This window comes from Actinacidiphila glaucinigra, assembly GCF_035918135.1.
GTDB lineage: Bacteria > Actinomycetota > Actinomycetes > Streptomycetales > Streptomycetaceae > Actinacidiphila > Actinacidiphila glaucinigra.
This window is the reverse complement of the sequence record NZ_CP109144.1, coordinates 7,833,841-8,061,270: the sequence shown is the minus strand read 5'-3', so window position 1 is coordinate 8,061,270 and position 227,430 is coordinate 7,833,841. Positions and strand designations below refer to the sequence as shown.

The 227,430-nt window shown below is 70.9% G+C and carries 204 protein-coding genes, 1 tRNA gene and 6 pseudogenes (1 of these 211 only partly in view); 86 read left to right on the top strand and 125 right to left on the bottom strand.

The window, feature by feature from the left end:
* From OIE69_RS36480 to OIE69_RS36465, 4 genes are all read right to left on the bottom strand, one after another.
* Positions 1–136 carry the start of a helix-turn-helix domain-containing protein gene (locus tag OIE69_RS36480; RefSeq protein WP_326579001.1) on the bottom strand. It extends 731 nt beyond the left edge of the window, so only the first 136 of its 867 coding nucleotides appear in the window; the start codon lies at positions 134–136; its stop codon lies beyond the left edge, outside the window.
* 227 nt (positions 137–363) lie between these two features.
* Positions 364–1,716, bottom strand: coding sequence for a hypothetical protein (locus OIE69_RS36475; protein ID WP_326579000.1), 1,353 nt, complete (start codon positions 1,714–1,716; stop codon positions 364–366).
* Between the two features lie 9 nt (positions 1,717–1,725).
* On the bottom strand, positions 1,726–2,727 hold the full coding sequence (locus tag OIE69_RS36470) for an NAD(P)H-dependent flavin oxidoreductase (RefSeq protein WP_326578999.1): 1,002 nt from the start codon (positions 2,725–2,727) through the stop codon (positions 1,726–1,728).
* Positions 2,728–2,823: 96 nt separating this feature from the next.
* On the bottom strand, positions 2,824–3,693 hold the full coding sequence (locus OIE69_RS36465; protein WP_326578998.1) for a helix-turn-helix transcriptional regulator: 870 nt from the start codon (positions 3,691–3,693) through the stop codon (positions 2,824–2,826).
* A 166-nt stretch (positions 3,694–3,859) separates the two neighbouring features.
* On the opposite strand from OIE69_RS36465, the gene OIE69_RS36460 reads away from it, so the two are divergent.
* Positions 3,860–4,915, top strand: coding sequence for an NAD(P)-dependent alcohol dehydrogenase (locus tag OIE69_RS36460; protein ID WP_326578997.1), 1,056 nt, complete (start codon positions 3,860–3,862; stop codon positions 4,913–4,915).
* Positions 4,916–5,033: 118 nt separating this feature from the next.
* On the opposite strand, the gene OIE69_RS36455 is transcribed toward OIE69_RS36460, so the two are convergent.
* A complete protein-coding gene (locus OIE69_RS36455; protein WP_326578996.1) occupies positions 5,034–6,332 on the bottom strand; it encodes an MFS transporter in 1,299 nt (432 codons plus the stop codon).
* A 279-nt stretch (positions 6,333–6,611) separates the two neighbouring features.
* Here OIE69_RS36455 and OIE69_RS36450 point away from each other — a divergent pair, with 279 nt between their 5' ends.
* Entirely contained in the window at positions 6,612–6,815 is a 204-nt protein-coding gene (locus tag OIE69_RS36450) for a hypothetical protein (RefSeq protein ID WP_326578994.1), read from the top strand.
* A 19-nt stretch (positions 6,816–6,834) separates the two neighbouring features.
* Here OIE69_RS36450 and OIE69_RS36445 read toward each other — a convergent pair whose 3' ends face one another.
* Both OIE69_RS36445 and OIE69_RS36440 read right to left on the bottom strand, forming a co-directional pair.
* Positions 6,835–7,050: a hypothetical protein gene (locus OIE69_RS36445; RefSeq protein ID WP_326578992.1), complete on the bottom strand. Its 216-nt coding sequence runs from the start codon at positions 7,048–7,050 to the stop codon at positions 6,835–6,837.
* Positions 7,051–7,132: 82 nt separating this feature from the next.
* Positions 7,133–7,516, bottom strand: a complete 384-nt coding sequence (locus OIE69_RS36440) for a winged helix-turn-helix transcriptional regulator (protein WP_326578990.1) — start codon at positions 7,514–7,516, stop codon at positions 7,133–7,135.
* Between the two features lie 288 nt (positions 7,517–7,804).
* Here OIE69_RS36440 and OIE69_RS36435 point away from each other — a divergent pair, with 288 nt between their 5' ends.
* Positions 7,805–9,499 carry a SpoIIE family protein phosphatase gene (locus tag OIE69_RS36435; protein ID WP_326578988.1) on the top strand — a complete coding sequence of 565 codons (1,695 nt, stop codon included), beginning with the start codon at positions 7,805–7,807 and terminating at the stop codon, positions 9,497–9,499.
* A 239-nt stretch (positions 9,500–9,738) separates the two neighbouring features.
* The gene (locus OIE69_RS36430) at positions 9,739–10,287 is read left to right on the top strand and encodes a hypothetical protein (protein ID WP_326578986.1); all 549 of its coding nucleotides are present in this window, start codon (positions 9,739–9,741) and stop codon (positions 10,285–10,287) included.
* A gap of 110 nt (positions 10,288–10,397) precedes the next feature.
* Here the strand turns inward: OIE69_RS36430 and OIE69_RS36425 are convergent, their stop codons facing one another.
* The 3 genes from OIE69_RS36425 to OIE69_RS36415 form a co-directional block, all read right to left on the bottom strand.
* Positions 10,398–10,898, bottom strand: coding sequence for an SPW repeat protein (locus OIE69_RS36425; RefSeq protein ID WP_392567611.1), 501 nt, complete (start codon positions 10,896–10,898; stop codon positions 10,398–10,400).
* 348 nt (positions 10,899–11,246) lie between these two features.
* The gene (locus OIE69_RS36420; RefSeq protein WP_326578982.1) at positions 11,247–12,446 is read right to left on the bottom strand and encodes an SRPBCC family protein; all 1,200 of its coding nucleotides are present in this window, start codon (positions 12,444–12,446) and stop codon (positions 11,247–11,249) included.
* A 4-nt stretch (positions 12,447–12,450) separates the two neighbouring features.
* Positions 12,451–13,209: a histone protein gene (locus OIE69_RS36415; RefSeq protein WP_326578981.1), complete on the bottom strand. Its 759-nt coding sequence runs from the start codon at positions 13,207–13,209 to the stop codon at positions 12,451–12,453.
* A gap of 571 nt (positions 13,210–13,780) precedes the next feature.
* On the opposite strand from OIE69_RS36415, the gene trhA reads away from it, so the two are divergent.
* Together trhA and OIE69_RS36405 are read left to right on the top strand one after the other, a co-directional pair.
* Positions 13,781–14,353 (top strand): PAQR family membrane homeostasis protein TrhA, encoded by a 573-nt coding sequence (trhA, locus tag OIE69_RS36410; protein WP_392567610.1) that lies wholly within the window; start codon positions 13,781–13,783, stop codon positions 14,351–14,353.
* A 771-nt stretch (positions 14,354–15,124) separates the two neighbouring features.
* A complete protein-coding gene (locus OIE69_RS36405; protein WP_326578979.1) occupies positions 15,125–16,453 on the top strand; it encodes a PP2C family protein-serine/threonine phosphatase in 1,329 nt (442 codons plus the stop codon).
* A 60-nt stretch (positions 16,454–16,513) separates the two neighbouring features.
* On the opposite strand, the gene OIE69_RS36400 is transcribed toward OIE69_RS36405, so the two are convergent.
* The 5 genes from OIE69_RS36400 to OIE69_RS36380 all read right to left on the bottom strand — a co-directional run bounded on the left by OIE69_RS36400 (position 16,514) and on the right by OIE69_RS36380 (position 19,057).
* A complete protein-coding gene (locus OIE69_RS36400; protein WP_326578977.1) occupies positions 16,514–17,122 on the bottom strand; it encodes an alkaline shock response membrane anchor protein AmaP in 609 nt (202 codons plus the stop codon).
* Positions 17,123–17,142: 20 nt separating this feature from the next.
* Positions 17,143–17,631, bottom strand: a complete 489-nt coding sequence (locus OIE69_RS36395) for a DUF6286 domain-containing protein (protein ID WP_326578974.1) — start codon at positions 17,629–17,631, stop codon at positions 17,143–17,145.
* A 258-nt stretch (positions 17,632–17,889) separates the two neighbouring features.
* Positions 17,890–18,183 (bottom strand): Asp23/Gls24 family envelope stress response protein, encoded by a 294-nt coding sequence (locus OIE69_RS36390; protein ID WP_326578972.1) that lies wholly within the window; start codon positions 18,181–18,183, stop codon positions 17,890–17,892.
* Positions 18,184–18,299: 116 nt separating this feature from the next.
* Positions 18,300–18,491 carry a hypothetical protein gene (locus tag OIE69_RS36385; protein ID WP_326578970.1) on the bottom strand — a complete coding sequence of 64 codons (192 nt, stop codon included), beginning with the start codon at positions 18,489–18,491 and terminating at the stop codon, positions 18,300–18,302.
* Positions 18,492–18,562: 71 nt separating this feature from the next.
* Positions 18,563–19,057: an Asp23/Gls24 family envelope stress response protein gene (locus OIE69_RS36380; protein ID WP_326578968.1), complete on the bottom strand. Its 495-nt coding sequence runs from the start codon at positions 19,055–19,057 to the stop codon at positions 18,563–18,565.
* Positions 19,058–19,208: 151 nt separating this feature from the next.
* Here OIE69_RS36380 and OIE69_RS36375 point away from each other — a divergent pair, with 151 nt between their 5' ends.
* From OIE69_RS36375 to OIE69_RS36365, 3 genes are all read left to right on the top strand, one after another.
* A complete protein-coding gene (locus OIE69_RS36375; protein WP_326578966.1) occupies positions 19,209–19,841 on the top strand; it encodes an RNA polymerase sigma factor in 633 nt (210 codons plus the stop codon).
* Complete coding sequence (locus OIE69_RS36370) at positions 19,832–20,491, top strand: Asp23/Gls24 family envelope stress response protein (RefSeq protein WP_326578964.1); 660 nt, start codon at positions 19,832–19,834, stop codon at positions 20,489–20,491. The genes OIE69_RS36375 and OIE69_RS36370 overlap by 10 nt, the downstream gene beginning before the upstream one ends.
* Positions 20,492–20,709: 218 nt before the next feature.
* Positions 20,710–20,859, top strand: a complete 150-nt coding sequence (locus tag OIE69_RS36365) for a hypothetical protein (RefSeq protein WP_326578962.1) — start codon at positions 20,710–20,712, stop codon at positions 20,857–20,859.
* A 153-nt stretch (positions 20,860–21,012) separates the two neighbouring features.
* On the opposite strand, the gene OIE69_RS36360 is transcribed toward OIE69_RS36365, so the two are convergent.
* Both OIE69_RS36360 and OIE69_RS36350 read right to left on the bottom strand, forming a co-directional pair.
* Entirely contained in the window at positions 21,013–21,414 is a 402-nt protein-coding gene (locus OIE69_RS36360) for a hypothetical protein (RefSeq protein ID WP_326578960.1), read from the bottom strand.
* A 410-nt stretch (positions 21,415–21,824) separates the two neighbouring features.
* Complete coding sequence (locus tag OIE69_RS36350; RefSeq protein ID WP_326578958.1) at positions 21,825–22,868, bottom strand: iron-containing redox enzyme family protein; 1,044 nt, start codon at positions 22,866–22,868, stop codon at positions 21,825–21,827.
* Positions 22,869–23,041: 173 nt separating this feature from the next.
* Between OIE69_RS36350 and OIE69_RS44840 the strand changes: the two genes are divergently transcribed.
* Positions 23,042–23,584, top strand: coding sequence for an HAD family hydrolase (locus OIE69_RS44840; protein WP_392567609.1), 543 nt, complete (start codon positions 23,042–23,044; stop codon positions 23,582–23,584).
* Positions 23,585–23,705: 121 nt separating this feature from the next.
* Here the strand turns inward: OIE69_RS44840 and OIE69_RS36340 are convergent, their stop codons facing one another.
* The 5 genes from OIE69_RS36340 to OIE69_RS36320 all read right to left on the bottom strand — a co-directional run bounded on the left by OIE69_RS36340 (position 23,706) and on the right by OIE69_RS36320 (position 29,003).
* Positions 23,706–24,563, bottom strand: a complete 858-nt coding sequence (locus tag OIE69_RS36340; protein WP_326581511.1) for an endonuclease/exonuclease/phosphatase family protein — start codon at positions 24,561–24,563, stop codon at positions 23,706–23,708.
* A 136-nt stretch (positions 24,564–24,699) separates the two neighbouring features.
* Positions 24,700–25,797 carry a D-alanyl-D-alanine carboxypeptidase family protein gene (locus OIE69_RS36335; protein ID WP_326578956.1) on the bottom strand — a complete coding sequence of 366 codons (1,098 nt, stop codon included), beginning with the start codon at positions 25,795–25,797 and terminating at the stop codon, positions 24,700–24,702.
* 183 nt (positions 25,798–25,980) lie between these two features.
* Positions 25,981–27,243 (bottom strand): sensor histidine kinase, encoded by a 1,263-nt coding sequence (locus OIE69_RS36330; RefSeq protein ID WP_326578953.1) that lies wholly within the window; start codon positions 27,241–27,243, stop codon positions 25,981–25,983.
* A gap of 1 nt (position 27,244) precedes the next feature.
* Positions 27,245–27,982, bottom strand: coding sequence for a two-component system response regulator CseB (cseB, locus tag OIE69_RS36325; RefSeq protein ID WP_326578951.1), 738 nt, complete (start codon positions 27,980–27,982; stop codon positions 27,245–27,247).
* A gap of 160 nt (positions 27,983–28,142) precedes the next feature.
* Positions 28,143–29,003: a DUF3152 domain-containing protein gene (locus tag OIE69_RS36320; protein ID WP_326578949.1), complete on the bottom strand. Its 861-nt coding sequence runs from the start codon at positions 29,001–29,003 to the stop codon at positions 28,143–28,145.
* A 193-nt stretch (positions 29,004–29,196) separates the two neighbouring features.
* Between OIE69_RS36320 and OIE69_RS36315 the strand changes: the two genes are divergently transcribed.
* Genes OIE69_RS36315 through OIE69_RS36305 form a run of 3 tightly spaced genes read left to right on the top strand, consistent with a single transcriptional unit; the run spans position 29,197 to position 32,095 of the window.
* A complete protein-coding gene (locus OIE69_RS36315) occupies positions 29,197–29,886 on the top strand; it encodes a response regulator transcription factor (protein WP_326578947.1) in 690 nt (229 codons plus the stop codon).
* A complete protein-coding gene (locus tag OIE69_RS36310; RefSeq protein WP_326578946.1) occupies positions 29,883–31,502 on the top strand; it encodes a sensor histidine kinase in 1,620 nt (539 codons plus the stop codon). The genes OIE69_RS36315 and OIE69_RS36310 overlap by 4 nt, the downstream gene beginning before the upstream one ends.
* The gene (locus tag OIE69_RS36305) at positions 31,499–32,095 is read left to right on the top strand and encodes a cyclic nucleotide-binding domain-containing protein (protein WP_326578944.1); all 597 of its coding nucleotides are present in this window, start codon (positions 31,499–31,501) and stop codon (positions 32,093–32,095) included. The genes OIE69_RS36310 and OIE69_RS36305 overlap by 4 nt, the downstream gene beginning before the upstream one ends.
* 48 nt (positions 32,096–32,143) lie before the next feature.
* Here OIE69_RS36305 and OIE69_RS36300 read toward each other — a convergent pair whose 3' ends face one another.
* Positions 32,144–33,151: a CU044_5270 family protein gene (locus OIE69_RS36300; RefSeq protein ID WP_326578942.1), complete on the bottom strand. Its 1,008-nt coding sequence runs from the start codon at positions 33,149–33,151 to the stop codon at positions 32,144–32,146.
* Positions 33,144–33,713, bottom strand: a complete 570-nt coding sequence (locus OIE69_RS36295; RefSeq protein WP_326578941.1) for an RNA polymerase sigma factor — start codon at positions 33,711–33,713, stop codon at positions 33,144–33,146. The genes OIE69_RS36300 and OIE69_RS36295 overlap by 8 nt, the downstream gene beginning before the upstream one ends.
* Positions 33,714–34,382: 669 nt before the next feature.
* On the opposite strand from OIE69_RS36295, the gene OIE69_RS36290 reads away from it, so the two are divergent.
* Positions 34,383–37,964 carry a S8 family serine peptidase gene (locus OIE69_RS36290; protein ID WP_326578940.1) on the top strand — a complete coding sequence of 1,194 codons (3,582 nt, stop codon included), beginning with the start codon at positions 34,383–34,385 and terminating at the stop codon, positions 37,962–37,964.
* An 81-nt stretch (positions 37,965–38,045) separates the two neighbouring features.
* Here the strand turns inward: OIE69_RS36290 and OIE69_RS36285 are convergent, their stop codons facing one another.
* From OIE69_RS36285 to OIE69_RS36270, 4 genes are all read right to left on the bottom strand, one after another.
* On the bottom strand, positions 38,046–38,969 hold the full coding sequence (locus tag OIE69_RS36285; RefSeq protein ID WP_326578938.1) for an NAD-dependent protein deacetylase: 924 nt from the start codon (positions 38,967–38,969) through the stop codon (positions 38,046–38,048).
* Positions 38,970–39,327: 358 nt separating this feature from the next.
* Positions 39,328–40,116 (bottom strand): alpha/beta fold hydrolase, encoded by a 789-nt coding sequence (locus OIE69_RS36280; RefSeq protein ID WP_326578936.1) that lies wholly within the window; start codon positions 40,114–40,116, stop codon positions 39,328–39,330.
* A gap of 388 nt (positions 40,117–40,504) precedes the next feature.
* Complete coding sequence (locus OIE69_RS36275; RefSeq protein ID WP_326581510.1) at positions 40,505–42,961, bottom strand: SDR family oxidoreductase; 2,457 nt, start codon at positions 42,959–42,961, stop codon at positions 40,505–40,507.
* Positions 42,958–43,395 carry a TIGR03618 family F420-dependent PPOX class oxidoreductase gene (locus OIE69_RS36270; RefSeq protein WP_326578934.1) on the bottom strand — a complete coding sequence of 146 codons (438 nt, stop codon included), beginning with the start codon at positions 43,393–43,395 and terminating at the stop codon, positions 42,958–42,960. Before OIE69_RS36270 ends, OIE69_RS36275 begins: the two co-directional genes overlap by 4 nt.
* A 337-nt stretch (positions 43,396–43,732) precedes the next feature.
* On the opposite strand from OIE69_RS36270, the gene OIE69_RS36265 reads away from it, so the two are divergent.
* The 6 genes from OIE69_RS36265 (at position 43,733) to OIE69_RS36240 (ending at position 49,096) form a co-directional block, all read left to right on the top strand.
* On the top strand, positions 43,733–45,061 hold the full coding sequence (locus OIE69_RS36265; RefSeq protein ID WP_326578932.1) for an epoxide hydrolase family protein: 1,329 nt from the start codon (positions 43,733–43,735) through the stop codon (positions 45,059–45,061).
* A 65-nt stretch (positions 45,062–45,126) separates the two neighbouring features.
* Complete coding sequence (locus OIE69_RS44835) at positions 45,127–45,723, top strand: YbhB/YbcL family Raf kinase inhibitor-like protein (protein ID WP_392567695.1); 597 nt, start codon at positions 45,127–45,129, stop codon at positions 45,721–45,723.
* A gap of 428 nt (positions 45,724–46,151) precedes the next feature.
* Positions 46,152–47,027, top strand: coding sequence for a glycosyltransferase family 2 protein (locus OIE69_RS36255; protein ID WP_326578930.1), 876 nt, complete (start codon positions 46,152–46,154; stop codon positions 47,025–47,027).
* A 99-nt stretch (positions 47,028–47,126) separates the two neighbouring features.
* On the top strand, positions 47,127–47,948 hold the full coding sequence (locus OIE69_RS36250) for an MBL fold metallo-hydrolase (protein WP_326578928.1): 822 nt from the start codon (positions 47,127–47,129) through the stop codon (positions 47,946–47,948).
* Between the two features lie 325 nt (positions 47,949–48,273).
* Positions 48,274–48,681, top strand: coding sequence for a YciI family protein (locus OIE69_RS36245; RefSeq protein WP_326578730.1), 408 nt, complete (start codon positions 48,274–48,276; stop codon positions 48,679–48,681).
* Positions 48,682–48,886: 205 nt separating this feature from the next.
* Positions 48,887–49,096, top strand: coding sequence for a hypothetical protein (locus OIE69_RS36240; RefSeq protein WP_089225975.1), 210 nt, complete (start codon positions 48,887–48,889; stop codon positions 49,094–49,096).
* Between the two features lie 79 nt (positions 49,097–49,175).
* Here OIE69_RS36240 and OIE69_RS36235 read toward each other — a convergent pair whose 3' ends face one another.
* The 4 genes from OIE69_RS36235 to OIE69_RS36220 all read right to left on the bottom strand — a co-directional run bounded on the left by OIE69_RS36235 (position 49,176) and on the right by OIE69_RS36220 (position 51,610).
* Positions 49,176–49,520, bottom strand: coding sequence for a DUF6188 family protein (locus tag OIE69_RS36235; RefSeq protein ID WP_326578925.1), 345 nt, complete (start codon positions 49,518–49,520; stop codon positions 49,176–49,178).
* Positions 49,521–49,632: 112 nt separating this feature from the next.
* Positions 49,633–50,391, bottom strand: coding sequence for a PIG-L family deacetylase (locus OIE69_RS36230; protein WP_326578923.1), 759 nt, complete (start codon positions 50,389–50,391; stop codon positions 49,633–49,635).
* 110 nt (positions 50,392–50,501) lie between these two features.
* Positions 50,502–51,014, bottom strand: a complete 513-nt coding sequence (locus tag OIE69_RS36225) for a DUF6518 family protein (RefSeq protein ID WP_326578921.1) — start codon at positions 51,012–51,014, stop codon at positions 50,502–50,504.
* A 152-nt stretch (positions 51,015–51,166) separates the two neighbouring features.
* A complete protein-coding gene (locus OIE69_RS36220; protein ID WP_326578919.1) occupies positions 51,167–51,610 on the bottom strand; it encodes an SMI1/KNR4 family protein in 444 nt (147 codons plus the stop codon).
* A gap of 75 nt (positions 51,611–51,685) precedes the next feature.
* On the opposite strand from OIE69_RS36220, the gene OIE69_RS36215 reads away from it, so the two are divergent.
* Entirely contained in the window at positions 51,686–52,075 is a 390-nt protein-coding gene (locus tag OIE69_RS36215; protein ID WP_326578918.1) for a hypothetical protein, read from the top strand.
* 205 nt (positions 52,076–52,280) lie between these two features.
* On the top strand, positions 52,281–53,477 hold the full coding sequence (locus OIE69_RS36210; protein ID WP_326578916.1) for a cytochrome P450: 1,197 nt from the start codon (positions 52,281–52,283) through the stop codon (positions 53,475–53,477).
* Between the two features lie 77 nt (positions 53,478–53,554).
* Here OIE69_RS36210 and OIE69_RS36205 read toward each other — a convergent pair whose 3' ends face one another.
* The 3 genes from OIE69_RS36205 to OIE69_RS36195 form a co-directional block, all read right to left on the bottom strand.
* The gene (locus OIE69_RS36205) at positions 53,555–54,196 is read right to left on the bottom strand and encodes a hypothetical protein (protein WP_326578914.1); all 642 of its coding nucleotides are present in this window, start codon (positions 54,194–54,196) and stop codon (positions 53,555–53,557) included.
* Complete coding sequence (locus OIE69_RS36200) at positions 54,196–57,813, bottom strand: S8 family peptidase (RefSeq protein ID WP_326578912.1); 3,618 nt, start codon at positions 57,811–57,813, stop codon at positions 54,196–54,198. The genes OIE69_RS36205 and OIE69_RS36200 overlap by 1 nt, the downstream gene beginning before the upstream one ends.
* Positions 57,814–58,231: 418 nt before the next feature.
* Entirely contained in the window at positions 58,232–61,165 is a 2,934-nt protein-coding gene (locus tag OIE69_RS36195; protein ID WP_326578909.1) for a helix-turn-helix transcriptional regulator, read from the bottom strand.
* 330 nt (positions 61,166–61,495) lie between these two features.
* Here OIE69_RS36195 and OIE69_RS36190 point away from each other — a divergent pair, with 330 nt between their 5' ends.
* Positions 61,496–61,873 carry a YidB family protein gene (locus OIE69_RS36190; protein ID WP_143681630.1) on the top strand — a complete coding sequence of 126 codons (378 nt, stop codon included), beginning with the start codon at positions 61,496–61,498 and terminating at the stop codon, positions 61,871–61,873.
* A 241-nt stretch (positions 61,874–62,114) separates the two neighbouring features.
* Complete coding sequence (locus OIE69_RS36185; protein WP_326578906.1) at positions 62,115–62,810, top strand: type 1 glutamine amidotransferase domain-containing protein; 696 nt, start codon at positions 62,115–62,117, stop codon at positions 62,808–62,810.
* 105 nt (positions 62,811–62,915) lie between these two features.
* Here OIE69_RS36185 and OIE69_RS36180 read toward each other — a convergent pair whose 3' ends face one another.
* Both OIE69_RS36180 and OIE69_RS36175 read right to left on the bottom strand, forming a co-directional pair.
* Positions 62,916–63,317 (bottom strand): VOC family protein, encoded by a 402-nt coding sequence (locus OIE69_RS36180; protein WP_326578904.1) that lies wholly within the window; start codon positions 63,315–63,317, stop codon positions 62,916–62,918.
* Positions 63,314–63,829, bottom strand: coding sequence for a cupin domain-containing protein (locus tag OIE69_RS36175; RefSeq protein WP_326578902.1), 516 nt, complete (start codon positions 63,827–63,829; stop codon positions 63,314–63,316). The genes OIE69_RS36180 and OIE69_RS36175 overlap by 4 nt, the downstream gene beginning before the upstream one ends.
* A gap of 99 nt (positions 63,830–63,928) precedes the next feature.
* Between OIE69_RS36175 and OIE69_RS36170 the strand changes: the two genes are divergently transcribed.
* Positions 63,929–64,312 (top strand): VOC family protein, encoded by a 384-nt coding sequence (locus OIE69_RS36170; protein WP_326578900.1) that lies wholly within the window; start codon positions 63,929–63,931, stop codon positions 64,310–64,312.
* A 72-nt stretch (positions 64,313–64,384) separates the two neighbouring features.
* Here the strand turns inward: OIE69_RS36170 and OIE69_RS36165 are convergent, their stop codons facing one another.
* Both OIE69_RS36165 and OIE69_RS36160 read right to left on the bottom strand, forming a co-directional pair.
* Complete coding sequence (locus OIE69_RS36165) at positions 64,385–64,933, bottom strand: GNAT family N-acetyltransferase (protein ID WP_326578898.1); 549 nt, start codon at positions 64,931–64,933, stop codon at positions 64,385–64,387.
* A 152-nt stretch (positions 64,934–65,085) separates the two neighbouring features.
* Positions 65,086–65,835 carry a hypothetical protein gene (locus OIE69_RS36160; protein ID WP_326578896.1) on the bottom strand — a complete coding sequence of 250 codons (750 nt, stop codon included), beginning with the start codon at positions 65,833–65,835 and terminating at the stop codon, positions 65,086–65,088.
* Between the two features lie 392 nt (positions 65,836–66,227).
* Between OIE69_RS36160 and OIE69_RS36155 the strand changes: the two genes are divergently transcribed.
* Positions 66,228–66,605 carry a VOC family protein gene (locus tag OIE69_RS36155; protein ID WP_326578894.1) on the top strand — a complete coding sequence of 126 codons (378 nt, stop codon included), beginning with the start codon at positions 66,228–66,230 and terminating at the stop codon, positions 66,603–66,605.
* A 225-nt stretch (positions 66,606–66,830) separates the two neighbouring features.
* Here the strand turns inward: OIE69_RS36155 and OIE69_RS36150 are convergent, their stop codons facing one another.
* Positions 66,831–67,502, bottom strand: coding sequence for a DUF4097 family beta strand repeat-containing protein (locus tag OIE69_RS36150; protein WP_326578892.1), 672 nt, complete (start codon positions 67,500–67,502; stop codon positions 66,831–66,833).
* 704 nt (positions 67,503–68,206) lie between these two features.
* On the opposite strand from OIE69_RS36150, the gene OIE69_RS36145 reads away from it, so the two are divergent.
* Positions 68,207–68,458, top strand: coding sequence for a hypothetical protein (locus OIE69_RS36145; protein ID WP_326578890.1), 252 nt, complete (start codon positions 68,207–68,209; stop codon positions 68,456–68,458).
* A gap of 53 nt (positions 68,459–68,511) precedes the next feature.
* Here the strand turns inward: OIE69_RS36145 and OIE69_RS36140 are convergent, their stop codons facing one another.
* From OIE69_RS36140 to OIE69_RS36130, 3 genes and pseudogenes are all read right to left on the bottom strand, one after another.
* Positions 68,512–69,219, bottom strand: coding sequence for a B3/B4 domain-containing protein (locus OIE69_RS36140; protein WP_326578888.1), 708 nt, complete (start codon positions 69,217–69,219; stop codon positions 68,512–68,514).
* Positions 69,220–69,258: 39 nt separating this feature from the next.
* Positions 69,259–69,909: pseudogene (locus OIE69_RS36135) on the bottom strand (FMN-binding negative transcriptional regulator).
* A 46-nt stretch (positions 69,910–69,955) separates the two neighbouring features.
* Positions 69,956–70,792: an EamA family transporter gene (locus OIE69_RS36130; RefSeq protein WP_326578887.1), complete on the bottom strand. Its 837-nt coding sequence runs from the start codon at positions 70,790–70,792 to the stop codon at positions 69,956–69,958.
* Positions 70,793–70,909: 117 nt separating this feature from the next.
* Between OIE69_RS36130 and OIE69_RS36125 the strand changes: the two genes are divergently transcribed.
* The gene (locus OIE69_RS36125; RefSeq protein WP_326578886.1) at positions 70,910–71,494 is read left to right on the top strand and encodes a helix-turn-helix domain-containing protein; all 585 of its coding nucleotides are present in this window, start codon (positions 70,910–70,912) and stop codon (positions 71,492–71,494) included.
* Between the two features lie 288 nt (positions 71,495–71,782).
* Here the strand turns inward: OIE69_RS36125 and OIE69_RS36120 are convergent, their stop codons facing one another.
* The 3 genes from OIE69_RS36120 to OIE69_RS36110 form a co-directional block, all read right to left on the bottom strand.
* A complete protein-coding gene (locus OIE69_RS36120; protein WP_326578884.1) occupies positions 71,783–72,706 on the bottom strand; it encodes an NADP-dependent oxidoreductase in 924 nt (307 codons plus the stop codon).
* Positions 72,707–72,982: 276 nt separating this feature from the next.
* Positions 72,983–73,210, bottom strand: coding sequence for a hypothetical protein (locus tag OIE69_RS36115; RefSeq protein ID WP_326578882.1), 228 nt, complete (start codon positions 73,208–73,210; stop codon positions 72,983–72,985).
* Between the two features lie 60 nt (positions 73,211–73,270).
* Positions 73,271–73,909: an HD domain-containing protein gene (locus tag OIE69_RS36110; RefSeq protein WP_326578880.1), complete on the bottom strand. Its 639-nt coding sequence runs from the start codon at positions 73,907–73,909 to the stop codon at positions 73,271–73,273.
* 136 nt (positions 73,910–74,045) lie between these two features.
* On the opposite strand from OIE69_RS36110, the gene OIE69_RS36105 reads away from it, so the two are divergent.
* Positions 74,046–75,017: a GlxA family transcriptional regulator gene (locus OIE69_RS36105; protein WP_326578878.1), complete on the top strand. Its 972-nt coding sequence runs from the start codon at positions 74,046–74,048 to the stop codon at positions 75,015–75,017.
* Between the two features lie 69 nt (positions 75,018–75,086).
* Here OIE69_RS36105 and OIE69_RS36100 read toward each other — a convergent pair whose 3' ends face one another.
* Positions 75,087–77,135, bottom strand: a complete 2,049-nt coding sequence (locus OIE69_RS36100) for a SpoIIE family protein phosphatase (RefSeq protein ID WP_326578877.1) — start codon at positions 77,133–77,135, stop codon at positions 75,087–75,089.
* Positions 77,136–77,458: 323 nt separating this feature from the next.
* Between OIE69_RS36100 and OIE69_RS36095 the strand changes: the two genes are divergently transcribed.
* Together OIE69_RS36095 and OIE69_RS36090 are read left to right on the top strand one after the other, a co-directional pair.
* On the top strand, positions 77,459–78,331 hold the full coding sequence (locus tag OIE69_RS36095; RefSeq protein WP_326578876.1) for an NAD-dependent epimerase/dehydratase family protein: 873 nt from the start codon (positions 77,459–77,461) through the stop codon (positions 78,329–78,331).
* Between the two features lie 147 nt (positions 78,332–78,478).
* Positions 78,479–79,021 (top strand): LOG family protein, encoded by a 543-nt coding sequence (locus tag OIE69_RS36090; protein WP_326581509.1) that lies wholly within the window; start codon positions 78,479–78,481, stop codon positions 79,019–79,021.
* A gap of 26 nt (positions 79,022–79,047) precedes the next feature.
* Here the strand turns inward: OIE69_RS36090 and pdxR are convergent, their stop codons facing one another.
* Positions 79,048–80,505 (bottom strand): MocR-like pyridoxine biosynthesis transcription factor PdxR, encoded by a 1,458-nt coding sequence (gene pdxR, locus OIE69_RS36085; RefSeq protein ID WP_326578875.1) that lies wholly within the window; start codon positions 80,503–80,505, stop codon positions 79,048–79,050.
* A 47-nt stretch (positions 80,506–80,552) separates the two neighbouring features.
* Between pdxR and OIE69_RS36080 the strand changes: the two genes are divergently transcribed.
* The 3 genes from OIE69_RS36080 to OIE69_RS36070 all read left to right on the top strand — a co-directional run bounded on the left by OIE69_RS36080 (position 80,553) and on the right by OIE69_RS36070 (position 83,184).
* Positions 80,553–81,053, top strand: coding sequence for a carboxymuconolactone decarboxylase family protein (locus OIE69_RS36080; RefSeq protein WP_326578874.1), 501 nt, complete (start codon positions 80,553–80,555; stop codon positions 81,051–81,053).
* Between the two features lie 187 nt (positions 81,054–81,240).
* On the top strand, positions 81,241–82,056 hold the full coding sequence (locus tag OIE69_RS36075; RefSeq protein WP_326578872.1) for an MIP/aquaporin family protein: 816 nt from the start codon (positions 81,241–81,243) through the stop codon (positions 82,054–82,056).
* A gap of 138 nt (positions 82,057–82,194) precedes the next feature.
* The gene (locus OIE69_RS36070) at positions 82,195–83,184 is read left to right on the top strand and encodes an SLAC1 family transporter (protein ID WP_326578870.1); all 990 of its coding nucleotides are present in this window, start codon (positions 82,195–82,197) and stop codon (positions 83,182–83,184) included.
* A 180-nt stretch (positions 83,185–83,364) separates the two neighbouring features.
* On the opposite strand, the gene OIE69_RS36065 is transcribed toward OIE69_RS36070, so the two are convergent.
* Positions 83,365–83,511, bottom strand: a complete 147-nt coding sequence (locus tag OIE69_RS36065) for a hypothetical protein (RefSeq protein WP_326578868.1) — start codon at positions 83,509–83,511, stop codon at positions 83,365–83,367.
* Between the two features lie 526 nt (positions 83,512–84,037).
* Between OIE69_RS36065 and OIE69_RS36060 the strand changes: the two genes are divergently transcribed.
* A complete protein-coding gene (locus OIE69_RS36060; RefSeq protein WP_326578866.1) occupies positions 84,038–84,805 on the top strand; it encodes an SDR family NAD(P)-dependent oxidoreductase in 768 nt (255 codons plus the stop codon).
* A 532-nt stretch (positions 84,806–85,337) separates the two neighbouring features.
* On the opposite strand, the gene OIE69_RS36055 is transcribed toward OIE69_RS36060, so the two are convergent.
* Positions 85,338–85,937: a molybdopterin-dependent oxidoreductase gene (locus tag OIE69_RS36055; RefSeq protein WP_326578865.1), complete on the bottom strand. Its 600-nt coding sequence runs from the start codon at positions 85,935–85,937 to the stop codon at positions 85,338–85,340.
* Between the two features lie 509 nt (positions 85,938–86,446).
* Here OIE69_RS36055 and OIE69_RS36050 point away from each other — a divergent pair.
* Complete coding sequence (locus OIE69_RS36050) at positions 86,447–86,578, top strand: hypothetical protein (protein ID WP_326578863.1); 132 nt, start codon at positions 86,447–86,449, stop codon at positions 86,576–86,578.
* A gap of 2 nt (positions 86,579–86,580) precedes the next feature.
* Here the strand turns inward: OIE69_RS36050 and OIE69_RS36045 are convergent, their stop codons facing one another.
* The 3 genes from OIE69_RS36045 to OIE69_RS36035 form a co-directional block, all read right to left on the bottom strand.
* Complete coding sequence (locus tag OIE69_RS36045) at positions 86,581–86,991, bottom strand: VOC family protein (RefSeq protein ID WP_326578861.1); 411 nt, start codon at positions 86,989–86,991, stop codon at positions 86,581–86,583.
* A 47-nt stretch (positions 86,992–87,038) separates the two neighbouring features.
* Positions 87,039–88,061, bottom strand: a complete 1,023-nt coding sequence (locus tag OIE69_RS36040) for an LLM class flavin-dependent oxidoreductase (protein ID WP_326578859.1) — start codon at positions 88,059–88,061, stop codon at positions 87,039–87,041.
* Positions 88,062–88,660: 599 nt separating this feature from the next.
* Positions 88,661–89,812 (bottom strand): TDT family transporter, encoded by a 1,152-nt coding sequence (locus OIE69_RS36035; protein ID WP_326578858.1) that lies wholly within the window; start codon positions 89,810–89,812, stop codon positions 88,661–88,663.
* A 261-nt stretch (positions 89,813–90,073) separates the two neighbouring features.
* Between OIE69_RS36035 and OIE69_RS36030 the strand changes: the two genes are divergently transcribed.
* On the top strand, positions 90,074–93,016 hold the full coding sequence (locus OIE69_RS36030; RefSeq protein ID WP_326578857.1) for a multifunctional oxoglutarate decarboxylase/oxoglutarate dehydrogenase thiamine pyrophosphate-binding subunit/dihydrolipoyllysine-residue succinyltransferase subunit: 2,943 nt from the start codon (positions 90,074–90,076) through the stop codon (positions 93,014–93,016).
* A 48-nt stretch (positions 93,017–93,064) separates the two neighbouring features.
* A tRNA-Trp gene (locus OIE69_RS36025) sits at positions 93,065–93,139 on the top strand.
* A 97-nt stretch (positions 93,140–93,236) separates the two neighbouring features.
* Here the strand turns inward: OIE69_RS36025 and OIE69_RS36020 are convergent.
* The 4 genes and pseudogenes from OIE69_RS36020 to OIE69_RS36005 all read right to left on the bottom strand — a co-directional run bounded on the left by OIE69_RS36020 (position 93,237) and on the right by OIE69_RS36005 (position 95,878).
* Positions 93,237–93,746 carry a hypothetical protein gene (locus tag OIE69_RS36020; RefSeq protein WP_326578856.1) on the bottom strand — a complete coding sequence of 170 codons (510 nt, stop codon included), beginning with the start codon at positions 93,744–93,746 and terminating at the stop codon, positions 93,237–93,239.
* A pseudogene (locus tag OIE69_RS36015) lies at positions 93,704–93,823 on the bottom strand (RNA polymerase subunit sigma-24); the annotation flags it as partial. The pseudogene OIE69_RS36015 and the gene OIE69_RS36020, both read right to left, overlap by 43 nt.
* A gap of 151 nt (positions 93,824–93,974) precedes the next feature.
* On the bottom strand, positions 93,975–95,009 hold the full coding sequence (locus tag OIE69_RS36010; protein ID WP_326578855.1) for a GlxA family transcriptional regulator: 1,035 nt from the start codon (positions 95,007–95,009) through the stop codon (positions 93,975–93,977).
* Positions 95,010–95,236: 227 nt separating this feature from the next.
* The gene (locus OIE69_RS36005; protein WP_326578854.1) at positions 95,237–95,878 is read right to left on the bottom strand and encodes a TetR/AcrR family transcriptional regulator; all 642 of its coding nucleotides are present in this window, start codon (positions 95,876–95,878) and stop codon (positions 95,237–95,239) included.
* 254 nt (positions 95,879–96,132) lie between these two features.
* On the opposite strand from OIE69_RS36005, the gene OIE69_RS36000 reads away from it, so the two are divergent.
* The gene (locus OIE69_RS36000) at positions 96,133–96,645 is read left to right on the top strand and encodes a DUF6884 domain-containing protein (RefSeq protein WP_326578852.1); all 513 of its coding nucleotides are present in this window, start codon (positions 96,133–96,135) and stop codon (positions 96,643–96,645) included.
* A gap of 232 nt (positions 96,646–96,877) precedes the next feature.
* On the opposite strand, the gene OIE69_RS35995 is transcribed toward OIE69_RS36000, so the two are convergent.
* The gene (locus tag OIE69_RS35995; protein ID WP_326578850.1) at positions 96,878–97,297 is read right to left on the bottom strand and encodes a cupin domain-containing protein; all 420 of its coding nucleotides are present in this window, start codon (positions 97,295–97,297) and stop codon (positions 96,878–96,880) included.
* A 23-nt stretch (positions 97,298–97,320) separates the two neighbouring features.
* Between OIE69_RS35995 and OIE69_RS35990 the strand changes: the two genes are divergently transcribed.
* The gene (locus OIE69_RS35990) at positions 97,321–98,229 is read left to right on the top strand and encodes an acetate uptake transporter (RefSeq protein WP_326578848.1); all 909 of its coding nucleotides are present in this window, start codon (positions 97,321–97,323) and stop codon (positions 98,227–98,229) included.
* Positions 98,230–98,337: 108 nt separating this feature from the next.
* Here OIE69_RS35990 and OIE69_RS35985 read toward each other — a convergent pair whose 3' ends face one another.
* A complete protein-coding gene (locus OIE69_RS35985) occupies positions 98,338–99,282 on the bottom strand; it encodes an oxidoreductase (RefSeq protein ID WP_326578846.1) in 945 nt (314 codons plus the stop codon).
* Between the two features lie 154 nt (positions 99,283–99,436).
* Here OIE69_RS35985 and OIE69_RS35980 point away from each other — a divergent pair, with 154 nt between their 5' ends.
* Together OIE69_RS35980 and OIE69_RS35975 are read left to right on the top strand one after the other, a co-directional pair.
* The gene (locus OIE69_RS35980; protein WP_326578844.1) at positions 99,437–99,814 is read left to right on the top strand and encodes a MerR family transcriptional regulator; all 378 of its coding nucleotides are present in this window, start codon (positions 99,437–99,439) and stop codon (positions 99,812–99,814) included.
* 36 nt (positions 99,815–99,850) lie between these two features.
* A complete protein-coding gene (locus OIE69_RS35975; protein WP_326578843.1) occupies positions 99,851–100,732 on the top strand; it encodes a hypothetical protein in 882 nt (293 codons plus the stop codon).
* 182 nt (positions 100,733–100,914) lie between these two features.
* Here OIE69_RS35975 and OIE69_RS35970 read toward each other — a convergent pair whose 3' ends face one another.
* The 5 genes from OIE69_RS35970 to OIE69_RS35950 form a co-directional block, all read right to left on the bottom strand.
* Positions 100,915–101,118: a cold-shock protein gene (locus tag OIE69_RS35970; protein ID WP_018561948.1), complete on the bottom strand. Its 204-nt coding sequence runs from the start codon at positions 101,116–101,118 to the stop codon at positions 100,915–100,917.
* Between the two features lie 739 nt (positions 101,119–101,857).
* A complete protein-coding gene (locus tag OIE69_RS35965) occupies positions 101,858–102,082 on the bottom strand; it encodes a helix-turn-helix domain-containing protein (protein ID WP_326578841.1) in 225 nt (74 codons plus the stop codon).
* Positions 102,082–102,573, bottom strand: a complete 492-nt coding sequence (locus tag OIE69_RS35960) for a DUF2975 domain-containing protein (protein WP_326578839.1) — start codon at positions 102,571–102,573, stop codon at positions 102,082–102,084. The genes OIE69_RS35965 and OIE69_RS35960 overlap by 1 nt, the downstream gene beginning before the upstream one ends.
* 111 nt (positions 102,574–102,684) lie before the next feature.
* The gene (locus OIE69_RS35955) at positions 102,685–103,773 is read right to left on the bottom strand and encodes a hypothetical protein (RefSeq protein WP_326578837.1); all 1,089 of its coding nucleotides are present in this window, start codon (positions 103,771–103,773) and stop codon (positions 102,685–102,687) included.
* Between the two features lie 212 nt (positions 103,774–103,985).
* On the bottom strand, positions 103,986–104,585 hold the full coding sequence (locus tag OIE69_RS35950) for a PadR family transcriptional regulator (RefSeq protein WP_326578835.1): 600 nt from the start codon (positions 104,583–104,585) through the stop codon (positions 103,986–103,988).
* Positions 104,586–104,768: 183 nt separating this feature from the next.
* Here OIE69_RS35950 and OIE69_RS35945 point away from each other — a divergent pair, with 183 nt between their 5' ends.
* Positions 104,769–105,836, top strand: a complete 1,068-nt coding sequence (locus OIE69_RS35945) for an oxidoreductase (protein ID WP_326578833.1) — start codon at positions 104,769–104,771, stop codon at positions 105,834–105,836.
* A gap of 95 nt (positions 105,837–105,931) precedes the next feature.
* The gene (locus tag OIE69_RS35940) at positions 105,932–107,164 is read left to right on the top strand and encodes an alkene reductase (protein ID WP_326578831.1); all 1,233 of its coding nucleotides are present in this window, start codon (positions 105,932–105,934) and stop codon (positions 107,162–107,164) included.
* Positions 107,165–107,457: 293 nt separating this feature from the next.
* Here the strand turns inward: OIE69_RS35940 and OIE69_RS35930 are convergent, their stop codons facing one another.
* Together OIE69_RS35930 and OIE69_RS35925 are read right to left on the bottom strand one after the other, a co-directional pair.
* The gene (locus OIE69_RS35930; RefSeq protein ID WP_326578829.1) at positions 107,458–108,333 is read right to left on the bottom strand and encodes an alpha/beta fold hydrolase; all 876 of its coding nucleotides are present in this window, start codon (positions 108,331–108,333) and stop codon (positions 107,458–107,460) included.
* Between the two features lie 120 nt (positions 108,334–108,453).
* A complete protein-coding gene (locus OIE69_RS35925) occupies positions 108,454–108,735 on the bottom strand; it encodes a carotenoid oxygenase family protein (protein ID WP_326578828.1) in 282 nt (93 codons plus the stop codon).
* 333 nt (positions 108,736–109,068) lie between these two features.
* On the opposite strand from OIE69_RS35925, the gene OIE69_RS35920 reads away from it, so the two are divergent.
* Together OIE69_RS35920 and OIE69_RS35915 are read left to right on the top strand one after the other, a co-directional pair.
* Positions 109,069–109,554: a hypothetical protein gene (locus tag OIE69_RS35920; RefSeq protein WP_326578827.1), complete on the top strand. Its 486-nt coding sequence runs from the start codon at positions 109,069–109,071 to the stop codon at positions 109,552–109,554.
* Between the two features lie 250 nt (positions 109,555–109,804).
* Complete coding sequence (locus OIE69_RS35915; protein WP_326578826.1) at positions 109,805–110,494, top strand: DUF6882 domain-containing protein; 690 nt, start codon at positions 109,805–109,807, stop codon at positions 110,492–110,494.
* 63 nt (positions 110,495–110,557) lie between these two features.
* Here OIE69_RS35915 and OIE69_RS35910 read toward each other — a convergent pair whose 3' ends face one another.
* The 7 genes from OIE69_RS35910 to OIE69_RS35880 form a co-directional block, all read right to left on the bottom strand.
* Entirely contained in the window at positions 110,558–111,313 is a 756-nt protein-coding gene (locus OIE69_RS35910; protein ID WP_326578825.1) for an SDR family oxidoreductase, read from the bottom strand.
* 347 nt (positions 111,314–111,660) lie between these two features.
* Positions 111,661–111,828 (bottom strand): hypothetical protein, encoded by a 168-nt coding sequence (locus OIE69_RS35905; protein WP_018561957.1) that lies wholly within the window; start codon positions 111,826–111,828, stop codon positions 111,661–111,663.
* A gap of 379 nt (positions 111,829–112,207) precedes the next feature.
* Positions 112,208–113,680, bottom strand: coding sequence for a glycerophosphodiester phosphodiesterase family protein (locus OIE69_RS35900; protein ID WP_326578824.1), 1,473 nt, complete (start codon positions 113,678–113,680; stop codon positions 112,208–112,210).
* A gap of 210 nt (positions 113,681–113,890) precedes the next feature.
* Entirely contained in the window at positions 113,891–115,084 is a 1,194-nt protein-coding gene (locus OIE69_RS35895; RefSeq protein ID WP_326578823.1) for an ABC transporter permease, read from the bottom strand.
* Positions 115,081–115,797: an ABC transporter ATP-binding protein gene (locus tag OIE69_RS35890; protein ID WP_326578822.1), complete on the bottom strand. Its 717-nt coding sequence runs from the start codon at positions 115,795–115,797 to the stop codon at positions 115,081–115,083. Before OIE69_RS35890 ends, OIE69_RS35895 begins: the two co-directional genes overlap by 4 nt.
* On the bottom strand, positions 115,794–116,918 hold the full coding sequence (locus OIE69_RS35885; RefSeq protein WP_326578821.1) for an efflux RND transporter periplasmic adaptor subunit: 1,125 nt from the start codon (positions 116,916–116,918) through the stop codon (positions 115,794–115,796). Before OIE69_RS35885 ends, OIE69_RS35890 begins: the two co-directional genes overlap by 4 nt.
* Positions 116,902–117,528 carry a hypothetical protein gene (locus OIE69_RS35880; protein WP_326578820.1) on the bottom strand — a complete coding sequence of 209 codons (627 nt, stop codon included), beginning with the start codon at positions 117,526–117,528 and terminating at the stop codon, positions 116,902–116,904. The genes OIE69_RS35885 and OIE69_RS35880 overlap by 17 nt, the downstream gene beginning before the upstream one ends.
* Before the next feature lie 123 nt (positions 117,529–117,651).
* Between OIE69_RS35880 and OIE69_RS35875 the strand changes: the two genes are divergently transcribed.
* On the top strand, positions 117,652–118,350 hold the full coding sequence (locus tag OIE69_RS35875; RefSeq protein WP_326578819.1) for a response regulator transcription factor: 699 nt from the start codon (positions 117,652–117,654) through the stop codon (positions 118,348–118,350).
* The gene (locus OIE69_RS35870) at positions 118,347–120,179 is read left to right on the top strand and encodes a sensor histidine kinase (RefSeq protein ID WP_326578818.1); all 1,833 of its coding nucleotides are present in this window, start codon (positions 118,347–118,349) and stop codon (positions 120,177–120,179) included. Before OIE69_RS35875 ends, OIE69_RS35870 begins: the two co-directional genes overlap by 4 nt.
* Positions 120,180–120,285: 106 nt before the next feature.
* On the opposite strand, the gene OIE69_RS35865 is transcribed toward OIE69_RS35870, so the two are convergent.
* The 5 genes from OIE69_RS35865 to OIE69_RS35845 form a co-directional block, all read right to left on the bottom strand.
* Entirely contained in the window at positions 120,286–120,975 is a 690-nt protein-coding gene (locus tag OIE69_RS35865; protein WP_326578817.1) for a DUF4232 domain-containing protein, read from the bottom strand.
* 396 nt (positions 120,976–121,371) lie between these two features.
* Entirely contained in the window at positions 121,372–122,523 is a 1,152-nt protein-coding gene (locus OIE69_RS35860; protein WP_326578816.1) for a helix-turn-helix domain-containing protein, read from the bottom strand.
* Positions 122,524–122,730: 207 nt separating this feature from the next.
* The gene (locus OIE69_RS35855) at positions 122,731–124,680 is read right to left on the bottom strand and encodes an N-acetylmuramoyl-L-alanine amidase (protein WP_326578815.1); all 1,950 of its coding nucleotides are present in this window, start codon (positions 124,678–124,680) and stop codon (positions 122,731–122,733) included.
* 199 nt (positions 124,681–124,879) lie between these two features.
* The gene (locus tag OIE69_RS35850; RefSeq protein ID WP_326578814.1) at positions 124,880–125,827 is read right to left on the bottom strand and encodes a hypothetical protein; all 948 of its coding nucleotides are present in this window, start codon (positions 125,825–125,827) and stop codon (positions 124,880–124,882) included.
* A 264-nt stretch (positions 125,828–126,091) separates the two neighbouring features.
* Complete coding sequence (locus tag OIE69_RS35845) at positions 126,092–128,821, bottom strand: glycosyl hydrolase family 95 catalytic domain-containing protein (RefSeq protein WP_326578813.1); 2,730 nt, start codon at positions 128,819–128,821, stop codon at positions 126,092–126,094.
* A 417-nt stretch (positions 128,822–129,238) separates the two neighbouring features.
* On the opposite strand from OIE69_RS35845, the pseudogene OIE69_RS44830 reads away from it, so the two are divergent.
* Positions 129,239–129,352, top strand: a pseudogene (locus tag OIE69_RS44830) (RNA-guided endonuclease TnpB family protein); the annotation flags it as partial.
* 1,677 nt (positions 129,353–131,029) lie between these two features.
* Positions 131,030–132,109: an alpha/beta fold hydrolase gene (locus tag OIE69_RS35840; RefSeq protein ID WP_326578812.1), complete on the top strand. Its 1,080-nt coding sequence runs from the start codon at positions 131,030–131,032 to the stop codon at positions 132,107–132,109.
* A gap of 336 nt (positions 132,110–132,445) precedes the next feature.
* On the opposite strand, the gene OIE69_RS35835 is transcribed toward OIE69_RS35840, so the two are convergent.
* Entirely contained in the window at positions 132,446–132,682 is a 237-nt protein-coding gene (locus OIE69_RS35835; protein WP_326578811.1) for a hypothetical protein, read from the bottom strand.
* Positions 132,683–132,984: 302 nt separating this feature from the next.
* Between OIE69_RS35835 and OIE69_RS35830 the strand changes: the two genes are divergently transcribed.
* A complete protein-coding gene (locus OIE69_RS35830) occupies positions 132,985–133,203 on the top strand; it encodes a PLD nuclease N-terminal domain-containing protein (protein ID WP_326578810.1) in 219 nt (72 codons plus the stop codon).
* 208 nt (positions 133,204–133,411) lie between these two features.
* On the opposite strand, the gene OIE69_RS35825 is transcribed toward OIE69_RS35830, so the two are convergent.
* Together OIE69_RS35825 and OIE69_RS35820 are read right to left on the bottom strand one after the other, a co-directional pair.
* On the bottom strand, positions 133,412–134,992 hold the full coding sequence (locus OIE69_RS35825) for an IS1182 family transposase (protein WP_326581508.1): 1,581 nt from the start codon (positions 134,990–134,992) through the stop codon (positions 133,412–133,414).
* A 69-nt stretch (positions 134,993–135,061) separates the two neighbouring features.
* Positions 135,062–136,270 (bottom strand): acyltransferase family protein, encoded by a 1,209-nt coding sequence (locus OIE69_RS35820; protein ID WP_326578809.1) that lies wholly within the window; start codon positions 136,268–136,270, stop codon positions 135,062–135,064.
* A gap of 318 nt (positions 136,271–136,588) precedes the next feature.
* Here OIE69_RS35820 and OIE69_RS35815 point away from each other — a divergent pair, with 318 nt between their 5' ends.
* The 4 genes from OIE69_RS35815 to OIE69_RS35800 all read left to right on the top strand — a co-directional run bounded on the left by OIE69_RS35815 (position 136,589) and on the right by OIE69_RS35800 (position 142,813).
* A complete protein-coding gene (locus OIE69_RS35815; protein WP_326578808.1) occupies positions 136,589–137,344 on the top strand; it encodes an amidase family protein in 756 nt (251 codons plus the stop codon).
* A 282-nt stretch (positions 137,345–137,626) separates the two neighbouring features.
* Positions 137,627–138,130, top strand: coding sequence for a winged helix-turn-helix transcriptional regulator (locus tag OIE69_RS35810; RefSeq protein WP_326578807.1), 504 nt, complete (start codon positions 137,627–137,629; stop codon positions 138,128–138,130).
* 104 nt (positions 138,131–138,234) lie between these two features.
* A complete protein-coding gene (locus OIE69_RS35805; RefSeq protein WP_326578806.1) occupies positions 138,235–138,777 on the top strand; it encodes a hypothetical protein in 543 nt (180 codons plus the stop codon).
* A 649-nt stretch (positions 138,778–139,426) separates the two neighbouring features.
* A complete protein-coding gene (locus tag OIE69_RS35800) occupies positions 139,427–142,813 on the top strand; it encodes a S8 family peptidase (RefSeq protein WP_326578805.1) in 3,387 nt (1,128 codons plus the stop codon).
* Between the two features lie 197 nt (positions 142,814–143,010).
* Here the strand turns inward: OIE69_RS35800 and OIE69_RS35795 are convergent, their stop codons facing one another.
* Both OIE69_RS35795 and OIE69_RS35790 read right to left on the bottom strand, forming a co-directional pair.
* Positions 143,011–143,670: a response regulator transcription factor gene (locus tag OIE69_RS35795; protein WP_326578804.1), complete on the bottom strand. Its 660-nt coding sequence runs from the start codon at positions 143,668–143,670 to the stop codon at positions 143,011–143,013.
* Positions 143,667–144,851 (bottom strand): sensor histidine kinase, encoded by a 1,185-nt coding sequence (locus OIE69_RS35790; RefSeq protein WP_326578803.1) that lies wholly within the window; start codon positions 144,849–144,851, stop codon positions 143,667–143,669. Before OIE69_RS35790 ends, OIE69_RS35795 begins: the two co-directional genes overlap by 4 nt.
* A 204-nt stretch (positions 144,852–145,055) precedes the next feature.
* Here OIE69_RS35790 and OIE69_RS35785 point away from each other — a divergent pair, with 204 nt between their 5' ends.
* Together OIE69_RS35785 and OIE69_RS35780 are read left to right on the top strand one after the other, a co-directional pair.
* Positions 145,056–145,688 carry a DUF308 domain-containing protein gene (locus tag OIE69_RS35785; RefSeq protein WP_326578802.1) on the top strand — a complete coding sequence of 211 codons (633 nt, stop codon included), beginning with the start codon at positions 145,056–145,058 and terminating at the stop codon, positions 145,686–145,688.
* Between the two features lie 891 nt (positions 145,689–146,579).
* Entirely contained in the window at positions 146,580–149,744 is a 3,165-nt protein-coding gene (locus tag OIE69_RS35780) for a S8 family serine peptidase (protein ID WP_326578801.1), read from the top strand.
* Positions 149,745–149,962: 218 nt separating this feature from the next.
* Here OIE69_RS35780 and OIE69_RS35775 read toward each other — a convergent pair whose 3' ends face one another.
* The 14 genes and pseudogenes from OIE69_RS35775 to OIE69_RS35710 all read right to left on the bottom strand — a co-directional run bounded on the left by OIE69_RS35775 (position 149,963) and on the right by OIE69_RS35710 (position 163,124).
* Positions 149,963–150,850: an SDR family oxidoreductase gene (locus OIE69_RS35775; protein WP_326578800.1), complete on the bottom strand. Its 888-nt coding sequence runs from the start codon at positions 150,848–150,850 to the stop codon at positions 149,963–149,965.
* Between the two features lie 77 nt (positions 150,851–150,927).
* The gene (locus OIE69_RS35770; protein ID WP_326578799.1) at positions 150,928–151,305 is read right to left on the bottom strand and encodes an MmcQ/YjbR family DNA-binding protein; all 378 of its coding nucleotides are present in this window, start codon (positions 151,303–151,305) and stop codon (positions 150,928–150,930) included.
* Positions 151,306–151,436: 131 nt separating this feature from the next.
* Entirely contained in the window at positions 151,437–152,354 is a 918-nt protein-coding gene (locus tag OIE69_RS35765) for an NADP-dependent oxidoreductase (RefSeq protein ID WP_326578798.1), read from the bottom strand.
* 53 nt (positions 152,355–152,407) lie between these two features.
* Entirely contained in the window at positions 152,408–153,037 is a 630-nt protein-coding gene (locus OIE69_RS35760) for a nitroreductase family protein (RefSeq protein WP_326578797.1), read from the bottom strand.
* 75 nt (positions 153,038–153,112) lie between these two features.
* Positions 153,113–153,904 (bottom strand): isocitrate lyase/PEP mutase family protein, encoded by a 792-nt coding sequence (locus tag OIE69_RS35755; RefSeq protein WP_326578796.1) that lies wholly within the window; start codon positions 153,902–153,904, stop codon positions 153,113–153,115.
* A 536-nt stretch (positions 153,905–154,440) separates the two neighbouring features.
* A complete protein-coding gene (locus OIE69_RS35750) occupies positions 154,441–154,962 on the bottom strand; it encodes a GNAT family N-acetyltransferase (RefSeq protein ID WP_326578795.1) in 522 nt (173 codons plus the stop codon).
* A gap of 116 nt (positions 154,963–155,078) precedes the next feature.
* Positions 155,079–155,189 (bottom strand): annotated as a pseudogene (locus OIE69_RS35745) (LysR family transcriptional regulator); the annotation flags it as partial.
* Between the two features lie 61 nt (positions 155,190–155,250).
* Positions 155,251–156,471: an MFS transporter gene (locus tag OIE69_RS35740; RefSeq protein WP_326578794.1), complete on the bottom strand. Its 1,221-nt coding sequence runs from the start codon at positions 156,469–156,471 to the stop codon at positions 155,251–155,253.
* A gap of 413 nt (positions 156,472–156,884) precedes the next feature.
* Positions 156,885–157,271: a nuclear transport factor 2 family protein gene (locus OIE69_RS35735; RefSeq protein ID WP_326578793.1), complete on the bottom strand. Its 387-nt coding sequence runs from the start codon at positions 157,269–157,271 to the stop codon at positions 156,885–156,887.
* A 537-nt stretch (positions 157,272–157,808) separates the two neighbouring features.
* Positions 157,809–159,194, bottom strand: a complete 1,386-nt coding sequence (gene lpdA, locus OIE69_RS35730) for a dihydrolipoyl dehydrogenase (protein ID WP_326578792.1) — start codon at positions 159,192–159,194, stop codon at positions 157,809–157,811.
* A gap of 210 nt (positions 159,195–159,404) precedes the next feature.
* Positions 159,405–160,001: a TetR/AcrR family transcriptional regulator gene (locus tag OIE69_RS35725; protein ID WP_326578791.1), complete on the bottom strand. Its 597-nt coding sequence runs from the start codon at positions 159,999–160,001 to the stop codon at positions 159,405–159,407.
* A gap of 391 nt (positions 160,002–160,392) precedes the next feature.
* Positions 160,393–160,734 carry a GNAT family N-acetyltransferase gene (locus OIE69_RS35720; protein ID WP_326578790.1) on the bottom strand — a complete coding sequence of 114 codons (342 nt, stop codon included), beginning with the start codon at positions 160,732–160,734 and terminating at the stop codon, positions 160,393–160,395.
* A 98-nt stretch (positions 160,735–160,832) separates the two neighbouring features.
* The gene (locus OIE69_RS35715; protein WP_326578789.1) at positions 160,833–161,750 is read right to left on the bottom strand and encodes an NADP-dependent oxidoreductase; all 918 of its coding nucleotides are present in this window, start codon (positions 161,748–161,750) and stop codon (positions 160,833–160,835) included.
* A gap of 330 nt (positions 161,751–162,080) precedes the next feature.
* The gene (locus tag OIE69_RS35710) at positions 162,081–163,124 is read right to left on the bottom strand and encodes a zinc-binding dehydrogenase (protein ID WP_326578788.1); all 1,044 of its coding nucleotides are present in this window, start codon (positions 163,122–163,124) and stop codon (positions 162,081–162,083) included.
* A 700-nt stretch (positions 163,125–163,824) separates the two neighbouring features.
* Here OIE69_RS35710 and OIE69_RS35705 point away from each other — a divergent pair.
* Positions 163,825–164,454, top strand: coding sequence for a TetR/AcrR family transcriptional regulator (locus OIE69_RS35705; RefSeq protein ID WP_326578787.1), 630 nt, complete (start codon positions 163,825–163,827; stop codon positions 164,452–164,454).
* Positions 164,455–164,463: 9 nt separating this feature from the next.
* Here the strand turns inward: OIE69_RS35705 and OIE69_RS35700 are convergent, their stop codons facing one another.
* Positions 164,464–164,811 carry a GNAT family N-acetyltransferase gene (locus tag OIE69_RS35700; protein ID WP_326578786.1) on the bottom strand — a complete coding sequence of 116 codons (348 nt, stop codon included), beginning with the start codon at positions 164,809–164,811 and terminating at the stop codon, positions 164,464–164,466.
* Between the two features lie 587 nt (positions 164,812–165,398).
* Between OIE69_RS35700 and OIE69_RS35695 the strand changes: the two genes are divergently transcribed.
* On the top strand, positions 165,399–167,363 hold the full coding sequence (locus tag OIE69_RS35695; RefSeq protein WP_326578785.1) for a SpoIIE family protein phosphatase: 1,965 nt from the start codon (positions 165,399–165,401) through the stop codon (positions 167,361–167,363).
* Positions 167,364–167,416: 53 nt separating this feature from the next.
* Positions 167,417–167,970, top strand: a pseudogene (locus OIE69_RS35690) (IS5 family transposase); the annotation flags it as partial.
* Between the two features lie 43 nt (positions 167,971–168,013).
* On the opposite strand, the gene OIE69_RS35685 reads toward OIE69_RS35690, so the two are convergent.
* Both OIE69_RS35685 and OIE69_RS35680 read right to left on the bottom strand, forming a co-directional pair.
* Complete coding sequence (locus tag OIE69_RS35685) at positions 168,014–168,538, bottom strand: hypothetical protein (protein WP_326578784.1); 525 nt, start codon at positions 168,536–168,538, stop codon at positions 168,014–168,016.
* A gap of 236 nt (positions 168,539–168,774) precedes the next feature.
* Complete coding sequence (locus OIE69_RS35680; RefSeq protein ID WP_326578783.1) at positions 168,775–169,962, bottom strand: PucR family transcriptional regulator; 1,188 nt, start codon at positions 169,960–169,962, stop codon at positions 168,775–168,777.
* Between the two features lie 249 nt (positions 169,963–170,211).
* Here OIE69_RS35680 and OIE69_RS35675 point away from each other — a divergent pair, with 249 nt between their 5' ends.
* The 3 genes from OIE69_RS35675 (at position 170,212) to OIE69_RS35665 (ending at position 172,806) form a co-directional block, all read left to right on the top strand.
* Positions 170,212–170,826: a TetR/AcrR family transcriptional regulator gene (locus OIE69_RS35675; protein WP_326578782.1), complete on the top strand. Its 615-nt coding sequence runs from the start codon at positions 170,212–170,214 to the stop codon at positions 170,824–170,826.
* Positions 170,827–171,072: 246 nt separating this feature from the next.
* The gene (locus tag OIE69_RS44825) at positions 171,073–171,429 is read left to right on the top strand and encodes an ATP-binding protein (protein ID WP_392567607.1); all 357 of its coding nucleotides are present in this window, start codon (positions 171,073–171,075) and stop codon (positions 171,427–171,429) included.
* Positions 171,430–171,591: 162 nt separating this feature from the next.
* Positions 171,592–172,806, top strand: coding sequence for a sensor histidine kinase (locus tag OIE69_RS35665; protein ID WP_326578781.1), 1,215 nt, complete (start codon positions 171,592–171,594; stop codon positions 172,804–172,806).
* Positions 172,807–172,923: 117 nt separating this feature from the next.
* Here the strand turns inward: OIE69_RS35665 and OIE69_RS35660 are convergent, their stop codons facing one another.
* From OIE69_RS35660 to OIE69_RS35640, 5 genes are all read right to left on the bottom strand, one after another.
* Positions 172,924–174,927 carry a SpoIIE family protein phosphatase gene (locus OIE69_RS35660; RefSeq protein ID WP_326578780.1) on the bottom strand — a complete coding sequence of 668 codons (2,004 nt, stop codon included), beginning with the start codon at positions 174,925–174,927 and terminating at the stop codon, positions 172,924–172,926.
* A gap of 260 nt (positions 174,928–175,187) precedes the next feature.
* Positions 175,188–175,844, bottom strand: a complete 657-nt coding sequence (locus OIE69_RS35655; protein WP_326578779.1) for a response regulator transcription factor — start codon at positions 175,842–175,844, stop codon at positions 175,188–175,190.
* A gap of 441 nt (positions 175,845–176,285) precedes the next feature.
* On the bottom strand, positions 176,286–176,687 hold the full coding sequence (locus OIE69_RS35650) for a tautomerase family protein (RefSeq protein ID WP_326578778.1): 402 nt from the start codon (positions 176,685–176,687) through the stop codon (positions 176,286–176,288).
* Between the two features lie 77 nt (positions 176,688–176,764).
* Positions 176,765–177,553: an acetoacetate decarboxylase family protein gene (locus OIE69_RS35645; RefSeq protein ID WP_326578777.1), complete on the bottom strand. Its 789-nt coding sequence runs from the start codon at positions 177,551–177,553 to the stop codon at positions 176,765–176,767.
* Positions 177,554–177,893: 340 nt separating this feature from the next.
* On the bottom strand, positions 177,894–178,175 hold the full coding sequence (locus tag OIE69_RS35640) for a heterodisulfide reductase-related iron-sulfur binding cluster (protein WP_326581507.1): 282 nt from the start codon (positions 178,173–178,175) through the stop codon (positions 177,894–177,896).
* A gap of 210 nt (positions 178,176–178,385) precedes the next feature.
* Here OIE69_RS35640 and OIE69_RS35635 point away from each other — a divergent pair, with 210 nt between their 5' ends.
* On the top strand, positions 178,386–179,411 hold the full coding sequence (locus tag OIE69_RS35635) for a helix-turn-helix domain-containing protein (RefSeq protein ID WP_326578776.1): 1,026 nt from the start codon (positions 178,386–178,388) through the stop codon (positions 179,409–179,411).
* Between the two features lie 213 nt (positions 179,412–179,624).
* Here the strand turns inward: OIE69_RS35635 and OIE69_RS35630 are convergent, their stop codons facing one another.
* On the bottom strand, positions 179,625–180,350 hold the full coding sequence (locus OIE69_RS35630; protein ID WP_326578775.1) for a dienelactone hydrolase family protein: 726 nt from the start codon (positions 180,348–180,350) through the stop codon (positions 179,625–179,627).
* Between the two features lie 365 nt (positions 180,351–180,715).
* Positions 180,716–181,990 (bottom strand): alpha/beta hydrolase, encoded by a 1,275-nt coding sequence (locus OIE69_RS35625; protein ID WP_326578774.1) that lies wholly within the window; start codon positions 181,988–181,990, stop codon positions 180,716–180,718.
* Between the two features lie 355 nt (positions 181,991–182,345).
* Here OIE69_RS35625 and OIE69_RS35620 point away from each other — a divergent pair, with 355 nt between their 5' ends.
* Positions 182,346–183,017, top strand: a complete 672-nt coding sequence (locus OIE69_RS35620) for a sigma-70 family RNA polymerase sigma factor (RefSeq protein WP_326578773.1) — start codon at positions 182,346–182,348, stop codon at positions 183,015–183,017.
* 437 nt (positions 183,018–183,454) lie between these two features.
* On the opposite strand, the gene OIE69_RS35615 is transcribed toward OIE69_RS35620, so the two are convergent.
* Both OIE69_RS35615 and OIE69_RS35610 read right to left on the bottom strand, forming a co-directional pair.
* The gene (locus OIE69_RS35615; protein WP_326578772.1) at positions 183,455–184,105 is read right to left on the bottom strand and encodes an alpha/beta hydrolase; all 651 of its coding nucleotides are present in this window, start codon (positions 184,103–184,105) and stop codon (positions 183,455–183,457) included.
* Between the two features lie 701 nt (positions 184,106–184,806).
* Positions 184,807–185,445, bottom strand: a complete 639-nt coding sequence (locus tag OIE69_RS35610; protein WP_326578771.1) for a TetR/AcrR family transcriptional regulator — start codon at positions 185,443–185,445, stop codon at positions 184,807–184,809.
* 152 nt (positions 185,446–185,597) lie between these two features.
* Between OIE69_RS35610 and OIE69_RS35605 the strand changes: the two genes are divergently transcribed.
* The 4 genes from OIE69_RS35605 to OIE69_RS35590 all read left to right on the top strand — a co-directional run bounded on the left by OIE69_RS35605 (position 185,598) and on the right by OIE69_RS35590 (position 190,696).
* Complete coding sequence (locus tag OIE69_RS35605; RefSeq protein WP_326578770.1) at positions 185,598–186,560, top strand: zinc-binding dehydrogenase; 963 nt, start codon at positions 185,598–185,600, stop codon at positions 186,558–186,560.
* 292 nt (positions 186,561–186,852) lie between these two features.
* Positions 186,853–188,904 (top strand): ATP-binding SpoIIE family protein phosphatase, encoded by a 2,052-nt coding sequence (locus OIE69_RS35600; RefSeq protein ID WP_326578769.1) that lies wholly within the window; start codon positions 186,853–186,855, stop codon positions 188,902–188,904.
* Between the two features lie 209 nt (positions 188,905–189,113).
* Positions 189,114–189,833, top strand: a complete 720-nt coding sequence (locus tag OIE69_RS35595; RefSeq protein WP_326578768.1) for a hypothetical protein — start codon at positions 189,114–189,116, stop codon at positions 189,831–189,833.
* A 128-nt stretch (positions 189,834–189,961) separates the two neighbouring features.
* Positions 189,962–190,696 (top strand): DUF6193 family natural product biosynthesis protein, encoded by a 735-nt coding sequence (locus OIE69_RS35590; RefSeq protein WP_326578766.1) that lies wholly within the window; start codon positions 189,962–189,964, stop codon positions 190,694–190,696.
* A gap of 332 nt (positions 190,697–191,028) precedes the next feature.
* Here the strand turns inward: OIE69_RS35590 and OIE69_RS35585 are convergent, their stop codons facing one another.
* The 4 genes from OIE69_RS35585 to OIE69_RS35570 form a co-directional block, all read right to left on the bottom strand.
* The gene (locus OIE69_RS35585; protein WP_326578764.1) at positions 191,029–191,280 is read right to left on the bottom strand and encodes a hypothetical protein; all 252 of its coding nucleotides are present in this window, start codon (positions 191,278–191,280) and stop codon (positions 191,029–191,031) included.
* 654 nt (positions 191,281–191,934) lie between these two features.
* Complete coding sequence (locus OIE69_RS35580) at positions 191,935–194,067, bottom strand: SpoIIE family protein phosphatase (RefSeq protein WP_326578762.1); 2,133 nt, start codon at positions 194,065–194,067, stop codon at positions 191,935–191,937.
* 561 nt (positions 194,068–194,628) lie between these two features.
* Positions 194,629–194,883 carry a hypothetical protein gene (locus OIE69_RS35575; RefSeq protein ID WP_089228730.1) on the bottom strand — a complete coding sequence of 85 codons (255 nt, stop codon included), beginning with the start codon at positions 194,881–194,883 and terminating at the stop codon, positions 194,629–194,631.
* A complete protein-coding gene (locus OIE69_RS35570; protein ID WP_326578759.1) occupies positions 194,880–195,236 on the bottom strand; it encodes an ArsR/SmtB family transcription factor in 357 nt (118 codons plus the stop codon). The genes OIE69_RS35575 and OIE69_RS35570 overlap by 4 nt, the downstream gene beginning before the upstream one ends.
* Positions 195,237–195,483: 247 nt before the next feature.
* On the opposite strand from OIE69_RS35570, the gene OIE69_RS35565 reads away from it, so the two are divergent.
* A complete protein-coding gene (locus tag OIE69_RS35565) occupies positions 195,484–198,618 on the top strand; it encodes an ATP-binding protein (RefSeq protein ID WP_326578757.1) in 3,135 nt (1,044 codons plus the stop codon).
* On the opposite strand, the gene OIE69_RS35560 is transcribed toward OIE69_RS35565, so the two are convergent.
* The 4 genes from OIE69_RS35560 to OIE69_RS35545 all read right to left on the bottom strand — a co-directional run bounded on the left by OIE69_RS35560 (position 198,599) and on the right by OIE69_RS35545 (position 202,126).
* Positions 198,599–199,390, bottom strand: a complete 792-nt coding sequence (locus tag OIE69_RS35560; RefSeq protein WP_326578755.1) for an ABC transporter permease — start codon at positions 199,388–199,390, stop codon at positions 198,599–198,601. The two genes, OIE69_RS35565 and OIE69_RS35560, sit on opposite strands and share 20 nt — an antisense overlap.
* Positions 199,387–200,355 carry an ATP-binding cassette domain-containing protein gene (locus tag OIE69_RS35555; protein ID WP_326578753.1) on the bottom strand — a complete coding sequence of 323 codons (969 nt, stop codon included), beginning with the start codon at positions 200,353–200,355 and terminating at the stop codon, positions 199,387–199,389. Before OIE69_RS35555 ends, OIE69_RS35560 begins: the two co-directional genes overlap by 4 nt.
* A gap of 481 nt (positions 200,356–200,836) precedes the next feature.
* On the bottom strand, positions 200,837–201,304 hold the full coding sequence (locus tag OIE69_RS35550) for a hypothetical protein (protein ID WP_326578751.1): 468 nt from the start codon (positions 201,302–201,304) through the stop codon (positions 200,837–200,839).
* Between the two features lie 183 nt (positions 201,305–201,487).
* Positions 201,488–202,126 carry a TetR/AcrR family transcriptional regulator gene (locus tag OIE69_RS35545; protein ID WP_326578749.1) on the bottom strand — a complete coding sequence of 213 codons (639 nt, stop codon included), beginning with the start codon at positions 202,124–202,126 and terminating at the stop codon, positions 201,488–201,490.
* Between the two features lie 202 nt (positions 202,127–202,328).
* Between OIE69_RS35545 and OIE69_RS35540 the strand changes: the two genes are divergently transcribed.
* The 5 genes from OIE69_RS35540 (at position 202,329) to OIE69_RS35520 (ending at position 206,230) form a co-directional block, all read left to right on the top strand.
* Positions 202,329–203,090: an SDR family NAD(P)-dependent oxidoreductase gene (locus OIE69_RS35540; RefSeq protein ID WP_326578747.1), complete on the top strand. Its 762-nt coding sequence runs from the start codon at positions 202,329–202,331 to the stop codon at positions 203,088–203,090.
* 68 nt (positions 203,091–203,158) lie between these two features.
* Complete coding sequence (locus tag OIE69_RS35535; protein ID WP_326578745.1) at positions 203,159–203,632, top strand: cupin domain-containing protein; 474 nt, start codon at positions 203,159–203,161, stop codon at positions 203,630–203,632.
* Between the two features lie 284 nt (positions 203,633–203,916).
* Positions 203,917–204,420 (top strand): hypothetical protein, encoded by a 504-nt coding sequence (locus OIE69_RS35530; protein WP_326578743.1) that lies wholly within the window; start codon positions 203,917–203,919, stop codon positions 204,418–204,420.
* Positions 204,421–204,458: 38 nt separating this feature from the next.
* A complete protein-coding gene (locus tag OIE69_RS35525; RefSeq protein WP_326578741.1) occupies positions 204,459–205,883 on the top strand; it encodes a flotillin family protein in 1,425 nt (474 codons plus the stop codon).
* Positions 205,884–205,972: 89 nt separating this feature from the next.
* Positions 205,973–206,230 (top strand): hypothetical protein, encoded by a 258-nt coding sequence (locus OIE69_RS35520; RefSeq protein WP_326578739.1) that lies wholly within the window; start codon positions 205,973–205,975, stop codon positions 206,228–206,230.
* A 16-nt stretch (positions 206,231–206,246) separates the two neighbouring features.
* On the opposite strand, the gene OIE69_RS35515 is transcribed toward OIE69_RS35520, so the two are convergent.
* Positions 206,247–207,368, bottom strand: a complete 1,122-nt coding sequence (locus OIE69_RS35515) for a tellurite resistance/C4-dicarboxylate transporter family protein (protein WP_326578737.1) — start codon at positions 207,366–207,368, stop codon at positions 206,247–206,249.
* A 56-nt stretch (positions 207,369–207,424) separates the two neighbouring features.
* On the bottom strand, positions 207,425–209,389 hold the full coding sequence (gene dxs, locus OIE69_RS35510) for a 1-deoxy-D-xylulose-5-phosphate synthase (protein ID WP_326578736.1): 1,965 nt from the start codon (positions 209,387–209,389) through the stop codon (positions 207,425–207,427).
* Between the two features lie 367 nt (positions 209,390–209,756).
* Here dxs and OIE69_RS35505 point away from each other — a divergent pair, with 367 nt between their 5' ends.
* Positions 209,757–210,125: a MarR family transcriptional regulator gene (locus tag OIE69_RS35505; protein WP_326578734.1), complete on the top strand. Its 369-nt coding sequence runs from the start codon at positions 209,757–209,759 to the stop codon at positions 210,123–210,125.
* A gap of 114 nt (positions 210,126–210,239) precedes the next feature.
* Here the strand turns inward: OIE69_RS35505 and OIE69_RS35500 are convergent, their stop codons facing one another.
* On the bottom strand, positions 210,240–210,662 hold the full coding sequence (locus OIE69_RS35500) for a hypothetical protein (protein ID WP_326578733.1): 423 nt from the start codon (positions 210,660–210,662) through the stop codon (positions 210,240–210,242).
* A gap of 571 nt (positions 210,663–211,233) precedes the next feature.
* Between OIE69_RS35500 and OIE69_RS35495 the strand changes: the two genes are divergently transcribed.
* The 7 genes from OIE69_RS35495 (at position 211,234) to OIE69_RS35465 (ending at position 217,367) form a co-directional block, all read left to right on the top strand.
* Complete coding sequence (locus OIE69_RS35495; RefSeq protein WP_326578732.1) at positions 211,234–212,532, top strand: epoxide hydrolase family protein; 1,299 nt, start codon at positions 211,234–211,236, stop codon at positions 212,530–212,532.
* A 197-nt stretch (positions 212,533–212,729) separates the two neighbouring features.
* The gene (locus OIE69_RS35490) at positions 212,730–213,494 is read left to right on the top strand and encodes an SDR family NAD(P)-dependent oxidoreductase (RefSeq protein WP_326578731.1); all 765 of its coding nucleotides are present in this window, start codon (positions 212,730–212,732) and stop codon (positions 213,492–213,494) included.
* A gap of 165 nt (positions 213,495–213,659) precedes the next feature.
* Positions 213,660–214,067: a YciI family protein gene (locus tag OIE69_RS35485; RefSeq protein ID WP_326578730.1), complete on the top strand. Its 408-nt coding sequence runs from the start codon at positions 213,660–213,662 to the stop codon at positions 214,065–214,067.
* Positions 214,064–215,221, top strand: coding sequence for an RNA polymerase sigma factor (locus OIE69_RS35480; protein ID WP_326578729.1), 1,158 nt, complete (start codon positions 214,064–214,066; stop codon positions 215,219–215,221). The genes OIE69_RS35485 and OIE69_RS35480 overlap by 4 nt, the downstream gene beginning before the upstream one ends.
* A gap of 161 nt (positions 215,222–215,382) precedes the next feature.
* Entirely contained in the window at positions 215,383–215,790 is a 408-nt protein-coding gene (locus tag OIE69_RS35475; protein WP_326578728.1) for a nuclear transport factor 2 family protein, read from the top strand.
* 335 nt (positions 215,791–216,125) lie between these two features.
* On the top strand, positions 216,126–216,326 hold the full coding sequence (locus tag OIE69_RS35470; protein WP_326578727.1) for a hypothetical protein: 201 nt from the start codon (positions 216,126–216,128) through the stop codon (positions 216,324–216,326).
* A gap of 318 nt (positions 216,327–216,644) precedes the next feature.
* Entirely contained in the window at positions 216,645–217,367 is a 723-nt protein-coding gene (locus OIE69_RS35465; RefSeq protein WP_326578726.1) for an oxygenase MpaB family protein, read from the top strand.
* A 71-nt stretch (positions 217,368–217,438) separates the two neighbouring features.
* On the opposite strand, the gene rph is transcribed toward OIE69_RS35465, so the two are convergent.
* From rph to OIE69_RS35440, 5 genes and pseudogenes are all read right to left on the bottom strand, one after another.
* Positions 217,439–220,051 carry a rifamycin-inactivating phosphotransferase gene (gene rph / locus OIE69_RS35460; RefSeq protein WP_326581506.1) on the bottom strand — a complete coding sequence of 871 codons (2,613 nt, stop codon included), beginning with the start codon at positions 220,049–220,051 and terminating at the stop codon, positions 217,439–217,441.
* Positions 220,052–220,317: 266 nt separating this feature from the next.
* Complete coding sequence (locus OIE69_RS35455) at positions 220,318–221,412, bottom strand: WxL protein peptidoglycan domain-containing protein (RefSeq protein WP_326578725.1); 1,095 nt, start codon at positions 221,410–221,412, stop codon at positions 220,318–220,320.
* 265 nt (positions 221,413–221,677) lie between these two features.
* Entirely contained in the window at positions 221,678–222,472 is a 795-nt protein-coding gene (locus OIE69_RS35450; protein ID WP_326578724.1) for an SDR family NAD(P)-dependent oxidoreductase, read from the bottom strand.
* Between the two features lie 86 nt (positions 222,473–222,558).
* Complete coding sequence (locus tag OIE69_RS35445) at positions 222,559–223,164, bottom strand: TetR/AcrR family transcriptional regulator (RefSeq protein WP_326578723.1); 606 nt, start codon at positions 223,162–223,164, stop codon at positions 222,559–222,561.
* A gap of 222 nt (positions 223,165–223,386) precedes the next feature.
* Positions 223,387–223,905 (bottom strand): annotated as a pseudogene (locus OIE69_RS35440) (adenylate kinase).
* Between the two features lie 86 nt (positions 223,906–223,991).
* Between OIE69_RS35440 and OIE69_RS35435 the strand changes: the two are divergent.
* From OIE69_RS35435 to OIE69_RS35425, 3 genes are all read left to right on the top strand, one after another.
* Complete coding sequence (locus OIE69_RS35435; protein WP_326578722.1) at positions 223,992–224,930, top strand: GNAT family N-acetyltransferase; 939 nt, start codon at positions 223,992–223,994, stop codon at positions 224,928–224,930.
* Positions 224,931–225,099: 169 nt separating this feature from the next.
* A complete protein-coding gene (locus OIE69_RS35430) occupies positions 225,100–225,723 on the top strand; it encodes a hypothetical protein (protein ID WP_326578721.1) in 624 nt (207 codons plus the stop codon).
* 187 nt (positions 225,724–225,910) lie between these two features.
* Positions 225,911–227,395, top strand: coding sequence for a PepSY-associated TM helix domain-containing protein (locus OIE69_RS35425; RefSeq protein WP_326578720.1), 1,485 nt, complete (start codon positions 225,911–225,913; stop codon positions 227,393–227,395).
* Positions 227,396–227,430: the final 35 nt, after the last annotated feature.

Here is a 227,430-nt window from a genome sequence, read left to right as displayed (position 1 = left end):
CGACCTCCTCCCTGCGCAGTCCGCTCACCCGGCGGTTCCCCGCCCCGTCGGGCAGACCCACCGTCCGGGGGCTGAGCTCGGCGCGGCGTGCCTTGAGGAACTCACCCAACTCGTCGAGCTGTGCCTCGGGGGCCATGCGTCCAGTGTGGCACCGCCGCCGGGAGCGCCCAGGGGGTTCCCTCCCGGGGGGCCCGCAGTGGCCTTCGGCGTCGTCCACGCGGGCCCGGCCGGGCACCAGCACGCCGTCGGCCGGGCACTGCACGTCACCGACGCGCTCGGCACCGCGACGGCAGGGTCCTCCACCCCGGTGAGGAGCAGCACCGCGGTCCGCGTACGCGACACCGCCGGGCGCGGGCTCCGGGGTCACAGACCGGCGCCGGCCAGGATGCGGCGCATCCGGTCGAGCGGCAGGGCGGGGTTGGCGGCGGCCTCGTCGGCGACGTCGGGGGCCGGGTCGCAGAGGAGTCGTTCCAGCAACGCGAGCGTGACGCCCGGGTGCTGCGCGACCCCGCGGCGCAGGAAGGACTCCTCGGCGGCGGCGAGCCGTTCCAGTGCGGGCTCGGGGAGTCCGGGGTCCTCCAGGGCGACGCGACGCACGCCCGGATCGACTTCGTCGACGAACGAACGCAGCCTGTGGCGGGGAAAGTTGGGATGCTCGACGAGCGGCGGCCGTACGTGATCGCCGTGGGCGCGCACCAGCCGCTCCAGGACCGCCGGGGGCACGTCGGGCCGGCGGGCGGCGGCCCGGCGGACGCCAAGGTCCGGGTCGCCGTCGAGCCGCCGCCACGCGTCCCGCGGCAGGTCCCGGCAGGAGGCCAGTTCCGTCCGGAACGCCGGGTCCCGCCGGTCCAGGTGGGTCAGGCGCTCCTCGAGGGGCGCATCGCGCAGCCACCCCGGTGTGACGTCGTTCCAGTGCAGCGCCACGTAGGCCTCGGTGCTGCCGTCCGCGTGTTCCGCTTCGACGAGGGCGTACAGCCTGTCCCTGGTCCCGGCGTCGACATGTCGGCTCCGGGCGACCGCGACGCGGACGACCGGGTCGTCCGCGTCGACGAGGCGGGCCGCCATCTCGGCGGTCAGATGCGGGTTTCCCGCCACGGCCCGGAGCAGGCCCTCCTCCCCGGCACACGTCAGCTCCGCGAACTGCTCCCATGTGAGCGGGATGTGGCGCGCCACGTTGCCTCGCGTGGCGGGGTCGGCGAGGCACCGGTCCCACCAGTGCGCTGGGACACCCGGCTTCTTGTGCAGCGCAGCGGCCGCCCGGACCCGTGGATCCGGGTCGGCGAGCAGCGTCACCTGCACGGCGAGGGGCCGCTCCCACCAGGTCTGCGCGACCGCGGCACGCACCTTGGGGTCCGGCGCGGCGGCGAGTGCCGTCCGGGGCCGGCCGTATGCCTCCTCGATGCTGTCGATGCCGATCGGCACCTCGTTCTCCACCATGGAGCGGACGAAGCCGGCGGGCGCGTCTCGGATCGCCGGATCGGGATGCGCCTCGATCCTGCGGAGCATGTCCGGCGAGAGCCGGTCCCCGCGGAGGAGGAAGGCGCTGTCGCCGCCGTGCGTCAGCAGGGCCTCGACGACCGCGTCCGGCAGCCGCCCACGACGCAGATGCATCCCGTGCCGGCCATGGTCGTGCGCGGCCAGGCGCACCAGGACGTCGTCGGGTGCCGCCGGATTGCGCCCCAGACCGAAGAGTTGGGGATGCGTGAGGCTGGTCATGCGCCCAACCTAGCGACGCGGCAGCGGCTTTCCGTCGGCCAGCGCGGCGAGGACGGCCTCCGCCTGCCGCAGGACCCCGCGCAGGATGTCGCCTGCGGGGAGGACGTCGTGGACGAGTCCCGCCGACTGGCCCGTGAACGGCAGGTACTCGTCCCCGCGCCCGCGGCGGATCGCCGCCAGCAGGCGCGGTACGGCCTCCTCCGGGTCGACCCGCTCGGGGTGGTCGCGGAGGGTGTCCACGAATTCGGTGCGCAGGGCGCGCGGGACGCCGAAGCCGCCGGGACGGGAGTAGGGCGGGAGGATCCGGTCGCTGTTGAGCGCCTTGACGGCGTCCACCGCGTCCGCGCCGACGATCCGCTGCTTCCAGTCCTGGGAGACGTTCATCTCGGTGGACGCGAGGAACCGCGTGCCCATCGACACGCCCTGGGCTCCCAGGGCGAACGCCGCCGCGACGCCGCGCCCGTCGGCGATGCCGCCCGCGGCGACGACCGGGGTGTCGCCGGCCATGTCGACGACCTGCGGCACCAGGACCATCGTGCTCACGTCGCCGCCGTGCCCGCCGGCCTCGCCGCCCTGTGCGACGATCACGTCGGCTCGCGCGTCCAGGGCCTGCCCCGCCTGGCGGGCGTCGGTCACCTGCTGGATCCAGACGATGCCCGCGTCGTGGGCCCGGGCGATCAGGTCGGCCGGTACGGCGAGGTGGAACGAGATGACGGCGGGGCGCGCCTCGAGCGTGGCCTGGAAGGCCTCCTCGTCGAACGGCCGGGTCGTGTGGTTGATCGCGAAGGGGCGGTCGGTGAGTTCGCGCAGCCGCGACCACTGCTGCCGCAGCTCCGGCACGGTCCGCGCGGCGGTACCCAGGCTGCCCAGTCCTCCGGCCCCGCAGACGGCGGCCGCGAGGGCGACCTCGTCCCAGGGACCGAAGGGGGCGCAGATGACCGGCGCCTCGATACCGAGCAGTCCGCACAACGGGGTGTCGAACATGCCCACCTCCGGCACTGCGAAGATCACGAAGGCCTCAGCCGGCCGCCTTGATCTCTCCAGTATGCGCCTCCCCCACTGGCCCCAGGCGACGCAAGCCGATCGACCGGTGCGGTCGCACGGCCCCTACGGGCGGATGCGCTGGGCGTCCTCCTCCGCGGTGGGCGCGTTCCAGCTGGCCAGGATGCGCAGCTTCTCCTCCGACGGGGAGCCGCGGTCCGCCCTGAAGACGATGACGCTCTGACCCTTGCCACCGGGCAGGACCATCGTCTCGTAGTGCAGGCTCATCTCGCCGACCGTCTCGTTGAAGAACCGCTTCACGCCGTACGAGTGCTCGTAGAGCCGGTACTCCGCCCAGTACCGCGCGAAGTCCGGCGACGCCACCGCGATCTCCCCCACGAGCTGCTCCAGTGCGGGGTCCGCCGCCCGGTCCGCGGCGACCTGCCGCAGTGCCGCCGCCACCTGGGGCGCGATCTTGTCCCACTCGGGGTAGACGATCCTGGCCCGGGGGTCGAGGAACGTCCAGCGGGCGAGGTTGCGCTCCTTGACGGGCTTGGCGTCGAAGTCGTCGACGAGCAGCTTGGCGGTGTGGTTGACCGCCAGCACCTCCAGGCGCGGCCCGTGGACCATGGCGGGCAGGTCGAGCGCGTGCACCATGGCGACGACGCCCGGCCTGGCCTTCACGGGAGGCGGCGCCGAGGGGGTGGGCCGGCTTCCCGCGTTCCGTACCAGCGTCCTGAGGTGCGCACACTCCAACCGGTCGAGCTGGAGTGCCTTCTCCACCGCGCCGAGGACCTCCTCGGAGATGCGGCCGATCCGCCCCTGCTCCAGCTTCGTGTAGTAGGCCACGCTCACGCCGGCGAGCGCCGCGACCTCCTCACGCCTGAGCCCCGGTACCCGCCGGCTGCCGTGGCCGACGGGCAGTCCCGTCCGCCCGGGGTCGATCGCCGCCCGCCGGGAGACGAGGAAGTCCCGCAGGGCCCGCTCAGCGTCCATACCCCAGGTATAGCCGAGGCCCGCGCCCGTGGGGCGCCGAAGGTGGCTCCGCGAGTAGCACCCTCGGCACGGTCACGCTCCCCCTTCACCGGCGGCCCCGCACCTGGTGCAGTCGAAGACGGAAGTCCTGCCCGTCCGTCCGGCCTCGCCCCACCAGGAGACACGCATGCCCTTCACCGTTGCCGCCCTCGCCGCCGCCGGTCCCGACGCGCCGCTGGAGCTCACCACCGTCGAGCGCCGTGAGCCGGGACCCCACGACGTGGTCATCGACATCGCCTGCACCGGCATCTGCCACACCGACATCGCCCTCCTGCGCAACCACTGGATGGAGGGCCTGTTCCCCATGGTCCCGGGCCACGAGATCACCGGGACGGTCGTCGCGGCCGGCCCCGGCGTGACCCGCCACGCGGTCGGTGACCGGGTGGGCGTCGGCTGCTACGTCGACTCCTGCCGCGAGTGCGAGAACTGCCTCGCCGGTCAGGAGCAGCACTGCCTGAAGGGCGAGGTCCTCACCTACGGCGCGCTGGACTACGACAGGCGGCCCACGTTCGGCGGCTACAGCCGCAGGACCGTCGTGGACGAGAACTACGTGCTCCGCATCCCCGACGGCCTCGGCCTGGACGTCGCCGCGCCGCTGCTCTGCGCCGGGGTGACGATGTACGCGCCGCTGCGCCGCTGGGGCGCGGGGCCCGGCAGGAAGGTCGCCGTCGTCGGCATGGGCGGGCTCGGCCACATCGGCGTGAAGATCGCGCACGCGATGGGCGCCGAGGTCACCGTCCTCGGCCGGAGCCCGTCCAAGCGCGAGGACGCACTGCGGTTCGGCGCCGACGCCTACGTGTCCACCGAGGACGGCTCCTGGTTCCGGGACCACGGACGGAGCTTCGACCTGATCGTCAACACCGTGTCGGGCGGCATCGACACCAACGCCTACCTCGGCCTCCTGCGTCTCGACGGCGTGCTGGTCAACGCCGGTGTCACCGCTGAGGCCGCCACCTTCCAGGGCATGCTCCTCGGCGACCCGCGCCGGATCATCACCTCGACGAAGAACGGCGGCATCCGCGAGACCCAGGAGATGCTGGAGTTCTGCGCGCGGCACGGCATCGCCGCGGACATCGAGACCGTGCCGGCGGACCAGGTCGACACCGCGCTCGACCGCCTGGACCGCGGCGACGTGCGCTACCGCTTCGTGATCGATGTCTCCACCCTCGGTCAGGCCGGTTAGGGGCGAATCCGATGGCCCAGGTGGGCGGCCTCGCCAGGCACGGCGCCCCGCCCCCCTGATCGGTACCGACTGCACCGGAACCTTCCGTCAGGACACGGCCGGCCGGCTGCTGGAACGCTCATCCGTCGACGACCGGTCCTGTGCCCGCTGCCCGTGCGGCTTCAAGTGGCTCGGTGACATCCGGGACAGACCGGCGCGACACGTCAAGCGCTGTCGCGGCGGACAGCACGACCGGGGCGGCGGCAACGGCGAAGCACACCGCCAGGGGCATACGCCCCACCAGCAGTCCGGCCGCGGCCGTCCCTCCCGTCGAACCGGCGTTGAAGGCGGTGTTGACCCACGCGCCTGCTCTGGTGCGGGCACCCGGACCGGCGCACTCGTCGGCGATCAGATACGCCGTCGTGATGGCCGGGGCCACGAACAGCCCGCCCAGCGCCACCCAGGCGATGAGGACGTAGGGATGAGGCGAGAGGCCGGTCACCGCCAGAACGAGCCCCAGGGCGAGCGCCAGCGATGACAGCCGGAACCGGCTTGAGGCGCGCCACTGGACGGAGCCGTAGACGAGGCCGCCGACGGCGCTGCCTGCGGACAGCGCCGCCAGGACCCAGGGCACCACGTGGGAGGCCTGACGTTCGTCGGCGAAGGCGATCACAAGGAGATCCAGCGCCCCAAGGCTCGTACCGAGCCCGGCAGTCACGGCGATCGCCTGCCCCAGCCCGGGGGTGCCCCCCTGCCGGCCGGGGGTCACACCCGGGGGAACGTTCCCGGACGGTGCCGCTGACGCCGCAGCGGCCTTGCCCCGGTACCCCAGACTGCGGGCCGCCGGGGACGCCGCCAGCATCAGTGCCCCGGCCCATACGAGGGCGGCGCTCACGGCAAGACCCACCCACGGCGCGGCGACTTTCACCAGCACGCCCACCAGCAGCGGCCCGGTCACGAACAGAAGCTCCTCGGCCACACCGTCCAGGCTGTACGCGCGTTGCAGCAGCCCCCGGTCGGGGACCAGGGCGCTCCACAACCTCCTCATCACCGGACCGAGCGGTGGCGCACTGGCACCGGCGGCTCCGGCAAGGACGCCCAGGAGGACTCCCGACGCGCCTTCCCTTGCTGTCGCGAGGGCCAGCCCGGTCAGCAGCACCGCGTAGACGGCGGCCATGGGAGGCAGTACCCGGCGCGGCCCGTACCGGTCGACCAGACCGGCGCGGGCAGGGGAGAGAAAGACGCTGGTCAGCCCGAACACAGCCATGACACTGCCTGCCACGGCGTAGGAGGCAGTCGCCTCCTTGACCGCCAGGATCAGGGACAGCGAGACCATTCCGTAGGAGAGCCGGCCCAGCAGCGCGGCAGCGAACGTGCGGCAGGCATAGGGGGTCCGCAGGACAGCCGCATACGACGAGGCGGCGACAGACGACGACATGATCATGTTCCTCGGGGAAGACAGCGCCGGACCGGCGGCGCTCACGCGTGCATGGGCAGCGAGGACCGCGCCCAGCGGGGCGCGGCGGCACTGACTCCTATGCACGGGAGAGGAACATGCGGGCGAACATAGCAGTACGGCAGCCGCGAGGGGTAAGGGCCCGCGAAAGTGGCGCGAAGCGACCGGTCTGCCGAAGGCCGGTGGACGGCCGGGCCGGTACGCGGGGCGCGCGGATCCGCCCGCGATGCGTCCTCGCCGGTGACTGGGCAGGCTGGGAGCATGCGCACCGAGGGGCCGCCGGTGGTCGTGGAGCCTCCGGTCGACGGCCGAAGGGTCGTGATCCGGGGCGACTACTTCGGCACCGCGCACTGTCTGACGGACCTGCTTCGGTTCCTGTGGCTCGCCGGGTACGACGCCGGCACGGTCAGCCTGACCGACCCCGGGCAGGTGGAGTGGCGCGGGGGCGGTCCGGAGGCGTGGTGAACGCGGCGGGCGAGCGGGCTCAGTGGGGCGAGACGTAGCGGGAGCCGGGGCGCAGGCGTACGGCCCTGGCTCGTTCCGGGGCGGCGATCCGGCCGTCCTGGCAGTCCGGACAGAGTTCGTGCCGGCCCTGGTCGGTGACGACGGTCCCCCAGCCGAAGCACGGTCGGCATTCGCGGGCCAGGTCGACGTTCGCGCGGGGAGTGGGGCTGGGGATTCCCTCGGCTCCTCGGATCATGTGGCACCCCTCTGTACTACCTCCGGAGATTTTGCGTGATTATTACCCATTCGATAGGACATACACCCATTCCGGGTCATTTTTATCCGACGCGGCCCAGCCGGCGCGCGCTCCACTGCGCCAGCGGCTGCAGGACCGCGACGAGCGCCTGGCCGTCGGGGGCGAGCTCGTAGCGGACCTGCACGGGGGTGCTGGGGATGACCGACCGCGCGATGAGTCCCTCGGCCTCGAGCTCCTTCAGGCGCTGGGCGAGCAGCCGGTCGGAGATGCCGGCGATGACGGCGCGGTACTCGCCGAAGCGGCGCGCGCCGCGCGACGCCGCGAACAGGATCGCCCCCGTCCAGCGGCGTCCGACGAGCTCGACCGCGCCCCGGAAACTCGGGCACGCCTCGTCGTGGACCGAGCCGCGCTCCAGGCGAAGTGCCGACGGCCGGGGGGTGGTCGTCTCGTGGGATCCCGTGGTCATCCCTCGGAGCGTAGCCATGGGCGGTGGCGGGAGCGGGTGTCGTGCCTGGTCCTGCCGCTACCAGGACGGGGCTTCCCCGGCAGCCGGGGACGGGCGGGCGGCCGCCGTGGTCGTGGTGGGGCGAAGGGCGCCACCCAGGGGACAAAGATCGGGAGCCCGGCGTTTCGTCGTGTCGGCCACGGTCGGATCCCCACAGGCGAGAGCATGGAGGGGACGGTGGTTGTCCGCACGGTGTCCTTGGTACGGACCGACGCTGTGCGGCGAACAGGGGCAATCTTGGAGGGCACGGTGTCGGACGATGCCGGCGGGGGTCGGCAATGGGCGGCCCAGCCTGGTTTCTGGCGGCAGGTCGTCGAGCAGTTGGGGGCGTCACTGGTCGTGCTCGGCCCTTCCGGGCGCGTCGTCGCGGCCAACCCGGCCGCCGAACGGCTGCTGAGCCGCACCGCCGACGCGATGGCCGGCGAGGACTTCCACGACCTCGTGCACCGGCACGCGGACCGTGAACGTCCCGATATCCGGTGCAGGTTGCTCGAAGCACTGACCCACGCCGGTGAGGCCCACGCGGACAGCGACAGGTATCTGTGCGGTGACGGCAAGCTGGTCGAGGTGTCCTGGTCCGCCGCGCCCGTGACGGACGGCGCCTCGTTCGAGGGGACCGCGATGCTGTTCGCCGGCCTCTCCGACGACCGGACTGGACGTACCGAGCACATGCAGGCGTTGGAGGGCCTGACCGGCCGGCTCACGCTGGTCGCAGAGATCACCGCGGTGCTCGGCCAGACCCTTGAGACGGACGAGGCGCTCACGCGCCTCGGGCGCCTGCTGGTCCCCGGCCTCGCCGACTGGGTGGTGGTCGACCTGCTCGTCGGTGACGACGAGACGCACCGGGTGGCTGTCACCGGACCCGACGGCCGCGACCGTGGGCAGGAGGGCTGGCGCGCCCGCCTTCCCTTCGCGGGCGAGTCCCGTTCCCCACTGGTCCAGGCCGTGCGCGGGGCGGTGCCCGTCCTGCAGGAGCAAGCGGGTACGGCGGCACGGCCGGACTCGCCGCTGGCCGCCCTTCACAACGGCTTCCTGCAGTCGGTGGGTGCGGCGTCGGCGCTCACCGTGCCGCTGGGCTCGGGAAGGCGTTCCACCGGGGCACTGACCCTGGTCCGCACCGACCCCGCCTTCCCCTTCGGCAACGACGACCTGCAGGTCGTCGTGGACATCGGCCGCCGGGTCGGCCAAGTCCTGGACAACACACGCCGGTTCGGCCGCCAACGAGACGTCGCCGAGGCCATGCAGCGGAATCTGCTCACGCCCCTGCCCGAGTCAGGACGGCTGCTCATGGCCGCCCGCTACCAGCCAGCACCCGCCGCGTCCCAGGTCGGTGGCGACTGGTACGACGCGTTCCAGCTCAAGGACGGTGTGACCGCGCTGGTCATCGGCGACGTCGTCGGCCACGACCTGACGGCCGCCGCGGGAATGGCCCAACTCCGGGGAATACTGCGGTCCCTGGCCTGGGATCGCACCGAACCCCCCAGTGCGGTCGTCGACCGCCTCGACGACGCCATGCCCGTGATCACCACCGTCCCCATGGCCACGCTCGTCCTGGCCCGCGTCGAGGGCCCCCCGGACGGCCCCTGGACCCTGCGCTGGACCAACGCCGGACACCCCCCGCCGCTGCTGCTCACCCCGGACGGCCACGGACGGTACCTCGAGGACGCACGAGGCCCACTGCTGGGCGCCCGTCTCGACGCCGGGGACCGCCGGCCCGACGCCACCACGCCCCTGCCGCCGGGGTCCACGCTCCTGCTCTACACCGACGGCCTCATCGAACTGCCCGGCTCCGACCTCGACTCCGGCCTCAGCCGACTCCGTCGCAACGCCCTGGCACTCGCCGAGGAGCCGCTGGACGCATTCTGCGACCAGATCCTGACCCGCATGCCCCCCGGCAACGTCGACGACATCGCCCTCCTCGCCCTGCGTGTGCCCCCCGCTTGAGAGCCGGCCTGCCGGTGCCAGGCACCCGACATCACCCCTTCGGCTACCCGGCGTGCGCAAACGGGCACCGAAAGTGATCCTTGCTGTGGGTTCGACGTCCCTCGTGACGGTCCCCGCCGCGTACTGCGGGGTGGGCGGCACGGGCCGCCCGCAGAGAACCCATACCTGGAGGTGACGTGTTGTACCGAATAACCAGGCCCATGTCATCGGCACAGCGACGCTACGGCCGAGTCCGCGTGATGACGATCGCCGCGAGCGCCGCACTCGCGTCCTGCTTCGTGACGGGCACGGCGTTCTCCGCGCCCGCGGCAGACGGCACCTCGGCGGCGGCCGAGACCGCGCAGGGCGTCCAGCAGCGGTCCGTGCACCCGTGCTACCAGTACCCGACGTACCCCAACTACCCCAACTACTGCCTGAACCGTCCGGGCATCCCCGGCCCTCCCGGACCGCAGGGACCGGCCGGTCCCGCGGGTCCCCCCGGCCAGACCGGGCCCGCCGGGCCTGCCGGACCCCAGGGCCCCGCCGGCCCTCCGGGTACCGGTGGCGGGCTCTCCGGGGCCCACACCCTGGTCGCCACGTTCACGGCGGACGGCGCCGACCACACGCTGTCCTGCCCCGCGGGCGAGTTGGCCATCGGCGGCGGATTCCAGGTCACCAGGGCCACGATCGTGACCAGCGTCCCGTTCGCGAACCCCTCCACCGGGTGGACGGTGAACGCGGTGCCCGCCGGACTGGCGCCCAACACCGTGACCGTGGTCGTCGCTTGCGCGCTCGCGGCCACGCCCTGACGTGAGCCGACCGAGCCCGGCGCACCGTGCGGTGCGCCGGGCTCGTCGATGCCCGACGGTGCCCGGTCACGCGGGCGGGAGGCGTCGCCGGCCGAGCCAGATGTGCCCCGCTACGTCCTGGGCGGGCCCCCCACCGGGTCCGGCGAACCCCGACGCTTGCGCAGGGCGCTGTCCGGACGGAGCGACGCCGCCGCGAGAGCCAGAATCAGTCCGATCACGCCGACGATGATGTTGTTGGTGATGGTGCGGGTGGTACTGACGTTGCCCGTGACACACCATGGCGAGATGATCACCCACAGGGCGATGATCGCTGCCACCCAGGCCCTGGAGTGGGTCCGCTCGAAGCCGCGCCCCACGCCCCCCATGAGCAGGGCATACGCGATACCGGCGACGAGGTTGCTGACGGCTATCGTCGACAGCGCGTTGAAGCCGAACAGTGCGTTGAAGCCCACGATCCACGGTGACGCAGCCAGGTATATGCCTGTGAGCAGGCCCATCGCCTCTATGACCTGGCCGCGATTGGTCGCCGTCGCACGCTCGTAATCCGCGCGAAGTTCCAGCAGGTCGGGGTGCTGTTCAATGCCGGGTTGCGTCCGAGACATACGGACCATCTCCGTTCATTTCGAACATTCTCCCTATCCCCATACCCGGATGTGCGCATCCGAGTCCGGTCTTTTTCGACCCGGCACGGCGGCCGTCCCCGCGCCGTCCACGAGGCAGGGGGGCAGGGCCTCGCGGCGGGGGCACAGGCGCTCTGCCCGACCCCAGGCCCTGCACAGGGGGACCGCCGTCGGCTTCCCGTGCAGCCAGTGTGTGGGCCGGGCGGGCCGACGCAGGGGACCTCGGCATGAAGGCCCCGCTGCCGCCCAAGGCAGGCATAGCGCGGGGCGCCAAAGGCATCGAGGAGAAGCCGGAGGCCCCGGTCCGGCGTCCGGCGCCCGCAGCCTGTAGAGCCGGCTTCATCGCCGCCGCCCACGGCCTCCACGCGCCTGCCTGGAGGAGCGATCAGGCGCTCGGCCTTCGTCCTCCTCGTCTTCGTCCTCCCCCTCTTCGTCCTCCCCCTCTTCGGCCTCCTCGTCTTCGGCCTCCTCGTCTTCGGCCTCCTCGTCTTCGGCCTCCTCGTCTTCGGCCTCCTCGTTTTCGTCCTCCCCGTCTTCGTCCTCTTCGTCTTCCTCGGGGTACTCCTCTTCCTCCTCCTCTTCGTCCTCGGGGTACTCCTCTTCCTCCTCCTCTTCGTCCTCCGGGTACTCCTCCTCCCCTTCCTCTTCGTCCTCCGGGTACTCGTCCTCCGTGTCGTCCTCGTCAGGCTCCTCCGAGCCTTCCTCGTCGGCAGCCTGCTCTTCCTCCTCGATGGCTTCCTCGTGCGTGCGGACCACTTCGCCGTCGCGAATCTCGCCGCGCCAGCCGTCAGCTTCCTCGTCGGTAAGGGTCACGTAGCGCAGGAAGTGCTTGAAATCCAGACGTAGACGGCGCCCTTGGGCGCGCCAGATGTTTCCGGTCTTCTCGAAGAAGCCAGAGGGGTAGTACTCGACCACGAGCACGATACGGGTGAGGCTGGGCGCCAGTTCGTGGAAGCTCACGCAACCGCGTGTCGTGCCCTTGGCACCCTCCGAGGTCCACACGATGCGTTCGTCCGGCACCTGCTCCTGCGTCGTGGCCTTCCACCCTCGCGTCGACGGGCCTACTTTGACCTTCCAGTCGCTGTCCGTGTCCTTGCCGCGTGACGCACTGCGGACGCCCTTGGTGAAGGTGCTGAACTTCTCGTACTGGGTCCAGTGGTCGTAGGCGAACCGCAGCGGCACACCCACGTCCTGCGCCTCGATGATGTTCATGACCTTGGACGTGCCGGACTTTCGGCCCTTGCCGCCTCCGCCGCCGAAGGCCTCCTTGACCTTGCCGACGACGCTGTCCTTGACGCTTTTCGCCTTCTCGCCGATCAACGCCTTGAACGGTGAATCACCTTGGAGCATCCGCAGCCCCGCCTTGGGGAGCACACCGCCCCCGTCCGCTACGCCTTGGAGCCCGCTGGTGACGTCGCCGAGCTTGTCGCTGGCCTTGTCCGCCAGATTCTGCACCTGCGCACCCAGGAAGTCCGTGAACGCGCCGCGCAACTGGTCAAGCCCCGAGCCCTGTTCGCCTCCGCCTGCCGTGCCGGCCATGGGCCTACCTCCGCCGTGTGGATGCCTTCTTCGCCGCCGTCTTCTTCGCCGCCGTCTTCTTGGCCGCTGCCGTCCTCTTGGCAGGCGCGGAGGACTTCTTCGCCGCTGCTGTCCTCTTCGCGGGCGTCGTCTTCTTCGCGGGCGCCGTCTTCCTCCCCGTTGCCCCCTTGGCCGGTGCCTTGCGGGGAGCCGCCTTGGCGGGGCGGCGAGTTCCTCCACGGCCGCGCGCACCCTCATCCCGGCCCTCGTCCGTCCTGCGGCCTGTCCTGCGACGCCTGGGCTCAGGCTTCTCCGGCTCCTCCTCTTCCATCTCCGCCTCACCCTGGGAGGTTTCCTCTTCCCCCTCCTCCTCGGGCTCCTCTTCTTCCTCTTCTTCCGCGTCTTCGGGCTCCTCTTCCTCCTCGTATTCCTCCTCCGGTTCTTCCTCGTCTTCCGGCTCCTCTTCCTTGCGCTTTCCTATGCGCTCAGTGCGCGCTTGCAAGGAGTCGGCCAACTCGGAGAGCTTGCGGTCGGCAACTGCGCCCATCGCCTGACGGCCGGCTTTCAAAGCCTCGCCGCGCAGCTGCTCGCTGAGCTCTTCGAATTGAGGAAGTTCGCGCAGCCTCTTGACCCCTTCCGTCAGCAACTGTTGGGGTTCGAGGCCGACTCGGCGTCCGGCCAGGTAGGTCGCGATGCCGAAGGCCAGCCGCCCCTTCTTGGTCCGGCCGAGGATGTAGCCCCCGGCGACCGCGACAGCAAGAGCGACTTTTGGTACGTCATTCATCAAGTGTCCCTTCGGGAGGGTGACCGAGCTGGTGCTCCGGCCCGGCGCCCGAGCGTCGGGTACGCGGGCTCGCTCGTCAGGGCGAAACGTCTGAAGGGGGTACCGGGCAGCGGCCGCGCTGCTCGCTCCGCTATCTCCAGTCTGGGTTGTTACGTCAGCCGGCGCATGCGGAGAGCGGAACCCTATGGGGGCCGCCACAACATGCCGGCACGACGCCCAGGTGATCACGGGGCCCCAGCGACGGCAGCGCCCCAAAGATCCCTCCCGCCTCGCCACCTCATGCGCCGGTGTGTGCGGGCTCCTAGCATGGGACGTATGTGCGCAGATGACGTCCAGCGACCGCTGAGGCGGCCGGACTTCACGGCCTACACCGTGCCCACCGGCGCAGTTCCTGCTCACAGCTCAAACGGAACGCATGAACAAGCGGTCGGCCTCGCCGAGGCAACCAGAAGGGGAGCCGCAGGAGCCGCCCACCAGGACGGTGAGACGGCCGAGGCCGCCGCCGAGACCATGGAGCCGTTGAAACCGGAGGCTGCGTGGATGGTTGCACGCCGGCATGCTTCCGGCCTCAATGATCGCGGGCATCACACTGATCTGCCTCGCGCGCACGACCCCGACGGCACTGGCCTGTGGAATCTACTCCGCCTCCGCGTGGCTGCTGTTCGGCACCAGTGCTGTCTACCACCGCGGCACCTGGGGTCCTCGCGAGGAGACGGTCCTGCGTCGGCTCGACCACGCCAACATCTTCGTGGTCATCGCCGGCACGTACACGCCCCTTGCCATGGCCCTTCTTCCCCAGCACAGACGAGCCGTCCTGCTGGGGCTCATGTGGGCCGGCGCCTTCACCGGAGTCGCCTTCCGGGTGCTGTGGGTGGGAGCTCCCCGCTGGCTGTCCACCCCTTGCTACCTTGCGCTCGGCTGGTCCGGCGCCTTCCTCCTACCGGACTTCATGCACGTCGGCGGGGCCGTGGTGGCATTCCTGATCGTCACCGGCGGAGTTCTGTACACCGCAGGTGCAGTGGTGTACGCGATGAAGCGACCTGACCCGTTTCCGCGCTGGTTCGGATTCCACGAGGTCTTCCACACCTTCACCCTCGCTGCTTTCACGACCCATTACGCGGCGATCGCCCTGGCGGCCGTGTGACCAGCCCACATCATCAGAGGCACCGTCGGTCCTTGGCTGCCACGTGTCCTACGCGCGTGCGGCGTCAGCGCGTCCCGGACTCCTGTGGGCCCGCTCTGTCCAACGGCATTCGACCTGTGGTGCCTGGCGTGCGCAGCAGGGCCCGTGGAGCGTAGCGTTGAAGGTGTCCGCCGGGCTGGTCGTGTGAACCGACCACGCAGCCCGGGCCCCAACCGGGCGGGCCCAGGCTCTGTCCGCAGCGTCGCCCCCCCTTCATGGCGTGTCGCACCGTGGCTCGCCGTCCGCGGGGGGATGTACGCCGTCACGCAGGAGTGAACCCCGGCTCTGATCAGCAGCGACAGGCCTCTACGGGAGGAGTTCATGGCCGTACACCACCGTGTGGTGCGGATTCCCAGCGGAAGTATGGGCCGCGCTCGCCGACGGCTCGCGTTACGGCGAGTGGGTCGTCGGCCTTGGACACCCTGATCATCCTCGATGAACCTCCGCTGCGGAGCCCTGGCGGGTTTCAACACAACGCGGCGCTTGACGCGTTGCGCGTGCCGGCGCTGACCGCATCCCGAGGTGCCCCTGTGCGCGGTGCGAAGAATGCCGACCGGGGCACCGATGTCCTGGAGGGCTGCACCGGCGCCCCCACCGGCAATCGTCTTCCTTGTGCCCGGGAACGGCCTCCTGGTGGCTACGGTTGTCGTGTGGCAGACGATTACATGCCGGTCTGCGAGTAATCGAATACTGTCGGATGTGTCGGAGGCGGCCATGGGGGCACGGAGACGCTTGTCTGAGGGCCTTGCGATCCCAGGCGAGACGCGGCTCGACGGCCTGCCCACGGCACTGTCCGATCGACGGCGGCTGGCCGCGGTGGAGGCGACGGGGTTGCTGGACACCGGCCCCGAGGCGGCATTCGACGACCTGGCCCAGCTCGCGGCCTCGGTGACCGGTTGCGCGCGGGCATTCATCACACTGGTCGACGAGCGTCGATCGTTCTGGAAGTCCTGCATCGGTGTGGACGCCGGGGAGGTGGCCATGGCGGAGCGGCAGAACCCCGTAGGGGAGGGTTTCTGCCCCTTCGTGGTCAGCGGGCACGGGGAGCCGTTCGTGGTCGCGGACGCCGCTGCCGACGCCCGCACGAGCAGCCATCCCGCGGTCACGCGGATGAAGATCGGAGCCTGGGCCGGGTACCCGATCGTCGCCGCGGGCGGAGAGGTACTCGGCACCATGAGCGTGGTCGATGAGAATCCGCACGCCTGGCAGCCCGAGGAACTGGCCGAACTGGCGACGATTGCCCGCGCGGCCAGTAACGAGATCAACCTGCGCACCTCGCTGGCCATCGCCCAGGACGCCCTGGAGACCGCCAGCACACTGGCCCGCAGCCTCCAGGACAGCCTGCTGCCCCCGGTACTGCAGAAGGTCCCCGGCTTGGAGACGGCCGCCTCGTACTTGCCGGCGGCCGGTGGCAGCACGGTGGTGGGCGACTTCTACGACCTTTTCCAGGCCAAGGGGCCTTGGTGGTGCACCGTGATGGGCGACGTGTGCGGGAAGGGCACCGAAGCGGCCAAGGTCACCGCCCTGGCCCGCTACACCCTGCGCGCCGAGGCCACCCAGCACAAGTCCCCCGCCTCAGTGCTCGATCACCTCAACTCCGCACTCATGGAGCAGCGCCAGGGAGAGCGGTTCCTGACCGCCGTCTACGCCACCTTCCGCACCACAGCCGCGGGCATCGCGGGGCGGCTGTGTACCGCGGGACACCCACCGGCGCTGATCCGCCGCGCCGACGGCCGTATCCAGGAGGTCGGCCGGTCCGGAAGCCTGCTGGGCATCCTCGCAGACGTCAGGCTCACCGACGTCCCGTTCCGGCTCGCCCCTGGCGACGCCCTGCTGCTCTACACCGACGGCGCCACCGAGGCCCGCGCCCGTCGCACCGCCTCGTCCGGCGCCCGGCCGCAGTTCGGCGAAGACGCCCTGGCCGCCGCCTTCGCCGGCTGCCGGGGAATGGATGCGCTGGGCATCGTCACCCACCTCGGCGACCTCATCGCCGAGCACACTGGCGACTGGGCCAGCGACGACACCGCTCTCCTCGCCCTGCGCGTCCCCCCGCGCCCCTGACGAGCGTGGGAGACCCGGCGCGGCCTTGCCAGTGCCCCCGCTGCGCCCGATGACGGCGCCCTATTCGACGCGGCGAGCCTTGTGCCCGCCGACGTCGAAGCGCGCCCGGATGGGCAGTTCGCTCAACCCGGTGCTTTCGCGTGCGTGCGCCACGGGGCCGTGGCACAGTGCCTGCAGGACCGGGGCGGGTGTCGCGTGATCCGTCAGCGTGACAGCCAGGTCGAGCCGGGGGTGCACCGGGCGTCCGGCCATATGGGCGCCCGCCCGCCCGACGCCGGGCAGAGCGGTTGCTTCGGCGGCCACGGCGTCGCTGAGGGCGCGACCCCGCAGTTCGACACCGTCGGGCGGTGGCGTTCCGCCCAGGTGCACCGAGGCGGGACGTTGGCGAGTGAACTGGGCGAGCAGCCACAGGAGGGCCAGGACGGTCACCAGGGTGAGGCCGGCGATGACGGCGGGCCACCACCACCAGCCCTGGTCGCTCCAGCGGATCCGGTCGGCGTTGCTGAGCAGCACTTCGTTGTGCGAGGTCAGCGGCCAGCCTGCGGGCGGAACCACATGAAGCCGACGGTAGAGGTCGAGAGCTGCGGTGAGGACCAGCAGCCCGCCACCCAGCAACACCAGGCCGCTGATGGCGAGGAGGAGGCGGTTGAGCGTGGATCGGCCGTTCATGGCGCGCTCCCGGGGCGGGGTCAACGGGTGTGGTGTCGGAGGCGGATCGCCAGGCGTGGGGCATGTGCCAGAGCGAGTTCGCGGCACTGCTCCTGCAAGGCCTGAGTCAGGTCGTCGTGGACGGTCGCCGGGTCGCGGAAGCGGACCTCCGCTCGGGCGATCACGCGCCGGCGTCCGACCCGGACCTTGGCTCGGCCTACGCCGGAGACCCGCATCGCGGTATCGCGCAACACCAGTTCGGCTCCCCGACGGTCCAGCCAGGCACGCAGTCCCGCACAGCCGTCGGGTGCCCGCAGCGGCAGCAGTCGGCGCAGGCCGGGGGTGAGCGCGAGGAAGAGCAACCACAGGCCGAGGACGACGGCGACGGCCGCGCCGATCAGCATCCACAGGTCGTCAACCGGGCGACTGGCCAACTCGTCGGCGAGGCCGGTGCGCCAAGCCCCGGCGCGCTGTCCGGCACGCACCGCGATCACGTCGTACAGCGTCACCCCGAAGGCGCAGAGTGCCACCAGAGCCACCACGGCGGCCGGAATGCGGCGTGCCGACCACAGGCGAGGTGACCTCGCCCCAAGGCCGTCGCCCGCCGGCGACCTCGCGTCGGGATCGCGGATGCCGGGCCGGCCCGAGACTGCGGCCCCTTCACTCTCGGGTGGCGCTTCATGGCGACCGGGCGGTGCGATACCGGATGGGAGAGACATGGGGGCTCCTTGCTCCTTGGTCGGTGCGTGACGATCGGCTGGTCCACGGCGACGCTCAGGCGGCGGGGGTCATCGAACCCGGTCCGGTCCGCCGACAGTGGCCAGGCGCCGAATCGTCAGCGTGACGTCACGGACGTCCAGACCGGTCAGTTGGGCCACCCGCTCGGCGACCTCGCGCTGCAGTTGCCGGCAGGTGACGGCGATATCGGCGGGGTACGGAAGGTCCACCGTCAGCGCCAGTTGTGCGGTCTCTCCGTACGTGGTCACGCGAGCCCCCGGTGCGGCCAGATCCGTGCGCTGATGCCTCGGGCCGAGGTGCCGGCGCAGCGCCGTACCGGCGACCCGGACGGCGATGCGGGCCACGACCCGGTCGGGTATCACCGTCGCGCCACGTGCGGCAGGCGCCACACGGCCGTCGACGTCGTCCGCATGCCCACCAGGGGGACGGGCGGCCGGTCCTACGGCCCGGGCGGAGGTGTTCACCGTGTCCGCCGAGCGGACGTGTCCCGCTGCCGCCGGGTGAACACGTCGGCGTCGCCTTGCAGGACGAGACCGACGCCCAACCCCACGGCGCCCAGGACCGCTACCAGGAGGAAGGCCCAGAACCCGCCGAAGTAGCCGGCGAATCCCAGTGCCATTCCGGCTGCCAGACCCACTGTCGCTGTGTTCATGATTCACTCACCTGTCCCGCACCCACGTGTGCCGCGGCCTTCGTGCCCGCTGGAAGGCGCACTGACGGAGGTCATCGGACGCGGCCCTCGTCCGGCTCGGTTACGCCTTCCTCTTCCTCGTCGGGCAGCTTCACGTCGTCGACGACGAGGTTCACCTCGACGACCTCGAGGCCGGTCATGCGTTCCACGGCGGAGATGACGCTGACGCGGACCTCTGCTGCCACGTCGGGGATCGCGTAGCCGTACTCGACGACGACATCGAGGTCCAGCGCGGCCTGGCTCTCGCCCACCTCGACCTTCACCCCGCGGCTGACGCTGCCGGTCCCGCCGCCGGGGACGCGTTCGCGCATCGCGCCCATGGCCCGGGCCATGCCCGCGCCGAGGCTGTGGATCCCGGGGACCTCACGGGCGGCGGTTCCCGCGATCTTGGCCACGACGCCGTCGGCGATGGTGGTCTGGCCCCGCGTTTCGGGGGAGGTGTTCGCCCCGGTCGGCCCCTTCAACATCGTCCCGGTCCCGGCGGAGCCGTCCTGTCCGGTGAAGGGACGGTCGGTGGTGTCCGTCATGGCAGTCGCCTCGATCAGTTGCTGCGGGCACCGTACGGGGCCCGTCACAGAGTTGGACACATCCGGGAGGCAATTCGTCATGCACATCCGCGAACCGGCATCACATGCCTGAAGCCGGGCATGCGTAACACCGCAGGGAGGAGGCGCGGTCATGACGCACAGCGTCGGCACTTCCCCACGCCGAGCAACCGCTCCCGGTACGTCCACGGGCCCCGTTCTCCGGGGCCTGGCCGACGGCCTGCCGTCCGCGTCGGACGATCTGCTGGCGACCCGGGCCGGCGAAGGAGACGAAGAGGCCTTCGCGATCCTGGTGCGGCGCCACAGCCGCCCTCTGCTGGCACTGGCCTTCCACACGCTGGGGAACCTGCAGGACGCCGAGGACGCCGTCCAGGACGCTTTCATCAGCGCCTGGTGGCGCCTGCCCGATTTCCGTCACGGCTCGGCGTTCAGGACCTGGATGTACCGCATCACCGTCAACCGCTGCCTGAATTCCCTGCGCCACCGCCCGGCCCCGGTACCGTTGAACTGGGTGACCGAACCCGCCGCCCCTGGTATGCGGAGCTCGCCGGCGCGGGCGGCCGAACAGGACGCCCTCACCGACGCTCTGGCCGGCGCGCTCGGCGCCCTGGAACCGCAGCAGCGCATCTGCTGGATCCTTCGGGAACTGCAGGGGCTTCCTTACGCGCAAATCGCCCACGCCACCGGTACCACCGAGCAAACGGTCCGCGGGCGACTGTACCGAGCACGACGAACCCTGAAGGAGGCGCTGGGCCCATGGCGCTAGACGACCATCCCCCCCGGCCTCCGGCGGACGGCTGCGCTCTCGACGAGGTCCGCCGTCACACCGGCGACGAAGTGCTCACCTGCGGGCGCACGCTCAGTCACGCCTGGGATCAGGCCAGGGACGTCGGTCCGCCCGTGGACCCCCACCTCGCCGAGTGCCCGTACTGCCGCGATGCCGTGGACGGACTGGCCGCACTGGGCAGGGCGACGCAGGCGCTGCGGGAGCAGGAACCACCCGGCACACAGCGCCTCATCTCCCGCGTCATGGACATCGTCCGGAAAGAGGTACGGCTGGGGCCGATGCTGCCACTGGGCGACCCCACTCGCACTTTGCTGATCGCCGGGCGCACCGCGGCCGGCGTGCTGCGCAGCGCGGCTGACTCGGTACTCGGCGTCACGACCGCCAGTTGCCGTCTGACCCGAGCCGACGAGCGGACGGGCATACGCGTGAGCATCACTCTGGCCGCCGCTTTGAACCGCCCTCTGCCTGAGACGGCCGCACTGGTGCGCCGCGCGGTACGAGACGCCGCCGACGACGCACTGGGGCTGTTGGCGGCCGCGGTGGACGTCACGGTGATCGACGTACACCACGCAGCATGGTCGCCGAGCACGCCGGAGCCCGCGCACGGCGGCCCGGGGGCCACCGCATGACGGGCTGCGATCCCGCCGACCTTCGCCGGAGCGCCGCTGAGGCCGCCCTCGGGATCGACGGGGTACTCGGCTTGCAGCCCACTCTCGCCAGCCGTCTCGCGCGAGCCGCTTCACGCCCGGTTCAGGGAACGGCGGACAACAGGGCCTCCCCGCTGTCGGGCGTCCGCGTCGCGCGTTGCCCGGACGGCTCGGGCTGGCAGGTGGAGATACGTTGCGTCGTGGCCGAGGGCCACCGGGCCGTGGAGGTCGCCCGAGCGGTCCACGACCGGGCCCGGGCCTCACTCATGCCGCTCGTCACGGCCCACGAGACCGGTAACACCCTCACCGTGACCGTCACCATCACCCGGATCGTACGGACACCGGCGTGATCCGGTCCGGAGGGCGGCGGTCGCCGACGGACTCCCCCAGGACGCGCCCCGTTCCCGGCGGAACGCGAACCCGCACCCCGTCGCGTGGATGATCGCGGTTCGGGGTCGACGGGCCCGCGTCCGTCGCCGTGACACCGAAACAGCTCCGAGAGCCTACGGATTCGTCTCCCTCCTCCCTCGCGAAGGACCGCCAGACGGCTCCTGCGGGTCCACCGCGGTGGATTCCGAGGCTTCTTCGGTCCCGCTGGGACGCCCCGAGGGGCCCCGCGGTCCCGTGTCCTGGATACCCCTCTTGCCGGACTTCCCAGACCGCTCCTCACCACTGCGGGAGACGTCTTCCACGGGTGAGCCCTGCAACGAGTCCTCTATGTCCTGCTGACTCGGCTCGCGGTTCTTCCCGCCCGGCGCGTAGGTGTCCGGATGGAAGGAGCGATGCGCGCTCGGGTTCTCCTCCTGGTGGGTCGCGTCCACGTCCTGCGCCCATCCGTGCTGGTCATCGCCCTTGAACCGGCTCGTTTCCTCGCCCTGCCGGCCTTCACTGCGCTTCTTCTCCATGACAGCCTTCCTTCATCAACCCCCGAGGAGCGATATGCCCTATTCGAGCCCATGCCCAGTATTCGAGACTCAAACGGGAAGACATGCGGTCTGTGCGCCGCATCCGGCGGAGCAGCGACGACGGAATGCTGCCGACCGGGACCTCTGGGGCTGACGTGTCAGGCTCAAGAGTTCACCCCATGTGACATGGGGCGTGGCATACGCGGAAAGCCGCTGCTGCGGGGGGCTGCCGGGGAGGCATTGCGGGTCGACCCCGAAGGGTGCCGACATCACCTTGCGTGACGTCGAAGCTCACCTTCTGGACCTCCTGGAACTCGCGGAAGCCCTGGGTGGCGATGTTCGGGTGGCGGACAGAGACGCCAGCGCCGCCGCCGGCGCAAATCCTCCACGTCGGGACGGTGATCGGCCCCTCAGCGCGGGCCAGGACACCTGCGAACCGATTCGCGCAGCGACGAGCGTCCGTCGCGCCACGCGTCCAGCAGACGGTTTTCCAGGCGCCGGTCCAGGAGCCCGGCGGCCCGGATCCCGAACACGACGTCCGGCGTGAGGCCGGGCTCACGCGTGATCAGGTCACCGACGACGTCGCGGCGCATGACTTGCTCGTGCACGGCGTCGGCCTCGATGTGCTCGCTGTAGAAGTGCCGGCACGCGGGACCTCCGCCGAGGCGGTCTACGGCCTGCACCAGTCGGCGGGCGCTCGGCGCGGTGGTGATCTCCCCCGCGGCGAAGTGACCGACGAGTGCGCCACGCAAGCGGCGGTGCAGGCCCAGGTGGGACATCAGGTTCACGGTGGCCAAGGTGGCCGCCGGGACGTTGTCCACGTAGTGCCCGTACGCCGGGTCGAGGTCCGCGTCGCTCATCAGGTCGGCGAAGAGCTGCGCGTGGACGCGCTCGCCACGTCCGGCGCCGAATTCGTCGTACTCGACGGCGACGAGCGCGGCCTTGGCCCGGCCGGTCAGTCGCGGGATGACCCACGCCTGCGGATCCGCTTCTTTGAGTTGGTACACCGACCGGTGGACGAAGTACTCGCGCATCTGCTCCCAGGTGCCGTCCTCCCGCAGGTGGCGTGACACGCTCACGGCGTCTGTGTGCTCGGTCAGCAGGGCGTCGAGTTCCGCGTCGAGCGCGACTCGGTCGTCGGCTCCGCACGTGTCCGCGCGCAGCGCGGTTTCGAAGGCGGCCTCCATGGCCGCACGAAGCCGCAACAGGTCGGCGTCCCACTCCCACATGGGGTCGACCCCCGCGAGTCCGCGGTAGTGCAGCTCGTAGCAGACGTGCAGGGCGAGCTGGAGGTCTTCGCCGTACGGATCGGCGTGCTCCGAGACGGCAGCCGGCTCGGGCAACGGCGACGGGGGCGGCCCGGCGGTCAGCGCGCTCAGGACCGCTGCGGACAGCGGCCCACGCGCGGCAGGGGCCGCGGGTTCGTGGCTCGGATCGAGGGCAACGGTCACCATCGTCTCCCTCCGCGGGTCGGATCACGGGTCACCTGCCCAGGGCTCCGCTCCCCATGCGCCGGGTACCGGCGGGGTTGCGGCCGCGGAGCAGGCGGTGCGCGTCTGTCCGCGGAGGTCTCGGGTAGCGGCTCTGACGTGAACCACTCCGGTAGCCGGGCGGAAGGAGGGGCCATATGAGGGGCCGATGTCGAGCGCGCCGCGCTGTTCGACATGGGCGGCACTCTCGTCGAAGGGGCGCGACCGTACCGAGGACGACACGATCAGCGACGCCCACAAGGCGCTGTACGGCGCCTACGGCCCCACGCCGGCCCTCTGGACGGTGCCGCCGACCTGCTGCGCGCGGTGGCCCCCGGGGCTTCCGGATCGTCCTGGCCACCTCGGCCGACGGCAGGGAACTCGCCGTGATGCGGGCCGCCCTCGACGCCGACGACGTCATCGCGGACGCCACCGGCAAGGACGACGTCTCCGCGAGCAGACGCGCGCCCGACCCGGTCGCGCGGGCCCTGGAACAGGCGGGCGTACCCGCGGACCAGGCTGTGTCTGTGGGAGACACGGTGTGGGCCATCGAGGCCGCCGGGAAGGCGGGGGTGCCCTGCGTGGCGCTCCTGTCCGGTGGCATCGGCCGCGCCGAACCGGAGAAGGCGGGGGCCGCCGCGGCGCACCGCGACCCACACGACACGCTGGCCTCCCTCGACAGCGGCCCCATATGGCAATGACCTCTCATCGGTTCCCGTCCACCCGGCCACGGTCGCCCTGACGGTCTCCGACGTGGCCAGGACGATCCGGCTCCCCGTACCGGGTGGCGACAAGGCCGTGCGCGTCGGGTTGACACGTCCCCTACAGCCGGACCGATGCCGCGACCGGCAGATGGTCGCTGCCGGTGGACGGCAGGGTCCAGGCCGACCGGGGTTCCATGCCGCGCACCAGGATGTGGTCGATCCGGGCCACGGGAAAGGACGCCGGCCAGCTCAGACCGAAGCCGGCGCCCGACTCGGCCTGGACCGAGCGCAGTTGCGAGGTGACCGCGGACAGGGCCCCGTCGTCCGTGGTGCCGTTGAAGTCGCCCATGAGCAGGGCGCGCGGCAGGGGTTCGGCGCGCAGGGCAGTGGCCAGGGCGCGCGCGGCGGTGTCCCGCCCGCCCGTGCCGAAGCCGTACAGCGGTGTGAGCCGGACGGACAGCAGGTGGGCGACATAGACGGCGACGGGCCCCTCGGGGGTGCGGACGGTGGCACGCAGGGCGCGCGGCCACGGCGCGATGTCGACCGTCCGGGCGTCGTCGAGCGGGTAGCGGCTCCACAGGCCGACCGTGCCCTGCACCGAGTGGTAGGGGTGGTCGGCGCGCAGCACGGCGCCGTACGCCGGTGCGTTGTCGCCCAGTTCCTCGATGGCCACCAGGTCGGCCCCGGAGGCCGCCAGGGCACGGGCGGTGCGCGCCGGGTCCGGGTTCTCCTCGTTGGCGTTGTGCGTCACCACGGTCAGGTCACCGCCGGACGCCCGTTTGTCGGCCAGTGTGCCGCCGAAGAGCGAGCACCAGACGACGGCGGGCAGCAGTACGGCGACGGCTGCGGTCGCCGAGCGCCGCAGCAGCGCGCAGAGCAGCAGGAGCGGGACGGCCACGCCGGTCCAGGACAGGAAGGTCTCGACGAGGCTGCCGAGGTGGCCTGCCCCGTCGGGGATGTGGGCGTGGCCGAGCATCACCAGTGCGGCCGCCGCCGCGAGGGCGGCGGGGAGGCGTCCCCGTCGCCAGATGCCGGGGCACCTGGCGGGAAGTGGTTCGCGAGCGGGTTCCGGCGGGGCGCCGGGAGTGCGCAGGAGCGTGGTCACGGCCGGCTCACCGGTCCCCGGACAGGGCGGCGGCCGCGGACGCGGTTCCGGTTCCGGCCACCCAGCGGCGTACGCCCTCCACCAGGGTGTGGCCGGCACCCAGGGCGGCGTTCAGGCTCTCCTGCGGGCTGGTGCCGGGACGCTGGTGGAGGACGACACCGAGGGCGAGATGGCCGTGTCCGTGGCGGTCGGGGGCGGTGGCCGCCCACATCAGGGCGCCGCCGGCGGGGGTGCTGGAGCCGGTCTTGAGCCCGATCACACCGGACGTGCCGAGCAGGGTGTTGGTGTTGAGGACGGAGCCGGGCACTCCGGGCACCGTGGTGCTGGGCTGGGCGACGACGGCTCTGAACACCGGGTCGCGCATGACCTGCCGGGCCAGCTTGAGCTGGTCGCCGGAGGTGCTGGTGGTCGTGGACTCGATGCCGCTGGCCCCGGTGTAGGTGGTCCGGTCCATGCCGAGTTCCTCGGCGGCCCTGTTCATCTTGGCGACGAACGCCTCCTGCGAGCCAGCGTCCCAACGGGCCAGCAGCCGGGCGACGTTGTTGCCGGACGGGATCAGCATCAGTTCCAGCAGGCGCCGTTCGTCCAGCCGCTGCCCCGGCCGCAGCGGCACGGTTGACTCCACACCGGACACGGACTCGTCCGCGGCCTGCTGGTCGACGGTGATCCGGGGGCCGGACGCACCGGTGCGCAGCGGCCGGTCGCGCAGGATCACGTACGCGGTCATCACCTTGGTGACGCTGGCGATCGGCACCGGGTTCTGCGCGCCCCGGTCGCCGAGGTCACCGCGGTCACCGAGCCCCTCCACCAGCACGCTGGCCTGCCCCTGGTGGGGCCAGGGCAGCGACACCGGAGGGCGGTGCTCCGGCCGTCCGTCGTGGTGGCCGCTCCTCCCGGACGCACCGTCCGTGTCACCGCCGTCGCCCGTGAGGACGACCAGCGCGCCCAGGGCGATCAGGGTGACCAGGGCGGCGGCACCGGCCGCGACCGGCACGGGGACACGCCGGGGACGGCGTGGACCGCTCGGCGGATTCCACGGTCCGGCGAGCAGCGGCTGCTGCGAACGCTCTGTGTCGGGCTCGACGGATTCGGGGACCGGGCGCATGGACGGGGCACCTCCACGGGGTTCACGGCGTGGCTCTCACGCACACCGCCCACCGTGGGGCCCGCCGATGTCGGCCCGGCCGTGACCGTGCCTCCACCGCCGCTCGGCCGGTCATCCGTCGTGTATCAACGCCGCCGTGGATCAACGCCGCCGTGGATCAACGCGCCCCTGCCCCGTGGTGGCTCAGTCGGCCGCGGGCAGCCGGAGCGTGGCGACGGCTCCGCCGTCGGGGGCGTTGGCGAAGGACAGCGACGCGCCGATGACCCGGGCCTGGCCGAGCGCGATGGTCAGCCCGAGGCCGTGGCCCCGCCCGCGCTCCGACGCCCCGGTGCGGAACCGCTGGGGCCCGTCCGCGAGCAGCTCGCGCGGGAAGCCCGGACCGTGGTCCCGTACGGTCACGGTGGTGCCCGTCACCGCGACCTCGACGGGTGCGCCGCCGTGCCGGTGGGCGTTGAGGACGAGGTTGGCCACGATCCGGTCGACCCGGCGCGGGTCGGTCCTGGCGGACCCGGCGCCGTCCGGGGTGAACCGTGCCGGCAGTCCGGTGCGGGCCAGCGACTCCTCGACGACCTCCGCCAGCGGGACCGGTCTGAGTTCGGCCCGTTCGGCGCCCGCGTCCAGCCGGGAGATCTCCAGCAGGTCCTCCACCAGGACCCGCAGCACACCCACCCGGTCGCGGACGAGGTCGGTGGCCTCCCCCTCGGGCAGCAGCCCGCTCGCGGTGACCAGGCCCATCAGCGGGGTGCGCAGTTCGTGGGCGACGTCGGCGGTGAAGCGCTGCTCGGCGGCCAGGCGCCCGAGCAGGCTGTCGGCCATGGAGTCCACGGTGGCGGAGATCTCGGTGATCTCGTCCCCGCCGCGGCCGCCGCGGCCGTCGGCGGTCCGCGCGGCCAGGTCACCGGCCGCGATGCTGCGCGCGGTCCGCGCCACGCGCCGCAGCCTGCGATGGGGCAGCTCGGCCGCGAGCGCCGTCAGCGGTAGCACGACGCCCAGCGCGAGCACGGAGTACTTCCACATGTGCCGGTCCAGAGCACGACGGGTGAGCAGGTCGGACGTCATGTCGATCGCGATCGCCACCGGCCTGTCCCCGTGCATCCGGGCCGCCCACATCCGCGGGTGGTCGCCGGGCCTGTCGCCGTCGTACCAGGTGGCGTGGCCGGTGCTGGGCCCCGGCCCGTGCCGCAGCCGGTCGAGCAGTTCGGCGGGCATCGCCGCGGGCGAGGTCTCCAGCCCTTGGGGGGACCCGCCCTCGCGCCGGGAGTCCTCCCAGGCGCGGTCCAGCTCCGCCGTGGCCTTGGCGCCGCCGTCGTTCATCGACCGCGCCAGCGTGCTGCGGTGGACCAGCACCCCGACGGTCAGCGCGATCGCACAGCAGGCCACCGCGACGAGCAGCGCGGTCTTCCAGCGCAGCGAACGCCAGTTGAGCAGGTCGCGTACGGTGTCCACCTCAGCGCCGCAACTTGTAGCCGAAACCGCGGACGGTCTCGATGCGTTCGGCGCCGACCTTCTTCCGCAGCCGCTGCACGCAGAGGTCGACCACGCGGCTGTCACCGTCCCAGCCGTAGTCCCACACGTTGCGCAGCAGAGTGTTGCGGTCCAGCACGACCCCGGGGTTCGCGGCGAACTCCAGGAGCAGCCGCAGCTCGGTGGGGGCGAGCGCGACCGGGGCGCCGGCCAGGGACACCTCGAGACCCGCGGTGTCGATCTCCAGGTCGCCGAAGACGAGCCGTCCGGGGTCCTCCGGCCGGGCCTGCGGTCCCGCGGGAGGCGGGCCCGCCTGGGCCGGGACGGGGGTGAAGGTCGCCCGCCGCAGCAGGGAGCGGATCCGGGCCACCAGCACCGCGGTGTCCACGGGCTTGACCACGTAGTCGTCGGCGCCCGCCTCCAGGCCGGAGACCACGTCCAGGGCGTCGCCCCGCGCGGACATCATCAGGATCGGATCCATGCTGGTCTCCCTGACCCTGCGGCACAGCCCGATCCCGTCCAGACCGGGCAGCATCACGTCCAGCAGCAGCAGGTCGTGGCGGCCCTCCCGGAACAGTTCGAGGCCGGTCAGACCGTCGGCGGCCGAGGCGACGCGGTAGCCGTAGCGTTCCAGCGCCATGGTGACCGACCGGCGGATCACCTCGTCGTCCTCGACGAGCAGGACCGCCACGGGCGGCGGGGCGGCCGCCCCCTCTGTCATGGAACCCGACATCTTTTCCCATCGGACGCAGGTACGGGCTCTCAATGATGCGCGAGGCGGATCCGCGTCGGGCATCCGTCGCCGCTCGGCCACGCATCAACCGTGTATCAGCGGGCCCATCACGTCACAGCCGCCCCACCACGACCGGAGGTCCCAGGGTTCACGGCACGTGCGGCCCGGTGACGAACTGACCGTTCCTGTCGTAGGGCCAGGCGTTGGAGACGCACCCGTGCAGGCCCTTGATCTGCTGCATCATCACGGGCGCCAGTCGCCCGGGACCCGCGCACGTCGTGTGCGTGTAGTTCAGGAAGTGCCCCATCTCGTGGTTGATGATCAGCGCCCGGTAGTCGTGGATCGGCCCCTCGAACGTGGGCGAGCCCTTGACCCAGCGCTTGAGGTTGACCACGACCCCGCCCGGGACCTCGCAGTTGTACTCGCCCCGGGTGTCCTGGTGGATGCCCGTCCAGCACAGGGCGTCGGCCGTTCCCGGTGTCGCGATGCTCACGGTGAGGTCGCTGGGCTGTCCGGCGCCGACCAACTGGAACGCGTAGGCCCGGTTGTGGGTCCAGCCGCGGGGGGCGCCGAGTATGTCGGCGATCTCGTCTGCCGCCTGGGCGGGCGAGACGTCGAGGCCGGTCTCGACCCTCACCACGTAGCGGAGCGGCCGCGGTCCGTGCCCGACCTTCTCGCCGCCGGCCCGCGCGGTGACGAACGTGCCGCTGCCCGTCGCGGGGACGTCGATCTCGGTGGGGGTCGGCTTCGGCTTCGGCTTCGGCTTCGGGGGCGGAGTGGGTGTGGGTGTGGGAGTGCGCGAGGGTGTGGGGGTGACGTTCACCACGCTCCGCGGCTGCCGCGCACCGCCCGAGGCGTCGCCGCGCCCGTCGTCCAGGAAGAACGCGGCGGAGCCGAGCAGTCCGCCGACCACCAGCGTGGCGACCAGATAGCCCCTGACCCGGCGGCGCGGACGGCGCCGCCGGCGGCGGGAGGAGCGGTGGCGTCCGGCGCGGTGGGATGAATCCATGGCAGCTCAACCTGGTCATCCGAGATGATCGCCATGAGCTCGAACCATCACGAAACGATAACGAGCGCTCCCCTGGCGCCCCCTGTCGACCGGAGAGCGGCCTCGCATCGCGGGTATGACCCTTCTGTAACAGCTCCCGCGAGCTGCCCTTTCCCGGGACGGTCACCGATCGCGATCTGCTTACACTGGCGAAGTGCCACGAGTCCTGATTGTCGAAGACGACCCAGATGTCCGTAAGGCCGTCCAGTTGGGGCTACGGCACCAGGGGCACGACGTCTTCGCCGCCGGAACGGGTGAGGAGGGACTGGAACAGCTCCGCCCCTTCCGTCCGGACGTCGTCGTGCTCGACCTGATGCTCCCGGGGATGTCCGGCCTCGACGTGTGCCGGCGAATACGGGACCGCGACCAGGTGCCGATCATCATGGTCACCGCCAAGGGCGATGACATCGACGTGGTCGTGGGCCTCGAGGCCGGGGCGGACGATTACGTGGTCAAGCCGGTGCAGGCCCGCGTGCTCGACGCGCGCATACGCGCCGTGCTGCGCCGGCAGGACGCGTCGGTCTCCGACACCCTCCGGCCCAGGGCGGAGTCGCACGGCGAGCTGGTCGTCGACCGGGCCGGGCTCGTGGTGACGCACCGCGGTGAACCCGTCGCACTCGCCCCCTCCGAACTGCGGCTGCTGCTGACCCTGTCGGCCTCGCCCGGACAGGTCTTCAGCCGCCAGCAACTGCTGGAAGCGGTCTGGGAGCACAGCTACTACGGCGACATACGGCTCGTGGACGCCTGCGTGAAGCGGCTGCGCGGCAAGCTCGGTGAACTGGGCGGCGCCCCCCGGTACATCCAGACCGTACGCGGCTTCGGTTACCGCTTCGGTACCGCGTGAGCCGCCGGGGATCCGCACGGGCGCACCGGGCCGTCCGGGACCAGGAGGCCGCGGCGACGGTCGCCGGCGTCCGGGGGCCGAGGTGGACGCGGTTCCACCGGGCGGCCCTGGCGAAGGTCCCGCTCCCGCTGCGGGGGCTGCGCTCCCGCCTGGTCGTGGCGTTCGTCCTGGTGACCATGGCCGGCGCCCTCAGCACCGGAGCCGTCACCTTCCGGGAGGCGCGGACAGGGGTGCTGCAGCAGAGCCAGGACACCGTCATCCGGCAGTTCCGGGCCGGCGTCAACGACCTGGCCGTCAACACCCCCCTGCAGCCGGACCAGTCGGACCTGGAGACCGCGGTGAACCACGTGCTGCGCGCCAACCAGTCCCAGGGGTGGCGGGTACTGGCCACCTACGGCAGCCTCCGCGCCTCCGCGCCGAGTGCCGACTTCGACAAGATCACGCCGGAACTGCGCCGGTCCGTCGCGACCAAACGCGCCGCGGTGTTCCAGCGGGTGGACGACAACGGGCGTCCCTGGCTCGTCGTCGGCATGCCGGTCACCTACACCAGCGGCGAGGGCACGGAGTCCATGCTCTCCGGGCTCGTGATGTACCTGGTCGTACCGCAGGACACCGAACAGGCCTACGTCCAGGCGATGGTCAGCGCCATCGAGCACGCCACCCTGGTGGCCCTGGGCCTCGCCGTCGTCCTGGCGCTGCTCGCCGCGAGCGGTGTGCTCCGTCCCGTACGGGCGTTGCGCGGGGCGACGCGCCGGATGGCCGAGGGGCACCTCGACGTGCGGTTGACCGTCAACGGATCCGACGAACTGGCCGACCTCTCACAGTCCTTCAACCACACCGCGGCCGAGCTGGAGCGGTCGGTCGCGGAACTGCGCCGTATGGAGGCGCAGGCGCGCCGCTTCGTCGCGGACGTCTCCCACGAGCTGCGGACTCCGCTGGCGGCGATGTCGGCGGTCACCGACGTGCTGGACGAGAACGCGCTGCGCCTGGACCGGGAGACCGGCGAGGCGCTGCGGCTGATCAGCGAGGGAACCAGCCGGCTGAGCGTGCTGGTGAACGACCTGATGGAGATCTCCCGCTTCGACGCGGGCGCGGCCGAACTCAACCTGGACGAGATCGACCTGGCCGACTTCGCACAGCACACCCTTGCCGCCCGGGGGTGGCAGGGCCGGGTGGAGACCCATCTGCCCCCACCCGGCGTGCTCCGGGCCCGGGTCGATCCGCGGCGGCTCGACGTGGTGCTCGCCAACCTGGTGGGCAACGCGCTGCGGCACGGGGAACCGCCGGTGCGGCTGGCCATGAGCGTGCGGGAGGATTCCGCGGACGCGGCGTGGGCCGTCATCGAAGTGACCGACAACGGACCGGGGATCGCCGAGGAAGCCATGCCGCACATCTTCGAACGCTTCTACAAGGCGAACAGCACACGGGCCAGGAGCGCGAGCAGCGGGCTGGGCCTGGCCATCACGGCGGAGAACGTGCACCTGCACGGTGGCCGGGTCAGTGCCGCCAACCTGCCCTGGGGCGGCGCGGCGTTCACGGTCGAACTCCCCCTGCACCGCGACTCCGCGGCGGACGACAAGGCCGCCGACGACGACGCCGGCGCGGGTGCCCGGTGAAGCGGACGCGCCTGGCGGCGCTCATGACCGGCCTCGCGGCCGCGCTCACGCTGACGGCCTGCGGGGTCCCCCCTACCGGCGTCATCGAGGCCGGTGAAGCGGCGACCGGCATGTCCTCCCCCGCCCCGCGGACCGCCAAGCTCGTCCTCGTCTCCCTCTATTTCCTGCAGGACGGCAAGCTGAGGGTCTACGCGCGCAAGACGCCCGCCCCCGCGAGCGTCGAGGAAGCCGTCCGCATGCTGTTCGCAGGACCGACCGTCGACGAGAGAGCCACCGTCACCACGGAGCTGCCCCTTCTGAAGAACGGGCCGCAGGTGAAGGCGAAGTCCGACAGCACCGTCTACGTCCTGCTCCCGACGGAAGTCTCGCCACTCAGCCAACCGGCCATGCGGCAGCTGGCGTGCACGGTGTCCAATGCGGACGTGACGCTCGCCGCACTGCCCTCGACAGCCGCTGTCGGCGGCACGGGCGGCGACGCGGAGGAGCCGCCCGTCGCCAAGCCGGGATCCCCGGCACGCACCGTTTACGCGGTGGGGGACGGTTGGTCGAGGACGCAGAGGGCCGACTCGTGCCCCGAGGCCGTCCGGTCGTAGCCCGGACGGCCTCGGCGGGCGGCGACAACCGGGCCGCGGCCCCCTTCGTCACCCGCCTTCGAGGTAGGTGATGTAAAGGACGACGGCGGGGACCCTCACCTTCAGGGCGCCGGCGTCGCTCGTCAGTTGTTCGTCGTACGACAGCAACGTGCCGGTGTGCGGGTCGAACACAAGGGTCTGCAGCTTCGGAAGGCCACCGTAGGCCGTGGCCACGGAGAAGGCGTCCCCCGACCGGCCCGCACGGTCCGTCACGACCCCGCGGTATTCGACACCCCGCGCGGCGCCCACGGCCCGCAGGAGCGCGGCTCGCTGTCGCGGGGAGAAGCTGTTGTCGATGTGGCGCTCGGCAACGGAGTCGAAGAGTTCGCCGGCCCCGTGCGTTTCGTAGCCCGCGCGCAGCCAGCGCCTCATTCCGGCGGCGTCGGACGGCGGTTCACGGCGGCGGGGATCCTCCGGATCGGCTGGGCCTGTCGAGTCCGACTGCTCCTGCGGTTCACTCCCCAGGGAGCCGCCTGCCTCCCAGGTCCTGCGCTGCTCCGTAGTCCGGAACTGCGGTGCCAGCGTACGGACCCGCCACTTCTCCGATCCGTCCGGCTTCTTCCACGTCACCCTCCGCTCGGGGACGATCGCGGACGTCACCTGGATGCCGTCGATGCGGGTCGACAGGGACCAACTGTCCTGTACGAAGCGCTCCGTACCGCCCGCCGGCGAATCGTCCGGCAGCTTCTCGACCTCGCGCGCCAGCGCCTCGAGCACGTGCGCAGCGGGTCTGTCCGGGCGGTGGAGTGTCAGGGGCTCCGGCGTCACCGCATGGGCCGGCTGTGCCGTCGGGCCCGGCATCTGCGGAACGACCACAGCGACGGCCGTTGCCGCGGCCGCGACAGTGACGGCGAGCACCCACTTGCGCTGCCCGAGTCGCCGGGGCTTTGCTGCCCGATCCACGCGTGGGGTCGTCAGGATCCGCTCCAGCAACGCGCTGCGCTCGGATCGGGTCAGCAACTCCGGCCGGCCCGCAACGGGGTCCAGGGCCCGGAAATCATCGTCGGCGTCACGCATCGCGACCACCCCCTGTCCTCTCCGGCAGCATGTTGTCCCGAGTGCCACGTGACAGCGTCCCGGCTTCCCCGGTCGAGGCCACTCGTCGCCGCAGACGCCTCCGCGCACGGTGCAAGCGGACCTGGAACGTGGCCGACGTGCACCCGAGGACCCGAGCCGCGTCCTTCGGAGCCAGTTCCTCCCACAACGCCAGGCGCAGTACCTCCTGGTCGCTCTGGCTCAGGCCGTCGAAGGCCTCCGCGAGGTGGAGCCGATCGGCCACGGCCCCGGCGTGGTCCTCGACATCGCGTCCGGGCTGAGCGGCGAGGACCTGCGTCAGCCCCGCGTGCCGTTGATCGGCCCTGTGAACGTTGGCCAGGGTCCGGCGAGCCACCCCGTACAGCCACGGCAGTGCGTCCGCCACGGGAGCCTCGTCGAACCTGCGCCAGGCGACCAGGAAGACCTCGGCGACCACGTCCCTCGCCCGGTCGGGGTGGATACGACGACGCACATACGCCTCGACCGCAGCGTAGGTCTCCCTGTACACGCGGGTGAAGCGCTGCTCATCGGTTGTTGTGTCCACATCGCCTCCACCCCTGTCTATGTCCGGTCCCGGCACCTTCTTACAGGTCGAGCCGCGATTCTTTCTGGCGGCGGTCGTGAGGGCGGGCGTCCCGCCGGAGGGCGGTTCCGCTTTCACGGGGAGGTCGCAAAGGTCAGGCGCTTTCGCTGCCCGCGCGCGAACAGTGTCATGCAGCTCACACCGTCGGCAACCTGACAGCCCCTCACCGGTCGACGGCGCTCCGGTCTGCACCACGGAGGCCATCGGAGGGCGGCGCCCAACCGATGCCAGTGGTAGGCCTGTTGTTGTCCCGGCCACCGTACGCCACAGTCTCGTCCGGCCCATGGCGGATCGACGGTCTCCGCCGCGGGCGGGGCTCCGAGGAGCGCTCACATCGTTGCCACATGGTTCACAATGAAGAAGCACCACTCTTCACAGCGAATTCAGGCGTGCATATGATCACCCAGCCCAGGTGCTTCCAACCCGCTGAGGTTGGCGCCCTTGTACGGCGGAGGGTGATCGTCCTCTGCCCGGACCCTACCCGGGGACACCTTGAAGAGACACCAAAGACGCTGGAGCGTGCCGGTCATCGCCGGGGCTTCCGTCCTCGCACTCACGAGCCCCATCACGGCTCAGGCCGCCGCCCCTTCCGGAATTCCCGCTCCCCCGCACTCGTCGGCCGCGGACCGTGTGCCCGGCGGAACCCACACCGTCACGCTGATCACCGGTGACATCGTGACGACCAGTCAGGCCGCCGGCGGTGAGGGCCCGTCCGGCGGCACCGTCACCGTCCGTGGGACGGACGGACTGCCGGCGCGGACGCGCATCCTGACGTCGAACGACGACCTTTACGTCTACCCGGAGTCCGTCCTGCCCTTCCTGGCCCAGGGCACGCTGGACCGGAAACTGTTCAACATCACGGACCTGATCGCGGACGGTTACGACGACGCGCACCGCGACCGGCTGCCGCTGATCGTCTCCTACACGCAGGCCGGTGCCGCGCGCCGCGCGTCCGCCGTGCCCGAGGGCGCGACCCGGGTGCGGAACCTGGACAGCATCCAGGGCGCCGCCCTGAGCGCGGACCGCTCCCGCGCGGGCGACTTCTGGAAGTCCGTGGCCGGGGCGGCGACCGACGACGGCGCCCGCACACAGGACGCCAAGCCGTCCTTCGGTGCCGGCATCTCGCACATCTGGCTCGACGCCCCCATCCACGCCGACCTCGCCGACAGCACCGCGCAGATCGGCGCCCCGCAGGTCTGGCAGGGCGGCGACACCGGGCAGGGCGTGGACGTCGCCGTCCTCGACACCGGCATCGACGCGGGCCACCCGGACCTGGCGGACCGCGTCGCGAGCCGCCAGAGCTTCGTACCGTACGAGACCACCGACGACGGCGCCGGACACGGCACCCATGTCGCATCGATCATCGCCGGCACCGGTGCGGCCTCCGACGGTAAGGAGAAGGGAGTCGCCCCCGGCGCCCGGCTGCGTATAGGCAAGGTGCTGGACGACTCCGGCAGCGGGCAGACCTCCTGGGCCCTCGAGGGCATGGAGTGGGCGGCGGTCGAGCAGCACGCCAAGGTCATCAACATGAGCCTCGGCACCGGCGAGGTGTCCGACGGAACCGACCCGATGAGCCTGGCCGTCGACAGCCTGAGCGCCCGGACCGGCGCACTGTTCGTGATCGCCGCGGGCAACACGGGCGCTCCGGGGAGCATCGGCGCACCGGGAGCGGCGGACTCCGCACTGACCGTGGGCGCGGTCGACTCCGACGACTCGCTCGCCCCGTTTTCCAGCCAGGGCCCCCGTGTCGACGGCGCGCTGAAGCCGGAGATCACCGCACCCGGAGTGAACATCCTGGCGGCCAACTCCCGGTTCACCGGCAACGGCCAGGGTGCCTACCAGTCCATGAGCGGCACCTCCATGGCCACACCTCACGTCGCGGGCGCCGCCGCCCTGCTCGCCGCGGCCCGTCCGGGGCTGACCGGTGCCCAGTTGAAGGACCTGCTGGCCAGCAGTTCCCGGCGGACCCCGGAGTACGACGCCTTCCAGGCCGGAAGCGGCCGGCTGGACGTCGCCGCCGCGGCACGGGCCGGGGTCTTCGCCACGGCGACCGCCTATGCGGCCCAGTACAGAGGCGACACCATCGAGCGCCCGGTGACGTACACCAACACCACCGACGCACCGGTCGCACTCACGTTGTCCGTCGACGCACCGCATGCTCCGGCCGGGATGTTCCGCCTGTCGGACACCCGCGTGGTGGTCCCCGCGCACGGCACCGCCGGCGTCACGGTGCGGATCGAGGGCTCGGGAGGCACCGCCGACGGCCGTTACACCGGCCAGGTGCTGGCGACGGACACGTCGGGCAAGGCCGCGGCACACACCGCGGTCTCCCTCGGCGTGGCACTGATGCACAAACTCACCCTGGAGTTCAGGGACACGGACGGCAATCCCACGTCCGGCTGGGTCCAGCTGCTCGTGGCGGGCGACACCAGCCCCGTGGAGATCGGCGTCGGCCCCTCCGGCACCCGGGACATCTTCCTGCCCGAGGCCGTGTACTCGGCGCTCTCCTTCCAGGAGATCCAGGGCGTCCACGGTCCGCACTCCAGGGGCCTGGCACTGCTCGGCGACCCCGACGTCCTTCTGGACCGCGACACCACCGTCACGTTCGACGCCTCCAAGGCCGAGCGCATCGGCATGACGACCCCGCAGCGCAGCGCGGTGACCTTCCAGAAGCTGGGCTACAACCGCGTCATGAACGGCGTCAGGTCGGGTCTGTCCGCTGAGAGCCTGTACTTCGACAGCATCTGGGCGCAGCCGACCACCCACAACGTCACCCACGGGGACTTCCGGCTGACCGCCCGCTGGCGTGGCGAGAAGCCGGCACTGGCCGTCTCCACCCGTACGACCGAGTTCACGGACGTACTGCGCCAGCAGGACATCACCCCGCTGCCCAGTGGCACCCACAAGTTGCCGGTCCTCTTCGCCGGGCAGGGGTCGAGTGCGGACTACGCCCACCTCGACGCGCGCGGCAAGGCCGTGGTGGTCCGCCACAACGACGACGTCAGCGACATGGAGCAGGCGGCCAACGCCATGGCCGCGGGCGCGAAGCTCATGCTGGTCGTGGAGAACGGGTACGGCCGCCCGATGCGCTCCTACACGGCGATGGGCCAGGGACCCGTCGCACTCGACGTCGGCCTGCTCGGCACCGAGCAGGGTGAGCAGTTGATCCGGCAGGTCAAGGACGGCGGGGCCAGGATCACCGTGGACTCCGAGACCGCGAGCCCGTACGTCTACGACCTCGCGCACGCCTGGCACAACGAGATCCCGTCGAAGATGACGGTCAAGGGCGACGCCAAGAATCTGGCCCGGATCGACGTCGCCTTCGCGAGCCCGAAGCAGGGAGCCCCCGGCAGCGAGTTCCGCTTCGAATGGTTCGACGGCGTCGACTGGACCTCCGGCAACATCATGCCGGAACCCTCGAACGGAAAGCGCACCGACTGGGTGTCCACCAGCGGCGTCGGCTGGCACCAGGAGGCGTTCGTCGAGTCCGTGGGCTTCGAGCAGGGAGCCAGGACCGCCTACCGGGCCGGCGGCAGGCAGTCCGAGGAGTGGTTCAAGCCGATCCAGCGCCCCTTCCTGAACGACACTTTCTTCCACAACCCCCCGCCCGCCCGCCGCGGTGACCAGCTGTACATCGACATCCCGGCCTGGGGCAGCGCGGACCACGTCGGGTGGAACCAGGACCCTGCCGGAACCCAGCAGCAGACGCTCTACCAGGGCACCCAGCAGCTGGGCCAGGGGAACTTCACGACCGTCCTGGGCGACGCCCCCAGCCCCGGCAGGCTGCCGTACAAGCTGGTCGTCACCGGTGAGCGCGACGTGCCGTACACCCCGTACTCCTCCCGCACGCGCACCGAGTGGGACTTCACGTCGGCGAAGCCGACCGACGGCGTCACCGTGGTGCTGCCGCTCGTGCAGCTCGACTACCGGATCGGCACCGACGCGGCAGGGCGCGCCGGGCGGAACGACACCCTGTCCGTCACCGCCGCACACCTGTCGGGCGCCAGCCTCGCCGGCAAGATCGGCGCGGTCGGCCTGGAGCTGTCCTACGACGACGGCCGGACCTGGCGCAAGGCCGCCTGCGGCAGCGACGGGCGGTTCCGTCTGGACGCCCCGAACAAGGCGTCCTTCGTGTCGCTGAGGGCGAGCGCGAAGGACTCTGCGGGCAACTCGGTGAAGCAGACCGTGATCCGGGCGTTCGGCCTGCGCTGAGGCGCGGCCGTTGCCAGGACCCGCGACAAGCAGGCCGGCCCGTCCGCGGTGGACGTACCACCGCGGACGGACCGGCCGCCGTCACAGGCTCGCCGGGGCCGCCTCCTGGCCGTCGAGGGGGCCGCCGACGGGGACGTCCAGCCGTTCCGCCACGGCGGAGAGGGTGCTTCCCAGCGGGAGCGCGACCCGGGTGAGGGCGTGGCGGTCGCCGCGGGTCGCGTCCCGGTTGACGATCAGCACCGGCTTGCCCGCCTCGGCGGCCTGACGGACGAACCGCAGTCCGGACATCACCGTCAGCGAGGAGCCCAGGACCAGCAGCGCGGCCGCCTCGCGGACCAGCTCGCGGCAGTGCTCGACCCGCCGGGGCGGTACGGATTCGCCGAAGAACACCACGTCCGGTTTGAGGACGCCCCCGCAGACCGTGCAGGGCACGACGTGGAAGTCCCCCACCTGTTCGTCGGTGAGGTCGGCGTCGCCGTCCGGGTTGATCCCCGCGGCCACCGGCTCGAAGCCCGCGTTGGCCTCCTCCAGCCGCCGGGCGAGTTCACCACGCGGACTGAAGTCACCGCAGGAGAGGCAGACGACCCGGGCGAGGCTTCCGTGGAGTTCGACGACGCCTTCGCTGCCGGCGGCCTGGTGCAGGCCGTCGACGTTCTGGGTGATCACTCCTGAGAGCAGGCCGTGCCGCCCGAACGCGGCCACCGCCCGGTGCCCGGCGTTGGGGCGGGCGCGGCCGAAGGTGCGCCACCCGAGGTGGCTGCGCGCCCAGTACCGCCGCCGGGCCTGGGCACTGCCGACGAAGTCCTGGTAGGTCATCGGGGTGTGCCGGCTCAGGCTCCCGCCCTCGCCCCGGTAGTCCGGGATGCCCGACTCCGTGGAGATGCCCGCCCCGCTGAGCACCAGCACTCCGCCGCCGTCCAGCGCGTCGGCGACGGGCCCCACGTCCGTGGTGCCCGGCGGCAGGTCCTCGGTGGGCGTCCAGCTCAAAGTGGGGCGCATGCGCATGCCGCAAGGGTACGCAACGGCCCGTTCTCACCCGTGGTCACGGTGGAGCGGTGCCGCGGTACCGGGCGTGTGCCCGGTCCCCGCGCCGTAGGTCCGCGGCACGACCGCCACCGGGACGCCGAAGGGCCCGCACGGCCCGGGCGGTAGGTCGCATGTCCGGATCCATGGGCGCCCGGCAGCGACGACTCCGCCTTCACGACCGGACAGACGCTCATGGCCGACGGAGGTCTCGCCCGCTGACCGCGACCGGCGGGGCGTGGCGACGCCGGGGTTCCGCCCGCGCCGGCGCCGGAACTCCGGCGCCGGCGCGGGCGGGTTCGCCGCCTCCCGCTTCGCCGCCTCCCGCGTCCCCGCTGCCTCACCTCAGGAGGCGGGCGACCTCCGCGGGGTGGGCGAGGTGCGGGAAGTGGCCGCTGCCGGGCAGGACGGTGATCGTGACGTCGGGCAGGGCGCGGGAGAGCCAGCTGCGGTACTCCGGATCGGGCTCGGCACCGGTGATGTAGTGGTACGGGGTGCCCTGGGACGCGATGCGCTCCAGCCGGCCGGCGTTCCGCTCGTCCAGCGTCGCGGGCGGGGTGGTCAGCAGCTCGCCCCAGTAGGCCAGGAGCAGCTCCCTCGGGGGAACCGCGTCGGGCCGGGCGAGGGCGCGGGCCTCGGGCGGCAGGCCGTCGATGCCCATGCGGCCGAGCAGGCCGTCCCAGACGGTGCCGTACCCGGGGCCGCGCAGCACGTCGCCGTTGCGCTGCAGCATGTCGGCGAAACCGCCGACGCGCAGTGGCTGGTCGATGTTGACGACACCGCGCACCGGGTGGGCCGCGGCGTACGCCGTGGCGATGGCGCCGCCGATGGAGTGCCCCACCACGACCGGCCTGGTCAGACCCGCTTCGGTGACGGCCCGGTGCACCACGGCGGCGACGTCGTCGAGTCCGTGGCGGTCCAGCGGCGGCGACTGCCCGTGTCCGGGCAGGTCGACGACCAGGACCTCCCGCGCCGGGTCGACAGCAGCCAGTTCGCTCAGCAGCGGACCCCATCGGTGACGGTCGTAGCTCAGTCCGTGGAGCAGGACGAGCGGCGGCCGGCCGTCCGGCTCGCCCTGGCGTTCCGCCCGCAGACCCGCGTATGTCGAGGGTGCTCCGCCGTCGCTCATGTGGTGTGTCCTTCCTGTGGTGCGTGCCGTACACACCGGGAGGCGTAACGCCGCGGGGAACGATCCGTTCGTGACGGGCGTCACCAGGTTCCTCCGAGGATGCCCCGGCCTTCAGGCCGGGGAGGAAACGGACCCCTGCGGAACAGGGCTGGAAAGAGGGGTTTCGCCTCCAGGGCGATGGACCGTCGGGTGGCGTGTGCGTGGTGCCGAGCGAGAACCGAGCCGGCACGACGGCGCGTTGCGAGAACCAAGCACGAACCGGCTCGGCCTTGCCGTACGCGACCGGGCGGGTTCCGCCCCGGCTGGTGTCGAGGGAGTGGGACCTTGCCGGTCGCTGACCTGCGGGCTTCCTGAGCCGGGATTCCCCCCGCATCAGCAGGGGGAGGGTTCAGACGTGCCAGCGCCCGGGACCGCCGGGTGCCGGCTGGTACCGCATGAGGCGGCCCGTGCGCAGGGACGCCCGCAGGTGCGCGCCGGCGAGCGGGGCGGCGGCCTCGATACGCCGGACGGTCCCCCACAGGGCCCGCGTGGCGGCGACCCGGGCGCGTTCCGCCTCGTTGCCGTGGGCTCGGGGCCGGCCGCCGAGGCCCGAGGAGCGGCGCAGCTCGGCGAGGAGCGCTCCGCGCTCGGCCTGTACGGCCGCGGCGTCGTCCACGTCCCCGGACCGGTCGGCCGCGTCGAGTCGTTCGTCGAGTGCGGCGAGCCGCCGGCGGTAGGCGGCGCGGGCCGTGTCGTCCAGCAGCGGATCGGCCGGCGGGGCCGTCAGCCCCGAACCGCCCGCCACCAGGTCGAGCGCGGGGATCTCCCGACCGGGCGCCGCCAGCAGCGCGCGCAGATGGCGGGGGCCGCGCCCGTCGGGCACCCGGGCCGACTCCTCGTCGGCCCGGAGCCGCCAGTCGCGCCCGTCGAGCACCCAGTGCCACGCGCCGCCGGAGGGGGCGGACGGCCGCAGGGCGCGGAGCAGGCCGTCCATGCCCAGGCGCTCGGCGATCGACCGGGCCTCCTTCGCGTCCTGCGCCGCGCGCTCCCGGTCCCCGGTGCCGTCGCGCCGGGTCAGGGCCTCCGCCCGTGCCGCCAGGGTCAGCGCGAGCCAGGGAAGGGCGCCGAGCCGGCGGGACAGATCCTCGGCGGCGTCCAGATGGCCGACGGCTGCCCCGGGCCTGTCGAGGCGCGCCGCCAGGCGGCCCAGGTAGTCGTCGACGGGACCGGTGATCGTATTGGCTCCGCCCCACACCACCAGCCGCCCCCGGTAGGGCAGCAGCGTCTCGTACAGGGCGGCGGCCGCCGCCGGGCTCCCGGTGCGTGCGGCGACGGCCGCCAGGTCGGCCAGCGCGCCGGTCCAGCGCGGACCCGTGCCGGAGAGGACCGCGGGCAGCAGCCGTTCCAGTTCCAGTCCGGCTTCGACGTCGCGGCCCGCCTCCAGCATCGCCCGGGCCGCCGTGGCCTCGAAGAAGTGGCCGGGCAGCCTGCGGGCCATCCGCTGCCAGGGTGCGACGGGGGCTTCGGTGCGGCCGCGTACGACGGCCACCTGGTGGCGTACCGAGCCGACCAGCCGCTCGGTGTCGCGCACCCCCGCCTTGTGCCCGGCGGCAAGCACCTCGTCGGCCAGCGCCTCCGCCTCGTCGAACCGCCCGCGGACGGTGGCGAGCATCGCCTGCCGGGCGAGTGCCACCACGCGGGCGTCGGTGTGCCCGGCCTGTTCCGCGGACCGCGCGTACACCCCGAGCGCCGCGTCGGCCGACGCGAGGTCACCGGCCTCGGCGTGCGCCACGAAGCGCCAGAACAGGCCGCGGCTCTCGGCCGCCGCGTCACCCGCCCGGCGGGCCTGGACGACGATCTCCTCGGCGGTGGCCAGGCGTTCGGCGGTGGCGGCCGGGTCCCACAGGGCGTGCAGCCGGCTGTCCAGGACCTCGGCGACCGTCCCCGGGTCACCGGATGCGCGGGCCAGGCCGAGCGCGGTGTCCGCCAGGTCACGGCGGCGCGCCACGGCTGTGGTGTCGGCGAGCAGTTCGCGCGCGAGACGTGCCAGTACGCGGGCGCGTACCGCGGGGGCGAGCGGCCGCTCGGCGGCGGCCTCCAGCACGCGGACGAGACCGAGGTCGAGTTCGAGGAACTGCGCCCGCGAGGGAGCGGCCAGCGCCAGGTGCACCACCGGGTCCGCGTCCCCGCCGAGGCTCCTCAGCCGCTCGGCCAGGGACAGCGCTGGGCCGGGGAGCCCGCCGGAGACGAGCCACAGGGCGTGGACGGCATCCGGCGGCAGCCCGGGCACGAGCATGGCGAACCCCGCGCCCGGCAGTCCGCCCAGCCTCAGCTCGGTGCCGTCCCCTGTGTGCTCCCGCGCGGTGACCAGCAGTGCCCGCGGCCCCGGGGGCGCCTCGGAACCCGGCGCGTCCTGGGCCGTATCGGCGTCGGCGTCCGCGAGCAGGAGTACGGGTTCACCCGGCCGGTCAGGCGCGGCAGGAGCCTCGGAGGGCACACGGTCCCCGGTCCACCCGACCCGGATGCCGCGCTGGGCTGCCAGCTCCGCCGCGGCGGCCAGCAGCGCGGTCTTCCCGGCCCCCGGCGGGCCGGTGACGACCATGCGCCCGCCGACCCCGGCTCGCAGCCGGTCGAGGAGGGCCCCGATCGCTGAAAGCTCCTGGTCACGGCCGATGAGGGACACGCCCCAGCCTAACCGGACCGCCGCGCCCCGGCGGCGGGCCGTACCGCCTCGGACCTGCATGGTGCCCCCGTCGACGAAGAGTTCCGTGCCCGTGACGAAGCGGCTCTGGTCGGTGGCGAGGAAGAGCACCACGTCCGCGACGTCGTCCGGATCGCCGAGCGGCCGAGCGGTGGCCGCACTCAGACGCCGTAGATCCGTTCGGGCCGCACGAGGACGGCCGCCCGGCGGTCCGCGGCCATGACCCTGTCGTACTCGTCCCAGTCGTCGTGGGTGCCGCCCGCCGCGGTGAAGATCTCCCGGAGCAGCAGGCGCGTGCCGTCGGCGTCGACCGCCGGATGCGGGTCGTCGGGACCGATGATCTCGGCGGCCCCCTCCACCGTCACCCAGTGCCATCCCGAGCGCACGCATGCGGTGAGCCCGGGGCGCTCCCTGAGGTTGCCGAGCTTGACCTTGCCGTAGGTCACGAACGCCACCACGTCCCTGTCGGCGAGCGGGTGCCTCATGACTGCGAGGTTGACCACGGTGGTCTGGACGGTCCGGTCGGCGCGGAGCGTCGACACCGCCCCGAGGCCCTGCTCGGTGCGGGCGAGCTCCGCGAAGTCGTTCAACGTTGCCACTCGGTTCCCCTGCCGGTCTCGGCCGTGGGCCGCCGCGGACGTGACCCACGTGGGGCGCCCACGGCATGCGTCGGGACAACGATGACACGTCATCACGGCGCGGACCCGTCGACGTCCGGGGCGGAGGTCACCGGGCCAGGATCCCGAGTTGCAGGGCGACGGAACGCCCCATAGCGTCTCGTCTCGTCGTAATGCCCTCATATCGGCCCATCGGATGGGCTGCCCCCCGCGCTCCCGGGTCATGCCGATTCCGTGCCGCATTCCCGCCGTCACCGATGAGGGACGTGCACGCCAACGAGACTTCCCTCCCGGGAATCGGGACGACCGGAGATCTGCCATGCCCGACTTTTGCAGTCTGCTTTCTCGGCGAAAGATCCTGCTCTCCTCCGCCGCCGCGATGACCGCGGCGACCACGGGGGCGTTCGGCCTGGCCTCCCGGACTCCGGAGGCGGCGAAGGAGACGGAGATGGCGGCGGACGCCGCGGGCATCCGGCCCTTCCGTGTCGACATCCCGGAGGCGGACATCGCCGAGCTCCTCCGGCGCGTCAACGCCACGCGCTGGCCCGACCGCGAGACCGTCCCCGACCAGTCGCAGGGCGTCCAGCTGGCGACGATGCAGAAGCTGACGCGCTACTGGGGGAGGGACTACGACTGGCGGAAGATCGAGGCGAAGCTCAACTCCCTTCCGCAGTTCAAGACCAGGATCGACGGGCTCGACATCCACTTCATCCACGTCCGGTCCCGCCACAAGGACGCGCTGCCGATGATCCTGACCCACGGCTGGCCGGGCTCGGTCCTGGAGTTCCTGAAGGTCATCGACCCCCTCACCAACCCCACCGCCCACGGCGGCCGCGCGCGGGACGCGTTCCACCTCGTCATCCCCTCGATGCCCGGCTACGGCTTCTCCGAGCGGCCCACCACCACCGGGTGGAACCCCAGCCGCATCGCCCGGGCCTGGGCCGTGCTGATGCAGCGCCTGGGGTACACGCGTTACGTCTCCCAGGGCGGCGACTGGGGCGCGGTGGTGTCGGACAAGATGGCGGCGCAGAAGCCCGCCGGGCTGATCGGCATCCACGTCAACATGCCGGCCACCGTTCCGCCGGACATCGCCAAGAAGCTCGCCTGCGGCGACCCGGCCCCGGCCGGGCTGTCCGCCGACGAGAAGGCCGCGTACGACAAGCTCAACGCCTTCTACAAGACGGGCTCGGGCTACTCGGCGATGATGGTCACCCGCCCGCAGACCGAGGGATACGGGCTGACGGACTCCCCCGCCGGGCTGGCCGCATGGATGTACGACAAGATCGCCGCCTGGACCGACAGTGACGGCGACCCGCTGCGGGTGCTCACCAAGGACGAGATCCTCAACGACATCAGCCTCTACTGGCTGACCAACACCGCGGTCTCCTCCTCGCGCCTGTACTGGGAGAACAACGCCAACAACTTCAACGCCGTGTCGGTGTCGATCCCCGCGGCCATCACGGTGTTCCCCGGCGAGATCTACCAGGCGCCGCTGAGCTGGGCCGAGAACGCCTACCACGACCTCATCTACTACAACAAGGCTCCCCGCGGCGGGCACTTCGCGGCCTGGGAGGTCCCCGACATCTTCACCCGGGAACTGCGCGCCGCGTTCTCGGCCCTGCGCGACCCCGGCTCACCCGGCAAGTAGCGGGGGAAGCGGTCGTGTCCGAGCGCTTCGATCCCTACAGCGTGCTGCCGCCGGTGCCGGAGTTCATGCTCGCCGGCACGGACATCGCCGACGGGGAGACGCTGGGCGTCGCCCAGCGCAGCGCCCTGTTCGGCAGGCCGGGCGGGGACCGTTCGCCGCAGTTGGAGTGGAGCGGCCATCCGGCCGGGACCCGGAGCTTCGCGGTGACCTGCTACGACCCCGACGCCCTGACCGTCAGCGGCTTCTGGCACCGGGCGGTGTACGACATCCCCTCGTCCGTGAGGGCCTGCCCGCCGGGGCGGGTGACGAGGGCGGCGGAAACCTCCCCGCCGGGGCGAGACGCTCGCCGACGACACCGGGCGACGCTGCTTCCTCGGTGCCGCGCCGGCCCCGGGCGACGCCGCCCACCGCTACGCCTTCGGCGTCCACGCCCCGGCCCGGGCCAGGGCGTGGACGCCGGTCTTCGCGGTCCCGGCCTGACCACGGCCATCGCCTCAACGGGACGCCGCCGGATGTCCGGTGACGTCACGGACGGATCGGCGGCGGGCGGGCCATGTGCGGCCTCGCGGTGGCTCATCACCACGAGGCCGCGTCCCCATGATCCGAGCAAGGGGCGTCCCCACACCCGCAAAGCTTGCTCGGTCAAACAAGTAGAACATTGAACATAAATACGGGCAAGTAGCTTGATCCGCCATCAACTCCTGAAGATGACGCGCGTCGCGGGCGAGGTGGACCGCGTCCGTTCCGTCCGCCCACCGTGTGCGGAATGAACTCCGTGAACGGGGAACGAGGCGCTCACCCTCGTCGACCGGGACCTTGCGGCGACCCTGCCGCACCGAAAGCCTCCGCGCCTGCGGGGAGTTCCCGCTGTCACGGCGAAGTCGCGCCTGGGATCGTCCCGATGCCCCGGGGAGGGGCGCCCGCAGGACTCGTCCCACCCACGCCGACGGCCGGGTTCGCCTCCGGCCACACGTCCGAGGGAGCGCCGTCCGTGCGGGCACGGCTCTCCCGGGAGGAGCGGGGTGGCGGCCGTGGACGGCCGTGCCGGTTAGCATCGCGGACACCACTGCCGGACGAACGGAGTTCACCTGTGGGCCACCTGCGCGTCGGGGTCGCCGTCCTGACCATGGGCGACCGGCCCGCCGAACTCGATGCGCTGCTGGCCTCGGTCGCCGCACAGGACCCGCCGGCGGCCCGGGTCGTCGTGGTGGGCAACGGGTCGCCGCTGCCGCCGCTGCCGGACGGGGTGACCCGGGTGGAACTGCCGGAGAACCTGGGGGTGGCGGGCGGTCGCAACGTCGCTTTGCAGCGGCTGCGCCAGTACGGGGACGTCGACGTCGTGGTCGACCTCGACGATGACGGGCTGCTGATCTCGACCGACGTCTTCCGACGGATGGCCGAGCTGTACCGCAGGGACGAGCGGCTGGGCATCGTGTCGTTCCGGATCGCGGACGAACTCGGGCGGACCCAGCGCCGTCACGTGCCGCGGCTGGGCGCGTCGGACCCGATGCGCGGTGGGCTGGTGACGACGTTCCTCGGCGGCGGGCACGGGTTGTCGATGCGGATGCTGGAGGAGATCGGCGGCTGGCCGGACGCCTTCTTCTACGCCCACGAGGAGACCGACCTGGCATGGCGGGCGCTGGACGCGGGCTGGCGGATCCGGTACGCGCCGGAACTGGTGCTGCAGCACCCGTGGACGTCGCCGACGCGGCATGCGGTGTTCTACCGGATGGTGGCGCGGAACCGTGTGTGGCTGGCCAAGCGGCATCTGCCCGCCCCTTTGGTGCCCGCGTACCTGGGGGTTTGGGCGGTGCTCACGGTGCTCAAGCGGCCCTCGCCGGAGGGGCTTCGGGCCTGGTGGGGCGGCTTCCTGGAAGGTGTGCGCACGCCGTGCGGCGCGCGGCGCCCCATGCGGTGGCGCACCGTCGCGCGGATGACCGCCCTGGGCAGGCCCCCGGTGGTGTGAGCCGTGGTGCCTGAGCAGGGCCCGGTCGATCCGTGTGATGTGATCGCAGGGGGCCCCGCGACAGGCCCTCCGCCACACACCAGACAGGAAAGGTGCGTCATGAACGATCGGGTCAGTCCCGCCCGCCGCCCCAGTGCGGTCAGCGTCCTCGGGGGCCCCACCACGGTGATCGACATCGGCGGGCTGCGCCTGGTGGCGGACCCCACGTTCGACGATCCGGGCGATCACGGATACCTCACCAAGACCGCGGGGCCGGCCGTCGGCGAGGACGCCCTCGGACCGGTGGACGCCGTCCTCGTCAGCCATGACCTGCACCCCGACAACCTGGACACCCGGGGCCGTGCCTTCGCCCTCGGATCGCCCCTCGTACTGACCGGCCCCGCGTCCGCACGCCGTCTGGGCGCCCCGGCCCGGGGACTGTCGGCCTGGCAGAGTGTGACGCTTCCCCGCCCCTCGGGGGGCACGGTCACCGTCCACGCCGTCCCCGCCCAGCACGGGCCCGACGACGGCGAGCGCGACGAGCAGGGGCACGTGAACTGCGAGGTCACCGGCTTCGTCCTGACGGGTGAAGGGCTTCCCACCGTCTACGTCACCGGTGACAACGCGTCGCTCGCGGTGGTGGCGGAGATCGCCCGCCGCATGCCCCCCGTGGACGTGGCCGTCCTGTTCGTGGGCGCGGCGCGCGTTCCGTCGAAGATGCGCGGCCGTCCTCTGACGCTCACCGCGCAGCGGGCCGGTGCCGCCGCGTCGGTGCTGGGGTCGCCGGTGGTCGTGGCCGCCCACTGCGACGGATGGGCGCACTTCAGCGAGACCCGCTCCGACATCGAGCAGGCCTTCGACGACGCCGGCCTCGCCGGGCGCCTGCGCACCGCGGGCAATGGCGAGTGGATCGACGTGAGCCACTCGGTCACGGTGCGCTGACCGACCGGTACGGGGGAACCTGACTTTAAATCTCGCATTTAGCCGTGGTAGCTTCTGCCCCGGCAGCGGGACCGGCCACACCGGTTGGGAGGACCGGTCGCTTTCATCCTGGGTGACCCGGTCGGAGCCGCTACGGGCAGTGCGGCAGCCGGCGGCCTGTTCCGCTGCCCCCAGGGGCTCCGCCGCACAGCGGCGGAGGCATCGGACAGCCGCCCAGGAGAGCCCCGAAGAAATCCCGGGCGGCGATGTCGAGATCCCGCGGCCGGCTCCGTCCCCGTGGTGAAGGCGGCCACAATGGGCCGCACCGGCACCAAGGAGAGCCACGATGGCCAAGTACCTGCTGCTCAAGCACTACCGCGGCGCACCGGCGGCGGTGAACGACGCACCGATGGACCAGTGGACGCCCCAGGAGATCACCGACCACATCCAGTACATGCACGACTTCGCCGCCCGCCTGGAGAAGACCGGCGAGTTCGTCGACGGCCAGGCCCTCGCCCCCGAGGGCACCTGGGTCCGCTACGACGGCGAAGGCCGCCCACCCGTCACCGACGGCCCCTTCGCCGAGACCAAGGACCTCATCGCCGGCTGGATGGTCATCGACGTCGACACCCACCAACGCGCCCTCGAACTCGCCGCAGAACTCTCCGCCGCCCCCGGCGCCGGCGGCAGGCCCATCCACGAATGGCTCGAACTCCGCCCCTTCCTCACCACCCCGCCCACCATCACCGAATGAGCCGCAGCCCGAGGCCACCGGAGGCGCTCGCGCCCTCGTCCACCCCGCGGGGACGTCGCGGGCGGGGCCGCCCCGGGCTCTCTCGGTGGCACCGGACCGGCCTGCCGGCGGGCGGCACGTCCGCCCTGGCCGCGGGCACCTCGCGACTCTCGCGATCTTCTGCCCGGATGCGGGAACTCCCCTGCGGAAAGCGCACGTTGAGCGGATGACCACGGGCTCGCACCCCTGCACGGTGCTGCGGGCCCCCGGGACCGACACGGTCCGGGTCGACGGCCAGCGCATCGCGCGACAGTCAGGGAGGGTTCAGCACATGGACGACATCTTCGGGGAGATCGTCGAAGAGATCGTGGAGGAGACCGCCGAGGAGCTCGGCGGGGAGGTCGCCGAGGACATCGTCGAGGGACTCTTCGACTGACCGTGAATCCAACGGCTGCGGCGGCGGTCACTCCGCCGCCGCATGCCGGGCGCCGGGCCGACGGCGGCCCGTCGGCTCCTCATGCGCCCGGCGCGTGGCGTACGCCGAACTCCGCTTCCGCGCCGATCCACAGCAGCGAACCGGCGTCGAAGTCGACGACGAAGGAGCCGTCGGCTCTCACGTCGACGCGGGTGACCGACTGACCGAAGAGGTCGAGGACCGGGGCGAGGGCCGAACCCGTCCCAGGATGCATCTCGTGGTACTCGCCGTCGGTGTCCCGCAGGCGGAACTCCGTTTCCAGGACGAGTTCCGCGACGACGCCCGATCCCTGGCCCCCGCTCGCGGCGCCGAGGCGCAGACGCACCCGATCGTCGTACGCCGTGTCCTCCACCCGGCCGCCGACCAGCGCCTCGAGGTCCTTCACCGCTTGACTCCCCAAGCTTGACAACGTTGTCTCATCTCCTCCGGCTACTCACCGAATGTAGATGATAGATATCATCCACCGGTTCCTCAAGCCCACCCGCGGCAACTCGCTGTCAGGCGCTCAGTTCCGTCCCGGCGGCCGCCCCGGAGAAGGGGGCGTGCCGGACGTACCACTCGGTGGACAGCAGCCGCACCCGGACATCTGCGGGCAACCCGGCGATCAACCCCGGCAGGCCGCCGCGTTCGACCTCCGAACGGTGCGCCAGCACCGCCGCGGTCTTCTGCCTCATCCACGGGCGGACGTCGACGGTCGCGGTGACCTGTTCGTCCGGGACGCCGTACACCGCTCTGCGGGCGCCGATCACGTCCTTCAGCGCCGGCACGGCGGAGTGCGGGTGGGTCGCCAGATAGAGGGAACGCGGCTGCCAGGGAGGACCGGCCTCCGGGTAGAGCCGCCCGAGCGCGGCCGCCTGGGCGGCGAGCACGGTCACCCGATGGGTGTGCACGTGATCGGGGTGACCGGGCAGTCCTCCGTAGGCGTCATGGGTGACCACGACGTCGGGGCGGAACTCCCGGATGTGCGCCACCAGTCGGTGCATCACCTCGTCGAGCGGCGCGTCGCAGAACCTCGGTGCGCCCGGGGCCGACGAGGGCACCCGCGCATCGGCGTAGCCGAGCATCCGCGGCTCGCCGGCGCCGAGGATCCCCAGTGCGTCCGCCAGTTCCGCCGCCCGCACGGTGTCCGCGCCCCAGGTCGCCGTGACGACCGCGGTACGGGCGCCCGCGGACGCGTGACGGGCCAGCACTCCGCCGGCCGACAGCGACTCGTCGTCCGGGTGTGCGAAGACCCCGAGCAGGCTCGGCACGGGCATGGACAGACCGCCTTCCCTCGCGCTGCGGGCAGCGGCCGGCCGGGGCGGACGACTCCCGACGTCGCATGCGCGGCCACCACTTCACCCATTCCATGGATACTCCCAGGGCGTCACAGGAGCGCGCCGAGAACACACACCTCCGCGAGGTGGAAGAGCAGAGCCCCCACCGGCGTGAATACGGCGCACAGCCAGTAGCGGCGCACCCCGGCGCGAGCCAGGTAGACGGTCAGGAGGACGGTCGACACGGCGCCGACGGCCAGGAAGCCGGCCGCCTCTCCCCAGCAGTGGAGCGACAGGCCCAGCCAGAGGCCCTCCCCCGGCACCACCATGGCGATCACGGCCCCCGCCAGGGGGCGTGCGTCCCCGCGCCCGCGCCGCACCGTCCATCCGGCCCACCCCAGCAGCGGCCCTCCGGCCAGTCCCGTGGCACCCCACACGACGGCGGTTCCGAGCCCTCCGGCGCCGAAGGTGTCCCCGAGCGTGGATGCCGTGTAGTAACCGCCGCACGTGGCGAGCATCATCACCGCGCCGGCCCGGACGGCGACGGGCCGCAGACGCGTCAACGCGCCGGCCACGGCGGTCCAGATGATCCAGCTGGACGAGGAGTTGGTCGCCCGCTCCAACAGGGGTGTCGTGCCGTGCAGGCCGTAGGTGGCTCAGCCGAGCAGCACCCCGAAGATCACGGTCGCGGCCAGGACGACGCCGGTGCCGCCGCGACGGGACGCGAGTGCGATAGCCATGGGGCCGCACTATACATGCCGTCTATACACGCGATTTATAGTCGGGCGGGTACGACGGCTCGCGCAGGACGGTTCTCACGGCGATCCGGACTGCAGCGCCACGCGTCGGCAGGCCTCGTCCTCGTGGTGTGCCCGGCGCCCGAGACCAGCGCCACCGGGGTGGGCAGCCCCCATTCCCGGACCAGGTAGGGGCTGTCGAGCAGGGAGAGCGCTTCCCCTTGGCGGCCGATTCCCATGAGCGTCTCGAACGGGACGTGGTCGGCGCTCCACGAGTTCGGCCGGCCCGTGGGAAAGGCGTCCCGGTCGGCCGCGACCACGCCCCCGTTCTGGTGGCGGAGCAGGTCGAGCAGGGAACCGGGGAGCGTGACACGCAGCGCGCGTTCGGCCTCCGCGACGAGCCGGCCGGTCAGGGGCGGCTGCACCCCGTAGCGGTTCCCGGGGTCCCAGAGGGTGCGGCGAAGGTCCTCGAAACGTGCCATGGCCGGAATCGTAGGAGGTGCGCGCGGCGCCCCGCCGCGTGACCAAGAGCGGCGGCCTCCCAGTAAAGTCCTGGCATGCTGCTTTTCCACTTCACGCGGCCGGAGCGGTGGCCGCTGATCCTGGCAGACGCAGAGATCAAGGCCACCTGGTCGGCGGATCACGAGGACATGCCGGAGCTGGCGCGGACGGTGCACCTCACGTCCGATCCCAGCCCCGCCTCGCTCCCGGAACCCTTCCGGGACTGCACGGTGCGGTTCACCGTTGAGGTGCCAGCTCCGGAGGCGCAGCGATGGCACGCGTGGGCGGGCACCAGGCTGCCGGCCCAGACCGTCCACGTACTGACGGCGACGCACTTCGGCGAGCGGCCCGACGAGTGGTTCGTCGTGGAGCGGGCGATCCCGTCGTCGGAATGGGTGTCGGTCGTCGACCTGAAGGTGCAGAAGCCGCTGTGGCCGCAGCCGTAGGGCTCGTCAGGCGTCCGGGCCGAGTCCGGCCATAGGCCGTCTCCAGACCGCCGCCGTCCACGCGGGGCCCGCCCGGGAGACCAGAAAATTGACACGTCAAGCATTCACTGCTTGTCTTGGCAAGGAGTTTCGGTGCGTCCCCCCACCGCGCGCCCACCACGGCATTCCCGGCACTCCCCGGCGACGTCTACCCGAGGACAAGATCATGACCGAACGTATGACGCGTGGCTTCGTCGTCACGGACCGGGAACCCAGATGCCCGTTCGACCCGTCGTCGCGGCTCGCCGAGATCGGCCGGCAGGAGGAGCCGACCCGGGTCCCGATGTACGAGCCGCGGTTCGGGGACGCCGACGTGCTGGTCCTGTCGCGCTACGCGGACGTCCGCGCCGCGCTGGGCGATGCCCGGCTGCAGTACGGCCACCTCCCCCTGGCCGACGGGAGTCCGCGGACCTACATGCCGGGCTTCCTCCCCGACTTCCACGGCGCGGAGCACACCAGGCTGCGGCGCATGATCGCCGGGGCCTTCACGCCCAAGCGGGTCAAGGCGCTGCGCCCGATGGCCGAGCAGATCGTCTCCGAGCGTCTGGACTCCATGGAGGAGGCCGGGCCGGGCGTCGACCTCGTGGAGGCGTACGCCGTCTCGGTGCCCTCGATCGTGATCGGCGAACTGCTCGGCGTTCCCTCCTCGATGCACCGGGAGTTCCACAGCATCAGCGCGGGCGTCGTCAACTTCGCCAACTCCCCCGCCGAATACTTCGCCCTCCTCGGCAAGTTCGGCGAGTACATGACGAACCTCGTCGACGAGATCCGCCGGCGTCCCACCGAGGGCCTGATCAGCAGCCTGCTGCGGGAACGCCCCGGAGAGGTCGGCGACCAGGAGGTCATCGGCCTGTCCAGCGCCCTGGTCGTCGCGGGTCACGAGACGACCGCGTCGATGATCGGGGTGAGCGCGCTGGCGCTCATGCGGCAGCCCGACCAACTCGCCGTGCTCCTGGACGAGTCACGGTCCACCAGGGACGCCGTGGAGGAACTTCTGCGCTACATGAGCATCTCCGGCACGTTCCCCCGCGCGGCCTCCGAGGACCTCACGATCGGCACGGCGCAGGTGAAGGCCGGCGAGCGCGTGCTGGTGTCGCCGCTCACCGCGAACCGCGACCCGGAGCTCGTGCGGGACCCGGACCGGCTGGACCTGACCCGGGAGGCGGTCGCGCACATGGCGTTCGGTTTCGGGAGCCACCAGTGCCCCGGGCAGCACCTGGCGCGCCTGGAACTGGAACTGGCGCTTCCCGCCCTCTTCCGGCGCTTCCCCGGCCTGCGGCCCGCGGTCCCGGACGAGGAGCTGGTCTTCCACCGCGACGGCCCGAACGTGTACAGCCTGCAGGCCCTTCCCGTCGTGTGGTGAACCCGGACGGGAACGTGCTGACGGGGCGAGATCCGGTCTCGCCCCGTCAGCCTCTCAGCCGTGCCCGGCGGTTCCCGTCAGCGCAGCGTGTACGCGGTGGGGATCGTCTGCCGGACGGTGTTGCCCTTGCTGTCGGTCGCGCTGATCCTCAGTCCGACGCCCTTGGCGGCCTGGTCCCGCCGGGGGTTCTTGACCGTCGTGGTGAAGGTGTTCTTTCCGGTGGCCTTGGTGGTCGCCGGGCGCCAGCTCCTGCCCCCGTCGAAGGTGGTCTCCGCCTTCAGGGACGTCACCTTGGGCAGGGCGGTGAGGCTTTCCTGGTAGTAGCCGACGACGGAGATCTCGTGGCTCTCCCCGGCCTCGACGGTGTTGTCCAGGGCCAGATCGAAGTCGTAGCGCAGGAAGATCAACGGCTCCGGGCTGCAGGCCGCCGTGTTGCTGCCGACCACTTCGCCCATGCACGGGCTCAGCTCCGGGGCGTCGCCCTTGGCCGGCTTGGCGGAGGTGTACTGCCACACCGTCTTGACGCCGTCGGTCTCCGCCTCGAACGTGTACCGGGCCGACTTCGCCGGCAGGTCGTAGGAGACGAGGTCACCCCCCTTACAGCCGGACAGCGCCAGCGTCACCGCGGCTGCGAGCACCATGAGGGCCCCTCTGCGGCGCCGCGCCGACGGCACATCGGTGTTCATCGTGTCGGTCTCCTTGGCGGGTTCGAGTGCCATCACAGGGTCGAGTAGTTCTGGTCGGGGAGGTGCTCCGTGCGACGTTCGACCTCGTCACCGGACGCGTCCAGGAGTCTGAAGTCGCAGATGGAGTCGAGGTTCGTCACGGTGGGCGAGGCGACCGGCCCGCAGGCCGGGAGTTCGGCGAAGTCGTGCGAGATGAGCTCGTCGCCGACGATGCCGATCACCGCCTGGCGGCCGCCGCCGCTGCCCGTCAGGTAGATGCTGGGGTAGAAGGTGTCGCCCTGCCGGCACCCGGAGCACGGTCCGGTCTTGACCGTGAAGCCGGACTTGGTCCGCGCCTGCGGCGCGGCCCCCGGCACGGACGGCCCCGCGTTCCAGTGGATCCCGTCCCTGCCGGTGAGGACCATGTCGTTCAGCTCGGTGCGGTTGTGCTCCAGGAGGGAGTCCGCTCCGACGTCGGCCCAGGAGGCGGTGAACCGGCTGATCGCGTCGTCCTCCCGCTTGACGAATGCGGTCATGGTCTGCCGCGTGGCCGGGGACGGCAGCGCCACCTGTGAGGTGTCGGGGGTGGCCCGGAACTGCTGCATCCAGCTCAGCTGGTGGACCACACCGGGCCGTGCCGCGTGGAAGTGGAGGTCGACCCGGTCGAGGTCGCCCTTCCCGACCCGGTAGTCGTTCGCCCGGATCTGTCCGTCCTCGTGGTACCTGGCGGCGTACGCCCTCGGCACGACGCTGCCGCCGAGGCTGATCCTGACGTGCGACCGGTCGGCCTTGATCCGCTTGATCAGGGCCTCGGCCTCGCCGTAGGGCACGCTCACGAGGGGCAGCTTGGTGTACTGCTGGATCGCCGGGCAGCTCTGCGGCCCGTCCAGGCACTGGTCGAGCTCCGAGGGGCGGCCCAGCGAGGTGAGGCCCGGCGCCGCGACCAGCACGCCGACGGCGCCTGCGGCGGCAGCGGCCGCCACCCGCTCGTCCCGGAGCTTCGCGAAGTCGCAGGTGTCCTGACAGATGTCGGTCGGTGTCAGGAGGACGAGCTTGCCCCGGGCGTCGACGTCCGCGAGTTCGGCGGCGGACCCGGTGCCCGCGTGGACCACCTGCAGACGTCCCTCGACCGGCAGCCGGGGAACCGGGATCGCGCCCTCGCGGAAGCTCGGGTCGCCGTCCTCGTGCAGCCACATCTGCGTCTCGGTCAGCGCGGCGTCCGGGGTCGCGTAGCGGGCGGACAGGCCGAGGGGGGCACCGCCGCCCGCCGTCCGCATGGTGACGACGGGGGTCGTCCGTGAGCTGTAGAAGTCGTGGGTGAAGGTGCCCATGCTCACCTTGCCGGTGGGCAGCACCCACCAGTTCGGTTCGACGGCCTTGTAGCCGGCCGAGAGCGCCGTGAGCATCCCCCAAGCCCCGGTCGCCGAGACCCGGTTGACGGCATCGCTCGCCGTGTAGGTCTCGGTGGACTCCGGGTACTGGACGCGCAGGGGCTTGGCCTTGCGCAGGTCCAGCGTGACCGTGGTCGCCTTGGTGAGGCTCACCTCCGGTGCGATCGGTTCGGCCTGCTGCCACTCGCCCGCCGCGTTCCGCCAGCTGACCGGTGTCCGCACCGCATAGGTGCCGCGGAAGAGCTGCTCGGTCACGGTGTCCGCGCCGGTTTCGAAGACCTGGCCCGCGTGAAGATGGACTTGGTCGTCGACCGGCATGAAGGTGGCGGTGCCGTAACGGACGTCGGTGGCGCCCGTCGGGGGCACGACGTTCAGGGTCAGCGGGAACTTCTGGGCTTCGACGAAGGTGTGGATGCCCGAGCTCAGCCGTATCGCGCCCGAGTCGTCCCGGGCGCTCAGCAGCCCGTTGTAGCCGCCGTGGGCCCCGTCGGTGCCCAGCACGCTGCCGTCGAGCGTCACCGACACCTCGGCGGACCCGCCCGCGGGGACGACCACCTTGTCCGCGCTGAGGGTGAACAGGCCTGCCGCGGCGGGCTTCCCGTCGGCGAAGGAGACCGGCATCGTGAGGTGCAGCGTGGTCGCCTCGTCACCGCGGTTGGTGTACGTGATCTTCTTCGTCACCGCCGACTGCGGGTAGGCCAGGCGGCCGAAGTTCAGGTTCCCCTTCGGGACGATCCGCGGATTGGTCGCGGTCGCCAGGTCCACCAGGCCCCGGCCCTGGGCGTACATGTCGTGCCCCAGGTCGCTCGCGGTGTCCATCAGCAGCGCCTTGATCTGCTGACCGGTCAGCTCCGGGTGCTGCTGGGCCACGACGGCCGCGGCGCCGGCCACGTGCGGTGTGGCCATCGAGGTCCCGTCGGACGCGGTGTAGTACTGGTCCACCGGTGTGCCCATGGCCGTGCCGGCGGCGCGTGCCGCGACGATGCCGACGCCCGGGGCCGCGATGTCGGGCTTGGCTGCGCCGTCCCCGATCCGCGGTCCGCGGTTGGAGAACGTCGCCATCTCGCCGTTCTTGTCGACGGCCGCCACGGTCAGTGCGTCGTCGGCGGAACCCGGCGAGACGACCTTCTGGGCGACCAGGCCGGAGTTCCCGGCGGCGACCACGAACAGGGTCCCGGTGGCGCGGCTCAGCTCGTTGAGCGCCTGGCTCATCGGGTCGGTGCCGTCGGTGGGCTCACCACCGAGGCTCATGTTGACGACCTTGGCCCCCGAGTGGGCGGCCCAGTCCATGGCCGCGATGATCCCGTCGTCGGGGCACTGACCGTTGTCGTCGCAGACCTTGCCGACCAGGAGCTTGGCGCCGGGCGCGACGCCCTTGCGCAGCCCCTTGGACGCGGCGCCACTGCCCAGGACCGTGGACGCCACGTGGGTGCCGTGTCCGTGCCCGTCCTTGGTGCCCGAGGGACTCCCGGTGAAGTCGGCCTTCCCGGCGATGCTTCCGGAGACGTCCGGGTGGGTGGCGTCGATGCCGGTGTCCAGCACCGCGACGGTCACGCCGGTGCCGTCGTACCCGCGTTCCCAGGCGATCGGGGCGCCGATCTGCGGGACCGACTGCTCGAGGTCGACATGGGCCATGCCGTTGAGCCAGACCTTCTTGACCCCGGCCAGGGAACCGGCGGACCGGGCGGCGGCGGACGTGGAGGCCGTCTTGCCCCGTACCTCCTGCCACCACCGTCCGCCGTCGGCGATGTTCATCGAGCGGCCGTTGATGGACGGCAGTGCCCTGCCGCCCGAGGCCCCGGCGACCTTCCGCGACGTGTCGGCCCCGGCGGCGCCGGTGTAGGTGACGAGCACCGGCACCGCGTCGGCCCTGCCCGCCGCGACCAGCGTCACCAGCCGGCTCAGGTCGAAGAGCCCCCAGTCGAGGAGTCCCTTGCCGACCAGCGCGAGGGCATCGTCCGGCACGACGTACACCTTGCCCTGGCGGGTGATGGTGTGGAACACCACCGGGGGCCCGTCGGGCCGCGCCGCGCTCTCGGTGTCGCGGACGACCGGCCTGCCGTCGGCGTCGACGCCGACGTGCACCCTGTCGCCGGTGATCAGCGTGACCGGGACGGATCCGCCCGACGCGGAGACGACCCGCGCCAGTTCGCCCTCGGCGGTCGCCGTGGGCTTCTTGGTCTGTACGACTTCTGGACGCGACGTCTGCCGGTTCGGCTCGGCCGCCTGGGTCGCCGTGGTCGACGCGACCATCCCGAGGATGGTCAGGCCGACGGTCACCGCGCCCAGGCGTCCTCTGGGACGCCTCGTTTCCCTTCGCCTCATCTATTCGGTCTCCTGTGAGAGTGACAGTCGGGGAACTGCTGTCGGGATGCGCCCGGGGGCCGCCGCACGGCGGCGCCGGGCCTCCCTGCTAGAGCGGTTCGTACTCGCCGACGTCGTCGGCACCAGTGCCCGCGCTGTGGGTGGTCGCGGCGTCCGCCGGGTCGGGCGGTGGTCCGGCCGGCACCGGTTCGTCCGGGCAACGTGGCCCCTGTTCGGGCGGGTTGCCTTCCGGCGCGGGCGTCGGAGGTTCAGCGGGCAGCATGGTGACGAGTGTGGGATCGGGCGGGCTGCCGGCTCGATTGGTCAGATGCGGGATTTAATCCCGCCGCCCGCCCACGGGCTTTTCTTCGTGCCCGGCGACGGCGTGCGGAATTTACTCGTCGCCCGGAGGCGGTTGCCGCACCTCGCCGACGAGGCCCGACTCGACGACCCTCATCGCGAGCGCCGTACGCGACGTCACGTGCAGTTTGCGCATCGCCGACCTCACTTGACTGGCGACGGTCTGCGCCGACACCACCAGGGAGTCCGCGATCTGCCGGTTCGTCAGGCCCTCGACCAGCAGCCGGGCCACTTCCAGCTCGCGCGGTGAGAGCCGGTCGCCGTAGCCGGGTCGTCCCCGGCCACGCGTCGGCGCGGGGACGTCCCCTCCCCGCGCGCCGAGGAACCTGGTGATCCGGTCGGCGTCGTTGTGGGCGCCGAGTTCCGACAGCGCCCGCGCGACGTCGGACAGCACCGGCAGCCCGTCCTCCTCCCGGCCGTCGGCGAGCAGGCAGAGGGCGTGACGCTCCCGGGCGAGCAGGGCGTCGTACGGGCGCGGCAGCGCCTCCCACGCGGCGGCCGCCCGGGCGAACAGCGTCGCGGCGTCCGCGAAGCGGCCCTCGGCCTCCGCCAGGATCGCGCGGCACAACACCAAGGACGCCTGCGGCGCCGGGGCGTCCCTGTCGCCCAGGGCCCCTTCGAAGGTGTCGACCAGGTCCGCGGCGCGGCCGATCCGGCCGGCGGCGACCAGGGCCGCGATGCGGGCGGGGGCGAAGTCGACGGCCCGGGACCAGATTCCGCCGCCGACGGCGATCTCGGCCGGCTGGTCGGTGAGGCGGAGCGCCTCGTCGACGTCGCCCTCACGCAGGCACAACCGGGCCAGCGCGGCCGCGGCTTCGATACGTTGCTGGTCGTCGCGCCCGGCGAAGCGCAGCCGCTCCCGCGCTGTCCCCAGGTCACCGGCGGCGGCCTGCATCAGACCGGCCACCAGGGCCGCCTCGCACCGGTCCTTCAGCCGTACCCCGCTGTCGTCGTCGAGCAGGCGCGCCGTCCGATCGGCGAGACCCGGCCAGGCGCCGGTGAACCAGTCGAGGTGGGCCCGGGAGGAGGCGATGCTGTCGAGGTAGTCCAGGAGCTGATGGTGCTCGGCGAGTGCCTGGGCCTTGGCCAGTCGTGCCCTCGCCTCGTCGTACCGTCCCCATCGCATCGCCTCCTCGCCGACGTTCGTGTGGCCGATCGCGACGATGGACGCCTCCCGCGGGTCGGAGACGTCGTCGGGGATCCGCCGGGCCGCCTCCCAGCCGGCCTCCTCGCCGAGCATGAGCAGTGCGAAGGCGCGTTCCACCGACAGGCGCAGGCGGTCGAGGGAGGCCATCGACCGGTCCGGGGGCGGTGCCTCCTGCAGCCATCGCAGGTGTTCCGCCACCGGCCGCGCGTTTCCCAGGGGCAGGGCGAGCAGGATGCGGGCGCGTGCCGCCTCCGGCGAGTCCGGGGGGAGATGCGGCACCGCGGTGAGGATCTCCCCGCGGCCCGCCTCGATCTCGCCCGCCACCATGAGCACCCGGCCGATCTGGAAGCGGACGAGGGCCTGTTGAGGGAGCGTCAGCACCTGGCCGCCGAGGGCCGACCGGAGCGATTCGATGATCTGCGAGTGCGGATCGGAGCCGGACAGCGCCTGGAACTGGATCTTCGTCACGAGGCGTACCAGGGCCTCGGCCGGGAGGGCGAAGGTGGTGACCAGGCTGTGCATCAGCAGCGCGGAGGTCGCCACGTCCCCGGCCTGGACGCAGAGGTCGGCCGCCTGCTCGGTGTACCGGCACGCGGCCTCGGCGTCACCGGCCAGGCGGAAGTGCCGGGCCAGCTGGGCCACGGGCGGCTGCGGCCACCGCTCCAGCGCCCTGCCCGCCCGCAGGTGCATGGCACGCCGCTCCTCGGCCGGGATGGCGTCGTACACGGCGTGGCAGGCCAGCGAATGGCGGAACGACCATTGCCCGGGCCTGCCCTCGCGCAGCAGCCCGCCGTCGAGCACTTCGGCCGCCTGCGCGGCGAACCGCTCCTCGGGCAGGCCGCTGACCGCGCGCAGGGTCGTGTAGTCGGCCGGGCCGGACACCACCGACACCGCGTACAGGACGGTGCGGGTGTCGGGCCCGACCCGCCCGACGCGTTCGAGCATGGCGTCGCGGATCGTGGGCGGGACGTCGATGCGGTCCAGCCGCCGACGCGCCCATCCGCCGTCCTGGCGGATCAGGTCGGCCCGGTCGTGCATCAGCCGCACCGACTCCTCAACCGCCAGCGGTACGCCCTCGGTGCGTGCGTGCAGGAAGTCCGCGAACTCGGTGGAGACGTGCCCGCCGGCCAGCATCGACGAGACGAACGCGGCGGTCTCGCCGACGTCCAGCGGATCCAGCGTCAGCCTGACCAGGTGCGCGTCGGCCGGGGGCCGGGAGAGCAGCCGCAACAGCAGTGAATCGGGCGGTACTTCGTCCCGCCGGCAGGTGAGCACCACACTCACCGGCTGGGGCCGGCGGGAGACCAGGAACAGCAGGAACTCGAGGGTCGCCTCGTCCGCCCAGTGGACGTCCTCCAGTGCGAGGACCGCCACGTCGAGCCGGCCGAGGACTTCGACGAAGGCGCGGAACAGCCGGTGCCTGGCCGCGGTGGCGTCCTCCAGCGGTTCCGGGGCGGGGGGCAGGTCGTCGGCCCACTCGGGGAACAGCGGCCGCAGCGCGCCGCCCAGCCCGCTCAACCGCAGCCCGACAACGTTGTCGACACCGTCACGCACCGCGTCCACGACCGCCCCGAGCGTGTACGGCACCCGCAACTCCGGGCAGGCCCCGACCAGGGCGCGCCGGCCCCGCTCCGCCTGGGACGCCAGGAACTCGCGCAGCAGCCGGGTCTTGCCGATGCCCGCCTCACCGTCGAGCAGGACCACCGCGGGGGTCTGCCCGAGCGCCGTTCCGAGTGCGTTCAACTCCCGGTCCCGGCCGACGAACCGCGGCGCGGACAGCGCCGGGAGCCGGTCGGCATCGGTACCGGCCCGTCCAACCACCGCCGTACCCCCTCGGTCGACCACCGCAACGTCAGTGCTGACCCTATCCGCGGGAGATCATTTGGGTGGCGGCAACGACTCGGACAGTTGAACGACGGGAGATCCCGCGGGCCCCGCGCCAGGGCGCCTCCCGACATCCGCGTCACCCGTTCGGCCTAATCGGCACGGCGGCCCGGGGCAGCTCGTGCTGGCCTGGAAGGGGGTGTACGAGCGAGGCGACACCACGTGCGACCTGCGACAACAGCATGTCGGCCGTCCCCTGGGCCGACCGGCGCGGGATCCCATCGCGCCGCGCGTCGCCCGCACTGACCACAACCACGGGAGTGACCCATGGCTGACCCCACCAGGAGCAGCGGCGGCGGCATGATGGACGAGCTGCAAGCGCTGCTCGAAGGTGCGACGAAGCTCCTGAACGACAGCGGCCTGAAGGGCATCGTCGACTCATGGCTCGGCAACGGCCCCAACGAGCCGGTGACGACGAGGCAGATCGAGGACGCGTTCGGCGCCGACAAGGTGGCCGAGGCGAGCAAGCAGGCGGGCGTGAAGCCCGATGCGCTCGCCGCGGAGCTGCCCGAGGTCATCGACAAGGCATCGCCCGACGGGAAGATCGACATCCGCAGTAGCAGCATCGAGCCGTCCTCCATCGACGCCCGCAAGGAGTCGCTCATCGACGTGCTGGGCCACACCATCGACACCCGCCGCGGTTGACCGCCGGAGCGAACAGTCGGAGGGCCGGCGTCGCCAGTGGCGCCGGCCTCTCCGTCGCCGGGCGCCGGCACCCCGATCACACACCGGACCACGCCGGAGACGACGCACACCCCTCGCGGCACGGCGATCGGCCACGTCGTCGAGCATCGGAACGTCACCCGAATGCGAGGGAGGGTGGGAGCAATTAGCCTGAAAAACATGGAGTCCCCGAACTTCGGGTGGGACGAGGAGGCGACTCGCCGTGGCGAAAGTGCTGTTCATCGTGAGCGGGGCCACGTACTGGGTGCTGAAGGACGGCACCAGGTACGCGACGGGCTACTGGGCCGAGGAGTTCGCGAGTCCCTACAAGCTGCTGACGGACGCCGGCCACGATGTGGTGGTGGCGACTCCCGGCGGCGTCACTCCGAACGTCGACATGATGAGCCTGCGTCCCTCGATGGCCGGCGGTGAGGACGGAGCCCTGGAGCTCGAGAGGATCATCCGGTCGGCAGAGGTGATGCGGCGACCCCTGAAGCTCTCGGACGTCCGGCTCGAGGACTACGACGCGGTGTATCTCCCCGGTGGCCACGGCCCGATGTCGGACCTGGCCTTCGACGCCGACGCGGGCCGCCTGCTGACGGCGCAACTCGCCTCGGGCAACCCGCTCTTCATCGTCTGCCACGCCCCCGCCGCGATCCTGGCCACCAGGATCCACGGCGTGTCCCCCTTCAAGGGCTACCGGGTCACCGGCTTCTCGAACGAGGAGGAGGAAGCCGTCGGACTGGCTCCCCTGGCGACCTGGCTGCTGGAGACGGACCTTAAGGAGAAGGTCGAAGTCGACTACAGCCGCGGCCCGATGTGGGAGCCGTACATGGTCGAGGACCGCAACCTCGTCACCGGGCAGAACCCGGCTTCCGCGGCAGTGCTGGGCAACCGGATGCTCGAAATCCTCACATAGGCCTGAGGCATCGCGCCAGGACGCGCACCGCGAACATCACGCGGTGGCGTCCTGGCTTGCCCGCCCCGCCGCCTCCGTGACCCTGCCCGTCGGCGGCGGCGGACCTCAGGCGTTCCAGGAGCGCGAGCAGAGCACCAGGCGGTAGCCGTCCGGATCGGCGACGGTGACGCCGTGCTGGTCCCAGTAGGGGTTGTGCGCCGCGGTGCGGGTGCCGCCCGCGGCGACGAGCCGGTCGACGAGGGCGTCGTCGACCGGGGCACCGAGATAGAGGACGAACAGGTCGTCCACTGTGGGTGTGGGCTCCAGCGGCCGCTCGGGGTCGCGCGTGAGCTCGAAGTGCCAGGAGCCGCCCGGGAGCCCGAGCATCACCAGATCGTGCTCGCCGGAGACGCGCTCGGTCGTGCGCCACAGCACTTCGAGACCGAGGCCCTCGACGTAGAAGCGCTCGGCGGCCGCGAGGTCCCGGGAGGGGCGGGCGACCCGGATGCGGGTGTCGGGGGTGATCACGCCAGGTCCTCCAGCGTCGCGCGCCAGATCGGGCTGTCGACGTAGTGATTGTCGAAGCGCTCCGAGGTCTCGGCGAGTCGGCTCGGGGACTCCTCACCGCGGGTGACCTGTCCCAGCAGGCGCAGGTAGTCGAAGCGGTCCATGCCTGGCGTGAAGACGCACAGGACGTCGGCGCCCGAGCCCGGGGCGGCGCGGAAGGCGTGCGGGGTGCCCGGCGGCACGGCGAGGAAGTCGCCCTGGTGCAGGACGGTCACTTCCTCGCCGAGCAACACCTGGAGCGAGCCGCTCAGAACGAAGAACATTTCCCAGGCGTGCGTGTGAAAGTGGGCAGGCGCGCCGGGCGCACGCTCGACGAAGGTCGAGCGGTAGCTGGTGAACGCGCCTTCGGTCCGGGCCGAATCGGCGAAGAGTGACATCACGGCACTGGGGTCGGCGCAGGTCTCGGCCTCCCCCCGGCGCGTGAGTATCGTCCCCGTGGTGGTGTGGCCGTCAAGGCCGTGATCCAAGGTCATGATCGCGACCCTACCGATCGGGTACGACAAGTCGGCGGCAGCGGCGGCGCCTGCGACATGTGGTCACCCGGCACACGGTGCCTGCCTACACTGCGGGGCATGGCATGCCGTATCAGTGAACTGGTCATCGACGCCTCCGACCCCGACAGGCTCGCCGCGTTCTGGAGCGAGGTCCTCGGCTACGTGGAACTCGGCCGGGAGGACGACGGGAGCATCGAGATCGGGCCGCCCGACGCCGGGTTCGGCGGTCCGCAGCCCACTCTCGTCCTCAGCCCCAGCAGCGACCCCCGGGCGGCGAAGCTCCCCCTGCACTTCGACGTCAACGCCACCGACCGCGACCAGGACGCCGAGTTGGAGCGGCTGCTCGCCCTCGGCGCCCGGCACGCCGACGTAGGACAGAGCGGCACAGAGAACTGGTACGTCCTGGCCGACCCGGAAGGCAACGAATTCTGCCTCCTGCGCCGGCGCCTGCAGCCCCTCTGATCCCCGTGCGCTCTGGCCTCACCGCCCGTCCAAGGCCCTTGGCGGCGACGCCGCGCGCCGCGGGAGACGTGCCTAGACCTCGGGAAGGGAGGGATCGGGCGTCCAGGGAGTGGGGGCGGTGATGGACCAGCGTTCGTGGTCGCGCCAGGCACCGTTGATGTACAGGTAGTCGGCCGACAGACCTTCGTAACGAAAGCCCAGGCGCTGGGCCAAGGCCGAAGACGCCTTGTTCCCCGGCTGGATGTTCGCCTCCAGCCGGTGGAGCCGCAGGTCGTCGAAGGCATGCCGCAGGACGGCGGTGAGCCCTTCGGTCATGTAACCGCGTCCCGCGGACGGGGCGAAAGCCGCATAGCCGAGGGACGCGCCCTGGTAGCGGCCCCGGATGATCGAGTTGATGTTGACCGTGCCGGCAGCCTCACCGGTCTCCAGGACGCGGATCAGATAGCCCCGGTTGGTGCCGTCGTTGAAGCGGTGCATCCAGTTCCGGAACGCCTCCGCGGTCGCGGGCAGTTGCATGTACGGCGAATGGAGCTCGCTGCTGGCTCTCACGAGCGAGCAGAACTCATCCTGGTCGGCGAGGGTGAGCGGGCACAGTTCGACCCGTGACGGCGTAGGGGGCATGGGCCAATGCTAGGTGATCTCTCACATGAGGAGGGGTGGTCGGGATGGGGCCTGGCTTCTGCCCCGTGCAGGCATCGACGTCGGTCGACCCCCTGCGACATCGGCATTTGCCGTGACGGGTGGGGACGTCGGGGAACGTTCGGCGAGGTGCGTCAGGTGCGCTTCTCCGAGGCGGTGCGGAACCGCAGGGCGAGCTCGGCGGCCTCGGAGAGGCTCTTCTCGTCCAGCAGCATCACAAGGCCCGATGTGCCGCCGTCGGTCCACGCGCACACGGTCGGACGTCCCGCGATCGACGTCATGAAGCCACAGCTCAACCGGCCGCCCCAGGGCCCCGCCTCGAAGGCGGTGACCTCGGTCGCCCTCGCTCCGGCGAAGGCGTTGCGCAGCTCCTGCCCCATCGTGTCCGAGCGCTTCTCCTCGGCCAGCCCCGTGTCCCATTCGACGGCGTTGATCTGGAGCAGGGCGCCCACCGGCCCCTCACCGGGACCGTCGTAGAACCAGCGCTTGGCCGAGGTCGCCCTGCCGGTGGCCGGCCCGCCGAACTCGGCGACCTCCGCGCCGGTGAGCAGCCGGTACGCGCCGACGCGCGGGGCGGCGTCGATGACGCGTTCTCGGACGACGGGGGCCGCGTAGGCGGCAGGAGGCTCTCCCTCGTAGGTGGACGCCCGCACCAGACCCGCGGCGGCAACGACCAGCAGTACGCCGCGAACGATGTTGCCTCTGCGTACGGCCTGCGCACCGGCCCGCTCGGCGTCGACCGCACCGCCCGGCACCGGACCGCGGCGCCAGGTCCGGGTGGCGAACCAGATGGCGGCCATGGCCCCGGCGGTGAAGAGGAGCGCCGCCACCGACTGGCCGGCGGCATAGCTCTCCGAGGTGGTGTCGATGGACAACATGATCATGCCAGGATCCTAGGCGGACTCGCATACGCGTTCGCATCGGAGGGGAGTCACGATCACGCATCGACGGACCCGCCCAGGCGGGCCGCGCCGGAGGCCCGTCGGGCCTGACCGCGCCGGCACCTCCTGCCGGCACGCCGTGCGGCTTCACGTCTCGCGTCGGCTCGTCCAGTCCTCTTCGTGACCCGGCTCGGGCAGGACCTGGCCGGCCTCGACGGCGGGAACGCGCGGGACCGTCCTGGATCACCGCCAGGATGCGGTGCTCGGGTATCCCTGCGATGCGGCGAGCGGTCACCGAGAGTTCGACCGCCAAGTGGTGGAGCCGAAAAGATCTTTTCCGTGCCTGCCTCCTCCGGTACGGTCGCGGGGTTGTTCACCGACTGGGAGGTTTCCTCATGGCATGTCGTATCGGTGAGCTCGTGCTCGGTTGCCGAGACCCCGAACTGCTGGCGCGGTTCTGGTGCGAGGTCCTGGACTACGTCGTGGTCGGCCGCGAGGAGGGCTGCGTCGAGATCGGAACCCCCGAAGGCTTCGGCGGTCCGCAGCCGACGATCTTCTTCAGCGTCAGGGAGCAGCCGGAGCCGGGGAAGTCCCGGCTGCACATCGACCTCAACCCCACCGACCGCGACCAGGACGCCGAGCTCGAACGCCTCCTGAAGCTCGGTGCGCGCCGGGCCGACATCGGCCAGACCGGGGACGAGCAGTGGCACGTTCTGGCCGACCCCGAAGGCAATGAGTTCTGCTTGCTGAAGGCCCGCATCAACCCGCTCTGACCTGCGTCGGCCGCGCCGCGATCACCGGCTCCCGCACGTGACGTGATCCGCCGGCAGGACCTCCGCGACACGAACGGGGCGGCGCACTCCGACACATGTCGGTGTACGCCGCCCTCGGGTGGGGCGAGTTGCGGGAGGTGGCCCGCGTCGTCATCGCGGTGGCAGGCGGAGACCGGTCACCGTGATGGCCGGGTCGGTCATGAGGGATCCTCCTGCTCCGAGCCGTTACAGGCTGCGGGCGGTGATGTCGCCGTAGGCCGTGGTCGCGTGGATGTCCAGGCCGGCGTCGGCTCCGTCGGTGTTCTTGAGCGCGTTGTGGATCCGGCCGTACGAGGTGGCGGCGTCAAGGGTCGCGGAGACCCCGCGGGCGGCGCCGACCGAGATCTCGCCGTGCTCGGTGCGCAGTGTGACGGTGCCGCGTACCGCCTCGGCGATTCGCAGGTCGCCCTTCTGGGTGGTGATCTCCGCGGGTCCGCCCAGGCGGCCGACCGACACGTCGCCGGCGAGGACGACGATGCGGGCGGTCTCGGCCTCGTCGAGCTTGACCGTGGCCTGCTGACCCTCCAGGACGACGTCGCCGAGCCGTCCCACGCCGCGCAGTTCGGCGAGGGCGGCCTTCGCCTCGACGCGGGAGCCGGCGGGCAACTGGACCGTCACCTCGATGGACCCGGACGAGCCGAGGATCCGGCTCTTCACCGCCGGAACCTCGATCCGCAGGACGCCGTCCGCGTAGCCGACCTCGGTCTGCTCCGCCGTCTTCACGTCACGGCTCTTCGAGGCGTCCGCGGGCAGGACCTCGACGGTGGCGTCGGCCCGGTCGGCGGCGATGAACCGGATGCGTCCGGCGGGGACGTCGAGGACGACCGAAACGGGGGCGGGGGTGTCGAACTTCTGCATCGTGTTCTCCTTCGTCTGCATCGGGCGCTCTGACGTCCCGGTGTTTCTGATAATGGAAACGCTACGTTGCATTCGAAGATGTGGCAACGACGTTGTTGCACAACTCGACTATCACTGCAGCTCATGGCTGGAAAATCGTTGCAATGGACGTGAAGGCAATGCAACAACCTCAAGCCGGATGTTGCAATGAATGGCGAATGAACGCTACAGCCGGCACGTCATCGAGCCCATGCCGGCGATCCGGACGGCACCCGACGTCGCCCGGGGAGGCTCCGCCCCCGATCCGAGGACCGCGCCGGGCGGTGCCCACGTGGGGATGGCCGGATCCGCCCGGGAGGGCTGCCCGGTCCCGGCAGCGGCCGACCGTGATGGGCTCCGACCCGATCGGTGGCCTCCCAGGCCGGCTCGACCAGTCTGAACATGTTGCTGAGCCTCCGCCTGCGCGCCGAAGCGGAGAAGGGCACGCTCGAACTCACCGGCTCGCGGCACCAAGCGGAGCGTCCTCGCCCTGACGGGGACGCGGGACCTGTTCCGCATCCTTCCCCGCGTTCCGCCGGTGGCTCCCGGCAGCGTCGTCGGCGCCTGCTGCTGAGCCCTCACCGTCACCGCTCCTGCGGCTCAGGGGCAGGTTTTTGCGCCGAATGCGGCTTACGAGCAGAAATCGATCTTCCCTCGGGTTAGGCTCCCCACAAGCAACGTTCAACATGCCGACCAGCGAACGCGGAGCGCTGACCATGCCCGAGACCCGCCTCAAGTGCCGCAACGCCTCCTCGGCCGCCGCTGTCGTGGCGGCCGGTGCCGAACCGGGCGACCCGCAGCACACCGTCCGGCAGGACGGCCGCCATGTCGTCATCGCCTACGCGAGCACACGCTGGCCCTTCGACGTCGCCGAGTGGGCCGCCCTCGAGGGCCACGCCAGCGACAAGTCCGCGGCCCGGGTCATGACCGCGCTCTAGGCCATCCGTACAGGCGCCCGGCCTCGGCACGGCTCGGGCCCGCCCGAGGCCACCTATGCGGAGACCTGCGGTTGTGCCGCGCCGAGGTACTGCACGGCGGTTCCTCCGGCGTGGGGCGCGAGCAGTCCCCGCAGTTCGTCCGCCGCGACTTCGAGGAGGTCGCCGTCCCGGGACGCATGGAGGGTCTCGAGGATGAAGGCGACCCTCGTGGAGTCCTCGGTGACGCGGGTGCGGTGGGCGTCCCGGTGGTTCCAGTGGCGTGTCAGGACGTGGGCGCCGTCGGCGTAGATGATCTCGCCCGGCTTGGGGTGCTCGACGGTGTCCGGTTCGCCGAGCGGGGTGAAGGTCTCGGTGCCGTCGGCGTGGCGGATGACGACGTCGCCGGTGACGTTGTCCAGGTCGAAGGCTCCGGCGGGCAGGCCGTGGTGGACGGAGACGGCGTTGTACGAGTCGACGGCCGGGTTGATGCGGGGCAGGACGCCGCGCTTGGCGAGGCGGCGGCCGAGCGCGTCGACGCTGGGGCGGATGCGGCGGGGGTTGGTGCCGAACGAGCGGTAGGCGGTGTGCCAGGCATCGATGCGGGGGTCGGTCTCGTCGGCCGGGTGCCAGGTGCCGTCGGCGAGACGCTGCTCCAGGTCCTCCAGGGCCGCGGTGGACTGGGGCCAGGGTTCGTGGCCGCGCAGGCCGGTGGCGGTGACCAGGGCGATGAGGGTGTCGGGGAAGGCGTCGGCGACGGCGGGGGCGAGACTGAAGGTGGGCATGGTCGGGGCTTCCGTTTCCTGCGTCGGAACGAGATCGGGTCAGGGCTGCCAGGGGCCGATGCGCTCGGTGCGGCGGCGCTGCCGGTCTGCGGTCGGGACGTCGAGGCCCTGGCCGCGTGCCGTGAGCCGGTCGGCGACGGCGCTGCGGTGCTCGACGGGCTTGTGGTCGTTGTACGTGAACTTGGCCATCGCTTCGGTGACTTCCAGGCGCAGGCCGCGGATGCCGGACAGCATGCGGCCGTACGGCGGTGCGCCGGCGGCGACGGGGGCGTGGTCGCCTTCGGGCTGGAAGTGGGCGAGTTGGCGGCGCAGCAGTTCGGCCTTGGCGTCGGGGTCGTCGACGATGTGGGCTCGGCAGGTGAACTCGACGGCCGTGTACTAGCCGGTGGGGACGCCGTCGGTGGGTGGGGTGCCGGCCTCGGCCCGCCAGGGGCCGGGGATGAAGGCGTGGTCGCCGAGGACGGTGAGCAGGACGTGGGGATCGTTCTCGACGGCCGTCCAGACCGGGTTGGGGCGGGCGAGGTGGACCAGGAGGTCGCCCGCGTGGCCGGAGAAGTGGGTGGGGACCGCGACGGGGGGGGGTCGGCCGGGTGGGCCGTTGACGCAGAGCCGGCCGAAGTCGTGGCCGTCGGCGATCCAGGACCGCCATTCGGCTTCGTCCAGGGCGGCGTCCCAGGGCTGGATGAACATGGGGTTTCCTTGCGGCGTGGTGTGCGGGGCGGGGCGGGGGGCCCGGTCAGGTCAGGGCGAGGAGGCCGACGGCCGCGGCGGCGGTGCCGAGTCCGATGAGCTGGCCGCGGTGGATGCGCTCGTCGAGCACCCCCCGGGCGAGCAGGACCGTCCCGGCCGGATAGAGGGCGGTGATCACGGCGACGACCGCGAGATCGCCACTGCGGACGGCGAGCAGGAACAGCAGGTTCGCGAGCGAGTCCAGCACGCCGGCGGTGGCCGAGATCGCGTACGCGGGCCGCTCGGACCCGAGCGTGCGGAACATCGCGCCCGCCGCGGCCAGCGTGACGGCGGAGGAGACCGCGCGGCCGACGATCAGCGGACCGATGCCGCTGTCGGACGGCGCCTGGTGCAGGAAGACCAGTTGGAGCGCGATGGCGGCGCCCGCGCCGAAGGCCAGCAGCAGGGCGGTACGCGAGGGCCGCGCGGCACCGGCGCCGCGGCCCGCGCTGACCAGCACCACCGCCACGAGCGCGAGGGGCAGGCCCACCAGGCCCACCGCGCCGAGGTGCTCCCCCTGCAGCAGGCCCACCCCTACCGGCAGCACGGCGGAGACCAGGGCGGTCACGGGAGAGAGCACGTTCATCGGGCCGATCGCCAGGGTGCGGTAGAGCAGGGCGAACGCGGCGGCGGAGGCGACCCCGGACGCCGCACCCCAGGCCAGGACCCCGCCGCTGAAGGAGGCGTCGAGGAACGGCCAGAGCAGCAGCTCGACGGCGAGGCTGGCCGGGGCCGCGACCATCACGGTGCGCAGCACGTGGGCCTTGCGGGCGCCGAGACCGCCGAGGAAGTCGGCGCATCCGTAGGCGAGCGAGCTGCCGAGGGCCAGCAGCAGAGCGATCACAGGACATCCCTTACCATTCAGTGGAACGACTGAACCGTACATCGGATCGACCGCCATAGGCCAGTCAACCGACCGGACGGTTCATTCCACTGGTACACCGACGAGGACGGAAAGCGGATGGCCGACGCTGAGACCGCACTGCGGACGCTCGCACACAACGTCCGGGCCGCCCGTACCCGCGCGGGCCTGTCCCTCGATGAACTCGGCCGCCGCGCCCAGGTCAGCAAGGGCGCGCTGGTGGGGCTGGAGAAGGCCCAGGGCAACCCGAACTTCGCGACGCTGGTACGGCTGGCCGACACCCTCGGCGTCTCGGTCTCCGCCCTGATGGAGGGCAAGCCCGAAGGCCGCGTCCGAGTCGTGTCCGCCGACGCGCTGACCCCGCTGTGGACCGGCGCGCTGGGCAGTCAGGCCCGCCTCATGCTGACCACCTCGGGGCCGGCGCCCGTCGAGGTATGGCGCTGGCAGTTGGAGCCGGGCGAGGAGTACCCCAGCCATCCCCATCAGCCGGGTGTCGTGGAGACCGTCAGCGTCACCCGCGGCCGGATGACCCTGGTCGTCGACGGCACCGAGCACACCGTCGAAGCCGGGCAGACCGCCACCTTCGAAGGCGACGCGGCCCACACCTACCGCGGCTCCGGCACCGAGACGTGCCACCTGATCATGACGGTGCACCTGCCGCCCGGTCCCGTCGCCGCACCCTGAGGTCGCGGGTCACGGGCCGTGCGGGTCGCACGCGGCGACGACGATCCGACGCCTCAGGAAGCCTCGCTGTCCCCGTAACCGTTCCCGTTGCCGACGACGTGCGGGCGAACCAGGCCCGCGCCTCGTCGGCCGGCAGGACGCGGGTGAGTTCGGCCGTGCCCGGGAGCAGCGAAATGGCCCGCGCCCCGGCGGCCGCAACACGGCGCGGGCCGGGGAGGCAACTTCCCCGGCCCGCGCCGTGTCGTTCCTTCGCGCGGAGGCCCGGTCCTCGGGATCCGGCGCTCGCGCTCAGCCCTCGGCGATCCGGATGATCGTCTTGCCGGGTAGACGGCGCCCGATCCGGGCGTAGGCCTCGGGGGCTTCGGCCAGGGGCCGCACGTCGCCGATGCGCGGCGTGAGCCGTCCGTCGCGGACACGCCGGACGAGGTCCGCGAGGCGGGCCCGGTCGACTTCGACGACGAAGAACACGGCCCGCCCCTTGTCGGGCTGGACGACGGGTGGCGCGGCGATGGTGACGAGCGTGCCGCCGGCGCGGACCAGCGCGGTCGAGCGTTCCAGGATGTCACCGCCGAAGACATCGAGTACGAGGTCCACCTCGCCGATGTCCTCGAGCCGGTCGTTCTGCAGATCCACGAAGGCGTCCGCGCCGAGGCCGAGTGCGGTGTCCCTGTCGGCGGCCCGGCCGGTGCCGATCACCCGGGCGCCCGCCTCGTGGGCGAGTTGCACGGCGATCGACCCCACTCCGCCGGCGGCACCGTGGACGAGGACGGTCTGGCCGGTCGTGAGACCTCCGTGATCGAACAGGCCTTGCCACGCGGTCAGCCCGGAGATCGGCAGTGCGGCGGCCACCGTGTGGTCCACGTCCGCGGGGAGCGGTGCGAGATTGCGGGCCTCCACCGCGGTGTACTCGGCCAGTGAGCCGTTCCGGGTCCAGTCGGCCAGTCCGAACACCCGCTGGCCGACGGTCAGGCCCGTGGTCCCGTAACCCAGTTCGGCCACCACGCCCGACAGTTCGTGCCCGGGCACACTCGGCGTCCGGTCGCGGCCGGCCCGGTCCGACCAGGTTCCCGGCCAATCGAGTTCCCCCGGCGTGAAGCCCGCGGCATGCACCCGCACGACGACGTCGTTCTCGGCGGCGTGCGGGTAGGGCATGTCCGTGAGGGCGAGCCCGCCGGCGCCGGCGTCACGGTCTCGAACGGTGATGGCTTGCATGGGTGGATCCTTTCCGGGGTGATCTTCGAAGGGTCGGCGGACGGGACCGGTCCCGCAAGCGCAGACGGCCCGGGCGGGCGATCGCGGACCCGGCCGCTGCGTCGCGCTGGGCCGCGGGTCCCTCTGCTGCGAGGCCGAGACGACGGCCTGCCGGCGGGTGAGCCCGTGCGTACCGGCACGCGGGTGGGTCCGTGGGCGCGGGATCGGCCTGCGGGTACGGCGGCGCTCATGGCCGGAGCCCCGACGAACGCACGGGGCGGCGGCCGAGGTGGTCGCTCAGCATCCGACCGTCAGCAGGGCACCGAGCAGGCCCACGGTGTACACCGCGAAGACCACCGTCAGCATCGTGACCGACAGTCCCCACCGCTGCCGGTACAAGGGGGAGATCGGTGAGGGTGTGCTCGCCGTGGCCATCAACACCACGTTGGCGGAGGCGAGCACCGTGAAGGTGGTGCCCCGCCCGAGACGACGGCCGGGGCGAGGACGACAACGTGCCTGTTCCATCGTGTTGTCTTCTGCCGCTCTCTGCGCTCTGCGCTCTGCTTTCCGGTCTCTCGTCTCCGGTCAGCTCGGCCAGGGCGCGCCCATGATGCGCTCGACCGTGGTCGTGCGCTGGAAGCCGGGTACGAAGTGCTCCAGCACGTCCGCGTTCACGGTTCCGTTCGTGGTCTCCGGGCGGGCCTCGAGTCCGTCGACGAAGGCCTGCAGGAACTTGTTCTTGAAGTCGCCCCGCGGGTGGACGGCGGTGACCTCCTCCACCTGGGCACTGTCCAACTCGTCCAGGGCCAGGCCGAGCACGTCGGTCAGAACGCCCAGATTCGTGACGGCGATTTCCGGGCCCATCCGATGGGGAATTCCCGGGGTCGTGTGGAGCGCGATGGCGGTCCACACGACGTCGGCGGCCGCGGCCGTGAATCCGCGGTCGAGCATGAATGTGCGCGCGTGGTCGGCCCCGTCGACCTCGAATCGCTGCTCTGCGTCGGAGAAGGGCGTCATCAGGCCGGTGTCGTGGAACATGGCGGACAGGTAGAGCAGCTCCGGGTCGGGCTTCAGACCGAGTCGGCGGGCGTGAATGGCGCCGAAGACGAAAACGCGCCGCGAGTGATGGTAGATGAGGGGGCTGGTCATCTCCTGAACGAGACGGGTGGCTTCGGCGACCGCGGCTGTTTCGGGAATCTCCACCCCGGCGATGATCTCGGTCATTGCTCCGTACTTTCTGACATCGGCGTGTTATGAATGCAAGGTGTTTCCGTCTTCCACACTGCCGTCCGCCAGGCGTTCCTCGCCACCTCGGTCCCGCCATGGGTCCCTCGAATCCGGACAGGCGGAGAATGGCGCTGTGAGCCCCACCGCGCACCGGGTCGTGATCCTCGTCTTCGACGGGGTGACACTGCTGGACGTCTCCGGCCCCGCGGAGGTGTTCGCGGAGGCCAACCGGTTCGGTGCCGACTACCGGGTCGTGCTGGTGTCACCGACCGGGGCCGACGTCACCTCGTCCATCGGGGTCAGGATCGCGGTCGCCGGCGCCGCCTCGGAGTCGGCTCCGGACACCTTTCTGGTGGCCGGCGCGGACCTCTACCCGCGCAACGCCGTCGCCCGTGACCTGGTCGAGGCCGCGCTGACGCTGGCCGAGCGGGCCGACCGGACCGCGTCCATCTGCACCGGGGCGTTCGTCCTCGGTGCCGCCGGCCTCCTGGACGGCAAGCGTGCGACCACGCACTGGAAGGTCACCCACGAACTCGCCGCCCGGTGCCGGTCCAGCAGCGTCGTCCCCGACGCGATCTACGTCCAGGACGGCACCACGTACACCTCGGCGGGCGTGACCGCCGGCATCGACCTCGCGCTGGCCCTCGTCGAGGAGGACCACGGCCCGGATCTGACGCGCGAGGTCGCCCGTTCCCTGGTGGTCTATCTGCAGCGTTCGGGCGGCCAGTCGCAGTTCTCGGCCCCGCTGCAGGGGCCACCGCCGCGGTCTCCGGCCGTCCGCAGGATCGCCGACCTGGTGACGGCCGATCCCGCGGGAGACCACTCGGTCGGTGAGCTCGCCAAGCGCCTCAATGTGAGTTCCCGGCATCTCACCCGGCTCTTCCGCGAGGAAATGTCCACCACACCGGCCCGGTACGTGGAAATGGTCCGGTTCGACATGGCGAAAGCCCTGCTCGACCAAGGGCACACCGCGACCCAGGTGGCATCACTCGCCGGATTCCCGAGTTACGAGAGCATGCGAAGGGTTTTCGTCAAGAAAATGGCGATCAGCCCTGCCGCCTATCAGCGCCGCTTCAGAACCGCGCAGCGGACCGACTCGGCGTAGCGGAGGACGAAGTCCGCGGAACCTCCGCAGTCCGTGCCGTGCGCCGAGGCGCGTCGCATGCCCGCCGTCTCACGGGGCCGCCCCCGGCAGCCGGGTGCGGACCAGGAGCAGGGTGACGTCGTCGGACGCGGTCCGGCCCGGGACGGTTTCCAGTGCACGGGCGCACAGGTCTTCCAGGGGCAGGCCCGGCTCGGTCATCGCACCGCCCAGGCGGTTCATTCCCTCCTCGATGTCGTGGTCGCGGGCCTCGACCAGACCGTCGGTGTAGAGGCCGAGCACGCTCCCCTGGGGCAGTTCCAGTTCGGCGGACCGGAACAGGCCTCCCAGTCCCATGCCGAGCGGGGTTCCTGTCGGCAGGTCCGGGAAGGTGACCCGCCCCTGCGGGTCGGTGAGCACCGGCGGCGGATGCCCGGCGAGTGCCACGGTGCAGCGGCGGGTGGCCGGGTCGTACACGGCGTACAGGCAGGTCGCGCCGAAGACCATCAAGCCGTGGTTCGACGTGTCGTTCCCGCCCGCGAGACCCTGCACCGTGTCGTCGAGGTGTGCCAGTACGTCCTCGGGGGGCAGGTCCATGTCGGCCAGCATGCGGGCGGTGGTGCGGAGTACGCCCATCGTCGCCGCGGCGTCGGGGCCGTGGCCCACCACGTCACCGACGACGAGGGCCACCCGGCCAGCGGCCTGCGGGATGACGTCGAACCAGTCGCCACCGACGCCGTGCTCCCTGTCGGCCGGCAGGTAGCGCGATGCCACTTCGAGCGCTGTGCCGGCACTCGCGTGCTGCGGCGGCACATCGCGACGCAGCATCAGCGCGGCCGAACGCACATGGCGGCGGGCCCTGTCGAGCGCCAGTGCGGCCCGGGCGGCGAGTTCCTCCGCAAGGATCAGATCGACGTCCTGGAACGGCACGGGATTGTCGGTACGGAGGAAGACGGCGACACCCAGCAAGGTGTGGCGGATCCGGATCGGCACGATCATCAGCGAGTGCACGCCGTTCTGGCGGATCTTCGGTGCCCTTGCCGGGTCCTGGCCGGCCCAAGTGGTGGGGGCGGTATCGAGGATGGGCTCCATGTAGGACCTGCCGACGTTCAGGACGTGGTCGGTCAGACGTGAGGGCTGCGGTAGGACGATTTTCTCGCCACGCGCCCAAGGGGACTCCGGGGCGCCCTTGCGGATGGACGCCAGACCGCCGCGCAGGAGGACCGGAGAACGTCGGCTGTGCTGCCCGATGCGGAACGCCGGTTCCCCGCAGAGCACCGACTGCTCCATGTCGACGGCGGTGTAGTCGGCGAACAACGACGTGGCGAGGTCCGCCAGTTCCTGGCTGGTGTGCATCGCGTCCAGGGTGCTCCCGAAACGCGACCCGGCCCGGCCGAGGACGGCCATGCGCTCGTGCGCCTGCCGGCTTTCGGTGGCGTCCATGCTGATGACGCACACTCCCAGCGCCTGACCGTCGGCGCCCTGCAGGCACTGCAAGGTCATCGCGAACAGGTGTCCCCGGCGCGGTCCGGTCGTCAGCCAGGTGCGGTACTCCCGGACGCTGGCGCCGCCGTGCCCGAGAACCTGCAGCATCTCCTGTTCGAACGTCTCGGCCTGGGCGTGCGGCCAGGTCTCGGTGAGCCGGCGGCCGAGCCGACGGTCACGAGGAACGGCGTCGTGGCGCCCCATCGCGTCGTTGACCCAGGTGCACCGCAGTTGCGGGTCGCGGACGGAGATGCCGAACAGTGCGTGGTTGAGCCGGGACTCGGCGACGGTCCCGTTCACCGTCGCCATCGACACCAGCCACCGGGCCGGCGTCCCCTGCCCCCGCAGCATCGAGATCCGCAGGCTGACGTCGCACACCCTGCCGTCGCGGTGCCGGACGGCCATCGGGCCCGACCAGCCGCCGTGCGCCCGGCAGCGGTCGATGAACGCCGCCATGGTCGGCGCGTCCTCGGGAAACGGCAGAACGAGCGCCGCGGACCGGCCGACCACTTCCCCGGCGGAGTACCCGACGTGGCGTTCGGCGGCCGATGTCCAGGCGACCACCGTTCCCTGCTGGTCGAACACCATGAGGGCCCACTCGGCCGTCGTGCCCGCGTCCACGCGATCAGCAGGAGAGACCGCTTCAGCGGTGGTCATCGACATACGCTCCTCAGCAGGCATCGGTGCGGAAGGTCAGGATTCATGCGTTTTGTTCGATTCAGGGATATTGACAACGTCGCGCGGCAATCTGTGACAGCCGGCACAGACGGCCGGCCCCGCACCTGTCCTGTCGGCCTCGCCCGGCTCCGGGACCACACCCCGAGTCGCGGGAGGGCGCGCGGCGCGAGCGCATATTGGTCCGCGAATTCTTCGCCCGAATGGATCCGGCGCCGGTACCACTGGCGCCGTAGCGTTGCCGGTACGACAAGGGGCCCGCCCGCTCCGAGGAAGGGCCCCGCTCGATCACAGGAGCGTTGACCATGCATGTCTTCGTTGCCGGTGCCACTGGCGCGGTCGGCCGCCCGCTCGTTCCGCTGCTGCTGGCCGACGGGCACCACGTCACGGGAATCTCGCGTACCGCAGCGGGTGTCGAGCGCATCCGGCAGCAGGGTGCGGCAGCCGTGCAGGCGGACGTGCTCGACCGGGAGGCGCTGCGCCGCGTCATGGCGACAGCCGCCCCCGACGCGGTGGTCCACCAGCTCACCGACCTGTCGGATGCCGACGGGGAGGCGACCGACCGGCTGCGGCGCGAGGGGACGGGGAACCTGGTGGACGCGGCCGTGGCCGCGGGTGTGACCAGGATCGTCGCCCAGTCGATCGCCTGGGCCTACGCACCCGGAGAGGGGCCCGCGGACGAGAGCGCGCCTCTCGACCTCGGGGCGGCGCCGCCGCGCCTGGGGATGGTGGAGGGCGTCCGCGCCCTGGAGGAGAAGGCCGCCGAGGTGGAGACGGCGGTGCTGCTGCGGTACGGCGTCCTGTACGGCCCGGGCACATGGTACGCGCCCGGAGGGCCGGTCGCCGCGGCTCTGGCCGGAGATGCCTCGGCCCACTTCCTCGGGAGCGTGGAGGCGGACCTTTCCGTGATGTCGTTCCTCCACGTCCTCGACGCCGCCCGCGCGGCCGTCGCCGCGCTCGGCTGGCCCTCCGGTCCCGTCAACATCGTCGACGACGAACCCGCGCAGGCCCGCGAGTGGCTGCCGGCCCTGGCCAGCGCCTTGCGCCTTCCGGCCCCAGAACCCGTGGCGGGGCGCCTGGAGTGGGCGCGCGGCGCGTCCAACGCTCTCGCCCGTTCACGCGGGTGGCGACCCGGACATGCCTCGTGGCGCTCCGGGTTCGCGGCGCAGACGGCCTGACGGCGCGACGGCCCGCCGGGCAGACCGCCTGCCGGCCCGACGGGCTCGCGCCGCGGATTGGTACGGCGTTCCACCCGGCGAATGGACCGCGGGTCAGGGCGCGGCCCCCCTTACGTTCGTGCCATGACCGCGAAAGCTCCCGCCCCCATGAACATCTGTGTCTTCCTCTCCGCCGCCGATCTCGACGAGCGCTACACGCGACCGGCCCGCGAGTTCGCGGAGCTCGTCGGCGGAGCGGGCCACACCCTGGTGTGGGGCGGTTCGGACACCGGGCTGATGAAGGTCGTCGCCGACGCCGTGCGGGAGTCCGGCGGCCGGCTCTCAGGGGTGTCGGTCGGCTTCCTCCGGGAGTGGGCGAGGCAGGACGCCGACGAGATGGTCTTCGCCGAGGACCTCGCCTCACGGAAGGCCCTGCTGCTCGCCGCGGCCGATGCGATCGTCGTGATGGCCGGTGGCGTGGGGACCCTGGACGAGGTGACGGAGGTCCTGGAGCTGAGGAAGCACGGGCTGTACGACAAGCCCGTCGTGCTCCTCAACACGGCGGGCTTCTACGACGGGTTGGTCCTCCAGCTCCGGCGGATGGACGCGGAGGGCTTCCTGCCGCTGCCCCTGGCCGCGTTGGTGTGCGTCGCCGACACCGGCGCCGCCGCGTTCGCCCGCCTGGAGCCCGCGCAGGGCGTCCCCGCCTGAGCGGCCCCGCCTGAGCGCCCGCACGCCTACGGCAGCACGCCGCACAGGGTGTCCAGCGCGCCGGTCCACGCGCTGTCCGAGGGCGCCGCGTAGTTGACCACCAGGGCGTCGCGTTCGGGCAGTTGCCGGCCGGCGCCTTCCTCTTCGTGGGCGAATTCCCTGAGCCCGCTGATCGCGAGCCCCTGTCGGGCCGCGGCCCGGACGACGGAACCCTCCGTCCCCCGGGGGAGTTCGAGGACGACCTGCAGCCCCGCCGCCATGCCGACGGCGCGGACGCCGGGGGCCCGTTCCGCCAGGGCCGCGACGAGCTGGTCGCGGCGGCGCCGGTAGCGCTGCCGCATCGAGCGCACATGCCGGTCGTACGCGCCCGAGACGATGAACTCCGCGAGCGTCAGCTGCTCGAGGGTGCTGGACATGTAGTCGCCGTACCCCTTGGCCTCCACGATCTCCGGGACCATGCCGTCCGGGAGAACCATCCAGCCGAGCCGCACACCGGGCGCGAGCGACTTGCTCGCCGAGCCGAAGTACACCACCCGCTGCGGATCGAGGCCCTGCAGAGCGCCGACGGGCTGGCGGTCGTAGCGGAACTCGCCGTCGTAGTCGTCCTCCAGGATCAGGCCGCCCGTGTCCCGTGCCCATGCGACGGCCGCCGTGCGCCGCTCCGGGCGGAGGGCGACTCCCGTCGGGTACTGGTGCGCGGGGGTCATCAGCACCGCGCCCACCCCCTGCAGGCGCGGCAGGTCGACGGTGCGTGCGCCGTGCTCGTCGACGTGCAGGGGCGGCGTCCGCAGGCCGGCGTTGGTCAGCAGATCGCGGTAGAGGTCCAGTCCGTACGCCTCGACGGCCACCGCTCGCACCGTCCGCGCCCTGAGCACCTGCGCCATGAGTGCGAGTCCGTGGTGGAAGCCGGAGCAGACGACGATCCGTTCCGGCTCGGCGTACACCCCGCGGGCCCGCGCCAGGTAGTCCGCGAGGGCGGTGCGCAGTTCCGGTCGGCCGCGGGGATCGCCGTAGCCCAGGGCGTCGTTCGGCGCGGCGGTCAGGGCGCGGCGGGCGGCGGCGAGCCACTGGGTCCGCGGGAACCTCGCGAGGTCCGGTGCGCCGGGCTGCATGGCGTACCTGGGGCGGTTGCGGGCGGGACCGGTCCGGGCGGGCCCCGTACGGGGAGCGCCGGTCGGAGGGTTGTGCGGCTCGGCCCTGGGGGCCACCCGGGTCCCGGAGCCCTGCTGGGCGGTGAGCCAGCCCTCGGCGACGAGCTCCGCGTAGGCCTCGACGACGGTGTTGCGGGAGACGCCGAGGTCCACGGCGAGCGTCCGGGAGGGCGGCAGACGGGTGCCTGGCGCCAGGCGTCCCGTGCGTACGGCCTCGCGCAGGGCGTCCGTCAGCCCCGTGCGCAGTCCGGTCCCGCGCAGCTCCAGATGGAGGTCGGCGCCGAACGTGGCCGGTGGCCGGTCAGCGGCGGAATTGGTCCCGGTATCACTCATGAAATTGGACCATACTCCAGTACCACCTCGTACGTAGCGTTGTGGGCATGACGATGAACGAAGCACATGAGAACACCACCCTCCTTCCGGAACACCCGGCGCGCATGGACTGGGCGAAGCTCGCCCCCGAGGCCTTCAAGGCGCTGCTCCGGCTGGACTCGGCGGCGGGCCGCGGGGTCGACGCCGGCCTGCTGCACCTTGTGAAGGTCCGCGCGTCGCAGATCAACCACTGCGCCTTCTGCCTGGACATGCACAGCAAGGACGCGCTGGCCGCCGGGGAGTCGGCGGAGCGCGTCATCCAGCTCGGGGCGTGGACGGAGGCGAAGCACTTCTACACGGCGCGGGAGGTCGCCGCGATCGAGCTGACCGAGGCGATCACCGCCGTGACGGACGGCTTCGTGCCGGACGAGGTGTACGCGAGGGCCGCCGAGCAGTTCGACGAGACCGAGCTGGCCCACCTCATCGCCGCGATCGTCGCGATCAACGCCTTCAACCGCGTCGGAATCTCCACCCGCATGGTGCCCGGCCACTACACGCCGAGCGCCTGACCCGCCGGGCGTGCGGCACGCCCCGCGCTCGGCACGCCCCGCGCCCGACACGTCCACCCGGCCGGCCCGGGCAGGATGCGGTGCCACCGCCGGTTCCGGCAGCGTCCGGACCGGTGGTCGGCTCCGACTTCACCGGCCCCACCGGCGACCACCCGACCACACCGACCACACCGACCAGGAGATCAAGGTGGATACCGCTCCGCCTCCCGTACGCCGACCGCCCGTGGCCCGTGCCGCCGACGAGTTCGTCCTCACGACCGTCCTGCTGTTCCTGGCGGTGACCGTCGTGCGATGGCTGCGCGACCCCGACTCGTCCCTCTACATCGCGGACCTGCGTGTCGCCCTGGTCGTCATCGGCGCGATCAGCGGCACCATCCTCACCGGCCTGATCCTCAGCCCTCCCGGACGACGCAGCGGCGGCCACACCAATCCCGCCGTCACCGTCGGCCTGTGGCTGATGAGGGCCTTCCCGGGGCGGCATGTCCTGCCGTACGCGCTCGCCCAGCTGGCCGGCTCGGCCGCGGGGACGGGCCTCGCCCGCCTTGTGTGGGGCCCCGCGGTCGCACTCCCGTCGGTCTCGCACGCCGCGATCCGGCCGGCGCCGACGTGGCAGCCGGTGTCGGTCTTCCTCGCGGAGGTCGGGGGCATGTTCGCGCTGACCCTCGTCATCGCGTTCTTCGTGGCGTACCCCCGGTTCGTGCGCGGGCTGGCCCCCGTCATCGGCCTGTCCGTGGGGCTGGTGATCGCCACCTTCGGCCCGCTCAGCGGGGGCTCGGTCAATCCGGCCCGGCAGTTCGGTCCCGCGGTCCTGTCCGGGCAGACCACCGACCTCGCGATCTACCTGATCGCGCCCGTCCTCGGAGCGGCACTCGGGGCCGGGGTCTACCGGTTGCCCCTCCGGCGCCGCCGCACCCGCGTCCCCGCGACGGCGGCCGCCGCGCCCGACGCGCGACGCGTCGCCCCTCCGGCGCCGCGGTCGGCGTCCGGCACGGCCCGGAGGTAGCCGGAGCGGGGTGCCCGGACGCGGTTCCGTACCTGCGGGCCGTGCGGCGTCAGGGCCGCGCTCACCGCGAGGGTGGCGTTGTGCGGCCGCCCGCCGGGAGAACCTCTGGCGACAAAAGGTGGAATAGTTTCCCATACCATGACGAAGCGACCCATCCCCCTGAACTTCTTCGGCATGCCCTTCGGTCTCGTCGGCCTGGCGGACGCCTGGCTGACCGCCGCCGATGCGGGTCGTGTGCCGCGGGGGGTGGGGGACGCGCTGCTGATCCTTTCGGCAGCCGTGTGGTTGCTGGTGACGGTCGCCTACCTCAACCACGCGCTGCGCAACCGCGCCCTCGTACGGGATCTGACCGACCAAGCGGCCGGGCCGTTCGCGTCCCTGTGCGTGATCGTCCCCATGGTGATCGCCGCCAACGGCCTGCACGTCCACGCGGCGACGGCCGGGCGGGTGGTGGTGGACGTGTTCCTCGTGCTGACCGTGCTGCTCGGCGCCTGGTTCACCGGGCAGTGGATCTACGGGCGGGTCGACGTCGACCGCTTCCACCCCGGCTACTTCCTGCCGACGGTGGCCGGCGGCCTGCTGGCCGCGGCGTCGGCGGGCGCGGTGGGGCAGCAGAGGCTGGGCCAGGTGATGTTCGGCCTGGGGGCGGTCTGCTGGATGATCCTCGGCTCGGTGATCATGGGACGCTTGCTGTTCCGCCCCCTGCCGCCTCCGCCGCTGCTGCCGACGCTCGCGATCGAGGTCGCCCCCGCCGCCGTGGCCAGCCTCGCCTACTTCACGCTCTTCACCGACTCCATCGACGGCGTCGCGGCCTTCCTCGGCGGCTACGGACTGCTGATGGTGCTGGCCCAGCTGCGGCTGCTCCCCGCCTACCTGAAGCTGCCCTTCATGCCGAGCACCTGGGCGTTCACCTTCAGTTGGGCCGCGGTCGCCGCCGTCGCGATCCACTGGGTGGAACGCCGGCGCCCGCCCGGCGCCGGCGCGTACACCTACGTACTCCTCGCCGTGATCACCGTGCTCATCGGCGGCATCGCCCTGCGGACCCTGGTCGCGCTGGCGCGACGTCAACTCCTGCCTCCTGCGCCCCCACAGCAGGCGGCCGAGCCGCAGGGCAGCGGCACCGCCTGAGGCCCGCGGGGCGCGGAGGGCCGCGGTGGCGGTCCCGCGCAGCGGTGATCGGCTGCTGACGCGCCCGTTCGCCCCCGCAGCCGCCACCTGCGAGCAGACGGATGGATGCCGTGCACGTCGGTCGGGCAGCCCCATCCGCCGAACAGCACTGCCACGACGGCGCACAGGGCAGGCGGCGGCTCACGGGAGCGGCGGAAGCGGACCGTGCAGGCCGAGCTCGGCGAAGGCGCCCAGGCCCCGCCGCAGGATTTCGCTCTCGTACAGCCGGACGGGGGCGTACTTGCCGCGGGCCGTCGCTGCCGGCGTCTGCGGTGTTCCGTCGGTCACTCCGGCATCGCTTCCGTTAGGCGCCGGTCGGCCTGATGCCGCTCACGCCTCCTCGACGACCAAGGTGCAGTCGGCTTCCAGGACTGGCGCATCGTGGCAGGTCACCGGCCTGTCAAGGTCGAATCCCCGGGCTGCGCGGGGAGGCGATCGCCAACGATCCCAGTCTGCCGCCGACCCTCCCCGGGCTTCGGACGTGCCGATCAGATGCTGCTTGACGCCAGTCAGGCTCGGAGTGATGCTTGACGCGTCAATCACTTTCTGAGGAATGTCCCATGATCTGCAGCAGTCCCCCTGAGACCGCATCCGCCGCACCGCTTCCGTCCTCAAGCGGCGCAAGAAGGTGATCGGCTCCATGACCGGTCTCGCCGCGGCCGCCACGGCCCGGTCCGCCCCCGGTGAGGGGCCCTGACCGAGGCGCATCGGCCGTACTTCGGGTGTTCCGCTCACACGGTGCACCCGGGGGCCGCCCGCCGACACCACCGCAGCGCCGCCCATCCACAACATTCATTTGGCAGGAGAGAGTCACATGGCACCCCTTCTTGACGGCAAGGTCGTACTGATCACCGGCACCGGCGGCGGCATGGGCCGCGTCGCGGCGCAGACATTCGCAAGAGAAGGCGCGAAGGTCGTGGGAGCGGACATCCACACCGACGCCAACGAGGAGACCGCCGAACTCGTGCGCCGCCTCGGAGGTGAGATGACGAGCATCGCGCCCATCGACCTCACCGACCCCGAGCAGGCACGCCGCCTCGTCGAAGACGCCGCAGGCGCCTACGGCGGGCTCGACGTCGTCTACAACAACGCCGCTTCGCTGCGCTTCGGCCCACTGCCCGACTTCTCCGTCGAAGACTGGCACACCACCATCACCGGCGAGCTCGACATCCCCTTCTTCGTCTCCGAGTTCGCCTGGCCCCACCTGGTCCGCCGCGGCGGCGGCGTCATCATCAACGTCGCCTCCATGGCCGGCATGATCGCCGGCGCGAACCCTCCGATGGTCGGGCACACCGCCGCCAACGCCGGCGTCATCGGCATGACACGGCAGCTCGCCCTCGAGGGTGCACCCCACGGCATCCGCGCGGTCGCGATCAGCCCCGGCCCCGTCCTGACCCCCGCCAGCGACCGCGACCTCGGCGACAACCAGGCCGCCCGCGACGCGATCACCAGCAAGACCCTCCTCAAGCGCTTCGCCCGGCCCGAGGAGATCGTCGAGCTCGCCGCCTTCCTCGCCTCCGACCGGGCGTCCTACATCACCGGTGCGAACTATGCCGTCGACGGCGGCGCCAGTGCCTGGTGACGCTGCGCACCCGGCCCCCGCTCCTGGAGTCCCCCGGGCGCGGGCCGGACAGTGCTTGACGCCTGACCTGTCGGGACGATCGAGCGATGCTCCGTGTCCCCCTTCCCCCCTCGGCGCGCTGAAGGCCAAGGGCATGCGATCCGCGACCAGTTCGCCGCCGATGTGCCGCACACCGTCACCGACCTGACGGCCGCCACCCAGCGCCCCATCGCCGAGGCCGCCCTGGCGAAGCCGGCCACCGCGGCCGCGTGGCGGGCGATCCCCCCTGGAGCCTCGTCGCCACCGCCGACCGCGACATCCCCCGGCCGCACGGCGTTTCATGTCCGAACACGCCCGGCCCACACCATCGAGGTCGACGCCTCCCGCGCCGGAGCCCGGACGGCACGGTCAGTGACGGATGCCCTCACAGAGCGCGGGTGAGGTGGCCTCTCGACCGCGGGCCCCTGTTCGACCGGTGTGTCCTACGGCCGGGCGGCGCAGGTGTTCGGCTTCCCCGTGCCGGCACGCGGCGGGGAGTACGGTCACATGGAGGCTACGGTGGGTCATTCCATCGGCGCTGCTCGCGCCACGGGTCACCGTAGTTGTGGTAGCCCCCGGATTCCCAGAAACCCGGCTCGTCATGGAGGGTCAGATCCAGGCCGCGCACCCACTTGGCCGACTTCCATAGGTACAGGTGCGGCATCAGCAGGCGGGCCGGACCGCCGTGTTCAGGTGACAGCGCGTACCCGTCGTAGGTGTGGACGACCCACGCGTTGAGGAGGTCCTCCAGCGGAAAGTTGGTGCTGTAGCCGCCGTAGCAGTGCGCTCTCGCGTAGTGCCCGGTCGTGTCCACGTCCTCGAGGAATGCCTCGAGCGGCACGCCGCGCCACCGCGTGTCGAACTTCGACCAGCGGGTCACGCAATGGATGTCGGTCGTGATGTCGTCCTGCGGCAGTGCCATCATCTCGTCCCACGTCCAGGACTGCTTTTCGCCCTGTTCCGTGGTGAGGGTGAAGGTCCATTCCTCGGCCGGAATCCGGGGAGTGGGGCCGGTCGAGAGCACGGGGAACGACTCGGTCGGGTACTGGCCGGGCGGCAGTCGATCCGACAGGGGGTGAGCCCTGCCGCGGAATCCGGGTGAGAAGGAAGCCACGGTGTCATCCGCCTTGTCCGATGTGCGCCACGCGAGGGCAGGCAGAACCTCTAGTCCAGTGTCGGGCGGTGGGGGCCGAGCGACCACTCGGCGGTGGGAGAGAACCGTGCAGGCGGAGATGGACGCCTCGGCACGGCGGACGGTTCGGCCTGCTCCGCAAGCCGCAAGCCGCAAGCCTTCGGCCCTGAGGAAGCCCCCGCCGGCCACCGCTCGTCGGCGGCGGCTGGACGACCGCCCGGCACTTCCCCCGGCATACAGCGGCCCGGCCCGAGGCGCACCCTGCCCGTGTGGGCCGTACGACGTTCCTCTCTGCGCCGTAGGGCCGGCCGTCGGCACCAGGCCCGCCCACGATCAAGCCCCTCGGCGCCATCCGGCAGGGCGGGGTCATCAGCCGGTTAGGCGCACCTCATCAGTACGAGAAAGCGCCCATCGGCATCGGCAGCCCCTTCCGCCACAACATCCGCCGGGTCGGCGGCCCCTCACCGGCCCGCTCCTTCATCGAGAAATCGATGCCCGACATCCTGAACGGCACGATCGAGCCCGGGAAGGTCTTCGACGCCGCCACCGACCGCGACGGCGTCCCGACCGGCTACCAGGACATGGCAGACCGCAGGAGCCTGACGGTCTTCGTCAAGCCCTGACGCTAGTCGCGCTGGGGCCAGATGGGGCCCTGATCGGTCCAGATGACACCCTTGTTGCGGCAGAGGCAGAAGGGATGACCAATGGGGTCGGCGTAGACCCGGAAGCCGTAGCCGTCGGGGCCGGTGCAGTCCCGCTGCAGGGTCGCACCGAGGGCCAGGACGCGGCGCTGTTCGGCCTCGATGTCGTCGACTTCGAAGTCGAGGTGGAACTGCTTGGGGTGCTCGCTGTCAGGCCACTGCGGGGCTCGGTAGTCCTCCACCTGGATGAAGGCCAGTTCGATCTCGCCGAACTGGATACCGGCCCAGTTCTCGTTGCTGCCCTCCTTGACCGGGAGCCCCGTCACCCCGGAGTAGAAGGCTGCCAGCTTCATCGTGTCCGGGCAGTCGATGATGAAGTCGGTTAGTCGTAGCATCCCGCGATCCTGCCACAAGATCAAATGAGCCGGACCGTGAGACAGCCCTAGCGCCAGCCGAGTTCCGGTGCCACATGAGTGAGGATGCTGTCCAGCACGTGTGCGTTGTAGTCCACCCCGAGCTGGTTCGGGATGGTCAGCAGCAAGGTGTCCGCGGCCTGGATCGCCTCGTCGTCCCGCAGCAGCTTCACCAGCTCCTCCGGCTCCGCGGCGTAGGAGCGCCCGAAGACGGCCCGGGTCGTGTCGTCGAGCATGCCGACCTGATCCCGGGAACCGCGGTCGCGGCCGAAGTAGGCCCGGTCGAGGTCGTCGGTCAGGGCGAAGATGCTGCGGCTGACCGACACCCGAGGCTCCCGGGCGTGGCCCGCCTTCCTGTAGGCCTCGCGGTACGCCTCGATCTGCTTGCGCTGCTGAACGTGCAAGGGCTCGCCGGTCTCGTCGTTCTTCAGCGTCGAGCTTTGCAGGTTCATCCCCATCTCGGCGGCCCAGACCGCGGTCGCGTTCGACGCGGAGCCCCACCAGATCCGGTCGCGCAGCCCCTCGGAGTGCGGTTCGATCCGCAGCAGCCCGGGCGGGTTGGGGAACATCGGCCGCGGATTGGGGGTGGCGAAGCCCTCGCCGCCGAGGACGGTGAGGAACGCCTCGGTGTGGCGGCGGGCCATGTCGGCGTCCGTCTCGCCCGGCGCGGGGTTGTAGCCGAACAGGCGCCAGCCCTCGATCACCTGTTCCGGTGAGCCGCGGCTGATGCCCAGTTGCAGCCGACCGGCCGAGATGAGGTCGGCGGCGCCCGCGTCCTCGGCCATGTACAGCGGGTTCTCGTAGCGCATGTCGATCACGCCGGTGCCGATCTCGATCTTCGAGGTCCGCGCACCGATCGCCGCGAGCAGCGGGAACGGGCTGGCCGCCTGCCTGGCGAAGTGGTGCACCCGGAAGTACGCACCGTCCACGCCGAGTTCCTCGGCGGCGACCGCGAGGTCGATGGACTGCTGCAGGACGTCCGCGGCCGACCGGGCCTGGGAATGTGCGCTGGGCGACCAGTGCCCGAAGGAGAGGAATCCGATCTTCTTCACCCCGTACGCAGCGTTCGGGGGCCGCGTTTGATTCCCGCCCCCCTGACCGACGAGCGTCCCGTCCCGCGCCGCCCTCAGCCTGATGCCCCGCAGTCACCTCGGCATACGCATTGGCGTCCGGAGATCGACGTGGATTTGGCACACCCCGACTCCGGCGCCCCCACGGCACGCGCGGGCCTCACCAGAACACCCCGGCCCCATGGGCCGATCCGTGCGGGGCCGTGTCCCGCCCCGGAACGCCGCTCCCCCGCACGATGCGGCCTGTCACCGGCACGGTCGTCACGGAAGGCTCACCTCCGCCGGCCGCGCGCGTACACCCCGGCAGCCCGGCGCTGCGGAGCGATCGCCGACGAAGCCGATCCCGCACCCCGCCCGGACGGCAGCAGGACGACCCTGCTGACGGCGGCGGACGGGCTCGCCTCGCCCACCGCCACCGCGCTGCGCGGCACCACCCCCCACGTCACCGACGCCGGGGACGGCACCCCCGTCACCCGCGGTTGCGGAGCGCGCGGATCAACCCCGCGTCACGCGACCGGCTCCCGACCTGACCGGACCGGGCCCGGGGAGCCGCTCATGACCGGCGGCTCCCCGGGCCCCTCTCACATCCGGACTTCCCGCCGGCCGAGGTGCCCCGCGGCGTGGTGCAGCGAACGCCACGTCACCACCGCCCAGGCCGCGACGAGCAGGACGTAGAGCGCGACGGCGCCCCACACGAAGAGCTGGGACCCGGTGCGGGTGGCGAGGACGCCGGTCCCGGTGACGCACGCACCCAGCGGGAAGATGAAGGACCACCAGCTGGGCGCGAACGGCAGTCCCGACCTCAACTGCCGTACGGTGAGCGCCGCGGCGAGCACAAGCCACAGCATCGCGAAGCCCCACAGCCCGATTCCGCCCAGCAGCGCGAAGGCCGCCGCGCCCCGCGCGTACGGTGCGGGCAGCGCGCTCGGTGCCGCCGTCGCCAGGGTGCCCATCGCCGTCACCGCCTGGTCGATCGCGCCCAGGCCGATCCACACCGTGGGCACCACCGCCCCCGTGGGGGCGTCGTGGTGGACCAGACGGCTGTAGACCATCGCCAGCACCAGCAGGACCGCCACCAGGCCGAGCCCGAGCATCGCGTAGCAGGCGAGCAGCAGGGCCAGCCGCGGCTGCCCGGCGGGAGCGTGCGGGACGAGCAGCGCGCCCGTCGCGGCGGAGACCAGCGGCGGCACCACCGGCAGCAGCCAGCCGCCGAACGCGGCGTCCGGGGCGAAGCGGTGCCGGGTGACCATCAGGTACGGCACCGCGCAGGCCGTGGCGAGGCCGAGTGCGGTACCCAGTGACCACAGCGCCCAGTCGACGGTCAGGGCCGCCCGCTCGCCGAGCACCTGGCCGCCGAGCAGCAGTGCCCCGGCGCCCACGGTGAGCAGCGCCATCGGCAGGGCGCCGAGGAACTGCGCCTGCGTCGGGTCGCTCGCGTGCGCGCGCAGCGCCCGCTGCCGGACGTACGCGGCGGCGAGGAGGAGCAGGAGCAGCGCGGCCCCCGCCCAGACCACGGTGGCCGCGCCGCGCAGCCACGGTGAGCTGCGCGGCAGCGTCGCCGCGGCGTTGGCGACGATCCCGGTGCCCATGACGGCGGCGAACCAGCTGGGCCCCAGGTGCGGGCGCCGCGTCCCGGTCGTCGCGGGCAGCCGGGGACGTACATGCGTGGCGTGCCGAGGTCCCGGCTCCCTTCGGGGCAGGAGGGACCGGGTGTCGCTGGGGTCGGGTGTCACGGCGGAGAACGCTTCTTCCTCGGATCGGTGTGCGCCGTCGGCATCGGCAGACCGGCACGCCGGCCCATCAGCTCACGGACCGCGGCCGAAGCCGTCGGCTCGTTGGCCCTACGACGTTACGGTGACCCCCGGCTCCCTTCGCATCACAGCGTGTGCCACGACGCCCTCACATCAGGACCTCGGCCTCTTGCGCCGTGCGGGAATCCGGGGCAGGACCGGCGAAGTGCGCGGTGCTAGGTCCTGATGTGACGCCTGCCCGGCATGTTCCGCCCTCCGCGTCGGCCCCGCACCGGCCTAGCGTCGAAGGTGCCACACGGTCAGCGGTGCGCTGCCCCCTCCGACTCGCGGAGGGGACGCTCCCCCGCCGGGAGCGATGCGCCGGATGACGAGGCCCTTGCGACCGCGCCCTCCATCGGCTGTCCCGAACGAGGAAAGAAGGCGATCCACCCAGTGGCGTCGACATCCAGCGCCGAAGAGCCCGCACTGCACGGGCCGGAGTTCGGACTCAACGAATGGCTCGTGGACGAGCAGTACGAGCGCTACCTGCACGATCCCGGATCGGTCGACGAGAAGTGGAGGGACTTCTTCGTCTCCCCGGCCTCCGCGGCGGGCCGGCAGGAGCACTCGGACGCACCGGCCTCCAACGCGAGCGCGCGGGAGGCGGCGGTCAAGGCCGTCCGCGTGGCCGCCCTCATCCATGCCCATCGCGTCCGCGGGCACTTGGCGGCCGACACCGACCCGCTCTCCGCCGGGCCGGTGGCCGGGCATCCGGAGCTCGACATCACGGCCTTCGGGCTGGGGCGGGAGGACCTGGAGGCGGAGTTCGTCGTCGACGGCTTCGCCGGACGGTCCACGATGACCTTGCGCGGCGTACTGGACGTCCTGCGTGCCGCCTACTGCGGGACGGTCGGCGCCGAGTACATGCACATCCAGGCCTTCGAGGAGCGCCGCTGGGTGCAGGAGCGGATCGAGGTGCCCTCGCGGCGGCTGGACCGGGCCGACCAGTTGCAGGTCCTCTACCGGCTGGGCGCGGCGGAGGCCTTCGAGACGTTCCTGCAGACCAAGTACGTCGGCCAGAAGCGGTACTCGCTGGAAGGCGGTGAGTCGGCGATCGTGCTGCTCGACGCCCTGCTGCAGCGCTGCATCGGGCACGGGGTGGGGGAAGCGGTCATCGGGATGGCGCACCGCGGCCGGCTCAACGTGCTGGCCAACATCGTCGGCAAGTCGTACCGGGACGTCTTCCACGAGTTCGAGGACGCCGCGGACATCCTGTCGGCGCAGGGATCCGGCGACGTGAAGTACCACCTCGGCGCGGAAGGGACCTACCGTGCCCTGGACGGCGGCGCGATCCCCGTCTCCGTGGTGGCGAACCCCTCGCACCTGGAGATCGTCGGGCCGGTGGCCGAGGGGGTCGTGCGGGCCAAGCAGGATCTGGCCGACGGCGAGGGAAGCGAGGCGTTCTCCGTCCTGCCGGTCGTCGTCCACGGCGATGCCGCGTTCGCCGGGCAGGGGGTGGTCGCCGAGACGCTGAACATGTCGCAGCTGCCCGGCTACCGCACCGGCGGGACGGTGCACGTCGTCATCGACAATCAGCTCGGTTTCACGACCGCGCCCGCCAGCGGCCGCTCCGGCACCTACGCCACCGCCGTGGCACGGACGGTCGAGGCCCCGATCTTCCACGTCAACGCGGACGACCCCGAGGCGGTCGTCCGGATCGCACGCCTGGCCTTCGACTACCGCCAGACGTTCCACAAGGACGTCGTCATCGACCTGGTCTGCTACCGGCGCCACGGGCACAGCGAGGTCGACGACCCGTCCATCACCCAGCCGGCCATGTACGACCGGATCGATGCCAGGCCCTCGGTGCGCAGGCTGTACGCGCAGTCGCTGGTGGACCGCGGGGACATCGACGAGCGGCAGGTGGAAGGCGCCCTGCGGGACTACCGGGAGCGCCTGGAGCGGGCATTCACCGAGACGCGCGCGCTGCCGGTGCCCGGCCCGCGGAAGCCCGTCGCCCCCGCGGCCGTCCCGCAGGACGGCACGCCCCGTCCCGTGCCGACCGCCGTCACGGAGGCGACCGCGCGGCACGTCATCGCATCCCAGACGGCTCAGCCCCCGGACTTCACCGTGCACCCGCGCGTCCTGCCGCAGCTCCGCAGGCGCACCGCGATGCCGGACGCCGGCACGATCGACTGGGCCACGGCCGAAACCCTGGCGATCGGCTCCCTGCTGATGGAGGGGGTGCCGGTGCGGCTGTCCGGGCAGGACTCCCGCCGCGGCACGTTCGGCCAGCGGCACGCGGTGCTCACCGACCGGCGCACCGGCGCGGAGCACGTTCCGCTGAACGGCCTCGGCCCAGGCGCCGCGGGCTTCTCCCCCTACGACTCGATGCTGTCCGAAATGGCGGCCCTGGCCTTCGAGTACGGCTACTCGCTGGAGCGGCCCGACGCGCTGGTGCTGTGGGAGGCGCAGTTCGGCGACTTCGCGAACGGCGCGCAGAGCGTCGTCGACGAGTACATCGCGTCGTCCGAACAGAAGTGGGGCGAGCGCTCCGGGGTCACTCTGCTGCTGCCCCACGGTCTGGAGGGTCAGGGCCCGGACCACTCCTCGGGCCGGATCGAGCGGTTCCTCCAGCTGTGCGCGCAGGGCAACATGACCGTCGCCGTCCCGACGCTGCCCGCCAATCACTTCCATCTGCTCAGGCGGCAGGCGCTCGGCGAGCGCAGGCGGCCGCTGGTCGTGTTCACCCCCAAGTCGATGCTGCGGCTGAAGGAGGCCACCTCCGGGCTGGCGGACTTCACCACGGGCTCCTTCCGTCCGGTCCTGCCCGATGGGGCGGTCGACGCTGCCGAGGTCCGGCGCGTACTGCTGTGCTCGGGGAAGGTCTTCTACGACCTTGACGCCTACCGGCGGAACGCCGGCTTGCGGGACACGGCGATCGTCCGGCTGGAGCGCCTGTATCCGTTCCCGGACGAGGAACTCCGCGCGGTACTTGCCCGTTTCCCGGCCGCTGCCGAGGTGCGGTGGGTACAGGAGGAGGCCGAGAACCAGGGCGCGTGGTCTTTTGTGACGCACCGGGTGGAGCAAGTGGCGGACCGCCCCCTCGGGCGGACCAGCCGACCGTCCGCCTCGGCCCCCGCGGTGGGCTCCGCCCGGCGGCACGCCGCCGAGCAGCGGGAACTCGTGGAGTCGGCCTTCCGCTGACGGCTCCCCGTCCCGGGGATCGTCTGGGCTAGCCTGTCGCACCGGGGCGGAGCCGTAGCGCAGAGGCAGTCGCGCGCGGTCTCCAAAATCGCGAGGACGCCGGTTCGAATCCGGTCGGTTTCGCCCTCCCGCTCGTTGGGCTGCTCTCGGAGGCGGACGACAGGGCGCTGCCCGTGGCCCGTTGACGGCTGTGACCTGTGCCCTGTGACGGCCGCGACGGTCAGGTTCCCGGCCCTTTCACGGCATGGAGGAGCGTGCCGGTTGCGAGGAGGGCGACGGCCGTGGCGGTGGCGGCCGGGGTGTCCGGGGGTTGGAGCATCCAGGCACACACCTCTCCTCTGATGCCGGTCGGGGGTGGGACGACGAGGGCGTAGCTGAGCCATGTGGTGGGCAGCGTCCATGCGTGGTGTGCCCCGCACAGCACGGCGCCGAGGGCGATCAGTCCGGTCAGGCCCGCGGTGTTGCGGAGGATGACCGTGGTGGGGGCCAGTTCGGGCCCCAGGACCTGGACTGCCGGGAGCGTCGCACCGGCGATGACGCCGATGAGGAGGATGTGGCCGGCCCGGCGGGGTGCCCAGCGGATCGAGGCCGTCCTGTCCAGCGCGGATTCCTGCCCGCCGAGTCCCACCCCGGCGGCCGTCACGTTCGCGGCGAGCGCCAGGAGCGCGGTGTGCGGGCCGGCCGGGCCTGCTCGTCCGCGCAGCGGCGGCGCAGCCGCACCGCCGGCCACGGCGACGTGCGCCGGTACAACTGACGGAGGAGGCGTTCCTCGTCGAGCTCGTCCAGTGCTTTCCTGCGGGATCTCACACCAGCCAGACGCCGGGCGCGCCGCGCGGGTTCTGCATCGGAGGTGACCTGCGTCACAGTCTCATGCAGGGTGGACCTGTGCCGGGTCGGCAGAGCGCCGTCGATACCGAGGCCCCGGCGTGCTCGTCCGCTTCGGTGGCCGCAGTCCTCCTCAGGAGGAGTGACCTGCCGTCACGGCCTCGGGGTCCGGCACGCCCACGGCCCCCGCGCCGGTCGTCCGGAAGCCGGCCCGGAACGCTGCCGGCGTCACACCCAGGTGGCGTACGAACGCCCTGCGGAGCGACTCGGGTGAGCCAAAGCCCGCGCGCCGTGCCACGACGGCCATGGGGTCGTCACCGGTCTCCAGCATCGCCTGCGCGGCCTCCAGCCTGACCTCCTCCACGTACCGCCCGGGACTCGTGCCCACCTCGTCGTAGAAAAGCCGCGTGACGTGACGCACGCTGACGCCGGCCCGGCGGGCCATCGCCGACAGCGAGTGGTTGTCCCCGGGGTTCTCCGCGACCGAGTCCAAGACCTCGCGGAGCATCTCCTGACGCGGCTGCGGAAGCCTCGATCGGGCGCTGAACTGGGACTGGCCACCCGGCCGTTGCATGAAGACGACCATGTCCTTCGCCACCGCACGGGCGACCTCCGCCCCGTGGTGCTCCTCGACGAGGGCCAGGGACAGGTCGATCCCGGCGGTGACACCGGCCGAGGTCATCATCTTCCCGTCGCGCACGAAAATGGCGTCGGGATCGACGTCCACGGACGGGTAGCGCAGGCCCAGTTCGCGCGTCTGCCTCCAGTGGGTCGCCGCCCGCCGGCCGTCCAGAAGCCCGGCCGCGGCCAGCAGGAAGGCGCCCGTGCAGACCGATGCCGTGCAGCGGGCCTTCCCGCTCAGTTCCCGTACGGTGTCGAGCAGCGCGTCGTCCTTGATCAGGGTCTCCCACTCCGGGCCGCCCGGGATCACGAGGACGTCGCAGGAGTCACGGACGTCGGCGAGGGACAGGTCGACGCCGAGCCGCGTCCCGGCGGCGGTGACCACCTCCGCCCCGTCCTCGGACACGACCTGCACCCGATACGCTCCGCCCCATTCGTTCGCCGAAGCGAAGACCTCGATGGGGCCCGTCACATCGAGCAGGCGCACCCCCGGGAAGACGAACACCCTCACCGTGAGCGGACCCGCTCCAGGGCGCTTGTGCACCATGCGACACCTCCCGGTCATGCGCCGCGCGGACGCTCGCCACGGCACGTCACCCCAGTCCCCCGAGTCACACCAGACCCAGGAACCACGGCCGACGGCCAGGGAGGAAGCCCGGATCCGCCTCGGCAGCCCGGCCGCTCCCCGGCTTTCCACCCCTCATCGTGCGCCTGCCGCCCGCTCCGATGCCACGACCTGCCGGCTCCCTCCTGAGAGGCTGAACCTCCCAGTCGTCACACCGGCACCGCGCGTCCGAGGTCTCCCGTGACGGGCGCCTGCGGGCAGCGGGCACCCAGCAGGGCAAGGCAGTTGGCCCACAGGGGGCCGAGTCGCGCCGTGTCGTCGTACAACTTGGCGAACAGGACCCGGCCCTCGAGCTGGGCCATCACGGACCGGGCGGCCTCGCGCGGGTCCGGGACGCTCACCTCGCCCCGCTGCCGGGCCTCGCCGACGACCGACTCGACCATGCCGACCTGCGCTTCGAAGATCTCGCGCAGGCGTTGACGGACGGCTTCGGTCTGTTCACCCGCCTCCACCGCGAGGTTGGCGAACATGCAGCCCGCGATGGTGCCGCGATCCCGTTGCCCGTCACGCTGCCGGACGCCCGTGGCCTCGAACAGTGCCCGCAGGCGCGACAGGGGTTCGGCACCGGAGCCGAGAAGACGGAGCCAGACACGCCGTTGCGCGTTCCAGTGCTCGTCGACGACGCTGAGCGCGAGTGCCTCCTTGGAGGCGAAGAAGTAGTGGAAACTGCCCCTGGGCACTCCGGCCGCCCTGCAGATCTCCGCCAGACCCAGCGCCGAGTAGCCCCGCTGGTCGAACAGCGAGTGGGCAGCAAGCAGAATCTTCTCTCCGGCATCACTGGTGTGTCCCATGACGCCGACTGTACGACCGGTCGCCTAAAGCGAACGGAAGGACGGACCGCCCTCTGGAGCGATCGCAGCCGACACGAACTCCTCGTAATTCGGGCCCAGTTGACGGGCCTTCGCCGCATGGAGCCGCCCCCGCCCGCTCGACGGCACGTCCACATGTGAGGGCTCGATGTCCTCCGATGCCGCCACGGGCGTCGTCCCCGGCCGCGTTCCACCTTCACGGACAGGACCGCCACACGCCCCCGGAAGGAACTCACATGACCTCGACGCGGAACACCAGCGGCCCCCGACCGGAACTGGTCGTCGTCCCCTGCGGCGTTCGCAAGCTGGACCACCCGGCCAGGGCGGCCGACATGTACACCGGCAGCTACCACCGGGCGTGCCGAAGGGCCGCCGAGGCGCTGCACCCCGACCGGCTCATGATCCTCTCCGCCCGCTACGGCCTGCTGGACCTCGACGACGAGATCGAGCCCTACGACACCCCGCACGGACACGCCGAAGCGGCGACCGCCGCCCTCCTCCACGCGCAGGCGGCCGACCTCCGTATCGCCGCCCTCGACCCCGTCGTCGTCCTTGGCGGCGCCCGTCACGTCGCTCTCGCCAAGACCGTGTGGCCGCACGCCCGGACCCCGTTGGACGGAACGAGGGGCATGGGCGAGCAATTCGCACGTCTCGCGGCGATGGCTCGCGCGGCAGGTACGCCCTCCCTCGACACGGCAAGGGCAGGCGATGTGCGACGGGCCATTGCACGGCGCCGACTCAACAGCTGACGGGGTTGGCGCGCTCGCACAACCGGAGGCCGTGGCGTGCGCAGAGCACCCCGTGCGCGAGTGCCGGCAGCACGACCAGGGGAGTCCAGGGGAGTCCAGGGGAGTCCAGCGCAGTCCTCACGTGGCCACGACGGCCGGAACACCGGTGACCATCGAGGTCCTCCGCCGCACGGGCTGACCCCACCGCCGCACCGGGGCAGGCCCTGGCGTGCGGCGCGGGCGAAGTGACGGCTCAGGCCGCCCGCGGATCGTCCGCGGGGTCGACGTACTCCAGGGAGATGGGACCGATCGCCGTGACCTGCGTGACGTACGGGCCGGACTTCGCCCAGTGGAAGTGCGAGGTCCCACCCGGCAGCACGATGACGGCCCCCGGCGGATACGCCTGCAGCTTCTCCTCGTCGAAGGTGTCGCCGAGGCCGATGTAGAAGACGCCCGAGACGACCAGGTAGACCCGGTCCTCCGTGTGCCGGTGCGGCATCAGCCTCTCGCCGGAGGGCAGCTTGACCCGGACGACATAGGGAGCGGCCTCGGACGGGTTTCCCACGATGACGGCCAGGCGGGCCGCCGGCGGGAACGCCGGAAACGGCTGCCAGTCGAGGTCCTGCGGGAGAACCGACCTGAAGACTTCCTGGCCGGGTTGGTGCGTGGGCATGCTGGTGACCTCCCGTCCGCGAGGTGCCGGCTCAGTCCCGCCCCGCTCTCCATGGTGCCCTCGGCTCCACGGGGGTGCCATCCCGCCCCGGACGATGCGCCGCCCGAACGTCGACCGCCGGTCACCGCGACGGCGCCGGCGAGCACCTTTGGGCCATCAGGTCTGGAGCCGTGCGCCACGCGAAGGAGCGAGCGCACTTCGCTGATCGCCGGTGCCATCCTGCCGAAGTCGCCAACCCAGGAGTCGCCATGTCCGAGCCCCCCACCCGTGTCCTCGCCGACCCGGCTCCGCTGGGACTGGCCGCCTTCGGGGCGACGACCCTGATGGTCAGTCTGTTCAACGCCGGAGTCCGGCCGGAACTGGTCGCCGCGGTCTTCCCGACCGCCTTCCTGTTCGGCGGCGTCATCCAGCTGGTGGCCGGCATCTTCGAACTCAAACAGGGGGGAACCTTCGGCGGTACGGCGTTCTCCGCCTTCGGCGCGTTCTGGATGGCCTACGCCGTCTACGGCCACTTCGTCGAACCCACATTGCCGCCCGACCAAGCGCACTTCGCCACCGGGATGTTCGCGCTGCCCTGGACGATCATCTCGTTCTACCTGACCATCGCGACCCTGCGAACCACCGGCGTACTGCTCGCCCTCTTCGGAAGCGCAACGACGACGCTCACCGTCCTGACCGTCGCCGAGTTCGTGGACTCCGACCCCGCGAGGCGGATCGGCGGGGCCATCGGCCTCGTCACCGCGGCCCTCGCCCTGTACGCGTCCTTCGCCGGTGTGATCAACACGACCTGGGGACGGCACATGATCCCGACCTTCCCCGACCCGGGCAAACGCCTCGCCCGCCTCGGGCACCGCAAGAACCGCCCCGTGTCCATCACCTCCTCCACCGGTGAACGGGAGATCTCCCACGCCGAGGCGCGGCCGGAACGCTGAAGGGAGGCTGTTGCCCGAGGATCGCGCTTCGGCCCAGGGGTCCCCGCACCAGGAGAGCGACGCAGACCGGCGATGGCACCGCCGCCGGTACGACACCGCGCACAACTCCTAGGCGGCGCCCCAGTGGACGCCGGTCAGCTGCTGCGAGCGCTCCCACAGACGGCGGCCGAGTTCCGGATCCCGGGCCACTGCCGACAGCTGCACGGTGACCGGGTGCCCGGATCGTCCGCCCCGGCCGTCGGGTCCGACGTAGGAGCCGCCGGCGAGACCGGGCTCGGTCGCCGCGAACAGCTGGGGCAGAGCCCCCATCTCCGGACTCTGCGCGAAGAGCTTGCCGGAGACGCGCATGGCGATCCCCATGAGGCCGGCACCCTTGCTCTGCATCGGCGTGTTGCTGTAGCCGGGGTGCGCGAGAACGCTGGTGATCGGCGACGATGACGACTGCTCCCGCCGCGCGAGCTCCGCGCCGAAGACCGCGTTGGCCAGCTTGGACGCCGAGTACGCCGCGAGGGGTGTGTACTTCCGGGACCACGCGACGTCGTCCAGATCGAGTTCGCCCTTCTCGTGCAGGTACGACGTGACGCTCACGACCCGCGGTGCGGGCGACCGGCGCAGCGCCGGTTCCAGCAGCGCCGTGAGGGCGAAGTGCCCGAGGTGGTTCGCGGCGAGGTGACGCTCGGCACCCCGCGCGGTCACCGAGTGTTCGACCATGGAGATGCCCGCGTTGTTGACGAGCACGTCGACGGACTCCTCCTCGTCGATCTCCGCCGCCGCCCGGCGGATCGAGTCCACGTCCAGCAGATCGACCCGGCGCACCTCCACCTCGGCCCCGGGGTACGCCCTGCGCAGGGTGGACGCCACGGCTTCTCCCCGTGCCGCGTCACGGACGGCGAGCAGTACCCGGCCCCCGTGCGCCGCAAGTTCGCGCGCCGTCACCAGGCCGAGGCCGCTGGTGGCACCCGTCACAACGAACGTACGGCCCTCCTGTGCGGCCATCCGGTCCGCGGTCCATCCGCTCTGCTTGCTCGCGTTCGTTCCTGAATCCGTCGACATCTCTTGATCTCACATTCTCGTTGGCACGGTCTCGCTCAACCCGCCTCGAAAGGTCCGGGACCGTGCACGAAGCTAAACGTTGCCATTAATGTGAAGGTCAAGAGGTGACGGCGACGCGCACCGCCCGTACATACGTCCGACCAAGGAGAGCACTGTGAAGATCGGAGAGCTGGCCACGAGGACGGGGGTCGCGACACGCCTGCTTCGGTACTACGAAGAGGTCGGGATCCTGCACCCGTTCCGGAGCCCCAACGGGTACCGCGCCTACGGCGAGCCCGCCATCGACCGCGTGCTGCAGATCCGCGAACTCCTCGAAGCGGGCTTGACGACGGACATGATCCGCGAGGTCCTGCCCTGCCTCGAGGCCGCGAAGGAGGAAGCGGTGGCGGACTGCCCGGCGGCAGCGGATCTGGACGGTCTGCGGCAGCAGCTGAGCGGTATCGAGCGGCGAATCGACGTGCTGCAGCGCAACCGGGACGCGATCAAGCGGTACCTGCACGCCTGGGAGGAGGCCGGACCGGCTGTCGACTGACTCGACATGTCGAGTCAGTCGACATAAGGTCGGCGGATGATCGAGCCTCCCGAGCACTCCGAGCCCGAGCGCATCACCGCGCTGTCCGCCCTCATCGGATGGGCCGAGCGCAGGGAAAGCATCGCCTCCGATCGCGCCGACCTGGTCGCCGACGCATGGCGTACCGGCACTCGGAGCGTCATGGAGCTGGCCAGATCGGCTCGGGTCTCACGCGACACCGTCTACGCCGATCTCGCGGCGCGCGGCGTTGAGGTGAGCAGGCGGGGCGAGCGCCACATCGGGCCCCTCACGGGCCGAGGCGCACCCCTCAACGCGGAATCCGTACGTGCGGTCGCGCGGATCGCGGACGCCGTCACGCGGCCGGCCTACGCGCATGATCCGGCCGACCCCGTCACACGCGCCGCGCTCGCCGCGTCGGGGGCCCTGGGCGCCGTCGCCGACGTACTGGATCCACCGGTGGACCAGGGACCCGGGTGGGACCCGAAGGACACCTTGCCCCACCTCTCGGAGCGGGGACAGACCGTGTCGCACCAGGCCCATCGGGCACTGGCCGCGGTCGCCGAGCGGGCGGAACTCGCGGCGGCCGCCGAATTCAGGCGACGCGGCCTCCTGCACTCCGGCCGGAACGCCGTCGCCGACGCCGTGACGCTCACGGTGACCGTGCCGACGGGCGAGACCGTCACGGTGGACCTCGGCAGCGACGGAACGGGCTGGACCACCATGGCCGGCGGCGGCGACCTGGTGGGCGGTGCCGTAGGCGCCCTCGACCACCTGGAGGTGCAGGCCGCGTTCCGGATCCTGGCCCACGTGGTGACCCGGCACCTCACGGAACGGGCGATCGCCCCACGTCCCACGGACGCGCTGCCCGGCACTCCCCCGCCGCGCACACGCCACCTGCCGAGCAGCGATCAGCACTGATCACCGACGACCGCGAAACCGGGCCCATGGAAGGCCGCCGCGAGCCCGGTGCGCCATTCCGCGGCTCGGTGGCCCGAGGGCCCGAGGGCGGCACCGATCGCGATCGTGTACCGCCCCCTCCACGCCCGCAGGCAGCCGCCGTCGCTGGGTGCGACGGCGGGATCACGCCTGCGTTGCGTCGGTCAGCCGCGGACGATGTTCTCCGCCTGCGGGCCCTTCTGCCCCTGCGTCACGTCGAACGTGACGTGCTCACCCTCCTGCAGCTCGCGGTAGCCGTTGCCCGAGATGTTGGAGTAGTGGGCGAAGACGTCCGGCCCGCCACCGTCCTGTGCGATGAAGCCGAAGCCCTTCTCCGAGTTGAACCACTTCACGACGCCAGATGCCACTGTGTTCGTCCCTCACATGCTGCTGATGCCGGCGCACCCCCTGGTGCGCCGTCGGACCCCTTTGCTGGGCCCCGGCTTTACTTACCCGATAACCCACCCCTCGCGCCAGTGATTACGTGCGCGTCCCGCGTGTCGTTTCGGCGGTCTCCCGCCGTGCGGGCCTGCCCGGGCCATGCTCCTGCGTGCCCGACCGGACGGTGGGCCTGCCCGGATCCGCGTGAGTGGCGGTGGTGGGATGTTCCCGCCGGCGCCTCCGCACGGCCACCAGAGCGGCCAAGGGCTGCCACACTCGCACAGAGAGCACCCCGGCAGCGGGGTGGCGGCCATGGGGGCTCACAGGTCGGCCGGCTGGCACCCACGACCGAGGAGCAGTGGTCGCCACATCCAAGCAGCAGCCCTCACCGGTCAAGCGGTCCCAAGCTTCCGAGAGTCGACCCGAACCACATTCGCCACCGTACGACACGAGATGGAATCGTGGTGCGATTCTTCATCAACATCGGATTCACACGCCGGCCCGCCACCCGACAAAGAGCGCCCCTCGCTTCCCCTCACCGTCGGCGTAGTCACGTCACGTCCGCTTCGTGACCATGCACTTCCGAGGAAGGCGAGCGTCGCGGGTGTTGCGGCGGAGGCCCGCGCACATGAGACGATCCTTGCGGCGCGCCCCTGACGCGCAGGCAGTTGACCGGTCGGGCCGCGCCACGGGTCAGCGCCGTTCACACGCCCGCCCTCGGGCACGTCATCCGTCCGCGGTGCCGCCCTCGTCCTCCCAGCGCAGCAGGTCGCCCGGCTGACACTCCAGTACCTCGCAGAGCGCGGCGAGCGTCGCGAAGCGCACCGCCTTGGCGCGGCCGTTCTTGAGCACAGCCAGGTTGGCGGGCGTGATCCCGACGCGGTCCGCGAGTTCGCCCACGGACATCTTCCGCCTGGCCAGCATCACGTCGATGTCGACGGCGATCGGCATCAGATCACCTCGTCCAGCTCGGCCTGCATCTGCGTCGCCTCGACGTCGCGCGCGACGGCCTGGACGAGCAGCATCCGCAGCACGAGCACAAGGAGCGCGACACCCAGGATGGCCACGCCGATCCCGCCCATGATGACGGTGACGCCCGGGTCTTCGCGCTGGTCGGGCGCGTTGATGGCCGTGACCGCGAACCACACGAGAGCGTCCGTGACGATCGCGCCGATCACCACGTCCACGTACCGGAAGGCGGCGTGGGAGAACACGGTGCCGCGTCGCACCATCGTCACCAGCCGCCATACGCAGACCAGGGCGACCTGGGCCGCCACCATGCCCAGGATCGTGACCAGGCGGAGCGGGGTCAGCGGGAGCGACCCGTCCTCCGGGTCGTTGCCCGACACCAACGCCCACACCATCCCCACCTGTACGAACACGGTGCCGGCGAGCACCACCACGAGGACGGCTCGCAACGCCCCCACTGTCAGCTTTCCCATGACCCATCCTTACATCGAGTTACGATGGGAATCTATCGAATCTCGATAGGTGAAGCAAGGTCGGAAGCAGCGGGCGAGTGGTCGGCGGATGCACACCGCGGCCCGGGACGGTCATGCCGTCCCGGCGTACCGCTCCCCCGCGTACGCCCGTAGCACCGGCACGACCGCCTCCGCGCCGCCGGGCAGCCGGTCCATCCGGTCCAGGACGTAGGCCCGGTGACCGTCGACCAGGTGGCTGGGCTCGTCCTGCCCGTAATTGCCCGGCAGCGGCCACACCGTCAGACAGGGACGGGGTTCGAGGCCGCGCGGATGCGACCCGACCGTGACGGTGGCCATCTGCGCCCACCGGAAGTAGCTCTCCTCGCCGGCCACCTCGCGCATGCCGATGCCGGTGGGCCCGATCCGCAGCCGCAGCGGCTTGCGCCAGCGGACGTAGGAGGATCCCGCCTGAATCCAGCAGACGATCGCCGTGAGCAACGCCACCGTGACGGGGATCCCGGTTCCGGTGTCGTAGTCGGCCTGCTCGGGGCGGAGGATCAGGTACAGCATGAGCGAGCCGAACACCGCGCTGCACGCCAGCGCCGACACCGCCCAGGTGGCCATCCGGCGCCCCGCGCCCTCGTCGGCGGTGAAGGTCTGCTCCCCGCCGGGCACGCCGAGTTCGGGTCCCGCGACGGTCACCGGGATCGGCGCTCGCACGGCACGCGGCGCCGTCTCGAAGTGGGCGCCACCGTGCTCGGCGAGCGCGGCGGTGAGCTCCCGGACGCTCTGGTCCAGGTCCGCGCACTTCACCAGGGTGTAGCGGGTCCGGGCGTCCGCGGTGCGGTCGCGTCGGCGCGGCAGTGTCACGCCCTGCGCCGTCCAGAGCATCAGCCGCTGCTCGGGCGCCGCGCTCTCGCTGTCCGGCGCGGCGTAGTGCCAGAGGGCTGCCGCGTCGATCTGCTCCCAGGACAGCTCGGCGTCCTGCAAGGTGATCCCGAACTCGTCGATCCGCAGTCGGAACGGCCGCCGCGCATCACGCAGGTCCCTCCACCCGCGCCAGACCGCCACCACGGCCAGCGCCCCCACGAACCCCGGGCCGAGTACTTCGCCGTCACGGGGCGCGATCAGCCACACGAGCGCGCCCGCCAGGACGACGAGCCCCCAGAACGTCCACCGCTTCCCTCGTCTTCGCAGCGTGCGCTCGACCGTGAATTCCATTGCGCCGTACCCCCCTTTGTCGTTCTCCGCCGGTTCCATGATGTGGCCCCTCACCAGCGTCTTCCGGCCCCGCGGATGGGGTGGTTGCTCTTCCGTGACGTCCGCGGGACATCGGCCCCCTCCCGCCCCCTCCGCTTCCCTCCGTTCACCGCCCTGCCGCCTCAGGCCACTGGCCGGCTCGGAGCGGATGCGACGCGGGTCGGGCGCCGCGTTCACACCTCCGCTCCACCCTCCCCCATGAGGTGCGCCGGAGAGGCGGCGATCTCACGCCAGAAGTCGATGATCATTCGCTCGAACCGCAGTCCCACCTCCACGGTGGCCCGCTGGGGCGAGCCCGCGGGCAGGGTTCCGGAGGCGACCAGCCGTCCGTATTCGTCGAGTTGGCCCTCATGGGCGCGGATCTGCTCCGCGGCGAGCCGGCCGATGGCGTCGACGGTGTCCGCGGCACCGGTCGCGTCGGCGTCGATGTCGGCTTCACATGCCTGGGGCTGGAAGTAGAGCCTCAGCAGCCCCTCGTCGTGGATCTCGGTGATGGCCCGCGTCGGTGCGGCGAGCCATCGGCACAGTTCATGTCGCCCCTCCTCGGTGAGCGACAGGGTGCGCCGATGGCGGCCCCCCTCTTCCTGGCGCTCGACGACCAGTCCGCGCCGCACCAGCCGTCCGGCCTCGGCGTAGAGCTGCGAGCGGGGGAAGACCCAGAAGTGACCGATGCTCTGACGGATCCTCTGGTCGAGTTGATAGGGGGTCGCTCCGTCGTGCCTGCCCAGCAGGCCGAGGACGACGTAGGCACTGACCGGCAGTGCGGTCGGCATCGCTGCCTCCCGATTCAGACCATCTGAATCTCAATATTCCGGACATAACCGTCCATACCGTACCGTGGATTTCGACGGTCGAGAGGGATCGACACGACCGCCGCAAGCCGTCCCGATGGACGCACCGTTGGGCGCGCGACCACGGTCGCCCACCCCCCTCCCCCACCCCCAGGAGGCAGCTCCGTGAGCACCACCTTGTTCGAGCCCATCACTCTCCGCTCACTGACCGTTCCGAACCGCATCTGGATGGCCGACATCTCCCACTCCGGCACCGCACCGGACGGGGACCTGGCGGGCGTGCCGAACGACGGGTACTTCGCGCACCTCGCGGCGCGAGCCACCGGCGGCACCGGACTGATCCTCGCCAAGGCCACCGCGGTCAGCCCGGAGAACCGGCTCGGCCCGTACGACCTCGGCATATGGAACGACACCCAGGTCGAGGCCTTCCGGCGGATCACCGGGTTCCTGAAGTCGCAAGGCGCGGTTCCCGGTGTCCAGCTCGCCGCGGGGCGCACGGACCCCACCGAGGGAAGCTGGGTCGACCGCAGGTTCCCGGTCACCCCGGGCAAGCGCTACGGATGGACGCCCGGCGGCTCCGGCACCGTGCCGGTGCGCACGGGCTCCACCGCGGCGGAGGAACTCGGCACCGAGCAGATCGACCGGGTCGTGGCGGACTTCGCCGACGCCGCCCGGCGCGCCCTGGACGCGGGATTCCAGGTCGCCGAGGTCCACGGCGTCCACGGCTGTCTCGTCAACCAGTTCCTGTTCGCGCACAGCAACCACCGCACCGACGGCTACGGCGGGGACTTCGCGGGCCGTACGCGCTTCGCGCTGGAGGTCGTGGAGGCCGTCCGCGGGGTGTGGCCGCAGGACCTGCCGGTCTTCTTCCGCATGTCGTCCGCCGACTGGCCGGACGAGTCCGCCGGCGACGGCCTCGAGGACTGGACCCCGGACGACACCGTCCGCCTCTCCAAGGAGTTGCAGGCCCGGGGCGTCGACCTGATGGACGTCCCGGCCCCGCGCCACCGGGTACCGGTCGCCGAGCGCGTGCGCAATGAGACCGGCATGCCCGTGGCCGCCGTCGGCCCCCTGACCCAGCCGGCCCAGGCACAGACACTCGTCCGCTCCGGCACCGTCGACGCCGTCCTCCTCGGCCAGGAGCTGCTGCACGACCCGTACTGGCCGCTGCACGCGGCATCCGCGCTGGGCGGGAGGGTCAACGCCCTCGTCCGGCACCACGCCGGCGTCTGAGGCGCCCGCCCCGTGCACCGACCGTTCGGCCCGGCCCCAGAGCCGTCCGACCCACACCTTCACCGTTCCCCATCACCGTTTCCCGGAGAAGAACCATGCACAACAGCCCCCTCTTCGACCCCGTCCGGCTCGGCGCCCTGTCACTGGCCAACCGCTTCGTGATGCCCCCGATGACGCGCAGCCGCTCCCTGCCCGACGGCAGCCCCGGCCCCTCCGCGCCGCTCTACTACACCCAGCGCGCCTCGGCCGGGCTGATCATCACGGAAGGCACCGTCGTCTCCGCCGAGGGCGTCGGCGGCCCCGGCATCCCGGGCCTGTGGAGCGACGCACAGGTCCAGGGGTGGAAGCGCGTCACGGACGCCGTGCACGACGCGGGCAGCACCATCGTCACGCAGCTGTGGCACACCGGCCGCGCCTCGCACCCCGTCTTCCAGCCCGGCGGCAAGAGCCCGGTCGGCCCCTCCCCCGTCGCGATCGACGGCCTGGTCTTCACCGACGAGGGCCGAGTGCCCTTCGTCGCGCCGCGGCCGCTGGAGATCGACGAGATCCAGGAGATCGTCGCCCAGTTCGCCGGGGCCTCCCAGAACGCGATGGCCGCCGGGTTCGACGGCGTTGAGGTGCACGCGGCCAACGGCTACCTGATCGACCAGTTCCTCCAGGACAGCGCCAACAAGCGCACGGACCGCTACGGCGGCGGCGTCGAGAACCGCGCACGCCTGCTGCTGGAGATCGTCGACACCCTGGTCGGAACGGTGGGCGCGGACCGCGTCGGCGTCCGCATATCCCCGAGCAGCGTCTTCCAGGACATGACCGACTCGGACCCGCACGCGCTGTTCGGCCACGTCGTGGACGAACTCGCCGCCCGCGACCTCGCCTACCTGCACCTCGTCGAGCCGGGCATCATCGGCAACGACGACCACACCGCCGAGCGGCGGCCGGCCGACGACATCGACAGCGCCTGGGCCCGCAAGCGCTACCCGGGCCGCATGATCGCGACCGGCGGCTACGGACGCGAGGAAGCCCTGCGCGCCGTCGAAAGCGGCACCGTCGACGCCGTGGGCTTCGGACGCGACTTCATCGCCAACCCCGACCTGCCCGAGCGCCTGGCCCGCGACGCGGAGCTGCGCAAGGCGCTGCGGCCCACCTTCTTCGGTGGTGACGACCGGGGCTACCTCGACTACCCCTCCCTCGAGGCCGAGCGCCTTCTGTCCGAACTGCGCGCGGGACGCCTCGATCCGGTGCCCGGCCTGGAGCTGAACTCCGCGACGCCGCCGGACACATGGCACCTGGCCTGGGCCCAGCAGCGCCACGCGGCCGCCCGGGACTGACCCGGTCACCACACCCGGACGGGGCGCCCGATGTGGCGTGCCCGTCCGGGCGGCGCCCAGCCGGACCAGCGGCTCGCCTTCCCACTTCCTCGCCGCCGTCGCGTACGGCATCGGCAAGGAGGTTTGCGGTTCCGGGTTCCGGGGCTGTCCGTTCATCAATGCCACGGCCGAGTACCCGGACCGCGAGAGTCCGGTCCATCAGGCGGTGCTGCGGCACCGCGCCTGATTCCGGCACACGCGAGGCGTCCCGGCCCCCTCCCACGGGCGGGAAGGACGCCGGGACAGCGGGTGGGTCAGCGGGTGGTCGCCGCGGCCTTCTCGATGAGGCGCGTCACGGCCCCGGGGTCTGTCACGTGGACGGCGTGCGGGCCGTCGACCTCGGTGGTGCGGGCGTGGGCGCGCGCCGCCATGAACCGCTCGGCGGCCGGGGGTATCGTCCGGTCGGCGCGGGCGACGAGGTACCAGGAGGGGATGGTCTTCCAGGCCGGAGCCTTCGCGGAGGGCTCGCCGACCGCCTGCGCGGTGATGGGGCGCTGCGTGGCGGCGAGTGCGGCGGCCTTGCTCCTGCTGACGCGGTTGCTCAGGAAGACGTCGCGGAACTTGTCGGGCTTGATGTAGAGGTCGACACCGGTGCCGCCGTCGGCCTGGGTGAAGGGCACCGCGTTCAGGGCCGTGGGCACAGGGGCGTTCGGGTCGTCGCTGAGGTGGCTTCCGGGGAACCTGCCCACCAGGTCGGCGATGCTCTCGCCCTTGTCGGGAGCGAATGCGGCGACGTAGACGAGGGCCTTGACGTTGGCGTTGCCGGTGGCCGCACCGGTGATGACGGCGCCGCCGTAGGAGTGGCCCACCAGGACCACCGGGCCCTTGATCGTCTTGAGGTAGTCGGCCAGGTAGGCGGCGTCGCTGCCCAAGCCGCGCAGCGGGGTCGCGGGGGCGGCGACCGGGTATCCGTCGGCCTGCAGGCGCTTGGCGACACCGGTCCAGCCGGCGGAGTCCGCCCAGGCGCCGTGGACGAGGACGACGGTCGGCTTGGGCACGGGCTTGCCCACCGGCTTCGCGTGCCGGTCCTGGGTGGCGGAAGCGGTCGTGGCCAGTCCGGCGGCCAGGGCGAGGCCTACCGCGCCGACGACGGCGAGACGGACACGGCGGACGGGGCGGCGGTGAGACATCGATTCTCCAACGGTTAAGCGGGGGCAGCGGTGGACCCTAGAAGTAGATAGAACGTTCTATCCACCAAGAACATAGTGCGGAGTCCTCCCCGATGGCAACGCGGTGCGGCGAACGCTGGGTCACATCACGGAGAGTGCGTGTTCCTCCCGCAGGGAATTCGACCGGACGTCGTCCCCCGCGCCCAGCGACCGACCGGTCAGCTGGGACCGGTCTCGGCGTCGGCGATCCAGTTCCCGTTGGAAGCCGAAGGGCACACGACGGGGCAGGTGCACCCTGGCGACCGGTGCGGCGGTGATGTCGGCCGCGTCGAGCACGACAAGTTCGGCTCGGTTCACGCCCGCGTCGCGGACGACCGAGAGGATCCGGCCGTCGTCCTCGCCCGCGGCGTCCGGTCGCGGCACGAAAGCGGATGCCATGGTGACCCGGCCCGGCCCGGCCCGTGGTCATGGGTCGTGGTCTCCCCGGAGCGGGTGTCGACCTTGACCATCGGTCCCGCGCCGCACCCCTCGGTGCCGCCCGCGGCCCTTCCCGAGGTCGCGACGGAGCGGCGGTGAACCACGGGGCGGGGTCGTCCGTCATACCCACGGTCGGCGAGTCCCGAGGGGGTGGTGCGTGTGAAGCCCGCGCGTGTGGTGCGGTGGCCGGCTGCGGCGGGCGCCGTGGTCGCTGTGATCGTCGGATGCGGCACCGCGACAGGAGGCGCGGGGCCGGCGGGACCGCCGGCGCCCCCATCGGTGCTCCGCGACGACTCCGTGCTCTCGGGCGCGGCCGACGAAGTGGACGGTATCGTCCGCTCCCGTTACGAGGACTGGTACGCGGGTACCGTCCTGGATCACCGTCGCGGCGTGCTGACCGTCTACCGCAGGCCGGGAAGCGGCCTGGACGAGGCCGTTCGTTCCCGAGTGTCCGGGGTGGAGCTGGTGTTCGAGGACGCGGCGATGTCGGAGAGGGCCATGCTGGCCCTGGTCCGGAGGATCATGGCCGACGCCGGGTACTGGCGGGACCGGGGCATCCTCGTCACCGGGGCCGGACCGCTGGCGGACGGCTCGGCGGTCGCGGTGACCACCCGGGCGGGCGAGGAGGAAGAAGCGGTGCGGCTGTCCAAGCACTACGGGAGCCGTGTCGTGGTCGAGCGCGGGAGCGCGGTCGCGGTCCCCGCGCCCCGTTTCACACCGCCGCCGAAGGGTCCGACGGCCTCCGCGGCCGTCACAGAACCGTGAGCTGTCCGGTCTCAACGTATGCAGGCCGGCCCGGAGCCGGAAGTCCGTGCCGGTGCCCGGTCGGCCTGCACCCAGGCACGGGGGCCGGCGGGACCGCGTCTCGCGGGCCGCGGCCGCCCTCATCGGAGCCGCCGGACGCCCGCCCCACGGCGGTGGGGCGGGCGTCCGGCCCTGGAGCTTCGTGCGGCGTCGCACGGTGCTGTCGGGGCGGATGCCGGCCGGAGTGGGCCGCCGAGTAGGCTCCGTGGCCATGGCGACGGAATTCGGTGACGCGTTCCTGTACGAGGTGGAGCGGCACGCGGCGTGGGGAGCCGAACAACTCGAGGCGCTGACGGGTTTCCTGCCCGAGGGGCCGTGGACCGCGGACCTGCCGTCCTGTGTCTACCGTCAGGGTGGCCTGGAGTTGCGCGTCGCCGTGCTGGGCACGTACGACACGGAAGAGCGGTCGTGGATGTGGGGCTGGGCCAATCCGGGCCTGGCAGGCACTCCGGTGGTCGCGCTCGCCGAGGAGGCCGAGCGCTTTGGACGCGCCCACGGAATCGCCGAGTTCACCGCCGAGGAGATCGACCTGTCCGGCTTCGCCGACCCCCGGCGCGCCGCCGAGACCCTGGCCTTCGGCGGGATGGGCGTCACCCGGTCCCCCGGCTACATCGGCGTGTCGGCCGGTCCCGGCACACGCGTCTACTTCCTGCCCGACGACACCCGGGTACCGCGCGCCGCGCTCGACCCGGTCGCCCTGCCCCGCACCCTGATGACGGGCGCCGGCCTGATCGGCCACTCGCCCCGCCGGGTCGTCACCGGTTATCTCGACCACCACGGCATTCCGCGCCGGGAAAGCGACCGGCAGGTCTTCGCCGCCCTACCCGGCGGCGACGCGGCCGAGATCGACTTCGATTCCGCGGGCCGGATCGCCGCGGTCCGCCTGACCGTCGGGCGGTGAGCCGACGCGCCGCTGTCGCGGCCCACTGCGGCTGCTCCCAGTGTCCGTCCGCCGCCGAGAAGGTCAGACGGAGTAGCCCCCGTCCACGTTCCAGTTCGCTCCGGTCACGAACCACGCCTCGGGCCTGGCCAGGAAGGCGACGACGCCGGCGATGTCCCGGGGCTGCGCGAACCTGTCGACGGCCGTGACCCGCGTGAGGGCCTCGAGGAACGCGGGGTCGTCGGGGAGCATGTCGGTCTCGGTGGCGCCGACCTGGACGTTGTTGATGGTGATGCCGCGGGGCGCCAGTTCGCGGGCGAGCCCCCGGGTCAGGCCGGCCACGGCCGCCTTGGTCATCGCGTACACCGCGATGCCGCCGAACGGGACCCGGTCGGCGTTGATGCTGCCCGTGGAGATGATGCGCCCCCCGCCCCCGAGGTGCGGGAGCGCCGCCTTGATCGCGGCGAACACGCCCCTCACGTTGACGGCGACCATCCGGTCGAAGTCCTCGAAGGAGAAGTCGTCCACCGCGCCGGCGACGCCGACCCCGGCGTTGTTGACCAGGATGTCCAGGCCCCCGAGTTCCGCGACCGCCCGGTCCACCGCGGCCTTGACGGCCGCCGCGTCCGCGCTGTCGGCCTGCAGGGCCACCACCCTGCCCCCGGCCGCAGAGACCTCCTCGACCAGGGCGTCGGCGGGCTGCCTCCCCTGGACGTAGGTGAAGGCGACCGAGGCGCCCTCGCGGACCAGGCGCCGCACGATCCCCGCGCCGATCCCCCGCGATCCCCCCGTGACGAGTGCCTTCTTGCCCTGGAGGGGCTCCGCTTGTTCCTGTGTCACGTCCGCCGCCTTCCGAGGTGAGCGAGCGCCTTGCGGACCGGGGCCGGTCCGTGACGGCGCCCGCGCACACCGAGCCGATACCGTTGGATGAAACAGCCTAAATCGCACTTCAGCGCATTTACGTGCACGGACGCGCCGGAAGGATGGGGCCGGACCCTGCGACCTGCTCCCGGCGCACCAACTGGGCGTTAATGGTGACGTGGGTGCCGGGGAGGTCCGCTCTGATTCCGAACGCGATGGCGGCGAGCCGCCTCCGGTACGTCTACCCGCAACGTGTCCGGGCAGCGCGAAGGGTGGGGTTCGCGGCCGCATCGCGAACCCCACCCTGGTAGGTGGGAGGCGTCAGCTCACCATCGGTACCAACGACGGCGCCCGCCGCCTTCGGCGGCTCGGAAGACGAACCCGAGGAGCCACACCACCAGCACGATGATGGCGATCCACCACAGCGCCTTGAGGGCGAACCCCGCGCCGAAAAGGATCAGCGCCAGCAACAGAACCAAAAGCAAGGGGACCATTGTGTTTACCTCCTGACCACGCGTCTGCCCCGGCGATTCGTCGCCATGCGTAACCCTCTGCGCGGATGTGGCGAAGGGGTGGGAGGTGCTGCAGTCCGGTGGCTCGGCGACCGCGGGGGCGGCTCTGTCAGTCGCCGCGGTGCGGGATCGTGAAGGCCGGTCCGGGCCGATGTGGGTGAGGGTGCGCAGCGGCGCCGCGGGAAGGGCCGCGAACGCGACCTCGGCGTCAGTGGCCTGCGCGTGACGGCGTGCGCCCGGGCGCGCACTGCGTACATGCGTGTGGCGCAGTCCCAAAGGGGCTGCCCCACACACTGAACCGTCCGGATGCCGGTGGTCGGTCCGGTCCGGCCCCCTCCCCCGGGGGCCGGCCGGGCGAGCGTCAGTGGCGAACCGGCGCGAGCTGGAGGTAGTCGAGGTTCCAGTTCTGGTAGGCGTCCTGCGGAAGGCTGATCCGCAGGACGTGGTGGCCGGCGGTGAGGAACTGCTGCACGCCACTGGCCTGGAGCACCTCCTTGTTGTGGCTCGTGGTGTTCCGCACCTCGACCCGCTTGCTCTCGGTGCCGCCGTCGAAGGAGACGGTGTAGGTGCCCGCGGGCGTGTACGGCGAGGACACCCGGGCCGAGAGCGCGTACGTACCGGAGCGCGGGACGTCCACGTCGTAGGTCAGCCACTCGCCGCCGCGCATCCAGCCGACGCGGACGTTGCCGTCGGCGTTGTCGATGTCGACGTCCTCGCCGGGACGCATCTTCAGTCCGCCCGCGTTCCCGCCGTCGTTGTCGTGGTAGCCCTTGTCCTGGCCGGGGAGGAAGTCCTCGGCCTGCACGCGCACGCCGCCGCGGGGCAGGGGGTCGCCCTCGCCGGTGCGGATCCACGACTCGAACTTCTCGACGTCGTCCGTCTGGAAGACCGTGGTGCGGTAGCTGCGCACCATGGCTTCCCAGCCGCGCAGCGGGTCGATCAGCGACGCCTCGTCGGTCATGCGGTCCGACAGGCCGTTCCACATGGTGTTGTTCCAGACGCGGCTGTGCCGTGCCAGGGCATCGAGGAAGGGCTTGCGGGCGACGGGGTCCTGGATGCTGTCGTAGTTGACCTCGTAGGCCACCGGCTGGTCGTCGCCGAACTCGGCCACCGCCGACAGGTTGGCGTCGGTGATCATGTGCATATAGACGGCGTCCTTGTGGGCCGAGCGGAAGGCCTCGACCTCCGGCACCGGGGCGTCGCTCTTGTAGATCCCGTTGCGCACGGTGCCGGTCCGGGTGAGGACGTCCCAGACCTGCTCCCGGAACGGCCAGCCCTTGTCCAGGTTGACCAGGCCCCGGTTCCTGGCGAGCTTCATCGCCTCCTCGAGCGTCGGGACCCGGGCGTCGGTGACCGCCGCCTGGCCGCCGCCGAGTCCGGCCTTCAGACGAAGCTCCTTGATCTGGGCGAGCGTCATGCCGGCGACCGCGCCGGTGCCGTTCGTGGTGCGGTCCACGGTGGTGTCGTGCATCAGGACGGGAACGCCGTCCTTGGTCAGCTGGATGTCGGTCTCGATGATCTCGGCGCCGTCGTCGTAGGCGGCCCGGAAGGCCGCCAGCGAGTTCTCGGGGGCGTCCCGCCACTGGCCCCGGTGCGCCACAGTGAGGATCTTCGCGTTCGAGCCGTGGTCGAGCAGGTCCCGGTGGGCGCGGACGGCGGCCGTGCTCCCGGACCGTCCCGGGCCTCCGAAGATGTACGACGTGCCGTTCCCGCTCCGGTCGGCGGCGAGGCCGATGTCGGCCGCGGGGCGATCGTCGACAAACCCGGTGAAGCCGGCGACCACCGCCAGAGCGGCGGCAACTCCGGTGAGTCCCTGCATAGTTGATCTCTTCATGGCCCGGAGAGTAGGAAGACGTCGGGAAGGAACGGGATACGCCGCACGCCGCGTCGGAGTCCGCACATTGAATAATCCAGGAGCTTCGCCGGGCAATCGCCGCTCCGTGACATCGTCCTCCGACCCGCAGGCACGGAGATTCCAGCCCGCGCCCGTAGTGACGGATCGCCGGTTCGTCCGGGGGTGGCTCCCGGCACCGCCGGGCCGGCGTCAGACCGCGGACAGGGCCTCCGTCGGGGGCAGCCGCGAGGCGCGCAGGGCCGGGTAGACGCCTGCGACGGCGCCCACGACGATCGCGCCGGCCAGACCGGTCCCGAGCGCGAGGGGTGGCAGGACGGGTGGCCACGACTGGGAGAGCGCGTAGGCGGCCGTGCCCGCCGCGCCGAGCACGGTGCCGCTCAGCCCGCCCAGGACGGACAGCATCACGGATTCCGTCAGGAACTGGCCGCGTATCTGCCGGCGGTTGGCGCCGAGGGCCCGGCGCAGGCCGATCTCGCGGCGTCGTTCCAGTACGGAGACGAACATGGTGTTGGCCACGCCGATGCCGCCGACCAGCAGGGCCACCCCGGCGAGGCCCAGGAACAGGGCGGAGAAGGTGTGCTCGGTGGCGCGCTTGGCGGCCAGGGCGTCGGAGGGGCGGCTGACCTGGACGAGTCCGGGCAGTTCGGGGTTGACGGTGTCGGGCAGGACGTCGCGTACCGCCTCGATCCGCGACTCCCGTGCCTTGACGTAGACCACGGTGGGGTGACCGTCGAAGTCGAGCACGTCGCGTGCGGCGTCCCAGCCGACGAGTACGGAGCTCTCCAGGTCGGGTGTGAGCGGCATCGGCCCGAGGATGCCGATCACGGTGAAGTGGTGCGTGCCGATGGTCACCAGGGGTTCCCGTCCCGGGGCGACGCGGTCGATGCCGAGTCGCTTCGCGGAGCGCGGGCCGAGGACGGCCGTCGGGAAGCGCTCGGTGGCGCGGTCGAGGAACCGGCCGGAACGGACCGTGCCGCCGACCGTGGTCAGCAGGTCGGTCCTGGCGGCGAGCACGCTGAGCCCGATCGAGTCGTTGGGGTCGGCCAGGTCGGAACGCCGCACGGTGGAGTGGGTGTTGGCCACCGCCGTGGCGCTGGTGACCGGGCCGATGCGTGCCGCCATGGCGTCGGCGGCCTCGGGGAGCAGGGCCTTCTGTTCGGCGTCGGGTTGCGGCTGTGCGCGGAGCATGTTCGTGCCGAGCGCGGACAGTTCGTCCATGAGGGCCCGCTGGCTGGAGGCGGGGATGCCGGTGACGACGACCAGTGTGGCGATGCCGATCGCGATGCCCAGTGCGGACAGCGCGGCGCGGGTCCTGCGGGTGCGCAGGCCCAGCAGTCCGAGCCGCAGGACGTCGAGGGGGGAGAGTCTGATCGGTCGGTTCATGCCGGGCTCCAGGCGGCCGCGCGGTTGGCGCTGTCCGAGGCGATCCGGCCGTCGCGCAGCTGGATCCTTCGTGGCAGCCGGGCGGCGATGTCCCGGTCGTGGGTGATGACCGCGATGGTGGTGCCTTCCTGGTTCAGTCCGGTGAGCAGGTCGAGTACGGCGCGCCCGTTGGCGCTGTCGAGGGCTCCGGTCGGCTCGTCGGCGAGGACGAGCGCGGGTTCGTTGACCAGCGCGCGGGCGATGGCGACGCGTTGCCGTTCGCCGCCGGACAGCTGCTGGGGCAGGTGGCGGGTGCGGTGCGCCAGGCCGACCCGGGCGAGCGCCTCTTCGGCGCGGGGGCGGCGTTGCCGTCGCGGCACGCCCGCGTAGAGCAGGCCGGTCGCGACGTTCTCCGTGGCGTCGAGGCCGTCGGTGAGGTGGAAGTGCTGGAAGACGAAGCCCAGCAGCCGCGCCCGCAGTGCGGACAGCCGCCGGTCGGACAGTCCGGCGGCGGCGTGGCCGGCGATCTCGACGGTTCCGCTGGTCGGCCGGTCGAGGGTGCCCATGATGTGCAGCAGGGTGGACTTCCCGGAGCCGGAGGGGCCCAGGATGGCGAGGAGTTCCCCTTCCTCCACGGTGAGCGACACCCCGTTCAGGGCGGTGACGTCGCCCGCGTAGGTCTTGGTCACCTCGTGCACGGCGAGGGCGGGGGCCGGGTGCCCGGTGGTGTTCACGAGGCGGTCACCACCGTCATGCCCTCGCTGACGCCCGCCCCGCTCACTTCCACCATTCCGTCGGCGAACATCCCCGTCTCCACCGCGACCAGGGAGGAGTCGGGGCGCTGCAGCGCGTAGCCGCCTTCGCTCAGGGCCAGAAGCGCGGTGACCGGGACGGCGAGGACGCCCTTGCGGTCGGTGGCGGTGAAGCGGACCTGGACGGAGGCGGAGTCCAGCCCCTTCACGTCGCCGGCGTGCCGCGGCGTGACGGTGACGGCGACCGTGGGGGGTCCCGTCTGCCCGCTCTGGTCGTCGGCGGAACCGCCCTGGACGGCGTGCGCGACGGCGGTGACCGTGCCGGGGACCTCCCGGCTGTCGGGCAGGGTGATCCTGACGCTCTGCCCCGTGCGGAGGGCGCCGACCCCGGAGGCGTCCACGCTCAGCGCCACCGACTTCGCGGTGGTGGTGTACGTCAGCACCTCCCCTTCGACCGGGTCGCCGGGGGTGGCGGTGACGGTGTTGACCCTGACCGGCCCGGGCAGGACGACGGCGCGGCCCGGTGTGAGGGTCCCGGTCGCCTCCTGGCCGGTGTCGCTCTGCCATCGCCTCAGGGCCGCGCTCAGCTCGGGTGTGAACTCGGTGCCGCCGGGCGCCGTACGCGTGGGCGCGCGGTTCGCGGTGTGCCCTGTGTCGTAGCCGAGGGCCCGCAGGTTGTCCTCCAGTACCGTGACGTCCCGCCCGCGCAGCCCCGGCCTGTCCAGCGCCCTGAAGAAGGGGGTGTCGCCGAAGAAGACGGTGACGGGCCGGTCGTTCACCCGGTACAGGGGTTTGCCCCGTACGGCCTTGGCACCGGGCGAGGGCAGTTGGGTGAGCACTCCGGTGCCCGTGCCCTTGAGGGTGCGCAGCGGGCCGTAGCCGAGTGTGCCGGGCAGGGTCCTGTCGGTGGACAGGTCGGTCCTGGTGACCTTGACGGTGTCGAGCTTGACCGGGTGTTCCGGCGCCGTCTGCGGGCTGCCCTGCCGCGAGCTCCACGCGGCGGTGGCACCGCCGGCACCGCCGGCGGTCAGGAGGACGGCCAGGGCCACGGTGAACCGGCGCCGGCGCCGCCTGGGGAGGCGGTGCTCAGCGCTTCTTGCCACCGAAGGCCTCCATCGTGCAGTTCTTGTCGACCTTGGTCTGCTCGGTCTCGCTCATCGTGGTCTGGCCGTCGTAGGTCCAGCCGGAGTTGTCGGCCAGCGCGACGACCTTGAGTCCGTGGGAGTTCAGGCACTTGATGTAGGCGCGGTAGTCGTCGTCGTAGTGCGGGTTCGAGTCGCGGCGCAACTCGGGCGGCTGGAGGGGGAGTTTTCCGGCGCACGTCTTCTCGGCGGCCTTGGCGGTGGGGCTGTTGTCGTGCTGGTCGATGGAGTAGGGGCCGCGGGCCAGGATCATCTTGTGGCCGTGGTCCTTCAGGCAGGTGGCGTAGGCGTTCCAGTAGCGGTCGCGCTCGGCGTCGGAGCTGTCCAGGCGCAGCTGCGGGCGGCCCTGCTCGCTGTCGGCGGCGGGCGTCCCGGACGACGACTGCGGCGCCGCCGAGGGGGTGCCGGTCGCCACCGAGGCGACGTCCTGTTCCCCGGACTGCGTGCCGGACTGCGTGCCGGACGCCGCGCCGGTGCCCCCGGCCGAGCCGCCGCATCCGGCGAGCAGGACGGCGCAGACGACCGCGGCGGCCGCACCGAGTGCGCGGTGAGGAAGGTGTGGGTGGGTCATGCCGCCTGATCGTGGCCGGTGAATGTCGGAAACCTGTCAGGAAGCGATGGGCATCCGGTGGTCCCGCGCGGCCGGAGACCCGACATCACAAATACGACACTTGGCGTACTTATACTCCCGGCCATGAGCGCACACATACTGGTGGCGGAGGACGACGAGAAGCAGGCGCAGCTGCTGCGGGTGTATCTCGAGCACGAAGGGCACTCGGTCACCGTCGTCCACGACGGACGCGCCGCCCTGGAGGAGCTGCGCCGCGACCCGCCGCACCTGCTCGTACTGGACGTGATGATGCCGAAGGTCGACGGGCTCGACGTCTGCCGCATCCTGCGCCGCGAGTCCGACCTGCCGGTGCTGATGCTCACCGCCCGCTGCACCGAGGACGACCTCCTGCTCGGCCTGGACCTCGGCGCCGACGACTACATGTCGAAGCCGTACAGCCCGCGGGAGCTGACCGCCCGGGTGCGTACCCTGCTGCGCCGCGCCCGGCCCTCCGCTCCGCCCGCCCCGGAAACCGATCCGACGCTCACCGTCGGCGGACTGAGCGTCGACCCCTCCCGGCACGAGGTCATCTGCGACGGCACCAGTGTGGAATGCACCCCCGGGGAGTTCCGGCTGCTGGAGACGCTCGCCGCCCAGCCGGGCCGGGTCTTCACCCGCGAGCAGATCCTCGGGCAGCTCCACGGCACGGGCCGCTACTTCACCGTGCGGACGGTGGACACCCACGTCATGAACCTGCGCCGGAAGATCGAACCCGATCCCGCCCGTCCCGTGCGGCTGCTCACCGTGTACGGCGTCGGCTACGTCCTGTCCGACACCGCATGAGCCGCCGTTTCCACAGCAGCCTGGTGGTGCGGCTGCTCGCGCTGTCGGTGCTGGTCTCCGTCTGCTCCATCGCGGCCACCGCCTGGCTCGCGGTCCGTACGACCACCCGGGCGATCCGCCAGGAGCAGGGCCAGGCCATCTCCGACGACGCCCGGATCTACGAAGCCCTCCTCGGCCGGGCCGCCACGCACGCCGACTGGCAGGGTGTGCGGCCGCTCGTGGACCGCCTCGCCCGCGAGACCGGGCACCGCGTCGTCCTCACCACCCGGGACCGCCGGCCCATCGCCGACTCCGCCGACTCCGGCCACCGCACCCCGCTGCCGGACCGGGCCTCGGCGACCGTCGACCCGCTCGCCGTCGACGCCGCCCTCGCCGGGTCCCGAGGAGGCGACCGCATCGACTCCCGCGCCGCCGGCCCCTTCCGTCTGACACAGGCGGAACGGACACGGCTGACCGCACTCGCGCAGCGCCACGTCACCTGCCTGCGCGACATCGGCATCGACGCCAGCGCCGTCACGGCACCCGGCGGACGGCCCCGGGTGATTACGCCGGGCTACAGCGGCACCCGCTGCGCCGAGGACGTGCTGGACCGGCCCACCCGCACCGAGTCCCGTGCTCTCGCCCGGCTCGGCGCCCTGGTCGACGCGTGCCTCAGCCGGCGGGGCGGCGGACCGGTACAGCTCGCGCTGGACCTGACGTGGACGCCCGCGTCGAGAAGCCGCGAGCCGGTGGACGAGGGGCTCGTCGCCTCGTGCCTGGACAGCGCCCGCCGCGAGCAACTCGCCCCGTACGTCGCCCCGGCCGCGCTGCTGTTCATCGGCTCCCCGGAGAACGCCGCCGCCACGTCCCCGTTCGACCTCTCGGCGCCCAACCGCCTCCGCATGGTGGGGGTCGTCGCGGGCGTGCTCCTGCTCACCGTCGTGGTCACCGTAGGCCTGGGCCTGCAGCTGGTCAGGCCACTGCGCGCCCTCACGGCGGCCGCCCAGCGCGTGAAGGCGGGGGACGTCGCCGCGCGCGTCCAGGTGACGGGCAAGGACGAGATCGGGCGCCTCGCCGAGGTGTTCAACGAGATGTCCCAGGAGCGCGCCATGCTGGAGCGGCTGCGCACCGAGATGGTGGGCGACATCGCCCACGAGCTCCGCACCCCGCTGAGCAACATCCGCGGCTGGCTGGAGGCCGCCGACGACGGTGTCGTCCCGGCCGACCGCGCGCTCGTCGGCTCACTGCTCGAAGAGGCGCTCCTCCTCCAGCACATCGTCGACGACCTCCAGGACCTCGCCGCCGCCGACGCCGGGGCGCTGCGCCTGCACAAGGTGCCGTGCGACGTGGACGAACTCATCCGGCAGGTCACCACCGCCCACGGCGGGCGCGCCGACCACGCCGGTGTCGCCCTCTCCGTCGGCGTCGCCGCCGACGGCCTCGGCAGCATCGCCGCCGACCCGGTACGCCTCCGTCAGGCCGTGTCGAACCTCGTGTCCAACGCCGTCCGCCACACCCCGCCCGGCGGCACGGTCACGGTCGCGGCACGCCGGGAGGACGACGCGGTGGTCATCGCCGTCGCCGACACGGGCGGCGGCATCCGGCCCGAGGACCTGCCCCGGGTCTTCGACCGCTTCTGGCGTGCCGAGAAGTCCCGCAACCGCGGCACGGGCGGCAGCGGCCTCGGCCTCGCCATCGTCCGCAACCTCGCGCACGCCCACGGCGGCTCCGTCACCGCCGAGAGCACCTACGGCGAGGGATCGCTGTTCACCTTGCGACTGCCGGGCGGTGAGCCGGGGCGGGAACAGGCGTCCTCGCATCGCGGATCACCGCACGCGGGCGGAACCTGAGCCAGTGGCGCGCGCGAGATGTGCGGCCTCGCGCATCACGGGTTTCCGGCATGGCGGGTGCCGGGGCCAGGCCCCGGCACCCGCCACCGTCACATTCCGTGCCGGGTCAGCGGACGGGGTGAACCGGTCCGACCTTCAGTCCGTGCGCCCCGCGGACACTGCACTCCGAGGCCTTCCACGGCACATCGATCTGGTCCCTCGAGTCCGGCGGGAAGACACCCAGGAACGAAACGCTCTTCAACCGGCAGTCGGAATCGGAGAGTCCTGCCTGCCCGTTCAGGACCTGCGCGTCGGCGACAGCGCGGGAATTGGGGATCAAGGTCACCGTCGTGGCGCGCGTGGTCTCGACGCGGTCGGCGGAATTGCCGATCTCAGCGCCGTCGCGGCCGCGAAAGGACACTCCGGGGAAGCCGGTCAGGGTGCACGGCGCGGTGCCCGTGTTCCGGAAGGCCAGCTCGAAGTGCGTTGTGCCGGCGCCGGTTTCCTGGTTCTCCACGGAGACCCGCAGGCTTCCGGAGGTGCACCGCTGCGGCCCGCCGTCGCGACCCGTGCCGGAATCCGTGTCCTGCGCGCCTGAACGGTCACGCGACGCCCCCTCGTCAGCCCCCTCCCCTCCGCCCGCTCGCCCCTGGGAGGCGGCCGACGAATCACCGCGCGAAGACGACGCGTCCGAGGCGGTCGCCACCGGAGAAGAACCCGAGGGGCCGGCCTTGTCCGTCTCCGGGCCGCAGGCGGTCAGCGCTGCCACAGCCAGAACGAGTACGGGTACGACGCGAGCGCCGGTCGAGACCTTCATCAATAGCCTTCTTTCCATGTGGTTCAAGGGAACCTCCCCCGTCACAACCGCAACTCTGACAAAGGATGCGGACGCGACGCCACCAAAAAGGACCTCCGTGACTGCGCCATTGGTGAGCAGTTACGGTCCCAGGACATTGGGAACTTGGCCGCGTCAAGCTTCACAATTCATCGAAGTAAATCCGCGCCAGGGCCAATACATTCTGGCACCCCCCTTCTATACGAGCCTGCCACGTCGCGGGTAGGAACGGGCGGTTGGCGCTATCGAATTCCCCGCCGCGCGTTCGGCTGAGCCTCAAGCAGGCGGTCCGGCCACAGAGGCGGGGGGACACGGCCGTTTCCCGACCGGGCGCGTGGAGACCCCGGGCGGAGCCCTGGCGCCGCCCGACGACACCGGCTACCGGACGTCGCGGTTCTGGCCGTTCGCGCCGTCGGCGGCTCTGCGATCCCTCACGTATACGGCGGGCGTGGCGCCGTACGCCGACTTGAAGCGCCGGATGAAGTGGCTCGTGTCCGAGAAGCCCCAGCGCGCCGCGATCCCGGCGATCCCCGCCGCGGAGTCCGGGTCCACGAGCTCGTCGTGGGCCCTCTGCAGGCGACGACTGCGCACGAACGCCATGACGGAGTCGTCCCCGGCCGAGAAACTCCGGTGGAGCGTCCGAAGAGACACTCCCACGTGCCGGGCGACCATCGCCGGAGACAGGTCCGCGCTTTCAAGATGCTGTTCGATGGCGTACTTGGCGGCCGTCACGATGGCTCCGGGGTCGTCGTCGAGCGTCGAACCGGGACGGTCCGAGAAGATGCTCGAAAGCAGGCTCGCGCAGGCGTCACGCGCCATCTGCCGTGCCGTGACCGATGTCTCCAGTTCCCGGCTGCTGCTCTTCACCGCTTCGAGGTAGTTGAGGAGGAACCGGACCTCGGGTGCGGCGATGTCCGACACGCATGACCTGCCGAACTGCTTTCCCGATCGGACGTGCGATAGCACCAGGTGGCGCGGGACGGCGATGACGTGCACGTTCGTGGCCGGCGCGCAGGAGAATTGCCACGAGGCCTTCGTGTCGCGAATGCAGATCTGCCCCGGCTTGACGTCGTACGTCTCCTTGCCCGCCCGGAACTCGATCCAGCCCGAGGTCACCACGTCCGCGACAATCGGATCCTGAGGCAGGTTCTTCCCGGAGACCCCGGTCAGTGAGTCGACGTAGACCTGGGCGGACAGCAGTCCGTCGATGAGCTGGCCGTGTGCGTTGAAGCGGAATCCGCGTGCCGCAGCGGCGTGCGGAACGGCAAGGCGCGTGAGGTGCGAGAAGGGGCCGCTCTCCCCGAACGGGTTGTGTTCCTGGTGACGGAAATGCCGCTCGGAGGATTCCGCCTGCTCGGCGGTCAGGCGCATACCGGCCCGGTAGGTGATGGTGCTGTCGGAACTCGGCGTGGAGTTCGCGGAACCCGCCGATCGCTGGTCTTCCACCTGATCCCCCACACGATCACTTCGAGAGCCTCCACCGGAGGTGTCGAGTGACCGCTGCCTTACCGATTGATCCGTACTCGCCACGGGCGCTACCACTCTGGTGCCGTGGTCCACTGCGACTGCAGCCTAACAACTAGTTCGGATTTCAACAACTTGCCGCTCGCACCGGTCACGAATTCCACCCACCGGGACGGCCGGTCAGGGCACTGCTGAACGCACCTGAAGCGCGTGTGGTGGTGTCCGGGGCGCGGATGCCCCGGACACCACCACACGGTTCTGTCTCGTGGTGCGTCAGCTGTGGCCGGGAGGGTTGGCCGGGAGCTGGGCGGTGACGTCGCCCTCGTAGACCAGCGCGGTCCGGTGGTTGTACTGGATCGTGTACATCCTCTTGGCGCCGAAGACGACCCTGCCGTCGGCCTTGAAGTAGTCGTCGGTCAGGGCCGGCGCCGCGGTGGCGACGTAGGCCTGACCGGACGGGATGCCGTACACGCTCAGCGGTGCCTGCGTGGAGGCGCCGTAGCCGGCCGGGTACTCCGCGGCATCCGGGTAGCTGGAGCCGTACACCTTCACCGGCGGGACGTCGGTGGTCCTGCCGCTCCTGACGATGGTCACGCCGTGGGCGGGGACGGTGTTCCGGCCCTTCGGGTTGTGGAACCACACCTTGCTGCCGCTGAACCAGATCGCGGTCCAGGCGCCCCGCTTGCCGGCGACCACGAACTGCTGGCCGGCCTGGGCGGTGCTGCCCCAGTCGTTGATCCGGTCGGTGCCGTCGCCACCGGAGTGGATCGCCTGGTCCCCGAACAGGGGCGCGGTGGCGCTCGGCGCGGTACGCAGGTGGACGAAGTTGGCGGGCTGCTCGACGTCCGCGCAGGCAGGGGTGGCGCCGGTCGGGTCGTCGGACGGGCAGACCTGGACGGTCCGCCGGTTGCCGGCGAAGCCGGGGGCGATGGTCACGACGCTGCCGACCCCGCCGACACCGTGCCTGCCGGTCAGCGGGGCGCCGACCAGGGCCATGAAGTGCTCCCAGTCCCAGGACGGTCCCGGGTCCCAGTGCATGCCCGACACCGTCGCCGACGTCGGTCCGACGACGTTGTCGTGCCCGATGATGTGCTGCCGGTCGAGCGGGATGTCGAAGCGCTCGGCCAGGTACTTCACCAGCTCCGCGGTCGCCTCGTACTGGGCCTCGGTGTACCAGGTCGCCCCGTGTGCGGCGTAGCCCTCGTGCTCGATGCCGATGGAGTGCATGTTGGTGGAGTAGTTGCCCGCGTGGAACGCCAGGTCCTTCGTGGGGACCATCTGCGTGACCGCGCCGTCGGCGGACCGCATCACGTAGTGCGCGGAACTGCCGCCCGCGGTCTGGAACGTGGCGATCGCCGACTCGTACGAGGACTCGGTGTCGTGAATGACGATCGAGTCGATCCGGATCCCGTTGGCCGGACGGTCGGAGACCTGGCCGTTGGACGGGGCGGCCGGCACGAAGGTGCAGTCCACGGTGGTGGGGCACTCGGTGCCGGTCGTCGCCGCCGAGGCCAGGCGCAGTCGGTCCAGCTGGCCGGTGGCCGGCCTCACTCCCGTCGCGGGCGCCAGCGCCATGCGCTGTCCGTCGGCGGTCGTGCGCTTCACGCCCTTCTTCAGCGTGGCGTAGACCCGGTCGGCGAACGCTCGGGCGCCCTGCCGTTGGGTGGACTGGCTGTAGCGGGCCACCGCGCCGTACCAGTCGTCCGGATCCGGCGAGGCCTTGCCGCCGGTCGACTCCTGATACGACGCCAGCAGGGCGGCGCCGCCGCGGATGTTGGCCGTCGCGTCGGTGCGCAGTTCCTTCGCGGACAGGCCGGTGAGCTTGGCCGCTGCCTGGAGCGTGTGCAGCGCCGGGTCCGCGGCCAGCGTGGCCACCTCCGCCCGTCCGGCCATGCCCGCGTCGCCGGCGGAGAGCATCGACGGTGTCACGTCCGTGAGATGCATCGGCCCGAAGCCGCCATCCGTGCTGTGCCGCCCGGCATGCGCGTCCCATGCCGACTGCTGGTAGGCCACGGCCAGCAGCACCTGCTCCGGTACGTCGAACTCCGCGGCCGCGGCGGCAAAGTCGGCCTGCCGCGTCGATGTGTCGGGGGACCTCTCACTCGTCGCCTGTGCCACCACCGGTACCGCCACCGCGCCGGCCACCGCGAGTGCCGCGGCCGCGAGCAGCAGCGGCCGACGCCGCTCGGCATGCCGCCGGCGAGGGGTTCTCTCTGTCGTCATCAATTATTCCCGAGTGTGTCTGAGACGGTCATGTAGCCCTGTGGGCAAGCTGACTGACACGGCATGAGCCGTTCTGCGCGGCGCTCCGGAATCTCTACGGAGGTGTGCCTGCCGTCTGTCGACGCCGAACAACGTCCGGCGTTCGCTCGCAATCGACCTGAGGACGATCGGTGACGCTAGCAGAGAGCGCCGGACGGAATCAAAAGAACTCGGTGCCGCCGGTGGAATTCCCGTGGGTTGTGAACATACCGTGGAAGTCTGCCGTTTCGCGCAGCGCTTCCCGACGCCGACTCCGGCGCCAAGGCACAGGAATTACATAATTGGCACTGCCATTACATGCGGGATCGAATGGCGGCCGTTGCCGTGTGTCCTCACCGGAGAGTCGGGGTTCTCGGTCACTTCGCGCTGCCGCCGTTGACGCACTCGGCTGCTGCGGACTGCGGACGTGGTAGCGGGCCGCTCGTCCGCGAGCGGGACTCGTCGGCGCGCCGGCTTCCGCGCACGCCTTGCCCAGCAGGCCGCCACCAGCTCCTACGGCCTTACCCCCGAGCGGGTCTGGGCGAGCGCGGCCGCGCTGCCGGCCCTCGTCGGCGTGCTCCTCGGCGCGCTGGCTCTGACCTCCTTCGCGGGCCGTATCGGTCGTGACACCCAGGCGGACACCGTTCACGTCACGCACCACCAGGGTGCGGTACGTCCTGCCGTACGAAAGGGTCGTCAGCAGTCGAACGGTGGCGATCCGGTTCAGGTCGACGGACCGCTCGCCTGTCAGGGTGTGTGCGGTCAGGCGCGACGACGTGTGTCGGAACGGGGCTCGCTCCTCGCCCAATGACGTGAGCAGGCCGAAGCCGAGGAGCCCGGACAGCAGGCCGAGATAGAGCGGTGTGCTTTCGGGGACTGCACCGGTCCGGGCCAGTCCGTAGCCGCCGAGGGGCAGCAGAAGGACCGCGACCGCGAGACCCGCTCCCATCCGTGCACGCGCCACGTTGCCGGTTGTGCTTGCCGCCACCGATGCCGCCGTTTCTGTCGCCACACTGCAGCATGCATGCACGGCGGGCCTTTCCGCGCTGCCGGTGTCCGGCAACATTTCGTCAAAGATTTCCGGGGGCGCGGGTCGGCGGTGGTGACCTTGCCAGTGGATCCAGGGCATGGAGCGACGACGTGGTGCTCGTCCGGTCCGGCCGGTGCGCCGGGTGATCCGGAGCGTTCCGGGTGCCGTCCCGCCGCGTCCCCGGTCAGAGCCGGCACTCCGGTCGGACAGTCCCGCATGACCCTGGGTTCCGTGAGGTCCACGGACAGGGTCGGCGAGCGCCTCACAGCGTGAGGGCCGTGCGGTTCCATGGGCTCGGCCGGGCATCGGCCCAGCCCATGGAACCCGACCGGGGGCACGTCCCGCCCCGGGTCCACGGACGCCCTACGGTGTGATGCGCAGGGCGTCCACCATCCCCACCGAGGTACTGCGGTTGACGATGCGGATGGTGTGCGTTCCCTGGGTCAGTCCGCTGCGTTGCCAGACGGTCTGCTGCACCTGCCGTGCGCCGGAGACCCGCAGGTCCACCGTCGCTTGGAAGGCGCCGTCGAGATAGACGTCGACCGGTCCCATGTCGCCGTTGCGTTCGGAGATGTAGGCGATTCCCGTGCCGGTGAAGGTGTACTGGGCCGCGGCGTTGACCGTCGTGCTGTGGTGGGTGTCGTCGTTGTAGTCGCCGTAGCCGCGCCCGCTCGTCGCGTGCCAGTTGCTGTCGTAGGTCAACTGGCTGTTGTTGACCATGGGGTTGGGGGTCCGCGCCATGCCCAGGGTGGAGGTGGTGCCGCTCAGGGACTTCTCCCCCTGGTTCGCGGAACCGGTGAGCCGTACGGGGGTGTAGGAGGACAGCGGCTTGGCGGTGCGTTCCACCACGTACACCCTTCCGGCGACCGTGGGGAGGTCGAACTCGGCCGCGCCGGTGGTGAGTACGGTCGCGCCACCGGTGACGTCGCGGACCCTCAGCTGCTGGCTCCCCCACGGGTTCACGACCCGCGTCGTGTTGCCGTACAGGCTCTTGATGCCGACGTACTTCACCTCGCCGGCCTCGCGCTCCGAACTGACCGTGAAGCCGCCCTTGGCCAGCAGGGTGAACCGTCCCGTGAAGGAGGAGTCGCTCGGCGCCGCGGGGAAGACCCGGATCTTGTCGTTGTAGGACTGGAGCAGCGACTCGTTGAGGGCGGCGAGGTGCACGCCGAGGTATTCGAAGACGCCGTTGGTGTTGTCGGTCATGCCGTTGGGATAGGTCTGGTACTTGCGGAGCATCGTCTTCATGCCCTGGTACGCCTGGTCGCCCAGCCCCAGCCGGGCCGCCTGCACGGCGTCGTTGGCCCAGACGTTGCCGTACGGGAAGGGTCGCGCGTTGAAGGTGTTGACGGCCTTCTGCTGGTCCGGGAAGCCGATGCCGGTCCGGTCGTAGGGCCAGATGATCTCGGCCGCCACGTTCTCCCCGTTGCGGGTCTGCGCGAGCGGCGGGGTGTGCGGGAGGTAGACGTCCGCGGTGGACGGATAGGCGATCAGGCTGTCCACGATCCGCTGCCACTGCGGCCGCAGGTCGGCGTCCAGGCCCAGGGACTGGGACGCGCGGATCGCCAGGGGGAACAGGGTGCGCACCGCCGCGAGGTCGGTGATGGCGTTCGGGACGTTCCAGTACGTCTCGTGCGCGTGCGAACTCGCCACGTGGTATTTGCCGGACGCGGAGTCGTAGGACAGCTTCGCGGCGTAGAACTTCACCACGTCCCGCATGAAGGGGTAGGCGGTGTTCCGCAGGTAGGCGGAGTCGTTGGTGTACGCGTACTGGAGATACATGTTGTACGCGGCCTCGGTGCCCGTCGACCAGATGTTGTCGGTGAAGTCGCTGTTGACGGTGCCGCGGGCGTTGCCGTCCCAGCCCATGGTCTCCGGCACCCACAGCCCGTCGACGTTGTAGCGGGTCCGGGTGTAGGCCTTCAGCGCCGTCGCGTTGCGGCTGTAGAGGCGGTTGAAGCCGGCCAGAAGGTCGACGTGGTCGGAGGCCAGGAAGGAGTTGTAGACGTCGCGCTGGTTCCAGAACCAGTAGGCGTTGCTCCATTTGGTCTGGTCGCGGGTGGCCCGGAACACGCCGTTGATGAGGTGGAACGGATTGGTCCCGTATCCCCCGGAGGCGATCATGTACGTGCTGAGGTAGTAGATGTTCTCCAGGTAGTCCGCGTCCCCGGACAGCCCCGAGTACTGCACGAACGACTTGCCCCAGAAGTCGTGCCACCAGGACCGGAAGTCGCCGAGCGTCGCGCTGTAGCCGCGGCTCTTGGCCGATGCGAGCGCGCGTTTGGCCTCGGCCACCGAGTCGTGGGAGGGCGCGTTGAGCCGGGTGCTCGCGGTGAACCAGACGGTGTAGCTGCGCGAAGGGGTGATCGACAGCCGGACGTTCCGGCCGTCGACGACGCGTGCGCTGTAGGCCGCTCCCTCCACCGTGGCCGCCAGGGTGTAGCCGAAGTTCTGCGGGTCGGTCTGGCCGCGGCTGATTCCGGCGCCCGTGGAGTCGGCGTACGTCGAGACCGTCTTCCAGGTGTTGAGGTCGGGCACGTCACCGCTGTTGCCCAGCTGGGAGACGTCCCACAGGCCGAGGTCGAGGGTGACCGCGGAGACCCCGGAGCGCGCGTCCTCGACGTGCACGCCCATGACCTCGGAGTTCGGCACGCCCATCACCGTCACCGTGCGGTTGGCGTCGTACGTGGTGGTGAGGGTGCCGTCGTAGAGCGACAGGCGTTGCTGGTAGGTGCTGTAGCCGCTCTCGAGCGCCGGGGTCGTGGACAGGTTGAGCAGTCCCGCGCCGAAGGCCGTCTGCTGCGAGGTGTCCACGCCGGAGACCTGCATGGTCAGCCCGTTGTTCTGCCAGGCCATGGCACCCGTACGGCCGTTGCCGACGGTCAGCCCGTGCAGGGGGTTGGTGGTGGGCCGGTTGTAGACGAGGTCGTGCTTGGAGAGGTAGGCGGCGCGGTCCACGTTCAGGGCTCCGGTGGCGGAGTCGAACGCGGCGTCCGTGGGTGCCGCGGCGGCCGGGGCCGAGAGGCCGACGGCGGTCGCGGTCATGATGCAGACGGCTGCGAGTACGGCTCGCACGAGTCTGCGCAGTCTCATCGAATGCCCTCCCTGCTGGTCGTGGGGGTGACGGCCGGTGCCGGACAGCGTGGGGCTGGAGCGCGTCCGGTCAATGTCGAGCCCGATTGATCGGATGACTCGACCGGACGGCTTCCTCGGCGCACTCGATTCCCCACGCCGTACGAGGGCACGGAGAAGCGGTGCACCGATCGGGACGTATAGCCGAAAGATCAGAACAGGGCGCATGAGACTGTTGGTTCTCGAAGCGCCTGAGACAAACGGAGGTGCGGCGTGCGGGTACACCACGGCGTCGGCATGGCCGCGTCAGAGGAAGTGAACATCGGATGTATCGACCGGTCAACACTCAGCGCAAAACGTCCGGCCGATGAGGTCGGCCGGACGTGCCGCCGTCGACGGTGCGACGCCCGCTCCTCGCGGTGGTGCGTCGCGGCCACGGACTCCGCGCGCGTGATGCTGGTCCGGGCTGGTCTCAACCCGGCTGGTGCTGATCGCGTAAGCGCTGGTGGACCGCTGGTCCCCAGCCCACGTGAGCCAGGAATCCCTGTCCTTCAGGACGGGGAGGACGTCAACCGTTGGTCGAACCGGTCCGAGGCCGAGTCGATGCACGTCGCGCTCGGCGATGATCCTGCCGGCGTCTCGTTCAAGGACATGCTGCGCCACGCCGTCCAGGCGGCACAGAGCGGTTGAGCGACCGCAGCAGCTGGTGGAGGGCACCGTCGGCGCTCCCCAAGCCGGCCGTGCCACCGAGCGCGGCCCCATCCCATGCCGACGCTGCGGCCGCAGGCGAACACCGGGGAGTTCGGATGCGACATCGCCCCGGATTTCAAGTTCCCCAATTTTTTTGATTCTCGCCGCTCACGCCGCGATTGCATACCCAAATGCCCCGCAAAGGGAATCCGAAGTGACGCAGTCTTTGTCAATTTTGATTCGCTTGAATAAATTAATCTTATCCTGCCCCGTAATGCTTCATCGACGTCGGGAGTCCGTTCCGGATTCACTCCAAGGTGTACCGACGCAGAACCCGGAAAATCTCGCAGAGTAGGGCTGGAACGGCCCTGAGCTGGGAGAATGCCAAGATTGACGCCTCCCGGGGTCCGTAACAGATTTCTCGACGATGCCCCGTTCGGCGGACCTTCACGGCAAAGCGTGAATGACTTCCGAGTGGCTATCGGCTAGCTTCGATCTCGCATCAGGAAATTCCCGTCCCCAAGGGAGGAATGCAGTGAAAGGTCTTGCTCGAGCCGCGGCTACGGTGGCACTGGCGGTATCGGCCATGGGGGTTCCCATGGCAGGTGCGGCGCTGGCCACCCCCGCGAACTGTTCGGGGTGTGGCTGGGACGACGGCTGCGGTGGCCGCGGCTATGACCGCGGAGACTACGGCCGTGGTGGCTACGGCCATGGAGGGTACGGCCATGGAGGATACGGCGGTGGAAGCTACGGCCGCGGAGGACACGGCGGTGGAGGATACGGCCGCGGAGGGTACGGCGGTCGAGGCGAGGACTTCGGCTACTTCAGGTTCACCAACAAGTCGCTGAAGTCTGCGCACGTGAAGGCCCGCAACGAATCGCTGTCGGCCAACGTCGCCTCCCCGCTGGCCGTCGCTCAATCCGCGGCGGTCCAGGCCATCAACGTCCGCCAGTAGCTCCGGAAGCCGGCCGTCGTCCTGGACAACACTGCCGCGTCGGGGCCCGGTCACCTTCGAAAGGGTCAATCGGCGAAAGCCTGACCGCGGCCGGCCCTCACTGGTCGGTCGCGGTCAGGCCCGGCTCGTCATGGCCGGCGGTGTTCTGCGGTGAAGTGCCAGGCTGCGTCCCCCGGAGACCGAGCGGGGCAATCGCCTTGCCGTATGTCGCGCCGAGGTATCGCGACTCCTTCCGCAACGACACAGGCTTCCCGTGCGCTGCACGAGCGACCACTCTTGATGAGCAAGGTCCACCATCAGCGCCGGCGTAGATCCAGACCACTCCTCCGGAATGACCCGGATCACACCGCATTGCCCTTCCAGAAATAGGAGCATATGCTCTTATCTGTTCCTCGTGTGTGCCTGCCTGCCGCATGCAGGGACGCAAGGCCGTTCGTACAGGCACAACGCCACGCCATCGGGCACTGGCCGCCGCACCCCGTCGCCGGGCGCCTTGCCCCGCCGGCGCCCCTTGATCACCATGGCAAAAGGAACCGAGTGTGAACCCCTCCCCTATCGAACCTCCCCGCCAGGACGGTGCCGCCATGCCTTCATCGCACTCGGCCCAGCCGCCGCGCCAGGTTTCCCGGCGCGCCTTCGTCGGCGGCGCGGCAGCCGTCACTGCCGGTCTCGCGCTCACCGGTGTCTCCGCTCTGCCCGCTACCGCCGCTACGGCCGCTCCGCGGCGGACCCCGAAGGGCTTCGGCTCTGTGTCCGGTGTTCCCGGGCTCCCCGAAGGGTTTCGTCGGACGTTCACCAGCCGGCTCATCCAGGCCGGTGGCATACGTCAGCACGCCGTCGTCGGCGGCGACGGGCCGCCCCTGCTCCTGATACACGGCTGGCCGCAGAACTGGTACGCCTGGCGCATGGTCATGCCGATGCTGGCGCGGAACCACACGGTCATCGCCGTGGACCAGCGCGGCATCGGGCTGACCGACAAGCCCCGCGACGGTTACGACACCGCCACCCTCGCGAACGATCTCGCCGCGCTGATGGACACCCTAGGCCACGAACGCTTCGCGGTCGTCGGCCATGACACCGGCATGCCGATCGGCTACGCGCTCGCGGCGGACCACCCTCACCGCGTCGACCGTCTCGCCGTCGCGGAAGCCGTCATTCCCGGTGTGACGCCCTCCCCGCCTCTGCTCGGCCCCGCCCAGGCCAACAACATGCTCTGGCACTTCCCCTTCAACCGGCTCGACGACGTCAACGAGCTCCTGGTCGCAGGCCGAGAGGACGTCTACTTCGGCTGGCAGCTCGACACCAAGGCCGCGCGAAAGCTGCCCGACTACGCCGTCCGGTACTACATCGAATCCCTCACCGCGCACCGCCACGCGCTGGGCGGAAGCTTCGGCTGGTACCGCGACCTCGACACCACGTTCACTCAGAACGCCGACCGCGTGAAGCGACACCTGACCATGCCCGTCCTCGCCATCGGTGGAGCGCAAAGCGTCGGAGAGGGAGTGACGACCACCATGAAGCTCGCGGCCGACGACGTGCGGTCCCTGGTCGTCCCGGGCAGCGGCCACTGGGTCGCCGAGGAGGCCCCGCGGGAACTGCTGGCGGCGCTCACCGCTTTCCTGGCCCCCTACCGCGCCACCGCCGCGGCGAGGAACCGCCGGTAGGCGCCTCAAGGGCGGCCTGGAACGTCTGTCGCGTGGTCGATGTCCCTTGGGGCCGCGTGCGCTTCTGGCGGGGTGCGGGTGCCGGGGCTCGCGTTCCCCGGCACCCGCCGCGACTTCAAGAGGCACTGGTCGGCGTTGCAGTCCCTGTCGCCGCGCGCCGCTGTGCAGGTAAGCGCGGTCGATCGTCCGGCGGACGGAGTTGCCGACCGCGTCCTTCGCGGTCACGCGCAGCGTCACATACGCGTTGCCGTGCACCTTGGCAGGCCGCTGCACGGTGGCGGTGAAGCCACTGCCCTTGGGGGCCGTGCGGACCGTGGTCCAGGTCTTCCCGTCGTCCTAGGAGGTCTCGACTGTCAGCCGCACGCCGCGCGGCGCCCCCATGCCGTCCTGCATCCGGACGTTCAGTCCCAGGTCGTGCGTGCGCTGCGCTCCGCCCGCGTCGCGGCCGCCGACCGGTATGACGTAGTCGACCTGGGGCAGCGGCAGCAGCGTTGTGTCGGCGGCGGCACCGGAGCGGAAGGACCAAGAGGTGCGGGTGCGGGTGCCGGCGCCGAAGCGCCAGTCGTCCGACACGCGGGGGGTCGCGCAAGCCCGCCTTCGTCACCAAGTCCCGCCACGCCCGTCACGTTGGCGGGGGCTGTCTCGTCCACCTGACGAAGCGACAGCAGATGAGAGTGCGGTTCGCGCCGCCGGGCCGGCTCTGCGCAGCTCTTGACCGTATGGGCCAAGGGACAACGAAGTCGCCAGGCAGCGCACCGATCCACTCGTGACGATCACAGAAAGGGCTGCATCGTGAACACGACTGTGAGGCATGGCGGAGGGGTGGTCGCCGGACCGGCTCCGGTCATCACCGCGACGGCACTCGGGGTAACCCCATGACGCCAGTGCTGGAATGCGCGATTTACCTGATAGTCGCGGCACTGTACGTCTATGCCGTGGTCGACTGCGTCAGAACCCCCGCAGCGCGCGTTCGAATGCTGCCCAAGACGGGCTGGCTCGTGATCATGGCCTTGATGCCGATTCTGGGCGCCATAGCCTGGCGGAACCTGGGCAAGCGGTCCCTGCCTGTCGAGGGCCAGTCGTCCACGGACTGAGTCCGGTTGCTCGCCGATCCCTGTCGGGCTGCAGCGTCCGTCACGCCCCTCGCCCACGGGTGCGACCGACACGGTCGCCGCGCCGCACGGCAGCCGCCGGGTCGAGCCAACGACGAGTGGCTGTGACCGGCACATTCGACACGGCCTAGAAGACTCATGAAGATCTTGGTGAGGGGCTGTCTGGTTGTGGGCTGGACGGGTCCTCGGTCTATGCGGTGGCCGGGCTGAGTGTCCAGGTTCCGTCTGTGTGGGTGAGTCCGAGGTTGATGAGTCGGCGGAGGTTGAGAGCGGCGGCTCGGGTGTGGAGCCAGGTGTTGTTGGCGATGGTGCCGCGGTAGCGCAGGCGGCGGTTGCCGTGCTGGACGAGCCAGGCGACGGCGCGTTCGACCGGTGGTCGCCAGCGGCGGTAGTCGGCCTGCCATGTGGGGTCGGTGGCGGCCTGGTGGCGGGCGGCGGTCTGCAGGTCGTGGTGGGGGCGGATGGTCAGGGTGCGGCCGGCCTTAGCGTTGGTGCATCGCTGACGCAGTGGGCAGTCGGTGCACCGGTCCTTGAAGGCGGCCTTGCGCTGCTGGTGCCGGCCGCCGGGGTCGGACAGGGGGACGGTGTGTCCGGCGGGGCAGGTCACCGTGCCGTGGGTGGTGTCGATGGCGAAGTCGTCGAGGGTGAAGCCGCCAAGGACCGCCGCTCGGAGGGGGGCGGGTTTGAGGAACAGACGGTGACCTGCTTGTTCCAGGGTCTGGCGGGCCTGGCCGGTGGAGTAGGCGGTGTCACCGAAGGCGTCCACCGGTCCGTCTTCTTCGGCGAGCAGGTCCACGCCGACGGTGGCTTCGTGGTGCTCGGGGCCGGCGCCGGGCGTGAGGGTGACGGCGGTGTATAACCCGGTCTCGGGCTCGATCGCGAGGTGGGCTTTGTACCCGTCCTGCTGGTGGGTGCGGGTCTTGTGCACGTGCCGGGACTGCGGGTCGACGGTGGAGACCACCCGGCCTGGTGCGGTCCCTTGGGTGATGCGCCAGCGTCCGTCGCGTCCGTCGGAGTCCTGGGCGGGTTCGACGTCCTGCCCGGAGACAAGGGCCAGGATGCCAACGGCGTTGGCGGCTTTCTCGCCCAGTTCCCGCTCGGGTAGATGCCCCAGCAGTCTGAGCGCGTCACCGACCAGGGCGTCCACGAGATCAGCGCGGGCCTGCTGATCGTTCCAGGCGATCCGTGGTTTGCCCGGGTCGGTGTAGTCGTGCGCGGTGCACTGCACCGCTGCGGCCTGGTCGGCGCCGGGAACCTCGCGGATCACCGCGCGGATCGCGGCGATGAGCTGGGTGACGGTGTCCTGGGTGGCGACCGCGTCGTCCAGCACGGTGGAGTCCAGTGCTCGCCGGTGCTTGCCCTGAAGGACCCCGGTGGCTTTCACCACCTCGCGCACGGCCTCGAAGACCCGGTTCGGCCGCACCGAGCGCGCCAGACGGCGGCGGAAGTAGGCCAGCAGCGACGGATCGAAGGCCGCATCGTGCAGACCGAGCCCGCAAGCGGCCTTCCACCGCAGATCACAGCGCAGTTCCTGGACCGTCTCGAAGTCCGACAGCCCGTGCAGGGCCTGCACCGTGATCGCCGCGGCCAGGATCTGCGGCGGCATGGACGGCCGTCCGTTCGCCGAGGGATACATGTCCGCGAACATCTCCGCCGGGAACAGCGCTCCGCGATGCTCGGCCAGGAACGCGAACACACTTCCCGCCGGAATCAACTCCCGGCAGGTCTCCCACACATCCGGCCCGACCGACTCCCCGGCCCATTCCCCCATCACCACGAAACCGAGTCTGGTCCCACCGCTCACACGGCGGGACCAGAACCCAAGATCTTCATGACTCTTCTAGGGTCGCATCCCGAACAGGAAGCGGGTTGCCCGCGTGCGGCGGACCAGTAGCTCGTACGCGGTGAGGGTGAGGATGAGGGCGATCACCACGAGCACGGCGTACTCAACGAGGATCGGCGCAGACCAGCCGATCACGAAGTATGCGACGGCGACCACGATCGGCTGGTGCAGGACGTACAGCGGCAGCACGGCTGCGGCGAGATAGCCATAGAGGCGCCGACGCGTCGTCGGGGTCGGGTTCGGCGCCGCACGCGGTTGCTCCAGCCGCCGACGGTCGAGGAGGCCTGGGATGGCGACCACCAGGCACCATCCGGCCGCACCGAACAGCGCCCGCGAGGCGATGGCCAGGGCGGTCATCTCCGTGAAGGGCTCGTCGGCCAGGGCAAAGCCGGGGCCGGCTACCGCGAACAGCAGGGCGCCGAGCCAGGCTGCGGTCCCGGCGTCGCGCCGCATCACGGTGCGGAAGCGGTCGTCGGTGGCGAGCGCGAAGCCGGCGACGAAGAACAGCAGGTACGACCAGCGGTGCCAGCCCGCGTAGTCCTCCTCCAGCCGTGCGAAGGCACAGATCGCCGCGAAGGCGAGGGCCGGCAGGAACACGAGGCCCCGCCGGTGCAGGGTCGCCTCCGCCACCCGGTCGCCGATGCGGCGGACGCGCTCGCGCGGCAACCACAGGTGGAACGGCACCAGCATGAGGGAGAACGCCAGGAGGAGCACGACGAACCAAAGATGGCCGGTCTCGAAGTGCTCGCCCTGGACGACGAAGGGGAACTCATCGGGCTCCAGGTGCACGTCGTAGAAGCGGGGCAGGAAGCCGAGGTACGACTCGTGGTAATCGGCGTCGGCCGAGCGCAGCCGCAGCCACTGCGGCAGCGGGTTCAGCGCGAGGGTCGCGAAGACCAGCGGAACGCCGAGCCGCAGCAGCCGCTCGCCGGCGAAGCCGCCCGCGCCGCGGCGCTGAAGCGAGTGCCAGGCACCGAGGCCGGAGATGAGGAACAGCAGCGGCATGGCCCAGACGACCCCGAACCCGGCGATGATCATGATGGCTTCGGTGGTCTCGGCGTTCTTGACGTAGAAGTCGTCGTCGGCGGCGAATACGAGCGCCGAGTGGAAGAAGACCAGCCCGATCACGACCAGCATCCGGATCGCGTCCAGCTCCGGCCGCCGCTCCGGTAGCGGTGCCCGCGCCGGTTCTGTGCGCGTCGCCATGTCTGTGCCCCCCGTCGCCCGTACGTCACCAGTGTCGGAAAGGCGGCCGCCGGGCGCCACCCCCGCAACGGACTCCGCTCACATCGAAGATCAACTTTCGATACACGCCCTGGACGGGGGGTGAGGTGGGGACGGGGGTGTCGCGCGCCCCGGCCCCGCGCACGCCCCGGCCCCGCGCACGCCCCCGGAAGAGGGTCGTGACAGGGAGAACGTTATCCGCCGATGTCTCGGTCGTTCATCGAGGCGCGCGGTCGCGCTCGTGAAGGGCCCGCGCCGCGTTTCAGGGCGCCAACTCGCCCGATCCTCGCGGTCGGTCCCATGGCCCGCAGCGTCCGCGACCTCGCACTCGCGTATGCGTTGCCGGCCGGGCCTGACGGCGCCGACGGCTACTCCACCGCCCCGCGCGAGTTCGACGCCGGCCTGGGCACCTCGCCGGACCGTCATGTGCGCGTGGGCTGGCTGGTCGACTCGGGACTCGGTCCGACCGACGCGGAGGTCGCCGCGACTGTGCGGGCGGCCGCGGACGCCCTGCGGACAGCGGGGGTCCAGGTCGACGCGGTGGAGATCCCCGCTCTCGAGCGGGACAACCCCCTCGAACTCTGGACCAAGATGAACGTCATGGAGGTGAAGCCGGCCTTCCGGCAGGTCACCGCGGGTCACGAGGACCAGATGTTCACCTACTCCAAGACCTTGGCCGGCATGCCCGACACGTCCGTGGAGGACTACGTCCGCGCCGAACAGGGCATCGAGCGTCTCCGGGACGGTTTCGCGGAGTACTTCCAGCGGTACGACGTCCTGCTGCTCCCGGTGACGACGATCCCCGCGCACGAGCACCAGCTCGGGCAGTTCACCCTCGACGGCCGGACGGTGGACGCCTTCCACGTGTCGTCGACGACCGTCCCCTTCAATCTGACGGGACTGCCGGCCCTGTCGATGCGGTTCGGCACGAACAGCGACGGTATGCCGATCGGCGTGCAGTTGGCGGCCGACTGGCACTCGGAGTCGACGATCCTGCACATCGCCTCGCTGCTGGAGACGCTGAGTCCGGTGCGCGACCTGCACCCCGCCCTCTGAGAACCGGGGAACGAATTCCGACGCCGAAGCGGGGGCCCATCGCAAGGCTGCCACGGCGTCGGCTGGTCACCGGCCTCCCTCTTCTCCGCCCCGCACCCCCTCACATCGACCTCCGGGGGTGCGGGGCGGGCGTGGGTGGCGCCATGGAACCTGCACACCGGCTCAGCGCCTGCCCGGCCACCTCCGCCACCACGGCCTCCACGGTCACATCGGTGGGGACGGCGGCCTCGCGACCCGCGGCAGAAGTCGTAGGCTTGCGTTGAGCAAGTCTGGAGGTGCGACATGCCGGGACCCCGTCGCGGAACCGCCGACGGCCCCTGTCCGATCGGACGGACTGCCGACATCCTGGGCGACCGGTGGGCGTTGTTGATCATGCGCAACGCCACCGTCGGGATGACCCGCTTCGACGAGTTCAAGGCCGAGTTGGACATCGCGGACAACGTCCTGTCCAGCCGTCTGCGGCAGCTCGTCGAGTCCGGGCTGCTCACGCGAGCCCCCTACCGGCCCGAAGGCGGTGGCCGGACCCGTGACGAGTACCGGCTGACGCAGGCGGGTGAGGACCTGCTCCCCGTCCTGCACGCGATGATGGTGTGGGGGAACGCCCACAGCGAGTCCGCGTCACCGACGCGGCCGATGCGTCTCGTGCACAGCACCTGCGGGGAGTCGTTCGAACCCGGCCGCCGCTGCCCGCGCTGCCGGAAGCGGGTGCCGCGCTCCGAGACCGCTTGGATCAGGCCCTGGCAGAGCGACCTGGCCCAGGTCCTGGGCGCCGCCGCGACCCCGTGATCCCGTGAACGGTCCCCAGATGCCCGAAATGCTGGCTTTTGTTGCGAAAGCCTGGAGTGCGTCCTAGACTGGCTGCCGTAAGGCAAGCCAGAAGGGAGCAGGTCATGGCCCACAACACCACGACGACGCACCCCACGATCCGCGCACTCCCCCGTTCCGTCACGCGACTGGAGATCCCGGTCGGAACGAACTACAAGCAGTTCGTCGCCCGCTTCGAGCAGGCCGTCCCTCCGCTCGACTACCGGCGCACCTTCGAGTTGGTCACCGAGCGGGCGCCGTGGAGCGCCGTGCGCCGCCTCGCGGACGAGGGCGCTCCACTGGGGTTCATGATCTACTGGAAGTTCGACGCCCAGCCGCTGTTCGGCGTGGCCGGCGATCGGGCCCGCTGCACCGAATACCTGATGGGCAATCACACCATCGCGGAGCGCATGTACCGGCACGACGCCGGGGCCCTGATGTACGCGCCCCTGCGCATCACGATCCACGAATCCCCCTCGGGCGAGGCGGTGTTCGCGATCGACCGACCCAGCGACACGGTGAGCGCGCTCGGCCGGCCGGAGATCACTGAAGTGGGGCGCGAGCTGGACCGCAAGGTCGGTGCGCTTCTCGCCCACCTCGGCGTCCCCGTGCCCGATGAACTGACCTGACCTCAGGACGACGCACGGCCGGACCTCGTGCACGGGGTTCTCCCCGCGGCGGTTTCGGCCTCGCCGGGCGGCGCGGGCGGCACCGACCGCGATCGCGGAAATGCCCTGGGGCGGCCCCCTGGTGACGTCGGGCGTGGACGGACAGCGGCCGGACCTCGCGTGCCCGGTCCAAGCCGAGTATCCACTCGGCTTGGACCGGGCACTGGTTGCGGCTTGGTCAGGTGCAGGCGGACGTTGCCCTGACCCGGTTCGCACAGGCACTCCTGGGGCATGGACTCGTCGAATGGCCCCATCGAATCCGGCCGGACCCAATGGGTTTGACGGAAAATTGCGAATTCCGGCAGGATTTCCCGCAAGAGCGGGACGAGGGCTGCCGACCCTCGCACATGGGGGTCCGACCCTCACCATTCGACGGCATCACCGCAGGTGAAACGCGGTCAGTGCCTGTCTTGCCGGACAGCGAGCGGTTTGGGGTCGAAAAGTTCGCTAATGCCGCAGATAATTCACCGGTTGGCGACCCGGTCACCTTCCATCAATCCAAGATCAACCCGTTGACACCCTCTCGGGACTGGTGCTTCGCTGTGCGGCGCACCCCAAGTCCACCGTGAAACCCACGCGTCGGCGCGGGGTGAATGAGCGAGAGGACACCGTGAAATTCACGTCCAAGAGACCTGCGTTCGGCACGGTCCTGGGAATCAGCATGCTGCTGGTCGCCGCTACTTCGTCGGCGTCCCTGGCACTTGCCGCCCCCACCGGCACGGCATCGTCGGCCGCACAGCTCTCGGCCTCGGCCTCGGCCTTCGGGACGGGCCCCGAGATCAAGGGCGCTTCGGCCGGGGCGGGTGTGCAGCGGTGGATCCCGCTGATCACCGGTGACCGGATCGCGGTGAACGCGAAGGGCGAAATCGTCGCCGCGCGTCCCGCCGAGGGCCGCGAGGACATACCCATCCGGGTGGAGACCCGCGACGGGCACACCTACGCCCTGCCCGATGACGCTCGGGACCTCGTCCGGAGCGGCCGGGTGGACCGGCGTCTGTTCGACATCACCACGCTGAGTACGCCGGCCTACGCGGATCGCCATGACCTGCGGCTCATCGTGATGTACGACGCGGCCCGTCCGGCGGCCAGGTCGGCGCTGCGCGCCGCCGGGGGTGCCAAGGTCGAGCGCACGCTGCCGAGTGTCAACGCCGACGCCGTCGCCGCGCCCGCGGACGGCAGTGCGGAACTGTGGGCGGCGGTCACCAGCGGGTCCGCCGACGCGATGAAGCGCAGTGTGGCTTCGGGTGTCGCCTCGGTGTGGCTGGACAGCGTCGTGCTGGCGAGCCTGGACAAGAGCGTCCCGCAGATCGGCGGCCCGGAGGCGTGGGCGGCGGGTTTCGACGGCACCGGTACGCGTATCGCCGTCCTCGACACGGGTGTCGACACCACCCACCCGGATCTGGCCGGACAGGTCGTCGCCGAGCAGAACTTCTCCGACTCGCCGGACACCGGGGACCGGTTCGGTCACGGCACGCACGTCGCATCCATCACGGCCGGCACCGGAGCCAAGTCCGGTGGCACGTACAAGGGCGTGGCGCCAGGGGCCCGCCTCCTGAGCGGCAAGGTCCTCGGCGACAGCGGCAGCGGCAGCATGTCCCAGATCATCGCGGGCATGGAGTGGGCCGTCGCCGAGAAGGCCGACGTCGTCAACCTCAGCCTCGGCGGCTACGACTCCCCGGAGATCGATCCGGCGGAGGAGGCCGTCAACAGGCTGTCGGCCGAGAGCGGAACCCTCTTCGTCATCGCGGCCGGCAACAACGGCGAGCAGGGAGCCGGCACCGTCGGCTCCCCGGGCAGCGCCGATGCCGCCCTCACCGTCGGCGCGGTGGACAAGCAGGACAAGCTGGCCCCGTTCTCCAGCACCGGCCCGCGCGTCGGTGACGGCGGCATCAAGCCGGATCTGACGGCGCCCGGTGTGGCCATCGGGGCCGCGGCCGCGCACGACAGCTACCTGAGCACGGTCGCCCCCTCCGTCGCGGACGGCTACATCGCGCTCAACGGCACCTCGATGGCCACCCCGCACGTCGCCGGCGCCGCCGCCATCCTCGTCCAGCAGCACCCGGACTGGACCGGCGAGGACATCAAGGACGCGCTGGTCTCCTCGACGACGCCCGGCGGGTACACGCCCTTCGAGCAGGGCTCGGGCCGGGTCGACCTGCGCAACGCGATCAAGCAGACCGTCGTCGCCCGCGAGACCTCGCTCTCGTTCGGACTCGCGCAGTGGCCGCACACCGACGACCAGCCGCTCACCAAGGACCTCACGTACCGGAACACGGGCAGTGCCCCGGTCACCCTGAAGCTGACCGTGGACGCCACCGGACCGGACGGAAACCCCGCACCCGGCGGGATGTTCACCGCGGACGACCAGGTCACCGTCCCGGCGCACGGCGAGGCGACCGTGAAGGTCACCGCCGACACCCGCCTCGGCGGTGACACGACCGGTGCCTTCACCGGGCGGATCACGGCCGCCGGCGACGGGCAGACCGTCGGCACCGCGCTGGCCGTGGACCGCGAGTCGGAGATGTACACCGTCACGGTGAAGACCCTCGACCGCAAGGGCAAGCCCGCGCCCGCCCCCGCCTGGGACGCCCAGCTGCAGGGCCTGGAAGGACCCGCCAAGGGCGCCAACACCGTGCTGTACGGCGACACGCACTCGGTGCGCGTCCCCAAGGGCCGGTACTTCCTCAACAGCATGGTCCGGGTCGACCCGGAGGGTTCGTACGGCCAGGGCGGTGACTGGTTCAACCAACCCAACCTCGACGTCACCAAGGACACCGTGGTGACGGTGGACGCGCGCACCGCCAAGGCGCTCGACATCACCGTCCCCGACCGTTCCGCGCAGCCGGCCCTCGGCTTCTTCAGCGCGGGCATCGAGCTGCCCGACGGATTCGGCACCCGCTACGGGGTCTTCACCAGTTCCCTCGCCCAGTACCGCACCGCCCACCTCGGCCCGAAGGCGGCCGATGGCGACCGGCTGACGCAGCAACTCATGACCACGTTCTCCACCGGCGTCAACGGGCACGACGAGTACCACCTGGTGTACCAGCCGACCGGTGACAGGTACCTCACCGGCTTCACCCACCACGCCAAGGCCCGGGAGTTCGCCAAGGTCCAGGCGAAGCTCGGAGCCCCGGCGAAGGGCAAGTTCGGATTCGTCACGCCGATCACCGAGGGCGGTGCCGGCCTCGGCACCGTGCACGCCCTGCCCTACACCGGCACCCTGCACCTGCTCTCGGGGAACCCCTCGTGGCAGCTGAGCTTCATGCAGGTCGACGCGAACGACTCCTACGAGACCAGCTACGACGCGCTGCCGAGGACGTTCAAGCCCGGACGCTCCTACCAGCACGTGTTCAACGTCGGTGTCTTCGGGCCGGATCTCCCGGAGGGCGCCGGACTCATCGGACTGCTCCGGGCCGACGAGGCGATCGACGGACGGCTTCCGCTCTTCTCCGACAGCGAGGGGAACATCAGCGAGAACAACTCGCCGATCGAGAGCGCGCGGACGTCCCTCTACCGCAACGGTGAGCTCGTCAACTCCAGCATCTACCCGATGGACGTCTTCTACATCGCGGAGAACGAGAGGGCCGACTACCGCCTGACCGTCTCGGTCAAGCGCGGCACGGTCGCCGACGTCTCCACGAGCATGACCGCGAGCTGGACGTTCTCCTCCGAGTACGCCCCGGGGATCACCAAGCTCCCCACCTCCGTCGTGCGCTTCACCCCCGCCCTGTCCCTCGACAACACGGGCAAGGCCCGGGCCAAGACGTGGGTGCCGGTGACCGTCAAGGGCACCGCCGCGGGCAGGAACCTCAAGTCGCTGAGCGTGTGGGCCTCCTACGACAAGGGAGCCAACTGGCAGAAGCTCAACGTCTGCGACGGCCGGGTGCAGGTCAGCAACCCCAAGGCCGGCGGCAGCGTGTCGTTCAAGGCCCAGGCCGTGGACAAGCAGGGCAACACCGTCGACGAGACCATCGTTGACGCCTACCTGACGAAGTAGTCCGCACCGGGCCGGAACCGCACTCGAGGGCTCGCGCCCTCCGCGGTTCCGGCCTGGGGAACGAATCCGCGGCCACCCGTACGCGGGGCCCCCTCCTCCTGGGGGTTCGCGTACGGGTGGCCCTCCCACGTCCGGGACCGGTCGGTGAGGACCACGGGACGCGAGGACCGGCGTGCACCGCGGATGACGCGCCCGGCTCAGGGGTAGAGGCCGGCCCGGAAGGTGAACGAGACGAGCTGCGCTCGATCACGTGCGCCGACCTTCGTCATGGCCCGCACCGCATGCGTCTTCACGGTGAACGGCGACACGGACATCTGGGCCGCGATCTCGTCGTTGCCGAGGCCGCTTGCGATGAGAACGACCACGTCCCGCTCCCTGGGGGTCAGAGCGCCGAAGCGTTGCAGCAGTTCCCGGTCGATCACCGGCGGCGGCCTGTCCGTCATGTGACCGATGAGCGCAGCTGTTGCCGCGGCCGACAGCGCACCACCACCGCCGACGACCTCGGCGATTCCGGCGACGAGTTCAGCGGGGCTCACGGTCTTGCTCAGGAAACCGTTGGCGCCCGCGCGCAGGGCGGCGAGAACGATGTCGTCCTGGTCGAACGTGGTCAGCACGATCACCCGCGTCTCTTCGGGCGGATGCTCCGCGCGGATCCGGCGGGTGGCTTCGACACCGTCGATACCGGGCATCCGGATGTCCATCAGGACCAGGTCGACGGGGTGCTCCCGGAGGAAGGGGACGACCTGGAGTCCATCGGAGAGATCACCCACGACGACGAGACCCGGGTCGAGGCGGAGCATCACCCGGATCCCGGCCCGTATGTCGTCCTGGTCGTCGACGATCAGGATCCGCGTCATCGGACGACGGCCCCCAGGGGGCTGAACTCCGCGTGGACCCGGAATCGCCCGTCGTGACTGTCGATCGTCAGCCGCCCGCTGGAGGACTCGACGCGTTCGCGCATTCCCACGAGTCCGAGTCCGCTGCCCGAGTCGGAGCCGCGGGGTGAGCGACCGACGCGGTTCTCCACGGTGACGCAGATCCTGCCGTCGTGCTCGCGCACATCCACCGTTGCCATCCCCTCTCCATGCCGGTAGGCATTCGTGAGTGCCTCCTGAACGACCCGGTAGACCGTCACGCCGACACTGGGCTCCACGAAACCGGCGGGGATGTCGATGGAGGGCCGGATGCCGAGGCCGATGCTCTCGAAGGAGGCGATGAGTCCCTCCAGGCCGCTGAGCGCCGGGGTCGGCCGGAGCGCCTCGTCGTCGGAGATGTCGTCCCCGAGGCGGAGGAGCGCCAGGATGCGCTGCGTTTCGACGACGACGGTGCGGGCGCTGGACCTGGCTGAGACGAGGGCCTGCCGGGCGGACTCGGCGTCTTCCGGCAGCCCGATTTCCGCCGCACCGAGGTGCAGGCTCAGCATCGCGACCTGGTGGCCGATGACGTCGTGGAGGTCTCGTGCGATGCGGAGTCGTTCTTCGGTCACTCGTCGGGTGGCCTCGATCTCGCGGGTGGCGATGGCGCTCTCCGCCCGTTCCTCCAGGGTCCACCAGTGGTCTCGATGGATGCGGAGCGCGGCCCCTGTCGCACCTCCTGCCACAGCCGAGAAGACGGCGGCGGCTCCCACGACCGCGCCCCCACGGAATCCTCCGACCGTCATGAACGCCCCCAGGAAGAACGCCGCCACGATGCCGGTTGCGGCCAGCGGCTGCTTTCCCCTGAGGGTGACCGAGAACAGTACGAGCACCGCCATCATCCACACCGACAGGGGGTCGTGACCCACCGCTGTGACGGCGAAGGCCGCCGCGCTCGTCACGACCAGTCCCGCCCACGGCTTCCACCACGAGAGGGTGACACCGCCGCCGGCGAGGAGCACGGACAGGGCCGTCGGCCAGTCCGCGCCTCTCAGGACCACCGCCACGATCTGTCCGGTGAACACCAGAGCGGCCAGCGCATAGGCGACTCGGTGCAGCACCTCGGGGCGGCGGACCCACAGCGGTGCCGCGAGCCCGTCCTGACTGTTCTGCGCCTTGACCATGAACCGATTCTCGTTCACGTGTGCGGCGGCCGTGTACTTCGAATGATGTAGACCGCGAGGTTGCCGCGGTCGGTCGGCAGAACGCGTGCCGTCGAAGCGGATGGCAGAACTACTTCGTTCGAAGTACACGGCCCTTCCCGAGGCCCCTGAGACTCGTCATCGAGGCGACCGCCTCACACCGTCACGATCACAACGGGACACCCGATGACCCAGACCACCGTAACCTCGGCCCCTTCGACCACGGCCACGACGAGGCCTTCCGGGCTCCGATCGCTCCACCTGATCCGAGTCGTCTTCTCCCTGATCTGGGTGGCACTCGTCTTCACGACCTCCGCCTCGCTCGTGTCGACGGACAGGCCCACGGTGAGCGCGGCCGTGCTTCTCGTCGTCTACCCCCTGTGGGACGCCATCGCCACGCTCCTCGAGCGTCGCCTGGCCGGCACCGGCTCCGCGAACCGCGTCAGTACGGTCAACATGGGGCTCGACCTGGCCAGCACCGCAGGAATGATCATCGCGGTCTTCTCCACCATCGGGACGGCCCTGCTCGTGTTCGGCGTCTGGGCCCTCCTTTCCGGAGCCGTCCAGCTCGTCGTGGCGATCCGACGCCGGCGCACCGTCGGCGCCCAGTGGCCCATGGTCATCAGCGGTGGACAGTCCGTACTCGCCGGCGCCACCATCGCCGCCGGCGCCGCCTCGGCGACCAGCAGCCTGTCCACCGTCGCCGGCTACTCGGCCTTCGGCGCCTTCTGGTTCCTGGTCTCCGTCATCGCCCTGAGCATCCGCGGCCGAAGCGACAGGCGTCGCGCGGGCCGCTCGAGCACGAGCAGCCCCGCGTAACGGCCGGAGCCCCCAAACCGTCACCCCGGCTGTCACCCCGGCGGCCACCTACCGACGGCCGCTACCTCAACCCGATCCGTTCGAGCCGAATCGGGCCGCGGCCACGGATACGACAGGCGGGACCACATGCACCTCATCCGGGAGCTCTGCCTACGCCCTGCCCCGCCCGCGGAATCGCCGGCGGGGCGGCCCCGGAGGGGGCTACCCGGTACGCAGCCCCTCCGGTCGCATCATCCGCCACAGAGGCGGCTGGCTCGCCTCAGTGACCATGAGCACAGCGGCACCTGTCGCGCTGTTGTTTCTCCCGGCCGAGGGAAGTAGGGCGTGGCGAGGTGTGGACATGGCGCTTTTGCGTCAAGTGGTCGAAGGGAGACGGCCGGAGCGTGCCCAGGGTTTGGCGGAGCTTTCTGTCCACGGTCGGGCGATCCAGTCGAGTCGGCCGGGTCGCTTGGGTCTGACCTGCGGAAATCGCTCGCCGCGAGCGCGTGTCGGTCGTTTTCCGGCACCTGTTGTCGCGACTTGCCGCGACGTACCGAAATCGCGTGAACGGCGACAAACGGATCGGCGATGACCGATTATTGACTCTGCGGTGAATTGTTGCCCGGCAATATGTGGCCCTGTTATTAACCGGCAATGATTTATTTCTCTCCCGGCCGGCGATACGCCGGCGCCGGGGTTCTGACGGCCGCGCTCATAGCGCTTGCCGTGACGAACCCCGCTTCGGCACAGGGGCCGGCTCGGTCAGGTGCGACGGCGCCGGCCCAGGCGGTCCACTTCGCTTCCCATGAACTCACCCTGATCACGGGCGACCGCGTCACCGTGACGGAGACCCCGTCAGGTGACCAGAGCATCGCTGTCGCGCCGGCACCTGGACGCGAGCACATCGCGTTCGTGAAGCACAGGAGCCCGGACGGGTGGAGCGTCACTCCGGCCGACGCGCTGCCCCTGGTCGCTGCCGAACGGCTGGACCAACGCCTGTTCAGCGTCTCGACCTTGCTCAAGCAGAAGCGGGCCCGCGCGTCCGGACTCCCGTTGATCGTGGAGTACACCGGTGACGCGCGCACCGCTCAGGCGCGGCACGCGATGGCGGGGGCCGAGAAGGTCCACCCGATCCCGGGAACCTCGTTCGCCGCTGTCACCCGACGCCCGGGTGATGCGGGCCAGTTCTGGAAGGACCTTGCCCCGGCCGTGGCGGGTGCCCGGACGCTCGGCCAGGGGATCCGTCACATCTGGCTGGACGGCACCGCCAAGATCCCCCAGGACCGTTCGCCGTCGCACAGCGGGGGCCGAGGCGCCGGCAAGAGGCTGGACCAGACGGTGGCGCACATCGGCGCCCCTCAGGCCTGGGCCAGGGGCTACACCGGAAAGGGCGTCAAAGTCGCGATCCTGGACGGCGGCTACGATCCGAACCACCCGGACCTGAAGGGTGTGGTGGCCGAGACCGCGAATTTCACCACCGACCCGGACATGGCGGACCACAACGGTTTCGGCACGCACCGCGCCTCGATCATCGCGGGCTCCGGGGCCGCGTCGGACGGGCTGCGCAAAGGCGTGGCTCCCGGGGCCGAACTGATGGTCGGCAAGGTCTGCTACGCCAGTGGTGACTGTCCCAACTCCGGGATCATCGCGGGCATGGAGTGGGCCGCCCAGCGCGGCGCGAAGGTGATCAGCCTCAGCCCGTACGACATCGACACCCCCGAACAGGACGCGCTGGAGGCCGCGGTCGCGTCCGTCAGCGAGAAGTACGGCACCCTGGTCGTGGCGGCCTCCGGGTTCGGCGACACCCTCCAGAGCCTCGCCTCGCCGGCCTCGGCGGATGCGGCGCTGGCCGTAGGAGGCACCTTTCTCGACGAGGACCGCATAGGCGGCTCGGCGAAGGGCCCGCGCATCGGCGACTGGGGCCTGAAGCCCGACATCGTCGCCCCCGGATCCAACGTCCTGGCCGCCTCGGCGGGCGGTACCGGCCCGGGCGACTACTACATCTACGACAGCGGCACCGGCGTCGCATCGCCGCACGTGGCCGGCGCGGCGGCCATCCTGTTCCAGGAGCACCCCGACTGGACGCCGGAGCAGATCAAGACCCAGTTGATGAGCACGACGGTCGGCGGCCTCGAACGAGGTGCCTACTGGCAGGGCGCGGGCCGGGTCGACGTCGACCGCGCGTCGAGTCAGGCCGTCAGCGCCGAGCCCGGCGGGCTGGACTTCCAGCGGATCCGCTGGAACAACGCGGGCCGGCCCCCGGTGTCCAAGACGCTCACCTACCGCAACCCGGGCAGTGAGCCGGTCACCCTCGACCTGTCGACCGACGTCACCTACGACGGTTCCGCCGCGGCCCCGGAGGGCCTCTTCCAGCTGAGCGCCGACAAGGTGACCGTTCCCGCTCAAGGCTCGCGCACGGTCACGCTGACCGGCACCCCCGAGGCCGCGGGCACGCTCTACAAGGCGTTCAGCGGTGCGGTCAGGGCGGTCAGCCAGGACGGCGCGGTTTCCGTCCGGACCCCGATCGGCATGGACATCGAGGAGCCCGTCTACGACCTGGCCTTCAAGGTCATCGGCCGTACCGGCAGCACGCCGACCTCCGCGGCCATCTCGGTCGACACGCTCGACAGCAAGCAGGCTGCGGTCCGTCCGGTGGACATCGCCGCCGACGGCACCGGCAAGGTCCGGGTCCCCCGCGGCACTTGGTCGGTCTCGGGCCTGGTCTTCGACTCGCCCTCCGGCGATCCGTCGAGGACGCAGACCACCGTCGTGGGCCTCCCCCGCATCGACATGCTCGACGACACCACCGTCACCTTCGACGCGCGCGAGGCCAAGAAAGTCACCGCCACGGCTCCCCGGTCCTCCTTGCGCATCACCCGGGCGAGCGTCGGCACCGTCAGCAGGGGTGTGAACATGGGCGTCGAGCTGCCGGGTGCGATCGGCCGCGCGTACCTGGACGACGTCTACGCCCTGCCGACGGCGAACACCGGCTACACCGGGTTCGCGTACGCCCTCGCCACCAACTGGGAGACGCCCGCGGACCGCACCCGTACTCCCGTCACCTACCACCTCACCCGGTCGGTCGTCGGCGGCATCCCCGAGGTCCCGGGCTACAACCCGCGCACCTCGGACCTGGCGAAGGTGGACACCACGTTCGCGGCGGCACGTGCCGGGACCACGGCGACCCGTGTGCTCGACACCTATGTCGCGGGGCAGCACTGGGCCACCGACAAGATCGCCTCGGTTCCCGTCCCCTCCCGGCGGACCGACTACTTCTCGGTGTCCGACGGCCTCGAATGGCAGCCCGGCTTCGACCAGAGCCCGGTGTTCGGGGGAGACGGCACACAGGTCCCGGGACAGCTCTACATCGGGGAGCGTCGGACCTACCGGGCGCACACCACCGCACAGGAGCGCTGGAACGGAGCGGTCCAGGCGTTCGGCATCATCCCGGGTGCGGCACATGACCGGCGGGAGGGCAACCGCATGGACTTCATGATGCACATCGGCGCCAACGGAAATCCGGACACCCTTGTCGGCAGCGAGACCGGCCTCCTCCGAGGTGAGCTGCGACGCAACGGTGAGGTGGTCTCCGACTACCCCTTCACGGACATCATGGTTCCGGACGACCCGACCCCCGCGGACTACCTCCTGAAGGCCACCTACGACCGCGACCCCGGCCTCAGCGACATCTCGACCAGCACATCCGCCGAATGGCGGTTCCGCTCCGCCACAACCGAGCAGGTCCAGCCGCTGCCGCTGTACGCGGTCCGCATGTCCCCGGAGCTCGACGCGTGGAACCGTGCCGAGGCCGGCAGCACGCTGGAGATCCCCGCCTCCGTCCAGCGTGAGGCGGGAGCCCCGGAGTCGGCCGTCCGGAAGTTCACCGTCGAGGTCTCCTACGACGAGGGCAGGACCTGGCGGCGTGCCGAGGTCAGGGGTTCCGGCCTGCACCGCACGGTGGAGGTCTCGCATCCGAAGCACTCCTCGGGTGGCTCGGTGTCGCTGCGCACCCGCGTCGAGGACGCCGCGGGCAACTCCTTCAAGCAGACCGTGCTCAAGGCCTACCTGATCAAGTAGCCGGCCTCACGACCGCCGAACCGGCCCGCCGGACATCCGTCCGGCGGGCCCCGGGGCCGGGACGCGTCACGGTGGTGTGACGGGTGGACGCGGGGCTTCCTGCCGAAGGCGGCGCGCGCCCCCTCGCCGACCGTCCTGCCCGAGGAATCGACGAGCGCGCGTACGCGGAAGGCCAGTGGTCACTCACCCTGTCCGGTCCCGGCGGCATCCCGAGGTTTTCAGCCCAGGGCCGGATAGTCGCCGGCAGCGAGGTCGTCGATCAGGCGTGGGTGGGTGGGCTCCCAGCCGAACCGTTCCCGGGTCAGCGCACTCGACGATGGCATGTCAAGAGCGAACACGCGACCGATGAGGCCGAAGCGCTCAGGCGGCGCCGACTCGACCGGCACCGCGAGAACGCCGCCGATCGTCTCGGCCAGCGACCTCATGGTGTCGCCCTCGTCGGCCACCGCGTGCAGGACCGTGCCCGGCGCAGCGTCCTCGAGTGCGATGCGGAACAGTGGGGCGGCGTCGAGCAGGTTGACCGCCGGCCATCGCTGCGTGCCGTCGCCGACGTACGCGGCCACGCCCGTTTTCTGCGCGGCGGCGATGAGCACCGAGCAGAAGCCGTATGCCGACCCGCGTTGGTGCACGGAGCGCGGCAGTCGCACGACAGAGGACCGGACGCCCTGGGCGGCCAGGGCCAGCACCACGTCGGAAGTGCGGCCGCGGCCACCGACCGGACCGTTGGCGGTGTCGCGGTCCTCCTCGGTGGAGGTGTGGCCTGGCACCATCGGTGTGAGGCCGGCATGCACGAACGGCTTGCCACTGCCTTCGAGTGCGGCCGCGAGGGTCTGCACGGCGCGCGCTTCCTCGTCGATGCCCTGCTCCAAGTTGCTCCAGTCGTTGCTGAAGGCCAGGTTGATGACACCATCGGCCTGCGCGGCGCCGGCACGGAGGCTGTCGAGGTCGGTGAGGTCGCCGCGGAGCGGCGTCCCGCCGGCGGCGGCGACGGCCGTAGCCGCGGCATCGGAGCGGACGAGGCCGCGGACCTCGTGACCGGCGGCGATGAGTTCGGGAACGACAGCCGAGCCGATGCTGCCGCTGGCGCCAGTGACGAAAACGCGCATGGGAGGCTCCAGATGACTGCTGCGACGCTGCGTCGCAGTATGGGCATGTCGAGGGTCAGGCGTGGGTCAGGCGTGGGTCAGGTGTGGCGGTTGTAGGTGTGCGGATCCACGGGTTGCTTGGACTTGGGAAGTCCGCCGACCACCAGACGGTAGGAGTCGGTCACGAGTTCCTTCACCAGCTTGTCGTCGACGGTGTCTCCACCTTCCACTGTGATCCAGTGTCTTTTGTTCATGTGGTAGCCGGCGGTGATGTCCGCGTACTGCTCACGCAGGGCTGTGGCGTCGTCCGGATCGGCCTTCAGGATCAGGACGGGGCGTCCAGGCATGTCGGTCATGAGCATGAAGACCTTGCCGCCCACCTTGTGGAACTCCCAGTCGGGACGATGCTCCTGGTCGGTGCCGGGCAGTTCCGCGGTGTGGTCGCGCGCGATCTTCTGCAGTTCCTGTCCGTCCAAAGTGATCGACTCCTCTGTCGGTTCGAGTGCCTGGCGTGTGTCGGTTCGGGTCCGTGCGCCTGTCGGTGGCCGATGGCCGTGGGCGTGGATCAGGACCATGACCTGCCGCTCGGACGGTGGCGGTCCACTACCTACGGGAGGACGCGGATGACTGTCTTCCCGAGGCGTCGCGTGGTCGGGTTGAGGGCGCTGATGGCATCGTCGAGGCTCGCGACGTCACCGATGTTGGTCCGCAGCCGTCCGTCCCGCACCCGCTGCACGATCTCGCCGAGTTCGGCGCGATCGGCCTCGACGACGAAGTCCACGGCCAGGCCGTCAGTGGGCCGTGCTTCGACCGGGCCGACGATGGACACCAGTGTTCCTCCGGCCTTGATCAGGGCGGCGGACTGCTTTTGAACGTCGCCACCGATGACATCGAAGACCAGGTCGACGCCGCCGACGTCTTTCAGCGTGTCGGTCTCGAGGTCGACGAACTCGTGCGCGCCGAAGTCGAGCGCCTTCTCGCGGTCGGCGGCGCGTCCGGTACCGATGACGTGAGCGCCGGCTTCACGCGCGAGCTGGGTCACCATTGTCCCGACTGCCCCGGCTGCGCCATGGGCGAGGACAGTCTGGCCGGCCTGGAGGCGCCCGTGCTGGAACAGGCCCTGCCACGCGGTCAGACCTGAGATCGGCAGGGACGCGCCTACCGTGAAGTCGACGTCGCCCGGCAGCGGTGCGAGGTTGCGTGCTTCGATCGCCACGTACTCCGCGAGGGTGCCGTCGCGGTGCCAGTCGGCGAGGCCGAACACCCGCTGCCCGACCGAGAGCCCCGTCGTGCCGTAGCCGAGAGCGGTGACCACTCCGGCCGGCTCGTGGCCGGGGATCGACGGTGTCCTGTCACGGCCGGCGCGATCGGCCCAGGTGGACGGCCACTCCATCTCTGTGGGGACGAAGCCCGATGCATGGATCCGAACGATGACGTCGTTGATCGCCGCGAGCGGCTCAGGCCGCTCCGTCAGCGTCATTCCGGCCGTTCCCGCAGCCTGGTCGGTGACCACAATGGCTTTCATCGAAATGGCTCTTCCTGGTTGTGTGTGGCGGGTTTTGGGTCCCGGGTGGGTTTTCAGATGAAGGTGAACAGCTGGTCCGCGTCGAAGCGCGAGACCGGGGTGGTGTACACCTTCTCCGGGTCGGGGTAGCCGAGGGCCAGCAGCACCGTCGTGGTGTGTCCGCTCTCGCGGATCTTGAAGGCCTTGTCGACACGGGTCGGGTCGAACCCCTCCAGCGGCGTGGCCTCGACGCCGAGCTCGGCGGCCGCCATCATGGTCAGACCCACCGCCATGTAGGTCTGCTTCTCCATCCAGTGGTTCAGGTCCTTGTAGCCGTAGTTGCGAAGGTCGAGGAAGTCCCGGGTCATGGATTCCCACAGCTCCTGCTTGGACAGATCAGGGAACCGGCCATCGGCCCTCTCCTTTGCGAACACCGCCTCGAGGTGGGCGTCGGGCAGATCTGCCCGGGTGGTCAGGATGATGGTGTGCGACGCGTTCAGGATCTTCTCGGCGTTGTCCCGGAATCGTTCGCCCAGGTTGTCGGCGAGCCGCTCCTTGCCCTCGGGCGTGGCGAGGACGTAGAAGTGGTTGGGCTGCACGTTCACCGATGACGGCGTGGAGCGCAGGAACCGCAGCAGCTGCTGAAGGGTTTCCGCCGGAATGGTCTTGCTGGGATCGAAATACCTGGTGAGATGCTTGTTCATGAGTTTATCGAGATTCATGTCGATCTTCCTATTGTTGCGATGAGTGGGTGAGGGGCGTGATTCACAAGGTTTGGGCTATCTGCGGCGGGCAAGCAGTTCGCCGATGCGCTCGAAGCTGGTTCCTGTCGTCGCGGTGGTGAGGTCACCCGCGACGAGAGCCTTGACGGCCTGGTCGAGTGCCTCCATTGCGTGGGTGTAGAGCGCCGGACCCACGCTGATGCGCTTGACCCCGGCCTTCTGCAGTTCGGCGACGGTCAGCACCTTGTCCGCCGGCGAGATGAGGACGTTCACCGGTGTCGGCGCGACGGCGGTGACGATCGCGACGAGTGCGTCGAGGTCGGGTGGGTAAGGGGCATAGAGCACATCCGCGCCGGCCTCCGCGAAGGCCGTCAGACGCCGGATGGTGTCGTCGAGATCAGGCCGCCCCTGGATGAAGTTGTCGGTGCGGCCGGTGACGACGATGCGCCCCTTGGCCGCCTCGACGGCGCTGCGTATGCGGTCGACTGCCTCGTCGAAGCCGCGGATCGGTTGATCGGGATTGCCCGAGGTGTCTTCGATCCCGATACCGGCCAGTCCGGACTCGACGGCGGCTTCCACCGTCGCGGCGACGTCTTCGGGTGTGTCGCCGTAGCCGTCCTCGAAGTCCCCGTTGACGGGCAGCCCGGTGAGACGGCCGAGCAGCCGCGCATGTTCAAGGTGCTCACCACAGGTCACTTCGTGACGCCCGTCGGACCGGCCGAGTGTGGTGGCGAGTGCCGCCGATGACGTCGCGATCGCCTCGAAGCCGGCGTCGGCCAGCATCAGCGCCGAGAGGCCGTCCCATGCGTTCGGCATGACGAGGCCGCCGTCGCGGGTGTGCAGCGCCATGAATTTCTCATGGAGTTCGGAGCCCGGCATGACGGACCTTTCCCGAGTGATCGTTTTCGTGCGGTGAGGGTTTACCGGCCGTGTGCGCGGCCTCGACAGGGGTCCCGGCAATCGGCCGGGTGTACCGGCCGAGCCGACGGCGGGAATGTCGCAGTACCTCGGCTGACCGGCTCCGGCCTCGACCCCTCTTTGTGTGGCCGGACCGGGGCGAGCACCAGATCTCGACGCCTGCGTGCATGGTGCCTACCGCCCTGGAGATCCTTGTGAGGCTTCGCTGCTTGGCTGTCCGCAGGGGACCGCCTTTCCTCCAAGGTACCGCAGATCGGCCACTTTTTCGGACCAAATAGTCCTCTGATCTCTGGCTGGTCGTCCGGCGTCCACGCAGGCAGACACCATCCGTGACGGTTGAGACCTCGGGAAATAATGGACGCAAGCGTCCCCCTGCGGTCACCTACTCCGCCGGACCGCCTTCGCCCGCCGAGGGAAGTCCAGTCCCGATCGGAGACCGCGACGAGACCCGTATGGGACGACCTCGGTCATGGACGCTCTGGCCCGTTCGAGCGCGGCGTGGACGTGAGGACATCCCCGCCGCCCTTCCTCACCGAAGTCCTCGGCACATCGTCGTGGCGGCCTTCCGCGAGCTCGTGCTCGGGATAGGCGCCGGCGCCGGGATGGACCGTATCGATGAGGTCGGCGTACGCGGGGTTGCGGTCGATGAACGCACCCACCACCGGGCAGATGATGGTGATCTTCTTCCCGCTCTCGCGGATGTCGTCCAGCACGCGAGAGATGAGCTCCGTGGCCACCCGATTCTTGCGGTAGGCGGGGTCTACCCAGGTCGTCAACAGCACGACGCGGCCGCCCACGAACCGGTACGAGAGCTCGCCGATCCCTTCGTCACCGAGTGCGGCGATCCAGCGACCGCGCTCCGCGTCGTGGACGACGTCGAGCACCCAACTGGACTCCGCCTCGCCAAGACTTGCCTCGGCCAAAGCAGCGATGAGCGCAGCGTTGTTCTCTTCACGGGCGGACGCCTCGGCCCCGAAATTGAACGTCATTGTCACACTTTCTGTTGGGGGGACCCGATAGATAGGTGGGTTCGGACGAACGGGTGTGGCCCTTGGTCACTCATAGGTTCCGGGACGCCCGCGACGAGGTCGGAGTACTCCCGGTTTGAGTACGGCACGGGACCGGCCTTGAGGACGTCCTCCTGAAGCACCTTGGCGCGGTCGTACACCGAGTCCGGCACCAGGTCGGCGCCGACGATCGAGAGCACCACCGCGGGGCTGACGCTCGCGGACTGCTCATGGTCGCGTGAGGTCGGATGCCGGCGAGGTTCGTCGTGATCACTCACCGCGCCGCCTGTTCCCGGTCATGTCAGGGTGCGGGTCGCGTGCGGCGAGGACGCTGAAGAGGGTTGCGACGATGGCGAGTACGGCGTATCCGAGGGCGATCCGCGGTAGCGAGAAGACGTTCGAGAGTTGGCCGGAGACGAGGCTGGGGAAGGCGGCTCCGCTGTAGCAGAGGAGGTAGATGGCGCTGAAGATCGGTGCCCGGTCGGCGAGGGTGCTGTCGTGCAGCAGGCCGCGGGTGGCGGCGCTGATGGCGATGCCTTGACCGGTGCCGGCGATGATGGTTGCGGCGATGAACAACGCCAGCGTGCCCATGGCGATCGCTGTGATGATGCCGATCCATCCGGCCAGGAAGATGATCATGCCGATTCGTTGGGCGGCCGCGGATGTGAACCTACCGCCGATGGGAGCGCCGAGAACGCTGGGGGCCATGTAGAAGGCGAACAACAGTCCGAGGGTGAGCGGGCTGTGAGTGTGGAATCGATCTGCGACCAGTGCGGGCATGAAGGCCTGGTAGAAGGCCCCGGTCGCCCAGGTGGCCAGAAACACCGCGGCGGCGACGGGGAGCAGATGCCTGACCCGGGCCGGTATGCGGACCCGGGGCAGCAGTGATCGCCAAGCGCCCGGCGTAGGCTTCGCGGTTTCCGGGCTGGTGACGATGAGCGCGGCACCCAGTACGAGGAGGCCGGCGCACACCAGGTAGATGAGGTGGCGTGGCCAGGGGCCGAACTGGACCAGGGCGCCGGAGGCGACGGCGCCGAGGGTGAGGCCGAGCATGGGTCCCTGGCTGGAGGCGACGGAAGCCAGCCATTCCGGCCTGGTGGGTGCGGCGTCGACGATGTACGAGGTGAGGCTGCTGCCGGCCACCCCCGTGCCGACCCCCATCAGTAGCCGACCACCCAGCAGGGTCCCGATGTCGTGCACGTTCAGCAGCAGCAGACAGCCCAGCAGGAGCAGGCCGAGACTGGCGATCGCGGTGGGCCGTCGGCCCAGATGGCCGGACAGTCGTCCCAGCACCAACAGTCCGGCGATGGTGCCGACGGAGTTGCTGACGACGGCCAGTGAGATGCCGGCGTTGGTGAACCCGTCCTCGGCCCGGTAGGTGTTGAACAAGGGGATCGGTGCGGCCGACGCGGCGAACGAGGCCACCAGGGAGACCACCGCGGAGGAGAATGCCGGCTGGAGCGGTCTGCCCCCGCGAGTCACATTGATCACTGGAGCCAGGTCCTGCATCGAGCGGTGCCTTTCCATGAGTCGGTGAGTCAGGTCCCGATGTCGGTCGTGGACGCTCCGGCCCGCACGAGCGCGACGCGCTACGTCATTCCCGCCGCGTTTCCCGACCGAAGTCCTCGGGAGCTGTTCGTCTGCCTGCGGCAGGGCGTGCGAGTGAGGATTACGGGTCGCGGCCTGTTCGCATGCGGACAGCGCCGGCGTGGCCGACTGCGTCGGCGGCGACACCGGCGCCGATTCCGCTGGTCGTGTTCGTAACCTGTCCCGACGCGGGTGCGTACTGGAGCGAGGCGCCGCGTCGTCTCGGCCTGCTGCCGTCTCGTGACGTGCCTGTGGGCACGGGTCCCTGCCTGAGGGCGGGTTGCCTCGCGACCAGCAGTCTCGACCGCGTGGCCGGGTCAGGTGCCCGGAGCGATCGCACAGGCGGAGACGCAGACCCAGCCGCCCGCACGCTTCTGGTACGTGTCCGTGTACAGGGCTTCCTGAGCCGCTCCGTCGGCGAGCATGGTGTACGTGGCGCGGCCGTGGATCAGGGCAACGTCACTGAGGATGCGGATCCTGACGTCGTGCACAGCGAGATCCTTGAAGGGCCGCGGCTTGGCGATGTATTCGAGGAACTCGGCACGGTTGCGCGTGACACCCGGAGTCTGCACGACGAAGTCCTCGGCGAGCAGCTCGCTGAAGCGCCGGACATCGTTGAACTGGTCGGAGCGGACATACTCATTGTTGAGCTGCTCGAGGATCGCCAGATCTTCGGTGGACTGCTTGGTCTTGGTGTCGTTCACTTTCTTGTTCCTTCCCTGCGTGTTGCTGCCTTCGCTGCAGGTGGGCTGTCGTTTCGGTGCCGCGTACGCGGTGCCGGCGGACACGGTTGCGGTCTGTCGATCGGGTGCCGGTCGACGCGGCGAACGAGGCGATCGGAGCGACCACCGCAAAGGGAATCGCCTCACGTCCGCCGGGGAACGCAGCCGCCCCCATCCGGATGAAGGGATGGACGGCTTACGCGCACCGCGGCCCCTTGCGAGCCCGGGCCCTGGGAGTGAGTCGGGCAGCTCCCGCTCCGCGCGAAGGCCACTCGTCGCGACGCATTCTCATCAAGCTTCCCAGAGACAAAACGGGACTGTCAAGTCCTCTTGCTCTTGGAAATTCCGATCAGCGACACGACGATGCACAGGTCAAAGACATGCCACCAGGAGTCGCGTCGTGGAGCCGGGACTATATGGGCCTCAACAGAAGAGGCGACCGTGGATGGCGAGGTCCAGCGGCCTGGTGACGGGATTGACTGCTACGCATCGTGGTCGCCGAGCGATGCTTTCACAGGGTCAGACGTGCAAGTGCAGCGGTTTGCCTGTCAGCGCGAGAGCTGCCTCACCGAGCGCCTCACCCTGTGTCGGGTAGGCGTGGACGTGGCCGGCGACGTCCTGAGGGAACGCTTCCCAGTTGTAGATGAGCTGCGCTTCCCCGATCTGCTCACTGATCCGGTCGCCGATCATGTGAACGCCGACGACTGCACCGTCCTTCTTCCGGACGACCTTGACGTGCCCTTCCGTTCTCAACGTCCGGCTACGGGCGTTGGTCGCGAGGTCGTAAACGACGAAGTCGACGTTCTCGGCCCCGTACGCCTGCTTGGCCTTGGCCTCTGTCAGGCCGACCGACGCGATCTCAGGGCGGGAGAACGTGACGCGCGGGACGCCGTCGTAGTCGATCGGCACAGCCGTCTTCCTGGCCACTCGGTCGGCGACGAGGATACCCTCGGCGAATCCGACGTGTGCAAGCTGCGGAGTGGGGACCAGGTCCCCGACAGCGGAGATGGTGGGGACGCTGGTGCGCATGTACTCGTCAACCAGCACGTGCCCCTTGTCCATGACGACGCCCGCCTCTTCGAAACCCAGGCCTTGGGAAACCGGGCCTCGTCCGACGGCCACGAGCAGGAGGTCCGCTTCCAGCGCCTTGCCGTCTGCCAGACGGACGCGGATGCCGTCCGGCGTGTACTCGCTGCTGACGAAGGGGACACCGAGGTGGAGGGTGATACCCCGCTTGAGGAACTCAGTCTCCAGCCGGCTGGAGACGCTCTCGTCCTCCGTCGGGACAAGGTGCGGCAGGGCTTCGACAACGGTGACCCGGGCTCCGAACGACGACCACGCGGAGGCGAACTCGACGCCGATCACTCCGCCGCCGAGCACGATCACGGACTTGGGGACGTGGTCGAGGGTGAGAGCGTGGTCCGACGAGATCACTCGCCGTCCGTCGATCTCCAGTCCGGGCAGGGTTCTCGGAACGGACCCGGTGGCGAGTACGACGTGACGGCCCGTGAGTCGGCGGCCTCCGACATCGACAGAGGTCGCCGATGACAGTCGGCCCTCTCCTTCCACATAGGTGATGCCACGTGCGTCAACGAGGCCGGTGAGTCCATTGCAGAGGCCTGAGACAACGCTGTTCCTGTAAGCGTGCAGGGCGTCCATGTCGATGCCTTGAAAGGACGAACGCACCCCCACGTCGCGAGCCTGGCGCGCCTGATCGGCAAGTTCTGCCGCGTGCAGCATGGCTTTGGTCGGGATGCAGCCGTTGTGCAGGCATGTGCCCCCGAGCTTGTGACGTTCGACCAGGGCGACGCTGAGCCCGAGTTGGGCCCCGCGCAATGCGGCCGCGTACCCGGCGCTGCCGGCTCCGAAAACGACCATGTCGTACGGCTCTTCGTTGTCGCTCATGTCATTGGTCCTTTGCGGTCTGCCGGGCGGTTGCCCGGTCGGTGCCGCCCCCGGTTGTGGCGGGCACCTCTCCTGTGGCACTCGGCAATGGCGTCCGGTGTGAAGCGAAGGGGCTGTCCAGTCCTGCTGTCACTCCGCGACGGCAGGAGGAGTCTGGGATCGGCGCGACGGACGCAGAGAGACCTCTCGTGCTGCCTCGCGCACCGCGTATCAGTCCACGGTGTACGTCTTCACATGGGCTAGCGCCATGTCCATGGCGATGCGCATCGGTTCGACGTCGCGTGCCATCTGGGCGAGCAAGTAGCTTCCCTGCAGTGCGGCCATCACAGACACAGCGAGCTTTGCAGGATCGACCCCCTCCTTGAGCGAGCCGTTCTCCTGCATCCGGCGCAGGCCGGCCGCAATCAACTCTTGCCATTCGCCGAACTTCTCAGCGAGCAGGTTCCGGGCCGCGGGATCCTGAGGCGCGCGGGATCCGACGAGTGCACCCAGAGCGCACCCGTAGGCTCCGTCCTGGAGAGAGTTGAGGCGGATGATCGAATCGTTCCAGTGTTCCAGGGCTCGGAAGGAGTTCATCCGTTCCAAGTGCTGTTGGTCGCGGTGGAGAATCTGCTGGGCACGCAACTCGATGACACTGCGCACAAGATCGTCCTTGTCTGCAAAATAGCGGTAGAACTGGGACTGGCCGGCCCCGCTCACCGCTCGCACGTCATCCAAGGTCACCGAATTGACACCCTTGATGTAAAAGAGGTCCGCAGCGGCCTGGACTATGCGAACGCGTGCTGTGGCTCCGCTGGCGATCGCCATTCTCTGCCCCTTCTGAGAGATGTGGAATCGAGGCGGATGGGTCTTCGCCAATCCGGCCCTGCCGCAACGTGTGCGCTTGCCGCCCACCGGCCTTCGGCCGCGCGTCGACGCGCGGCGTCGCCGTCTCGGCCCGCCGTCAGCCTCGGCCCTCAGTACCTACGAGTCGATTCACAATGGACTATATAGTCCGATTTAGATCGCGGCGACGCCGTGGAGGCGCTTTCTGGGTCATCCCGGTGGTGCCGGCCATCGATGCCATCGACACCAGGTTCCCTCTCACGCCGGCCCTCGGTGACTTCCTCACCCGGACCGGCTCGCCGGCGCCTTCTCCCGACCCCACCGCGCACCACCTGATCGCCCGGGAAGCCTCGTTCCGCCGAAGGCGGGCGCCTCAGTTGTGGGCATCGTCGACGGCCGTCGATCCGAGATCGAGGATCTCGCGGAACCGGGGGTGCTTCTCGATGAAGCGATCCACGACGGGACACCGGTTGGTGACTGCCGCGCGCTCCTTCACCAGATCGGACAGCGCCTCGCGGATCAACGCGGTCCCCAGGCCGCGACCCCGATAACCCTCCTGAACGTACGTGTGCGTCAGGCTGTAGTGGGTGCCCTTGCGCTCGTAGGCGAGCAGACCTGCATAGTTGCCGCCTTCTTGAACCTCGTAGAACCTGTTGTCCTCATCCTTGAAGACTCTGATCGAGCCGCTCGCGTCAGTCCACAGCACCTTGGTCATCGCTGTTCCTGTATCTGTGCCGGCCCCGTCTGGATGACGGGGCGATCCTATCGACCATCGAGTGGACTATATCGTCCTCTTAGGGGGTTGATGAGCCTTCATGGACGAACGCGGATGACGGTCTTGCCGCTGACCCGCTCGGTGGGGTTGAAAGCCGCGACAGCGTCATCGAGGGTCGCGACGTTGCCGATGACCGTGCGCAGCCGTCCGTCCCGCACCCGCTGGACCACCTCACGCAGCTGCACGCGATCGGACTCGACAACAAAGTCGATGGCCAGACCGTCCACAGGTCGCGTCTCCGGCGGGCCGGCGATGGCCACCAGCGTTCCTCCGGCTCGGATCAGGCTCGTGGATCGCTTCCCTATGTCGCCACCGATGACGTCGAACACGAGATCAACCGCGCCGACGTCTTCCAGCGTGTCGTTGTCCAGGTCGACGAACTCCGTCGCGCCGAAGTCGAGCACCGTCCGGCGATCGGCGGCACGTCCGGTGCCGATGACGTGAGCACCCGCCTCGCGCGCGAGCTGCGTCACCATCGATCCGACGCCGCCGGCCGCGCCGTGCACGAGGACGCTCTGCCCCGGCTGAAGTCGCCCGTGCTCGAACAGCCCCTGCCACGCCGTCAGGCCCGAGATCGGCAGGCTTGCGCCCACCGTGAAGGCGACATCGCCGGGCAGTGGCGCGAGGTTGCGTGCCTCGACGGCCGCGTACTCCGCCAGTGTGCCGTCGCGAGTCCAGTCCGTGAGGCCGAAGACTCGCTGTCCCACGGACAGCCCCGTCGTGCCGTAGCCGAGGGCACTGACCACTCCGGCGAGCTCATGACCGGGGATCGAAGGTGTTCGGTCGCGGCCAAGGCGGTCCGTCCAGTTCGAGGGCCACGTCAATTCCCCTGGGGTGAATCCGGACGCGTGAACCTCAACAAGCACGTCGTTCCCCGCCGCCTCGGGCCTGGGACGCTCCGCCAGCCTCATTCCGGCCGTTCCCGCGGCCTGATCGGTCACAACAATCGCCTTCATCGGGCATCTCCCTGCATCCCATCGTCGTCCGCGCGCCACACGCGGCCACCCGCAAGTCCTCTAAAGTGAACCAAAAGGTCCACAACACCGATTCAATCTGGACTCTAACAGCATACTCAATCCTCTAACTGGTCCGGATGGTCCACTAAGGAGTGCCCCGTGCTTCCTCTCAGGACCCGGCGGGCCCTCCGCGGATCGCTACCAAGGCGCCCCGGCGGCGGCGAGCGGGCGGCTGGTCACCGGGGCCCGCACGACCATGGGAATCTCCCGGGGGCCGACTCACAGCGGGTGTGGGGTGCGGACTGCGCCACACCCCACCCGTGTCCGGGGTCAGGGCTTGATGAGCACCTTCAGGCTCCTGCGGTCTGCCATGTCCTGGTAGCCGGTCGGGACGCCGTCGAGGTCGGTGGTGGCGTCGAAGACCTTCCCGGGCTCGATCGTGCCGCTCAGGACGTCGGGCAGAAGTCCTTCGATGTAGGCGCGGGCCGGTGAGGGGCCGCCGGCCAGGCGGATGTTGTGGCGGAAGAGGCTGCCGATGCCGATGGGCGCTTCCTCGTACTGAGGGGCGCCGACCCGGCTGATGACCCCGCCCGGCCGGATGATGCCAAGGGCTTGATCGTAGGCGGGCCTGGTGCCGACGGCCTCCAGGACTACGTGCGAGCCGTACCCACCGGTGAGCTCGCGGACCGCTTCGACACCCTCTTCGCCTCGGGCGGAGACGACATCGGTCGCACCGAACTCGCGACCCAGGTCGGTGCGCACCTGATGGCGGCCCATGAGGACGATCTGCTCGGCACCCAACCGTTTGCAGGACAGGACCGCCATCAGGCCGACTGCCCCGTCGCCGATCACGGTGACGCGGGTGCGCTCGTTGACTCCACCTGACACGGCAGCGTGGTAGCCGGTACAGAAGACGTCGGAGAGTGTCAGCAGTGAGGGAATGAGCGCCGAGTCCGCGGCGACGGGGAGCTTGACGAGGGTGCCGTCGGCCAGAGGAACACGGATGGCTTCGGCCTGGGCGCCCTCTTCCGCCTCGCCGTCCCAGAAGTTCGCCTGCGGATGGATACAGGAGCTGGGCAGGCCCTCACGGCAGAACTCGCAGGTGTTGTCGGAGATACTCCAGGGTGAGACAACCAGGTCGCCGCGCTCGACGGTGGTCACCTCCGATCCGGTGTCCTCAACGATGCCGATGAACTCGTGGCCCATCCGTGCGGGACCGTCCTCGGGCTTCAGCGAGGCATACGGCCACAGGTCCGTGCCGCAGACGCAGGATGCGGTGATCCGCACCAGGGCGTCGGTCGGGTGCTTGATGACGGAATCGGGTACGTTCTCGACGCGGACGTCGCCGGCGCCGTACATGAGTGAAGCGCGCATCAGTGATACTCCTTTTCCAGGTGGTGCCTGCGGGAGTGGTGGTGCGTATCAGCTGGCCGCGGAGCGGAGAATGCTGCCGCCGGACTTGTGGCCTTCCGTGTCGAGCCGGGTTCGCCCTGCCCGCCCGCACCCTTCTCCAGTGATCACACAGCGCCAGCGTCGATTACGGAGCAGCGTCGTTTACCGTGGCCGAGCTGTCAGGACGCGGACTCGTCGAAGCGAAGCAACAGCCGCCGGTCGGACTGCGCAGCCTCTCGTACCGCAAGAGTTGTCACTGCGCTCAGAACGCCACCGATAATCATCGGTCATCAACTCCATAAGGTCTGGAGCCCGCCGTCCCCTTCCGTTATAACGCAAACTAGAGGACCATGTGGTCCATGTGGTGGACGCCTGTGAATCTCGCCGCCGGCGGGGTCTTCACCGCGTTCGCGGGGACCTGATGTGTGCCGGCGCCGACTGCCGCCCGGAAGTCATCGTGCGGGGAAGTCGGGCCACATTCGGCCTTCCCACGGTTCGCATCCAGTGAGAGGCGGAGGTGGTCCGTGTGACGGACAAGTCACACGCACCGGCGAAGGCCGCACCTCATGTGCTCGACGGCCCGGTGGGCAGGGAGCAGCCGACCGATACCCCCAAGCGCGGGTCGGCACCGCGCTCAGACTCTCCCGCAGACCCGGTGATCGCGCGTAGTAATATCGGGCACATGTCCGTAGATGATGCTCCTAGGCAAGAGCGGCGCCTGACCTCGCGTGGGGCTGTCACACGCGACCGCATTGTTCAGGCCGCTGCCGACCTTTTCTACGTGAGGGGCGTCAACGCGGTCTCACTCGACGACGTACGAGCGACGAGCGGGACGAGCAAATCCCAACTTTATCGCCACTTCGCGGACAAGGACCAGCTTGTCCACAGCGTCATCGAGCTGCGGACCGATCAAGTCCTGAACCGTGATCGCCAGATGCTGCAGCGGATGAATTCCGTTCGCGCGCTCGAGCGATGGAGTGACAAGCTCATCCATCTCAACTCCTTGCAGGACGGTGCCTACGGGTGCGCGCTGGGCTCGCTCGTCAGCGCGCGTGCGGCGCAGGACCCGACGTCGAGGAGCAAGCTCGGCGAGACGTTCGCCGAGTGGCAGCAGCTCATCTCAGCAGGCTTGAAGCGCATGCAGGAGAACGGCTCACTGCGTGAGGACGCAGACCCGGAGCAGCTCGCCACCGCTGTCATGGCCGCCTTGCAGGGTGGCTATTTGCTGGCTCAGACCGCCCAGGACGTCGAGCCGATGCGCGTCTCCATGCAGATGGCGTTGAACTACGTACGCTCCTACGTCGTGGACTGATCCGGATCCTCAGCTCGATGAAGGCGAGACCCAGGTGCCGGAATGTTTCGCGTCGACCAGGCTGATGTATTCGGGATTCTTGTGTATGAACCTGTCGACGACCGGGCAGTAGTTTGAAATGGTGTTTCCGTGGATACGCAAGGAGTCCAAGGTGCTCTTGAGGAGGACGCTGGAGAGACCTTGCCCTCGGAATGCGTCGTAAATGACCGTGTGCATCAATACGCGTCGATTGCCGATCACTCGGTAACCCATGCGGCCAGCCGTCTCACCGGCTACGGAGATCTCGTAGCGATGCTCCTTCTCGTTGTTGCTCACCACCACGGACGATTCCGCGTCTGCAAACAGTACGTCGGGCATCTCAGTCCTCCGGTCCATCGCGAAAGCCTCGTAGTGGGAAAGTCGCCAGAAGTCGATCGGCGGCTGCAGTGAAGAGGTTCGGCCTCTGACCGAGTCGGCGTAACGGCCGCCTGCTCCGGCTCCGGCTCAGCGTGTTTCAGCCTAAGCGAAGTGGACGAAACAGTCCAGTCTGCGTCCCGGGCCGGCATCCCGTCGGCGCACACTGCGACCCACAAGGGAGGCTGGGTCCCTGCTCGCATGCGCTGCTCCTCAGCAGCCGCGCTCCGCCCTGTTGGGGAAGGGTTCACCCTTCTGGATCCTGCGCGGAGCGACACCGGACGCCCCATCCATGGCGCGCAGAAGCCGCCTTACGACTCACCGGCCATCGCGGGTACGCAGACCGCGGTCGTGTGTTTCTCGACGACACCCCAGGGATCGCAGGTCACGGATGCCGCTTCAGCGGCGAGCTCCCTGCAGGTAGACCTGCTGCCGACCGGTACCGCTCAGCTTCGCGCCCCGCTCCCAGCGGACGCGCGACCTGCTCCGCGGCAGATAGGATTGTTACGTCTATCGGGGCATATCGCTCGACGATGGTCAGGGAGCGGCAGATGGACGCCTCGGACGAACTCCTGCAGAGGGTTACACCGTCGGCTCTTTTGACCCTGGACGGGGTCATCCGCCGCCTCAACGCCGCGATGGCCACAGCGCTGGGCAGACCCCGGGAACAGTGCGTAGGCCGCGGCTTCACTGATCTGCTGTCCGAAGATCAGCGCATCTCGGCTACGAGCCTGCTGGCTCACGGGGCCACGACGAAAAGACTCGCGATGCGGGTGCTGGAATTCCCTGGAACGGGCGAAGCGTCCGTGGTCTGCCTTGTCGAGGCGCGGCCCGTGACGGACCCCGCGGGTGGCGAGCGGCTTGTGTGGCTGCACTCGTTGGACGCGCGACACGACCTCGGCGGCCTGCTGATCCCGTTTGACCTTGCGGCCAAGGCCGCCGGCCTTGGCCTTTTCATGTGCTCACCCGATGAGCACCGGATCGAGTGGCTGGGCGGCGAGCCCGCCCTGGCCGCGCTCTTCCCTCAGGCGTCGATGTCCTTGTCCATGGTGATCCGGCGAGTCCACCCCGATGACCGAGAGGACGTGCAGCGGCTTGTCCGCTCGTCCGTCGCCCAGTCCCCCTGGATCAGGTCGCGGTTCCATACCGAGCACGACGGCTGGCGCATGCTGGCCAGCCAAGCCCGCCGGATCACGCTGGGATACGGCGGTTCCCAACGGGTCTTCGGGGTGATCCGCGACGAGTCCACGATGGAGGCGCGCCGAAAGGACATGCTGGCTGCGGTGAGGGCGGAACGGCAGCGCGCCGATGAGATCGCCGCGTTCTCCTCAGCCCTGTTCACTGCAGCCACCGAGCAGGAGCTGCAGCAGGTTGTCCTGACTCGGCTCGCAGCGGCCTTCGGCGGTTTCGGCGCCCTCTTCGCGCTCGTCGACGACGGGCGTCTGCGGGTCTCCTCGGACGCCGGGATCCCCACATGGCAGGCCGATGCCCTGCTCGGTCCGTCGCTTGATGAGGACCGGCCGTTGCCCTGTGCGATCCGTACGGGTCAGCCGCAGTTCGTCGCCAACCAGGAGGAACTCGCGCGGTGTTGGTTGAGCGATGCCAGTGTGGCCCAGACACCGCCCGGCCCCGATGTCGCCGTGTCGATCACTCCTCTCAGCCCGGCGGGCGACCGCCCACTCGGGGCCTGGGCAGTGACGTACGACAGTAAGCACCCTCCGTCCCTGGAGAAGCTCGCCTTCATGACCACTCTGGCCGAGCTGGCGGGCCAGGCCCTGAGGCGCATCAGGGTGCAGCAGGCCCACGTCGAGCTGTCCACGGCGGTACAGCAGAGCATGCTCCCCACGCTGCCCGAGCACCTGCCGGGCCTGGAGGTCGCCGCCCGATATCAGCCCAGCCGGGACGGGCTGGACATCGGCGGGGACTGGTACGACGCGTTCTTCCTGCCCGATGGCGCGGTCGCACTCGAGATCGGCGACGCCCAAGGGCACGACGTCGATGCCGCGGTTTTCATGGGTCAGGTGCGCTCGTCCATGCGCGCGATCGCCGCCCACGAGCCCGAGCCGGGAACGGTGTTGACACGCACCAACGAGTTGCTCGCCACGATGGACGCACCGCGCTTCGCCAGCTGCACCATGCTGCACATAGATCCGCGCGACGGTCAGGTCATCGGCACCAGCGCAGGCCACGTTCCGCTGCTCCACGCGCACGACGACGGCAGCCACTGCGTCCGCACACTTCCCGGTGGGCCAGTCCTGGGAGTCCTGCCCGATATCGACTACCCCGAGGAGACCTTCACTCTGGAAGAGGGCACCGCGCTGATCATGGTCACCGACGGCGTGGTCGAAGGGCCGGGCCTGACACTGGAAGCCGGACTGGAACGAGCGGGAACGCTGGCCGCCCAAGCCCTCCACGACCAGCTCGATGCCGAGGCGATGGCAGACCTGATCCTCGACGCTGTGGCCGCCGTAGACCACCTCGACGACGTGGCCGTGCTGGTTGTCCGGCGCGCCTAGGAGCTGTCCGGCCGATCATGTGACTGTCGCCTGGTCGGATCGTTGTTCCCGCTATGGGGCGAGTTCAGCGTGGTGATCTGTCGGACGAGGAGTGGGAGCGGCTATGGCCGTTCCTGCCGGTGAGCAATGGTCGGTGCGGGCGGTGGCGTGATCACCGGCAGGTGATCGACGGGATTCTTCACCGGGTTCGAACCGGGGCTCACTGGCGCGATCTGCCGGAGCGGTTCGGGCCGTGGAAGACGGTCTACGAGCGCCATCGGCTCTGGTCTGCCGACGGCACGTGGGAACGTCTGCTGCAACAGGTCCAGGCCGAAGCCGATGCAGCCGGTGAGATCGACTGGGACGTCTCGGTGGACTCCACTATCGTGCGTGCACACCAGCACGCGGCTGGCGCCCGCACCGACCCGCCGCCGGCCCTCACTATCTCAAAGGGGGAGAAGGCGCTGGAACACCAGCGCGAAAGTCCGTGGCAGAGCCTCGTCGGCCGGCTGGTGGAGGTGGTGCGGGAGGCGAGGGCCTGGGCCGCTCGCGCGGCGGCTTCACCAGCAAGATCCACCTGAGCGCGGACGGCTACTGTCGCCCGCTGTCCCTGATCGTCACGCCCGGGCAGCGAGCCTTGGCGAATGCTGCTGCGCTCGGTGCGAGCGAGCTCACCCTCCGGCCGGGCCTTGCGGCGCGAGGGCGTGGCAGGCCTCCCATGCCGCGTTGAAGTGCTTCTTCGTGAACGGCGTCATGTCCGGTATCAGAGCAGTCCGCGGGTCCGGGTCGGGATAATCGGGCAGTCCGTGCTCACGTACACAGGCCGAGAAGTCCCTGTGCCTCTTCATGTCCTCCGGGCTCACGTACAACGACACGGTGTTCCCCTTGCCCGCACGCGACTCGCACGTCTTGAAGGCGGGGTCGGTCACCGGCAATGCGCTGCCGTCCGCCATTCGGGCGAACATGGAGTTCGCTTCCGGCTTCGGGTCGGGATTCCTCGCGTCGACGCCATGCTTGCGCAGACACTGCGCGTACTCCGTCCACCCGGCCACGTCGAAGGGGCCGCTGTACACGGAGGTGTACTCGTGGTCCGCTCCGTCGACGGCGTTGCCTGTCTCGACGTTCGAGACCAGGGTCGCCGCCGCGGCGGCCAGCACCACAGAGGTGCCGAGCGTGCGCTTGACAGAGGTACGCATCAATAGACTCTCGTTCCATGGGATTCGGATGGGCCGGGAGCTGACCCCGTAGCGGCAGCCGCCCTTCCCGTGCTTGATCCCATCCGACCAAACCCCCTGTGAACGAGGCGTGAGACGTCCACTGCTCAGCATCTGTTCGGTTGACCTCGCCGTGGGCGCCGGCCTCCGGGTCCCCCCGCCGGGACGGGGCCCACAACCTGCCGGCTGCCCAGCTCAGGGCGGTGCCCGCCACCGGATCAGGGCCCGGGGTTCTCCGGCGGATACAACACGATGGCGGCAAGGGAGCGGGCCAGCCCGTCCCAGCTGCGAGGGTCCCAGCCTGTGTGGTGGTGCCAGCGATCCAGCCGGTAGGACACGGTGTTGGGGTGCAGATGCAGGACCGCCGCACTCGCGCTGATCGAGAAGCCGTTGTGCGCGAAAGCCAGGACGGCCTCGGCGAGGCGTGGATGACTGCGCGGCACCGTGGAGCGCACGAGAGGAGCCAACCGGTCACGCTGGGGCAGGAGCGTGGCGATGAGCCATTTGTCGTCGAAGGACACGGTGCACCCGCGGTCCCGGGCGACCACAAGTGCCCGTTCGGCGTCGCCGATGCTCTCCGCGGCACCCGTGAGTCCGGCCCTGGGCATACCGATCCCGACAACCGGATCAGTTCCCGCAGGCAGCAACTCCCCGGCATCCGCGATGATCATTCCCTGCACCAGGATGACTATGCGCTCGCCGTGGATCACCGCGTGGAGCGCGCCGCCACCCGTGCGTAGCTTCCTCTGCAAAAGGTCGAAGTGGGTGTCGGACCAGGCTTCGACAGGTGCGCATGCGGCCTGGAAGGAGGCGTAGGGATCGAAGTCCAGAGCCCGCGCCATGCTCAAGCCGTCTTCGCCGTGCGCGCCGTCGGCGTAGAGGGCTTCGATGAATCGGTGCCGAAGTTCGACGAGAGCCGTTTCCCGGACGCGGCTCGTCTCGGAATAGCCCTCGGCCACAGCGCCGCACATGTGCTGCACCCACACCCAGGTCTGGTCCACCAGTTCCAGCAGGGCGATCAGGGCCGCCGTGTCCCTGTTGCGGGCCTCGCGGCGCAGCATGCTCCACAGATACCGGTAGCCGATGTGGAAGCCCGTGATGACCGCTTCCATGGGAACGAACTGCCGGGCCCGCCTTCGTCCCAGTTCTCGAGCGGCCTCGATCTCGTATCCGGTGGGCGGTCGCCTTTCCTGAAGCGAGGTGAGGAACGCCTGGTACTGCTGCAGCACCGTGTTCTCGTGGTCGGCGCGCGGCATCCCTTCGAACGATCCGACTTGGCCGCGAATGTCGTCCACGATGGCGGGCACCACATCATCTGTCTCCCGAGCTGCCCACCGGTAGAGGGCGGAGAGTTCCGCAGCAACGGCATCATCAGCTCCCGAGAGATCCATTTGTTGTGCGCTCACGACAGTCCTGACCCTTCGAACGGATGACGATTTCCACGGTACCGCAGCGCCCCACGCCTCATTCCCGCGGCAGAGATGGGCAATCAGGCCCTTTCTCTTCGCACGCATCCATTCGGCCGATCTCGCCCTGTGGAGGTCACAAAACGAATCCCTCCATTCCGGCCCGGCCTTTGACCTCAGCCCGCACATGGCTCGGCAGCGCAACAGCAGGTCCTTGACACCAAACGAAACGATACGTATCGTTTCCGTATGGTACTGGAATTCTCCTCGGGCCCGCCGACGGGCGGGCCGCGGTCCGCATCAAAGATCCTCGACGCGGCACGGGATGCCCTGTCGGCACAGGGCTACCCGGCACTGACCATCGAAGCCGTCGCAGCCGCCGCAGGCGTCGGCAAGTCGACCATCTACCGCTGGTGGCCGAACAAGGAAGCCCTCATCGCCGACGCCCTCGCCGAGATCTTCCGCGCCGAGGAGATCCCCGACCTCGGCGACACCCGCGCCGAGCTGCGCCACGCCGTCGACATGACCATCGACAACTACACCAACGAGGACATCGCCGCCTCACTGCCCGCCCTCGCCGCCGGCCTCCTCCCCCACCCCGAACTCATGGCCCGCTTCCGCGAGACCTTCCTCCACCGCAAACGCGCGAACATCGCCACCGCGCTACGACGCGGCATACAACGCGGCGACCTCCCGCACGACCTCGACACCGACCTCGTCCAGGACATCTGGGCCGGCACCATCCTCTACCGGCGCCTCATGACCAACACCGCCACCGACACCGCCCTCGCCGAGCACCTCACCCGACTCGTCACCGAGAACGGCTCCGGCTTCGCCCTCCGCTCGGGCATGCCCTCCGCGTGAGCTCCGCACCTCCGGCGATCATGAAGTCGATGCGAGTTCCTGTGATTTCCACAAGAACGCCTACCTGAATTCTTCGCTCCTCCCTCTACCCTCGCCACGGAAGATGCGAAAAAATCAAGGTGAAGCCCTTTCCTCGGCCGGCAGTGACTCCAACCCACTGACAGGAAGGAATCCCGGCTTCCCCCCGTCGCGATACGGCCCATTGCTCTTCCGTCGCGACGGTCGCCTTTCCGGATTCGAGTCGGCATGCATGGTCAGCTGTCGGTCGGATCGAATAGGGTCCCTGCCTGCTCCACGGGCGGAATCGAATCCGGAAGGGCACGCCAGAGAAGTCGAACCGGGAGCCAGCGAATGCCCGACGGCACCATGGAACGCCTGCCCACCGAGTCGGCCGCGGGCAGCGGTCCGGGCCTTTCGATAGTCCGAGCCGTCGCCCACGCCCACGGCGGTGACGTCGATGCCGTACCCCGTTCGGGCGGCGGCATCACCGTGACCGTCTCCTTTCCCACCCGGGTCCCGGGCAGCACACGACCGCACGGGCCTGCACGTGCCGGGTCGCCGCGCCGGCGCTGTCCGAGCAGAGCAGCGGTGAGCCGCGTGTGAGCCCGAATGCTCACATCCGGCTCACCGGCGGATGCGGACACTGAGGGCGGTAGCAGCAACGGATCCATGAGAGGCGGGCACGAGATGCGTCCTCTCGCGGCAATACGGCAGTCGATCTCGCGCGGCTCTCCGCACACCCCCGGGCCCGGCTCACCCGCGCCCTTGAGCAATGGCGCCCAAGTTCAACGCTGTTCAAGGGCATACGGCCGCGACGCGTCGGACTCGACCATCGGCCGGCGCTGCCGGCAGCCGATGCTTCTCCCCATCCGATGGATCGCCGCACACCGCGGCAGTCTTCGCCTGCGACTGACGGCAGTCTTCGGTTTGATGTTCTTCATCGCCAGTTCCGCGGTGCTGGCGGCCACGGCGCTGCTGGTCGTCCGCTACTGGCACTTCAACTTCGCCGGTGCGTCGCCGGTGGTGAATCCGCACGACATGAACGAGGACATGCTGTGGATGCTGAAATGGGGATCGCTGGTCGTCACTTGCGTAGGGCTCTCGGCCACCGCCCTGGGCTGGGTGGTGGCCGGACGGCTGCTGCAGCCGCTCACCCACATCACGCATACCGCCGAGCGGATCGCCGGGCGCACGTTGCACCGGCGTATCTCCCTCGAAGCGCCGCCCGGCGAGATCAAGAGTCTCGCCGACTCCTTCGACCGCATGCTGGAACGTCTGGACGAGTCGTTCGCCGGTCAGGGCCGCTTCATCGCCAATGCCGCACACGAGTTGAAGACACCGCTCGCGCTCAACCGCACGCTCGTCGAAGTGGCCATGAACCGCCACGACGCCACGGCACCTCTGCGCCACCTCGGTGAGGACCTGCTGAAGGTCAACGCCCGCCAGGAGCGTTTGATCGACGCCCTCCTCGCACTCGCCCGCTCGGACAGCGGCACCGTGGAGCGCCTGCCCACCGACCTTCGCCTCGTGGCCGAGGCGGTCCTCGATGCCGCCGCGGCATCGGCGCGAGAAGCCGGAATCGCCCTGTGCAGCGATCTCGGTGTCGCACCACTGCAGGGGGACCCCACCCTGCTGGAGCAGCTCGCGCGGAATCTCGTCGACAACGCCATTCGCCACAACCATCACGGCGGCGCCGTCCGCGTCATCACCCGCGTCACCCCGGAAGCAGCGGTGCTGACCGTCACCAACACCGGGCCCACGATCGCTCCGCACGAGGTGCCCACTCTCTTCCAGCCCTTCCGCAGGCTCACCGACCGCGTCGCCTCCGCCAAGGGCAGCGGCTTGGGCTTGTCCATCGTCCAGGCGATCGCCCACACGCACGACGGCGAAGCCAACGCCACCCCGCACCCGGAGGGCGGTCTGACCATCACCGTCACCCTCCCTCATCGATCCCAGGACCAGGTACATCAGCCCCGGTAGCACGGTCCGATCCGGAACGGACCAGGCCGGCTCACGCTCTCGACATCTTCATTCGGGTCAGGATTCGGGTCGGGCCGGCATGAGAACCCGTCAGGTAGGCGGTACTCAACGCCGTCGTCACGCAGCCGTCAGCGTCTGCTCGGCCCAGATCGTCTTGCCGACGTCCTCATAGCGGGTGCCCCAGCGGTCGGCGAGGGAGGCCACAAGGAACACGCCGCGGCCGTCCTCGTCCTGCAGGCGGGCGTGACGCAGTCGCGGGGCCGTGTCGGCGTCGTCCGTGACCTCCACGGTCAGCACCCGGTCACGTATGAGGCGGAGTCTGATGGGTCCTTCGGCGTGCTCGATCACATTGGTGGCGAGTTCGCTGACGATCAGTTCCGTGACAGGGGAGCACTCCTCCAGTCCCCACCGCGCCAGCCGGTCCCGCGCTGCCCGACGCGCCTCGCGAACGGAGATCGCCCGGACGGGGAAAGTCCAGGAAGCGACGCTGTCGGCGTCGACGGATCGGGTTCTGGCCACCAACAGCGCCGCACCGTCCTGCGGAGTGCTGCCACGGAGGACCTGGTACGACACCTGGTCGCAGATGTCGTCAGGGGCCGCAAGGGGTTGGGCCACCGCACCTCGTAGCCGGTCGACGCGGTCCCTGGCCTCGGACGGATGGCGATCGGCGCTGCCGTCGGAGTAGAGCGACAGGAGACTGCCCGGTGCCAACTCCACGCTGACGACCTCGTGCGGCCGGCCCTTGCCGAGAGCCGCGCCACGAGGCACGCTGAGCGTGCCCACGACGCCCTCGGGACTGGTGACGAGTGGGCTGTCGTGACCGGCGGACGCAGCCGTGCATCGGAGCGTGACCGGGTCGTACGTCATGTACAGGCAGGACGCGGTGAACGGCGGCCGCGCGCGGTGGAGCGTGGCCGGGTCCGCCTCCTGCTCGCCCGCGAGTCGCTGGGCCACATCGTCGAGGTGAGCCAGCAACTCGTCCGGCGGCAGGTCCATCGCGGCCAGGGTGGAGGCGGCCGTCCGCAGCCGCGCCATGGCGACAGACGCCTGCAGGTCCTCTCCCGGCACGTATCCGATGATCAGACCCACACGGCAGCTTGACAGCGGGAGCACCTCGAACCAGTGAGCGCCGTAACGGCCGACCCGATAGCAATGGGAGGCTTCCACAGCGGAGAGCCGTGGCGTCTCACGGGGCAGCAGGGTACGTTGGAGAGCCGTGGCGACCACGTGCTCGCGGGTGAAGCGGCGTGCGTTGTCGATGCAGACCGCCGTGAAGGACGCGAGTTGCGTCGCCAGCGACAGATCGTCGTCGCCGAAAGGTCGGGGGCTGGAGCGGGTCCGGTAGAAGCTGACCAGGCCCAGGACCAGGCCGTGCACGGTGAGCGGTGCCACGATCATCGAGTGCGCCCCGGAACGGACGATGAACTCGGCCCGCATGCGGTCATGTACCAGCCAGGCGCCCGACGCCGTCGCCAAGTCGACCAGCCGCGGCCTGAGGTCCGCCAGGGCCCGCGTGTAGGGCGTGTGGGACGTGAACTGGCTGGCGCCGCCGACCGGATAGGCCCCGTACTGCCCCTCATGGGACGCGAAGGCGGCGCGCCGCATCGGGAGGTGTGCCGTGACGGGCCCGAGGGGGGCGTCCCCGTCGAACACGGACTCCGCCAGATCGACGGCGACCGCGTCGGCGAAGACCGGGACCGCCATGTCTGCCAGCTCCTGGGCGGTACGGGGTGCGTCGAGTGTGGTGCCGATCCTGGACCGGGCCACGGCCATGAGGTCCGTCGCCTTCTGCTTGCGGACCTGCTCGGTGACATCGTGGACCATCGCCGCGACGGCGCCCGGCACCTGACCGTCGCATCGCAGTGGGTAACCGGTGACGGAATACAGGTGCTGATTTCCCGGGTCGTCGGCCGGGACCGCCGGAATCGTACGTTCCCGGACCACGTCATGGGTGTCCAGAACCTCACGCATGATCGGCGACAGTGCGATCCGGGTGTCCAGGTCACCCAGGCTGGCTCCGACCACTTGCGCCTCAGGCATGCCCCGCAAGGCGAGGATGGCGGCGTTGGAGCGAAGAATCCGCAGATCCGGACCGTACACCTCAAGGCCTGTTCGGGCCATCCCGAACAGTTCCTTCTCGAAGGCCTCCGCTTCTTCTTGCGCAGGCACCTTCGGGAAACGCGGTTCGGCATGTCGGTGTCCACGAGGCATGACCGACCTCATCTTTCCTCGACAACGCCAGTAAACCCGCCTCCGGACCGATGGGCCAACCGGGAACGGTGGCGCATGGCGTCCAGTGCGGGCGCAGGTGCCCTGAGGGTGCGCTCTCTTCCGGCTGTCGCCGAGCGCGCAGGCATCCACGGGGCACGAGTGCCAAGGACTCAGCGGATGCGGTATCCGACTCCGGTGACGGTCTCCACGACACCCGGCTCGCCGAGCTTGCGCCGCAGGCCGCGGATGGTGACCCGCACGATCGTGGTGAACGGGTCGATGTTCTCGTCCCACACCCGTTCCAGCATTTGCTCGGCCGAGACCGGGCCGCCCTGCGCCCGGAGCAGTTCCTCGAGAACCGCGAACTCCTTGCGCGACAGCGGTACGAAGCGGCCGTCGCGGGAGGTCTCGCGCAGGTGCGGGTCGAGCCGGATTCCCGCGCGCTCCAGGACCAGCGGGGCCGGTGGCCGCACCCTGCGGCCCAGCGTCCTGATCCGGGCCACCAGCTCGGCGAACGCGAAGGGCTTGACCAGGTAGTCGTCCGCCCCCAGGCGAAGGCCGGCAACGCGTTCCGCGACCGTCGTCGAGACAGTCAGCATGAGGATCCTGACCTCGGCCCCTTCGGAGGCGGTGCGTCGGCAGACTTCGTCGCCGTGCAGCTTCGGAAGGTCTCGGTCCAGCACCATCACGTCGTAGTCGTTGATCGCCAGCCGTTCCAGAGCCGCCTCGCCGTCATGGACGACATCCACCGCGAAGGCCTCCTGCCGCAAACCTTCGGCTATGGCACCCGCGAGCAGTTCCTCGTCCTCCACGACCAGCACCCGCACCTTGCGTCTCCCATCAGCCGTTTCTGCGCCATCAGTAGGCGGCAGCCATCTCTTTGCGTCTGCGCCGACGGCGCTTCTCCGGCCTCGCTGTCGGCCGGCACGAAGGCAGCCCGTCCTCCGCTGGATCGCGGCCGGACGGCTGTGCGGCCCGGGCGTACGCGCGCCTCTGCGATGCGTCCAGGTTCGCCGCCGCTCATCCCTTGTCCCGGGCCGGGAAAGTGGCGCGGAAGGCCGGCAGCGGCGCTCCATTGCCACTATGCAACGTGCCGCGTGAGGACAGTGTGAGTCCTGGTGCTCACCGCTGCTTCACCGGAGGCGTTGTGAGGTTCGAAGCATGAAGCACCGTCGCAGCAATCACCGCCGGGCAAAGAGGCGGCGCAGGGTTCTTGTCGTCCCCTGGTCTCCCAGCCTGGGGCGCGGGCTGCGCGGACTGTAGCGCCGCTACACCTCTTGCCGACTCATCCATTCCTTCTCATGGCCGGGGTCCGGCAGCACCTGGCCGCCTTCGACTGCGGACCGCGCAGGGCTGTCCTGGATCACCACCAGAACGCTGCGCTCGGGAATCCCGGTGACGCGGGAGGCGGCCGCCGACAGCTCCAGCGCCAGGCGTGTGGTCGACTCCTGCGGGTGGCCTCGTCGAGCCCACCCAGTGATCAGCAACGGCGCTCCGGGTTCTCCGCCGACGTAGACGCTGTCCCGGGGCAGTTCGGTGAAGACGACGTTGACGTAGGCGGGCGGCACATGGTTGATCTCCGAATGGATTCGGGTGATCTCTCCGGCCAGTTCCCCCTTCGTTGCGCCTTCCAGCGTCCCCTGAGCAGTGGTGCAGGTGTAGATCGGCACGTCAGCTCCTGATGTGCGAGGGCTGCGGGCATCCCCCTCGACGTGAGGGGCATGTCTGGCTCGTCGGATGGTGGGGGTCAGTCGGTGAGGGTGGTGAGGTCGGTGACGGTGTAGGCGAGGTCGAAGTGGAAGCCCTTGCCGACGCGTTGGACGGGGAGGTCGGCGAGTTCTTCGCCGTGGGCGGGGAGGAAGGCGAGGTCGGCGGTGCCGGCCCAGGCGTCGCTGACGGCGGGGTTGTCCAGGACGGCCATGACGAGTTCGTGGACGGCGGGCCGGTCGTGTTGTCCGGCGGTCAGGTTGGGGAAGTGGCGGAGGTTGACCAGGGGGCGGCCCATGAGTGCGGTGGGGTCGGGGACGGGCTGCTGGAGGGTGATGGTGGCCTCGGCGATGCGCTGTCCGGCGGAGGAGGCGCTGGCGCCGAATCGTCCGCCGGGGCCGAGGACGGGGGTGCCGGGGCCGCCGACGGTGTAGGCGCGGGTCTGGTGGACGGCGCCGAGCTTCTTGGGGAAGCCCTGGACCCAGCCGCGGGCCATGGCGGAGTCGTTGTCGACGTAGATGTAGGGGCACCAGGAGACGGGGGTGCCGTCGTGGTGGGCGTCCAGGGTGATGAAGAACTCGCGGTACTGGGAGCGCGCGGGATCGAGGTACTCCAGGTTGGTGGAGGAGTACTGCCAGTCGATGAACATCGCCACGCCGCGGCCGGCGGAGTCCGGGTCGGGGGTCAGGCCCCGGGGCAGGGTCGCCGCGGCCGCGTCGGGGTCGGTGAAGAACTCGACCGCGACCACGGTGCCGGCGTAGTGCCACGGAGGGGCCGGCGCCAGGTTCGCGATGCCGCGGGGCGAGAGGGGGACGGTGTAGCCCTTCATGACACGCACTCCTTCACGAGAGAACCAGGCGAAACGATACGTATCGTTTCGCTGAGAGCGACAGTAGCAGGCACTGACCGAGAAGCGAAACGATACGTATCGTTTTACTTCTCCACTCGTCGTTACTTCCGGTGGGGTGGCCGGTGGGCCGCGGTCTGCTTCAAAGATCCTCGACGCGGCACGGGATGTCCTGTCGGCAGGACTGCCGGGCACTGACCACCGAAGCCGTCGCGTCCGCCGCGGGCGTCGGCAAAAGATCCCCGACCTCGGCGCGAGGTGTCGGCCCGGCCCAGACTCCATCGGCCCACCGGGCTTCACGTCCACCGCTGCGAGGACCGGCTCAGGCAAGGCACGGCCGACACGGGCGGCCGGTGGCGTGGCGCAGTCCCATCTCGCAGGTGCGGTTGGCCGACAGGTAGGCATCCGCGGGAGTCTCGTCCAGGACGGCTTTCTCGTCCCGTGTCGCGGACCGGACCAGCTCAGGGTGGAGGAGCCCTCGGTCGCCGGCCGTGCCGCAGCAAGTGGTGGCGACCGGGATCAGAACCTCGGCGGCGAGTTGTCCCGCGATGGCCTCCAGGGTCTTGTTCAGCCCCAGATGCGCCGTTGAGCACGTGGGGTACATCGCCACACGGCTCACCTGCCTGGTGATGGTCAGTGCCAGCGGGAATCCCGCAGTCTCCGCGCCACATACCGACGGGTGTCCCGCACACTCGCCCGGCCGGCCACCCAAGGCCGCGGCCGGACCTTACGGTGGCAGCGTAAGGGGTCCCCGATGTCGCGCCCCGCGCAGCCTCCAGGGGCCCAATGCCTCCTGGCCATTGGCGAGGACATCGTGATCCAAGCATTCTGCACCGACAGAAAACCACCCGCCGAGCGGGCCGAGTACTGGACGGACGCCGTGGGCAAGGCCTTCATCCGGCTGGAGGTCCACACGCGGGGGGAAACCAAGATCCACGGCACCATACGACAGGCATGCGTCGCGGGCATCCAGGTCGGATCCCTCGAGGCGAGCCCGCAACGGATGGTACGCACCGCGCCACTCATCGCCGCGGACGGCGACGACTCGCTGGTGGTGAGCCTCCAAAGGACGGGGGACGGCATCGCCACCCAGGACGGCCGGGAAACGCCGGTCGCCGCCGGCCAACTCGTCATCCTCGACACCCGCAGGCCCTACGCCCTGGACTTCACCTGCCCCGTACGACAACACGTCGCCACAGTCCCCCGCCAGTTGGTGGAGCTCCCCGACTCGGCTCTGCTCCTGACCACCGGCCGGGCCTACTCCCCCGGCCAGGGAATCGGCGGAATCCTCGCGTCGTACGTGAACGGACTCGTCACCATCACGGACCGCTGCATCCGCGCACCGGCCCACTGCAACTTCGCACCGGCCTCCACCGAGTTCCTCAGGCAGGGGATCGTCGACGTGCTCACGGCTCTGATCGCCCTGGAGGGAACCACCGGAGAACAGGTCGCGGTGGAGCAAGCGCTACTGCAACGCCTCCGCGCATACATCCGCGCCCACCTGGACGAGCCCACCCTCACCCCGGCGTCGGTCGCGGCGGCACACCACATCTCCGTCCGCTACCTGTACCAGCTCTTCCAGGACGAGCCCATGACCGTCAGCCGCTGGATCAAGCGCCTCCGACTGGAAGCCTGCCGCAGGGATCTCCTACGTCCCGAACTCGTGGGGCAGACGGTGGCGGCGATCGCGCACCGCTGGGGCTTCGCCAGCCACGCCCACTTCAGCCGCACCTTCCGTACGGTCTACGGCCTCTCCCCCGCGCAGTGGCGGCAGGCCGGCGTCCCGCAGGCTGCACCCCTGCAGGCCACCGGCCCCCTCACCCGGCACCCTGACAGGTGAGAAACCCGGGGTCACCGCGGCGCCCAGCCGATGGCGGCGCTGGAGGCCGAGCGCCGTCGCGATCGGCCGGCACCGGCGACCGCCGGTACCGTCGCGATCGGGGCGGCTGTGCATCTGCCGGCCACCGCCGTCAAGGACCGCCGGGACCTGTCCTCGACGGCGGCGTACCGGCCGGCACCGGCTACCGTCCGCTGCCCGCCGGGCGGCCCGGCCTCACTTCAGGTGCCGGTCCAGGAAGCGGCACCCGTCCTCCAGCTCGAACCAGGGGGTACCGGTGTGCCCTCCCAGGTTGGCGTGCAGCGTCTTCTCCTTGCTGCCGAAGGCGTCGAACAGGTCCAGGGCCCGTTGCCGGGGGTTCCCTTCGTCGTCCCACTGCAGCAGGAGCAACAGCGGAATGGTGACCTGCCTGGCCTCCTCGCGCTGGGCACGAGGCACATACCCTCCGGCGAAGAAGCCCGCGGCCGCGATGCGCGGCTCGACCACCGCCAGCCGAATGCCGAGGGCGGCCCACCCCCCGGAGTACCCGACCGGGCCGCCGATCTCGGGCAGTTCAAGGAGGGCGTCCAGAGTGGCCTGCCACTCCGGAACCGCGTTCTCGACCAGCGGGCCGATGAAGGACTCGAAGATCTCGTCGACCGGCTCACCGGCCTGCATCGCCCGCCGGAGGTCGGCACGGGCCTGCTCGTCGGCGGCGGAACGGGGACGGTCGCCGCACCCGGCGGCGTCGATGCCGGCCACCGCGTAACCGCGCGCGGCGGTGTACCGGGCCCGGGCCACCATCCGGGGTTCCGCCTTGGGCAGGCCGTTGTTGTGGGCCATCAGAACCAGCGGGAGCGGTGCGGCGGATTCAGGCGTCCACAGGGTGCCGGGGATGTCGCCGAGGGTGAACTCGCGCTCGAGGACGCCGTCGTCGAGACGCTGTTCAGAGGTGAAGTGCATGGTCGAGCCTTTCGGGAGTGCTCTTGAACGGCGCTCCCGGACGACCTACCGCCCGACCGTGACCCCGGGGAGGAGCACCCATGTCGAAACTGCGTTCACGGGTACCACCTCCTCGTTCACTCGCACGGCCTCCGGGAGAGTAGCAACGGTCGCCGTGGTCCGCCAACGGGTTTTGGCGGAGGCACCCTGGCAGCACATAACGCGTCCGCCACCGCCACGGCCGCCTGTTCCTGCCCGGTGTACCGACGTTGAAGGGTTCACCACGTCGCCGAGCTCGAGCTGACCGCCTCGCGGTCTCACCCGGTGCTGCGGCGGGTGCTGTTCCTTCTCCCGGCAAGCCCGGGAGAAGGAACAGCCGCGCGACGTCAGGGCCGGCCGGCCGTCACGTCAACGGGGGCCATGTGTGCCGGCGGGTGGCGCCTGCCGGTCAGCATCGCGTCGAACCGCTTGTCGCCGGTGATATACCGCCGGAAGAAGGCGTCGATGTAGGCGGCGCCGACCTGGCGTTGGTCGGCCTCGGTGAGTTGGGCCTCGTAGGCGGACTCGCCGGGCTCGGTGCACTGGCCGGGGCGATTGTCGTCGTGGCCGGCGTCGTCCCAGGCGGCCACCTGTCGGCTGTCCGGTGACCATTGCGTGTTGAAGTGGTTGTGGTTCGCACCGTGTATCTCGATCCGGTCGAACGGGGCGGTGCTCTTGGCGGTCGCGTCGGCGGCGAAGGAGAGGGCTTCCCGGCCGACCTGGCCGTCGCAAGTCCCCCGGATCACGGCCATGGGCGTCTTCGTGATCTCGTACGCGGTCATGTCCTCGGTCATGACGTTGTAGGCGGGGGCGAGCGCCATGACCGCCCTGACCTTGACGCCGGCGGGCAACTGGGCCTTGTGGTGGTCGGCTGCCTGCCATGTGACGCCGGCGCCGCCGCGCGAGTGGCCCAGGGTGCCGACCCTGTTCAGGTCGACGTGGTGCCGGAAGTCGACCCGCCGCGGCTCGCCCGTGGCCGCGTCGCGGAACGCGCCGACGAGACCACCGCGGCCCGTTGCGTTGAGCTGCTGCCACAGGGCGAGGTGCCTGTTGACCAGGTCGGCCCGAGCGGAGGCGTTCTCGTCGCCCCACACCGACGAGGCGTTGATGCCGTTGGCACGGACGGACACCACGATGAAGCCGTGTCGGGCCAGTTTGTCGCCGAGGTAGTCGTAGCCGCGGTCGTTGGCGATGGGGCGCGTGCCGGGGGCGCAGGGCCAGCTGAACAACTTCTGGTTGGCCGCGGACCACGCGTCCCGGTCCTCGGCCTGTTCGGCCGCGTCGCGGGCTGCCGCTGCCGCCCGGTCCGCGCAGGTCTCGTGCCAGCCGTGCAGGAGGACGACGAGTGGCCGCGGGGTGGTGCCAAGGCCCTTCGGGTAGTGCACGGTCGCGGCGAGCTCGACCGGTTCCCCGGTCTCCGGCAGCGTGTAGGCCCGGTCACCCAGGTCGTAGGTGAGGGTGGCGACGCTCTGCGGACCATGGGCGGGAGTGCCGTGGGACGCGGCGGAAGCGGGGCTTCCCGCCAGTACCTGTGGCAGGAGGAGGGACGCCGTCGACGCGGCGAGTGTGCAGGACCGGAGCAGCCGTCGGCGAGGAACGGCTGGTGAGTCGTTGTGCTTCAAAGATGGTCTCCATGAGCGGTGGCGTCGGCGGGCGGCTGCCGTCCGCCGGATGATGGCTTCAGTCCGACAGACGCCCGACGAGGCCCGAGGTTGCGGGGTCCGTGGATCCGGCGTGGCCGGGTTCCGGCCTTCCCGTCTGTGGCGCCCTGCGCTCTGTGACGTGTGAGCGAGGCCGCATTCTCCCGGAATCCGCAACGTCTTCCGGCCCCGGACGTCTCTAGGGGAGGAGGGTCCGCCTCCGCATGCCGACACGACATGGTGAGGTACGCATGACCCCGGATGCCACCGCCGTCACGAGTGCACTCAGGCAGCCGACCGGCGCCGATGTCCCGGCTGGGCAGAGGGTACGTCGGCGATGAACGTGGCCGCGCAGCCCCATGCTGCTCCGCTTGTGCCTGCTCGCACCGGGGCCGGCAGGCTTCGTCATCGCTGGGCACATCTGCTGCTGAGGCTTTCCGAAGGGCGACGGCACAGCGGGCACCGCGTACTCGCGCTCGAACCCACCCCCCAGGCCGCGTCCGACCGGCGCCGCGGTGACGTCACCCCCGACATCAACGATCTGTACCACCACCGCAGGCTGTACTACGTCCGTATGGCCCTGCTCCTCGTGGACGACCATCCCACCGCCGAGGACGTGGTCCAGGACGCGTTCACGGCCATGTTCCGCCGTCACGGCGCAACACTCACGGACCTGGCCGACCCCGAGGCGTACCTGCGGACCAGCGTGGTGAACGGCGCGCGCTCAGTGCTGCGCAGGCGCCGGACCGCACGCGCGCACGTGCCGGAGCGGCCGGCCCCCGTCCCACCGGCTGACGAGGGTGTTCTGCTGAAGGAAGAGCACCGCGAGGTGCTGGCGGCGCTGCATTCGCTGACCCGACGACAGCGCGAGGTCCTGGTGCTGCGATATTGGTCGCATTTGTCGGAAGCCCAGATCGCCGAAACGCTCGGCCTGTCGCGCGGGGCGGTCAAGTCCACGGCCAGCCGGGCGCTGACCGCCCTGGCCAGGAAGTTGGAGGCAACCCGATGAGCGGGCAATCCGGCCCCCACGGTACGGACCGGCTGGAGGACGTCCTGCGTGAGGCCCTGGCCGCTCGCGCCGCCACCATCAGTGCCGGAGATCTACGTCCGGCGCAGCCGCCGTCCTCGACCGGCGTGCAGCGGCGCCACAGGCTCCGGCCCGCCGCTGCCACCGCGGTCGTGGGACTGGCGGCCGCGGTGGCAGCAGCCGTGTTCCTCATGCTCGGAACCGACGAGCGGCCGCGGGATCCTTCAGTGGTTCCGGCCGGTCCGTCGATTTCCCCGACCGGTGATCCCAGCCCGACGGCGTCACCGGGTCGGAAGACCTCCGCACCCGTTCCCGCACCACCCTCCGCCGGCCCTGCCGAGCGTTCGGGGCCCGCGCTTCCCGAGGTCGCCCCGAGGTAGCCGCTGGAGCGCCGGACAGGTCTCCCTCTCCCGGCGCCGTCAGCGGGCGTAGACGGCCTCGACGAAGCGGATCACCCGGTCCTTCAGTGCCGCCCCCTGGGGGCTCTCATGGATCATGCTGGTCCCGTGGAATCCGCTCGGATCGATGACGAGCTTCTTGTCCTTCGCGGCGGAGGCCGCGTACAGCTCACGGACCTGCTTCTCCACGGCGCCGTTCATGTCGCCGGGTGAGACGACGAACAAGGAGGGCGTGTCGATGGTCTTCACCGCGGCCACGCCGTCGCCGCCGCAACGGGCGGGAGAGGACATGATGAGCAGCCCCACCACAGGCACAGTGCGCTCAGCGCCGACGATCGCCGCGGTGGTGCCGCCGCACGACGCCCCTCCGACGAAGACCCGCTCGGCGCCCAGGCGCTTGAGTTCGGCGAGGGCGGCGCGGGCGTCCCGGGCGATGTGCTCGTTGTCCTCGGGCACCTCTTCCGAGGCGCCGTGATTGCGGTACTCCGGGATCATCACGTGATATCCGCGGGAGGCGAGCTCCTGGCCGATGTCGAGGAAGGAGCAGATGCTGTAGCCCTGCTCGTGGTCGAGGAGCACCCCGTCGGGACCTTCGCCGAGTTCGAGGGCGGACAGATGCACTCCGTCACTCGTGGTCAGTGACGTCGCCTTGTCCCGCAGGGCTTCGGGCACGCAGGAGTTGACGAGGTAGCCGGTGCTGCTGCGAACCGTCCTGTCGGGCCAGCTGGGGGTGTAGGACGCGGGCGGCCGGGGAGTGGGCCGGGTGGTGCGCGCTTCTGGGTCCCGCCCCGAGGGTCCGCGGGGTGACGGCTCGGCAACTGCCGACGTGTGTACGGAGCTCGGCGCACGGGACGCGTCCGGCCCGGCGGAGCATGCCGCCAGTACACCGAGACACAGCAGCGCGACCAGGATCGTACGCGGATCTCTTCTCACTGTTCTTCCTTGCCTCTCCCGCTTGGGTGTCCGAAGGGCCCTCGAGAGGCGCCGCCGAGTACGACACGTGGTCCCGGCGGCATGCGGGTTCCGAACATCGCTTCGCCATGACAGACGTGTGGCCGCTGCGAGGGTTGCAGGTGCCCTCGGCGTTTTCACGCCGCGCGCGGTTGCGTCCTGCGGGAGCGTCGGGGCCCGACGAGCCGATCGCCCGTGGGCCCGGCGATGCCTGAGCGCGGCCACTCCACAAGGACGGCACCGGTGACGCACGCCGGGCGCGCACCGGTGAGGGTGGGACATGATGGGCGGGCCCGTCTCCGCGCTCCCCGCGGCCCCGTCGCCCCGGCCGTTCTGGACGAGGCCCCTGCGATGGGGCACTTCCCCCAGGTCGAAGCCCCCGAGCTCGTCGGCCCGCTCCTGTTCCGCCGGCTCGACGGCAATCAGCGAAGGGCACCGCCCGCCGGTGCTCCGGTCGCCAGTCGTGCCGCCGGCGGGAGGGGTGCGTGGTGAGGGCGGGCCTCGAGCGCCTGGATCGCCAGTCCTGCGAACCGTCGCGAGGCCGTGACCTGCGTGTCGGTCGATCGAGTGTGGATGCCCTTGTTGGCCATGAGGATGAGGATGAGGTCGTCCAGCACGAAGTCGGAGCGCAGGCGCCCCTCTTCCTTGGCTCTCCGGGCCAGTCCGGCGACTGCCTTCAGCGTGTACTCACGTCCCGCGACATCGGGCGCTCCCGGGAAGGCCGACAGGAAGGCCTCGGTAAAGCCCCGATCGCGTGCGTGCAGCTCACAGATCTTCTCGATCACCAGGCACAGGCCACGCCACGGATCGGGGTCTGCGCACCCCTGGTCGACGATGGCGCGGCATGCGTGCAGCTGGTCGGCGAAGGCCTCGGCGACCAGCATCTGCTTGGTGGCGAAGCGACGGTACAGGGTGGCCGGTCCCACCCCGGCACGGCGCGCGATCTCCCGCATCGGCACCTCCAGGCCGTCGGCCGAGAACAGCGCTCGGGCCGCGTCGAGGATGCGGTCGCGGTTGTCCTTCGCGTCGGAACGCAGCTTCTGAGGCAGACGGTCGGGCACGCTCTCACTTTACCCAAGCGGACGGGGGCGTCCGATTACCGTCCACGACGTAAGAGCTCGCCGGGACCATCGGGCGATCGGTGGCGAGTAGGGCGAGTGCGGCGAGTACGCGGCAGGGTCGTGCTGAGCGGTCCATGAATGTGGAGACGACAATGAAGGCAATCGCGATCAAGACGTTCGGGGGTCCTGAAGGCCTGGCTGTCGTCGACCTGCCGGTGCCCGCGCCTGCTGCCGGGCAGGTGCTGGTCGCCACCGAGGCGGTGGGCGTCGGTGGTGTCGACACCGTGATCCGGAGTGGGGCCCTGGCCGCCTACGGCTTCAAGGAGGGCTTCGTCCCGGGCAGCGAGGTGGCGGGCACCGTGACAGCGGTCGGTGACGGCGTCGACACGTCGTGGATCGGCCGACGGGTGTGGGCCTTCACCGGTACCGGCGGGGGTTACGTCGAGCAGGCCCTCGTACCGCTCGGGCAGATCCTTCCCCTGCCCGGCAGCCTGTCCGCCGTCGACGCGGTGACGCTGGGCAGCGCCGGGGCGGTGGCGCACTTCGGGCTTCGTCACGCCCGGTTCGCTCCCGGGGAGACTGTCCTGGTGCGCGGCGCGAGCGGCAGCATCGGGATCATGGCGGTGCAGCTCGCGGCTCGGCGTGGTGCCGCCGCCGTGGCGGTCACGACATCGTCGGCCCGGCGCGGCGAGCAGCTGCGCCGTCTCGGGGCGACCCACGTGCTGGACCGCTCGGGCGGCGGAGGGGAAGACGCTCCGGCCGGCTATGACGTCATCATCGACGTCGTGGCCGGAAAGGACATGCCGTCGTTCTTCGACAGGCTCAACCCGAACGGCCGCATGGTGGCCGTGGGCGCTGTCGGAGGCCGGCCGCCCGCGGACTTCGGCACGAAGATCATGGCGTCGTTCCAGAAGTCGATGTCCTTCGCCGCTCTCAGCACGGCCACCGTCCCCCCGGCCGACCTGCGTGCCGTGCGCGGCGAGCAGTTCGCCGCAGCCGGTCGCGGCGAGATCGAAACGGTGGTGCACGAGGTGCTGCCCATGGACGAAGCCGTGCTGGCGCACCGGAAGATGGCCGCTGGTGAGGTCTTCGGCAGGATCGTGCTGACGCCGTAGTCGAAGGCGCCCACTCCGAGATCGTCACGGTCCCCCGCCCGGTCGAGACGAGGGAGTCCGAGCGCGGCAGGGGCCCCGGCCCCTGCCTGGACGCCCTGCGCATCAGCCGGCGCCCTGCGATCAGAGTGCGCGCCGTACCGTGCCGTGCGCGCGGCGGATGACCAGGAGGGAGCGTCCTGGCACAAAGCATTACTCAATGCAACAATTTCTCTCGAAGGGATGTTGTCGCCTGCCGAGGAAACCGCAGACGGAGGTTGTCGCACGTCCCGCTCCCGGTGGGGAGGTGTACTGCGTGCATCCGGTTCGACCGAACAGGAGCTTCGTCCTCCTGCTTCTCAGCGTGGTGCTGATCTCGGTCCTGCGACTGGCACTGGCGGCCGCCGACGTGCACATCATGGGCATAGCCGAGTACGCCGTCCTGATTCCGGTCGTGGCCAGTGCCCTGCTTCCGGTGCGGCAGACCGTGATCGTCGGAGTGTTCAACCTGGCCGCCGCCATCGCGCTCTACGGAGTCCTCCTTCGGGACATGGGGCGCGCCAACCAGATCACGATCATCACGGCATTGGCGGTGGCCCTGGTTGTCAGCGCGGCCGTCTGCCGGATCCGTGTCGCCGGCGAGACGCGCTTCCGGCGGCTCGTGATCGCTCGCGAACGGCTCGCGCTCCTCAGTGAGGCCAGCAGCCGTGTCGGAAGCACTCTCGACGCGACTCGGACCACCGAGGAACTGGTCGAGGTCGCCGTGCACCGCTTCGCCGACCACGCCTACGTGGACCTCTTCGACAGCGTCCTTCAGGGCGACGAACCCGTCCTGCGGCCCGGCACGGGTGACCTCACCCTGCGCCGTACCGCGGTGGCGGGACCGTCCGCGTCCTCGGAGGCGGTGCAGCCGGGCGATCCCGTCATCTACCGGCAGAGCGCGGAACCGACCCTCGGGCTGTTCACGGGCGAGCCCGGAATGCTGGAGATCACCGACCCCGCCGCCTCCCTGCCGGCAGAAAGCGGCGACGCCGGCACGAGCGGGGTACGCTCCGCGCTGGCGATCCCCCTTCGCGCCCGAGGGGTGACCCTGGGCGCGGCACTCTTCACACGCTTCCCGGGCCGGGATCCCTTCGACGCCGACGACCTGCTCCTGGCACAGGAGATCGGGGACCGGGCCGCGGTGTGCGTGGACAACGCCCGCCACTACACCCGGGAGCACAACACCTCCCTGACGTTGCAGCGGAGCCTCCTGCCGCCGAGCGCACCGCGGCAGCCGGCGGTGGCCGCGGCCACGCGCTACCTCCCCGCGGGTCCGTACGCGGGAGTGGGCGGCGACTGGTACGACGTCATCCCCCTGTCGGGGGCCCGGGTCGCCCTGGTCGTGGGCGACGTGGTCGGCCACGGCGTTCGCGCCTCGGCGACCATGGGCCGGCTGCGCGCCGCGGTACGAACACTCGCCGACATCGATCTGCCGCCCGACGAACTGCTCACCCACCTCGACGACGTCGTCACCCGGCACCGGGACTTCGGCGAGCCCCAGGACGCGTGCCATGAGGTCGGACCGGCTGTCGGCGAGATCGTGGCGACCTGCCTGTACATGATCTACGACCCGGTCACACGCCTCTGCACGGCCGCCCGGGCCGGCCACCCGCCGCCCGCCGTCATGCGGCCCGGATCGGACGTCGAATACCTCGACATTCCCGCCGGCCCTCCCCTGGGCGTGGGAGGACTTCCCTTCGAGGCGGCGGAACTGGAACTGCCCGAAGGCACACGGCTCGCCCTGTACACCGACGGCCTCATCGAATCCCCCGGACGCAGCCTCGACGAGGGACTCAAGCATCTGCGAACAGCGCTGTCCGATCCCATTCCCGCGCTGGAGGACATGTGCGACCACGTCCTGCACACGGTGGTCGGCCAGGGGGCCCGGGACGACGTCGCCCTCGTCATCGCCCGCACCCAGGAACTCGACGGCACCCATGCCGTCGCGTGGGACCTCACGGAGGACCTTGCCGAGGTCGCCCGGGCCCGTGACCTCGCCTCCTCCCGGCTGGAAGGCTGGGAACTGGGGGAGCTGGCGTTCACCACGGAGTTGGTCATCAGCGAGCTGGTCACCAATGCCATCCGCTACGGCTCGGGGCCGGTACAACTGCGGCTCATCCGTGAGGACGCCCTGATCTGCGAGGTGTCCGACGCCAGCAACACCGTTCCCCACCTGCGGCGAGCCCGGATGTTCGACGAGGGCGGCCGCGGGCTGTTCATCGTGGCGCAGCTCGCCGAGCGCTGGGGCACCAGACAACGGCCCGACGGCAAGACGATCTGGGCCGAGCTCGCCCTCCCGGCCGCCGGCCCGCAGCCGATTCGGTGACGTCCGGTGCAGGCGGAAGGTGATCCGGGGACAGCGGTGCAAGCGCTGAGGTCACACCGCCGGGACGAGTCGATGACTCCCAGGTGCTGGAAGGAAGCGAGTCCGATACCCGCGAAGTGCCGGCGGACGGGGTGCGCCCGCCAGGTCAAGGCGCAGGCCTCGCAGCCGATCTCACCGTCCTGTACTCCCGACCGGCAGCCTGAGGACGCATGAACGAACTGCTGACCGCGGCGATCGAAGCCCACGGCGGAAGCGCACGCTGGCGTGATCTGACCCGGGCGCGATTCACCCTTGTCAGCGGAGGGCGCCTGTTCGCCGTCAAGGGTGTGCCGCAGGATCCCGAACCACGCGAGATGACCATGCTGCTGCACGAGGAGCGTGCCTCGGTCAGGCCCTTCGGCGCCCCCGACCAGAAGACCGACTTCACACCGGGACGGGTGAGCATCGACAAGGTCGACGGACGCGTGGTCGCCGCTCGCGAAAACCCCCGGTCCTCCTTCACCGGCCACACCCTCAACACCCCGTGGGATCCGCTGGACCGCGCCTACTTCAACGGCTACGCGCTGTGGACCTACCTCACCACGCCGTTCCTGCTGGCCATGCCCGGCTTCACCGTCAGCGAGATCGACCCGTGGCAGGAGGGGAAGGAACTGTGGCGTGGCCTGCGAGCCACCTTCCCGCCCGGGATCGCCAGCCACAGCACGCACCAGGACTTCTACTTCGGCTCCGACCATCTGCTCCGCCGACACGACTACCGCGTCGATGTCGCGGGTGGACTCGCCGCCGCGCAGTATGTGTACGACCACGTGGAAGCGGACGGCATCATCCTTCCCACCAAGCGCCGGGCATACAGCCGCGACGCCACAGGCCGCCCCGTCCCGGATGAGGTCGTGGTCTCGATCGACCTCAGCGACATCCACTTCAGCTGACGCTCGACGGGCCGCCCGCGAGCAGCGCGCCCGTCGGGCATCTCGGGGCCGCGGTCGATACCGGGTACACGCGGATGGTGGCTGCCGACCGCACCGCGGTTCCCATCGGCAGATGCCAGACTGCGGGGGTGGACCCCGACCTCTACCCCGACCTGGCCGCCGCGGGCGGTCTGGCCGCAGCCCTGGAGCAGGCAGCAGCCGGCCTTGGAGCCGATCTCGTCACCGAGCGCGACGCCCGGGACGCAGTGGTTCAAGCGCGTATCGCGACCACGGTGCCTGACCGCAAGCCGCTCTCCGTTTGGATCTATGCCAAGGAACGCGGCTTCGGTTTCTCCGGATGGAGCAGAGGGGTCGAGCTGATCGCGGGATACACGGAACACCTCGAGGATGTGGTCCGAGTAGGGGTGGCTTGGGGAGAAGGCATGGGGCTGCGCGAGTTGCACGAACGGTTCCCGTTTCTCCACCACAGCGAGCGCGCCGAAGCGCATGAACGCGGGCCGGCCGCGGAGGTCGAACTGCAGTGGCGTCTGCTGCACGAACAGGCGGCGGAAGCGCCCGACTTCCCCGGCTTCCGGCTGCTCGTGCAGGCGGCCCATGCCGCACCGCGTCTGCGGCAGCTCTATCCGTTCTCCAGCCACTGGGTACTGGGCTTCACCGGCCGCACCGGGCAACCGTCAAAGGTGGAGGTGGTCATCGCCCCCGCGTACGACGGTCGCCCCTATCGCGTGAGGGACTATCTTCACGCCGGGGACGGTGTGATCGGTGAAGCCTCCACCGCAGAGGAGGCCGTCGCCTTGGCGATCGCCCACCTCCCCGCCGATCTGGGCCCAGCCATCGCGGGGACCTCCGACCCCGATGACTGACATCGCGTCGGCCGCTCGCCCGCTCTTTGCTGAGCCTCCACCTGAGTGCGACGGCCACGAGCAGGCCGGCAGCCAGATTCCCCCGGTGCAGCGGCCGCCCGATATCACTTCGGGACGAAGGGGCTTCGTGCCCGCTGCGTGCACGTTGCACCGTCCGGTCCGCCACGCCCCAAGACTGCGCGACGCCGGCACGGTGGGAGACGGCGCTCGATGACCACCATCGCGTCATCTGGAGGGCTCCGCAGTGACGGGCGGGTCCTCCGTCGGTCACCAGCGGCCTTCGACGCCTCGGGCAAGAGCCGCGGGGGTTCGTGTAATGCGGCGACGTTGCCCTACGGGGTGAGTGCGACGTAGATGGATCCCTCGGTGGCAGACCACGAAAAGCCCTGGTGCACCGTGCGAGCGCCGTCGGTCAGAATGCGGGCGGCCATGGCGGTGACCGACTCGGCCAGGCCCGAGGCGTTGTCCGGCGCCCACTCCCGGGCGCGGTCGGCGAACATGTAGAGGGTCTGCAGCGCCGCCTCGACGTCGTGCACCTGCTGGCCCGCGTAGGCGACGGGCTTGATCTCCCAGCACATCCGCATGGCATCGCTCCTCCGGAAGGAAGCGGCTACAGCGCCAGGATGCGGGTCCGAGGCCCGGCGCGCATGCCGGTGAGGGTGGCCCTGGCTGCGGGACGGGTGCCCTGAAGTACGCGTTTCCCTGGTTTGGCCTGCGGATCCGTGTACGGCACTCAGGAACGGGCACGTCCGCGACCCGGAAGAGGGCTCCGCACATGCGCCCTCCCCACGGTGCCCCGACATTGGTGGAGTGTGCAGACGTCGGTTCGCCGGCTCGTGGACCGCATGCTCTGCGAGGGCAAGCCGGAACGCCGAAGGCCGATGCCGGTCGACGCGTGCGTTCGGACGTCGCCCCTGGGCGGCTCCCGTGGTCTCAGCGCACGCGCCGACCTCACGCCGAGGAGCCCTCGCCGGTGGGTTCCGGCGCGGGCTCCTCAGGACCGAGGGCTTGCGGAGCAGGTCGAAGCTCTCGTATGCGACGGCACGATCGCGTGCTCTCGCGTGATCCGCAAGCTGAAAGGCGCAATCGAGTGACGGGGCCCGCCAGAGACCGGGGCATGCGCACTGGGCACCTTCGGCAGCTGCGCGGCGATGAGGCCGAGCAGGCCGATGACGGCGCCGCGATCATCGCGGCGCCGTGAGCGTGCGCGGACGGACGCGCCACGGTCCTCGGGTCGCTCACGTGACGCGCGCTACGAGGAGGGCGATGTCGTCGGTTCCGGGAGTGGTCGGCATGGCGTGCTCCAGCAGGGTGTCGGCGAGGTCGTCGACGTCTTGAGTGCCGCCGGCTTGGGTGAGGTGTTGTGCGAGGCGATCGGTGGCGTGGTCGATGTCCGTGCCGGGAGCTTCGACGAGACCGTCGGTGTACAGGATGAGGACCGTGCCGGGCGGCACGGGGATGTCGAGGGTGGGGTAACCGGCGTCCGCGGTGACACCCAGCAGGATGCCGACAGGCATCGCGAGAGCCTCCGTACGGCCGTCGGGGTGTCGGATCAGGGGGGCCGGGTGGCCGGCTGTGGCCAGCCGGGCACTGTGCCGTGCCAGGTCGACGTGGGCATACAGGCAGCTGGTGAACAGGCCCGGGTTGAGGTCGGTGATCAGCCGGTTGGTCCGGGCGAGAACGGCGCCAGGTGCGGTGTGGGCGGCGGCGTGGGCGTGGACGGCGGTGCGGACCTGGCCCATGAGTGCGGCGGCCTGGACGTTGTGGCCCTGGACGTCGCCGATGGTGATGGCCGCGCATCGTGACCCGCAGCGGATGAGGTCGTAGAAGTCCCCGCCGATGTCCGTGCCGTGGCCGGCGGGCAGGTAGCGGGCAGTGACCTGCAGTCCGGGGACGGAGGGCAGGGCTTGTGGGAGCAGACCGGCCTGCAGCGTCCGCGCCAGGTTGAGGTTGGCGTCGTACAGCCGGGCGCGGTCCAGGACTTGGGCTATCAGACCGGCAACCGAGGTCAGGATGGCGCGTTCGGCCGTGGGGAAGGCGCGTGGGTGGTCGTAGGACAGGACCATCAGGCCGATAGGGCGGCCGGACGCTATCAAGGGCAGGAAGGCCCAGGCGTCGCGGTCTTTGAAGCGGGGAGCATGCGGGTAGGCGCGTCGAAAATCGGCGTAGCTGCCGAAGAAGCCTGGCGAACCGCTGGTCAGTGCCTGTACAGGCGGTGTGGGATCGGTCAGGGGCTGGCCGTCGAAGCGTGCCAGGAACTCGGCGCTGTAGCCGCGAGAGCCCAGGATGCGCAGGCGACCGCCTTCGGCCAGCCACAGGGCCAGGCCCTGGACCTCGAAGCCGGGCACCAGTTGATCGCCGACCAGGTCGACGACGTCCTTCACGCGCACTACTTCGCTGAGGGTCGCCGCCATGTGCATCAGTTGATACAGAGTGGTGGCGTCGACTGCCTCCACTGCGCCTGGTGGTGCCTGGACGGCAGGTGCGACGGCGTTGCCGCACGATTCCTGCGGCAGTGCCGTGATGTGGACGCTGACGCCGGAGTCGTCGGGGTAGAGGTGGAAGGACAGCCGCAGACCCGGCGGTCGCACAGCCGTGAAGGTGGTGGGCCGGCGGCTGATGACGGCAGCCCGGTAGCGCTCCTCGAAGTCCGGATGGTTCAGCCACAGCAGGACCTTCCAGGGCCTGGAGCCCACCAGCCGGGCAGTATCGACGTCCAGCAGATCGACGGCCGCGGCATTGAGATAGGTCACCCGGCCGTCGAGGTCCAGCGAGCAACAGCCCACAGGGAGGCGCTCGGTGAAAGTGTGTGCGGCCACGGCCTCGGCCCGGTCCGGGGTGCGTTGCCGGAGCGGGGCCAGGGTCCGTGGTTTTGGCTCCGCGAGCACCGGCTTCCCCCCGTCGGCTGCCCGCTGCATGACCAGACCCGCATCGCGGCAGAAGGCATCGATCACATCGCGCTCTCGCGCGGTCGGCCTTGCTGGGTGCCGGACCGGCCACAGCAGGACCAGGCCGCCCCAGACCGCATCCGCATGAACAACGGGAAAGGCCGCCAGCACAAAGTCATAGGGCAGCACGAACCCCAGCCGAGGATAGCGGCGGGCCATCTCCTCCTGGCTGCCCACCCACACCGCGCACTGGCGACGCACGGCATCCGCCAGCGGCAACGGGTCGTCGAGCATCACCCGCGCCCATGGCGCCGCCATCTGCCAGGGGCCGCCGGACAGGACCGCAAGCTCCAGCGCCTTCCCTCCGGCCGGCAGCAGATACAGCATGCCGATGGACGCCCTGCAGTCCTGCAGGACGTGCCCGAACAGCCGCTCAAGCTGTTCCAGGCTCCGCCCGGCGCTTGACGGCAATGCGTTCTGCACTCTCCGTCACCAACCTGGCGCTGTGTCACCGGCTCCCGTGAAAGCAGGCAGGGATCGGAGCCACGGCGGCTACCGACGGTAGCGTCCCAACGATCATCCCTGTGCCGCAGCCCGGACATTCGCCATTACGGACGCCGCCCCATCACTCGTGCACCTGCCCCAGCGTGCCTCGCACACACGCGCTGGGACGTGCGACCTCGCCGCGCGGCTCGGCCACCTCCGGCGATATCGCGCGTCCCGCGTCAGCGCGCGGCCCTGCAACGCCCCGGGGCCGTGGGGAAGGCGCAGTCGGCACAGCGCGACGTACGGCCCGCATCCGACGCCGCGTGCGCAGGAGGCGACCGCCCCGGACGGCATTCCGCAGCCCCGTGCCGAGTCCTGGCACGCCCGGGGAGAGCACGACGCCGACGACGCTCACAGGCGCGGCTGACGCCCTACGGGAGCGCCGCCCTCGCCCGTGATGCGGGCGGGGGCCCGTCAGGACCGTGGGATGTGTTCTCCATGGGTACGGCCGGGAGTTGGCCCTCCCGGCCGTACCGTCACCCGTTCGTTTCCTGTCCGCTAGTCGATGGAGCGCATCATCTTCTCCATCTGCGTGACCGAGGACCGCGTCTGCGCCAGTTCCTCCAGCGTGCGCCGGTGCAGTTCGACGTTGTCCTCCAGCAGTTCCGCGTACTTCGCGGCGAGCCGCTTGTACTGGTCCTCACGGGCCGCGAGCATCCGGGCCCGCCAGGTCGCGGCGATCTGCCACACGACCACGATGAGGAAGAGGAAGACACCGCCGGCGCCCACCACTCCCGCCATGTCTCCGTTCATTCCGCCGACTCCTTCACGGTTTCCTTCTCCTGATCGGTGATCGTCCGGGCCGCCTTGGCGACGAGGTCGGGGGTGAGTACGCAGGAGAACGGCGTGACCTCGTAGTACTTCATGGCCTTGCCGCCCTCCGACAGTTCCAGCGTCCCGGTGACCAGCCCGGCCGCCTCCAGCCGCTGCAGATGCATGTGCAACAGGGGACGGCCGATTCTCAGCTCGCGGGCGAGCCTGCTGACGTAGTTGCGGCCGCCCTCGGAGAGCGCCGCGACGATCCGCAGCCGGTGCGGATTGCCGAGCGCCGCGAGGACCGCCAGCAGTTCGTCCCCGGTCGGATCCGGGACCGGATCTCGGGTCATCACGCCCCCTTCCGGGCCACCTGTCAGTCAAAGCTGACACCGGACAGAACACCTGTCAAAGAAATCTGACACATCTCAGGGTCGGCAGACACACATCTCAGGGAGATCTCAGGGGCCGCCAGGGTCGGACCTCGGCGGCGAACTCATGACGTGCGGCGTCCGGGCCAACCGCCCACGGCCGTCCGGGCCCGCCGCCTCCGCGGCCCTCAACAGTCCCCCTGACATCCGCTGTCGATAGCCTGACCGAGTGACGACCGACCTGACTCTCCTGTCGCGCGTGGCCTACCGCGGCCGTGAGATCACCGCGCCCCGGCTGCGCGGTCTGCTCGCGCTGCTCGCGGGCGAACTGCGCGCCGGCTGCAGCACCGCGCGGCTGGTGGAAGGGCTGTGGCAGGACGAGCTGCCGGCCAACCCGGCCAACGCGCTGCGGATCCTGGTCTCCCGGGCCCGCACCCAGCTCGGGCCCGACGTCGTCGTCAGCACCCCGACCGGCTACCGGCTGGCGCTGGGCGAGGAGCAGGTCGACAGTGCGGCGGTGGTGCGGTGCGCCGAGGCGAGCGCCCGGCACACCCGGGCCGCGGATCACGCCGCCGCCCTGGCGAGTGCGCAGGAAGGCCTCGCCTTCTGGGACACCACTCCGGACGCCGACGCCGCGCCGGGCGACCCGGTCGCGGAACTGCGGGCCGAGCGGGCACCGCTCCACCACTCCCTCGTACGCTCCCGCGCCCTCGCGCTCGCCCGGCTGGGGCGACGGGCCGAGGCGCTGGCGCCCCTGACGGGGGTCTTCGCCCGCACCCCGCGCGACGAGGAGGTACTGGCCGAACTGCTGCGCGCCGAGGCGGCCACGGCCGGGCCGTCGGCGGCGCTCGCCCGCTACGACGCGTACCGGTGTGAGCTCCGTGACGACCTCGGCACCGACCCGGGCGCCGGGCTCAAGGCCGTGCATCAGGAGCTGCTGCAGGCCGAGGCCCCCGTGGTCCGGTACGGGGTGCCGCACGACCCGAATCCGCTGCTGGGGCGGGACGAGGATCTCGCGGCGGTGACCGCGCTGCTGCACTCCTCGCGGCTGGCCTCGATCGTCGGCCCCGGCGGGCTGGGCAAGACCCGGCTCGCGCACGCCGTCAGCCGGCAGGCGGAGCAGCGGGTGGTGCATTTCGTCTCGCTGGCCGGAGTCGGCACGGACGAGGACGTGGCCGGCGAGGTGGCGTCGGCACTCGGCGGTGCCAAAACGGCACGCGGTGGCGGTGGGGGGTACGGCGGCGGTACGGATGTGGCCGCCGGAATCGTCGCCGCCCTCGGCGCCGGCCCGGCGCTGCTGGTGCTCGACAACTGCGAGCAGGTCGTCCGGGGCGCCGCCGGCCTGGTGCGTGAGCTGGTAGCGCTGTCCAAGGACCTGCGGGTGCTGGTCACCAGCAGGGCACCGCTGGGTCTGAGCTCCGAAGCGGTGTACCAGCTACCGCAGTTGAGCCTGGCGATCTCGATCGAGCTCTTCGAGCAGCGGGCCCGGGCCGCGCGCCACCATGTCGAGCTGCCGCCCGAGGCGGTGGCGGAGCTGTGCAGGCATCTGGACGGGCTGCCGCTCGCCGTGGAGCTGGCGGCGGCACGGGTGAGGGTGCTGTCCGTTCCCGAGATCGCCCGCCGCCTCGGCGACCGCTTCGCGCTGCTGCGCGGCGGGACGCGGGACGCGCCCGAGCGGCACCGCACCCTGCTCGCGGTCGTGGAGTGGAGCTGGAATCTGCTGGAGGAGGACGCGCGGGCGGCGCTGCGGGCGCTGTCGGTCCTCCCCGGCGGCTTCACCGAAGACGCGGCGGAGCGGCTGCTGGACGACGGCGACGCGCCGTACCTGCTGGAGCAGTTGGTGGACCAGTCGCTGCTGAAGGCCGCCGACACCACGGCCGGGATCCGCTTCCACATGCTGGAGACGGTGCGGGAGTTCAGCGCCGCCCGGCGGGCGGCCGCCGGGGAGGAGGAATCGGTCACCGACCGGTTCCTGGGCTGGGCACGGGACTTCGGACTCGCCAACCACGACGTGCTGTTCAGCGCCGAGCCGCTGCGGCACTGGGCGCGGCTGCGCGCGGAGCAGGACAACCTCGTACTCGCCCTGCGGCTTGCACTCACCCGGAACGATCACGCCACCACCGCCGCGTCCGGCGCGGTGCTGGCCTGCGTCTGGCTCACCGACTCGGCGGGCTTCCACCGGCTTCTGACCCTGGCCGCCGACACCGCGGCACCGCTGTCGCACTACCGCCCCGACGCCCGGCACACCGAGGTCACCCGCACCCTCAGCGCCGTCTGCACCGCCGCCCCGTTCATCGGGCACGGGCCCCTCCGGCCGCGCCACCTCGTCACCCTGCGCCGCCTGCCGCCCGCGGAGCCGGACACGCTGTTGCGTGCGCTCTCCGTCGTACTGTGCACCATGCCGGACATGCGCCCGCCGAACTACGAGTCGCTGCGGGAACTGTGCGCCGGCGACGCGCCCTTGCTCGCGGGCATCGCCGAGTGCGTGGCCAGCTACATCTGGGAGTACGAGCACGAACCACAGCGTGCGCTCTCCTCCGCCCGCCGGATGCTCGCCCTGGTCGGCGTCGTCCCCAACCCGGCGCTCACCCTCCTCGGCCACTCCCGCTGCAGCGAGCTGTGCGCGGACGCCGGTCTCGGCGAGGACGCCTACCGGCACCTGCTGGCCGCGCTGGACGCCCTGACGTACCTGAGCGACCAGTCGCCGACGACGGGACTGCGCCGGGGCCTTGTGCTGGCCTGCCTGCAGCGCGGCGAGCCGGACGAGGCCGAGGAGTGGCTGCGGCGGGTGGAGCGGAGCCTGTCCGGGGAGCAGAGCTCCGTCCTCACTCCCGACCTGGCGGCCTCGGCCGAGATCGCGCTGGCCCGCGGGCTGACCGAACTGGGTCTCAAGCGGTGGCGGACGGCCGCGGAACAGATGCGCGCGAGCGACGCTCCGCCCGCCGACGCCTCCATGGTCGCGTGGGCGCAGGCGATCGACGCCCACGCGGTGGCCGCGCACGCGTACGCCGGGCGACTGGAGCCGGTCGCCGGACTGGTGGCCGAGTTGGAGGACCGGCTGCGCACCCTGCTGGCCGACGGCTCCCTGCCGGCCGGCGAGATTCTGGGGTACGGCACCGGGGTGCTGGCCCTCGGTCTGGCCCGGCTCGCGGCGGGCGACGCGTCGGCGGTACGGCTGATGGCGCTTGCGGAACGGCTGCACGTGTCACAGGTGTTCCATCCCACGATGTCCCTCGACCGTGCCCGGCGGACCGCCGGGGAGACGGACGGGGCGGCGTACGCCGACGCGCTGTCGGAGTACGCCGCCCTCGGGCGGGACGGGCTGCGGGAGGCAGCCCGCGCGCTCATTTCGGGTCGCGGTTGAACTGCGCCGTCGACCACAGGTAGCCGAGCACGGTCAGGCCGGCGCACCAGGCGATCGTGATCCACCCGTAGTTGCCGATCTCGGTGCCGAGCAGCAGGCCGCGCAGGGTCTCGATGGCCGGTGTGAACGGCTGGTACTCGGCGATCGGCTGGAACCAGCCCGGCATCGTGTCGGCCGGGATGAAGGCGCTCGAGATGAGCGGGAGGAGGATCAGCGGCTGTGCGCTGTTGGCGGCCGCCTCGGCGTTCGGACTGGCCATGCCGATGCCGACCGCGATCCAGGTGAACGCCAGGGAGAACAGGACGAGCAGCCCGAACGCCGCCAGCCACTCCAGCGCCGTGGCGTCCGTCGATCGGAAGCCGATGGCCACGGCGACGGCACCGACGAGGACCACGCTGGCCACGCACTGCAGCACACTGCCGACGACGTGCCCGATGATCACGGAGCCGCGGTGGATCGCCATCGTGCGGAAGCGGGCGATGAGGCCCTCGCTCATGTCCATGGAGATGTACACCGCGGCCCCGATCACGGTGCTGCCGATGGTCATCATCAGGATGCCCGGGACGATGTAGGCGATGTACTCGGAGCGGTCGGCGCCGCCGCCGCCGATGCCCGCGCTCATCACGTCGCCGAAGATGTAGACGAACAGCAGCAGCAGCATGATCGGCGCGAGCAGCAGGTTCAGGGTCGCGGACGGGTAGCGCCGCGCGTGCAGCAGGTTGCGGCGCAGCATCGTGCTCGAGTCGCGGACCGCGAGGGACAGGGTGCTCATCGGACGTTCTCCTTGGGCTGGTTGGGGACGCCCGCCGGACCGGTGAGGGCGAAGAACACGTCGTCGAGGTCGGGGGTGTGCACGGTCAGTTCGTCCGCCTCGATGCCGGCCGTGTCCAGCCAGTCGAGGATGGAGCGCAGCTCGCGCTGGCTGCCGCCACTGGGGATCTGCAGGGTCAGTGCCTCGTCGTCCCGGGTCACCTCGCGCAGTTCGGCGGCGGCGGACCGGTACGCGGCCGGGTCGGTGAAGCGGAGCCGCACGTGGCCGCCGGGGATGAGCCGCTTCAGCTCCTCCGCGGTGCCCTCGGCGGCGATCCTGCCGTCGTTGAGCACCGCGATGCGGTCGGCGAGCTGGTCGGCCTCCTCCAGGTACTGGGTGGTGAGGAAGACGGTGACGCCCCCGGAGACCAGTTCGCGGATGATCTGCCACATGGTGTGGCGGCTGCGCGGGTCCAGGCCGGTGGTCGGCTCGTCGAGGAAGATGGTCCGCGGGCTGCCGACCAGGGTCATGGCGATGTCGAGGCGGCGCTTCATGCCGCCGGAGTAGGTGGACGCCGGCTTCTTCGCGGCCTCGACCAGGTCGAACCGCTCCAGCAGCTCGGCGGCGACCCGACGCCCCTCGCTCCTGGACAGGTGGTGCAGGTCCGCCATGAGGAGCATGTTCTCCTCGCCGGTGATCAGCCCGTCGACGGCGGAGAACTGCCCCGTGACGCCGATCCCGGCGCGCACCGCCTGAGGGTCGACGGCGAGGTCGTGGCCGCCGACACGGATGTCGCCCGCGTCGGCGGTGACGAGGGTGGAGAGGATATTGACGACGGTGGTCTTGCCGGCGCCGTTGGGGCCCAGAAGGGAGAAGACGGTGCCCGTGGGCACGTGCAGGTCGATGCCCTGGAGGACCGTCTTGTCCCCGAAGGACTTCCGCAGCCCCGTGGCTGCGATCGCTGATCCGTGGGTCGTTGTCATCATGCCCCGGAGTCTGCGGGGCGCCGCGTTCAACGGCCTTTCAGCGCGGTTTCATCAGCCGGCGATGACGGGCGACTCGGTGAAATGGCCTGGTCTGCGTATCGACTGCGCCTGCTGAGGGTCTCGCGGGGCCTTCGTCGGCGTCGCTGCGGCGCTCGTCGGCCCGCCGCGAACTCGCCGACGGAACGACGTCCTGGACGTGCCGTCCCGGCCGTACCTCGACCTCGCGACGGTCGAAACGGGAGCACGGCCTGGGGGCGGCCAGCGGTGTTTCGCCCCGGAGCATCGTCCGGGCCCGGTCCCGCGTGGTCGCCCGGTATTACGGCGGAACCGGCATCGAGAGCGAGTACCACGACGCCGGCGGACGGCGTCTGACCCTCGACGAGGTCATCGACGACGCTGTCCGCCGGCCCTGTACCGCGGCGGCATGTGCGGGTAGAGGTCCTCCTGAAGGCAGGCGCCGCGGCACCTGCCCCGCCGGACCTCACGCCACCGCGTCGTACGACGCCCGTGACCGGACACCGCCGCCGGAGCGCGGCCGCGGGCCGCGCTCCGCGAAGACGGTCAGACGCAGTACGAGATAGCGGCCGATCCCGACGAGCGCGGTGGCCGACAGGTACACCGTCTGCTGCAGGACGACTCCGGCGCCGGGTCGGAGCACCGCCAGTGCGCCGACAGCGGCCGACGTGACCAGCCAGCCCGCGGCGACGGTGGCCGCGCTCTTCAGATGGCCGGCCAGACCGGGCCGTCCGTGGCCGAACGAGATCCGGGCGTGCAGCTCGGTGGCGGCCACGGAGGAGGCGACGGTGGTCAGCACGTTCGCCGCCATCCACGGGATCCACTGCGAGAGCAGGACCAGGGCCGCCGAGGCCGCCAGGGTGACCCCGCCGCCCAGTCCGGCGAAGCGCACGAAGGCCGTCGCGTGCCGGCGCATCAGTCGCAGCCTGTTCATGGTGGTCCCCTCCCGAGTCGCCGCCCCCCGCGGGGCCGTCGTCATCCCGGAGAGCGTGGCCGACCCCGCGTTCATCGCCGTTTCACGGCGTTTTCAGGAGCGCCGGCGGCGGTGAAACCGCTGCGGCTCCACGCGGTGTGCCTCGACGTGATCAGTCGTCCGGCGGGAGTCGGGCGGGTTCGCCTACCAGAGCGGGCCGGTGCACATGTGCTGGATGGTGGACGCCAGCGCCCGCTTCAGTTCGTCGGCGTCCGCCCCGACGATCGCGTCGAACCCGAGCAGGTACCGCCCCACGTGCAGGCCCAGGAGGTGGCTGGCCACCAGAGAGGCCCGGAGCTCGGCCCGCTCGGGGGCGATGGCCGTGACGATCGGATCCACCACGCACGTGGTGAACAGCTCCCGCATCAGCGTGGCCGCCTCCGGACGCTCGCACGCCGCGTGCAGCAGGGTGAGAGCCGTGTTGGGCCGCCCGTCCTGCTCCCAGGTCGCCAGGAACACGTCGGCGAGGCGCTCGCCGATGTGGTCGCGCCCTGAGGCGAGGACCTGGCGGACGACGGTTTCGGGGTCGAAGGGCCACTCGACGGTGGCGGCCAGCAGGCCCGCCTTCGAACCGTAGAAGTGCACGACCAGTGAGGGCTTGACTCCCGCGTTCCTGGCGATCTCGCGCAGTGACGTCTGCGCGTAGCCCTTGCCGTCGAAGGCCGCACGGGCAGCGGTGAGGATCGTGGCGCGCGTCGCCTCGCCGTCCCGCGAACGCGTCGCACCGGGAGACCTGCCGCCCGGGGGGCCGGCGTCAGGGGGCGGGGTCTTCGTCGCTGCCATACCGGCAGTCTGGCACCCCCTACTGGACATGTACAGTTGCTGTAGCCTACAACTGTACATGTACAGCACGATGCGGTTCCGGTGGACGTCTCCCGGATGGCCCGCTCCCGCTTTCCGCTCGCCGATCGGCCCGGAGGTGCGCTTCACGGCGTCCCCGCCCGACCCCCGCGCCGGAGACATCCACGACCCCTGGGAGGTCAACATGACAAACGGTCGGCACGGCGGCAGGGTCGCGCTCGTCACGGGCGCGAGCAGGGGAATCGGCGCGGCCTCGGCCCGGTTGCTGGCGTCCCGCGGCATGCGGGTGGTCGTCAACTACCTCAACAGCCACAAGGAAGCGGACGACGTGGTCGCGTCCATCAGGTCCGCCGGGGGCGAGGCGATGGCCGTCCAGGCCGACGTTCGCGACGCGGACGCGGTGGCCGGCATGGTCGAGCAGGTCCGCGCCGCCATGGGCGAGGTGGAGGTGCTGGTCCACAACGCATTGGTCCCGTTCGCCGTGAAGTCGTTCGAGCAGATGTCGTGGGAGGAGTTGGGCACCAAACTGGAGGAGGAGATGCGGGCCGCGTTTCTGGTGACCAAGGCCGTTGTCCCCGGCATGACGGCTGGCGGCTACGGCCGGATCGTCTTCATGAGTACGGGCACGAGCCGGCAGCCCCGGGAAGGCATGATCGCGCTGGGCACCTCGAAGGCGGCGCTGAACCAGTTCGCCCGCTACGTCGCGCAGGAGATGGGGCCTCGCGGGATCACCGTCAACGTGGTGGCCGCGAGCCCGGTGGACGAGACGAGCATCGCCGATGTCCTCGGCGACCTGCACAGGAAGCGCCAGGCGGCGCAGACCGTGCTCGGCCGGATGGCCAAGCCCGACGACGTGGCCCGGGCCGTCGCCTTCTACGCCGGTGAGGACAGCGGTTTCATCACGGGCGCCATCGCGGGGGTCAACGGCGGCGGGGCCTGGGACTGACCCGGTTCACGACGACAGACAGCGCACCCACCCCCGCGAGCGCGAGGGCCGGAATCGAAGGAGTCACCATGGAAGCCAGGACCACCGCGCTGGTGGTGCAACCCGGTGAGGCGGCCGGGGCATCCCTCACCGACGGCGCGTTCGAGTTGCTCGCCGACGGAGGCGCGGTCAGCGCCAGCCGCCTCACCCTCGCGACAGGCGCCGACGGAGCACCCCCGCACCACCACAAGCTCTCCCACGAGCTGTTCTACGTGCTGGGCGGGACGATGCTGTTCCGTCTCGGCGACACCCTGACCACGGTGGCGAAAGGCGGGCTCGTCGTCATCCCGCCCGGCCTGCCGCACGTCTTCGGCGCGGCGGACGGCGAGACAGCCGACGTGGTGGTGGTCCTCAGCCCGGGAATCGAACGCTTCGGCTACTTCGAGCAGCTGGCCGCCATCAGCCGCGGCGAGGCCGAGTTCGCATCGCTCCTCCCCGAACAGCAGCGCTACGACGTGTACTTCGAGGAACTCCCCGACTGGCGGTCGGCCCCCTCACGGTGATCCCGACGGCCCGGCGCGCCCCCACGGATGCGCCGGGCCCCACTGCGGACTACCACCGGATGACGGCGTATCCGTTGCCGCCGCTGGGGCCGGCGCGCTCGCCGTGGCCCCGCCGCCGCCCGCACCCGAGCGAACTGAGGCTGGGGCCTCGACCCGTCGGAGCCGCCGACCGGCCGTAAAGAACGCGTAAAGATTGCCGGGATCAGGCAATGACCGAGTGCTGCGCTCCGTGACAGCATCGCGGTGTCTTCGAAAGACCGGATCGGCGAGCGGGCGGGGGCGGGATGGAATGGTTTCTCGGTCTTGGAATCGCCGGTCTGGTGGTGCTGGCGCTGGCCCTGGTCTTCGACGGCGTCCTGGACGGACTCTTTGACGGGCTCGGCGGCCTGGACGGACTGCTGTCCCTGCCGGTGATCGCCGGATTCGTGTCGATGCTGGGCTTCACCGGCGCGATCGTCCTGGGCACCACGGGTCTCGGGACGGCGTTCGCGGTCGCGGTGGGAGTGGCCGCCGGGGGCGTCGCGGGGTGGCTGACATGGAGGTTCAGCCGGTCCCTGATGCGCGGGGGTGCTTCGGCCGCGCCACGTGGCGACGACCTCATCGGCGGTACGGGCATGGTGGTCACCGCGATTCCGGCGGACGGCTACGGCGAGGTGCTCGCGTACCTGGCCGGTCAGCCCGTGAAGCTCGCGGCCAAGAGCACCGTCCCGCTGGCGCGGGGCTCGAGGGTGTGGGTGGAGGCGGCGCTGTCGGCCACGTCGGTGGCCGTGCGCCCCGTCGACCACTGACTGTTCGTCACTTTCTGCTCTGATCAAGGGAATCCGGCATGAGCCCTGTACTCACCGCTGTGGTGGGAATCGTCGTACTCGTCGTTCTGCTCGCCCTCGTCGTCGTCACCCGCTACAAGGTCGCCGGCCCCAGCGAGGCGTTCATCGTCACCGGCCGGCGCGGCAAGAAGTCCACCGACCCGGAGACCGGACGGATCTTCACCGACAACAGCGGCCAGAAGGTCGTGGTCGGCGGGGGCGTGTTCGTCGTGCCCTTCGTCCAGCAGAAGTTCACCCTGGACCTGTCCAGCCGGCACATCCCGGTCGCCGTACGCGGCGCGGTCACGCTGCGAGGGGTGAAGGCCCACTTGGAGGGCGTGGCGATCGTCAAGGTCGGGGGTACCGAGGACTCCATCCGAGCGGCGGCGCAGCGGTTCCTGATGCAGCAGGACGGCATCGTCGGCTTCACCCAGGAGGTCCTGTCGGGCGCTCTGCGCTCCATCGTCGGGCGGATGTCCGTGGAGGACATCATCCGGGACCGCGCGGCGTTCGCCGGCCAGGTCGCCGAGGAGGCGGAGGCGAGTCTGTCCGGGCAGGGTCTGGTCCTGGACGCCTTCCAGATCCAGGACATCACCACCGAGGGCTCCTACCTGGAGGACCTGGGACGGCCCGAGGCAGCACGGGCCAAGCAGGAGGCCGACATCGCCGAAGCCCTGGCGCGGCAGGCATCGGAGCAGGCGCGGCTCAAGGCCGAGGAGGAGATCGCGATCGCCCAGCGGACGTTCGCGCTCAAGCAGGCCGAGATCAAGGCCGAGACGGACGAGGCCGCCGCCCGTGCCGCTGCCGCCGGCCCGCTCGCCGAGGCCGCCCGCAGCCAGGAGGTCCTCACCGAGCAGGAGAAGGTCGCCGCACGGCAGGCCGCGCTGACCGACCGCGAACTCGACACCAAGGTCCGCAAGCCGGCCGACGCCGCGCGCTACCAGGCCGAGCAGGAGGCCGAGGCCCGCCGTATCGCGCTGGTCAAGGAGGCCGAGGCGGACGCCCAGCGCTCCCGGCTGACCGGTGAGGGCGAGAAGGCGCACCGCGCCGCGCTCGCCGATGCCGTGCGCATCGAGGGTGAGGCGCAGGCCGCGGCCATCGCGGCGAAGGGGTCGGCCGAGGCCGAGGCCATGCGGAAGAAGGCGGACGCCTTCGCACAATACGGCGACGCAGCCGTGCTGCAGATGCTGGTCGAGGTGCTGCCCCAGGTCGTCGCGAAGGCCTCCGAGCCGCTCGCCTCCGTGGACAAGATGACCGTGATCTCGACGGACGGAGCCGGCCAACTGTCCCGTACGGTCGCGGACAACGTGGCCCAGGGCATGGAACTGCTCAGCTCCACCACGGGAGTCGACCTCGCCGACCTGCTCAAGGGCATCACCAGGCGCGGAACCGCGGCGCCGGCCCACGCCGACACGTCCAACGGCAGGATCGAGATCGCCGACTGACGCGGGGCGAGGGACCGGCGGTGTCACCCGCAGGGGGCCGGGACACGGCGCCGAACCACGCCGGACCCGTCCAGGACGAGGGAGGCGCCATGCGTGACCCGACCGGAGGGACGTCCTTGGCCGTCGGTCTCCTCGTCCTGGGCGCGGTGCAGATCCTCAACATCGGGCTCGCCGTCGAGCTCGGCGTCATCGCCGCCCTGGGCGGACTCGTGGGCCTTGTCCGGTGCCTCCTCTTCGGGAACCACGGACACTGGCTGGTCCACACGGGCGCCGTCGTGGCGGCGACGACAGCAGTGGTCATGAGCTTCGCGCTGCCGGTGGGGTACCTGCCCTGGCTGCACGTCTGAGCGGCGGCGCCGTGTCCTACGCGCGTGCCTGCCCCGTGTCCGGAGCGGATCCCGCCGCGGTCGGGCGACGCGGCCGGAACCGGGAACCCACCATGGCGGCGAACACGACGGCCCAGAACGCCGCGGCGACCCAGACCTCCCAGCGGCCCATGCTCGTCATCCACGAGGTTCCGGTCGCGCGTCCCAGCTCGTGCGTGGTGACGGCGTACATCCCGACCGGGAAGACGAGGTTCCACCAGCCGAGGTCGTAGCGCAGCGGAATGCGGCGCAGCGCGTGCCGCCATACGCCCAGGGCCAGCAGGAGCGGGATGAGCCAGCTGGAGAACGACCACAGGACGACGGACGACCCGACGAGGAGCTCCCGCGAGAGCATCGTGCTGCCCGCTGGGAGGGCGATCAGCCGCACCGGGACGAGCGCGGCGATCGCCGCCGCCCCCATGAAGATCCAGACCGACGTCATGAGGCCCTCCGGCCGGACGGGCCGGGCCAGCAGCCTGGCCAGGACGATCGCGGAGGTCAGCAGGTACTGCATCAGGCCGACGGCCCAGCACACCACCGCCAGCACGGGCAGTACGTGTCCCGAGGTCACCCGGGCCAGCGAGGCCGCCGCGAGCGCCACCGACTCCGAGCCCACCGCCCACAGGAACCAGGTGCCGTTCACCTGGTCGAACGAGGGGCCCCGCTTCAGGGTGGTGATGAGCGCGAGCGGAATGCCGTAGTCCAGCACCACCCACCCCAGTGCCCCGAACGCCAGGAACGCCCCGACGGCTGCCGTGTGGCCGTCCGGCGCGAGGCGCGAGGCCAGCACGTTGGAGGAGATGGCGAGGGTCAGGAAGGCGAAGGCGCGCGGCCCGAGGAAGTCCGCGACGAACCGTTCACGCCGCCGCAGCAGCCGCCAGCCGTAGGCGGGCACCAGCACCGCGAACCCGGCCACGGCCACCCACAGCAGTGCGGCGGAGGCGGTGCGGGCACCGTTGACGTACAGGGCCGTGGAGACGATGCCGGTGCCCATGACGAACGCCAGCGCGCCGGGGTTGAGGTCCGCCACCGCGGCGGAGACGGCTGCGCGGTGTCCGGGCGGTCGGGGACCGGGGCCGGGCGTCCGCTCACCGATTCCGCGGCGGATGATCTTCGTCATAACGCGTCCTCCGGCCGCTCTCGCGGTAGCGGCATTTTACCGATGTGCCCACTTCATCACCTTTCGGGCGCGGAGGCGGTCCGGGGGCCGCCGGGCCCCGCCGTGGCCGCGGCCTGCGCCGCAGCCTTAATGACGGTGTCCGCGACGGCCCGTGCCGTCAGGCCCGCTTCCGCGAGGATCTCGGCACGGGTCGCCTGCCGGGGAAACCCGTCGGCCACGCCCAGGACCCGCACCGGAGTGCGGACACCGGCCTCCTGCAGGGCCTGGACCACCGCCGTGCCCACTCCCCCGGTACGCAGACCGTCCTCGACCGTGACGACCAGGGCGTGACCGGCGGCAAGGGCGGCAAGTTCACCGGGAAGCGGCTTGACCCACAGCGGGTCCACCACGGTGATCTCCACGCCGCGTTCGGCGCAGAGCCCCGCCGCTTCGAGCGCGACGGCGGCCGTCGTTCCGACGGCGATCAGCAGGACGGTGCCGGTGCCGGGCGCCGCCTCGCGCAGGACGTCGACCGCACCGGCGCGACCGGCCGCCGGGATCTCCGGGCCCACCGCGCCTCGCGGGTAGCGCAGGACCGTCGGCGCGTCGGTGATCGAGACGGCCCGCCGCAACTGCTCCCGCAGCGTGCGCGCATCGCGGGGGGCCGCGATGCGCAGGCCGGGGACGGCTTGGAGCATCGCCAGGTCCCAGAGCCCGTTGTGGCTGGGTCCGTCGTCGCCGGTGACCCCGGACCGGTCGAGCACGAGGGTCGCACCGAGACGGTGCAGCGCGAGGTCCATCAGGACCTGGTCGAGTGCGCGGTTCAGGAAGGTGCCGTACAGGGCGATCACCGGGTGCAGTCCCGCCATGGCCATCCCGGCGGCCGAGGCGACCGCGTGCTGCTCGGCGATCCCGACGTCGAAGAACCGTGCCGGGTACCGTGCGGCGAAGTCGTTCAGGCCGACCGAGCCGGGCATGGCCGCGGTGATCGCCACGACGTCGGGGTGCGTGTCCGCCAGTTCCACCAGTTCCCGGCCGAACGCCGCCGACCAGGTCAGACCGGCGGGCCGCAGCGGTCGCCCGGTCCGCGGGTCGATGGTGCCGATGCCGTGCAGATGGTCCTCCTCGTCCTGCTCGGCGGGCGCGTACCCGAGCCCCTTGCGCGTGATGCAGTGCACGACGACGGGCGCGCCATGGGTCTTGGCACGCTCCAGGGCCGCTTCCAGGGCGGTGATGTCGTGGCCGTCGACGGGCCCGATGTACTGCAGTCCCAGCGCGCCGAAGAGCGAGTGCGGCGTCACGGCCTCGGCGTGGCCCTCCCCGAGGCCCGCCCTCAGTCCCCCTTTGACGCCCTCTTTGGCCGCGTGCAGGGTGCGGTGCAGCGCGCGCCCGGGCGTCCCGGCACCGCCGAGGGCCTGCTTGCCCCAGCCGGCCAGACGCTCGTATCCGGCGTGGGCGCGCAGGGCCGCAAGGTGCCGCGCGAGTCCGCCCACGGTCGGCGCGTACGAACGGCCGTTGTCGTTGACGACGATCACCACGGGCCGGCCGGGTGCCTCCGCGATGTTGTTGAGTGCCTCCCAGGCCAGCCCGCCGGTGAGCGCTCCGTCGCCGACGACGGCGACGATGTGCCGGTCGGCCTCTCCCGCGAACCGTGCGGCCTTGGCCATGCCGTCGGCGTACGACAGGGCCGCCGAGGCGTGAGAGTGCTCGATGTGGTCGTGCGCGGACTCCTCGCGGCTGGGGTATCCGGACAGGCCGCCGCGCTGCCGCAGGCCGGTGAACTCGCCGGCCCGGCCCGTCACGATCTTGTGCACGTACGCCTGGTGGCCGACGTCCCAGAGCAGCCGGTCACACGGGGAGTCGAAGACGCGGTGCAGTGCCAGGGTCAGTTCCACGACGCCGAGGTTGGGCCCCAGATGGCCGCCCGTCGCCGCGACGTGCCGGATCAGGAAATCGCGGATCTCCCCGGCGAGCCGGACCAGCTCCGGGTGGCTCAGACCCCTCAGGTCCGCGGGCTGGTCGATCCGTGCCAGCAGGCTCATGCCGCCGCTCCTCCTCGATGCTGACGTGCCGTCGGCGGACTGCGGTACACAGCCGAACGCGCGCCGCACGTGCCGCCGCTCACCCTGTGCGAGCCCAACGGTTCCGGCCCGTGTCCCCGCGCTGACGACGGTAGATCCGGGAGATGGCGGGGGCGGACGGTCCTCCGTGCCGCATCGGCCTCACATCAGGACATCGGGCGGGCGGACGCCTGCGTGCCGCCGCCGCGTCAGGGTGCGCGCAGGCGATGCGGTGTCCCGATCCGAGGGCTTCATGGCCCGCCGGCCGGCCATCGGCCCCGCGGGGAAACCCGCTTAAGCCCCTGAGGCCGCGAATCCGCGGCCGGTGGACCCGTCCCGGGGAGGAGACATGAACGACCGCGAGCCGGTGGACGCCCCGCGGCAGCCGCCACCCGTCCTGTACAACCTGGCACTCCTGCAAGGCGAGTTGCTGGCCAGGCACCGTCTGTCGCTGTACGACTGCCTCATCCTCGGTGCCCTCGCCGGAGCCGAGGACCGGGCCGTGCCCGTCGTACGGCTGACGGCGTTCCTCCGGGAATCGGCGACCCGGATGTCCTCGCACCTGAAGAGCCTCGAGGCGGCCGGACTGATCGAGCGCCATCGCCGGGACAGGGATCACAGGAGGGTCGAGGTGACCCTGACCGAGGCAGGACGTGCCGCGTTCGCCGACGCCGAGAAGGCCGCGCAGGAGCGGCTTCGCCAGGATCCCGTCCCCTGACCGGTCCACGCTCGGCGGCCGAACGGCCGCACCCGCACCGCGAGGGAGCGAACGCGGCCGTCCGTGGGCCGGGGCCGGCTCGGACGTCGGCTCGTCGCCCGGGCTGCGCCGGTTTCAGGCGGCCTGCCGCGGCGGGAGGAAGGCGCCGGCGGTCTCCGGGTCGGGCCACGGCGTGACGGTCTCGCCGGCGACGAGCCAGCCGTAGGCACCGCCTCGCTTCAGGCGCAGCTCGTAGAGGAACGGGGCAGCGGTGTCGCTCATGCGACGGTAGAGGAGTGCGGTCGCGTGCTCGCCCTGGTCCTCGGCGTGCAGGATCTTGTACTCGGTGGACAGGGGTGCCTCGCCTGCCTTGCCCCGGGCGGCGAACTCCGCGAAGACCTCCCTGCGGGGGGCCGCCGCGATGGCACCCTGGGCGGTCGGGAAGAGGATCGCCATGTCGTCCGTGTAGAGCTTCTCCATGGCGTCCATGCGGTAGTTGCTCCCGTCGTGCACGACCCGGGAGATGAACTCCTGCATTTCCGTGGTGATGGTGCTCATGGTTGTTCTCCTTCTGCTTGGGTGTGCCGGCGGGCGGTCGTCCGACACGTTGTGCAGGCCGGGGCGGGGTGCGGACCTGAGTCCGGCCCGTGTTCACACCGTTGGGCCCCGCCGACAGCGAGAAATGAATGTTCGACGTACGCCGAACAAGCTAACACGACCGCCTTCGCCTGCGGCGATCCATGCGAGCGTGACGGTGCTCTCATCACCGGGCGCACACGGTGTCACCTGAATTCGGGACAGTGGCGCGTGACCCATGCCACGCACACGGAGGTCTCGACCGGCGTGTGTGCGATGTATGGTCGCAAGCGAAGTTCGATAACCGCCGAACATAATTGTCCCCACGGCTGCCTCCGTGCGGTGAATCCCGCGTCCGACCGGCGGCCGGAGAATGCGGATCCGCGCCGGCCACCGAGTGAATCCGCCGTGTTTCGCGGCTCATGGAGTGGCTCGATCAGGCGCGCATTGCGCATATCCCGGGTTCGCATCGCCAGGGCCACGGGCCCTGTCGCAGCCCTGCACACCGGAGATTCCCGCGGCACCGAAAGACGACGATCGGAGTGAATGACGCATGACGAGCCAGGCCAACAACCTCAGCCGTCGACGACTGCTGTACGCAATGGGTGCACTGGGCGCGGGAACGGCCGCGGCGGCGATGACATCCGGGGTCGCCGAGGCCGCCACGGGAACGGGCGGCCCGGCTGCGGGCCTGTCCATGCCGTCGGCGGGCCGCGGTGCGGTCGTGCCCATGAGGCTGCACGTGCCGGAACGCATGCTGCAGGACCTCCGGCGGCGACTGGAGACGACACGATGGCCGGCCCAGGAACTCGTGGACGACTGGTCGCAGGGAGCACCGCTGTGGCGGGTCAGGCGACTCGTGGACCACTGGCAGCGGCACTACGACTGGCGCAGGGTGGAGGCGCTGCTCAACGGATTCGGCCAGTACCGCACCGTGATCGACGGTGTCAGCATCCACCTCCTGCACGCCCGATCACCTCATCGCGACGCGATGCCCATCATGCTCACCCATGGCTGGCCCGGCTCGATCCTGGAATTCCGCAAGGTGATCCGGCGCTTGACGCACCCCACCGAATTCGGTGGATCCCCGCGGGACGCGTTCCACGTGGTCACCCCGTCTCTGCCGGGGTTCGGTTTCTCCGATCAGCCGGACGAACTGGGCTGGGGCCGCGTGCGGACGGCGAAAGCCTGGGCCAAGATCATGCCCCGCCTCGGATACGACCACTACCTCTCCCAGGGAGGGGACTGGGGTGCGGCGGTCAATGTCCAGCTGGGAGTGCTGCGACCCAAGGGGCTGCTGGGAATCCATCTGAATTTCCCGCAGATCGTCCCTCCCCATCTCGACATGAACCACCTGACTCCCGAGGAGCAGGTCGCGATGAGCCAGCTGAACGCCCAGCAGAAGAACGAGATCGGGTACCAGCTCGAGATGATGACCCGGCCCCAGACCGTGTCCTATTCGCTGGCCGACTCCCCTGTCGGCCAGGCTGCCTGGATCTACGAGAAATTCGGGGTCTGGACCGACAGCGACAGGAATCCGGAGGCGGTCCTCACCATGGACGAAATGCTGGACGACATCACCCTGTACTGGCTGACGAACACAGCGGAGTCCGCCGCACGCTTCTACTGGGAGAACTCGGACATCACCATGAACGCCGTCAGGATCGACGTGCCCATGGGCGTCACACTGTTTCCCAAGGAGTTCTACACGCCGCCTCGCGCCTGGGCCGAGAAGGCGTTCTCCAACCTCGTCTACTGGAACAAGGCCGACAGGGGCGGCCACTTCGCGGCGTTCGAGCAGCCGAAGATCTTCGCCGAGGAAGTGCGCAGGTTCGGCAGGCTGTTCCGCTGACGGTTCACGGCTCCCCGGGGCGGCCCACCGCGGAAGGCGGTGGGCCGCCCCGGGTGCTGAACGGGCCGAGCACCACGTCCGAAGGACGCTGCGCCTCAGGCGCGCGGAAAGTTGTGCCACGTCTCACCATTCGGGGCACAACGTCCCCCGCATGTTATGTTCGAAGTTCGTAGAACATCAAACTTTGGAGAACAGCCATGTCCAGCCCCTCGAACCTGCCCTTCTCCGGCCACGTCGCGATCGTGACGGGAGCCGGTTCCGGCATCGGCCGCGCGACGGCGCTCGCCCTGGCCCAGGCGGGCGCGAACGTGCTCGGCGTCGGCCGCCGAAAGGACGCCCTCGACGAGACGGCCCGGACACACGCGAACATCGAGGTCCTGTCCGTCGACCTCGTCGACGACGGCGCCCCCGCCCAAGTCGTCGGCACCGCCGTCGAGCGCTGGGGACGACTGGACCTGCTGGTGAACAACGCCGGCGGCACGGCCGTCATGCCGCTGGCCGAGGCGGACAAGCAGGTGATCGCGGACCTCTTCCACCTCAATGTCGTGGTCCCGAGCATGCTCGCCCACGAAGCCCTGCCGCACCTGCGGGCGTCGTCCGGCAGCATCGTCAACGTGTCCAGCACCTACGGGCACCGCCCCATGGCCGGCGGATCCCACTACTCGGCCACCAAGGCCGCGATCGAGCAGATGACCCGCAGCTGGGCCCTCGAACTCGCCGCCGAGGGCATCCGTGTCAACTGCGTCGCCCCCGGCCCCACCAGGACCGACGTCATGCTCGCCGCCGGCCTCACCCCCGAGGCGGTCAACGACATGTACGCCTACGAGCAGGCCCGCATCCCCACCCACCGCATCGCGGACGTCGACGACATCGCCCACTGGATCCTGCGCATGGCCGAGCCCGCCGGGCGCCAGGCCACCGGCCAGGTCATCACCGTCGACGGCGGCCTCGAACTCATCTGACGCCGCCACCGTCACAGCTCGGGTGGAGCCCCGGGAGCGGCCCGAGGCTCTCCGACGGAACATCCGCGGAAAGGATTCGGCGGCGATGTCGAGATCCCGCGGCCGGCTCCGTCCCCGTGGTGAAGGCGGCCACAATGGGCCGCACCGGCACCAAGGAGAGCCACGATGGCCAAGTACCTGCTGCTCAAGCACTACCGCGGCGCACCGGCGGCGGTGAACGACGCACCGATGGACCAGTGGACGCCCCAGGAGATCACCGACCACATCCAGTACATGCACGACTTCGCCGCCCGCCTGGAGAAGACCGGCGAGTTCGTCGACGGCCAGGCCCTCGCCCCCGAGGGCACCTGGGTCCGCTACGACGGCGAAGGCCGCCCACCCGTCACCGACGGCCCCTTCGCCGAGACCAAGGACCTCATCGCCGGCTGGATGGTCATCGACGTCGACACCCACCAACGCGCCCTCGAACTCGCCGCAGAACTCTCCGCCGCCCCCGGCGCCGGCGGCAGGCCCATCCACGAATGGCTCGAACTCCGCCCCTTCCTCACCACCCCGCCCACCATCACCGAATGACCACGCCCATCGACGAGGCCCGGATCCGCGGCCTCACGCCCGGCGTCCTCACCGTCCTCGTCCGCCGCGGAGCCGACTTCGCGGCGGCCGAGGACGCCGTCCAGGACGCGCTGGTCGAGGCCGTCCGGGTCTGGCCGGCCGACCCGCCGAGGGACCCGAAGGGCTGGCTGGTCACCGTGGCCTGGCGCAGGTTCCTGGACGCGACACGGTCGGACACCGCCCGCCGACGGCGGGAGGACCTCCTCGACCAGGAACCGGCGCCCGGGCCGGCGCCCTCGACGGACGACACGCTCCAGCTGTACTTCCTGTGTGCCCACCCGTCGCTGACGCCGTCGTCCGCGGTCGCGCTCACGCTGCGCGCCGTGGGCGGGCTGACCACCCGCCAGATCGCCCAGGCGTACCTGGTGCCCGAGGCCACCATGGCGCAGCGCATCAGCCGGGCCAAGCGCACCGTCTCCGGCGTGCGGTTCGACCAGCCCGGTGACGTCGCGACCGTGCTGCGCGTGCTCTACCTGGTCTTCAACGAGGGCTACTCCGGTGACGTCGACCTCGTCGCCGAGGCCATCCGCCTCACCCGCCGGCTCGCGGCCGCGATCGACCACCCCGAGGTGGCGGGGCTGCTCGCCCTCATGCTGCTCCACCACGCGAGGCGTGCCGCCCGCACCGAGCCCGACGGCAGCCTGGTGCCCCTCGCAGAGCAGGACCGCGGCCGGTGGGACACCTCGGCGATCGCCGAGGGCATCGGCATCCTGCAGGAGGCACTCGCTCGCGACCGGCTGGGCGAGTTCCAGGCACAGGCCGCCGTCGCGGCGCTGCACGCCGACGCGCCCACCGCCGAGGAGACCGACTGGGTGCAGATCGTCGAGTGGTACGAGGAGTTGGCGCGCCTGACCGACAGCCCGGTCGTCCGGCTCAACCGCGCCGTGGCCGTCGGCGAGGCCGACGGGCCGCGCGCCGGCCTGGCCGCCCTCGCGGCACTGGACGACTCACTCCCCCGGTACTCCGCGGTCGCGGCCTACCTGCACGAGCGCGACGGTGACCTGGCCACGGCGGCACGGCTGTACGCCGAGGCGGCCCGGAAGGCACCCAACCTGGCGGAGCGCGACCACCTGACCCGCCAGGCCGCCCGCCTCAACTCCCGCCGGAGCCGCTGACGGTCTCGCCACCGGTCAGGGGCGCTGAACGTCCGCGCCGCCCTGGGGGGCCCTGACGCTCCCAGGAGCGCCGTTCCCGGGTACGGCACGGCCTGTCACCGGGCGGCTCCCACGGGCAGAATGCCCGATGCCGACCGGTCACCCACGAGGAACGTGAGAACGTGAGCTCTGCATCGCCGTTGGACGTGGCACGTGACTTCTGCGCCGGCTTCGGTCCCACCTACGAGGATGCCGTCGCCACCTGCAGGAAGCTCGTCCATCCCGACGTCAGCTGGCAGTCGGTCACCTCCAACGACCACCCCGTGGAGAGCCTCGCCGCGCTGCTGGACGACCTGCGCCGCGCCCGGGAGACCATGGGCGCGGAGGGCTTCGGCATCGACGTCCACCGCATCCGTGCCGACGGGGACCTCGTCCTCATGCGGCGGACCGACACCATCCTGGACGCCGAGGGCAACCTGCTGCACGTGCTCGACCTGATGTCGATGCTCCGCGTCGTGGACGGAAGGATCGTCTGGTCCAGGGAGTGCTTCTTCGACTCGCGGACGTTCGACGAGGCCTGGGGCGGCTGACACCGGCGGCCTCCGGCCGTTCGCGCACACACCGGGCCCGGAGCCCGGAGTCGGGATGAATCTCGGCCGACATGGGCGCACTCTGGAAACAGGCCCCGTTTCGCAGGTGCCGAATGGGCCCTCGGGACGGAGCCGTGGCCGCCGGCCGCTGCCGCCAATCGGGTCAGCGGCCAGGGCCACCCGCGGGAGCCCGGAAGCCCTCGTACGCCGGGGGCCGGTGTGCCGCTAGGCCGGCTCGCTCCGGACGCCATTGAAGGTCTCTTCAGTACCTCAGCGCCGTTCCGGCACCGGGCGACCATGACAAGTACCGATCATGCACGGAAGGACACGCCATCATGAGTCGCAAGACACTGATTGCCGCCGTGGCCGCTGCCGCCGCTCTGACCGGGACGGCAGGCGCGACAACAAGCGCCGTGGCCGCCGATCATCCCCAGAGCACCGTCTCCGTGGTCGCCGACGACGGCGACGGCGACGACGGCGGTGACGACGGGGACGGCGACGGTGACGGTGGCGGTGGCGGTGACTCCCGCAGCTGACGGCTCGGGCGACACCACACGCGTCATGCGTCCTCTCCCGGCCGGCGGTATCACCCGCTGACCCGAGGTCTCATCGCCATCCGCGGTCCCCGCCGTCGCTCCACGGCGGCGGCGGGGACCCGCTCTTCACCGTGGAGTAGGGTCGTGGCCGGGTCACCCCGGCCCCGGCGGATCCCCTGCGGACGGGCCCGGCGTCCCTACGTCATGCCGGACCACAAGCATCGGGGAACAGCCTTTGACGCCGCACTCCTCGGCGCTCTCCACGGACGTCGACACCCCCGGGGAACGTGCCGAGGCCGCTCGACCTCACGGGGCGGGATGACGGACTCCGGCCCCCGTGGCACCCGAGGCGCGGAAGAGGCTCCCTGGAGCACGTACCAGGCCCTGACCCGCGCATGCCCGCGGGCCTGGAAGCTCGGTCTGAACCTGGCCTTCTACCGGTGCTTCGCCGTGCCGTCCATCGCGCGCGTGCTGATGTCCACCGGCCGGATCACCGGGGAGCCTCTGGCGCGCGCCAAGGCCACCGGGGCCGCGCTCTTCCAGGTGCTCGAGCAAGGTCCCGACAGCGAGACGTCGCTGCGCGTCCTGGACCGCCTGCGCCGCGTCCACGACGGACTGCCCGTCGACAACGACGCCTACGTCTACGTGCTCGGTCTGTTCTGCGTCCACCCCCTGCGCTTCATAGCCGCCTACGGGCCGCGCCGCCCGACGGCGGCCGAGGAGGAGTCCGCGCACGCCTTCTACTCGCTGCTCGCACACCGGTTGGGCGTGGAGCCGGTCCCTGCCACGTACGGCGAACTCGCCGATGCCCAGGACGCCTACGAGGAGCGCTTCTTCCGCCAGACCCCCGAGGGCCTGGCCCTGTGGGCGGCTTCCCGCCAGGTCTTCGAGGAACGGCTGCCCCGGCCCCTCTCCGGGCTCGGACCGCTGCTCGCCGAGGCGTTTATGGGCACGGCCGCCCCCGCCCTGGGCATCCCCGACCGGCCCCGCACAAGGGCGGTGACCGGTCGCCTGCTCCGCCGGTACCTGAGCCGGACCTGAACGGGCCCCGGGCGAGCGCCGAGGCCCGGGGCCCGTTCAACCAGCGGTCGCCGGCCTCCCGCTGCGGTCGGTCACGTCAGGATCTCGACGTACCCGTCCGTCCCGTGCACGCGGATCCGCTGCCCGTCACGGATCCGCCGGGTGGCCCGCTCCACGCCCACGACGGCAGGCAGACCGTACTCCCGGGCGATCACCGCGCCATGGGTCATCAGGCCGCCGACCTCCGTCACCAGGCCCGCGATTCCGACGAACAGCGGCGACCAGCTCGGGTCCGTGAAGGTCGTGACCAGGATGTCGCCCGCCTCGAGATCGGCCTCCGCCATGTCGAGGACGACGCGGGCCCTGCCCTCGACGGTCCCCGCGGAGACGGGCAGGCCGACCAGGGCGCCGTCCGGCACGTCGTCGCGCCGGTACGCCCCCATGAGGGCCTCGCCGTCCGAGGTGAGCACCCGGGGTGTGGTGAGTGCCTCGTACGACCGGAACGCGTCCTTGCGCTGCCGGACGAGCCCGTCGTCCAACCGGTTCGAGCGCACGACGTCGTGGAACTCCTGGAAGGTCAGGTAGAAGACGTCCTCCTTCTCGGGGAGCACGCCGGTCTGCACAAGGCGCTCGGCCTCCGCCATCAGGGCCTGCTTGTAGACGAAGTAGCGGCTGACGATGCCGTACTTCGGATACTCCCGGTACCCGATGAAGGTGCGGACCCGGTCGATCATCCGCTTGGCCTCGTCGGCCTTCCCGTCCCCGTCCGGCAGGGCCCGCAGGCGTGACAGCACGTCCTGTTCCTTCTCCTGCGCCTTCTGCCGACCCTGCTCGAAGCGCCGCTCGGCGGCGCCCGGCTCGAAGTTCCTGACGTTGTCGAGGATCGCGGGCACGAGCGCGCCGGGGCGCTCGCGCCAACGCGGCCTCGTGATGTCGATCTCGGCGACGCAGCGCATGCCGTAGCGTTCGAGGTAGGCCTCGACGGCGTCGCGCGCCTCGGTCCCGCCCGCGAGCTTCGCCAGCTCGTCCAGGAAGCCCTCGTCCTCGACGCCCTCCAGGAACGCCACCACCTCCGCGTGCGGGCGGATCGCGTCCGCGACGTCGAGCAGCGCCAGCCCCATCTCCGACGTGATGTTGTCGGGGGCGGAGAGCGTCAGCGTGTCAGCCGCGTTCTTCTCCCCCAGCCACTCCAGCAGCTTGTCGTTGAGCCACCACGTGGCCTCCATCCCCGCCATGATCGCCTGCATGTTCAGCGGATCACCGAGGACCCGCTTGTGCTCCTCGAAGGCCTCCAGTAGGAAGTCGAACAGCGCCGGTCCGGTCTTCGACCGGACGTCGCGCTCCAGGGCGGCGATCGACATCCGGCTGCGCTCGATCAGCTCGACGACGACGGCCGGATCGGTCGCGATCGGGGCGGGCGCACCCCCGGCCGGTACGCCCGCGGCCGGCGGCCCGCCGGGGCCCCCGTCCGGAAGGAGCGGAAGGAAGTCGTCGCGGTCGAGGACGGTCTCCAGAGCGTCCCTGACCAGCGGATCGCCTCTCCCCATGACCTCCAGGAGGGCGGCGCGGCTCGCGGGCGAGGCCAGCCGCCGGGTGGCGTCGACGAACAGCCTCCCGCCGGCCGCGTGCATCGGTGCCATCGCCGTCAGCTGCCACATGGACAGCCCCAGGGGTTTCATGGCGTCGGTCATCATCTGCTGATGGCCGACGGAGACGTAGACGTGGTTCTCCTGGTCACCGGCCTCGGGGATGGGGAACAGCGTGGTGATCGGCCGGCTCTGCACGACCTGGAACACGTCGTCGACCAGGCACCATTCGATGTCCTGAGGGCGGCCGAAGTGCGCTTCGATCCGCCGCCCGAGCTCCACGAGCCGCACGACCTGCGGATCCGTCAGCGCCGGCTGCTCCTGCCTCTGCGCGTCGATGGCGACTTCCCGGGTGCCGCCCTCCGGCAGGGCGTGAACGGCGAGTTGTTTGGCTGCGATCGTCTTGGTGACGACTTCGCCGTCCCGCACCGTGAACACGTCCGGGTTCACCAGGCCGGAGACCAGGGCCTCGCCGAGGCCGAAAGCGGCGTCGACGGTGGCGACCTTCCGGTTGCCCGTGACGGGGTCGGCCGTGAAGAGGACGCCGGAAGCGTCCGGGACGACCATCTGCTGCACGACCACGGCCATGTGGACCGTACGGTGGTCGATGCCGTTCCGCCGGCGGTAGGTCACGGCCCGCTCGGTGAAGAGCGAGGCCCAGCAGCGGCTGACGTGCCGGAGGATCGCCGCGGACCCCACCACGTTGAGGTACGTGTCCTGTTGTCCGGCGAAGGATGCTGTCGGCAGGTCCTCCGCCGTCGCGCTCGATCGGACGGCGTAGGCGGCCTGCTCCCCGACGCGGGCCAGGGCCCGGGTGATCGCCGCCGCGAGATCGTCCGGGATGGCGATCGCCTCGATGGTCCGGCGGATCCGCGCGCTGAGCGTGCGGACCGCCTCCCGGTCGTCCGGGTTCAGGCGCGACAGTTCATCGAGCCGGTCGTCGATCGACGGCGCCTCCGCGACGACCCGCCGGAAGGCGTCCGTCGTCACGCAGAAGCCGCCCGGCACGCGGACGCCCCCGATCCGCGACAGCCCGCCCAAGTGCGCGCCCTTGCCGCCGACGAACGCGACCTGCCGGTCGTCGACCTCTTGGAGATCCACCACGTACTGCTCAATCACTGCGATCCCTCCGAGGCGGCCGTGCCCGCCACCTCCAGCTTCGTCGAACCTCTTGTCGAGCACGTCCCCGATGCTCCGTACGCCGGCGACCCTCTGGTTGCGGCGTCGGCTGACGATTGTGCGCCGTGACCGGGGCCTTGCGGCAAGCCCCCCAGTGCGCTATAAGTTGAGAGTGGCAAGGAGAGAGCTCTCCTTGCCTTTGTTTTTTTGCCGACCGGCCGATCAGCGAACGCCGCCGCGCAGGCCGGGCGGCTGCCTGCCGTGCCTCATGTCGTGGAGGGCCGGCCCTGCGGATCGTTCGACCGCGAACCCGACGTGTCGAGGGCCTTGGCGACCGCGTCGGCGATGGCCTGCTCGACCTTGCGCCTGCGTCGCCTGCGCAGCAGGGCGTAGCCGACACAGGCCGTGGCGAGGGCGGCGAGCACGATGAGCTGGCCCCACGGCCAGGCCCACAGGGAGCGGGAGGCGGTGACCTGGTCGGCGCGGAGGGCGGGCTGGTCGTCGGAGGCGAGCGGCTGGAGGATGACGTCCGTGTCCAGCCGTACGCCGGGCCGGATGCCGTTGACCGTGACGGTGCGGGTGAGGGAGTTGCCGGGCAGGATCTCGGGGAGGTCGGGGAGGCCTGCGTCCTGGCCGATCAGCCCGAAGAGACCCTCCGTTCGCAGGAGTTGGCGGGCCTTCAGGCGGACGTTGCCCGTGTTCTCGACGGTGTAGGTGACGCGCAGGCTGCCGCTGCCGGCCGGGTCGAGGGTGCCCCGGTACGTGGCGTGCAGGTCGCCGACCGTGAGCGAGGGGTTGAGCGGGCCGTTGACGCGCAGGTGGAGCCGGGAGCCGAGGCGGCGGTCGAGGCGGACGGTCTTGCCCTGGGTCTCGGTGACCAGTGACGTCAGGACACCGCCGGAGTGGTCGCCCGGGGTGGCGTCGGAGGGGACGGTGAGGGTGAAGGGCACCGTCGCGGACTGCTGGCTCTTCAGGGTGAGGGTGGTGGACTTCACGGTGATCCACGACCCCACGTCACGGGGCTTCTTGTCCGCGGTCAGCAGGTCGATGCCGCCGCCGGGGGTGGTGAAGGCGTCGCTTGCGTAGACCTTGAGCTTGATGGTGGTGTCGCTGCGGTTCACCACGGCCAGGGCGTCGGTGACGCGGGAGCCGGGGGCGAGGGTGTAGGTGAAGCGGCTGCGTCCCTTGCCGACGGAGGTGTCGGCGGGCGCGGCGCCCCAGGAGATCTGGTCGTCGTTCGCCGGGCGGTTGGCGGGTGCGGGGGTGGCGTGCGCCGGGGTCCCCAGCAGGACGGCGAGCGCGGCCACGAGGGCGGCGACGATGTGGCGGGGCGAGATCGGGGTGGCGGATCTCCTGGTCATGGGTTCTCTCCGTGGTCGTGGGGCCGGGCTGCCGTGCGGGGCGGGCCGGCCGCACGCGGTGTTCTGCCGGCCCGGCACGGCCCCGCTGGTCGGAGGCCGTGCCGGGGTGCGGTGCTGAATCGCGGTCAGCTGAGTGCGGTGAGGGTGAGGGTGGTGGTGTAGGTGCCGGGGTCGGTGGTGGTGGGGAGGCGGCCGCCGAGTCCGGGCTGTGCGCCCGGACTCGGCGGCCGAGGGAAGGCGCCTCGGACGCGGTGGGGGCTCGCGCTCAGAGGGTCTTGATCTGGCCGCCGTCGATGACGACCTCGGCGCCGGTGATGTTCCCCGCCACCGGCGAGGCCAGGAAGAGGGCGAGGTCGGCGACCTCCTGCGGCTCCGTGATCCGGCCCGAGGTGATGCCCATGCTCTGGGGCACGACGACGTCCAGGGCCTCCTGGGCCGTGGTTCCGGCGGCAGCGGCGGTGGCGTCCGCGAAGGCGCCCGGGGCCGTCCAGAACGGGGTACGGACCGGGCCGGGAGAGATCGTGTTGACGCGCACGCCCTTCGGCCCGAACTCCTCGGAGAGCGACTTGCCGAAGTTGTGCAGCGCGGCCTTGGCCGCCGAGTAGTCCACGACCATCGGGAAGGGCAACCGGGCGTTGATGGAGCCGATGTTGACGATCGCCGCGCCCTCGGCCCCGACCAGATGGGGAAGTGCGGCGCGGCTGGCGCGAACGGCGCTGAAGAAGGTCAGGTCGAAGATCCGCTGCCAGTCGGCGTCGCCGATCTCGAGGAATCCGTTGCGCGGTTCGGCGGCCCCGACGTTGTTGACGAGGATGTCGATCCGGTGGTGACGCTCCGCGGCGTGGCGGACCAGCGTCTCGGCCCCGTCCGGGGTCGACAGGTCGACGGGTACGACCGTGACGTCGTAGTCGGCGGCCAGCGCGTCGAGTTCGGGCGTGGAGGCGCGGCTGCCGGCGACGACGCGGACGCCTTCGCGGGCCATCGCCTCGACGACGGCCAGGCCGATGCCCTTGCTGGCGCCGGTGACGACGGCGACCTTGTCCTTGAGGTGGAGTTCCATGGCAATCCTTTGTGGAGTAATCGATACAGAATGAAGGCGTGCGGAAACGCGGCCCGCTCGTCGCACCGGGAGCAGCCCGCCCGCGGTCAGTCCGGGGCGCGCATCGCCACGGCGAGGGCGTCCTCGACGAAGGACCGCCCGAGCCGGGCTCTGCCCACGACCCAGAGCCCCTGGACGGATGTGATCAGGAAGCGGGCGAGCTCGACCGGGTCCTTGCCCGGCGGCACATCACCCCGCGACTTCGCGCGGTCCAGGGCGCCCGCGAGCGATGACTCGACCTCGCACCACGCCGCGACGGCGCGCTCGGCCGACCAGGGCCCGGCACCATTGCCGGTGACCTCGTCGACCCCGGGGGAACCCGGTGAGGGGTCTGCCCGATCCGCCTCGGTCATGGTGACGAGAGCCTGTCGCACCGCGGGCCGGACCTCGGTCGCGTGCTCGAGGATCATCACCAGGTCCTCCGCCTGGAGAGCGGAGCAACGTTCGAGGGCGCGGAGGGAGAACCGCTCCTTCGAACCGAAGGCCGCATAGAAGCCGAGGCTTCCGATCGACAGTACGTCGAGGAGATCCCGCAGGGAGGTATCCCGCAGGGAGGTATCCCGCAGGGAGGTCCCGGTGCAGCCGCGCAGCCAGAACAGGTCCATCGCCCTATCGACCGCATGGTCGACGCCGACATCCCCGTTCCGTCCCATGCCGGAAGCGTAACACGATTGTGGATTGTTCAATAAAGTAAGCGGGTGGGGCCGATAAGAACGCCCCTGACCTGCGGCGATCGAGCTTCTACGCCGAGAGGGGCGCGGGACACGAGCCGCGTGGGGCCCGACATCGACGCGCGCCCCGAATCCGCCACCGCGGATCCCGCACACCGCCCGGACCGCGACTTCCGCAGCGGTAGGCGCACGCGGCGGCCGGGGTCAGAGGGAGGCCAGCCAGGCCGCGGTCTCCCCGGGACGGCCGAAGCGGTGGGTGTCCAGGGGTGCGAAGCGGGGATCGCCGGTGCGGCGTTCGATCTCGAGACGACGGCCCGTGTGCTGGGACCAGGCCCACCATGCCGGATGCTCCCGGCTGAGCCAGCCGGTCCAGGATTCCCGGTTGCCCCCCGAAGAGCGCCTCGCGGGTGACGCTACGCCGCACGGACCGGCTCAGGACGCGGGGCATGACGACGCGCCGGGGGTAGTCCAGCCACACCACGGTGTCGGCCCGCCCCCACAGCAGATCGCGGACCTCGGGATGGCCGAGGGAGTCGACGACCCAGCGGGACCGGCGGCGAGCCGCGCCACATCCTCGGAGAACGCGCTGTTCACCGCTCAGTCGGGGCCGTTGAAGTACAGGCCGTCCATCTCGTGGTACGGCACGCCCAATCGACCACCCAAAGCGCGCGCGAGCGTGGACTTGCCCGCACCCGTGACGCCCACCACCAAGATCCGCTCCACGAGCGTGCACCCTATCCCGGGCCCCCGCGGCGCAGGCGGCGGTTAATGTTTTGCTCTGGAGCCTCCCGTTCCTGATCATGGGCCGAATGCGATTTCTTCCCGCCACCGCGGACCCAACCGCCCTCGACCGTGCCGCCGCGTACCCCGCTGACGGTCCCGTCGCCGCCCTGACCGCCGAACGCATACAGGAGGAACTGGCCGCCGACCGGTTCCGCCCGGAATGGACCTGGCTCGCCGAGGACGAGGACGGCCAGGTCCTCGCCCGCGCCCTGTGGTGGGGCCGCGCCGACAGCGAGCGGCCCATCGCCCTCGACTGCCTCCAGGTACGCTCCACGGCCGCCGATCCGGCCGCCGTCGCCACCGCGCTCCTCGACGCCGGGCACGCCGCCTTCGGCACGCGCCCCCTGTACAACCTGTCCCTCCCCGCGGACTGGCAGAGCCACCCGGCACTGACCGAGGCCGTCGCCTGGCGGCGCGAAGCGGGCCTGCGCACGGGGCTGGGGCGGGAGATCCAGCGGCTGCGCTACGAGTGGACGCCGGCGGCGGGACTGCCCGGGGCCGGCGGCCGGCTGACGTTCCGCGAGGGCAGCGACGAGGAGTTCCTTGAGGCCTTCGTCCGGGTGTCGGCCGGGAGCCTCGACCAGGCGACGCTCGACGAACTGCGCACCAAGGACGCGCGGCAACTGGCCCAGGAGGACCTGCGGTTCTACCTGGACTGCCCCGGAGAGCGCTCCTGGTGGCGGCTCGCGGAACTCCCCGACGGCACCCTCGCCGGTCTGGCCGTCCCCTCCGCGACACCGTACAACCGCAACGTCGGCTACCTCGGCGTCGTACCCGAGCAGCGCGGCCGGGGCCTGATCGACGAGATCCTCGCCGAGATCACCCGCTTCCACGCCGCCGAAGGCGCCGAGCGCATCACGGCGACGACGGACACCACGAACGCCCCGATGGCCGCCGCCTTCGACCGCGCCGGCTACAAGGTGACGGAGATCCGCATGGTCCTGGAGGCTCCTGGAAGCGCGTGACCTGACGACGGAACCGCCACCGGGTCGCCGTGCGGAGCGCCGCGTTCACTTGCCGGCGGCCGGGGCGTGCCAAATCCCGTGCAGGCGTTCAGCACAACTGTGCGTGCGCCACAGGTGCTTCCGCGCGCCCCATCCCTCATTCGGGTGGTGACTGGCATCATTGCTCGTCATGACGTCCGGGCCTGCCTTCCGCCTCGCGCGCGCCGCGGTGTTCGCGGCCGTGTGCGTGGCGGTGACGGGCCTCGGTCACGCCCTGATGTCGCGGGCCGTTCCGGGTTGGGCGGTGGGGTACGCGTTCGCCGCCACAACCGCCGGGGCGTGGTGGCTGGCCGGTCGCCGTGAGCGCGGTGCTCCCGCGGTCACCGGAGCCACCGTGGCGACCCAGTTCGCCCTGCACGGCTGGTTCAATCTCGCCCAGGCCTTCGCCACCGCACCGGCGGGCACCGGCGAGATGACCTCGGGCCATCCGGTCCCGACCGCGGACGCCATGCCCATGGCCACCGCCGCCATGGACGACGGGTCCATCGGCATGGTCTCCGCCCACGCCCTGGCCGCGGTGCTGTGCGGGCTGTGGCTGTGGCGGGGCGAGGCCGCGGCCTTCCAGCTCGGCCGCTCCCTGGCCGTCTCCCTCTTCGCTCCCTGGCGCCTGGTCGTACGCGTCCCGGCCGCCTTCAGCCCGCCGGACCCCGCGAGGCCCGCGTCCTTCCTCGTCCCTCCCCGCCTGCCCCGGCAGGTGGCCCTGTGGCACGGCGTCACACGCCGCGGCCCACCGAAGCCGGCGATGTCCTTCTGACCGTCCGTCTCGCCCCTGCGCGATGACGGACGCAGTCCGGCGTGCCCGCACGCACCGCCTGCCCGGCGCCTCCACGCGCTCCGGGTGCGGCAGGGCTGTCACGCCGTACCGCCGTCCAGGCGGACCGAATCGTCGACTTCGCGAGCGCCCGCGCCCTGCGCGCCGGGTGCCGAATGGGGATGCACACATGTCTTCGACACAGGAACACGCGCCCAGAGACGACCGCGAGGAGGCCCTGGCGGAGGCCGCCGGCCCCGCCGCGGCCCCGACTCCGCAAGGAGCCGGCCCCTCCCGGCCGGGCCGTTCATGGAGCGGCATACGAGCGCTGCTCGTGCGGCTGCACTTCTACGCGGGGGTGTTCGTCGCCCCCTTCCTCCTCGTGGCCGCGCTCACGGGGTTGGCCTACACCTTGACGCCCCAGCTCGACCGGCTCGTCTACGGCGACCAGCTCACCGTGGCGAAGGCCGGCGGCGAACCACGCCCGCTCGCGGAGCAGATCGCGGCGGCCCGGAAGGCACACCCGGAGGGCACTCTCGCCTCGGTGATCACCCCTCCCGGCCCGGAGGACACCACGCGAGTGGTGCTGTCCCTGCCGGAGTCGGGCGAGAAGCAGCGCACGGTGTTCGTCGACCCCTACACCGCCGAGGTCAGGGGCGACCTCACCACGTGGTTCGGCTCGACACCGCTGACCACGTGGCTGGACGACCTGCACCGCAACCTGCACCTCGGCGAGACCGGCCGCATGTACTCGGAGCTCGCCGCCAGTTGGCTGTGGGTGATCGTGGCGGGAGGTCTCGTCCTGTGGCTGGGCCGCGCCCGCGGACAGCGCGCCAAGTCGGTGCGAGGCGTCCTCCTGCCGGACCGCTCCGCCCGCGGCGTACGGCGCACCCGCGGTTGGCACGCGGCCACCGGCGTGTGGATCGCCGTCGGCCTGCTGGCCCTCAGCGCCACCGGCCTGACGTGGTCCCACTACGCGGGGGACCGGTTCGGTCAGCTGCTCGACGCGGCCAAGGGGCACGCACCCGAGCTGGAGACGGCACTGCCCGGCGGAACCGCCCCGGCGGAGGGCGAGCACGCGGGGCACGCCGGCCACGGCGCGGGCCAGGGTGCCGCATCGACGGACCCCGCCGACTTCGACGCGGTCCTCGCGGTCGCCCGCGACGCCGGGCTGGGCGGACGGGTGGAGCTGACGCCGCCCGCGGACGCGGAGAGCGCCTGGACGGTGGCCCAGGACGACGCCCTCTGGCCGGTCCACTACGACCAGGTCGCCGTCGACGCCACCAAGGGCGAGGTCACCTCGGAGAGCCGGTGGGCGGACTACCCGGTCCTGGCCAAGCTCAGCAAGCTCGGCGTCCAGGCCCACATGGGGCTGCTCTTCGGCATCGTCAACCAGATCCTGCTGGCCCTGATCGCGCTCGGGCTGATCTGCGTCATCGTGTGGGGCTACCGCATGTGGTGGCAGCGCCGGCCCACCCGTGATGACCGCACGGCGGCGGTCGGCAAGGCCCCGGCACGGGGCACGTGGCGGCAGGTGCCCCTGCCGGTGCTGATCGTCGGCGTCCCGGTGGTCGCCGCGCTGGGCTGGGCGCTGCCTCTCCTGGGCATCACCCTGCTCGCCTTCCTCGTCGTGGACGTGGTGATCGGTCTCGTCCGGCGAGGCCGCGCCGCGTAGCGCCGGAAGGGAGACGGAACGCCGATCGCCTGCGG

Bases quoted from the DNA above. Each gene is read 5' to 3' on its own strand.
- OIE69_RS35500 (WP_326578733.1), bottom strand. From the start codon at position 210,662: ATGAGCACCATCACCACGGAAATGCAGGAGTTCATCTCCCGGGTCGTG.
- OIE69_RS35785 (WP_326578802.1), top strand. From the start codon at position 145,056: ATGACCCAGACCACCGTAACCTCGGCCCCTTCGACCACGGCCACGACG.
- OIE69_RS36140 (WP_326578888.1), bottom strand. From the start codon at position 69,219: ATGCCCACCTTCAGTCTCGCCCCCGCCGTCGCCGACGCCTTCCCCGAC.
- OIE69_RS36230 (WP_326578923.1), bottom strand. From the start codon at position 50,391: ATGCCCGTGCCGAGCCTGCTCGGGGTCTTCGCACACCCGGACGACGAG.
- OIE69_RS35595 (WP_326578768.1), top strand. From the start codon at position 189,114: ATGAACGAACTGCTGACCGCGGCGATCGAAGCCCACGGCGGAAGCGCA.
- OIE69_RS35755 (WP_326578796.1), bottom strand. From the start codon at position 153,904: ATGGCGCTGCACACCCGCGACGGCGGCCTCGTCATGCCGAACGCATGG.
- OIE69_RS35895 (WP_326578823.1), bottom strand. From the start codon at position 115,084: ATGAACCGACCGATCAGACTCTCCCCCCTCGACGTCCTGCGGCTCGGA.
- OIE69_RS35985 (WP_326578846.1), bottom strand. From the start codon at position 99,282: ATGTCGACGGATTCAGGAACGAACGCGAGCAAGCAGAGCGGATGGACC.
- OIE69_RS35470 (WP_326578727.1), top strand. From the start codon at position 216,126: ATGAGTCGCAAGACACTGATTGCCGCCGTGGCCGCTGCCGCCGCTCTG.
- OIE69_RS35815 (WP_326578808.1), top strand. From the start codon at position 136,589: ATGGCCCGCAGCGTCCGCGACCTCGCACTCGCGTATGCGTTGCCGGCC.
- OIE69_RS35520 (WP_326578739.1), top strand. From the start codon at position 205,973: ATGCGTGACCCGACCGGAGGGACGTCCTTGGCCGTCGGTCTCCTCGTC.
- OIE69_RS35900 (WP_326578824.1), bottom strand. From the start codon at position 113,680: ATGAAGAGATCAACTATGCAGGGACTCACCGGAGTTGCCGCCGCTCTG.
- OIE69_RS35795 (WP_326578804.1), bottom strand. From the start codon at position 143,670: ATGACGCGGATCCTGATCGTCGACGACCAGGACGACATACGGGCCGGG.
- OIE69_RS36060 (WP_326578866.1), top strand. From the start codon at position 84,038: ATGGCACCCCTTCTTGACGGCAAGGTCGTACTGATCACCGGCACCGGC.
- OIE69_RS36165 (WP_326578898.1), bottom strand. From the start codon at position 64,933: ATGCCCCCTACGCCGTCACGGGTCGAACTGTGCCCGCTCACCCTCGCC.
- OIE69_RS36340 (WP_326581511.1), bottom strand. From the start codon at position 24,563: ATGCTCGGCCACGCCCACATCCCCGACGGGGCAGGCCACCTCGGCAGC.
- OIE69_RS36005 (WP_326578854.1), bottom strand. From the start codon at position 95,878: ATGGGACACACCAGTGATGCCGGAGAGAAGATTCTGCTTGCTGCCCAC.
- OIE69_RS36090 (WP_326581509.1), top strand. From the start codon at position 78,479: ATGAACATCTGTGTCTTCCTCTCCGCCGCCGATCTCGACGAGCGCTAC.
- OIE69_RS35515 (WP_326578737.1), bottom strand. From the start codon at position 207,368: ATGACGAAGATCATCCGCCGCGGAATCGGTGAGCGGACGCCCGGCCCC.
- OIE69_RS35700 (WP_326578786.1), bottom strand. From the start codon at position 164,811: ATGCCCGACGTACTGTTTGCAGACGCGGAATCGTCCGTGGTGGTGAGC.
- OIE69_RS36450 (WP_326578994.1), top strand. From the start codon at position 6,612: ATGCGCACCGAGGGGCCGCCGGTGGTCGTGGAGCCTCCGGTCGACGGC.
- OIE69_RS36095 (WP_326578876.1), top strand. From the start codon at position 77,459: ATGCATGTCTTCGTTGCCGGTGCCACTGGCGCGGTCGGCCGCCCGCTC.
- OIE69_RS36050 (WP_326578863.1), top strand. From the start codon at position 86,447: ATGCCCGACATCCTGAACGGCACGATCGAGCCCGGGAAGGTCTTCGAC.
- OIE69_RS35575 (WP_089228730.1), bottom strand. From the start codon at position 194,883: ATGAACGGAGACATGGCGGGAGTGGTGGGCGCCGGCGGTGTCTTCCTC.
- OIE69_RS35490 (WP_326578731.1), top strand. From the start codon at position 212,730: ATGTCCAGCCCCTCGAACCTGCCCTTCTCCGGCCACGTCGCGATCGTG.
- OIE69_RS36265 (WP_326578932.1), top strand. From the start codon at position 43,733: ATGCCCGACTTTTGCAGTCTGCTTTCTCGGCGAAAGATCCTGCTCTCC.
- OIE69_RS36100 (WP_326578877.1), bottom strand. From the start codon at position 77,135: ATGACCACCGCTGAAGCGGTCTCTCCTGCTGATCGCGTGGACGCGGGC.
- OIE69_RS35950 (WP_326578835.1), bottom strand. From the start codon at position 104,585: ATGCCGACCGCACTGCCGGTCAGTGCCTACGTCGTCCTCGGCCTGCTG.
- OIE69_RS35845 (WP_326578813.1), bottom strand. From the start codon at position 128,821: ATGAGACTGCGCAGACTCGTGCGAGCCGTACTCGCAGCCGTCTGCATC.
- OIE69_RS35855 (WP_326578815.1), bottom strand. From the start codon at position 124,680: ATGACGACAGAGAGAACCCCTCGCCGGCGGCATGCCGAGCGGCGTCGG.
- OIE69_RS36240 (WP_089225975.1), top strand. From the start codon at position 48,887: ATGACCACGGGCTCGCACCCCTGCACGGTGCTGCGGGCCCCCGGGACC.
- OIE69_RS35430 (WP_326578721.1), top strand. From the start codon at position 225,100: ATGACGTCCGGGCCTGCCTTCCGCCTCGCGCGCGCCGCGGTGTTCGCG.
- OIE69_RS35820 (WP_326578809.1), bottom strand. From the start codon at position 136,270: ATGGCGACGCGCACAGAACCGGCGCGGGCACCGCTACCGGAGCGGCGG.
- OIE69_RS36170 (WP_326578900.1), top strand. From the start codon at position 63,929: ATGGCATGCCGTATCAGTGAACTGGTCATCGACGCCTCCGACCCCGAC.
- OIE69_RS36205 (WP_326578914.1), bottom strand. From the start codon at position 54,196: ATGGCACTCGAACCCGCCAAGGAGACCGACACGATGAACACCGATGTG.
- OIE69_RS35725 (WP_326578791.1), bottom strand. From the start codon at position 160,001: ATGGCGATCGCCAGCGGAGCCACAGCACGCGTTCGCATAGTCCAGGCC.
- OIE69_RS36285 (WP_326578938.1), bottom strand. From the start codon at position 38,969: ATGCGCATGCGCCCCACTTTGAGCTGGACGCCCACCGAGGACCTGCCG.
- OIE69_RS36070 (WP_326578870.1), top strand. From the start codon at position 82,195: ATGACGAAGCGACCCATCCCCCTGAACTTCTTCGGCATGCCCTTCGGT.
- OIE69_RS36440 (WP_326578990.1), bottom strand. From the start codon at position 7,516: ATGACCACGGGATCCCACGAGACGACCACCCCCCGGCCGTCGGCACTT.
- OIE69_RS35545 (WP_326578749.1), bottom strand. From the start codon at position 202,126: ATGGCAGCGACGAAGACCCCGCCCCCTGACGCCGGCCCCCCGGGCGGC.
- OIE69_RS36010 (WP_326578855.1), bottom strand. From the start codon at position 95,009: ATGGTGCACAAGCGCCCTGGAGCGGGTCCGCTCACGGTGAGGGTGTTC.
- OIE69_RS35480 (WP_326578729.1), top strand. From the start codon at position 214,064: ATGACCACGCCCATCGACGAGGCCCGGATCCGCGGCCTCACGCCCGGC.
- OIE69_RS35705 (WP_326578787.1), top strand. From the start codon at position 163,825: ATGTCCGTAGATGATGCTCCTAGGCAAGAGCGGCGCCTGACCTCGCGT.
- OIE69_RS35505 (WP_326578734.1), top strand. From the start codon at position 209,757: ATGAACGACCGCGAGCCGGTGGACGCCCCGCGGCAGCCGCCACCCGTC.
- OIE69_RS35915 (WP_326578826.1), top strand. From the start codon at position 109,805: ATGGCGACGGAATTCGGTGACGCGTTCCTGTACGAGGTGGAGCGGCAC.
- OIE69_RS36400 (WP_326578977.1), bottom strand. From the start codon at position 17,122: ATGAACGGCCGATCCACGCTCAACCGCCTCCTCCTCGCCATCAGCGGC.
- OIE69_RS35660 (WP_326578780.1), bottom strand. From the start codon at position 174,927: ATGGCCCGAACAGGCCTTGAGGTGTACGGTCCGGATCTGCGGATTCTT.
- OIE69_RS35435 (WP_326578722.1), top strand. From the start codon at position 223,992: ATGCGATTTCTTCCCGCCACCGCGGACCCAACCGCCCTCGACCGTGCC.
- OIE69_RS35865 (WP_326578817.1), bottom strand. From the start codon at position 120,975: ATGAAGGTCTCGACCGGCGCTCGCGTCGTACCCGTACTCGTTCTGGCT.
- OIE69_RS35760 (WP_326578797.1), bottom strand. From the start codon at position 153,037: ATGAACAAGCATCTCACCAGGTATTTCGATCCCAGCAAGACCATTCCG.
- OIE69_RS36475 (WP_326579000.1), bottom strand. From the start codon at position 1,716: ATGACCAGCCTCACGCATCCCCAACTCTTCGGTCTGGGGCGCAATCCG.
- OIE69_RS36465 (WP_326578998.1), bottom strand. From the start codon at position 3,693: ATGGACGCTGAGCGGGCCCTGCGGGACTTCCTCGTCTCCCGGCGGGCG.
- OIE69_RS36360 (WP_326578960.1), bottom strand. From the start codon at position 21,414: ATGGAGAAGAAGCGCAGTGAAGGCCGGCAGGGCGAGGAAACGAGCCGG.
- OIE69_RS35750 (WP_326578795.1), bottom strand. From the start codon at position 154,962: ATGACGTTCAATTTCGGGGCCGAGGCGTCCGCCCGTGAAGAGAACAAC.
- OIE69_RS35645 (WP_326578777.1), bottom strand. From the start codon at position 177,553: ATGAAGGGCTACACCGTCCCCCTCTCGCCCCGCGGCATCGCGAACCTG.
- OIE69_RS44840 (WP_392567609.1), top strand. From the start codon at position 23,042: ATGAGGGGCCGATGTCGAGCGCGCCGCGCTGTTCGACATGGGCGGCAC.
- OIE69_RS35875 (WP_326578819.1), top strand. From the start codon at position 117,652: ATGAGCGCACACATACTGGTGGCGGAGGACGACGAGAAGCAGGCGCAG.
- OIE69_RS36380 (WP_326578968.1), bottom strand. From the start codon at position 19,057: ATGACGGACACCACCGACCGTCCCTTCACCGGACAGGACGGCTCCGCC.
- OIE69_RS35550 (WP_326578751.1), bottom strand. From the start codon at position 201,304: ATGAACAGGCTGCGACTGATGCGCCGGCACGCGACGGCCTTCGTGCGC.
- OIE69_RS35585 (WP_326578764.1), bottom strand. From the start codon at position 191,280: ATGCGGATGTGCTGGGAGATCAAGCCCGTCGCCTACGCGGGCCAGCAG.
- OIE69_RS36425 (WP_392567611.1), bottom strand. From the start codon at position 10,898: ATGGTCCGTATGTCTCGGACGCAACCCGGCATTGAACAGCACCCCGAC.
- OIE69_RS35930 (WP_326578829.1), bottom strand. From the start codon at position 108,333: ATGTCTCACCGCCGCCCCGTCCGCCGTGTCCGTCTCGCCGTCGTCGGC.
- lpdA (WP_326578792.1), bottom strand. From the start codon at position 159,194: ATGAGCGACAACGAAGAGCCGTACGACATGGTCGTTTTCGGAGCCGGC.
- OIE69_RS36245 (WP_326578730.1), top strand. From the start codon at position 48,274: ATGGCCAAGTACCTGCTGCTCAAGCACTACCGCGGCGCACCGGCGGCG.
- OIE69_RS35530 (WP_326578743.1), top strand. From the start codon at position 203,917: ATGGAATGGTTTCTCGGTCTTGGAATCGCCGGTCTGGTGGTGCTGGCG.
- OIE69_RS36145 (WP_326578890.1), top strand. From the start codon at position 68,207: ATGCCGACCAGCGAACGCGGAGCGCTGACCATGCCCGAGACCCGCCTC.
- cseB (WP_326578951.1), bottom strand. From the start codon at position 27,982: ATGACAGAGGGGGCGGCCGCCCCGCCGCCCGTGGCGGTCCTGCTCGTC.
- OIE69_RS35570 (WP_326578759.1), bottom strand. From the start codon at position 195,236: ATGACCCGAGATCCGGTCCCGGATCCGACCGGGGACGAACTGCTGGCG.
- OIE69_RS35905 (WP_018561957.1), bottom strand. From the start codon at position 111,828: ATGGTCCCCTTGCTTTTGGTTCTGTTGCTGGCGCTGATCCTTTTCGGC.
- OIE69_RS35825 (WP_326581508.1), bottom strand. From the start codon at position 134,992: ATGGGGGAATGGGCCGGGGAGTCGGTCGGGCCGGATGTGTGGGAGACC.
- OIE69_RS36210 (WP_326578916.1), top strand. From the start codon at position 52,281: ATGACCGAACGTATGACGCGTGGCTTCGTCGTCACGGACCGGGAACCC.
- OIE69_RS36150 (WP_326578892.1), bottom strand. From the start codon at position 67,502: ATGCAGAAGTTCGACACCCCCGCCCCCGTTTCGGTCGTCCTCGACGTC.
- OIE69_RS35675 (WP_326578782.1), top strand. From the start codon at position 170,212: ATGGTACTGGAATTCTCCTCGGGCCCGCCGACGGGCGGGCCGCGGTCC.
- OIE69_RS36115 (WP_326578882.1), bottom strand. From the start codon at position 73,210: ATGGAACAGGCACGTTGTCGTCCTCGCCCCGGCCGTCGTCTCGGGCGG.
- OIE69_RS35715 (WP_326578789.1), bottom strand. From the start codon at position 161,750: ATGAAGGCGATTGTTGTGACCGATCAGGCCGCGGGAACGGCCGGAATG.
- OIE69_RS36250 (WP_326578928.1), top strand. From the start codon at position 47,127: ATGAACGATCGGGTCAGTCCCGCCCGCCGCCCCAGTGCGGTCAGCGTC.
- OIE69_RS35940 (WP_326578831.1), top strand. From the start codon at position 105,932: ATGCACAACAGCCCCCTCTTCGACCCCGTCCGGCTCGGCGCCCTGTCA.
- OIE69_RS35555 (WP_326578753.1), bottom strand. From the start codon at position 200,355: ATGATGACAACGACCCACGGATCAGCGATCGCAGCCACGGGGCTGCGG.
- OIE69_RS35465 (WP_326578726.1), top strand. From the start codon at position 216,645: ATGACGGACTCCGGCCCCCGTGGCACCCGAGGCGCGGAAGAGGCTCCC.
- OIE69_RS35630 (WP_326578775.1), bottom strand. From the start codon at position 180,350: ATGCACTTCACCTCTGAACAGCGTCTCGACGACGGCGTCCTCGAGCGC.
- OIE69_RS35850 (WP_326578814.1), bottom strand. From the start codon at position 125,827: ATGCCCTGGATCCACTGGCAAGGTCACCACCGCCGACCCGCGCCCCCG.
- OIE69_RS36375 (WP_326578966.1), top strand. From the start codon at position 19,209: ATGACGCACAGCGTCGGCACTTCCCCACGCCGAGCAACCGCTCCCGGT.
- OIE69_RS35455 (WP_326578725.1), bottom strand. From the start codon at position 221,412: ATGACCAGGAGATCCGCCACCCCGATCTCGCCCCGCCACATCGTCGCC.
- OIE69_RS36300 (WP_326578942.1), bottom strand. From the start codon at position 33,151: ATGCGTGACGCCGACGATGATTTCCGGGCCCTGGACCCCGTTGCGGGC.
- OIE69_RS36045 (WP_326578861.1), bottom strand. From the start codon at position 86,991: ATGCTACGACTAACCGACTTCATCATCGACTGCCCGGACACGATGAAG.
- OIE69_RS44825 (WP_392567607.1), top strand. From the start codon at position 171,073: ATGCATGGTCAGCTGTCGGTCGGATCGAATAGGGTCCCTGCCTGCTCC.
- OIE69_RS35775 (WP_326578800.1), bottom strand. From the start codon at position 150,850: ATGCGCGTTTTCGTCACTGGCGCCAGCGGCAGCATCGGCTCGGCTGTC.
- OIE69_RS36280 (WP_326578936.1), bottom strand. From the start codon at position 40,116: ATGAGCGACGGCGGAGCACCCTCGACATACGCGGGTCTGCGGGCGGAA.
- OIE69_RS44835 (WP_392567695.1), top strand. From the start codon at position 45,127: ATGCTCGCCGGCACGGACATCGCCGACGGGGAGACGCTGGGCGTCGCC.
- OIE69_RS36350 (WP_326578958.1), bottom strand. From the start codon at position 22,868: ATGGTGACCGTTGCCCTCGATCCGAGCCACGAACCCGCGGCCCCTGCC.
- OIE69_RS35540 (WP_326578747.1), top strand. From the start codon at position 202,329: ATGACAAACGGTCGGCACGGCGGCAGGGTCGCGCTCGTCACGGGCGCG.
- OIE69_RS35965 (WP_326578841.1), bottom strand. From the start codon at position 102,082: ATGCCGATCGCCGTCGACATCGACGTGATGCTGGCCAGGCGGAAGATG.
- trhA (WP_392567610.1), top strand. From the start codon at position 13,781: ATGATCGCGGGCATCACACTGATCTGCCTCGCGCGCACGACCCCGACG.
- OIE69_RS36445 (WP_326578992.1), bottom strand. From the start codon at position 7,050: ATGATCCGAGGAGCCGAGGGAATCCCCAGCCCCACTCCCCGCGCGAAC.
- OIE69_RS35450 (WP_326578724.1), bottom strand. From the start codon at position 222,472: ATGGAACTCCACCTCAAGGACAAGGTCGCCGTCGTCACCGGCGCCAGC.
- OIE69_RS36455 (WP_326578996.1), bottom strand. From the start codon at position 6,332: ATGTCGTCGTCTGTCGCCGCCTCGTCGTATGCGGCTGTCCTGCGGACC.
- OIE69_RS36080 (WP_326578874.1), top strand. From the start codon at position 80,553: ATGACGATGAACGAAGCACATGAGAACACCACCCTCCTTCCGGAACAC.
- OIE69_RS36370 (WP_326578964.1), top strand. From the start codon at position 19,832: ATGGCGCTAGACGACCATCCCCCCCGGCCTCCGGCGGACGGCTGCGCT.
- OIE69_RS35425 (WP_326578720.1), top strand. From the start codon at position 225,911: ATGTCTTCGACACAGGAACACGCGCCCAGAGACGACCGCGAGGAGGCC.
- OIE69_RS35710 (WP_326578788.1), bottom strand. From the start codon at position 163,124: ATGCGCGCTTCACTCATGTACGGCGCCGGCGACGTCCGCGTCGAGAAC.
- OIE69_RS36125 (WP_326578886.1), top strand. From the start codon at position 70,910: ATGGCCGACGCTGAGACCGCACTGCGGACGCTCGCACACAACGTCCGG.
- OIE69_RS36155 (WP_326578894.1), top strand. From the start codon at position 66,228: ATGGCATGTCGTATCGGTGAGCTCGTGCTCGGTTGCCGAGACCCCGAA.
- OIE69_RS36420 (WP_326578982.1), bottom strand. From the start codon at position 12,446: ATGGCCGGCACGGCAGGCGGAGGCGAACAGGGCTCGGGGCTTGACCAG.
- OIE69_RS35535 (WP_326578745.1), top strand. From the start codon at position 203,159: ATGGAAGCCAGGACCACCGCGCTGGTGGTGCAACCCGGTGAGGCGGCC.
- OIE69_RS35790 (WP_326578803.1), bottom strand. From the start codon at position 144,851: ATGGTCAAGGCGCAGAACAGTCAGGACGGGCTCGCGGCACCGCTGTGG.
- OIE69_RS36110 (WP_326578880.1), bottom strand. From the start codon at position 73,909: ATGACCGAGATCATCGCCGGGGTGGAGATTCCCGAAACAGCCGCGGTC.
- OIE69_RS35810 (WP_326578807.1), top strand. From the start codon at position 137,627: ATGCCGGGACCCCGTCGCGGAACCGCCGACGGCCCCTGTCCGATCGGA.
- OIE69_RS35975 (WP_326578843.1), top strand. From the start codon at position 99,851: ATGATCGAGCCTCCCGAGCACTCCGAGCCCGAGCGCATCACCGCGCTG.
- OIE69_RS35640 (WP_326581507.1), bottom strand. From the start codon at position 178,175: ATGTACCCCACGTGCTCAACGGCGCATCTGGGGCTGAACAAGACCCTG.
- OIE69_RS36120 (WP_326578884.1), bottom strand. From the start codon at position 72,706: ATGCAAGCCATCACCGTTCGAGACCGTGACGCCGGCGCCGGCGGGCTC.
- OIE69_RS36030 (WP_326578857.1), top strand. From the start codon at position 90,074: ATGTTCCGCCCTCCGCGTCGGCCCCGCACCGGCCTAGCGTCGAAGGTG.
- OIE69_RS35495 (WP_326578732.1), top strand. From the start codon at position 211,234: ATGACGAGCCAGGCCAACAACCTCAGCCGTCGACGACTGCTGTACGCA.
- OIE69_RS35525 (WP_326578741.1), top strand. From the start codon at position 204,459: ATGAGCCCTGTACTCACCGCTGTGGTGGGAATCGTCGTACTCGTCGTT.
- OIE69_RS36175 (WP_326578902.1), bottom strand. From the start codon at position 63,829: ATGACCTTGGATCACGGCCTTGACGGCCACACCACCACGGGGACGATA.
- OIE69_RS35840 (WP_326578812.1), top strand. From the start codon at position 131,030: ATGCCTTCATCGCACTCGGCCCAGCCGCCGCGCCAGGTTTCCCGGCGC.
- OIE69_RS35720 (WP_326578790.1), bottom strand. From the start codon at position 160,734: ATGACCAAGGTGCTGTGGACTGACGCGAGCGGCTCGATCAGAGTCTTC.
- OIE69_RS36415 (WP_326578981.1), bottom strand. From the start codon at position 13,209: ATGAATGACGTACCAAAAGTCGCTCTTGCTGTCGCGGTCGCCGGGGGC.
- OIE69_RS35805 (WP_326578806.1), top strand. From the start codon at position 138,235: ATGGCCCACAACACCACGACGACGCACCCCACGATCCGCGCACTCCCC.
- OIE69_RS36385 (WP_326578970.1), bottom strand. From the start codon at position 18,491: ATGAACACAGCGACAGTGGGTCTGGCAGCCGGAATGGCACTGGGATTC.
- OIE69_RS36335 (WP_326578956.1), bottom strand. From the start codon at position 25,797: ATGCGCCCGGTCCCCGAATCCGTCGAGCCCGACACAGAGCGTTCGCAG.
- OIE69_RS35870 (WP_326578818.1), top strand. From the start codon at position 118,347: ATGAGCCGCCGTTTCCACAGCAGCCTGGTGGTGCGGCTGCTCGCGCTG.
- OIE69_RS35685 (WP_326578784.1), bottom strand. From the start codon at position 168,538: ATGCGTACCTCTGTCAAGCGCACGCTCGGCACCTCTGTGGTGCTGGCC.
- OIE69_RS35995 (WP_326578850.1), bottom strand. From the start codon at position 97,297: ATGCCCACGCACCAACCCGGCCAGGAAGTCTTCAGGTCGGTTCTCCCG.
- OIE69_RS35830 (WP_326578810.1), top strand. From the start codon at position 132,985: ATGACGCCAGTGCTGGAATGCGCGATTTACCTGATAGTCGCGGCACTG.
- OIE69_RS36190 (WP_143681630.1), top strand. From the start codon at position 61,496: ATGGCTGACCCCACCAGGAGCAGCGGCGGCGGCATGATGGACGAGCTG.
- OIE69_RS36220 (WP_326578919.1), bottom strand. From the start codon at position 51,610: ATGGCACGTTTCGAGGACCTTCGCCGCACCCTCTGGGACCCCGGGAAC.
- OIE69_RS35605 (WP_326578770.1), top strand. From the start codon at position 185,598: ATGAAGGCAATCGCGATCAAGACGTTCGGGGGTCCTGAAGGCCTGGCT.
- OIE69_RS35560 (WP_326578755.1), bottom strand. From the start codon at position 199,390: ATGAGCACCCTGTCCCTCGCGGTCCGCGACTCGAGCACGATGCTGCGC.
- OIE69_RS35445 (WP_326578723.1), bottom strand. From the start codon at position 223,164: ATGGGACGGAACGGGGATGTCGGCGTCGACCATGCGGTCGATAGGGCG.
- OIE69_RS35695 (WP_326578785.1), top strand. From the start codon at position 165,399: ATGGACGCCTCGGACGAACTCCTGCAGAGGGTTACACCGTCGGCTCTT.
- OIE69_RS36000 (WP_326578852.1), top strand. From the start codon at position 96,133: ATGACCTCGACGCGGAACACCAGCGGCCCCCGACCGGAACTGGTCGTC.
- OIE69_RS36160 (WP_326578896.1), bottom strand. From the start codon at position 65,835: ATGATCATGTTGTCCATCGACACCACCTCGGAGAGCTATGCCGCCGGC.
- OIE69_RS36430 (WP_326578986.1), top strand. From the start codon at position 9,739: ATGACGATCGCCGCGAGCGCCGCACTCGCGTCCTGCTTCGTGACGGGC.
- OIE69_RS35880 (WP_326578820.1), bottom strand. From the start codon at position 117,528: ATGACCCACCCACACCTTCCTCACCGCGCACTCGGTGCGGCCGCCGCG.
- pdxR (WP_326578875.1), bottom strand. From the start codon at position 80,505: ATGAGTGATACCGGGACCAATTCCGCCGCTGACCGGCCACCGGCCACG.
- OIE69_RS35955 (WP_326578837.1), bottom strand. From the start codon at position 103,773: ATGGAATTCACGGTCGAGCGCACGCTGCGAAGACGAGGGAAGCGGTGG.
- OIE69_RS36215 (WP_326578918.1), top strand. From the start codon at position 51,686: ATGCTGCTTTTCCACTTCACGCGGCCGGAGCGGTGGCCGCTGATCCTG.
- OIE69_RS35485 (WP_326578730.1), top strand. From the start codon at position 213,660: ATGGCCAAGTACCTGCTGCTCAAGCACTACCGCGGCGCACCGGCGGCG.
- OIE69_RS35960 (WP_326578839.1), bottom strand. From the start codon at position 102,573: ATGGGAAAGCTGACAGTGGGGGCGTTGCGAGCCGTCCTCGTGGTGGTG.
- dxs (WP_326578736.1), bottom strand. From the start codon at position 209,389: ATGAGCCTGCTGGCACGGATCGACCAGCCCGCGGACCTGAGGGGTCTG.
- OIE69_RS35620 (WP_326578773.1), top strand. From the start codon at position 182,346: ATGAACGTGGCCGCGCAGCCCCATGCTGCTCCGCTTGTGCCTGCTCGC.
- OIE69_RS35765 (WP_326578798.1), bottom strand. From the start codon at position 152,354: ATGAAAGCCATTGTGGTCACCGACCAGGCTGCGGGAACGGCCGGAATG.
- OIE69_RS36320 (WP_326578949.1), bottom strand. From the start codon at position 29,003: ATGGATTCATCCCACCGCGCCGGACGCCACCGCTCCTCCCGCCGCCGG.
- OIE69_RS36460 (WP_326578997.1), top strand. From the start codon at position 3,860: ATGCCCTTCACCGTTGCCGCCCTCGCCGCCGCCGGTCCCGACGCGCCG.